This window comes from Nitrospirillum karajorum, from assembly GCF_036348415.1.
GTDB classification, from domain to species: domain Bacteria; phylum Pseudomonadota; class Alphaproteobacteria; order Azospirillales; family Azospirillaceae; genus Nitrospirillum; species Nitrospirillum amazonense_B.
On sequence record NZ_JAZBQB010000003.1, the window covers coordinates 1,373,955 to 1,600,670 of the forward strand.

The window sequence follows — 226,716 nt, forward strand, 5'->3', positions numbered from 1 at the left end:
CCCGCTGCCTGCTGTTCGCCGTGCTGTGGACGGTGGTGGAATATGCGCGCGGCCATGCCTTCACTGGCTTCCCCTGGAACCTGATGGGCTATGTCTGGGTCGGCCTGCCCGGCCCGGCGCAGGTCGGCTCCCTGGTCGGGGTTTACGGCGTGACGCTGCTGACGGTGTTGCCCGCCAGCCTGCCGGCGGTGCTGGCCGATGGCGGGCGCCGGCCCTGGATGGCCCCGGCGGTGGGCCTGGGCCTGGTGGCCCTGATGGCCGCCTACGGCATCGCGCGCGTGCCGGCGGGCGAGGCGCCGCTGGTGCCGGGGGTCATGCTGCGCCTGGTGCAGCCCAACATTCCCCAGACGGACAAGTGGAACGCGCAGCTGGAACTGGATCATGTCCGCCTGCTGCTGGCGCTGTCGCGACAACCACAACCTCCGGGCCAGTCCCCCGTCACTACCCTGGTCTGGCCGGAGACGGCCGTGCCCTACCTGCTGGAGGATGAGCCGGAGCTGCTGAAGGCGGTGGGCCAGGTGACCCCGCCCGGCGGCCTGACCCTCACGGGCACCCTGCGGCTGACGCCCGCGGGTCAGCCAGGCGCGGAGGATGGCACCGACACCTATTGGAACAGTCTGGTGGTGGTGAACGACCAGGGCCAGGTGCTGGACCATTACGACAAGGCCCACCTGGTGCCTTTCGGTGAATACACCCCTCTGCGCCGCTGGCTGCCCCTGCGGGCGGTGGCCCTGGTGTCGCCGGGCAATTCCATCCTGGGATCGGGGCCGGGGCCCCGTACCCTCGATCTTCCCGGCCTGCCGCCGGTCAGCCCGCTGATCTGTTACGAGGTCATCTTCCCCGGTATGGTGACGGCGCAGGAGGCCGGCACCGGGGGCACGCCCAAGGGGGGTGCGACAAAAGACGCCGTCCCCCCGGCGCGGCCCCGCTGGCTGCTGAACGTCACCAACGACGCCTGGTACGGCCTCACCGCCGGGCCGCACCAGCATTTGGCCATCGCCACCATGCGCGCCATCGAGGAAGGGTTGCCCTTGGTGCGCGCCGCCAACACCGGCATTTCGGCGGTGGTCGACCCCTATGGCCGCGAATTGGGCCGCCTGGCGCTGGGGACGCGCGGGGTGCTTGACCTTCCGCTGCCTGAACCGACGATTCAGCCTACGCCTTATGCCCGATGGGGTGATGGCCCCTTGGCCGCTTTACTCTTGGCCGTAATGGGCGTTATCTATTTTTTCACGCTTCGGCTGTATCAGGGTAGGCAGTGCCCTTGATGCCCATGCCGGAAGTCCGTGATTGGCCGCACCAGAACCCGTGGCGCCGCCGTTGGGGTTTTTAACCCCGCGATTGTCACCGGGATCCGGCGCTGGCCTGTGATCGAATGGATCATGCGCCCCTGCGCGAGGCCCGGTTTCCGGGCGACGGACCGAACAAGGGCCAGGGAGTGGGACGGTGGGATGCAGGCGGTGCGCCTTGACCGTCCGGGAACGCTTGGCTTAGGGTCGTAATCGATCCGTAACGTGAGGATTTGGATCATGGAGAGTGCAGTTGTGGCCCGCCGTTCCACCGGTGGGCGGCCTCGGATCGGAAAACCCAACCCGATCGACGTCCATGTCGGCAGCCGCGTGCGCTTGCGCCGCACCCTGCTGGGCATGAGCCAGGAAAAGCTGGGGGAGGCCATCGGCCTGACCTTCCAGCAGGTGCAGAAGTACGAGCGCGGGGCCAACCGCATCGGTGCCTCGCGCCTGTTCGACCTGTCGCGCGTGCTCGACGTGCCGGTGTCCTTCTTCTTCGACGACATGGCCGGCGACACGCCGAACGACGTCGTGGATGAGGCCCTGTCCCCGGACATGGGCTTCGACGCCGACCCGATGGCCAAGCGCGAGACGCTGGAACTGGTCCGCGCCTATTACCGCATTTCCGACCCCGCCGTGCGCAAGCGCCTGTTCGAACTGACCAAGGCCGTCGCCAATTCCGGTGTGGAATCTGTGGCTGACGTTGCGTGATGGGGGCCTGCCCCTTGACCGCGCTGTAGAAGCCTGCGAAAAACGCCGCCTGGCTGCATAAGCCCGCGCGGCGTTTTTTTGTCGATATAACATCGCTCCGCCGTAAATAGCCGTCGTTACATTAGTCGAGGCGTCCCGTGGCCCAATCCAATTACGTCTTCACCAGCGAGTCCGTTTCCGAAGGTCATCCGGACAAGGTCTGCGACCAAATCTCTGACGGTGTGGTCGATCTTTTCCTGGCACAAGATCCGTACGCCCGCGTGGCCTGCGAAACCTTGGCCACGACCAACCGCATCGTCATCGCCGGTGAGGTGCGCGGCCCCGAAGGCCTGCTGAAGGAAATCGAGGGCGTGGCCCGCGAGACGGTGAAGGCCATCGGCTACGAGCAGGAAGGCTTCCACTGGAAGACGGCCGAGGTGCAGTGCTACCTGCATGCCCAGTCCGCGGACATCGCGGTCGGCGTCGACGCCGCCGGCAACAAGGACGAGGGCGCCGGCGACCAGGGCATCATGTTCGGGTACGCCTGCCGCGAAACCGACGACCTGATGCCGGCCCCCATCCACTATTCCCACCGCATCCTGAAGTCGCTGGCCGACGCGCGCCACGGCGGCGTATCGGCGCTGGGCCCCGACGCCAAGAGCCAGGTCAGCCTGCAGTATGTGGACGGCAAGCCGGTGCGCGCCACCTCCGTCGTCGTCTCCACCCAGCATGCCGAGGGCCTGGACCAGGACGCCGTGCGCGAGATCGTGCGCCCGCATGTGCTGAAGGTCCTGCCGGAAGGCTGGATGTGCGATGAGGCCCATTTCTACGTGAACCCCACTGGCCGCTTCGTCATCGGCGGCCCGGACGGTGACGCCGGCCTGACCGGCCGCAAGATCATCGTCGACACCTACGGCGGTGCCGCCCCGCACGGCGGCGGCGCCTTCTCCGGCAAGGACCCGACCAAGGTGGACCGTTCGGCCGCCTATGCCGCGCGCTACCTGGCCAAGAACGTGGTGGGCGCCGGCCTGGCGGACCGCTGCACCATCCAGCTCAGCTACGCCATCGGCGTGTCACACCCGCTGTCGGTCTACATCGACACCGCCGGCACCGGCCGGGTGGATGAGGAAAAGCTGTCCGACGTCCTGCGTCAGCTGATGAACCTCAGCCCCCGCGGCATCCGCGAGCACCTGAAGCTGAACCGCCCCATCTACGCCCGCACGGCGGCCTATGGCCATTTCGGCCGCACGCCGGACGCCGACGGCGGCTTCTCCTGGGAGAAGCTGGACCTGGTGGACGAGCTGAAGCGCGCGTTCTAAGGTTTGCCCTGTCCTGACGCCGGGGGCCTTGGCCGATCGATGGATCGCCAAGGCCCTTGGCTTTTCTGACCCTTGCCCGTCCTGATCGCATCATGACCGACGACACCCACGCCCAGCACCGCCCCCTGCTTTACGGGCGTCGTCGCGGCCGGCCCCTGCGCCAGCATCGCACCAGCCTGATCGAGGAGCTGCTGCCGCGCCTGCAATTGGATCCGCCGGTGGCGGGGGGATCATCGACCCCGCGACCCTGTTCCCCACCCCCAAGCGCGACCTGTGGTTCGAGGTGGGCTTCGGCGGCGGTGAGCATCTGGCCGAACAGGCGGCCGCCAACCCCGACATCGGCTTCATCGGGTGCGAGCCCTTCATCAACGGCGTCGCCAACCTGCTGCAGCATGTCGAGGCCAAGGACCTGTCCGGCAACATCCGCATCTGTCCGGATGACGCCCGCCCCATCCTGGACGCCCTGCCCGAGGCCAGCGTGGGCCGCGTCTTCGTGCTGTTCGCCGACCCTTGGCCCAAGCTGCGCCATGCCGAACGCCGTTTCATCGGTCCCGCCAACCTGCCGCGCCTGGCGCGCGTGCTGAAGGACGGCGCCGAGCTGCGCCTGGCCACCGATGACCAGCAGCTGTGCCGCTGGATGCTGGAACACGCCTGGCGCTACCCTGACTTTGAATGGCTGGCCGACAAGGCGGCCGACTGGCGCGTGCCGCCGGCCGACTGGGTCCAGACCCGCTATGAACAGAAGGCGCTGGAGGCCGGCCGGGTGCCGGTGTACCTGCGCTTCCGTAGGCGGGATCGTTAGTTCCTCAAGCGCCGGCGGCTCTGTTGGGGCCTACGGCATGATGGGATCACGCGCGAGGGGCCGCGCCCAGCAGCGCGTCGGCGAACTGGTCCATGGTCTTCTGGGACAAGGCGGTGTTGTTCATCAGCACCACCGTGCGTCGGCCGTCCAGCCGGTGGCCCAGCACCAGGCGATAGCCTGCCGTGCGTCCCGTTTCCCAGCCCGCCAGAACGGTGCGCCCCTGGATGGTCAGGCGGCGCACCCGTCCGCCCAGGGCGTAGTCCTCGGCGGGCACCTCCACATGGGTCAGTTGGCGGCGGGACTCCGCCATCAGGAAATCCGTGTCGAACACGCCGTGGGCGGCGCGCATCAGGTCGGGGGCCGTGCTGGCATAGCCGCCCGAGGCCGCCAGATAGGGCCGGCGGTCATTGCGCCAGCGGTCAGGCGGATTGACGGTGCGATACGAGGGGGCCGCCGCCGTCAGCATGGCGTCTGTCGCCCCCGTCGCTTTCAGGCCCAGCGGCTCCAGGGTGATGGACCGTACCGCCGCCTGGAAGGGCAGGCCGGTCACCCGTTCCACCGCCGCGATGACCACGATCCAGTTCACCGGGTGATAGTCGAACCGGGCGCCCGGCTCGAACGCCAGGTCGCCTTGGCAGAAGCGGGCAAGGGCCTGGGCCGTGGTCAGGTCGGCTTGCAACAGGGTGGGGTCGGCCTTGGCCTGGGCGATGAACAGGTTGGGCAGGCCGCTGGCATTGCACAGCAGGCGGCGCAGGGTCAGCCTGGCGCCGGTGTCGGCGCGATAGTCGGGCAGGCTGCGGGTCAGGGGCGCATCCAGGTCCAGCAGACCGCGCTCCACCAGCTTCAGCACCGTCACCGTGGTCAGCCATTTGCTGATGGAGGCGATGGCGTAGGGGGTGTCGGCCCTGGCCGGCGCCTTGGCCTCGATATCGGCATAGCCCACGGTGCGGACGTAATCGGGCTTGCCCGCCCGGCCCAGCATGACCACGCCCTGGAATCCGGCATCCCGGACGAAGGCGTCGACCACGCCGTCAGGATGCTCGGCTGAAATGGCCGGAACGGACAGCAGCGGCAGGGTGGCCCCGGCCTGCAACAACGTGCGGCGATTCAGCATGGGTCCCCTCAGTCCAGCAGCTCACCCACCTGGCGGGTGATCAGGTCCAAATCCTGGGGCCGGGACAGGCGGTGGTCGCCATCCTTCACCAGGGTGACGCGCACGTCGTCATGGGTGATGGCGGCGGCCAGGTCCAGGCTGGTTTGCCAGGGCACGTCAGGATCGCGCTGGCCATGGATCAGGCGCACCGGCACCGGTGGCAGGGCCAGGGGCCGGTCCAGCAGCAGGTGGCGCCGGCCATCCTCGATCAGGGCCTTGGTGATGGGATAGCCCGCGTCATCGTAGAGGGAGGGCTGGCGCCATTCCCCGTCACGCATCAACGTGGTGCGGGCCTCACCGTCCATGCGGGCCCACATCAGCCGTTCGGTGAAGTCCGGCGCCGGGGCGATGCCCACCAGGGCGCGCACCCGCTCCGGCCGGGCCAGGGCGGCCAGCAGCATGATCCAGCCGCCCATGCTGGACCCCACCAGGATCTGCGGCCCCTCCGTCACCTGGTCCAGCACCGCGATGGCGTCGTCCGCCCAGGTGCCGATGGTGCCATCACGGAAATCGCCGCTTGAGGCGCCGTGACCCTGGTAGTCGAAACGGACGAAGGCATGGCCACGGTCCCGCGTGTAGCCTTCCAAGGCTGTCGCCTTGCTGCCGGTCATGTCGGACTTCAGGCCACCGAGAAAGACAATTCCGGGGCCGCGTCCGGCGCTACGTCGATAGGCTATGGTGGCGGCCCCCCGCTGTACGCTATGTATCGACGTCCCCGCCATTTTTGCCTTCCCCGAATGACCTTGACCCACGCTCCCGGCACCCTAACGGCCTCGACCGACACCGGCAATCCCGCGCCGGCCCCCCCTGGGGCCAGTTCCGATGGGGCCGCCGATGCCACCGATATCGCCGGTTGGTTCGGCGGTGGCCGGCCCGTGGTGCTGCAGGTCATCCCCAGCCTGGTGACGGGGGGGCGGAGCGCGGGTGCATCGACATGGCCGCCGCCCTCATGCGCGCCGGGGGCACAGCCCTGGTGGCCTCCAGCGGCGGCCCCATGGCGCGTGAGCTGGAACGGTACAAGGCCGAGCACATCACCCTGCCGCTGGCCTCCAAGAACCCCTTCACCATCTGGCGCAACGCCGCCAGGCTGGAATCCCTGATCCGTCAGCGCGGCGTGGACATCATCCACGCGCGGTCGCGCGCGCCGGCGTGGAGCGCCTGGCTGGCGGCGCGGCGCACCGGTATCCCCTTCGTCACCACCTTCCACGCCCCGTACAACTTCAAGGGCGAGATGAAGCGCCGCTATAACGCGGTCATGGGCAAGGGCGACCGCGTCATCGCCGTTTCCCGCTTTGTGGCGGAGCATGTGGCGGACAAGTATGGCGTGGGGCCGGACCGGCTGCGCACCATTCCGCGCGGGGTCGACACCTTTACCCTGGATCCGGAGCGGGTCAGCCAGGAACGGCTGATCAAGCTGGCGCGCGACTGGCGCCTGCCGGAGGACCAGCGCATCATCCTGCTTCCCGGTCGGCTGACCCGCTGGAAGGGGCAACTGGACCTGATCGAGGCCATCGCCCGGCTAGGGCGCGATGACGTGCGCGCCGTGCTGGTGGGCTCCGACCAGGGGCGGACGGAGTATCGGGCGGAACTGGTGGCGCGCATCCGTGAACTGGGCCTGGAAGGCCAGGTCACCATCGCCGACCATTGCAACGACATGGCGGCGGCCTACCTGCTGTCCGACGTGGTGGTCAGCGCCTCGGCCCAGCCCGAGGCGTTCGGCCGCGTGATCGTCGAGGCCCAGGCCATGGGCAAGCCGGTCATCGTCACCAACCACGGCGCCGTGGCGGAAACGGTGATTGATGGCGAGACGGGGCTGGTGGTGCCGCCGGGTGACCCCGCCACCATGGCCGCCGCCATTGGCGAAGCCTTGGCGCTGGACAGCCTGCAACGCCGGGCCCTGGCCGCTGACGCGCGCCGCTTCGTGCTGCGGAACTACACCCGCGAACGCATGTGCGACGCCACGCTGGGTGTGTATGCCGAGCTGCTGCACTTGCGCGCCACCGTCGGCATGGCGGCCTACCGCAAGGCTGGCCCGTGACGGTGCCCACCGGGCCCGCGTCCGGTACGGAACCTGTGTCCAGCGCGGAACGCATCCTGGTCATCCGCCTGGGTGCGCTGGGTGACCTGGTGCAATGCTTCGACGCCTTCCAGGCCATCCGCCGCCGCCATCCATCGGCCCACATCACCCTGCTGACCGGGTCGGCCTTCGTCGGCTTCGGCCGGACCATGCCCTGGTTCGACGCCGTATGGGCCGACCCGCGGGGCCGCAACCCGCTGGCCTACCTGCGCCTGCGCTCCCGCTTGCGCGCCGGCGGCTTCGACACCATCTATGACCTGCAGAACAAGCCGCGCACGGCCCGGTACTTCTGGCTGATGGGCCCCGGGCGCCGGCCGCTGTGGTCCGGTGCCGCCAAGGGGGCTGCCTTTCCGCTGCCCCAGGTGACGGGGCTGCACAATCACGACCGCTACCGCGTACAGCTTGAGGCCGCCGGCGTTCCCGATACCGGCCCCGCCGATCTGGACTGGCTGGCGGGGGAGGTGGGGGAATTGGCGCCGAAGGGGCCCTTCGTCCTGCTGGTGCCGGGCTGTTCCCCCATTTGCCGCACAAGCGCTGGCCGGCGGACCGCTATGCCGCGTTGGGGCGGCGCCTGGCGGATCGGGGCCTGACGCCGGTGGTGGTGGGCACCGAGGCTGACCGCGACGCGGCGCAGGCCATCGTTCGGGACTGTCCCTGGGCGGTGGATCTGGTGGGACGCACCAGCCTGGCCCAGTTGGCCAGCCTGGCGCGCCGGGCCGAGGGGGCGGTGGGCAACGACACCGGCCCCATTTTCCTGACGGCGGCGCTGGGCTGCCCGACGCTGATGATCATGTCGCACCACACTGATCCCGCGCGTTCCGCCCCCTGGGGTCCCGACGCCACCTGGATCAAGGTGCTGGACCTGGCGGATCTGGGCGTGGACGCGGTGGAGACGGCCCTGCGCCTGAGACCCAAGCCGGATATTGGGCCGGATGGGGAACCAGATGGGGGAAACGTCACGGTTTAGGCCGATTTTTCCACTTGTTGCGCGTGTCTGTGCCCCGGGCGACACAGCCATGCGGCGCTTATGACCCGCCAGCCGGCTTACCCCCGGGCCCAACGCTTGACAGTTCCGCCCCCGCTACCCAAAGTCGCCTTTCTTCAATTAGGACAAACCCTGAACGCCATGACGACCGCCGAAAACCTTGACCAGCCCCAGATCGCGATCACGCTGCCCGACGGCAACGTGCGAACTTACGCGGCGGGCGTGACGGGCCTGGAGGTCGCGCAGTCGATCTCCAAGAGCCTGGCCAAGGCCGCGCTGGCCGTCACGGTGGATGGGGAGGAGCGCGACCTGTCGCGCCCCATCGAGCATGACGCCAAGGTCGCCATCCTGACGCGCGACGCGCCCTACGCGCTGGAACTGATCCGCCACGACTGCGCCCACATCCTGGCGGAGGCGGTGCAGCAACTGTACCCCGGCACACAGGTCACCATCGGCCCAGCGATATCCACGGGCTTCTACTATGACTTCGCCCGGGATGAGCCGTTCACGCCCGACGACCTGGTGAAGATCGAGAAGCGCATGCACGAGATCGTGGATGCGGACAGCCCCTTCACGCGCGAAGTCTGGGACCGGGACGAGGCCATCGCCCACTTCAAGTCCATCGGCGAGCATTACAAGGCCGAGATCATCGGCGACATCCCGGCGGGTGAGAAGATCACCATCTACCGCCAGGGCGGCTGGTATGACCTCTGCCGTGGCCCGCACCTGCCGTCCACGTCCAAGATCGGCCACGCCTTCAAGCTGATGAAGGTGGCGGGCGCCTATTGGCGCGGCGACAGCCGCAACCCCATGCTCCAGCGCATCTACGGCACCGCCTGGCGGACGGAGAAGGAGCTGGCGGAGCACCTGCACCAGATCGAGGAAGCGGAGAAGCGCGACCATCGCAAGCTGGGCCGCGAGATGGACCTGTTCCACCTGCAGGAAGAGGCGGCGGGCAGCGTCTTCTGGCACCCCAAGGGCTGGACGCTGTGGCAGGCGCTGGAACGCTACATCCGCGCCAAGCTGAAGGACGCCGGTTACCTGGAGGTGCGCACGCCGCAGCTCTACGACAGCAGCCTGTTCAAGGCGTCGGGCCACTGGGACATGTATGGCGACAACATGTTCAAGATCCGGGAGTCGGTGGACGACCAGGGCCGTGAGAAGTTCCTGGGCGTGAAGCCCATGAACTGCCCGGCCCACGTCCAGATCTTCCGCCAAGGCCTGAAGAGCTACCGCGACCTGCCCATGCGCCTGGCGGAATTCGGCGCCTGCCACCGCAACGAGCCTTCGGGCGCGCTGCACGGCATCCTGCGCGTCCGCGCCTTCACCCAGGACGACGCCCACATCTTCTGCACCGAGGACCAGGTGCCGTCCGAGGCCGCGGATTACTTCAAGCTGCAACTGGGCGTGTACAAGGATCTGGGCTTCGACAAGATCGCCGTGAAGCTGGCGCTGCGCCCCGACGTGCGCGCCGGCAGCGACGAGGTGTGGGACAAGGCGGAGCAGGGCCTGCGCGACGCCCTGACCGCCAACGGCCTGGAGTTCGAGGAGCTGGCCGGCGAGGGCGCCTTCTACGGCCCCAAGGTGGAATTCCACCTGACCGACGCCATCGGCCGCACCTGGCAGTGCGGCACCCTGCAGCTGGACTTCGTGCTGCCGGAACGCCTGGACGCCAGCTATATCGGCGCCGATGGCGCCCGCCACCGGCCGGTGATGCTGCACCGGGCCATCCTGGGCTCGTTCGAGCGCTTCATCGGCATGATGATCGAGCACTACGCCGGCAAGTTCCCGCTGTGGCTGTCGCCCGTGCAGGCCACGGTCTGCACCATCACGTCGGAGGCCGACGCCTACGCCGAGGAGGTGGCCAAGATCATGGCCAAGGCCGGCCTGCGGGTTGAGGTCGACACCCGCAACGAGAAGATCAACCTCAAGGTCCGCGAGCATTCGCTGGCCAAGGTGCCGGTCCTGGTGGTGGTCGGTGGGCGCGAGGCGGAAAACCGCACCGTGGCCCTGCGCCGCCTGGGCGGCAAGGACCAGGAGCTGCTGTCGCTTGACGAAGCGGTGGCGGCGCTTAAGCGTGAGGCGCGGGCGCCTGTCCCTTCGGAGGGAGTGACGGAAGCCGCGTTCTGAGGATAATTATGGTCTGACCAGCGCCCAACGGGGCTGTGGAGAGAAATCCGCAGTTGCGTGGCGCTGGCTTTTCTTACAAGTACACATCATCATTTTTTATCCGGTGATGCCGCCCGCCCCATCCCGGGGCCCCCACCCACCCGGCGGCCACCGTAAACCAGGGAGAAGGTTCCATAGCCAGGCCCAGCCAAGAGTCGGCCCCCACCCGTGAGGGGCCGCGCGTTAACCGGGAGATCAACGCTCGTTCCGTCCGCCTCATCGACGCCGCTGGCGAGATGGTTGGCGTCGTTAGTCTGCGCGATGCACTGATCGCCGCCGAAGAGGCCGGCCTCGACTTGGTCGAGGTCTCGCCCAACGCCGAGCCCCCCGTCTGCAAGATCCTCGACTACGGCAAGTTCAAGTACGAGGCGCAGAAGAAGGCCGCGGAAGCGCGCAAGAAGCAGAAGATCATCGAAGTCAAAGAGATCAAGCTGCGCCCCAACATCGACGACAACGACTACGACGTGAAGATGCGCGCGGCGCGCCGCTTCCTGGAGGAAGGCGACAAGGTGAAGGTCACCATGCGCTTCCGCGGCCGTGAAATGGCCCACCAGGATCTGGGCATGAACGTGCTGGTGCGCGTGAAGGACCTCCTGGAAGACCTGGCCAAGGTCGAACAGATGCCCAAGCTGGAAGGCAAGCAGATGATCATGATCATGGCTCCGAAGTGAGCCCTGGACAAATCCTCCGCCGGCGCTGACCGCACCGGATGCCAAAGGCCCTCGGAACCCCGGTTCCGGGGGCCTTGTGTTTTCGGTTGTTCCCTCAGGCGCCGGGCGCCCGCATCCGCGGGCTTGGCTCGTCCTCGATTTCCAGTCCGCTTCGCTCCTCAGAAATCTCCGGCGCCCGCAGTCGCGGGCTACGGCGGCATGAGTCAGAATCTCATGCCGCTGGTATAAGGGGCGAAACGGGATGAAAGAAGGGGAAGCCTCATGAAGGTGGCGGGCAAGGCGATGCGGACCATCTGGCTGGAAGAGGATGGCCAAGGCGTCGGCATCATCGACCAGACGCGGCTGCCCTTCCGGTTCGAGACGCTGATCCTTTCCGACATGGCGGCCATGGCCACGGCCATCACCACCATGCAGGTGCGGGGCGCCCCCCTGATCGGCGCGGCGGCGGCCTATGGCATGGCGCTGGCCATGGCGGCGGGGGTTGAGGATGGCGATGTGGAGCGGGCGCATGCCCGCCTCATGGCCACGCGGCCCACGGCGGTCAACCTGCGCTGGGCCCTGGACCGCATGCGCGAGGTGCTGCTACTGACCCCGCCGGGGGACAGGCGGGAGCGGGCCTATGCCGAGGCGGCGGCCATCGCGGACGAGGACGTGGACATCTGCCGCGCCATCGGCCGCCACGGCCTGCACCTGATCCGCGCCGCGCACCAGCGCAACCCCGACCGCCCGGTACGCATCCTGACCCACTGCAACGCCGGCTGGCTGGCCACGGTGGACTGGGGTACCGCCACCGCGCCGATCTACCTGGCGCATGAGGCCGGCATCCCCCTGCATGTCTGGGTGGATGAGACGCGGCCGCGCAACCAGGGGGCTTTCCTCACCGCCTGGGAACTGGGCCAGCATGGGGTGCCCCATGCCGTCATCCCCGACAATACCGGCGGCCATCTGATGCAGCATGGCCAGGTGGACCTGGTCATCGTCGGCACCGACCGCACCACCGCCCGGGGCGACGTCGCCAACAAGATCGGCACCTATCTCAAGGCCCTGGCCGCCAAGGACAACGACGTCCCCTTCTATGTCGCGCTCCCCTCCAGCACCATAGACTGGACGCTGGAGGATGGCGTCGCCGGCATTCCCATCGAGGAACGCTCAGGGGACGAGGTGGCGCGCATCATCGGCCTGGCCGACCACGGCGGGCTGGAGACCGTGCGTCTGGTGCCGCAGGACAGCCCGGTGGTGAACTACGCCTTCGACGTCACGCCCGCGCGGCTCATCACCGGGCTCATCACCGAACGCGGCGTGTGCAGCCCGCCGGACCTGGCTCACCTGTTCCCCGACCACCAGCCGCCGGAACGGATGGGCCAAGTGGCGGTGAATGATGAGTAATGAGCGGGAGGTGGAGGAAGCCGCGGCCGATTACGACCACAGCTTCCAGGCGAAGGTGAGCGCGTGGAGGCGCTTCTCAGAGCGATGGAAGATCGTCAGTTTGGGACATCGCGCAGAAACTGAATATGCGCCCTCACAGGGGTTGGGGCGACCGGGGTCAGAACATCGACAATGGTTTCGGCCCGTGCCTTCAGGGAGCAGTTGATGTCGAAAGCGTATTCCATCGGCTGAATTGGCGCGCCCTGAACCAATGAGGTTCCCGGTGGCACCGTCACCCGGAGGCGGAGGTCGAAGTAACCGGGCGACTTCGACGACGTATAGGTGCCGTCGTATTTCCCGCCGCCGACGTCATAGCCGTAGGCAACCCCATTGTTGACGACCAGGACACCTTGGCCTGTTCCGGCAATTCCGGCGAAAGCTACTCCATACATCCCCTCAGGCGCCATTTCATGACCCTCCTTCAAGCGCGACAACTCCAACATCCGCATGTTCTCAGGCAGCGAATTCAGGAGACGCAGGTACGAAGCGGCCGGGCCGGGGATCTCCCTCTGTCCTGTGGCCCAGAGGTTTACGGCCCTGGGCGTCACGTCGATGAGGTGAGCGAAGTCGACCTGGCTCAGGCCGACTTCACCAAGTAGCGATCGAAGGTCATCCGCGTTCATGCGAATGTTATAGAATGCATTGTTCTATCTGTAAAGGAACAAAGTTCTATTTTTTATCCAGTCCCAACCCTCGCTTATCAACCGGCCCCACCGCCGTGACGGTCTGGCGCACGTGGCGGGCGGCATCGGTCACGGACTTGATGGTGGGGTAGCGGCCGGTTTCCACCATCAGCGACCGGGCCAAGGCCAGGCAGCGGGTTTCGCACAGCGCGCGCATGTCGGGGTCGGCGATCTTTTCCAGGTCGATGTTGTGGGCCAGGCCCAGGATGCGGCGGGTGATCTTGGCGCCGGCGAAGCCCAGGGCGTCGGTGAACAGCCGGTCCAGGTAGGTCCGGCGTTCCGTCTCCAGGCAGGCGGTGCCCTCCGGTCCGGCGAACAAGGCGGCGGGATAGGCGTCGCCCTCGCCGCTGGTACGCCACAGGTGCAGGAACTTGGCCCGGAACAGGGTCCACAGCTCCTCCACCGTCTGCAGCACCCAGTCCTGGTAGGCGTCGCGGGGATGCTCCTCCGTGGCGTGCCCATCCTGGGACAGGTAGTTCAGCAGCAGGTTGCCGATGATGGCGCCGACGTCGAAGCCCATGGGGCCGAAGAAGGCGAACTCCGGGTCGATGACCCGCGTGTCCGTCTCCGTCACCATGATGGACCCGGTGTGCAGGTCGCCATGGATCAGCGCCTCGGGGCTGGCCATGAACTTCAGCTTCAGCCGGCTGGCCGCCAGCTTCCACGCCGTGTCCGTCCGCACCGCCTCGGCCGTGGCGTCCAGTTGCGGGCTGGTCCAGCGGTTGTGGGGATGCTTCATGTAGGGCTGGGTGAAGATCACGTCCTCCGTCAGGCGGCAGAGGGCGTCGTTGGCGGTGAAGGCCGCCACCAGGGGCCGCTTCTTGGAGGCGGGTAGGGCCAGGTCGCTGGTGGCGTAGAGGGTGCCGGCCAGATAGTCGCTGACATGCTCCGCCAGCTTGGGATAGCGGATGCCCTGGACCAGGCCCCGGCGCAGGATGACGTGGGGGCTCAGCCGCTCCATCACGATGGCGTACAGCGCCGGATCGTAATGCAGCAGGGCGGGCGCGCGCCCGGCGGCACCGGCGGCGTGCAGGGCCATGGCCCGCTGCTCGAACCAGGCGCGGTTGAGGTCAAGCGGCCAGCCTTCGCCCACCAGGCGCAGATAGGGCAGGGATTGCTTCACGCACAGCCCGGCGGTCCGGCCGTCATGGCCGGGTCCCTCCACCAGGAAGACCAGGTTCAGGTTGCCGTCGCCCACCTCGCTCACCCGCCAGTCGGCGGGGGTGCCGCCCAGGCGGTTGGCCAGGGCCGGCACGGCGGCCAGGAAGTCGGGCAGGGTCGCTTCGCTCAGCGGGGCATAGCCCGGCGGCGTCTCCAGGGTCATCAGGGGCGCACTCCCAATTGTTTCGCCGCCGCCTCGACGGGCGGCGCTGGGAGGCAGTGTGGGCCCGAACGGACGCCTCCGTCCAGGCGCGCATATGGCGAGGCCCTCCAGCGGCGGAAGCGACCCGCCGCTGGTCTCAATCCATGCGGGTGGGAAACTCCAGGGCCTGCGGCGTGCCCGGGGGCAGGTCCTTGGGCTGGCGGCCATAGGTGGCGAAGCGGCGCATCACCTCCGCCATCTCCTCTTCCCCCAGGATGACCGGCGTACCCATCATGCGGGCGTGCCAGTATTGGCGGGCCAGGGTCTCGACCTCCACCGCCAGGTCCAGGGCCCGGCGCAAATCGGCGCCGAAGGCGATCATGCCGTGGTTGGCCAGCAGGCAGGCGCGGCGCGGACCCAGGGCGGCCATCATGGCGTCCGACAGGGCGGCGGTCCCGAAGGTGGCGTAGTCCGCCACCTCGATGCGGGTGCCGCCGGCCACGGCCACCATGTAGTGGAAGGCCGGGATGGGCTCACGCAGGCAGGCCAGGGCGGTGCAGAAGGTGGAATGGGTGTGCACCACGGCGCCCGCCTGGGGGCGCTCCTGGTAGATGGCCAGATGCATGCGCCATTCGCTGGACGGCAGCAGGGCGCCGCGATAGCGCCCCGCCAGGTCCATGAAGACGACGTCGTCGGGGGTCAGATCCTCATAGGGCACGCCGGAGGGGGTGACCAGGAAGCCGCCGTCGCAGCGGGCGCTGACATTGCCGGCCTTGCCCTGGTTGATGCCCAGGCCGTTCATGGCCCGGGCGGTGTCGATCACGGCCTGGCGCAGGCCGTCGTCGTCCGGTGTGGTCAGGGACATCACTCACCCACCTCTTCCTTGGGATAGACGCCCCAGACCTCGTCCCGCTGCAGCCAGCCGCGGAACCCGCCCACGTCCACCTGGCACCAGCCGCCCTTGCACTTACGCAGCTTGGCGATCACGCCGGGGTCCAGCTGGGCCACGGCCTCGGCGGTGGTGGTGGCGTCGCGGCGCAGGGTGCGGAGCTGCTGCCCGGTCACGACGATGCCCCGCCGGCCGGACAGGGTGCTCTGGTGTACCCAGCCCTGCGTGCCCTCCACGTCGCGGATGCGGCGCCAGGTGTCGAATTCCGCCGTGATCTCCACCGGCATGCCGGCCCGCACGAAGACCCATTCCACGGGATAGCGCACGCCGGGGCCGGTGCGGACATTCACCTCGTTGGACTTGAGGGTGGCGAAGCGCGGCACCGGCATGCCGGTGCGGACGATCGCGTCGGGGTGGGCGGCGTCGCCCTGCTGCTCCGTCTCCTGCTGGTCGCTGGCCGCGCCCGTGCCGTCGGTGCCGGCATGGGCGGGTGGGGCGGCCAAGGACGACAGGGTGGCGAAGGCCAGGACCATCACGCCCACGGGCAGCGCGTGCCGAAGGAACCTGACCATAGGCGACCGTTTCAAGGGCTGTCCCCGTTCGTGGGAAAAGAGGGCGTTGGGAAGGACCGCGCGGGGTGCCGCCCGGTGTTTCGGTCCCCAATAGAAATCGGTCCCTCGCCTGGGTCAAGCGCCGCCCCGTCGCGACCCCCGCCCGCGCTGGATACCCCTGCCGGGAGGGGGTGGGACTTGTGGGCCGCTGGACAGGACCCCGTCCCCGCTGCTATGGCAGGGACGCTATCTCGGGAGGAATCATGTCCGAGCGAAAAAAGCCCCTGGTCATCGTGACGCGCAAGCTCCCCGACGTCATTGAGACGCGGATGATGGAGCTGTTCGACACCCGGCTTTCCACTGACGACCATCCCATGAGCCCCGCCGAACTGGCGGAGGCGCTGAAGGTCGCCACCGTTCTCGTCCCCACCGTCACCGACCGCCTGGACGCCACCGTCCTGGCCCATGCCGGGCCTCAGCTGAAGCTGATCGCCAACTTCGGCAACGGCGTCGACCATATCGACCTGAAGGCGGCGCGCGAGCGCGGCATCATGGTCACCAACACGCCGGGCGTCCTGACCGAGGACACCGCCGACATGACCATGGCCCTGATCCTGGCGACCGCGCGGCGCGTGAGCGAGGGCGAGCGCCTGATCCGCACCGGCCAGTGGACGGGCTGGGCGCCGACGCAGATGCTGGGCACCCGCATCTGGGGCAAGCGCCTGGGCATCGTCGGCATGGGCCGCATCGGCCAGGCCCTGGCGCGGCGGGCGCGCGGCTTCGGCCTGTCGGTGCACTACCACAACCGGCACCGCGTCCATCCCGAGATCGAGCAGGAACTGGAGGCCACCTACTGGGAAAGCCTGGACCAGATGCTGGCGCGGATGGACATCATCTCCATCAACTGCCCGCACACCCCGGCGACCTACCACCTGTTGTCCGCCCGCCGTCTGAACCTGCTGCGTCCCAACAGCATCATCGTCAACACCGCCCGCGGCGAGGTGATCGATGAGAACGAGCTGACGCGCAAGCTGGCCAAGGGCGAGATCGGCGCCGCCGGCCTGGACGTGTTCGAACAGGAACCGGCCGTCAACCCCAAGCTGCTGACGCTGTCCAACGTGGTGCTGCTTCCCCATATGGGTTCCGCCACCATCGAGGGGCGCCAGGACATGGGCGAAAAGGTCATCGTCAACATCAAGACCTTCGTCGATGGGCACAAACCGCCCGACCGGGTCATTGAATCCATGTTCTGAGCCGGCGGAAAAAGAGGGCGGGGCGGTTCGACTGGGCCGCCCGCCCCTCTTGATCCGGCTTCGTCTGCACACCATGTTGCGGTTGATGGTGGGTTGATGCCACCATCACTGGTGGGGGTGCCGACAACCAGCGGCGACGCTGGCCTGCGTCCCTTCCGACACATGGCGGATCGCGCATGAAAACCCTTTGCGCGAAACGCCGTGACGACTATGATCCGCCGCAGCAATCCTCATAACGATCCGGCCATCAACAATCGGGTGGCTGGCTGGAACGCTTTGCGGGTGGGCCATTGGCCCACTTTTTTATTATCTGGGGTCGGCGATGTCAGGCGGGCAAGTTTCGCCCCATATCCGTCCCCACAAAGGCGGGGACGGCCCGGTCGGCCGTTCCCTGGAAGAGATCGATGGACGTACAGGAACGCATCGCCGGCATCATCGCCCCCTCGGTTGAGGCCATGGGCTACGACCTGGTGCGCGTGCTGTTGACGGGCAACGCCCGCCCGACGCTGCAGATCATGGCCGAGCGGCTGGACGGCGCCGCCATGACGGTGGACGACTGCGCGGAGATCAGCCGCTCGGTGTCGGCCCTGCTGGACGTGGAAGACCCCATCGAGGTGGCGTACACGCTGGAGGTCAGCAGCCCCGGTATCGACCGGCCGCTGACCCGGCTGAAGGATTTTGAGCGCTTCGCGGGTTTCGAGGTGCGGGTGGAGACGTCGCAGCCGGTGGATGACCGGCGCCGCTTCATCGGCATGCTGAAGGGCGTCGAGGACGGCAAGGTGCTGGTGGAAATGCCCACCGGCCCGGCCGCCGTGCCCTTCGACCTGATCCTGCGGGCCAAGCTGGTGATGAACGACGCGCTGCTGAAGGCGGCCGCCGAGGGCAAGCACCAGCACTGACCCCGTTTTTTCGTGTTTCGGTACCGTTTCAACAGTCGTTCTTACTGACGTAACAGAAGGCAAGGTTCGCTTCGATGGAACTGCTTCAAGTCGCTGACGCCGTCGCCCGCGAGAAGAACATCGACAAAGAGCATGTGCTCGAGGCGATGGAAGAGGCCATTAAGAAGGCGGGCCGTTCCAAGTACGGCCACGAGCACGACATCCGCGCCCGCATCGACCGCAAGACCGGCGACATCCATCTGATGCGCTACCTTGAGGTGGTGGAGACGGTCGAGGATGAGGCGACGCAGGTTTCCGTGGCCCAGGCCAAGCGCAAGCGCCCGGACGCCAAGGTCGGTGACTTCCTGATCGACCCGCTGCCCCCCATCGATTTCGGCCGCATCGCCGCCCAGACGGCCAAGCAGGTCATCGTGCAGAAGGTGCGCGAGGCCGAGCGTGACCGCCAGTACGACGAGTACAAGGACCGCATGGGCGATATCGTCAACGGTCTGGTCAAGCGCGTGGAATACGGCAACGTGACCGTGGACCTGGGCCGCGCCGAAGCCGTGCTGCGCCGTGACGAATGCCTGCCGCGTGAGCATTTCAAGAATGGCGACCGCGTGCGCGCCTACATCTACGACGTGCGGCGTGAGCCGCGCGGCCCCCAAATCTTCCTGTCGCGCACCCATCCCGCCTTCATGGCCGGCCTGTTCAAGCAGGAAGTGCCGGAAATCTATGACGGCATCATCGAGATCAAGGCCGTGGCCCGCGACCCGGGCAGCCGCGCCAAGATCGCCGTCATCAGCAACGACAGCGCCATCGACCCCGTGGGCGCCTGCGTCGGCATGCGCGGCAGCCGCGTCCAGGCCGTGGTGGGCGAGCTTCAGGGCGAGAAGATCGACATCATCCCCTGGAACCGTGACGCCGCCACCTTCGTGGTGAACGCCCTGGCCCCGGCCGAAGTGGCCAAGGTGGTGCTGGACGAGGAAACGAAGCGCATCGAGGTGGTGGTGCCCGACGACCAGCTGTCGCTGGCCATCGGCCGCCGCGGCCAGAACGTGCGCCTGGCGTCCATGCTGACCGGCTGGGACATCGACATCATGACGGAGCAGGAGGAATCCGACCGTCGTACCGAGGAATTCAAGACCCGGTCGCAGATGTTCATCGAGGCCCTGGACGTTGACGACGTCATCGCCCATCTGTTGGTGGCCGAGGGCTTCTCCTCCGTCGAGGAAATCGCCTATGTCGATACCGAGGAGCTGACCTCCATCGACGCTTTCGACGAGGACGTGGCCGAGGAACTGCGGGAACGCGCCCGCAACTTCCTGGAAGAGCAGAACAACCGCCTGGAAAACCGCCGCAAGGAACTGGGTGTCACCGACGAGGTGGCGGCCATCGAGGCGCTGACCGCGCCCATGCTGGTCAAGCTGGGTGAGAAGGGCGTAAAGACACTGGACGATTTCGCCGACCTGGCGGGTGACGAGCTGATCGAAATCCTGGGCAAGGACGCCATGAGCGAGGACGAGGCCAATGAGTTGATCATGGCCGCGCGCGCCCACTGGTTCGCGGACGAAGAGTCCGGCGCCGACGCCTGAGAGACGGGTTAGGATAGGGAAGGGTAGAGTATGGTCGCCCCTCAGCCTTCCGGGCCGGCGGTGACACCGGATCCCGACGCGCCGCTGCTGCCGGAAGGCGAGGCGGAGGCGGTCGGGGGGGCCAAGAGCCCGCTGCGTCGCTGCATCGCCAGCGGCGTGGTGGGGTCGAAGGACGGGATGATCCGTTTTGTCGTCGGACCTGACGGCACGGTCGTCCCCGACGTTGAGGAAACCCTGCCCGGACGCGGGCTGTGGTTGACGGCGGACCCCGCCTTGGTTGAAAAGGCGGTCGCCAAAGGTTTGTTCGCCAAGGCGGCGCGCCGGTCGGTGCGCACCCCGGCGGATTTGAGGGCCCTGGTGACGGGGTTGTTGCGTCGCCGCTGTCTGGACCTGGTCGGGCTTGCCCGGCGGGGCGGCCAGGCGGTGGCGGGATTTGAGAAGGTGGCCGCGGCGCTGCGCGCCAAGGCCATCGGTACGCGGCCGGGCATAGGGCTGAGGCTGGAGGCGTCCGATGGGGCTGCCGACGGCCGGTCCAAGCTGGACGCGCTGTCCCCCGGCATCCCGGTGGTCGATATCTTCGACCGGGGGGAGCTGGGCATGGCGCTGGGCCGCGATGACGCGGTGCATGCCGTGGTGGGCACTGGACCCTTGGTCCAACGCCTGCAGCGGGAGGCGGAAAGGCTGGGTGCCCTGACACGGGGCGCCAGGCCCAGCGCTGGGTAAGGGATGGCCCGGGGGCAAATGCTCCGGGGCGACAACGATGAAACAGTCGGATATCGGATGACTGATACGAGCGACCAGGACCGCAAGAAGTTGAGCCTTACCGGTCGAGGCAAGCTGGAGCTGAAGAAGACGGTGGACGCGGGATCCGTGCGCCAAAGCTTCTCGCACGGCCGAACCAAGACCGTTGCGGTTGAGGTCAAGCGCAAGCGAACCTTCGAACAGGGCGCCCGTCCGGGCGTGGCCGATGGCGGCGCCGCCGCCCGTGCCGCGGCCGAAGGCCGTCCCGCCCAGGGTGGTGGCCGTGGCCAGCCGGCCCGTGGTGGCGCCCCCCGCCAGCTGACGGACAGCGAGCGCGAAGCCCGTCTGCGCGCCCTGCGCGCCATGGGTGAGAACGCCGCCCACGAGGACGTGGTCGACGATCTGCAGGACGAGATCATCGCCGATGATCTGGTCGTGGACGACGCCGGCCCGGTGGAAACGGCGCCCGCGCCCGAGCCCGTGGTCGAGGAGCCGGCCAACGACGGCCCCCTGGACGACGAAACCCTGCGTCGCCGCGAGCTGGAAGAGCTGCGGATGATCCAGGAGGAGGAAAAGCGCGTCGCCGCCGAGGCGGAGAAGCGCCGCCAGGAAGAAGAGAACAAGCGCAAGGAGGCCGAGGCCGCCCGCAAGGCCGAGGAGGCCCCGCGCGCAGCCCGTCCCGCCGCCGGTGGCGCCGCCACGACGACGACGGCGGCCGCCACGGACGCCGCCGCCCCGCGTGGTCCGCTGACCGCACGCGCCGTCGATGACGATGAGGAAGACGGTCGCCGCCGCGCTGGCCCTGGCGGTGCCGCGAAAACCGCCAAGGCTCCGGCACCCGCTCCGGCCAAGGCCGCCAAGGGTGGCGAACGCCGCCGCAACACCGGCAAGCTGACCATCTCCCAGGCGCTGAGCGACGAAGGCGGTGGCCAGCGTGGCCGCAGCATGGCCGCGCTCCGCCGTGCCCGTGAACGCGAGAAGCAGCGCCTGACCGGGCGTCAGGATACGCAAAAAGTGACCCGCGACGTCATCATCCCCGAAGTCATCACCGTGCAGGAACTGGCCAACCGTATGGCCGAACGCGGTGCCGACGTGATCAAGGCGCTGATGCGTATGGGCGTGATGGCCACCATCACCCAGAACATCGACACCGACACGGCCGAGCTGATCGTGACGGAATTCGGCCACCGCGCGCACCGCGTGTCGGAAGCCGACGTCGAGGTGGGCGTGAAGGGTGAGGTCGATCGCGACGAGGATCTGTCGGCGCGTCCGCCGGTCGTCACCGTCATGGGTCACGTCGACCACGGCAAGACCTCGCTGCTGGATGCCCTGCGCCACACCGACGTCGCCAGCCGCGAGGCCGGCGGCATCACCCAGCACATCGGCGCCTATCAGGTGCAGCTGGCTTCCGGTTCGCGCATCACCTTCATCGACACCCCCGGCCACGCCGCCTTCACCGAGATGCGCGCCCGCGGCGCCAACGTCACGGACGTGGTGGTGCTGGTGGTGGCCGCCGACGACGGCGTCATGCCGCAGACGGTCGAAGCCATCCAGCACGCCAAGGCGGCCGAGGTTCCGATCATCATCGCCATCAACAAGTGCGACCTGCCCGGCGCCAAGCCGGACCGGGTGCGGCAGGAACTGCTGCAGCACGGGCTGGTGGTCGAGGCCATGGGCGGTGATGTCCTGGACGTGGAAGTGTCGGCCAAGACGGGCAAGGGCCTGGACAAGCTGGAGGAGAACATCCTCCTGCAGGCCGAAATCCTGGAACTGAAGGCCAACCCCAACCGTACCGCCGAAGGCGTGGTCGTCGAGGCCAAGCTGGAACGCGGCCGTGGTTCCGTCGCCACCATGCTGGTGCAGCGCGGCACGCTGAAGGTGGGCGACATCGTCGTCGCCGGCAGCGAGTGGGGCCGTGTGCGCGCCCTGGTCAACGACCGCGGCCAGAACGTGGACAGCGCCAGCCCCGCCACCCCGGTGGAGGTGCTGGGCCTGAACGCCACGCCGCTGGCCGGTGACGAATTCTCGGTGGTGGAGAGCGAGGCCCGCGCCCGCGAGATCACCGAGTTCCGTCAGCGCAAGAAGCGGGAGGCCCAGGTCGCCCAGTCGGCGCGTGGTTCGCTGGAACAGATGTTCAAGCAGATCCAGGCCGGCGAGGTGAAGGAACTGCCGCTGGTCATCAAGGGCGACGTGCAGGGCTCCATCGAGGCCATTTCCGGCACCCTGGAAAAGCTGGCCGGCGACAATTCCGAGGTCAAGGTGCGCGTCCTGCACTCCGGTGTGGGCGCCATCAACGAGAGCGACGTCACGCTGGCCAACGCCTCGCGCGGCATCATCATCGGCTTCAACGTCCGCGCCAACCCGCAGGCCCGCGAGATGGCCAAGCGGGACAGTGCGGAAATCCGCTACTACTCGGTCATCTACGACATCATCGACGATGTCCGTGCCCTGCTGACGGGCATGCTGAAGCCCACCCTGCGCGAACGCTTCCTGGGCAACGCGCAGATCCTGGAGGTGTTCAACATCACCAAGGTCGGCAAGGTCGGTGGCTGCCGTGTCACGGAAGGCATCGTCAAGCGCGGTGCGGGCGTCCGTCTGCTGCGCGACAACGTCGTCATCCACGAAGGCACGCTCAAGACCCTCAAGCGCTTCAAGGACGAAGTCAAGGAAGTGCGCGAAGGTTACGAATGCGGCATGGCGTTCGAGAACTACGACAACATCCAGCCGGGCGACGTCATCGAAGCCTATGAGATGGAAGAGGTTGCCCGCGCCCTGTAAGGGGCGCCGGCATCCTTATCCAGCTGGATCACAGTATCTGCCTGACACCCCGGCCGTCCGGTCCAACCCCGGACGGCCGTTTTGGCTCCTCACCCGAGCCGTTCGGGCCCGGCGGCGTCCCTCTGGTGGACGGGCGGGCCGGCCCCCCCGTCGAGCGACATCGGGGCGGGGCCCTTTATTAGGATAATGACCCATGAGCCGACATGGTGACGCCGGCCTGCGCGCCGGCAAGGCCCCCTCTCAACGTCAGCTGCGTGTGGGCGAGGAATTGCGCCATGCCCTGGCCGACATCCTGCGGCGGGCCGATTTCCGCGACCCCGACCTGCAGGACCTGAACGTGACGGTCAGCGAGGTGCGCATCAGCCCCGACCTGAAGAACGCCACCGCCTTCATCATGCCGCTGGGCGGCGGCCATCCCGAGCAGGTGAAGGCGCTGAACCGCGTGTCCGCCTATCTGCGCAGCCAGGTGGCCAAGGCCATGCGCCTGCAGCACGTGCCGCGCCTCAGTTTCCAGATCGACGTGTCCTTCGACTACGCCCAGCGCATCGACCAGCTGCTGCACCGCCCCGACGTGCAGCGCGACCTGGATCATGAAGCCGGCGCCGAGGGTGCCGCCGATCACGAAGGTGGCGAAGGCGAGGGCGCGGAGCCTCACGATGGCCCGTAAGCGCAAGGGCCGGCCCTTGCACGGCTGGCTGGTGCTGGACAAGCCGCCGGGCATGACCAGCACCCAGGCCATGGCCAAGGTGCGCTGGCTGATGCAGGCGGAAAAGGCCGGCCATGCCGGCACGCTGGACCCCATCGCCACCGGCATCCTGCCCATCGCCTTCGGCGAGGCCACCAAGACGGTGTCCTACGCCATGGACTGCGGCAAGACCTACCGCTTCACCCTCCGCTTCGGTGAGGCGCGCACCACCGACGACCTGGCGGGGGAGGTGACGGCCACGCATGACCACCGCCCCAGCGACGAGGCCATCGAGGCGGCGCTGGAGAATTTCCAGGGCGAGATCAGCCAAGTGCCGCCCCAGTTCTCCGCCATCAAGGTGGCGGGGGAACGCGCCTATGACCTGGCGCGCGAGGGCGAGCGGGTGGATTTGGCGCCCCGCATCGTGCGGGTGGACAGCTTTCTGCTGACCGGCCGTCCCGATGCCGACCATGCCGAGTTCGAGGTGGAGTGCGGCAAGGGCACCTACATGCGCTCGCTGGCGCGCGATCTTGCCCTGGCACTGGGCACGGTGGGCCATGTGTCCGTCCTGCGCCGTCTGCGGGTCGGGCGTTTCACCATGGATCAGGCGATTTCGCTTGACGAATTGGAACGGGTGGCGCAGACACCCACGGTCGAAGGACTTCTGCAACCGATCGAGACCGCGCTGGACGACATCCCGGCGCTGGCCCTGGCGGAAGCGGAAGCGCACCGACTGAGACACGGACAAACGGTGGCGCTGCTGCGCCGTCATGATCTGGAACGGCTCGACGCCATTCACGATCAGCTGGCGGGCGGGGAGCCCATCGCGCTTGCCATTTGTGGTGGCAAGCCGGTGGCGTTGGTTCATGTGGAGGGGGCGGAGGTCCGTCCGGTGCGCGTTTTGAACCTCTAAGTGACGGAGACGACGATGTCGATCACTGCCGAGCGCAAGCAGGCGCTCATTGCCGAGTACAAGACCGCCGAAGGCGACACCGGTTCGCCCGAGGTGCAGGTGGCGATCCTGACGGAACGCATCACCAACCTGACCGATCACATGAAGTCCCACAACAAGGACTTCCACTCCCGCCGTGGCCTGCTGGTCATGGTCAGCCAGCGCCGCAGCCTGCTGGACTACCTGAAGCGCAAGGACGTCGCCCGTTACACGTCGCTGATTCAGCGCCTGGGCCTGCGTCGCTAAGGGTATGGTCTGGACGGCGCCGCCGGCGCAAGCGACCGCAGTGACCGGTGGTACCGGCCACCCGCCTTCCGGCGGGTCCGGCGCCCCGACGCTGCCGTTCGGCGCACGGATCGCGGTCCAGATGATCCAAAAGCGGATGAGTGCGGTTATTGAGTAGTGCAGATGGCCAGCCGGGGCGGACCCGGCTGGCCATCTGTCATTTAAAGGTTTCTAATGCGGGTGCTGCCGATAGGGCCCCGGCTCGGCCGTCCAATCCGGGACGTGATCCGAGTATCGGATGGAAGGAAGAAAGATATGTTCAAGGTTTTCCGTAAAGAGATGGAATGGGGCGGCCGCAAGCTGGTCCTCGAAACGGGCAAGGTCGCCCGTCAGGCTGATGGCGCTGTCATCGCCACCTACGGCGACACGGTCGTGCTCTGCACCGCCGTCGGCGCCAAGTCGGTCAAGCCCGGCCAGGACTTTTTCCCCTGACCGTCAATTACCAGGAAAAGGCCTTCGCCGCCGGCAAGATCCCCGGCGGCTTTTTCAAGCGTGAGGGTCGCCCGACCGAGAAGGAGGTGCTGACCTCCCGCCTGATCGACCGCCCCATCCGCCCGCTGTTCATCGATGGCTTCCGCAACGAGGTGCAGGTCGTCTGCACCGTGCTCAGCCATGACCTGGAAAACGATCCCGACATCGTCGCCATGATCGGCGCCTCCGCCGCCCTGACGCTGTCCGGCCTGCCCTTCCTGGGCCCGGTCGGCGGCGCCCGCGTCGGCTACAAGGATGGCGAGTTCATCCTGAACCCGACGCTGGAGCAGGTGGAAACCACCGACCTGGACCTGGTGGTCGCCGGTACGCAGGAAGGCGTGCTGATGGTCGAATCGGAAGCCAAGGAGCTGTCCGAGGAGATCATGCTGAAGGCCGTCATGTTCGGCCACACCGCCTTCCAGCCGGTGATCAACATGATCATCGACCTGGCCGAGCAGGCCGCCAAGGACCCGTGGGACCTGCCGGCGCCGGCCTATGACAAGGCCGCGCTGAAGGCCAAGCTGAGCGAGCTGGTGGGCGCCGACATCCGCGCGGCCTACACCCTGACCGTGAAGCAGGAACGCTATGAGGCCGTCAGCACCGCCAAGAAGAAGGCGGTCGAGGCCCTGACCGCCGAGGGCGCCTACACCGCCGAAGCGGTCGGCAGCACCTTCAAGGACCTGGAAGCCGACGTGCTGCGCGGCACGGTCCTGGAGACCGGCAAGCGCATCGACGGCCGCACCACCGTCGACATCCGCCCCATCGTGGCGGAAGTGGGCGTGCTGCCCCGGGCCCACGGCTCGGCGCTGTTCACCCGTGGCGAGACCCAGGCCCTGGTGGTCGCCACCCTGGGCACCGCCCAGGATGAGCAGATCGTGGATGCGCTGGAAGGCGAATACCGCGAAAACTTCATGCTGCACTACAACTTCCCCCCGTACTCCGTGGGTGAAGCCGGCCGCATGGGCAGCCCGGGCCGCCGTGAAATCGGCCATGGCAAGCTGGCGTGGCGCGCCGTGCACCCGCTGCTGCCGGCCAAGGAAGCCTTCCCCTACACCCTGCGTCTGGTTTCCGAGATCACCGAGTCCAACGGCTCGTCCTCCATGGCCACGGTCTGCGGCACCTCGCTGGCGCTGATGGATGCCGGTGTGCCGCTGCCGCGCCCCGTGGCCGGCATCGCCATGGGCCTGATCAAGGAAGACACCGGCGTCGCCGTGCTGTCCGATATCCTGGGTGACGAGGATCACCTGGGCGACATGGACTTCAAGGTGGCCGGCACCGAGGCGGGCGTGACCGCCCTGCAGATGGACATCAAGATCACCTCGATCACCGAGGAGATCATGAAGGTCGCCCTGGCCCAGGCCAAGGACGGTCGCCTGCACATCCTGGGCGAGATGGCCAAGGCCATCGGCGGCGCCCGCGAGGCGGTGAACCAGAACGCCCCGCGCATCACCGTGATCAACATCCCGAAGGAGAAGATCCGCGACGTGATCGGCTCCGGCGGCAAGGTGATCCGCGAGATCGTGGAGCAGACCGGCGCCAAGATCGACATCGAGGACGACGGCACCGTCAAGGTGGCGGCCGTGGACAGCAAGGCGTCCGACGCCGCCATCAAGTGGATCAAGGGCATCGTCGCCGAGCCCGAGCTGGGCGAGATCTACGTCGGCAAGGTCGTGAAGGTCATGGACTTCGGCGCCTTCGTGAACTTCCTGGGCGCCCGTGACGGCTTGGTCCACATCTCCGAACTGGCGCCGCAGCGCGTGGCCAAGGTCACCGATGTGGTCAACCAGGGCGACGAGGTGAAGGTGAAGGTCCTGGGCTTCGACGATCGCGGCAAGGTGAAGCTGTCGATGAAGGTGGTCGACCAGGCCACCGGCGAAGACCTGAGCAAGAAGGACAAGGCCGAGGAGGCCTGATCCACATTAAGGCTTAGGCAGGCGGCTTCGGCCTCTGCCTTTGGTCAAGGAATGAAGCCGCCCGGGGTAGCCTGGGCGGCTTTTTCTATGTCTTCAGCGCGTCGACAACGATTCATTTGTGGCAAAGTCTGGGCGGTAATCCGGTTTGGCCATGAATTAAGGGCCGAGTATTGATTTACAGCCGTGCGCTCAGGGCATGGAAAGTGTGACGCTCCTCACAGGTTAGACCTCTCGCAAGGGCGTAATGAATCGATCACCCATCAGTAGTTACCCGCAGTAGTAACGGGATGGACTGAAGGCAGTGACGAAACATTGCCAGGACACGCCAAGGTTTCATTATTCGCAATGATGAAATTGTGGCGAAATTAGGGACCTTAAAGGAGAGTTACTATGTCGCATTTGCGGACTATTGTTTTCGCCGCGTCGGCTTTGGTCGCGGTCGCCGCGACCCCGGCTCTGGCGCAGAGCACGTTCGACGGCGGCTATGTTGGTGCCAACGCCGGCTATGACTGGTTCAACGCGCGTCAGCGGGCCACCGTCGGCGGCCAGCAGAGCACGCCCGCCCGTGAGACCCAGGGTTTCAACGGCGGCCTCTTCGCCGGCTACGGCCAGACCGTTTACGACAACATCTATGTCGGTGCCGAAGGCGAAGCCAACTTCTACACCGGTGACCGGACCTATGGCGACGCCCTGGGCACCTACCGCGTGCAGCCCAACTACAGCGCCGGCGTCAGCGCCCGCCTGGGTTACGTGGTCCAGCCCGACCTGCTGCTGTTCGGCCGCGTGGGCTATCAGCACACCTCCATCGACACGACCAACGCCCTGACCGGCGGCGCTTCCCGCCAGTACGCCCAGGACTATGACGGCGTGAAGTACGGTGTCGGTGCCGATTACGCCATCGACGAGCACCTGTTCACCCGCATCGAGTACGACTACACCGACTACTCGCACTCCACGCGGGATCTGGCCGGTGGCCAGCTGCGCTCGACCCCGCAAGAAAGCCAGGTCCGCGTCGGCGTCGGCATCCGCTTCTGATAAAAGCGCACCCTCATGAGGGAAAGGCCCGGGTTCACCCCCGGGCCTTTTTCATTTCCGTAGCGGCTGTCTTTCCCAACACGCCATAGGACGCGACCGCGTTCGGCAAACCAGTCACCGCGTGGAATATGTCGCCCAGGTGCGTACGGGGCCGGTGTCCACGTGGGTGTGGCCGCTGCCGTCGTAGAAGGCGGCGCCCCCGCGCTGCATGGTCTTGGCGATCTCGGTGATGGCGTCACCCTTCAGCGCCGGGATGCGGATGTCGGCGGCGCGGCCCTGCATGTGAAAGCTCTCGCGGGCGGCGTTGCGGTTGACCTTGACCAGGGCGGCGTTGGTTTCCGGCGAGCGATAGCCCGACAGGATGTCCACCTGGGTGGTGGGCGGCAGGCTGGCGCGCAGGATGACGCCACTGATGAAATCCATCAGCGCGGGATCGATATCGTGGGTTTCGCCGGTGTGGCGGTCGCGCATGATGTGCGCCACCTCGGCCATGGCGCGGCTGTCATAGGCGCCGTCGTGCCAGTAGATGACGTCGATCTTTTCCTTGCTGGGCGGGTGCACCAGCACGATGCGGCGGATGGCCGCCGTGTTGGCCGGCGGCAGGTCGGCTTCCGCCGGCGGGACGGGAAAGGGTTTGGGCGAGCCGCCGCAGGCCGCGACCGCCAGCATCAGGGAAACGGACGCCGCGCGGGCCAGGCGGAAGGGGAAGTTGATCATGGGGTCAGTCGATATCCGCCGGGTTCCGTCACCAGCAGGACGGCGTTGGCCGGGTCCCGCTCCATCTTCTGCCGCAGGCGGTAGATATGGGTTTCCAGGGTGTGGGTGGTGACGCCTTCGTTGTAGTTCCACACCTGGTCCAACAGCTGTTCACGGCTGACGACACCGCCGCCCGCGCGATGCAGGAAGGCCAGGATCTGCGCCTCCTTGTCGGTCAGGCGGGTCTCGTTGCCCGTGCCGTCCTCGCGCAGGGTGCGGGCCAGGGCGCGGAACTCATAGGGACCAATGCGCAGGGCCGGGTCGTCACCGGTGGGGCGGGCATGCTGGCGCAGCTTGGCCAGCAGCGCGCCGATGCGGAAGGGCTTCACCAGCCGGTCGCTGCATCCCGGCACGTCCGGTTCCCCTTCCATGGCCATCAGCAGGATGGGGCGGTCGATCCCGGCCTGGCGCAGGGCGGCGCAAAGGACGGCGCCCTCCATATCCGGCAGGCGGCTGGCCAACAGGATGGCCTCGAACGTTTCCGCCTGCGCGGCGGCCAGGGCGGTTGCGCCATCGGTCGCCTGGCGCACGTCGAATTCCTCCAGGCTGCTCAACTGCTCCGCCAGCAAATGGCGCAGGGTCTCGTCATCCTCAACCAGCAACAGCTTCTTGGCGCCTGGGGTCGTCATCGGCCTGGACTAGGGGAAGTTGGGTGGCGGTTCCGTCGACTTATTAGCACGGGTGCGGATGGTTCGCACGGGGGGCGTCGCCGGGGGGAAGGGGGCGGAGGGTGTAAACCAAGAGGGCGCGTCCTAACGCCGCGCCAGGATGTCGGCGTGGCCCACGGTCATCTCGGCCCGCAGGACGGCGGCGCGGCGGCGCTCCCCCCACGCCCCGATGCGGTCGGCCGCCGCCGGGTCGCGGGCCGCGGCCTGGGCCGCCAGCATGGATACCAGGTGCAGTTGGGCCTGGCGCCCGCGCAGCCCCGATAGCCGCCAGTCCGACCGGGCCCCGTCCAGGCGATAGCCCGCGGCCTCCAGCTTGGTCACCAGCGCGGATGACGCCTGGTCACCCAGCGGCGGACCGAAGCCATGGTCGCGGTTGGCGCTTTCCTGCGCCAACGCCACCACCATGCCGTCATCTGGATCCTCCGGCGTCCATGTCAGGCGGCCGTCCTGCACCCCGGTGGCCAGTACGGGGGGCAGGCCGCTGGCAATCAGTTCGGTTATGAAATGATCCAGCCATTCCGCCGATACCCGGTCGAAGAAGGCGTTACCGGCAACGCCGTCATGACGTTGAATGCCCAGGTCGTGCAGGTCGGTCGACATGTCTTGGCGGATCAGGGTCAGCCGGCTGCGTAGGTCATCGCCGAACAGGACCAGCTCAGCCACCGCGCCATCGACGGCGTTGCGCGCCATGCGCCAACCTGATTCATGCGCCCAGCGCTGCATGCGGTCCGACACGCCCGCCAGCAGGTCGGCGTCGGTGTCCATCAGGGTCCAATCCTGGATCATGCGGCCCAGGCGGGGCAGCAGATGGCGCACGTTGGCGCCCAGGCCGGCCCCCAGGTCCAGGATATGCGGGCGCGACGGCACCATGCGGGCGAATTCCCAGGCCAACTCGATGGCTCGCGCCTTGTCATCCAGCGGCTCCCGCAGGGCGTGCCAGTCGCTGTCGATGACCTGCGGCTGGATCATGCGGCGCCTCTGCCGCCGGCGCGGGGCGCCGACCGGGGAAGGGGGAAGGCCGGAACGGGGGCACGGAACATCCGTGGGAGTCCTGAAGTAACGGGCGGCGCGCACAGGGCCGGGGCTGAATGGAAAACCGTCGCACCGGGGTGGACGGCGAATAGTAGCCGCCGCGCCTTAACTTGGTCCATCCCGCGAATGCGTTGTTACTTTGGTGTCTCCGCACGGGAAAAGCCATGGCGCGATCGGTCATATCAAGCAGCCATAGGGCAAGGGGCAAGCGTCGGGAGGGGCGAATGGCGGGATTATTCCCGGCATCCCTCTCTGGCGGACCCTCTCCGGCGGGCCCTCCCCGGCGGGCTGGGTACCCATGCAACGCTAGCGCTTCGCGCCCGCGCACGGGGCCGATACCGTGCTGGTCGGTGGAACTTGGTTGTGCCGGGCGGGGCGAATGACCATGTTCTGCCCATCACCTGTCCTGTTGACGCGTCCCGATACGCACCTGTCCCTCCTTCCCGTGTCGCCTGGATCATCCGCATGTCGCTCGCCGCCGAACCGATTTCACCCCTGATGCGGACCGCCAGCCGTTCCGTTCAGCGCGCGGTGTCCGAACTCCGCCGCGGGGATTTGGTGATGCTTCAGGGCGGCGACGGCCGCGCCCTGCTGGTTCGCGCGGCGGAGATGACGGACGCGCCGGCCCTGGCCCTGGTGCGCCAGATCGCGGGGGCCGAGCCCGCCCTGGTCCTGACCGACAAGCGCGCCATCGCCGCCGGCATCCTGGCCCAGGCGGTTGAACCGGCCCATGCCGATCCGATGGGCGCTGGCACCGTGGTGGTCGCCCCGGCGCAGGGGCTGACGCCGGATCTGGTCCGGGTGCTGGCCGATCCCACCCGCCCGGGTTCCGCCCAGGCCGTGCAGCCCGTCGTCCGCTCGTTCCCCTCGGCGGAGGGCGAGGCCCTGCTGCTGGTGAAGCTGGCGCGTCTGCTGCCCGCCGTCATCGTGGCCGAGGTGGCCGCGGACCGCGCCGACGAGGTGACGGGGCGCAACGACCTGCTGACCGTGCGGGGGGCCGATGTCCAGGCCTACCAGGCGACGGAGGAATCCACCCTGCGCCAGGTGGTGGAGGCGTCCGTGCCCCTGGCGGATGCGGAGAACACCCGCCTGATCGCCTTCCGCGCCCCGGATGGCGGGGTGGAGCATCTGGCTATCCTGATCGGCAGCCCCGACCCGGCGCAGCCGGTGCTGGCTCGCCTGCATTCCGAATGCTTCACCGGCGACCTGCTGGGCTCGCTGCGCTGTGATTGCGGCGCCCAGCTGCGCGGTGCCATCCGCGAGATCGCGGCTCAAGGCAGCGGTGTGGTGCTGTACCTGGCGCAAGAGGGCCGCAACATCGGCCTGATGAACAAGCTGCGCGCCTATCGTCTGCAGGATGCCGGCGTCGACACGGTGGACGCCAACCTGATGGTGGGCTTCGAGGCGGACGAGCGCACCTATCTGCCGGCCGCCACCATGCTGAAGGCTTTGGGCTTCAACGCGGTGCGCCTGATGACCAACAACCCGGACAAGCTGGCGCAGCTGGCCCGCTGGGGCGTGCAGGTGGTGGACCGCGTTCCCCATATCTTCCCCGCCAACGGCCACAACATCGCCTATCTGCGGACCAAGGCGGAAAAGGCCGGTCACCTGCTGTGATCCGCCCGCTGGCGGGGCAGCCCGGTAAAACCCGCTGGTCCCGCCCGGTTGAATTTGCCGATGGGCGCTTTAGGTCACGTGGAATTTCCAGCCAGTAGATTGAAAATCCTTATATTTTTGGCTGGCATATCGCTTGCTTAAGGGTGTGGGTGCAGGAGAAAGCCCCATGACCCCCAGCGTCCAGTCCGCCCTGTCGCCGACTTACCCCGATCCCGCCCTGGCGGGTGGTATCGGTACGTCCGCGACCGGGCAAGGCGGCACCGGCCTGGCGGGGGTGCCAGAGGACTTCCAGAATCAGCTGGACCAGCAGGTGGCCCAGGACAGCGCGGTGAAGGCCGGCGGCCTACCCGGCCAAGGGACGGCGGCCGTCCAGGCCCAGGTCGCGGCCGCGCACAAGGACAACCACCTGTCCTTCTGGGACGTCGTGGACGTCATCAACCCCCTGCAGCACATCCCCGTCATCAGCACGATCTACCGTGAGATCACGGGCGACACCATCAAGGCCCCGGCCAAGATCCTGGGCGGCCTGCTGTATGGCGGCCCCATCGGCATGGCGCTGGCCACCGGCGACGCCATCATCGAGGAAGAGACGGGCGAGGACGTGGGCGGCCACGTCATGGACGCCCTGGGCTTGGGCCACCATCACAAGGTCGGCACGGTCACGCTGGACCCGGATGACGAACGGGGCGGCGGCAAGGGGCGCCAGGGGGGACAGGAGCAGCCCGACGAGGCCCCGACCGCCGGCCGCGCGCCCGTGGCCAAGGTCGAGTCCCTGGTGTTGGCGCCCCAGGCGAACGAGACCGCCGCCGCGCCCGCTCCGGGGCAGATGGTCCGCACCAGTTCCATTCCCGCCGATGCTGGCCCCACGGGTGCCGTTCCTACCGGTGCCGTTCCCACTGGTGCCGTGCCGGGCCTGGCCACGCCGGCCTCCACCCTCAAATCGCCGGGCTTGAACGCTGCGGGCAACGCCCAGGGCCAGGCCTTTCCCAACCTGGCGGCGGTGCCCGCCATGGCTGTTGCCGCGCCCGGCGCGAACCCCACCCAGGCCCTGGCGCAGCAGGCGACCCAGGTCACCAACGCCACCCAGGCCTTGGCGCAGTCCGCCAACGCCGCCGCCAACATCGGCGTCGGCACCCAGTCCATGCCCATGGGGGCGGCGCCGCAACTGATGCCGGCCCAGGCCGCCGCCATGGCCAAGCCCGCCGCCGCATCCGACGCCGGGGCCCATCTGGGGCAGAAGCAGGCCCATGGCCTGACCCTGGCCAATTACCGCGCCATGGCGGGCGCCGGCGCCGGCGCCCCCACCGGCCGCACCCTGGTCGCGCCCAGCTATATCCAGAACATCAAGTCGGCCACCGCCGGGCCCACCGTGCTGCAGACCGGCGCCGTCCAGGCCAACGCCGCCCAGTCCCAAGCGGTCCAGTCCCAAGCGGTCCAGGCGGCCCAATCTTCCGCCGCCCTGGCCGCCGCGTCCCATCCCGCCATGATCCAGGTGATGGACGGCGGCGCCGCGCAGCCGGCACCGGCCCAGCGCACCACGCCGGTGCCGCAGGCCATCCAGGCCTACAACAACGCCATGGGCCAGGATACCGCCACCCTGTTGGCCCAGGCGACCGCCGCGTCGGCCAGCGTCAACGGCACCACCCCGCCTACCGGCGCCCAGCCCAGCGGCCCTCAACCCACGGGCACCCAGCCCACCGCCACACAGCCGGCCATATCCCAGCCTGCCCCGTCCGGGGGCACGCTGTCGGCCAGCGCCGCCCCGCCGGCCGGGGTTGCCAGCGGTCAAGCGGCGCCCCAGACCGGCGCCGCGATCATCAGCAGCGCCAGCGGCGGCCCGCCCCCGCTGCCCAAGCAGTTCATCGCCGATATCATGATGGCCAACCTGGCCAAGTACCAGGCGATGAAGGACGCCCAGGGCGCCGCCCACTAACGGGGCCGGTCGGCGCTGCCGAGTGATCGGGGGGTCCCATCGCCCCGGTGTCCGGGCTATAGAAGGGGGATGGACATTCATCTGATCCCCAATTCCCCCCACCCCGCGTCCGCCGGTTCCGGTGGGCGCCATCGCTTGCGCTGGCTCGACCCGCAGGGGCGCATCCAGGAGGCCGCGTGCGTCATCGGCCGGGGTGGGGTCATCGCCGACAAGCGCGAAGGGGACGGGGGCACGCCCGTGGGCTGCTTCCCGCTGCGCCGCGTGCTTTACCGCCCCGACCGTACCCCGGCGCCCGTGACGGCCCTGCCGCTGGCGGCCATCGCGCCAACGGACGGCTGGTGCGACGATCCCGGGCACGCGGCCTACAACCGCCCGGTGACGCTGCCATTCCCCGCCAGCCATGAGGTGATGTGGCGGGACGACCACGTCTACGACATCGTCGTCGTGCTGGGGCATAACGACGACCCGCCCGTGCCCGGCCTGGGCAGCGCCATCTTCATGCACCTGACGCGGCCCGACCGCGCGGCAACCGCCGGCTGTACCGCCCTGGAGGCGGAGGATCTGCGCCGGCTGCTGTCCCACTGCCGGCCCGGCGACCGGCTGTGCGTCCCGTCCCCGGGGACCTTGCCTGCCACCCTCCCACCCCAGGACACACCATGAGCGATATCCTGCCCTTGGGGCCTTTGCCCCGCCTGATCGGCCACCGGGGTGCCGCCCGACACGCGCCGGAGAACACGCTGGCCGGCATCCGCATGGCGGCGGCCCAGGGGGCCAAGTGGGTGGAGGTGGATGTCAAGCTGACGGCCGACTTGGTGCCGGTGCTGATGCATGACGACACGCTGGACCGCACCACGGATGGCACGGGGCCGGCCAAGGACATGACGCTGGACGCCCTGCGCGCCCTCGATGCCGGCTCCTGGTTCTCGCCCGCCTTCCGGGGGAGAAGGTGCCGACGCTGGTGGAGGTCATTCAGCTGGTTCTGGCCCTGAACCTGGGTATCAACCTGGAGATCAAGCCTTGTCCGGGGCGGGAGGAGGAGACGGCCGGCGTCGCCCTGACGCTGGCCTATTCCCTGTGGCCGGACGACAGGCCGCCGCCCCTGGTGTCCTCCTTCGCCGACGCGTCGCTGGACATGGCGCGCCAGGTGGTGCCGCGCTGGCCCCTGGGCTACCTCATCGACCGGCGGCCGCCCAACTGGCGCCAGCGGGTGGAGGCGCTGAACGTCAGTACCATCAATGTGAACGCCCGCAGGGAGGACGCCGCCAGCATTCGGGAGTATAAGTCCACCGGGCGGCCGGTGCTGGCCTACACGGTCAACACGGTGCCCATGGCGCGGGAGGTGCTGGGCTGGGGGGTATCGTCGGTATTCACCGACACGCCCAGCGGCTTGGCCGGCATCGCGGGCTGAACAGGTCAAGGGGATGCGGACGGATGTGGGGCAAAACACCGGTCGCGGTCCGCGTAAACAGGACGAGAGGCCTTTCGTCCGACCCGGTTTTCCTATATCCAGCCTGCGTCATGTTAGCGGCCGCCCGCCGCGACCCTATATGTATTGGGGGCCGAACCGTCGTCCGCGTGCCCGCGGACATGGTTGAACGGCCTGGTTTGCAGGAGACGTGAGTTGAAGGCGCTGCGGCCCTTGGTGATGTCCGGTAAGGAAGTGCTGCCCGTCGTCGAAGGCGGCAAAGGCATTTCCGTGTCCAACGGCGAAAGCTCCGGCGCGTGGGCGTCGGCCGGCGGCGTGGGGACCTTCTCCGGCGTCAACGCTGACGCCTATGACGAGAACGGCGCCCTGATTCCGCAGATCTATCACGGCAAGACCCGCCGGGAACGGCATGAGGAACTGATCCGTCATTCCATCCGCGGCGGCATCTACCAGGCCCGCGTGGCGCATGAGACGGCCGGCGGCGAAGGCCGCGTCCACATGAACGTCCTGTGGGAAATGGCGGCGGCCGAGCAGATCCTGCACGGCGTGCTGGAGGGGGCCCAGGGCCTGATCCACGGCATTACCTGCGGCGCCGGTATGCCCTATCGCGTGGCCGAGATTGCGGTGAAGCACGGCGTCCATTACTACCCCATCGTCTCGTCCGCCCGCGCCTTCCGCGCCCTGTGGCTGCGCGCGTACAACAAGTTCCGCGACTTCCTGGGCGGCGTGGTCTATGAGGACCCGTGGCTGGCCGGCGGCCACAACGGCCTGTCCAACAGCGAAGACCCGCTGAAGCCGGAGGACCCCTATCCGCGCGTGAAGGCCCTGCGCGAGATGATGAACAGCTTCGGCCTGAACGAGACGCCCATCATCATGGCGGGCGGCGTCTGGTGGCTGTCGGAATGGGAAGACTGGCTGGACAATCCCGAGATCGGGCCCATCGCCTTCCAGTTCGGCACCCGGCCGCTGCTGACCCAGGAAAGCCCCATTTCCGACGCGTGGAAGCAGCGTCTGCTGACCCTGAAGAAGGGCGACGTTTACCTGAACCACTTCTCCCCCACGGGCTTCTACTCCTCCGCCGTCAGCAACCCCTTCCTGGAGGAGCTGAAGGGCCGGGCCGAGCGCCAGGTGGCCTATTCGGTGGAGCCAGTGGGCGACCTCACCGCCGAATTCATGGTGGGCCCGCGCGGGCGGCCGGTTTACCTCACGGAGCATGACCGCGAGCGGGCGCAGGGCTGGGTGGCCACTGGCAACAGCGTCGCCCTGAAAACCCCGGACACCACCCTGATCTTTGTCGACCCCGCCCAGGCGGCGGTCATCCGCCAGGACCAGATCGATTGCATGGGCTGCCTGTCGGCCTGCAACTTCTCCAACTGGGCGCAGAACGAGGAAGGCACGACCGGCCGTCGCGCCGACCCCCGGTCCTTCTGCATCCAGAAGACCCTGCAGAACATCAGCCACTCCGAAGATGTGGAGCACCAGCTGATGTTCGCCGGCCACAACGCCTACCGCTTCGCCAGCGACCCCTGGTACCAGAACGGCTTCGTGCCGACGGTGAAGCAGTTGGTGGAGCGGATCGCGACGGGGTACTGAGTTGCGGATCGCGGCTTCGGCGGCACGGGGGATATCTCGTGCCGCCGGCTGAACGGTGGGCACCCGCAACCTTTTCCCCAGGCGCAGTCCAGGTCAGCGCCTTTAAATCTGGATTCATTCCAAATTTCATGGCTGAATAGCGGAAATCCTAGGGGATCGGGGCTTTTCCGGTCCGTACCCTTGCCCATATGCAGACCATGACCGACCTGATCCACGCCCCCACCCCCGCTGAGGACCCCGGCATCCAGGCGACCGACCGTCTGGCGCGCGCTGGTCTGCGACCCACCCGCCAGCGCGTGGCGCTGGCCAAGCTGCTGTTCGACGGCCGGGACCGCCATGTGACGGCGGAACAGCTGCATGGCCAGGCGTCGACCGCCGACATGCGCGTGTCGCTGGCCACGGTCTACAACACCCTGCACCAGTTCACCGAAGCTGGCCTGCTGCGCGAGGTGGTGGTGGAGGCGGGACGGTCCTACTTCGACACCAACGTCTCGGACCATCACCATTTCTTCGTCGAGGGCAGCGGTCATCTGCTGGACATTCCGGGCCATGCCCTGGAGGTCAGCGGCCTGCCGGAGGCGCCGGCCGGCACCCGCGTGGCCCGCGTGGACGTCATCATCCGCCTCAGCGCCGGAGGCTGAGCCGCCAGCCTGTGGCCGGCATCGCTGTCGCTAATATCACCGAATGAAAGAAGGCCGGTCCCCATGGGGCCGGCCTTCTTCTTGTTCAGATCGACGGGCGCCTACCTGATGGTCTCAAGCGGCCTGGCCGCCGGAGTGCCCGTGGGCGCGGTCACGGGGGGATAGGGGCTTTCCGTATCGAACATGCCGATACTGTCGGGGTCGTAGGGGAACCAGTTGGAGGGGAACCAGTTGGGTTTGGTGTCATCCGAACCGGGCTTGCCCGGCGGCACGGGCGCCAGGCTGTGGCCCGATGGTTTGCCCGGCCCGCCCTTGGCGGTCACCTGATGCAGGCCGTAGATGGCCGCCAGGCCCAGGGTGGGCCCCAGTACCATCAGGCTGGCGCCCCAGGCGAGGATGGCGATGTCCATCTTCAGATCGAGGCTGGGCAGCAAGAGCTGGGCGGCGCCATACACGGCCAGTTCGGACATGCCGAAAACCAAGCCAAGGGTGATGGCGTTGAAAGCAGGCACGTCCTGAAGGATCTGAGTGTCCTTTTTCATAACAGCCTCCCTATTTTATTACATGAATGATGCGCCCAGTTTTCGAATTCCGCCACTACCCATTTGGGCATCTCGAACAGACGGCGTGAGGCCTTTCGCAATTGCGAAATAAAACCGATCTCGCGGTGCAATACCCAGGCCGCCGCCTGTTTCCTTAACGCCCGCGTCTCGTGGTAAGGTCCCGCGATTTCGCGTTTTTTGGAGACGTCTGGGTATGGACACGGCGGCGGGTTTGCGGGTTTTGCTGGCGGGGGGCACGGGCTTGGTGGGCGGCCACACCCTGAACCTGCTGTTAAAGGCGCCTAAGGTGGCGCAGGTGGTCAGCCTTGTGCGCAAGCCCACCGGCATGACCCATCCCAAGCTGCGTGAGCTGGTGGTGGACTTCGCCACCCTGGGCGACCTGCCGCCGGAGGTGCGGGTGGACGCCGTGTTGTGCGCCCTGGGCACGACGCGCAAGGAGGCCGGCAGCGACGCCGCCTTCCAGGATGTCGATCTTAAATACGTGGTGGCGGTGGCCAAGGCCGCGCGCCGCACCGGCGCCACCTTCTTCGGCGGAGTCTCCTCCGTCGATGCCGACTCGACCTCCCGCCATCTCTACCTCAAGACCAAGGGCATGATGGAGGATTACGTGGCCACCCTGGGCTTCACCTCCCGCCATTTCCTGCGGCCCTCGCTGCTGCTGGGCAAGCGCCGGCAGGACCGGCCGATGGAGCGCCTGCTCCAGGCGCTGGCGCCCCTGGTCGGCCCCTTCCTGGGGGGCGGCTGGAAAAGTACCGCCCTATCCCCGCCACCGTGGTGGCCGCCGCCCTGGTGACCACCGCCAGCCAGCCCGCCATCGGCGGCGTGCGCACCCATGAGTACAGCGCCATCCGGTCGCTGGCCGGGCTTTAGGGTCACGCCCTGAGATCGGCCGCCGTCAGCCAGTGGATGCGGCCGAAGCCCGCGACCAGGTGGGCCTGGGTGATGTCCATGCGCCAGAAACGGAAATCGGGGAAATCGGCATAGAGGGCGGCCGAGGGGTGACGGTCCAGGTAGGCGGCGCGCGCCGCCTCCGCCTCGGCGCCGGCCAGGGGGGCGATACGCCCCATGACCGACAGGCGCGGACCGGTCAGCGGGTTCTCCAACCCGGATGTGTCCTCGAACAGCAGGGCGGCGCGGCCATCCTGGCGCAGGTTGCGGGTGTGCAGCGCCAGTTCCGACAGCAGCAGCAAGGGCCGGCCGACATCGTCCAGCGCCACCATCACCAGCGAGGGGTAGGGCCAGCCGCCCATCGGCGCCGCGTCGCCACCCCCCGCTTCCTGGCCCGATGGCGCCATCCCCGACGGTGCCACCAGCGTGGCCAGCGTGGCTTGGGGCCGTCTGGCCAGCAGCCTCCGCGCCGTCTCGCGCGCTGCCGCCAGGGCGTCCGGGGGCCGGTCGGCGGACGGCGTGGCCTCCGCCGGGGCATCGCGGCCGGGGGATGTATCGGGGGGCATTGTCACCAGCGTTCCTCCACCCATTTCTTTGGATCAGGGGCCGGTCCCTTGCGGACTATTTCGCAAGTGGCAGGGGCGGCTGCATACTGCGCCGTAATCATGCCATAGTGCGGGCCAATCTGGTGAACTGGGGCTGTCCTCCGGCATGTTGCCGGATGGCGGCCGGGGCAAGTGAGAGAAGAGGGGTAAACTCCGTGGTTCAGACCATCGCGCTGGTTGACGATGACCGCAACATCCTGACTTCCGTCTCCATCGCGCTGGAGGCGGAGGGGTACGAGGTGCGCACCTACACCGACGGGGATGAGGCCCACCGCGCGCTCAGCTCCCGGCCGGTGGACTTGGCCGTCCTGGATATCAAGATGCCGCGCATGGATGGGATGGAGCTGCTGCAGCGCATCCGCCAGAACTCGGCCATGCCCGTCATCTTCCTCACCTCCAAGGATGATGAGATCGATGAGTTGCAGGGCCTGCGCATGGGCGCCGACGACTACATCAAGAAGCCCTTCTCCCAGCGCCTGCTGATCGAACGCATCAAGGCCCTCCTGCGGCGCGAGGTGTTGAACGCCAGCGGCGGCAAGGGGACGGTGGAACCGGGTTCCGTCATGGTGCGGGGCGAGCTGGTGCTGGACAACGCCCGCCACTCCTGCACCTGGAAGGGGCAGGAGATCGACCTGACGGTGACCGAATTCCTGCTGGTCAAGGCGCTGGCGCAGCGCCCCGGCCACGTGAAAAGCCGGGACCAGCTGATGGACGCCGCCTATGGCGAACACATCTATGTCGACGATCGCACCATCGACAGCCACGTGAAGCGCCTGCGCAAGAAGTTCAAGGTGGCCGACCAGGACTTCGCCCAGATCGAAACCCTGTACGGCGTGGGCTACAAGTACCGCGACGCCTGAGGCAAGGTAGATGCTCAAGGACATGCTGGCACGGCGCGCGGTTCCCGCGGGCGGGGCCCCGGCGGCGCAGGACATGGGGAACGCCCCCGTGCGCCGCGGCGCCAAGGCCGAAGGGGAGGGCGAGGGCAAGGCGGTCGTGCGGCCCCGCCGCCGCCGGTCGTACGGCGTCATCTCGCCCCTGACGCGTCACATCCTGACCGTCAACCTGCTGGCCCTGGCCCTGCTGCTGTCGGGCCTGCTGTACCTGGAGCGCTATCAGGACTGGCTGGTGCAGCGCCAGTTGGATGTCCTGACCACCGAAGCCAGCATCTTCGCTGGCGCCCTGGGCGAAAGCGCCATGGAGCCCAGCACCGATGAATTCAACGAACCCTCCGGCACCTTGTCGTGGACCATGGCCAGCCAGGTGGTGCGCCGCCTGGGCGACACCACCGACCGGCGTTTCCGCCTGTACGACACCAAGGGCAAGCTGCAGGCCGACAGCCGCGTGCTGAGCCTGGCCAAGGGCACGCGCGTGCAGATCGAGGAACTGCCGCCGTTGCCGGATGGCAACCAGCTGACGCAGCTGGGCATCGATCTCTACAACGCCATCGTCCGCGCCCTGCCCACCCGCGACCATCTGCCGGTCTATCCCGAGGGGCGGGCCACCGACGGCACGCATTTCCCCGATGTGCAGAAGGCCCTGAACGGCGAGTCCTCCACCCATGTCTGGCGCGTGGCCGGCGACGCCGGCAAGCAGGACATGGTGCTGACCGTGGCCGTGCCCATCCAGCGCTACAAGCAGGTGCTGGGCGCGGTGCTGATCAGCCGTAGCGGGTCGGAGATCGATACCGAGGTGCGCGAGTTCCGGGTGAACATCCTGAAGGTGTTCGGCGGGGTCATCGTGCTGACGGTCCTCATGTCGATCTATCTCGCCAGCACCATCGTGCGTCCCATCCGCCGCCTGGCGGCGGCGGCGGACGACGTGCGCTACGGCCATGGCCGCCAGGCGGTACTGCCCGATTTCTCCGGCCGGCATGACGAGATCGGCGACCTGTCGCAATCGCTGCGCGCCATGACCTCGGCCCTGTGGGACCGCATGGACGCCATCGAGCGCTTCGCCGCCGACGTGGCGCATGAGATCAAGAACCCCCTGACCTCCATGCGCAGTGCTGTGGAGACGGTGCAGCTGGTGAAGGATGAGACGCGGCTGCGCAAGCTGTTGGGCATCATCGCCGACGACGTGGGCCGCCTGGACCGCCTGATCAGCGACATCTCCAACGCCAGCCGCCTGGATGCGGAACTGAGCCGGGCGGAGGCCAACTCCGTCGACCTGCGGCGCATGCTGACCATGTTCAAGGACATCCACGACAACACGTTGGGCGCCCGCGACGAGGATGAGGACGACGACACCCCGCCGCCGCCGACGGTGGCGGTGGACCTGCCGCCGGCCAACCGCAACCTGGTGGTCCCGGGCATCGAGGGACGCCTGACCCAGGTGTTTCAGAACCTGATCTCCAACGCCCTGTCCTTCTCCCCGCCCGGGGGCAAGGTGGTGCTGGCGGCCAAGGTGGTGGGCGACCGGGTGGAGATCACCTGCACCGACGACGGCCCCGGCATCCCCGCCGGCAAGACCGAGGCCATCTTCGACCGCTTTTATACCGAGCGGCCGGCGGGCGAGAAGTTCGGCACCCACTCGGGGCTGGGCCTCTCCATCTCCAAGCAGATCGTGGAGGCGCACAACGGCCGCATCTTCGCCGCCAACCGCACCGACGCTACCGGCAAGGTGCTGGGCGCGGTGTTCACGGTGCAACTGCCGCGGGGCTGAGATAATCCATACGCGTAATTAAGTTGCTGGATCACGGGCCGGCGCGCATGGCCGGCATTTTGGCCCGGCGGCGCCGGCGGTCTTGAAATCGCCGTCAGGGCCGGTATCGTCGGCGGCCTACTTGCCCTTGGGTCCAACCAGGGTGAGCCCAGCTGACATGAGAGCGCCGCCCCATGAGCTTGAACACCTACCGCGCCGGTCCAGACGAGCACGGCCATTTCGGCATCTACGGGGGGCGCTTCGTCGCCGAAACCCTGATGCCCCTGATCCTTGACCTGGAAAAGGCGTACACCGCCGCCAAGGACGACCCGGCCTTCAAGGCCGAAATGGGCTATTACCTGAGCCAGTATGTCGGCCGCCCCAGCAAGCTGTACTTCGCCGAGCGCCTGACCAATGAGTTGGGCGGCGCCAAGATCTACCTGAAGCGCGAAGAGCTGAACCACACCGGTGCGCACAAGATCAACAACTGCATCGGCCAGATCCTGCTGGCCAAGCGCATGGGCAAGACCCGCATCATCGCCGAAACGGGCGCCGGCCAGCACGGTGTGGCCACGGCCACCGTCTGCGCCCTGTTCGGCCTGCCCTGCACCATCTACATGGGCGAGGTCGACATCGCCCGGCAGCAGCCCAACGTCTTCCGTATGAAGCTGCTGGGGGCGGAGGTGAAGCCCGTCGTCTCCGGCTCGCGCACCCTGAAGGACGCGATGAACGAGGCGCTGCGCGACTGGGTCACCAACGTCGGCGACACCTTCTACATCATCGGCACCACCGCCGGCCCGCACCCCTATCCGGCCCTGGTGCGCGACTTCCAGTCCATCATCGGCCATGAGGTGCGCGAGCAGATGGTGGCCATGGAAGGTCGCCTGCCCGACACGCTGGTGGCTTGCATCGGCGGCGGCTCCAACGCCCTGGGCCTGTTCCACCCCTTCCTGGACGACGCCGACGTCGCCATGGTGGCGGTGGAGGCGGCGGGCCACGGCATCGCCACGGGCGCGCATGCCGCCTCGCTGACCGGCGGCCGCCCCGGCGTGCTGCACGGCAACCGCACCTACCTGCTGCAGGATGAGGACGGGCAGATCGTGGAGGGGCACTCCATCTCCGCCGGCCTGGACTATCCCGGCATCGGGCCGGAGCATTCCTGGCTGCATGACGTGGGCCGCGTGACCTATGTCAGCGCCACGGACACGGAGGCGCTGGACGCCTTCCAGCGCCTGTCGAAGGTGGAAGGCATCATCCCGGCCCTGGAATCGGCCCATGCCGTGGCCGAGGTCATCCGCCGCGCCCCCACCCTGCCCAAGGATCACCTGATGGTCGTGAACCTCAGCGGCCGGGGCGACAAGGACATCTTCACCGTCGCCCGCGAACTGGGGGTCAGCCTGTGAGCACCGTATCTTCTCGCATTGATCGCCGCTTCGCCGCGCTGAAGGCGGAGGGCCGCGCCGGCCTGGTCGCCTTCATCACCGCCGGCGATCCGGACCACGACACCTGCCTGGATCTGCTGAAGGGGCTGCCGGGTGCCGGCGCCGACCTGATCGAGCTGGGCATGCCCTTCACCGATCCCATGGCGGACGGCCCGGCCATCCAGGCGTCCACCCTGCGGGCGCTGGCCGCCGGCGCCCGCATGTCGCGCACGCTGGACCTGGTGCGCGCCTTCCGGGCGGGCGACGCGGACACGCCCATCATCCTCATGGGCTATTACAACCCCATCTACGCCTATGGTGTTGAACGCTTCCTGGCGGATGCCAAATCGGCTGGGGTGGATGGCCTGATCGTCGTCGACCTGCCGCCGGAAGAGGATGGGGAGCTGTGCCTGCCCGCCCACGCCGCGGGGGTCAACTTCATCCGCCTGGCCACGCCGACCACGGACAAGGCCCGCCTGCCGGCCGTGTTGGCCAACACCAGCGGCTTCATCTACTACGTTTCCATCGCCGGCATCACCGGGGCGGGCTCCGCCACCAGCGACGCCATCGCCACCGCCGTGGCCCATCTGCGGACGGGCACCGACCTGCCGGTGGCCGTGGGCTTCGGCATCACCACGCCTGAGGGGGCGGCTGACGTGGCCCGGGTGGCGGATGCCGCCGTGGTGGGCAGCGCCATCGTCCGCCGGCTGGAGGCCAACCTGGACGCCGACGCCAAGGCCAAGCCCGGCCTGGTGGCCGATGTGCTGGGTTTCGTGGCTGAGTTGGCGGCCGGGGTGCGCGGCGCGCGGAAATAGGCTACAAGATCGACTTTCGCCTATCGGGGGCGCGCCTTCGGGTGCCGCCCCTTTGGTGTTTGTCAGCGCCGGCCCTGGCACGGCGACTGTCTTTCCAAGGTTATGCACATGAACTGGCTCACGAACTTCGTCCGTCCCAAGATCCGGGCCCTGGTGTCCAAGAAAGAGGTGCCGGACAATCTGTGGCACAAGTGCCCGTCCTGCGGCGCCATGATCTTCCACCGCGATTTGGAAGAGAACCTGCACGTCTGCCAGCACTGTGGCTTCCACATGCGCCTGGATCCGCTGCAGCGCCTGCGCATGACCCTGGACCCCGGCTTCCAGACCATCGAGCTGCCCAAGCCGGTGGTGGACCCGCTGAAGTTCCGTGACCAGAAGCGCTACACCGACCGCCTGAAGGACGCGCAGTCCAAGACGGGCCGCCCCGACGCCATCGTCGTGGCCCATGGCCGCATCGATGGCCACGCGGCCGTGGTCGCCGCCTTCGACTTCACCTTCATGGGCGGTTCCATGGGCATGGCGGTGGGCGAGGGCCTGTTGGCCGCGGCCAAGCTGGCCGTGTTGCAGCAGGCGCCGCTGATCGTCGTCCCGGCCTCGGGTGGCGCCCGCATGCAGGAAGGCATCCTGTCGCTGATGCAGATGCCCCGGACCATCATCGCCGCCGAGATGGTGAAGGAGGCGGGCCTGCCCTTCCTCGTCATCCTGACCGACCCGACAACCGGCGGCGTCACGGCCAGCTTCGCCATGCTGGGCGACATCCACATCGCCGAACCGGGCGCGCAGATCGGCTTCGCCGGCGCCCGCGTCATCGAAAGCACCATCCGCGAAACCCTGCCGGAAGGCTTCCAGCGGTCGGAGTACCTGCTGGAACACGGCATGGTGGACATGGTGGTGCACCGGCGTGAGATGAAGGGCATGCTGGCCCGCGTCATCGACCTGCTGCGCAGCCCCGGCCCCGGCGCCGATGTGGTGCGCATCCCCACCGAACCGTCGCGCCCGCGCCCGGTGCCGGTGAACGGCCGCTAAGACAGGCAACCAGGGACGTTTGAGAGGGGGGACGCGCCCGTGGCGGATCTGGACCAGGTGCTGGCCCGGCTGGGTCAGCTGCATCCCAAGGTCATCGACCTGTCGCTGGACCGGGTGAAGCGGTTGCTGGCCCGGCTGGGCCGGCCCCAGGACCGCCTGCCCCCCGTCGTCCATGTCGCCGGCACCAATGGCAAGGGCAGCACCATCGCCTTCCTGCGCGCCATGCTGGAGGCGGCGGGCCATCGGGTGCACGTCTACACCAGCCCCCATCTGGTCCGCTTCAATGAGCGGGTGCGCCTGGCCGGCGGCCTGGTGGATGACGCCGCCCTGGTGACCCTGCTGGAGCGGTGTGAGGCCGCCAACCAGGGCGACCCCATCACCATCTTCGAAATCATCACCTGCGCCGCCTTCCTGGCCTATTCCGAGGTGCCGGCCGACGTGCTGCTGCTGGAAACCGGCCTGGGCGGGCGGCTGGACGCCACCAACGTGGTGGACCGGCCGGCGGTCGCCGTCGTCACCCGCATCTCCTTCGACCACACACAGTTCCTGGGCGACACGCTGGCGGCCATCGCGGGCGAAAAGGCCGGCATCTTCAAGGCTGGTTGCCCCGCCGTGGTGGGCCCGCAGGCGCCGGACGTGCCCCTGTCCGTCTTCCGTGACCGCGCCGCCGCCCTGGGCGTGCCGCTGTCCGTCGCCGGGGCGGACTGGTCGGCGCTGCCCAGCGATATCGGGTTCCGGTTCGAAGGCTATGGCCGCTCGCTGGACTTGCCCATGCCCGGCCTGCTGGGCGCCCACCAGATCGGCAACGCCGGCACCGCCATCGCCGCCTTGCATCACCTGCCCCTGACGGTGCGGGATTCCGACATCGTCACCGGCCTGGCCACGGTGGAATGGCCCGGCCGCCTGCAGCGCCTGACGCGCGGCCCCCTGGCCGACCTGCTGCCCGGCACGCAGCTCTGGCTGGACGGCGGTCACAACGACTCGGCGGGCGAGGTGTTGGGCGTGCAGGCTGGGCGCTGGACCGGAACTGGCGACGCGTTGGATCTGGTGGTGGGCATGATCACCAGCAAGGTGCCGGCGGACTTCCTGCGGCCCATCACCCCCCATGTCCGCCGCCTGGTGGCGATATCCATCCCGGGCGAGGACGCGACCCGCCCCGCCGCCGACATTGCCGAGGCCGCCCGCGCGGTCGGCATCCCCGAGGTGACCGAGGCCGCCAGCCCGGCGGACGCGATCGCCTGGCTGGCCCGGCAGGGTGCGGCGCCCCGCACCCTGATCTGCGGCTCGCTCTACCTCGCGGGCTGCATCCTGGCCGACAACGGCTGAACAGGTGCCGGCGGACGGGGCTCCGCCCTCACCAGTGAACCTCCACCGAGCCGCCGATGGTGCGCGGGGCGCCGATGATGGCGCGGTTCTGGGAGGTCAACAGGTAATCCGCGTAATGCTCGTCCGTGAGGTTGTTCACGAACAGGTACGCCCCCCACAGCCCAGCATCATAACCCACGCGGGTGTTGACGATGGTGCGGGCGTCCACGCGGGATTGGCTCTGGTTGGTGCCGATCACGGTGAACACGGCGTCGCGCCAGTTGGCATTCAGGTTGGCGACGAAGCCTTCGCCGAAATGCAGGTTCACCCCGCCCGCCACCGTCCAATGCGGGGCGTAGGGGAATTGTGATCCCGTCAGGTCCACGGTGGCGCTGCCCCCGTTGGGAATGTGCAGTTCATCGAACTTGGTGCGCAGATAGCCGAGGGAGGCGTACCAGTCCACCACCGGGCTGATCTTGTGCGTGGTTTCCAGCTCAAAGCCGTAGAGGTGCGACTTGCCGGCGTTGACGGTGTTGTAGTCGTAGACGTTGTCGCTGAAACGGGCGGTGACCTGCTGGTCGCTCCAGTCCGTGTAGAAGGCGTTGGCGTTCACCGCCAGCGACCCGCCCAGCCAGGTGGACCGGACGGAGCCCTCATAGTTCCAGCTGTATTCCGGGTCGTAGGGCACCAGGGTGGCGTGGGCGGCGTTCTGGCTGGACCCGCCGGAACGATAACCGCGCTGCACCGTGAAGGCCGTCACCAGATCGGGCGTCCAGTCCATGGAAACGCCCGCCTTGGGCAGGAAGGCGTCGAAGGTGCGCTGGTTGGACGCGGCGGCTGAGGATGCCTGGCTGACGATGCCGGCAACCCCCCGGTTGATGGCCTGGATGGCCAGGTTCAGCGGCGTGCCGGCGGCGCCGAAGGCGGCGGGGTCGGGATAGGTGCCGGTGAACTGGGTGACGGTGCCGGCGCCATACCGATTCTGTTCATGGTCGTAGCGGAAGCCGGCCAACAGCGACAGCTGGTCGGTCAGGCGATAGCGGCCGTCACCGAATAGGGCCGCCGTTTCCACCTGCTGCGGCTGGTGCGACGTATAGGCCACCGGGATCTCGGGCAGCACCTTGCCGTAGGCGGCGCTGATGGCGCTGGCCGTGGCGGCGGGGAAGCCGCCGCTGCGCAGCAGGTTGGTGATGGTCGTCAGCGGCGTGGTGACGGTGACGTGGCTGTCGGCGTCGACCGTCAGGTCGCGGTTGTAGTACCAGCCCCCCAGCAGGCCGCTGAACCGCTCATCCTGATAGTTCAGGCGCAATTCCTCGGTATAGGTCGTGGCCTTGGTCTTGTTGTCCACCACCTGCAGATCCTGGGGCGTGCCGTCGCTGTCCTGGCTGGCGTCCTGCTTCAGCCGGTTCCAGGAGGCGACGTTGGTCAGGGTCAGCGTGTCGCTCAGGCGGTAGGACAGGTTCAGGGTGGCGATGTCCGTGTCCACCTTGCCGATGTTGGGCCGGTTGGAGAACGAGGTGCGGTGGTCGTAATAGTCGGGCACGTCGGTGCGGACATATTGGTAGAGATAACCGCCGTCGCGCCGCGCCCGGTCATAGCTCAGCACCGCCGTCAGGTCGGGCAGGGCCTTGGGCGTCCATTTCAGCTTGCCGCGCAGGTTCAGGCTGCGCAGCGCGTCCTCATGGTCGTCCAGCACGACGTTCTTGATGATGCCGTCGTTGACGCGCCGCTCCGCCGAAACGCGCAGGCCCAGTTCATCGGTCACCAGCGGGCCGCCGGCGGCGGCGGAAAAGGTGCGCTCCTGCTGGTCCGTCCACTGCACGCGGGCGTCGCCCGTCCAGTGGTCCAGCGACGGGTCGCGGGTGGTGATGACCACGGCGCCCGCCATGGCGTTCAGTCCCTGCAGGGTGGATTGCGGCCCGCGCAGGATCTCCACCTGCGACACGTCCCACATCCCGGTCGGTCCACCGAACAGGGCGGCGCTGGGGATGGGCGCGCCGTCGACATAGACGGTGGCGGCGTCGGCGTTGCCGGCGTTGGACACGCCGGTATTGCCGATACCGCGTATGGTGAAGCCCGAGGCGCCGTAGGTTTGCGAAAGGTTGGCCGTGCGGTCGTAGATGTCCTGGATGGTCTGGATGTTTTCCTGCGCGATGCGCGCCGCCGTGGTGACGGCCACGCTGGCCGTCGTCTCCTTCAGGGTGCGGTTGGTCTTTTCACCCGTGACGATGATGTCGTCCAACCCCTCGCTGCCGGCTTCCACCCCCGACGCTGCCGCCGGAGCCGCCCGGGAGGCGGCGTCGTCGGCCCCCGCGGCCAGGGCAGCGCCCAAGGGTGACCAGGACAGCGCGGTCATGGCCAGAAGAATGTAGGAATAGCTTGTTTTGGCTCGCATTTTTGTCCCCCTCTTTTTGGGGGACCCTAACCGCACTACAATTAAGAATCAATATCATTCGCATGGAGTGCCCGTGATGCATCTCGGGCTTCGTTTGGCCCCCGAGATTTGGGTCACCGAGATCTGGGCCCCCGAGATTGGGGGCAAAGAGAAAGGCGGGCGCCCCGGGGATGCCCGCCTTCTTCTCACACGCGATGCCTTGTGGTCCCTTGGGGCGGACCGGACAGGGTCACAGGTTGGACTTGACCCAGTCGGTCAGGGCCTGCTTCGGCAAGGCACCGACCTTGGTGGCGACCACTTCGCCGTCCTTGAACAGCATCAGGGTCGGCACGCCGCGCACACCGTATTTGCCGGGGGTCAGGGGGTTGTCATCGATGTCCAGCTTGGCCACGGTCAACTGGCCGTTCAGCTCATCGGCGATGGCCTCCAGGGACGGGGCGATCATCTTGCACGGGCCGCACCAGGTTGCCCAGAAATCGACCAGCACGGGGCCCGAGGCCTGCTTCACGTCGGCGTCGAAGCTGCTGTCCGTCACCTTCACCATATTCTCGCTCATAACGCTATCCTTGGCTGCTAGGGCTCCCGTCGCTCGGGGGTACCTAGGGTGGCCCTACCTAGTAAGGGTAGGTGCGCGGGGGTCCGCGCCCTTTTCACCGCTAAATGTAGGGGGCCGGGGCGGGTATGGTCAAGGCGGGGCCAAACGGGGATCAGGGCGGTGGTCAGCGCCCCTTGAAAAGCGGCAAATTCTTCCCCCGCCCGGTGGCCACGGCAGACGAATGTGCCTGCCCGGATTCAGCCGAGCCCAGGGAGATTCCGTGCCGGTCGAAAGCTGATCCGACGGGCAGGGCAAGGCGCGTTGAAATGTTTTGCCGGCCCTGCGGCCTTTTTGAGGTGGCGCTACGTTTGTACGCCGTACAAAAGGAGGTGCCTGGCCGTTCCAGTAAATGGCCCGGTATTTGCTTACAAGTTTGTGCAGGGGTATCGTCGGCGCCCCGGAGCGGCCTGTCACAATTGATCATTTATCTGGAATATTTCCTTTGGATAGGAGAGGCTAAGCCCACTTCCCCCTAATTGGGAAGCGGCGGCCTTAGGGACAGCGGGGGCGGCGGTTTCTGGGATGAGCCAACCGAAAACTTTGGACACATCGCCGGGTACGTTTGGCGAGCGGGGGATATCCGTCCCCTTCACCACGCCTATGCTGAGCCAGGCCCGCATGCGCCCCAACCGCCAGGGTGAGTTGGAGTTCCTGTTGCCCAGCTTCAACGGTGGCAGAGGCATGTACATCATGCCCTGGCGGTCCCTGCCGGCGGTCATGACCGTCACCCTGCACGACCGCCTGCTGCACGACGCCCTGCTGGACCTCCGCCAGTATTCGCCCGAAACGGTACGCCAGGCGGTGCTGGCCGTGCAGGCCACGGGCGTCGCCGGGGGTGACGCCTCGCTGGCGGCGGAAAAGACCCTGGCCCTGGACACCGGCTACCAGGCGCTGACCCAGTTCACCCTGGTCACGGAACTTCTGAAGCTGGCCCGCCTGGACGCGGGCGACCTGCTGGCCACCGGCATGACCGGCACGGAAAGCCGCCGCCTGATGCGCGCCGCCCTGGGACAGTTGGCGCAGCGCGCCACCATGCCGGCGGAGGAGATGGTGCAGCGGGTGGAAACCTTCACCGCCCTGATCGCTCCCGTCGGCCTGCCGCAATGCCAGCAGCTGGGCCGCCTGCGCATGGCGGTGGGGGAGCTGGAGCGCACGCGCGCCAGCCTGCTGCGCTGGTCCACCACCGATTTCTCCGAGGTGTCGCAGCTGGCCGTGTTCGTGGCGGATACGGCCAAGGCGGCGCTGGACATGTCGCGCGACCGGCTGGCGCGGCTGGACGCCCGCTGCCGCGACCTGGGGGCCATCGCCGGCGATTTCCGGGCCCTGCGCGCCACTGTGGCGGAGGAGGTGGCCCGAATCGGCTGGCTCATGGATGGGTGGCCCTTCCTCATCCGCCTGTGGGACAGCGTGTCCGACCGTCCGCTGGAAACGCAGCAGTCGACCATGGGCGAACTGTTCCGCCTGGCCCCCCTGGTGCCCGTGGGTGAGGGCGGCAAGGAGCCGTCGGCCTATGAGCTGGAGGCCTTGAGCAAGATACAGACGCGCTGGCTGCGCATGGGCGAGGACTGGCGCACCGGCGCCTTGGACATGCCCGCGGTGATGCGGATCGAAGCCCTGAAGGCGACGCTGTCATGACCGATGCCGCCATCGCCCAGTGGCAGACCCTGGCGCGCGACGCCACCCGGCTCAGCGACGCGAAGTTCCTGCAAATCTATGCCCTGCTGGAACAGCTGGGGGACAAGCCCGGCATCGCCGGCGCCTTCGACGCCATGCGACCCCGCCTGACGCAACTGCGCCCGCCCCGGCGGCCGACCGTGTCGCGCCTGTTCTTCCGGCCGGCGGAGGATCTGTTCGACGATCCCGCCGTCTACACTCGCCGTCTGCAACGCGTTTCGCGCGGCACCTTGCCCACCTGCTGGAAGCTGGTGCGCGCGCGTCTGGAATCCCGCCTGGTCGATGGCGTGGCCCAGGACATCCTGAAGGCCGATCCCCGCGACCCGCGCGTCATGGCGCGGGTGGGCGCCCCCTTGTGGGAGGCCGGTGCCCAGGCGCTGGCCGCCATCGCCCACGAGGCGGACAGCAACCTGCGCTTCATGGTCGACAATTTCGGCCGTGACGACGACGTCCTGCGCCAAATCCAGACGCTGCGCGACGTGTTGCTGTTGGGCTCCGTCATCGAGGACCTGAAGCAGCGGCTGCCGGAACGCCCCATCGGCGACTTGGCGGAAAGCCATGTCGAGGCCATCAAGACTGTCATGGCCCAGCTGGGCGGGGCGGAAAAGCCGCAGGCCTCGGCGCCGGTGCTGCTGGTGCTGACGGCCCGCATGCTGCGGCCCGGCGTGGTGCTGAAAATGCTGACCGACATGCGGGTCACCGGCAACAGCCAGGTGGAGCGCGACGCCCTGACGCGCGACCTGTCGGGCGTGGTGGTCGGCAACCTGCTGCGCCAGACCGGCAGCATGGCCAAGGCGCACGAAGCGGTGCCGGGTTCGGGTGCCGCCGGTGCCGCGGCGACGGACCCGGCGCACCGGCTGGGGGCGCTGGCCGCCGTGGCGGAACGGCTGACCGATGGCCTCACCTCGGTCAACGACAGCGTCGCCGTCCTGCGCGACAAGAAGACCGCTGACCGCGTGGCCGCCGCCCGCAGCGAGATCGGCGAGTTCGTGCTGAGCACCGTGCTGGGGGATGTGGAAAAGACCCTGGCCGGGTTGATGTACGCCGCCCGCACCGGCATCGCCACCCCGCCGGACGACATGAGGCGGGCCGAGATCGCGGCCCTGGCGCTGAAGCGGTCCGCCAAGCTGGCCGGCCCCTTGGGCATCCAGCGCGAGGTCGCCGCCAAGATCACGGAGATCCGGCGGGAGATCGACCGGCAGACCGACCGCATGATGCCCGCCCCCGGCGCCCGGGGCGATCCCGAGGTGCGCCGCCAGATGTTCAACAACCTGCGCCTGGTGGAAATCCTGTCCGGGTCGGACGAGGCGGAGCGGATGTACCGGGACTGGAGCCGCCGCCTGGGCTGATCGTTTTCCCGTGGGGTCAGGTTAGCGCCACGGCATCCATGCGGCCGGGATCGACCTCGGTGATGAAGGGGCCGTCGGTCCACAGCAGCAGGCAGCGGATGGCCAGGCCGGGGTAGATGCGCCGCAGGGCGTGCCGGTAGGCGGCCATCTGCGAGACGTAGAGGCCGGGTATCTCCTCCGCCGTCCGGGGCGGCGGGCGGTTGGTCTTGAAGTCGACGATCTTGACCTCGGTTTCCGTCACCACCAGCCGGTCGATCTGGGCCGCCAGGGGGCGGGTGCCCACCGTTCCCACCATGGGCACCTCCGCGCGGCTGCCGGGGCCGAACAGGTCGGCGAAGTCCGGATGGTCCAGCACCCGCAGGGTTTCCGCCCGAATCTCCTCCCGCGCCGCCTCATCCAACCCATGGGCCGGCCGGGCCAGCCAGCGGCGGGCGGCGGCGGATCGCTCCGCCACCGGCATCTCGGGCAGCAACTGCAACAGCCTGTGGATCAGGGTGCCACGCTTGAAGCGCCGCGCCTCCCGCGCCTTGCCATCACCCAGGGGGCCATCACCCAGGGGGCCATCACCCAGGGGGCCAGGCTCTCCGGAAAGGGCGGCCAGGGGGAACGCACCGCCGGCTCCTCCCCATCCGGGCGGGACGGCGCCAGGGGGCGGGACGGGGCGGGTTCGGCTGCCGGCGGGGCCAGCACCCAGGCGGGGGCGGGCGGGATGGCTTCCCGATCCTGGCGCGCGGCGCGCTGGGCCGGTGGGGGCCGCGTCTGCGGCTCGGCCAGCACGCGCCCGTCCCCCGTCCATCCCTGGCGCGACACGGCGGTCAGGTCGAAGGGGTGGTGGGTGGCGATGGTGGACAGCGCCCGTTCCGTCAGCCGGAACCAGGTGTCGTCGCTGGTGGCCGTCTTGCCCTCGTAACCGCAGACATGCAGCCGGTCTTCCGCCCGGGTCAGGGCGACATACAGCAGGCGGCGGTATTCCTGGTCGCGGCGACGGTCGGCGGCGGCGCGGGCGGCCCGGGTCTTGGCGTCCTCCTGCTCCCGCCGGGGGGCGTAGAGGGGCACGCCGGGCCCCTGGTCCGCGCTGTCGCCGTCGTCCTCGTCGGTGGCCTGGGGCCACAGGATGCGGGGGCTGGTCACCGGCTTGCGCGTGGTGTCGGGCAGGATGACCACCGGCGCCTGCAAGCCTTTCGAGCCGTGGACGGTCATGATGCGCACCTGGCCACCCTCCGGCCCGCGGTCCTTGGCGCCGGTGTCCAGCTCGCGCTTCACCTCGGTCTGGCCGGCGGCCAGCCAATGCAGGAAACTTTGCAGCGACGGCGGATGCGCGCGGTCGAAGCCCAGGCACAGGGTCAGGAACTCATCCACCGGGTCGATGGCCTCGGCCCCCAGGCGGCCCAGTAGGGCGCGCCGCCCGCTGACGGCGTCGGCCGGGCAGGGGCGGGTCAGCAATCCGGCGAACAGCTCATAGGGCGCGGTGTAGTCCACCTCGCCCAGCAGGCGGCGCAGCCAGCCATAGGCGGGGCGGAAGCGCGCGTCCGTCTCCGCCCGCTTCACCAGGGCCGGCCACAGATGCCCCCCGCGCCCATGCGCCAGGGCGAACAGCGCCTCCTCATCCAGGCCGACGAAGGGGCTTTTCAGCACCGTGGCCAGGGTCAGGTCGTCCTCGGGCATCAGCAGGAACTGGCCCACCGCCATCAAATCCATGACGGCCAGCTGTTCCGTCAGCACCATGCGGTCCACGCCCGCCACCGGCACGCGCCGCTCCTTCAACGCCCGCACCAACTGCTGGACGAAGGCGTTGCGGCGGCGGACCAGCACCAGGATGTCGCCGGCGGTCAGGGGCCGGCCCCGCGCCTCCAGCACCTCCCCCTGGGCGAACCAATGGGCGATCTGGTCGGCGATGACGGTGGCCAGGCGCGCCTGGGGCCTGTCCTCCGGCTCATGGTTCAAGGGGGGGACCAGGCCGGCGTCTCCACCCCGTCGCCCGGCCGCACCAGGGGCCACAGCTCGACCTTGCCCGCCATGCCTTGGCGGAAGGGACGGTGGCGGATGGCCTGGGCCGACACGCCGTCCCGCGCCTCCGGCTGGGCGAACACCGTGTCCACCGCCTGCAGCACCGCGCCGACGGAACGGAAGGACGTTTCCAGATCCACGATGGCCCAGGGCCGCTCCGCCGCCTGCACCCGCGCCTGGAAGGTGCGGCGCATGCGGGCGAACTCCGCCGGGTCGGCGCCCTGGAAGCTGAAGATGGACTGCTTCTCGTCACCCACGACGAACAGGGTGCGGCGCACGTTTGACTGGCCCTCGCCGGCGAAGAACTCCTCCGCAAGGGCGCTCACCACCCGCCATTGCTCCGGGTTGGTGTCCTGCGCCTCGTCGATCAGGATATGGTCCAGGCCGCCGTCCAGCTTGTACAGCACCCAGGCGCAGGCCTGGGCCTCCCCCGTCAGCAGGGCGCTGGCCGCCAGGATCAGATCGTCGAAGTCCAGCTGCGCCCGGCTGTCCTTCCAGCGCTGATAGCCTTCCAGCATGCTGCCGGCCAGGGTCAGCAGGCTGGCGGTGGAATGGGCCACGGTGACGGCGCGCAGGCGCTCCTGCAACGCGACCAGCCGCGCGCCTTCCTGGGCCAGGATGTCGGGCGTGCGGGGGTTGGCGGCGGTGGCGTCCTTGCCCGCCAGCTTGGCGCGCACCGTGCCTTCCGCCGTCAGGAATTGGCGGCGCCAGGTGTCGAAGTCGGCCAGTCGGCGTTCCGGCTGATCCAGCCACAGCTGTATGGCCAGCCCCCGCTCCACATCCGTCTTGGTGCCCACGGCCAGGGCGGCGCAGGCCGCGCGCAGGCCGGTGACGTCCAGGGCCTCGTCCCGGCAACCGGCCGCCAGCACCGCGCCCTCCGTCTCGCCCGGACCGACCTCCAGATGGCGGAACAGGGCGGCCACTGTGCCGTCCAGGCCCGCCTCCGGGCCGCCGCCCGGCTTGGCATGGGCCTCGAGGATGCGGCGGATGCGGCCGCGCTGGGCCACCAGGTCGGCCAGCAGCTCGGCGAAGCTCTCCTCGTTCAGGGCGCCGGCCAGACGCTTCAGGGCGCGGCCCAGGGGGGTGTCGGGCCGGTCCTGGGCCGACGCCAGCATGTGGGCCTGCGACTCGGCCAGGGCCTCCGCCGCCGTGCGGTCGTCCATGACCTGGAAATTGGGCGGCAGCCGCGCTTCCAGCGGGAAGCGGCGCAGCAGCGACTGGCAAAAGGCGTGGATGGTCTGGATCTTCATGCCGCCGGCGGTGTCCAGCACGCGGGCGAACAGGCGGCGGGCGGTCAGCACCTCATCCCGCGTGGGCGGGCGGCCGTTCAGCTCGGCCAGGGCCTGGGTCAGGTCGCCATCCGGCATCACCGCCCATCCCGCGAGGCGTTCCGCGATGCGATTCGCCATTTCGGCGGCCGCCGCCTTGGTGAAGGTCAGGCACAGGATGCGGCCCGGCTCGGTGCCGGCCAGCATCAGCCGCACCACCCGGTCGGTCAGCACCTTGGTCTTGCCCGTGCCGGCCGACGCCCCCACCCAGACGGAGGTTTCGGGGTCCGACGCCTGGCGCTGCTTCACCGTGGGGTCGATGGGCCGGCTCGGGGGCAGGCTCTGGGGCAGGCTCTGGGGCGGGCTGATCTCGCTCATGCCTCACCCCCATCGCCCACGGACCATTCCGCCACGCGCGCCAGGTGCAGGTAATCGGAATAGCGCGGCGCCATGCCCGGCCGGGGCTGCGAGCGATAGGGCGTGCTCTCCTGGTCGAACAGGTCGATCAACTGGCGCAGGCCCCCCACCGCCTCCGCCGCCAGGCGGGCGGGGTCCAGCTTCAGCGCCACCACCTGGCCGGCGGGCTCACCGCCGGTCAGGCGCCAGAAGGACAGCTGCTCCACCACCGGCACGCGCAGGCCGAACCCGCCGGCCAGGGCGATGGCGGCCTCCAGCGGCAATTGCGGGGCGAAGCCCAGCTCCACGTCGCGCGCGCGCGGCGGGGTGCCGGTCTTATAGTCGATGATGGCGACGGACCCGTCCGGGTGGCGGTCGATACGGTCGGCCTTGGCGATGATCTCGAACGGCTTGTACGCCGTCTCCACGGTCAGGATGCCCTTGGCCTCGGTCGCCAGGGGCTGCACCCCGCCCGCCCGGCGGTCGCGCTCCAACGCCAGGAACCAGTCGGCGATGCGCTCGAACCGCGGCCACCAGAAGGTTTCCAGGCTGGGCAGGCCGCTGTAGGGGGCGAAGGCCAGGCGGCCGAAGCGCAGCAGCTGGTCGCGCGCGTCCTCGGGCAGCAGGGTGCCCGGGTTGGCCTTGATGAAATCGTCCAACGCCTTGTGGATCATGGTGCCCCGGTCGGCGGCGCCGGGGTCCGCGTCCAGCGGGTCCAGCGCCTCCAACCGCAGGACGTGGCGGGCGTACAGGGCATAGGGGTCGCGCATCCAGGTTTCCACCTGGGTGACGGACAGGCGGCGGGGCCGGGCGGCCACCGGCGGGCGCGGCTCCGGCGGGGGGCAGGGACGCACGGCGGCGGGCGTGTCCATCGCCTCCGCCCAGGCGGTCCAACGGGCCATGCCGCCGGTCAGGCTGCGGGCGCGGCCCAGGGCCTTCAGCACCGTGTCCAGCCGCAGTAGCCAGCGTGAGGGCACGGTGGGCGTGCCCTCCACCCGTTCCGACCGGGTCAGCACCACCACGGGCGCGCCGCAGGCCTGGGCGAAGTCGTGCGCCGTCTGGCCCAGGTGTTGTTCCGGCGTGGGCAAGCCGAAGCGCTGGCGCATGGGGCGCGACAGCCAGGGGTCGGCCTTGGGCTGCGGCGGCCAGGTGCCCTCGTTCAGGCCGCCCAGGATCATCACGTCGAATTGCTGCAGCCGCGCTTCCAGCAGGCCCAGGATGTACAGGCGCGGATGCAGGCCGTAGCGGGGGCGCACCGCCCGGCCCACCATCAGGGCGCTGACGACGGCGGCGTAGTCCGGCCCGCCCAGTTCGGGGAAGTCGTGGCCGGCGTCCTGCACCTCATCCACGAAGGTCGCCGCCGCCTCGCCATCGTCCAGGCGCCACAGGCGGTCGGCGCCGGATTGCTCGTCACTGGCGGCCAGGGCCTCCGCCGTGCGGGCGTGCAGGTCCAGCCAGTCGGCCAGGGTCCGGCCGGTGCCGTTCATGGCCGCCAACAGCGGCCGCAGGATATTTTCCAGCCCGTCGATGAAGGCGCCCAGGCGAGCGCGGTGGGCGTCCACATCGTCATGGGCGTCGAAGCGGCGGGTATCCGCCTGGGTCAGCGCCAGGCGCAGGCCGTCGAAACCATCGGCCGGCCGGGGGCCGCGCAGCACGGCGCGTTCCAGGTCGCGCACCTGGGCGCGGAAGAAGGATGGGTTGTGCCCGCCCGCCGCCAGCGGATGCTTCAGCAGGGACAGCAGCGCCAGGGGCGACGGCTCGGCCGCCCAGTCGGCCAGCAGGCGCAGATAGCTGCCCACGGCGCTCTGGGTCAGGGGCAGGCCGGCGCTGTCGTTGACGGCGATGTCCCAGCGCTTCAGCGCCAGGGCCACGCGCCGCGCCAGATCGCGGTCGGCGGTCACCAGCGCCGCGGTGCGGCCCGGCGTCTCCAGCACCTCGCGCATCATCAGGGCGATGGCCCCCGCCTCCTCCTGCGGGGTGGCGGCGTCCAGGCGGGACAGGCCGGCCAGGGCCGCGTCCGCTTCCGCCGCCAGGGGGCTGGCCGACAGGTCCTGCCACGCCTCCGTCGTGCCGGCGGGGCGCAGCGCCTCCGCGATCAGGCGGGCGCGGGCGGGATGGCTGCGGCGGCGCGCGGCCAGGGGCTCCGGCAGCGGGTCGGGCAGGGGCCAGGGGCGCACCTCGGCCCGGGGGATGTCCAGGCGATGCAGCAGGCGCTTCAGGCCGTATTGTGGGTGGGCCTCGTCCAGATCCTGCCAGGTGGCCTCGTCACAGCCGAGGTCCAGGCCGGGCAACACGACGGCGCCCTGGGGCAACGCCGCCACCACGGCCAGCAGGTCGGCGGTGGCCGGGATGCTGCCGGTGGAGCCGGCGGCGATGACCGGGCCGGGCGGCGGTTTCGTCCGCCAGGTGTCGGCCAGGGCCTTCAATCGCAGCTCCCGCTCCCGGGCCGGGTCCACGCCGCCTTCATCCGCCAGCAGGGCGGGCCAATGCTGGGTGATGATCTCCAGGAAGCGCAGGGTCACCTGCCAGTGCTGGGCGTAGTCGTCGGGCACCAGGCGGGCCAGGTCCTCGAACCGGCAGCCCTCGGTCTGCACCTCGTCCAGCAGGCGGGCCAATTCGCCGGCCAGGCTCACGGCCTGGGCCGGGGTGGCGGCCAGGTCGGGCGCGCGCATCACCAGGCGGGCCAGCAGCAACTGGCGGCGCAGGGCCGGCACGGCCTGCGGCAGGTCGGTACCGCCCTGGGTGAACACCACCTCGTCCGTGTCCACATCGCCCAGGGGCGACAGGCGGGGCAGCAGGATGGGCGTGCCGTCCGACAGGCGCAGGAACGCCTCGCGCAGGGCGCGGACGGCGCGGACCGTGGGCAGCAGGACCGTCAGGCGCGACAGGGCCAGCGGATCATCGCCCACGCGCGCCAGGATGCCGGCCGCCAGCGCGTCCACGAACGGCAGTCCCGGCGCGATGGTGAACAGGCGCCCCCCCAATCCGCGCCGCTGGCGTCCCCCCAGCTCATGGCGTCAGGGCTCGGCCTTGCGCGGCTGGCTCAGCTTGGCGTCGTGCAGGATGGGGTGGCCCAACAGGGTGTTGACCTCCTCCACCGCCCCGGGCGTGCCGACATGGAACCAGACGCCGTCATGGCGCATGCCGTACAGGCGCCCCGCCGCTTCCGCCTGGTGCCACAGCGTGAGGTTGGAAAAGCGGTCCTCGGTGATGGCCCTGTACAATTCCGGCTTCACGATGTGCACGCCGGCGAAGACGAAGGGCGCCAGCTCGCCCTCGGCGCGGTAGTGCAGGCGGCCGTCCGGTTCCATGTGATAGTCGCCGGGCCCGTCATAGCCCACGGCGGCCACGGTGGGCATCAGCAGCAACAGCACATCCATGACCGCCGGGTCCCAGGTGGCGGCCAGCCGCTTCAGCGCCGGGATGGGCCCGTCCAGCCACAGGATGTCGGCGTTGACGACATAGATCGGATCGGTGCCCAGGTGGGGCAGGGCATGGCGCACGCCGCCGCCGGTCTCCAGCAGATCCGCCTCGGGCGACAGGGTGATGGCGGGGCTGGACCGGCCGGCCAGGTGGCTTTCGATCATGGCGCCCAGATGGTGGGTGTTGACCACCGCGCGCTCCACGCCGCTCTCCGCCAGCCGGTCCAGGGCATGGTCCAGCAGGGTGGCGCCGCCCACCTCCACCAGCGGCTTGGGCCGCGTCAGGGTCAGCGGGCGCATGCGCAGGCCCAGGCCGGCGGCCAGGACCATGGCCGTGTGCGGAACGGGATGAACGGAGGCAACGGTTACGGCGGCAGAGGCGGACATCGCGTCAAAAACTCCGGACGATGGCATCGGCGTCAAGGTTGGCGGGCAGGTGGCGTTCCACCCAGCGGGCGACGGGGGACACGGCCGGGTGCCGGATGGCGCCCGTGAACTGGCCCCAGACCCGGGGCAGGAAGGACAATTGCGGCGCGCCGGTGGTCGCCTGGATCAGCTGCGCCACGCGGCCCAGGATGCGCGCGTGGCGCACGGCGGCCAAGATGGCGCATGAGGCGGCGAAGGCGCCCCGGTCCATGCCGGGAAAGGCCGCCACGTAACGCCGGATCATGGCTTGGCGCAAGTCTTCCGGCACGTCGCGCCGCGCATCCTCCAGCAGCGACACCAGGTCATAGGCGCGCGGCCCGATGCCGCCATCCTGGAAATCCAGCAGGCCGCAGGCCGCCACGCCGGAGCGGCCCGTCAGGCGCATCAGGTTGCCGGGGTGATAGTCGCGCAGCAGCAGGGTGGGGGCCAGGGCCAGGGCGGCGGGCAGCACCGCCTCCCACGCTTGCGCCAGCTCATCCCACGCCCCCGCCGGCAGGGCCTGCCCGCGCACGGCGGGGGCGAAGGCGTCGGCGAACAGCATGACCTGGTCGCGGAACAGGCCCACGTCATAGCGCGACAGATCCGGGGCGGCCGCGGGCACGAAGCGCTGGTGCAGGGCGATCAGCACATCGGTCGCCACCTCGTATAGCGGCTGCCACGGCTCCTCCCCGCCATCCAGCAGGCGGGCGTAGTCATCGCTGCCGAAATCCTCGATCAGCAGCAGGCCCTGCGGCTCGTCCCCCGCCAGGATCAGCGGGGCCGACAGGGCGCAGTCCCGTAGCAGCCCGGCGATCTGGACGAAGGGCGGCACCTGGCTGGCGGCCACCTCGTCGCGGCAGTCCATCAGGATGGCGGTGCCCTGGTTCAGCGTCAGGCGCTCATACCGGCGGGCCGACCAATCGGCGCCCATGGGCTGGCGCCGGGCCGCACCCCAACCGGCCTGCTCCAGGAAGCGGCGGATGACGGTCTCGCGGGGCGGGGTATCGCGTCTCATGGCTCAAAACCTCTCCCAAGTCGGGAAGCCCAGGCGCCATGGCCTGTCAGGGTGGCGCACCGGCTGTCGGGCCCGGTGATGGCCAGGTCCAGCTCCAGCCGGTCGGCGGGCAGCAGCGGGCCCAGCCGCGCGGGCCATTCCACCAGGGCCACCCCGTCATGGATGACCTCCTCCCACCCCAGTTCCAAGACCTCATCCGGTTCCGTCAGGCGGTAGAGGTCGAAATGCCACAGGGTGAAGCCCGGCAGGTCATAGGTCTGCACCAGGGTGAAGGTGGGGCTGGGCACCTCCTCCTCCGCATCACCCAGGCTGCGGATCAGGTGGCGGGCGAAGGCGGACTTGCCCGCCCCCAAATCACCCGACAGGGCCACCACGTCACCGGGGCGCAGCAGGCGGCCCACCCGCGCCGCCAGCTCGGCCGTCGCCGCCTCGTCGGGCAGGTCCAGGGTCAACGCTTGGGGCATGGCTTTCCTAAGTGGTGGCTGGGCGACGGCGATGCGCGAGCGGATTTTGCGGTGCCCCAGGTTACCGAGGCAAGCGCGCGTGGGTGCATCCCGCGAATAAGCCCCGCGAACTGGGCAGTTGATTAGCGCATCAATTCGCGTGATGAAAGCAACCCGAACCGTTGACCGGCCGTGCGGCCCGCCTTTGGGCGCGGCCCCTTCAGGCGCCACCCCATGCGCCGGTCCCCGCGTGCCGTGCCAGGAGTACACCAGACCCATGTCCAGCCAGCTTCCGACCATCGCCCCCGGCGGCGTCCATCGCACCGATGTCTGCATCATCGGCGCGGGCCCCGTCGGCCTGTTCGCCATCTTCGAATGCGGCATGCTGAAGCTGGACTGCCACGTGGTCGATGCCCTGGACATGGTGGGCGGCCAGTGCACCGCGCTGTACCCGGAAAAGCCCATCTACGACATTCCCGGCTATCCGCAGGTGGAAGCCGCGACCCTGATCGACCGGCTGGCCGAACAGGCCGCCCCCTTCAACCCCAACTATCACCTGGGCCAACAGGTCACCACCCTGACCCCCGGCGCGGATGGCCGCTGGCTGGTGGGCACGGACAAGGGCACCACCATCGACTGCCGCGCCGTGCTGGTCGCCGCCGGCTGCGGCGCCTTCGGCCCCAACAAGCCGCCGCTGGACGGCCTGGACGCCTATGAGGGCAAGTCGGTGCACTACCTGGTGCGCCGCCGCCAGGATTTCGCGGGCAAGCGCGTGGTCATCGCCGGCGGTGGCGACAGCGCCGTCGACTGGGCCATTTCCCTGTCCGAGGTGGCGGAGCGGGTGATGGTGGTCCACCGCCGGCCCAAGTTCCGCGCCGCGCCCGAAAGTGCCGCCCGGCTGGACCAGCTGGCCAAGGACGGCGTCATCGACATGGTGGTGCCCTACCAGCTGGCCGGCCTGGAAGGGGCGGACGGCCAGCTCACCGGCGTGACGGTCGCCACGCTGGACGGGCAGGAGAAGACCTTGGCCGCCGACGCCCTGCTGGCCTTCTTCGGCCTGGCCATGGACCTGGGCCCCATCGCCAGCTGGGGCCTGAACGTGGAACACCACCATGTGGCGGTGAACCCGGCCACCATGGCCACCAACGTGCCGGGCGTCTTCGCCATCGGCGACATCGCCACCTACCCCGGCAAGGTGAAGCTGATCCTGTGTGGCTTCGCCGAGGCCGCCATGGCCGTGCACGCCATCCACCCCCTGGTCCACCCGGGCGAGGCGCTGCACTTCGAATACTCCACCAGCCGGGGCGTGCCGGGGGCTTGATACGCGCGGCATTTGATCGTGACCGATCAAATGCCCCCTCAAACGCCGGGCGCCCGCGGTCGCGGGCTACAGCGGCACGAGCCACAATCTCGTGCCGCAAGGCGTCCCAGGGCCCTGGGCGCCTAGGCCTATCGGTTTTCCACCAGGACGATCAGACGGTCGATGGCGTCCGACAGCGGCGGCAGGTGCTCCAGCACGCTGTTCCACAGCACCCGCGTGGCCACGCGGCGGTCGGGCGGTTGCAGCAACTGGCCCATCGCCGCGATCTGGCGCCAGGGGATGCCCGGTTCGGCCGCCGTCAGGTCGGCTGGCAACTGACGGACGGCGGCGGACACCATTTCCAACGACCGCTCCACCGCCCGCTGCAGGCTCCAACTGGCCGCGAACTCCGAATAGGCGACGCCGGCGGTCATGCCGCTGATGCCGTCCAGGGTTTCACGCAGGTCGCCCAGGCGCAGGATGGTGCTGCGGGCCATGGTCAGAACACGCGCACGGCGTCGGCCTCGATCACGGGGCGCAGCCGGGGATGCAGGCCGTCGCGGGTGGTCACCGCCGACGGCCGGCCCAGGATGGCGCGCACCTTGTCCTGGATGTCGGCCAGTTCGATCAGGCTGAAGCGCGGGTCGTGGGTGTCCAGGAACAGGTCGATGCCGCCCTCGCGCTCCCGTGCCGCCGGCCCGCCCACCACGAACAGGTGCGCCACGCCGGCCCGGTGCAATTCGGCCTCATGCGCCCGCAGTTTGCTGACCGCCTGTTCCTGGTTCATGACCGTCCCCTCAGCCGTTCTTGAGCGAGGCTAACATCTCCCGCCGCAGGATGGCATTGATACGGGATTGGTAGCCCTTGCCCTGGGACCGCAGCCAGGCCAGCACGTCGGAATCGATTCGAACCGTGGTGGATGTCTTGGTCGGCTTGTAGAAGCGGCCACGCACGGCGTTCTTCCAGAACTCCTCGGTCAATTCGGGGATGTCGCTGGTGTCGATCTCGCTGTCCGGCCGCTCGGCCAGGGCCTGCAACTCGGCCTTTTGCTCCTCCGTCAACGGGGGAAGATCGGCCAACCGCTTCCTAACGATCTTCGTTCTCATATTGACGTCTTTCCATCCGCGTTGCTGCTTGCGGTAATTGCTTACCGCCTTCATCTCATCCCATTCGAAGAGCCTGTCCATACGAATATGTTACTACAATTCCGTAGGTACGGAAAGGCGCCCTCACTCCTCCCGCAACAACGGCGCCGCCGGCTGGCTCAGTGCCCGCCAGGTGGCGGCCAGGCCCAGGGCCAGGGTGATGGCGGTGCTGATCAGGGCGGTCAGCACCAGGGTCTGGGGCAGGAACACCCATTTCATGTTCATGACCTTGGTCAGCACCGCCCAGGCCGTCAGCGTGCCCAGCGCGCCGGAGATGACGGCGGTGATCAGGCCCAGGGCGCCGTACTCGATAAGGAAGGTGCGCAGGACGGTGGCGCGCACGGCGCCCAGCACCTTCAGCACCACGGCGTCATAGACGCGGCGGCGGTGGCCGGCGGCGATGGCGCCGGCCAGGACCAGGGTGCCGGCCACCAGGGTCACGGCCGCCACCACGCGCACCGCCATGCCGATGTTGACGATGATGGTGGACACGGTGGCCAGCGCCTCCTTCACCCGGATGGCGGTGATGTTGGGGAAGGCCTGGATGACGGCGCGCTGCAGGGCGGCTTCCGCCTCCGCCGGGGCGCGCACGGTGGCCAGATGGGTCTGGGGCGCGTGTTCCAGCACACCGGGGCTCATCACCAGGGTGAAGTTGATGCCCAGGGTGGTGAAGTCCAGGTCGCGCACCACCGCCACCTCCGCCTCGATCTCGCGGCCCAGGACGGACAGGGTCATGTGCGCGCCGGGGCCGATGCCGAAGGCCTGGGCGATGTCCTTGGAGATGGCCAGCTTGGGCGGCCCGCTGTAGTCGGCGGGCCACCAGGCGCCGGCGATGACCTTGTCGCCCGCCGGCGCGCTTGCCTGGTAGGTCACGCCCCGGTCGCCGTTCACCACCCACTTCTTGTCGGGGTCGTGCACCTGCTCCTGCGCCGGCTTGCCCTCCACCCGCACGATGGTGCCGCGCAGGCTGGGCGTCGTTTCCAGGTCATGCGCGCCGGGCACGGCCAGCACCGTCTGGCGGAACTGGTCCAGCTGGTCCGGCTGGATGTCGACGAAGAAGAAGCTGGGGGCGTTGGCCGGCAGGCTCTCCCCCACCTCGCGGCGGAAATTGCCCTCGATCAGGGCCACGGCCACCAGCACGGTCAACCCCAAGCCCAGCGACAGCACCACCATGCCCGACAGGTTGCCGGGGCGATGCAGGTTGCTCAGGGCCAGGCGCAGGGCCGGCTGGCGCGGGCGCGGCAGCAGGCGGGCCAGGCGGGTGATGCCGGTGCCCGCACCCAGGAACAGCAGCAGGGTGGCACCGGCGCCGACGACGAAGAACGCCGCCAGCTTCTGGTCGACGGAGGTCAGCACGGCCAGCGATCCCAAGGACGCCGCCAGCCAGGCCAGGGCCGTCAGCACCAGGGCCGGCGGCCGACCCCGCCGCCCGGCCGAACCCTCCCGGAACAGCCGCGCCGCCGGCACGCCCTGCGCCTGGCCCAAGGGCCAGAGGGAAAAGACCAGCGCCGTGGTCAGGCCGAACAGGGCGGCCAGCGCCAGGCGCCCGGGATAGACGCCGATCTCCGCCGTGATGGGCAGCAGGCCCGCCAGCGCCCGGCCCGCCGCCAGGGGCAGCACGGCGCCCAGCATCAGCCCGCCGGCGATGCCCAGCCCGGCCAACGCCAGGATCTGCATCAGATAGACCTGAAAGATCAGGCGCGCCGGCGCGCCCAGGCATTTCAGCGTGGCGATGGAATGGACGCTGGCGTCCATGTGGCTGCGCACGGCGTTGCCCACGCCCACGCCGCCCACCAGCAGGGCGGTCAGCCCCACCAGGGTCAGGAACTGGGCCAGCCGGTCGATGAACCGGGTCAGCTGCGGGGCGGCGTTCTGGAAGTCGCGCACGCGCCAGCCGGCGTCGGGGAAGGTCTTGTCCACGCCCTTGGCCCAGGCGGCGGCGTCCGTCCCCTCCGGCAGGCGCAACTGATAGGACCAGTTGACCAGGCTGCCCGGCCGCACCAGGCCGGTGGCGGGCAGGGCGTCCGCGGATATCATCAGGCGCGGGCCCAGCGCGATGCTGCCCGACCCGGCCTTGTCCGGCTCATGGTCGATGATGCCGCGCACCTCCAATGTGGTGTCGCCCACCGTCAGCCTATCGCCGGGCTTCAGCGCCAGCCGGGTGGCCAGCGTGTCGTCGATCAGGGCGCCGAACACGCCATCGCGTGCCGCCAGGCGGGCCTGCACGTCGCTGCCGCCATCCGTCAAGGTCAGCCGGCCATACAGGGGATAGCGGCCGTCCACCGCCTTCAGCTCCACCAGGCCGGCGGCGCCCAGGTCGGCTTCGGCGCCCGGCTGGTCGGCGGCCTTGCGCGCCATGGCCCGCATGTCGGCGGTCACCGCCACGGTGCCCTGGCCCTCCAGCCACTGGCGCTGCTCCGCTGTCGCCTCGCGGTAGAGGACGCGGACGGAGGCGTCGCCGCCCAGGATGGCGCGGCCGTCCTGGGTCAGGGACCGCTGGATGCCGCCCGCCACCGACTGCACGGCGGCGATGGCGCCCACGCCCAGGGCCAGGCACAACAGGAAGATGCGGAATCCCCGGATGCCGCCGCGCAGTTCGCGCCGTGCCAGCCGGGCCGCCAGCTTGAGTTCGGTCAGGGTGATCATGGCGGCCTCAGTCCGCGACAGCGGCGCGCGCCACGGCGGTATCCTCCACCACCCGGCCGTCGGCCAGGCGGATGGTGCGGTCACAGCGGGCGGCCAGGCCGGGATCGTGGGTCACCAGGATCAGGGTGGTGCCATGGCGGCGCGCCTGCTCGAACATCAGGCGGATGATCTGCTCCCCCGTTTCCTGGTCCAGGTTGCCGGTGGGCTCATCCGCCAGGATCAGGCGGGGCCGGGGGGCGAAGGCGCGGGCCAGTGCCACGCGCTGCTGCTCCCCGCCCGACAGCTGGCCGGGATAATGGTCCAGCCGGTGGGACAGGCCCACGGCGGCCAGGCCGTCGCGGGCGCGGTCGAAGGCGTCGGCCTCGCCCGCCAGCTCCAGCGGCAGGGCGACGTTTTCCAGCGCCGTCATCGCCGCCATGAGGTGGAAGGATTGGAAGACGATCCCCACATGATCCCGGCGGAACCGGGCAAGGTCATCCTCCGACAGGGTGTTCAGCGTCCGGCCCGCCACCGTGACCGTGCCGCCGGTGGGCCGTTCCAGCCCGCCGATGACCATCATCAGCGAGGATTTGCCCGACCCGCTGGGTCCAACGATGCTGATCCGTTCCCCCGCCCGGATGGCAAGGTCGATGCCCTTCAGGATGTTGACGCGCCCGGCGGCGCTTTCCAATGTCAGGGTCAGGCCGGTCAATTCCAGGGCGGACTGCACAGGGGACATGGGGCGCGTCACTTTCGGGGCTTAAGGTCTTCAGCCGATATGGCCCGAAGCCGTTTTATTTCAACAGGGATATCCTCGCATGCGATTCTCCCGCCTCATCGTTTCGTTAGTGTCCCTGGGCGTTGCCTTGGCCAGCGGTGCCGCCCAGGCGCGCGCCCTGAAGGTGGCGGTGTTGGGCGACAGCCTGTCCGCCGGGTACAACCTGCCGCCGGGCCAGGGATTGACCCGGCAACTGGAGGCGGCGTTGCGCCGGGACGGCTTCGACGTCACCGTGGGCGACACCGCCGTCTCGGGCCAGACCTCGGCCGGCGGCCTGGCGGGGCTGGACTGGATGCTGGGCGACAAGCCGGATCTGGTGATCGTGGAACTGGGCGCCAACGACATGCTGCGCGGCATCGACCCCAAATCCACCCGCGCCAACCTGGATAAGATCCTGTCGACGCTGAAGGACCGGCACATCCCCGCGATCCTGGCCGGCATGAAGGCCCAACCCAACCTGGGCGCCGACTACGTGGCGGCCTTCGATGGCCTGTACCCCGACCTCGCCCAGCGCTACGCCGTGCCCCTCTACCCCTTCATCCTGCAAGGCGTGGCGCTGGACCCGAAGCTGACCATCGCTGACCGCATGCACCCCAACGGCGACGGCGTGGCCATCATGGTCCGGGGGCTAAAGCCGCTGGTGGCCAAGGCGCTGACGGCGCTGAACGCCGGCGGGCCTGGAACCGGGGCGGCGGCGGCGGGCAAATAGGGGTTTCACAGCGCCGCCAGGGCTATTCCTCGCAGCCGACCTCGCGTAGACAGGCGTTAACCTTTTTCCCGCCTTTCAAGGAACTCCCCATGGAACACCGCCGTCTCGGCCGCACCGACGTCACCGTCAGCGCCCTCTGCCTGGGCACCATGACCTGGGGCCGCCAGAACACCGAGGCCGAAGGCCACGCGCAGATGGACTACGCCTTCGACCGGGGCATCACCTTCTTCGACACGGCGGAGATGTATGCCGTGCCGCCCACCGCCGACACCTATGGCAAGACCGAAGAGATCATCGGCACCTGGTTCCAGGCCACCGGCCGCCGCGCCCAGGTGTTCCTGGCCAGCAAGGTCAGCGGCCCGGGCCCGGCGCCCTGGCTGCGCGGCGGGCAGAACCGGCTGGACCGCGCCAACATCCACGCCGCGGTGGATGCCAGCCTGCGCCGCCTGCGCACGGACTACATCGACCTGTACCAGGTGCATTGGCCGCAGCGGCCCCTGGCCCTGTTCGGCCGCCCCGCGCCGGAAGGGTTATACAGCGACGGTGGCGTGCCGATCGAGGAAACGCTGGCGGCCCTGGGTGAGCTGGTGACGGCCGGCAAGGTCCGGCACGTCGGCGTGTCGAATGAGACCGCCTGGGGCGTCATGGCCTATCTGCGGGCGGCGGAGCGGCAGGGTCTGCCGCGCATCGCCAGCATCCAGAACGTCTACAACCTGCTGTCCCGCCGGTTCGAGGACGACCTGGCCGAGGTGGCGCAGCGGGAACAGGTCGGGCTGCTGGGCTACTCCCCCCTGGCCGGTGGCACGCTCAGCGGCAAATACCTGAACGGCGCCATGCCCGCCGGCAGCCGCCGTTCCATCGACAGCCGGGGCTCCCGTTATGGCGCCGCCGGGGTGGACCCCATCGTCCAGCGCTATCTCGACATCGCCCGGCGCCATGGGCTAGAGCCGACGCAGATGGCCATCGCCTTCGCCCTGCGCCAGCCGTTCATGACCTCCGTCATCATCGGCGCCACCAGCATGGCCACCCTTGAAAGCAACATCGCCGCCGCCGACCTTCACCTCAGCGACGCGGTGATCGCGGAGATCGAGGCCGTGCACAAGTCCAACCCCTCCCCCTGTCCCTGACCGGGGGCGGAAGCTGCGGGAAGCGTCATGATCCGCCTGTTCGTGGGCCTGGAAATGCCGGAGACGGTGCGCGACGCCCTGTCCCGGCTGTCGGGCGGCCTGCCAGGGGCCCGCTGGGCGCCGCCGGAGAATTATCACCTGACCCTGCGCTTCATCGGTGAGGTGGACGAAGGCGTGGCCCAGGACATCGACCAGGCGCTGGACCTGGTGGCGGCGCCCGCCTTCACCCTGACGCTGAACGGGCTGGGCCAGTTCGGCAAAGGGGAGAAATCCCGCGTGCTGTGGGCCGGGGTGCGCCCGGAACCGGCGCTGGACCACCTTCAGGCCAAGGTGGAGAGCGCCGTGGTCCGCGCCGGCCTGCCGGCGGAAACCCGTAAGTTCAGCCCCCATGTGACCTTGGCGACACTGGGCCGGGAAACCTCGGCCGCCCGCGTCGGCCGGCTGATGGAGGAGCATGGCCTGTTCCAGGCGGGGCCGTTCGCCGTCGACCGCTTCGTCCTCTATGAAAGCGTGCTGGGCCGGCAGGGCAGCACCTATCATGTCGTGCGCGACTATCCGCTGGGCGGCTGGCGGGCGGAGGACGCGGCGCCGTGACGCGCAGGCCCCCCGGCGCATAATTGCGCATGCGCGGCGGGGACGGATCCCGTATCTGGTGAAAGTCCACCCGTTCGCCCATTTGCCGGAGTCTCGTCCCGCCATGATCCCGCCCGCCCGCCGCACCTTCGTCGCCCTGGATACGCCCGAGCCGCAGGCGGCCCGTTCCCTGGCCCAGCGGCTGGCCGGCCATGTCGGTGGCATCAAGCTGGGGCTGGAATTCTTCTGCGCCGCCGGGCCGGCGGGCATCCGCGCGGTGACGGAGGGGCTGGACATGCCCCTGTTCCTGGACCTGAAGCTGCACGACATCCCCAACACGGTGGCGGGCGCCATCCGGTCGGTCATGCCCCTGGCCCCGGCCTTCATCACCCTGCACACTCTGGGCGGGGCGGCCATGATGCGGGCGGCGGCGGACGCGGCGGCGGAGGCGGCGGCCCAGATGGGCGTGCCCCGGCCCAAGCTGCTGGGCGTCACCGTGCTGACCAGCATGAGCCTGCTGGACCTGGCCTCGGTCGGTGTGGACCGGCCGGTGGCCGACCAGGTGGCCCTGCTGGCCGACCTCGCCCATGTCGCCGGCATGGACGGCGTCGTCTGCTCCCCCAACGAATGCGCCGTGCTGCGCCGCCGCCTGGGGCCGGATTTCACCTTGATGGTGCCGGGTATCCGGCCCGTCTGGGCCTCGGCCAACGACCAGAAGCGCATCATGACCCCGGCCGCCGCCGTGACGGCGGGCGCCACCTACCTGGTCATCGGCCGCCCTATCACCGATGCCGTGGACCCCGTCGAGGCCGCGCAGCGCATCGTCACCGAGTTGGCCGCGTAATTTTCAGCGCAGCGGACTGGAAATCGAGCCAAGCGGCGGATGGCCGCGCCGGCGCTTGAGGAGCAGGCAAATGCCCATCAAAGCCAAGATCTGCGGCATCAATCATCCCGAGGCCCTGACGGCGGCGGCGGATGGCGGGGCCCGCTATATCGGGTTGGTGTTCTTCGCCAAGTCGCCGCGCAACGTCTCGCTGCCCCTGGCGGCGGAGCTGGCGCGCATGGTGCCCACGGGGGTGCGCACGGTGGGCCTGTTCGTCGACCCCACCGACGACTTCCTGGACCAGGCCCTGGCGCAGGTGCCGCTGGACCTGATCCAGTTGCACGGGGGGAGACGCCGGAGCGGGTGGCCGCCATCCGCGCCGCCCATCGCCTGCCCGTCATGAAGGCGCTGAAGGTGGAAACGGCCGCCGACCTGGACGCGGCCTCGGCCTATCAGGCGGTCGCCGACATCCTGCTGTTCGACGCCAAGCCGCCGAAGGACTCCATCCTGCCGGGCGGCAACGGCGTCGCCTTCGACTGGACCCTGCTGACCGGCCGGCGCTGGTCCAAGCCCTGGATGCTGTCAGGCGGCCTGACGCCCGACACGGTGGCCGAGGCCATCCGCATCAGCGGGGCCGACGCGGTGGACGTGTCGTCCGGCGTCGAGGACAGGCCGGGCCACAAGGACCCGGCCCTGGTCCGCGCCTTCCTGGAGGCGATACGCGCAGTGGCCTGAGGCAAAGCCTCAGGCCACTGTAGGCCCCGACCGGGGCCGCCGGAGCTTTCCGGGGAGCGACGCGGACCGGAAAGCGAGGACAGCCAAGCCCGCGGACGCGGGCGCCCGGCGACTGAGGGAACCTAAAAAGACTCAGAACCGGTCCAGTTCCATGGTCTTGCTCCAGGCCGCCACGAAGTCCTTCACGAACTTCTCCTTGGCGTCGTCGCTGGCGTAGACCTCCGCCACCGCCCGCAGCTCGGAGTTGGAGCCGAAGATCAGGTCGACGGGGCTGGCGGTCCACTTCAGGGCGCCGCTGGCCCGGTCATGGCCCTCATACAGTCCCTGGGTCTTGGGCGACGGCGTCCACTTGGTGCCCATGTCCAGCAGGTTCACGAAGAACTCGTTGTTCAGCGTGCCTGGATGGCTGGTCAGCACACCGGTGGCCGACTGCCCCTCATTGGCGTTCAGCGCCCGCAGGCCGCCCACCAGCACGGTCATCTCCGGCACCGTCAGGGTCAGGGTGTTGGCCTTGTCGACCAGCGCCTCGGCCGGGGACAGGCGGCTGTGGGGGCCGTAGTAGTTGCGGAAGCCGTCGGCCGCCGGTTCCAGGTAGGCGAAGGAGGCGACGTCGGTCTGCGTCTGGGTGGCGTCGGTGCGGCCGGGCTTGAACGGCACCTCGACGGTGTAGCCCGCTCGGCTGGCCGCTTGCTCGATGCCCACGCCGCCGCCCAGCACGATCAGGTCGGCCAGCGACACCTTCTTGCCGCCCTTCGCCGCGCGGTTGAAGTCGGCCTGGATGCCTTCCAGCTTGGCCAGTACCCTCTTCAGCTCCGCCGGGTCGTTGACGGCCCAGTCCTTTTCCGGGGCCAGGCGGATGCGGGCGCCGTTGGCGCCGCCGCGCATGTCGGTGCCGCGGAAGCTGGAGGCCGAGGCCCAGGCGGTGCGCACCAGTTCCGGCACCGTCAGGCCCGACGCCTGGATCTTGCCCTTCAGCTGCGCCACGTCCTGGTTGTCGATCATGGCGTAATCGGCGGCCGGGATGGGGTCCTGCCAGCTGAACACTTCCTTCGGCACCTCATTGCCCAGGTAGCGGGCGCGCGGACCCATGTCGCGGTGGGTCAGCTTGAACCAGGCGCGGGCGAAGGCGGCGGCGAACTCGTCCGGGTTCTTCTGGAAGCGCAGGGCGATGGCGCGGAAGCCCGGGTCCATCTTCAGCGACAGGTCGGTCGTGAACATCATGGGCGGGTGGCGCTTATTCGGGTCGTGCGCGTCCGGCACCAGTTCGCTGGCGCTCTTGTCCTTGGGCGTCCACTGGATGGCGCCCGCCGGGCTCTTGGTCTGCACCCAGTCGAAGCCGAACAGGTTGTCCAGGTACTGGGTGGTGAAGGCGATGGGGTTGGCGGACCAGGCGCCTTCCAAGCCGCTGCTGACGGTGTCGGCGCCGTTGCCGGTGCCGCACTTGTTCTCCCAGCCCAGGCCCTGCTTCTCCACGCCGGAACTGGCGGGGTCGCCGCCCAGGCACTTGGCGTCATGCGCGCCGTGGGCCTTGCCGAAGGTGTGGCCGCCGGCGATCAGGGCCACCGTCTCCTCGTCATCCATGGCCATGCGGCCAAAGGCTTGGCGGATGTCCTTGGCGGCGGCGATGGGGTCGGGGTTGCCGTTGGGCCCCTCCGGGTTCACGTAGATCAGGCCCATCTGGGTGGCGGCCAGGGGGCCCTTCAGCTGGTGCTGGCCGTCGAAGCGCTGGTCGTCCAGCCACTTTTTCTCCGGTCCCCAGAACACCAGGTCGGGTTCCCATTCATCGACGCGGCCGCCGGCGAAGCCCAGGGTCTTGAAGCCCATGTTCTCCAGCGCGACGTTGCCGGCCAGCACCATCAGGTCGCCCCAGGACAGCTTGCGGCCATACTTCTGCTTGATGGGCCACAGCAGGCGCCGGGCCTTGTCCAGGTTCACGTTGTCCGGCCAGCTGTTCAGCGGCTCGAACCGCTGCTCCCCGCCGCCGGAGCCGCCGCGCCCGTCGCCCACGCGATAGGTGCCGGCGCTGTGCCAGGCCATGCGGATGAAGAAGGGGCCGTAGTTGCCATAGTCCGCCGGCCACCAAGCCTGGGGCGTGGTCAGGACCTTGTCGATGTCCTTCTTCACCGCCTGCAGGTCCAGGGTCTTGAATTCGGCGGCGTAGTCGAACTTCTCGCCATAGGGGTTGGACGCCGCCTCATTCTGGCGCAGCGGGCTGAGGTCCAGGCGGTTGGGCCACCAATCCTGGTTGGACATGGGCTTTTCCGCTTGCGTCTTGTCCTCGGCGCGGGCGGCGCTGGCCACGGCCAGGGGCGAAATCGTCGCTGAGAGCAGCATGATGAAAGATAGGGCGCGCTTGTGCATCGAAGTCTCCCTCCCAGGGAAATTCACAACTTGGATGCGTCAGCAGCTATCATGCTGAAAAACACGAAACAAACTAATTAAAACTATAAGCATCATAGGAAAAATCTATAACAATAATAATTGTTCATGTTTTCCCCGAATTTAAGACAGGGAAAGCCGACTATCAACATTATATGTGTTGGCTGATCAGTTTGTCTGCGGCACTTTTATGGCGGCATTTGGCGGATTTATTGCTGCATCAGTTCCTGGATGACTTGGCCCAGACGCTGGTAGGTGGTGGCCATGGCGGCGCCGCCGCGCCAGGCCAGAACGATGTGGCGCTTGGCTTCCGGGTCGGGCAGCGGCCGGGTGGCGACATGCAATCCGTTCAGGATGCCGGCCCGCACCGCCATCTCCGGCAGCAGGGTGACGCCCCGGCGGTTGTCCACCAGATGCACCAGGGTCTGCAGCGTCGACGCGGACATGGCCTGGCGGTTCAGGTCCGCCCGGCCGCACAGCGACAGGGTGTGGTCGCGCAGGCAATGCCCGTCCGGCAGCAGCAGCAGCCGCTCCACCCAATCCTCCTCCGCCAGGGCCGTTTGGGCGCCGACCGGGTCCTCCCGGTGGAAGGCCAGCACCAGCGGGTCGTCGAACAGCGCCGCGTAGTCCAGGGTCGCGCAGGGATAGGGCAGGGCCAGGATGGCGCAGTCCAGGTCGCCCCGCCCCAGCGCGGTGCACAGGCTGGCGCTGAATTCCTCCCGCACATGCAGGTCCAGCAGGGGACAGCGGTCCGCCACCCCGGGCAGCAGGCGGGGCAGAAGATAGGGGCCGATGGTGGGGATGATGCCCAGCCGCAGCACCCCCGTCAGCGGTCCCGCGGCCTGGCCGATATTGCCCAGGTCCTGCGCCGCGCGCAGCAGCTCCCGCGCCTTCTCCACCACCTGCTCGCCAATGGCGGTGAAGGCCACCATGCGCCGTGTCCGCTCCACCAGGTGCAGGCGCAACAGGGACTCCAGTTCCTGGATGCTGGAGGACAGCGCGGCCTGGGTGACGTTGCACGCCTCGGCCGCCCGGCTGAAGTTCCGGTGCTCATAGAGATGCACCAGATAGCGGAGTTGCTTGAGGCTGGGCAGGGTCATTGGGGGCAGTTCAGTCGGATGGCGATGCCGCATCCTAGCCCTAAACGCCGTCGATTGGAATTATTCTAATTATAGATTAGAGCAGCACGTCCAGAAACATGCCCCGGCGATAGCGCGCGGGCAGGGTCAGAATGCCGTTGACCATCAGGCTGGCCAATTCCCGCGCGGAAGGCCAGCGGTTGCCGGGCTTGGCCTTCTGCACGGCGCGCGTGGGCGCTGGCGGCGGCACCAGGATGGAATGCCGGTCCGAACCGTCGGGGATCATCCCGCCAAGGCGGGAGGTGGTGGGGCGGGTCTCTACCATGGGCCGATCATATAGCCGCGCGGGTGCCGCGGCCAAGGGCCCTCGGCGTCAGCTGGCCTAAAGATAGTCATGCACGATGTCGATGGAGGTCTCGACACCCACCTTGTCAAAATTCGCCGCCAGCCAGCAATCGGCCGTCTCGCGCCCCTTGGTGAACAGGTATTGCAGGAACTCCGGCTCGGCGTTCAGCTTGCTGGACGCGTGCATGTCGGCCAGGGCCTCGTCATTCTCGATGACGTGCATGCGCAGGGCCTTGTACTGGTCGGAGGTCAGCTCGCCGGATTCGATCATGCGCGCGACGAAGCGGATGGACCGCATCTCGCGCATCAGCGAGGCGTTGAAGGTGATCTCGTTCACCCGGTCGGCGATCTCGAACGGGGTCTTGGGCACGCCCTTGCGCACCAGCGGGTTGATCTGCACGACGATGATGTCGTGGCTTTCGTTCTCATAGGCGATGGGCCACAGCGACGGATTGCCCATGAAGCCGCCGTCCCAGTAAAACTCCCCCTCGATTTCCACCGCCTGGAACATTTGCGGCAGGCAGGCGGAGGCCAGGACGGCATCGATGGTGATGTCGCGGTTACGGAAGATCTTCACCTTGCCCGTCTCCACGTTCGTGGCGGACAGGTACAGGTCGATGCCGCAGCCGGTGCGCACCCGGTCGAAATCCACCAGGTCCTTCAGGATGCCGCGCAAGGGGTTGATGCCCAGCGGGTTGCTCTGATAGGGCGACACCAGCATGTTCATGATGTTGATCCAGGCATAGCCCGGGCTGTCATCCACCCGCCAGCTGCCGCGCAGGCGGGACAACCAACTGCGCTTGATGGGGGATGTCCGTCCCGCCTCGCCCACCTTGGTCCAGAAGGTCCGCAGGGCCTGGCGGGCGCCGTCGCGCCCATCCTTGCCGTAGCCGTCGGCCATGACCACCGCGTTCATGGCGCCGGCGCTGGTGCCGGAAATGGCCTCCACCTCCAGCCGGCCATCCTCCAGCAGGCGGTCCAGCACGCCCCAGGTGAAGGCGCCGTGCGATCCGCCGCCCTGCAGGCCCAGGTTCACCCGCTTGCGTGGCTGGCTGGTCTTTTTCTTGGCACGACCGGCGGCAGGGGCGGGCGCTGAGACCGGGCTTTGGGACGCCTGGCTTTGGGGGGACGTGCTGTCGGGCATCGGGAAACCTGTCGTCTGTTGACCCATGACGCGGCGCAACCGAATGGCGGCCGTGAAGGCACGATGGTCCATCCAGGACGGGCCGCTTCTACCCGGTCCGTCCCTGGAGCGTACAACGATATGGGGCCCGCCGGCACCCGGCCAAGGGCGGCTTTTCGATCCGTGCTGGACGCGGACCCGTATGGGCGCCCCGATCCCGGCCACTCTATCGCGGTGACCCGTGCGCGTCGTTGTAAAATGTCCCAAGGGCAAAATGCCTACAGCGAATGATGCGCCGCCAAATGCAGGGGCGCCCCGGCTTTGCGCCCCGGCGGGGCATCTGCTAAAACCGGCTTCTCTGGCATCGGGGGATGCCGAACGGGGCTTTGGCGGGGCCTGGGAACGGAAAGCGGGGGATGATGATCAGGGAAGGCGGGTCCGGGGAGACCGCGCATAGGCGTCATGCCCTTGACAGGGGCCCCATTGACAGGGGGGGCCATCGGTCGCACCTTCCCTCGACCATGATCCGCGTCCATGCCACTTGCGTTAGTGTTGGCGGTGCCGGCGTCCTCTTGCGGGGACCGTCGGGGTCGGGCAAGTCCGATTTGGCCCTGCGCCTGGTGGATGCGGGCGCCTTGCTGGTGGCCGACGACCAGGTGGTCCTGACCGCCGACCCCACGCAGACCCTGGTGACCGCCATCGCGCCCGCGCGCCTGGCCGGGCTGATCGAGGTGCGCGGCGTGGGCATCCTGCCCGCCCCCACCGCCCCGTCGGCCGTCATCCGCCTGGTGGTCGACCTGGTGGAGCGCGACGCCGTTCCGCGCCTGCCCACCGCCGATGCTAACCGGCTTGCCGGTGTGATGGTGCCGCACGTGGCGCTGTGGCCCTTCGCCGCCTCCGCCCCGGCCGCCCTGCGCCTGGCGCTGGGGGCGCTGACATCGGGCGCCCCCCGGTACCCGCCGCGTTCGATGAGGTGGCGGCATGACCGGGCCCGCTGATAGCCCCCAATCTCAGCCTCTGGCCCCGCCCCCGGCCGCGCCGCCGGTGGTCGTCATCACCGGCCAGTCGGGCGCCGGCCTGTCCACGGCGCTGAAGGCGCTGGAGGATCTGGGGTATGAGGCGGTGGACAATTTGCGCCTGTCGCTGCTGACCCATCTGGTGGAACAGGCCAGCGACCGGCCGCTGGCCATCGGCATCGACAGCCGCACCCGCGATTTTTCCGCCGACGCGGTGCTGGGGGAACTGGATCGGCTGCGCCGCGCCACCGGGCGGGCCGTCAGCCTGTTGTTCATGGAGGCGTCGGACGAGGCGCTGCAACGGCGCTACACCGAAACCCGCCGCCCCCATCCGCTGGCCACCGACCGGCCCGTGCCCGACGGCATCGCGCGGGAACGCACCCTGCTGTGGCCCTTGCGTGACAATGCCGACGTGGTCGTCGACACGACCCAGCTTTCCATCCACGATGTCCGCCGTTTGCTGGGCGGACATTTCCGGTTGGACACGGCGCCGTCGCTGCATGTCTTCGTGACCAGCTTCTCGTTCCGCCACGGCGTCCCGCGTGAGGCCGATCTGGTGTTCGACGTCCGTTTCCTCGACAACCCCCATTGGGTTCCCGATTTGCGGCCCTTGACGGGCAACGACGCGCCCGTGGGCGCCTTCATCGAAAAGGATGGGGATTTCCCCGCCTTCTTCGATAATCTCACGCGTTTGCTGGCCCCCCTGCTGCCGCGCTACATGAGCGAGGGCAAGCGCTACCTCACCATCGCGGTGGGGTGCACCGGGGGCCGCCACCGCTCCGTCTTTGTCGCCAACCGGCTGGCGGCATGGTTGCAAACCCAGGGCTCCCGGGTGGGCGTCGCCCACCGGGAATTGGACCGGTCCGGCGTGTCCCCGGAGCCCGCGCATGTCGTCAATAGGGAGACCCGATGATCGGTATGGTCCTCGTGACCCACGGCCGCCTGGCCGAGGAGTTCATACTGGCCCTCCAGCACGTGGTGGGGGAACAGGCACAAGTGCGCGCGGTCTGCATCGGGCCGGAAGATGACATGGAACAGCGGCGGGAAGACATCCTGGCCAAGGTCGCGGAATGCGACACCGGCGACGGGGTGGTGGTCCTGACCGACATGTTCGGTGGCACGCCGTCCAACCTGGCCATCAGCACCATGGACCGCGCCAAGGTCGAGGTCATCGCCGGCGTCAACCTGCCGCTGCTGATCAAGCTGGCCTCGGTGCGCAAGACCGAGTCGCTGGAAAGCGCGGTCCAGGCCGCGCGCGAGGCGGGGCGCAAGTACATCAATGTCGCCTCCTCCCTGCTGGCGGACAACTGAGCCATGACCGGGGGGGGGATGGGAACGCGGGCGACTTCGGCCCGGCGCGCACGGCGCTGATCCAGAACCGGCGCGGCCTGCACGCGCGCGCGGCGGCCAAGTTCGTGAAACTGGCGGCGGAATTCGACGCCGAGGTGGAGGTGGAGCGGGGCGACACCCAGGTGAACGGCCAGTCCATCATGGGCCTGATGATGCTGGCGGCCGCCATCGGCACCTCCATCACCTTGCGGGCCCGCGGGCCGCAGGGGGAGCAGGCGCTGGACGCCCTGGTCGCCCTGGTGGACCGCAAGTTCGATGAGGACTGACCGGCAAATGGCCGACCGCGCATCCGGCCGGGGCCGCGCGACCAAGGCGGGCGTCGACCGCCTGCTGCGCGGCGTGGGCGTCTCCTCCGGCATCGCCATCGGGCCGGCGCACGTCGTCGACGCCGGCGCCCTGCTGGCGCCCGAATACGCCATCCCCGAGGATGGGCTGGAGGCGGAGGTTCAGCGTTTCGCCGCCGCCGCCGACAAGGCGCGGCGCCAGGTGCGCAAGCTGAAGACCAAGTCGTCCGCTCTGCCGGACAGCGCCGCGGAGGAAATCGGCATCCTGCTGGACGCCCATTTCGCCATGTTGTCGGGGTCCCGCCTCATGCGCGGGGTGGAAAAGCGCATCCGCCAGGACAAGCTGAACGCCGAGGCGGCGGTGCAGGCGGAGATCACCAGCATCGCGCAGAGCTTCGCCGACATGGAGGACGCCTACCTGGCGGCCCGCGTCGCCGACGTGCGCGAGGTGGGGCAGCGCCTGCTGCGCAACCTGATGCAGCACAAGTATCAGGCTTTTTCCTTCCTGCCCGAGGGCTGCATCGTCCTGGCGGAGGATTTGAGCCCCGCCGACACGGCCCTGATGGACCCGCGCCGCATCGGCGGCTTCGCCACCATGCTGGGCGGGCCGGAAGGGCACACCGCCATCATGGCGCGGTCCTTGGGCCTGCCGGCGGTGCTGGGCACGCTGGGCCTGCTGCAGGGGGTGCAGAACGGCGACACGGTGGTGGTGGACGGCATCGCCGGCCAGGTCTGCGTCAACCCCAGCCCGGACGTGCTGGACGGTTATCGCCGCCGCCGGGCGGAGTTGCTGGCGGAACGGGCGCAGCTGAAAACCCTGCGCAAGTTGCCGGCCATCACCCGCGACGGCACCGCCGTCACCCTGAACGCCAACCTGGAACTGCCACGGGAACTGGACGGCGCGCTTGATGTCGGCGCCTCGGGCGTGGGCCTGCTGCGCACCGAATTCCTGTTCATGAACCGCGAGGATCTGCCGGATGAGGATGAACAGACGGAGATCCTGACCCGCATCGTCGCCAGCATGGACGGCAAGCCGGTGACGGCCCGCACCCTGGACATCGGCGGGGAGAAGATCGCCACGGCGCTGCGCGGGTATTTCAGCGAGCCCACCAACCCCGCCCTGGGCCTGCGCGCCATCCGCCTGTCCTTGAAGGAGCCCAAGCTGCTGGAAACCCAGCTGGCCGCCATGCTGCGCGCCGGGGCCCACGGCAATTTGCGCATCCTGCTGCCCATGATCAGCTCGGTGGCCGAGGTGCGGCGCGTGCGCGAGATCATGGCCACGGTGGTGCGCCGCCTGCGCCGCCGGGGGGTGAAGATCGCCCACCCCCTGCCCAAGCTGGGCATCATGATCGAAATCCCGGGCGCTGCCCTGTCGGCTGACGGCCTGGCGCCGTTCTGCGACTTCTTCGCCATCGGCACCAACGACCTGATCCAATACACGCTGGCCATCGACCGGGGCGACGAACAGGTGGCTGACCTTTACGATCCGCTGCACCCCGCCGTGCTGCGCCTGGTGCAGTTCACCACCGAGGCGGCGCTGCGCGCCCGCATCCCCGTGTCCATCTGCGGCGAGATGGCGGGCGATCCGCGCTACACCGCCCTGCTGCTGGGCCTGGGCATCCGGGAGCTATCGATGGCACCCAACAACCTGCCCGTGGTGAAGCGCCGCCTGCGCGGCCTGGACCTGGTCGAGGCCACGCGCCGCGCCCGCACCATCATGGACCAGACCGACCAGGGCCGCATCGCGGCGCTGCTGGACGATTTCAACGACGCGGCTGTTTAAAGGTCCCTTCAGTCGCCGGGCGGCGGCATCCGCCGCCTTGGCTTCTTCGCTTTTCAGCCCGTTGACGCTCCCCGAAAAGTTCCGGCGGACCCGGTCGGGTCCTATAGCCGCATGTGCAACCGCTCAATTCCTTGGGATAGGCGGAAACCAGCCGCTTGACGGGATTCCGGTGTTTCAGCACCCTCAGGCGCGCCAGCACTGCTGGCATTGACTGGGAGGACCCCGATGCCCACCGCCCTGACCGTCCGTGGCCTGGATGAAGATTTGGTGCGCCGCCTGAAGCTGCGCGCCGCCCGCCATGGCCGCTCCATGGAGGCCGAGTGCCGCGACATCCTGCGCCAGGCCCTGGCCAATGAGCCGCAGGACTTCCGCGCCCTGGCGTCCTCGCTGCGTCAGTCCGTGGCCGACCGTGCCCACCGCCCCGCCGGCGAGGTCATGGCCGGCGTTCGGGCGGAAACCTGGGCAGCCCTGCCTGGAACCGCGCCCGAGGGTGAGGGCGCATGAGCCTGCAATTCGTCATTGATGCCTCCGTCGCCCTGCAATGGGTCGTGCCGGAGGCGACCAGCCCGGTGGCTGACCGCTTGCTGGGCCATCGCCTGCTGGCGCCCGACGTGCTGATGGGCGACCTGGCCCAGGTGCTGGGCGCCAAGGTGGCCCTGGGCGACCTGACGGCGGTGGAGGCCGCGACCGCCGCCATGGCGCTGCAGGGTGCGGAGGTGGAGCTGATGCCCTCCCGCCCTTTGCTGGCCGACGCCGTGCGCTTGGCGGCGCAGCTGTCCTACCCGGCGCAGGATTGCCTGTACCTGGCGCTGGCCCAGGGGATGCAGCTGGTCTACGTCACCGCCAACCCGGCCCTGGTGCGCGCGGTGCGCGGCCCCCATGGCGGGCGCCTGGCGGGACGCGTCGTGCTGGTGCACGAGGTGGAGCGATTTTTGAGGTAGTTCCCTCAGGCGGCGGGCGCGGGCATCCGCCCGCTTGCCTTCCTCGTTTTCCAGTCCGCTACGCTCCCCGGGAAACTCCGGCGGCCGCGGTCGCGGCCTACCGCCTCACCAACAAATGCACACATAAAGATGTCTTTATGCTTGCTGGCCGGCGACCTCGCTGGTACACCCAGGCCATCATCCAGCCTGGGAAGGCTGGGGCGCCGGCGCGTCTTGCCGCCCCCGTTGCCCCCTAGGCGCCAAAGGAGCATCGCCCCATGACCGCCTTCACCGACTACAAAGTCCAGGACATCGGCCTCGCCGGCTGGGGTCGCAAGGAAATCACCATCGCCGAGACCGAGATGCCGGGCCTGATGGCTCTGCGCACGGAATATGCCGGCAAGAAGCCGCTGGACGGCGCCCGCATCGTCGGCTGCCTGCACATGACCATCCAGACCGCTGTTCTGATCGAGACGCTGGTGGATCTGGGCGCCACGGTGCGTTGGTCCTCGTGCAACATCTTCTCCACCCAGGATCACGCCGCCGCCGCCATCGCCGCCGCCAACATCCCGGTCTTCGCCTGGAAGGGCGAGACGGAGGAGGAGTTCTGGTGGTGCATCGAGCAGACGCTGCGCGGGCCCGATGGCTGGACCCCGAACATGATCCTGGACGATGGCGGCGACGTCACCCAGATCCTGCACGACAAGTATCCTGAGATGCTGGCCGACATCCGTGGCCTGTCGGAAGAGACCACCACGGGCGTGCATCGCCTGTATGAGATGATGAAGAAGGGTACGCTGAAGGTTCCGGCCATCAACGTGAACGACAGCGTCACCAAGTCCAAGTTCGACAACCTGTACGGCTGCCGCGAGAGCCTGGTGGACGGCATCAAGCGCGCCACCGACGTCATGGTGGCGGGCAAGGTCGCCGTGGTGTGCGGCTATGGCGACGTGGGCAAGGGCTCCGCCGCCTCGCTGCGCAGCCAGGGCGCCCGCGTCATGGTGACGGAGATCGACCCCATCAACGCCCTGCAGGCCGCGATGGAAGGCTATCAGGTCGTGACGATGGAACAGGCCGCCCCCCAGGGCGACATCTTCGTCACCGCCACCGGCAACGTCGACGTCATCACGCTGGACCACATGCGTGAGATGAAGGACCGCGCCATCGTCTGCAACATCGGCCACTTCGACAGCGAAATCCAGATCGACAGCCTGCGCAACTACGTGTGGGAAGAGGTGAAGCCGCAGGTGGACGAGGTGGTGTTCCCCGACGGCAAGCGCCTGATCGTCCTGGCCAAGGGTCGCCTGGTGAATCTGGGCTGCGCCACCGGCCACCCCAGCTTCGTCATGTCCGCCAGCTTCACCAACCAGGTGCTGGCCCAGATTGAGCTGTGGAACAACGCCGACAAGTACGAGAACAAGGTCTACGTTCTGCCCAAGCACCTGGATGAGAAGGTGGCCCGCCTGCACCTGGCCAAGATCGGCGCCAACCTCACCACCCTGACCGACAAGCAGGCGGAATACATCGCCGTCAGCCCGCAGGGCCCGTTCAAGCCCGACCACTACCGTTACTGATCGACCGCTCGCCCCCCTGGCGGCTCAGGCCGCCGGGGACCGGAGGCGGCATCGCGAAGGCCGGGCCCTGTGCCCGGCCTTTCCTTTGCCGGACACCCGAACCGGGGCCAAGCTTAAAGTAGCCTTCCGTTCGCTTGGCACCCACACCGTCATTAACTAAGATCCGGGCGTCATGCCGAGAAACGCCACCGCCCTGCCTCTAGCGCTGACCGCCGCCGCCTTGGCCGCGCCCGGTTTTCCCTGCCTGCGCCTGGTGTTTCCCGACGCACCCCTGCCCCTGGTGGTGGCGGGATCGGTGGCCAGCCTGGTGGCGGCGGGGGCCTGCCTGGCACGGCTGATCGGCCAGCGCCGGGCCGCCGCCGCGCAGGCGGCGCAGGCGGAGGCGTTGCTGTCCGCTTGCCCCGATGAATGGGTGGCCTGGCGGCACGGCCGGATCATTGGCGCCAGTGCCAGCGCCGGCGCTTGGCTGGGCATTCCCGACCCCCGGCCCGGTGGCCGCGTGGATGAGATCGCCCAGGCCTTCGACGCGCCCGAGGACGCGGCCCTGCGCCGGGCTCTGCGCGACCTGGATGACGAGGGCGTGCCGTTTTCCCGGCAGATGTCCTGTCATCAGGGGCGGCGTACCCTGGTGCTGACCGGCCGCCCGGGGACTTCCTCGGTGCCGCTGGGGGACGATGGCGACCCATCCGGCCGAATCAGCGTGCTGTGGCTGCGCGACGTGACGGCCACCGTCGCCGACGCCGCGCAGGCGGATCGGCGCCGCCAGGTGGCGGAGGATGCGGTGGCGCGCCTGCACGCCGCGCTGGACCTGATGCCCTTTCCCCTGTGGATGCGCCGGGCCGACGGGGCCCTGTGCTGGTGCAACCAGGCCTATGGCACGGCGGTCGGCCTCTCCCCCGCCGCGGTGGTGGAGCAGGGGATCGAGCTGGTTACCGACCCCGGCGCCGGCCGGGCGCTTGCCGCCCGCGCGCTGGCGAGGGGGGAGGGGGCGAAGGGCGAGAGGGCGGAGGGCCAGGGCGCGTCCGAAACCCGTCATGTCGTCGTCGCCGGCCAGCGCCAACTGCTGCGCCTGGTGGAGACGCCTTTGGCCACCCCACTGGCCACCCCACTGGCCACCCCACTGGAGGACGGCGCCGCCCTCATGGGCCACGCCCTGGACATCACCCGCGAGCAGGAGCTGTCGTCGGAGCTGGAACGCCACATCGCCGCCCATGGCGATGTGCTGGAACATCTGGGCTCCGCCATCGCCATCTATGGCGCCGACACCAAGCTGAAGTTCCACAACCGCTCCTACGCGCGGTTGTGGGGCCTGGACGAGACCTGGCTGGCCACCGAACCCACCTACGGCGAGGTGCTGGAGGATCTGCGCAGCCGGCGGCGCCTGCAGGAAGAGGTGGACTTCCCCCGGTGGAAGCGGGCCCAGGTGGCCCTGTTCACCAACCTGACGGAACCGCGCGAGGATCTGACCCACCTTCCCGACGGCACCACCTTGCGCAACATCACCGTGCCCCATCCCTTTGGCGGCCTGATGTTCGTGCTTGAGGACGTGACCAACGCCTTGGCGCTGGAATCGTCCTACAACACGCTGATGGCGGTGCAGCAGGAAACGCTGGATAACCTGGCGGAAGGTGTCGCCGTGTTCGGCGGCGACGGCCGGCTGAAGCTGTGGAACCCATCCTTCGCCCGCATCTGGCGGCTGAAGGGGTCGGACCTGAACGGCGAGCCGCACATCACCCAGGTGATCGACAAGCTGCAGCCGCTGCTGGACCACGACGGCGACTGGCCGGCGCGCCGCCGCGCCATGATCGCGGACCTGTTGGAACGGTCCAGCTATGCCGGCCGGCTGGAGCGCACGGACCGGTCCATCGTCGACGTGTCCAACGTGCCGCTGCCTGACGGCGCCGTGCTGATCAGCGTGCTGGACATCACCGACAGCGTGCGGGTGGAAGAAGCCCTGCGCGCCAGCAACGAGGCGCTGGCGACTGCCGATCGGCTGAAGTCGGAATTCATCGCCAACGTCTCTTACCAGCTGCGCACGCCCCTGAACGCCATCATGGGCTTCGCCGAGATCCTGAATAACCAGTATTTCGGCGCGCTCAATGAACGCCAGGCGGACTACACCAAGGGCGTGCTGGAAGCCAGCCGCCGCCTGCTGGCGCTGATCAACGACATCCTGGATCTCGCCACCATCGAGGCCGGCTTCATGACCCTGGACCGCTCGCCGGTCGATGTCGGGCAGTTGCTGGAGGCGGTGTCGGGCCTGACGCTGGACTGGGCGCGCAAGCAGGACGTGACCCTGCTGGTGCAGGTGCCGTACGACATCGGCACCCTCGACGCTGACGAGCGCCGCCTGAAGCAGGCCCTGTACAACCTGGTCAGCAACGCTGTGAAGTTCACGCCGCCGGGCGGCCAGGTCACCCTGTCCGCCAAGCGCCAGATGGGGGAAGCGGGGCCGGAGATGGTGCTGTCGGTCAGCGACACCGGCATCGGCATTCCCGCCGCCGACCGCCAGCGCGTGTTCAACAAGTTCGAGCGCGGCGACGTGCAGAACCATCCCGCCGGCGCGGGCCTGGGCCTGTCATTGGTGAAAAGCTTCGTCGAGCTGCACGGTGGCCATGTGGAGATCAGCGACAGCGACCAGGGCACGCTGATCCAGTGCCACCTGCCATTACGGCAGCCTGTACTGGTTTAGTGTTCCTCAGGCGCCGGCAGGCCCGTCCGGGCCTTTGGCTATCCTCGGTTTTCAGTCCGCTGCCGCTCCCCGAAAACCTGCGGCGGACGCGGTCGCGTCCTAAAGCCTGGCCCAGAAGGGCCAGGCTTGTGGTGCTTCAAGACGTGATTTCCGGAATTACGCGCTGGTGTCCACCTTGCCGGGGTTGGCGCCGGCCTTGGCGACGCAGACCATGGCTTCGCGCAGCAGGCGGCCGTGGATGGTGTAGCCGGGCTGCAGGATGGTGACCACGGTGCCGGCGGGCTTGTCCGTGCCGTCGACCTCGGCCACCACCTGGTGGAAATTGGGGTCGAAGGGCTGGCCCATGGGCTCCAGCTTCACGATGCCGGCGCGGTCGAAGGCGGTGATCAACTGGCGCTCGGTCGCCTCCACGCCGGTCAGCAGGGTGTTGACCTGCTCGTTGCCGGCGCGGGTTTCCGCCGGGACGGCGTCGATGGCGCGGCGCAGGTTGTCGGCCACGGCCAGCAGTTCCTTGGCGAAGCCGGACACGGCGTACTTGGCGGTGTCTTCACGCTCCTTCTGGGCGCGGCGGCGGGTGTTCTCCGCCTCGGCCATGCTGCGCAGCAGCTGGTCCTTCAGGGACGCGACTTCGGCTTCCAGCGCGGCGACGGCGTCCGAGGAGGCCGGCGCTTGCTGCTTCGGGGCGGCGTCGGTTTCGGGGGCGGTGGTCGTCTCGTTGCTATCGGTCATCTTCGCGGGCTGTCTCTACAAGGGTGCGGAACAATGGCGGCTCACCACCGCCAGGACGGGCAGAAGATAGGCATCCCGCGCGCGTCGCGCCAGAGGCGATGCGCGGGCGGAGGCAGGAATAAAGCGGGGGTGGGCGGAATTGTTCGGCCGGTGGCCGGACCCTTCACCCGATCATCCGGTCACCCGATCATGCGGCTGATGACCTTGGCGGTGTAGTCCACCATGGGGATGATGCGGGCGTAGTTGATGCGGGTGGGCCCGATGACGCCGATGGCGCCCACGATCTGGTCCTTGCCGTTGGTGTAGGGCGAGACGATCAGGGAACAGCCGGCATGGCTGAACAGGTTGTTCTCCGCCCCGATGAAGATCTGCACCCCTTCCGCCTGGCCGGTCGCTTCCAGCAGCCGCATCATGGCGTCGCGGGTTTCCAGCGCCTCGAACAGGCTGCGGATGCGTTCCAGGTCCGACAGGGCGCTGACATCGTCCAGCAGCTTGGCCTGGCCGCGCACGATCAGCACGCCGCTGCTGCGGCTGCCGGCCCAGGTGGCCATGCCCGTGTCCACCACGCGGCGGGTCAGCTCGTCCAACTGGGTGCGCTGCTCCTCCGCCTCGGCCTGCAACCGGGTGCGCGCCTCCGCCAGGGTGCGGCCCACCACCCGGGCGTTCAGATAGTTGCTGGCCATCTGCAGGACGGAGGAGGGGATGCCCATGGGCACCTCCACCACCCGGTTCTCCACCAGGCCGTCCTCCGTCACCAGCACCACTAGGGCGCGGCCGGGCTGCAGGTTCACGAACTCGATATGTTTCAGCGGCCGGTCGGTCTTGGGCGCCATGACCAGCCCGGCGCAGGACGACAGCCCCGACAGCATGGTCGTCGCCTCCTCCAGCGCTTCGGGCAGGGACCGGCCGGAGGCGGCGCACTGGGCGTCGATGCTCTCCCGCTCGTCATCCGACAGGTCGCCCACCTCCAGCAGGCCGTTGACGAACAGGCGCAGGCCCACGTCGGTCGGCACGCGCCCGGCGGAGGTGTGCGGCGCCTTCAGCAGGCCCAGTTCCTCCAGGTCCGCCATGACGTTGCGGATGGTGGCCGGCGACAGCGCGATGCCCAGGCGGCGCGACAGCGTGCGGCTGCCCACGGGTTCCCCGGTTTCGACATAGGCTTCCACGATCTGGCGGAAGATGTCGCGGGAACGCTGGTTCAGCTCGGTGATCATGCCTGGGGGCGGGGCCGGATGAAGGGGGAGGATGCCCTTAAATCTAATGAGGGACGGCGGTGTTATCAATCGTCGCCGGGCCACCGCCAGGGGAATCGCCGGGCCGCCCCGCCACATCCGGGGTGGACAGGGCGATGGTTCCGTCGCTAGGTAGGGCCTCGCAAACACCCCATGACAGCTACGGGACCGCCCCGCCATGACCCGCCCCTCCGGCCGCGCCGCCGACCAGCTCCGCGCCGTCTCGCTTGAGACCGGCTTCGCCAAGTACGCCGAAGGCTCCTGCCTGGTGCGCTTCGGCGACACCCACGTGCTGTGCACGGCCAGTGTCGAGGAAAAGGTGCCGCCCTTCCTGCGCGGCCAGGGCCTGGGCTGGGTGACGGCGGAATACGGCATGCTGCCCCGCGCCACCCACAGCCGCACCGACCGTGAGGCCGCCAAGGGCAAGCAGTCCGGCCGCACCCAGGAAATCCAGCGCCTGATCGGCCGCGCGCTGCGCGCCATCACCGACCGCAAGGCCATGGGCGAAATCCAGGTGAAGATCGACTGCGACGTGCTGCAGGCCGATGGCGGCACCCGCACCGCCGCCATCACCGGCAGCTACGTCGCCCTGCACCAGGCCTTCACCCACCTGATGCGCATCGGTGTGCTGAAGCAGATCCCGCTGATCGACAGCGTGGCCGCCATCTCCTGCGGCATCTACAACGGCCAGCCCGTGCTGGACCTGGATTATGCCGAGGACAGCAACGCCCAGGCTGACGCCAACTTCGTCCTGACGGGCGCCGGCGGCATCGTGGAAATCCAGGGCACGGCCGAGGAACGCCCCTTCGACGAGGCGCAGTTCAACGAGCTGCTGCGCCTGGCCCGCCACGGCATCGGCCAACTGACCGCCCTGCAGAAAACGGCCCTGGGCCTCTGACCGCAGCAAACCCACATGAGTTCCCTAGGGGCTTGACGTCACAGCCGAGCCCCTAGGCCCCGACCGGGGCCGCCGGAGTTTTCCGGGGAGCGCAGCGGACTGGAAAACGAGGATAAGCCAAGGGGCGAATGCCCCGCCGGCGCCTGAGGGGCCTAACCATAGGGGCTTGGCTTCATAGCCGAGCCCTAGGCCCCGACCGGGGCCGCCGGAAGTTTCCGGGGAACGCAGTGGACTGGAAACTGAGGATAAGCCAAGCGGCCGGATGGCCGCGCCCGGCGCCTGAGGGAACAACAATGACAAGACAATTCACTGGCGACACCCTGATCATCGCCACCCACAACAAGGGCAAGGTGAAGGAAATCGCGGCCCTGCTGGGCGACCATGTCGCCCACTTCCCCACGGCGGGGGAGCTGGGATTGCCGGAGCCGGAGGAGACCGGCCTGACCTTCCGCGAGAACGCGGAGCTGAAGGCCCTGGCGGCGGCCAAGGCGGCGGGCAGGCCGGCGCTGGCGGACGACAGCGGCATGGCGGTGGCGGCCCTGGACGGCGCTCCCGGCATCTACTCCGCCCGCTGGGCCGGGCCGGAGAAGGATTTCGCCGCCGCCATGGCCCGGGTGGAGCGGGAGCTGCCGCCTGGCGCCCCGCGCGACGCCAGCTTCATCTGCGCCCTCACCATCGCCTGGCCGGACGGCCATGTGGAGACGGTGCAGGGCGAGGTGCACGGCCAGCTGGTCAACCCGCCGCGCGGCGACCGGGGCTTCGGCTATGACCCCATCTTCGTCCAGGACGGCTACACCGTGACCTATGGCGAGATGGAACCGCACGAGAAACACGCCATCAGCCACCGGGCCCAGGCCTTCCGCCAGTTGGTGGAGCGATGCTTCCGCTGACGCCCCCTGACGCCGACGCCACACCGGGTGGCTTCGGCCTCTACGTGCACTGGCCGTTCTGCGCCAGTAAATGCCCCTATTGCGACTTCAACAGCCATGTCCGCGAGGGCGTGGACCAGGCCCGCTGGCGCGCCGCGCTGGTGCGGGAGATGGACCACGCCGCCGACCGCATCGCGCGGACGCATCCGGGCCGGCGGCTGACCAGCGTGTTCTTCGGCGGCGGCACTCCCTCGCTCATGCCGCCGGAAACGGTGGCCGTCCTCCTGGAACGGGCCGACCACCATTGGGGCATCGTTCCGGATGTGGAAGTAACGCTGGAGGCCAACCCGACCTCGTCGGAGGCGGCGCGCTTCGCCGGCTTCCGCGCCGCTGGTGTCAACCGCCTGTCCATGGGCATCCAGGCCCTGAACGACGCGGATCTCAAGGCGCTGGGCCGCAAGCACTCAGCGGCGGAGGCGCAAGAGGCCATCGCCATGGCCAAGGGCATCTTCGATCGTTTCAGTTTCGATCTGATCTACGCCCGCCCCGGCCAGACGGTGGCGGCCTGGCAGGATGAGCTGTCGCGGGCGCTGGACATGGCGGTGGGCCACCTGTCGCTCTATCAACTGACCATCGAGGAAGGCACCCAGTTCCACACCCTGCACCAGCGCGGCGACCTGGTGGTGCCGGATGAGGATCTGGCGGGGGATCTCTATGAGGCGACGCAAGTCCTGCTGAACCAGGCCGGCATGCCGGCCTATGAGGTGTCCAACCACGCCCGTCCCGGCCAGGAAAGCCGGCACAACCTGGTCTACTGGCGCTATGGCGACTATGTCGGCATCGGCCCCGGCGCCCACGGCCGCCTGACGCTGAAGGGTGAGAAGATCGCCACCCGCACCCATCGCGCCCCGGAAATCTGGCTGCAGCGGGTGGAGCAGGGCGGCACCGGCGCTCACGCGGACGAGGTTGTGACACCCGACCAGCGCGGCCGCGAGGCCCTGATGATGGGCCTGCGCCTGGCCGAGGGCGTCAGCCTGGCCCGCCTCACGGCCGAGGCGGGCGGTGTGAACCCCGTGGACATGGACGCGGTGGACCGCCTGTCCCGCCACGGCCTGCTGACCCTGGACGGCGACCGCCTGACCGCCACGGCGGACGGTCGCCAGCGGCTGAACGGCGTGCTGGCGGCGCTGCTGGGGTAGGGGTGCGGCCGCCCCGATTTTACCGTTTTCCTAGGCCACGCTCCTCCGAGCACGAGCGGGGAGAATGGAAATTACGAAGCGGGTCGCATTCGCCCTTCTGGTAGGTGTACTTTTTGCCGGCGGCTGTGCTCACCGGGACGAATTCCCCCTCCGCAACCCGCAGACAGGCCAGGCTGTCACATGCCGCAGCGGTCCCTATTGGTTTGAGGAGGGAGCGCCCCAGCTACGCATCGCCGACCAATGCCTGCGGGCGTGCGCTCGCTACGGTTACCGGCAGCACACGGGTAATCCCTATGCTGCCGCCATCGCGCCCGCGACACCGGACGACGATGTCCGGCCTTTTATTCCGAAGGAATGTCTGCCTTAAGTCCCGCCCGCACCGCCCCCGTTGTCACCACGGTGGCGTACTCACCTCCATGCTGGCCGACGACAGGGCATGCACCTCTTCCGCACGTCCCTGCGTCATTCCGCGCAATCCGCCGCGCTTGAGGGAGTGGTTGGCTGGTGCCATGTTTGGCTGTGCCGGACCCTTTGAAATCAGGCCATCCCCCCAATGCCCGCGCCGTTCCGCCTGCCTGCCGTCCCCCTGCGTCGGATCCTTTGCTGCGCCCTGGTCATAGGGGCGGCATTCACCCTGAAACCCGCCGCGGCCGCCGGTATCCCCTTTGTCGGTTGCCCCGCCGATGGCCAGATGGGGCCGCAGGCCGCGCCACGGAAAGGGACTGTTCCGTCCTTGCCCCCCGCGCTGGCCGCCAAGGCGGCGGGGCGTTTGGCCTATTATGCGGGACCGGATGACGCCGGTGGCATTGGCAGCTTCGCCCCCAAGGGTTGGCACTGCTTGGCCCTCTACGGCTCCAACGGCTCCCAACTGCTGGTGACGGCCAACCCCTTCACCAGCCGCGACCTGATCAAGGCGGCTGAGCATATCCAGGGCCCGGCCCTGCAACTGGTCTGGCTGGACGGTGACACGTCCGGCCGGTTCGAGGTGGCGCAGGTCGCCGCCCGCGTGTTCCCCGTCGCCAAGGATTACGTCCAGGGCGTGATCGACGAAGGGTTGGCGGACAAGTCGGAATACACCTGGGGGCCCTATCCGACGGACACCGTTGTGCGCCACAGCCCCACCTCGGTGGATTTCGTGACGCCGGCCGGACAAAAGGGCATGGGCACGGACAGCCATCTTATCCCAGGGCCCCTGCCCATCATTGGCAGCGCCTTGCTGTTTCCGGACCAAGACATGGCCTTGCGCGAGCTGGTCGTGCGTCTGCCGCCGGAGATGGCGGACCTGGGGCCTGTCATCCAGGCGGCGTTCCGGCCGGAGTAGCGAAGCGCCTTCTGGAATTATGACCATCATGGTCATTGTCCTTAAGGCGTCCTGCCCTCGGCGTCATTGCTGACGATCCTCAGCGATGGCCTGGCTTGGCCAGGAAGGAGAGCAGCCAGCACCGCCTCCGTCGTCGCCACGGTGGCGTACTCGCCCGCCATGTTGGCCAGCGACAGGGCGTGCACGTCTTCGGCGCTCCACACCCGGCCCCGGCCGTCGCGCTTGGCAAAGGTAAAGGTCGCGTCGCTGACGACCGTGGTGGCGTAACCCAGGTTGCCCGCCATGCGCACCGTGGCCTCCACCGAATTGTTAGTGATGACGCCGACCACCACCAGGGCGGTGATGCCCCGGCCGCGCAGCAGATCGTCCAATCCGGTGCCGATGAAGGCGCTGTTGGTGCGCTTGGCCACCACGATCTCGCCCGCCGCTGGCATCGCCTCTTCCTTGAAGGCGTGGCCCGGCGTGCCGGGACGGTAGGTGGAATGGGGCTCCACCGAATCATGACGCACATGGATGAGGGGAAGGCCGGCCGCGCGCCAGGCCGCCAGCAGCCGGGCCACGTTGGCCTCGGCCTCCGGGTTGTTGCGCGGCCCCTCCACCGCCCAGCGCGGATCGTCGATGGCGCGCTGCAGGTCGATGAGGAGCAGGGCGGGCCGGCTCACCGCACCACCACCCGGCGGTAGCTCAGCGCCTCGGCGATGTGGACGCGGCGCACGGTGTCGCTGCCCTCCATGTCGGCCAGGGTGCGGGCGACGCGCAGGACGCGGTGATAGCCGCGGGCGGACAGGCGCAGGCGGTCGGCGGCCTCGGTCAGCAGGGCGCGGCCGGGGGCCTCGGGGGCGGCCACCTTTTCCAGCAGCTCGCCATCCGCCTCGGCGTTGGTGCGGATGGTGGGGTGGCCGGGCTTCACCAGGGCGGCGTAGCGCGCCGCCTGGATGCCGCGGGCGCGGGCCACGCGGGCGGCGACGATGGCGCTGGTCTCGCGCGGCGGGGGCAGCGACAGGTCCGACGCCTTCACCGCCGGCACGTCGACATGCAGGTCGATGCGGTCGAACAGCGGGCCGGAAATCTTGGACTGGTAATCGGCGGCGCATTTGGGCGCGCGGCCGCAGGCCTGGGCGGGGTCGTCCAAATGGCCGCAGCGGCAGGGGTTCATGGCGGCCACCAACTGCACCCGCGCCGGGTAGGTGACATGGCCATTGGCCCGCGCCACCGTGGCCCGGCCCGTCTCCAGCGGCTGGCGCAGGGCCTCCAGCGTCGGCCGGGCGAACTCCGGCAACTCATCCAGGAACAAGACACCCTGGTGCGCCAGGCTGATCTCCCCCGGCTTGGCCCGGACACCACCCCCGACCAGGGCCGGCAGGCTGGCGCTGTGGTGCGGGTCGCGGAAGGGACGGCGCCGCATCAGCCGCCCGCCCTCCAGCTTGCCGGCCACGGAATGGATCATGGACAGGTCCAGCGCCTCCGCCGGTTCCAGGGGCGGCAGCAATCCTGGCAGGCGGGCGGCCAGCATGGACTTGCCCGACCCCGGCGGCCCCACCATCAGCAGGTTGTGCGCGCCGCTGGCCGCGACCTCCAGCGCGCGCTTCGCCGTCTCCTGCCCCTTGATGTCGGCCAGGTCCGGCAGGGCGCCGGGCTCATCCTCCTCCATCTTGGGCTGGGGTCGCGACAGCACTTGGGTGCCCTTGAAGTGGTTGATCAGCTCCAGCAGGGTGCGGGGGGCCAGCACCTCCAGCTCCCCGGCCCAGGCCGCCTCACCCCCGCAGGCCGCCGGGCAGATCAGGCCCCGGTCGGTGGCGACCGCGTGGATGGCGGCGGGCAGGGTGCCGGCCACGGCGGTCAGCGCGCCGTCCAGCGCCAGTTCGCCCAGGGCGCAGAAACCCTTGATGTCCTCATCCGGCAGGATGCCCATGACGGTCAGCAGGGCGATGGCGATGGGCAGGTCATAATGGCTGCCCTCCTTCTGCACGTCGGCCGGCGCCAGGTTCACGGTGATGCGCTTGGGCGGCAGCGCCAGGCCCAGGGCGTGCAGGGCGGCCCGCACCCGCTCCCGGCTTTCGGCCACCGCCTTGTCCGGCAGGCCCACCACGGTGAAGGCCACCTGCCCGCCCGACATCTGCACCTGGACGTCGATATCCAGGACATCCACCCCCTGGAAGGCCACCGTCGAAACCCGCGCTACCACCGGCCCTACCCCATCCCGCTTCTGCACGCCCGGGTAGTGTAGGCGGACGCGGGCCCCGGCGCCAGCGATGGCGGGAAGGGGGGTGCGACATTCGGGCGCCTGGGGTGCGACAACGGGATATCTGCAACCTTGCGACGGAAAACCATAACGCTTGGCGTCTCTGCTGGTTAAGCAGGGCCGGCTTATGTTCAGCCAAGACGTGGCGGGCCTGTAGGGGCGATCACAGGTGTTGGCCGGCTGTCGCCGCTATTCTAGGAGGCCTCACAGGTGATGAGCACAATTCCTGACGAATACCGATGAGGAGAGGGGACGGGATGGGAAAGAGGGGGACGCCACGAAAGGGGCGCATCGCCGGCGGCGCCGCCGCCGTTTGGGCCATACTGGCGTGTGCCGCCGCGCAGGCGCAGGATTTCATGCCGCCCCAGTTCGCGCCGCGGTCCACGGGGGATGTTTATCTCCAGGGCTTCATCGGCGGCGCGTTGGTCCAGCAGCGCCAGGGGTATTATCGGCGTTCGGACGGGAACGACGACGTGGGCCGCTCGGTCTATGGCGGCGGCGGGCTGGGATACGCCCAGCGCTTTGACAATTGGCTGGTGGGGGGCGAGGCCGAAATCGGCAACGGCACCGGCGATGTCACCACCCATGGCGGCGCGTTCGACTATGTGACCCATATGGATTGGCTGGCCACGGCCACCGGGCGCCTGGGCTATGACTTGGGCGCCAACGTGGTGCCCTACATCACCGCCGGCCTGGCGGTGGGCGATGTCGGTGCCAGCACGCGCGGCGGTGCCAGCGCCCAGAATACCAGCGATACCAAGGCCGGCTGGACGGCCGGCGCCGGGATGGAGGCGCCGCTTCCCCTCTCCCTGTTGAAAATGCGGTTGGAGTACCGCTACGTGGACTTTGGCCAGGTCAATGGGCCCGATGGCCAGGGCGGCACTATCCCCCTGTCCATCCACCAACACCTGCTGCGCCTGGGCCTGTCGCTGCGGCTCTGATCCCAGGGGGGGCGGGCGGGCGCTGCGTCACGCGATCAGCGCCGCTTCCCTCCGCGCGATGGGCGGCCGCGACGGATGCAGCACGATGCCGTCGTCGGCGATCTCGACCTTGGCCTCGGGATAGACGGCGGTGGCCAGGGCCAGGGCGTCCAGGAATACCGGCTTGAAGTGGCTGAGCTTGGCGTAGTGCTCGCCGAACTGGCGGCGCAGGGCGGCCCAGCGCACCGGCGTCGCCTGGTTCAGCACATGCAGGCGATAGGCCAGCCAGATGTAGACGTCGATGGCGGTGCTGCTGGCGCTGATGTGGCGCAATGCCGCCTCGGAAACCGGCACGGCGTGCTGCTTCAGGCTGTCGTAGAAGCTTTCGTTCAGCTCGATCACGTCCTGGAACAGGGCCACCTGGCGTTGGTCGGGGCTGGCCTTGAACAGGATGGAATTGTTGACGAAGCCGGCGTTCTGCCGCGTCACCGCCGCGTCCGTCTCCCACAGGAATTGCAGGCTGCAGGCGGTGATGCGCTGCGCCTGCTCCATGACCAGGCGATAGGTCTTGCCGCCGGGGCTCTCGCCCATGGCTTTCAGCCAGGAATGCCAGCTCTTGCCCAGTTCCACCTGGCGGGAATTGGTCTTCAGCGCCTCCGTCTGCAGGTACAGCAGGATCATGCGGGCCTTGGCGCCATAGGGCACGCCCACCAGGCTGCCGTCGGCATGCCGGCCGCTCTGCACGATCAGGGTGCAGCGGCCCGTTTCCTTGCGGTGGTATTCCGGCTCCGCCGCCTTGTCGATGGACCGGTGGGGCAGGCTGGTCAGGGCGAAGCCGGCATGGGTGATGCCCATGCTGTCCTCTTCCTGGGCCAGCATGGCGGCGGCCACGTCCACCAGGTTGCGCCCGCTCTTGCTGGTCGCCATCTCGCGGGCCCGGTCGATGCCATGTTCCAGGATGAGACGGTGAATGTCGGCCATGGCGCCCTTCGCTCCCTGCCAGTCGGTTCGGTCGATGTGAGGTGATGGGCTGAAGTGTTCCAAAGCCAAATCACTAAATCTAGGTCGGACTTTACCGGCCCCCGCTATTTGTGGGGTATTTGGAGTCTGTTATTTGAGGTGCCGGTTAAGTCCGGGAAATAATCCCGAGTCGGGCCGGTAGAGTCCGGCACTGGGCCGGCAAGGTCCTGTGGAAAACTCTTCTTCGCATGTGGCTGGTGTGGGCCAGCGCATCTTATGGCCGGTAGAGTCCGGGGGATCGGCCGCCGAGTCTGTGGATAACTCCCGCCGGGCCGGTAAAGTCCGAGCCGAATCGTGACGAATCAGCGTGCGCGGGATCCTTGAATCGACTCCGGCGGACTCGAACGGGCGGCCGACTCGCCCCCGGACACGGACTTTACCGGCCTTGCCGATGGAAGTCCGGGCCTTTCCGGCGGCGGTGGCCGTGGCGCCAGACCGCGATGCCGCCCGCGCAGGACGCTCAAATCCGGGGGCGCCGGATCCACTCGGACTTTACCGGCCCCGCTGCCCGCGAAGGGCTGCCCCGCCCCACCCTTTTCCTTGGACTCGGACTTTACCGGCCTCTGCCGGTGCGTCCCTTCTGCTCGGTGCGTCCCTGTCGATGCCCTCCCGGGGGACTCGGACTTTACCGGCCGTCGCGCCGTAGGCGGGGCGGGCACCAATACTGTCCCGTTTGCCGGATGAGGGCAGGCCCCTCCCCAATTGGAAGGCCCTACCGGTGTCAGACCCCTCAGTCCGGTTGAAGGACCAGGCGTCGGCGCCGCTGACGCCCGCCCCTGTCGCGGCTCCGTGAGAGCCGTTGATAACCATGGAAAACGGGAGAAAACGACATGAGCACCTCAGGCAGCCTTGTCATCCAGTCCGGCATGTTGGCCGATTTGGTCGTCTCCAATGATCCCAATCAGCCGGGCCAGGTGATCTTGCGATGGCTCGACGGCACCGACACCAACCAGCAATGGCTGGAGGAGCCGGCGACGAACGGCTTTTATTTGAGGAACGTCGCAACCGGCACGTACCTGGCCTATAGCGGCGACAATGCCCGCGTAACCCTGGACAGCCATGGGTCCATTTGGCAGAAGACCGGCGCCGACGACCGGTTGAGCGCCATTCGGCTGACCCTTCGGCCGGACCAGAATCTGAATGCTTTGGGCGCCCACGCTCGCGTGGGGACGGCCGTCGGCACCTGGGGTTGGAGTGGCGGTGATGGCAATGAAACATGGCTTGTCAGCCCGGTAAGCAGCGTTTGGCCGCGCCCCACCAAGCTGGTTTCCTTCGTTTCCGGCATGGCCGCCTATCTGCAACTGGCCGTCGACCCATCAAATCCCGCGGGCGCCTTGGTGGTGAACGACAATTTCGCGTCCCAGGCGGCCAGCAGCTTCGCCTTCATCGCCACGCAGTGGTTCGGCGGCTTCAGTATCGTGAACAAAGCCAGCAACCTACTGGCCTATGTCAGTGGCAACGGCAACGGCTCCAAGTTGTTGCAACGCCAGCCCAGCCAGCTGGATTCAGACGCGATCTGGACCTATGGCCGCAGCAGCACCTTCCAGGCCATTCGCCCCTGGATCAACTCGGACCAGAACTGGAATGTCTTCGGCAACCCGCATCCCATTCCGAAGGGGGCGTTGCCCATGGGCACCTGGAACTGGGGCGGTGGTCAGGAAAACGAACTGTGGCAGACAACCGCGGCTGTGCTCCAGCCCGCGGCGACAGGGGATCTCCGGGCCGAGACGGCTGCGGCGCTGGTGACCCCCCAGCCAGCCCCCGTGGCCGAGGTCTGGGCCCGGATCGTCGATGCGTCGCCCAACGCGAACGGGGCGTTGGCGCACGGTCCGCATTAAGCTCGGCCATCCCACTTCTGAAAGGCTGGCGGCGGGGTGGTCGGAAACGGCCGCCCCGCTTATTTCGCGCCACGTGCGCGTGGGTCGGATCGCCAAAAGAAACGGGCGCCCTCACGCTCCAGAAAGGGCGCCCGTCTGTGGGCGGTACGACGGTGGATGATGGGAAACCGGCATCCCGCCCGAACCCAGACCCTCAGCGCCAGCAGCTTGCGGGCACCGCCTTGCGCACCAGGGCGACAAAGTCTTCCACCGTGCAGCGATCACCGCCACAGGCAGGCAAAGGCAAATCAACCTTACCCGCCGGATGGGCCGCCGTCAGGGCGGCGGCTTGCCGCAGGTCGTCCAGGGTCTGGTAGTACAGGACGACATGCACGTACCGCTGGCCCGTGACGGTGTCGCGGCTGACCTCGAACGCCAGCGTGGTGTCGGGGGCGGTCTTGTCCGGCTGGCCGGGCAGGGTCCAGTCCAGGCCCAGCAGGCCCGCCACGTTGGACAGGTTGGTGTCATGCCCCAGGATGGAGATCAGCTTGGCCCCGGCCGGCACCGGCGCCAGGGGGGCGGTCGCCGTTCCGCCCGTCACCCCGACCACGATCTGGCGGGCCAGCAGCGCGCCGTTGTGGCTGGCGATGTAGGGGGTGCGGCGGGTCAGGTCGGCCTGATAGTCATGCACCGGCAGGATGGCGGCCAGGGCCTGGGGCGTGCCGGCGCGGCCCCAGCCCACCTGGTCGGCGGGCATGCCCTGCACATATTCCAGGAAGATGCTTTCGGCCAGCATGGCGCCCCGCGCCAGGGGGCCGTCCACCTTCACCTCCCCGCCCTTGTCCACCACCTTGGCGGGGCCGGTGGCGAAGCAGGCCTGGCCGGAGGGGGAACCTGAGGTGGCGCCGGACGCGCAGGCCTTGGGCGCCACCACCTGCACCAGGGCGGCCAGGGCCGGGGCGATGCTGGCCGGCACGGCGTTGATGTCGCCGCCGTTGGCCGCGACCACCGCCTTGGTGGCCTCGGCCGCGTCCATGGGGCAGACGCCACCGGACGCGGCATCAAACAGCACATCGGGGCTGTCGGGCGCCAGGCCGTGGGCCTTCAGCCCGCAGCCGGGGGCCAGCCCCTCGGCCAGGGCCTGGGCGCTGGCGCGGGTGCGCTGGTCGCCGCTGTCGCCCCAGACGAAGACCTGGTCGCCGGCCGAATCGCCCCCTGGGCCGCCCGCTGGGCAGCGGTCGGGTCCCAGTAGGCCGCGCTCCCGGTACTGGGCGCCCAGGTACAGGCCCAGCTGGCGGATGGCGTCGGCGCCGTGGGGGGTCAGGATGCCCCGGTCCACGGGCCAGGCCGGCCAGTCCTGGTCCGACAGGCGCCGCAGCTCGGCCAAGCCCTTGGTGGGGCTGCGCACGCCGTGGCGGGACAGCAGGACCACCCGTTCCAGGACTTCATGCGAGGCAGGAGTGGCGGAGTTGGCGGTGGGGGCGGCCCAGGCGGAGCCGGCCACCAGGCCGACCGCCAGGCCAAGAATCAGGCCTTTTCTCATCACCACCCCGTGACCGACAGGTTGAAGAACACGCTGCGGCCCGGCGTGGTCCAATACAGCGCCTGGCCGGTGGCGGACTGCGTGCCGGCGAAGCCGTTGATGCGGTGGGTGTCGAACAGGTTGCCGATCTTCAGGCTGGGGGTGACGTCCACCAGGTGATAGCCGAGGTCCTTCAGGCGCCAGCCCACGGACACGTCAGCGGTGAACACCGGGTGGATGCGGTAGGCGTTGGCGAAGTCCGGCTGGCCGGTCGTGGCGTCGGTGGTGTTGTCCTGGCCGTAGAACGGGCCCACCACCTTGCCGATGGCGGAGAAGTAGAGGCCGTCGGGGCTGTCGTACATGACGCCGGTGGTGGCCATCCATTGCGGCGTATCCGCCACCCAGACGTAATTGTCCTTGTACTGGGCGTGGTTCAGGCTGGCGTTGGCATACAGCGACAGGGCGTCGGTCAGGGCGTACTGCGCTTCCAGTTCCAGGCCCTTGTAGATGGCGCCGGCGCCGTTGACGAAGGTCTTGTCGGTCGTGCCGGGTACCTGGGCGGTGGAGATGTAGTTGCTGAAGTCGATGTAATAGGCGTCGGCGCCCACCATCCACCGGCCACGCTGCACGGCGGTGCCGACCTGGTAGTTCATGGTCTCTTCCGGCTTGATCGAGGCGATCTTGGCCACCTGGAAGACATCGATGGGCGGCGCCAGGAAGCCCTTGGCCACCTGGGCGTAGGCGGTCCAGCCCTCCTCGATGGTGTAGTGGGCGGCGATGGACGGCTGGGCCTCGGTATAGGTCTCGCTGTAGTTCAGCGGCGCCGGCGGCTTGGTCTTGTTGTACAGCGCGTCGACATCGCGGGTGAAGCTGGTGACCTTCACGCCCGGGATCAGGGTCAGGTCCGGCGTGACCTTCCAGTCGAACTCGACATAGGGCTGCCAGGTGGTGTTCAGGTCGCGGTACTTGTAGGTGTAGGGCGTGCCGTACTTGCCCGTGACCAGGACGCCCTGGGTCCAGTCATAGGATTCGGAATGGCGGTGGTCCAGCTGGCGGTCGTACCAGACGCCGGCCTTGATGTCGCCGAAGGACAGGCTGTCGGTCAGGCGCAGGGTGTCGCCGAAGGTGCGGTAGTTGGCGTTGGCCTCCTTGCCCGGGATGTCGCTGGCATATGTCGCCACCTTCTTGCCGGCGGCGTTGTAGAAGGTGACGCCCACATCCTTGGGGTTGCTGTCGCTGGCGTCCGACAATTCCTTGTAATGGTGGCCGAAGCCGTTGGTGTAGGCGGTGTTGTCCAGCTTGACGCTGTCCGTCAGTTCCGACTGCACCCGGATATAGTCGAAGTCCGAGCTGTAGCGGCTGGGCTGGTACTTGTAATAGGACTGGGCGGCGGGATTGTTGCCCAGGCCCCAGTTGTCGCCGTACTTGGCCAGGTCGGCCAGGGTGACGCCCTGGGTTGTGTACTCGAACGAATGGTTCTTGCTGGCGACCAGCGTCACCGTCGTGCGCTCCCCGATGTCCAGCACATCCTTGAAGAAATAGTTGGTGCGCTGTTCCTCCGCCCCGGTCAGGTACCCGTCGGACGTGGTGCGCTGCACGTCGAAGAACATGCGGCCCAGCACGGTGCGGCCGGTATCGACCTCGCCACCGATGCCCTTGGTGTTCCAGCTGCCATAGGTGCCATAGGCGGTGACGCCCGGGTCTTCCGACGGGGTTTTGGACAGGAAGCCCAGGGTGCCGCCGAAGGTGGCCTTGCCGATGGTGGAGGCCGTGCCGGGGCCCCGATCCACCTCCGCCTGGCCCATGTCATGGGCCACGAACAGGGCGGAGCTGGTGTGGTGCAGGTCGGTGGCGTCGCCGAAGGGGATGCCGTCGAAGGTGATGTTGAACTGGCTGTCCTGGAAGCCCCGCAGGCTCAGCGTTTCCGCCTTGCCCAGGCCGGGGCCGTTGGGGCTTTGGGCATAGACGCTGGGCTGGAACTTCACCATGTCGTCGAAGCTGGACAGCGGGACGATGTTGTCGCGCAGGAAGCCTTCCGGAACGATGGAGGTGGGCTCCGTCGCCTCCAGCGGCACGTTGGAGGGCGAGACGCGCATGACCTTGGCCACCACGGCGATCTCGGCGATTTCCGCGTCCGCCGCCGGGGCGTCCGCCGCGCCGGCGGGCGGGGTGAGGGCGGCCAGCGCCAGGGCCACGGCGGCGGCGCCCATCATCAGTCTGGCCCGGTTTGGGCGGGTCTCCGGCTTCGTCGTCATCATCGTCCCCCTTCGTTGATCGCGGCACCTTGGACGGCGCTTTGCAAAATCGCGTGCCGCGCTGGTACAGTCGGGACCGGATGCGAATCTTGACGGCAGCCTGACGGAAAGTTCAGGTATCGCCGATTTGGCTGTAGTTATAAGGCCTTAGGGCGTACCCGGTTTCTTGTGAATTTCATTTGACCATTACATGACGGGATGATGACGGGACGTCTTGCCTTCACGGCGCTGGACTGGAATGCCGAGGCGCTGCGGGCGGACCTGGCGGCGCTGGGGTGGGAGGCCGTTGCCGATGCCTCCCCTGACGTACGCCTGCTGGCGGCCGCCCGCGCCGACGCCCTTCTGGCCCATCTTCCCGATCCATCGGGGCCGGTGGAGGCACCCGTCCTGTGCCTGGCGGACGCGGATGCGGCGGTCGAGTCGGCCCTGCTGCGGGCCGGGGCGCACATGGTGCTGCCGCTGTCCTCGGGCACCGCGGCGGTGGCGGCGGCCTTGTCCCTGCTGGCGCGGTTGGCGGCGCCGGCGGACCGGGCGCTGCGTGTGGGCGACCTCGCGCTGCATGTCGACCGGCGGGTGGCGCTGTGGCGGGGTCGGCCCCTGGCCTTGGCGCCGTTGGATTTCGACCTGCTGCTGCTGTTGGCGGAGCGCGGGGGCCAGGTGGTGCCAGCGGCCGACCTGCGGGTCCGGTTGTGGCCCACCCTCGCGCCGGACGCGCCCGGCGTCGCCGACCGGCTGGCCGCCCACATCCGCAGCCTGCGCCGGGCGCTGGGCACGGCCGTGCCCCTGCACACGCGCGGGCACCGGGGCTATCAGCTGGGCGTTAGGTAATATACCGGATATCTCCGCTGGTGGGCCCCGCCTAGGGTGGCGACCATGGTTTCCACCAGCGGGTGATTCCCATGCGCGCCCTTCTCATCGGCAAGGCCATGCCCAGCGCTGCCCGGCTATCGCGGGTGCTGCGGGAACGGGGATGGCAGGTTGAGACCCTGGCCGCCCTGCCGCCGACGCCGCGTCCCGCCGACGTGGTGGTGGTGGGTGAGGAGGGGCGTACCCTGCGCGATCGCTTGGCTCGCGCCCGGCGGACCTTTCCCGGCGCCCTGGTGGTGACGTTGCTGGCCAACCCCGATGGGGCCGCACAGGCGGGCCGGGCCGGCGCGCTGGCGATGGGGGCGGACGACCAGGTGGACGCCGGCCTGCCCGGCGATCTGGTGGTGGACCGGTTGCTGGCGCTGTTGCGCTTGAAGCGCCATGGGCCGCGCCTGGCCTACGCCCTGGACGACCTGACGGTGGACGTGCGCCAGCGCCGGGTGCGCCGCGCCGGCCGTGACATCCTGCTGTCGTCGCGTGAGTTCCAGCTGCTGGTCCTGCTGCTACAGGCGGACGGCGCCGTGGTGCCGCGCACCGCCATCCTGGACCGGCTCTGGGCCGGCGACATGGATGTGGCCGACAACGCCGTGGATGCCCTGGCCTCCCGCCTGCGCCGCCGGCTGGACGGCCCCGGCCAGTCCCGCCTGCTGCACACCCTGCGGGGGGTGGGGTACTGCCTGGCCTCCGGCGCCGGCACGGACCAGGCGCTGGCCGCGTAAGCCCTTTACCTAACCCGCCGCCTCCAGGCTCAGGTGGATCAGCGCCGGGACGTTGTCGCAGCCCGTCTTTTCCATGACCTTGGCGCGGTGGTTCTCCACCGTGCGGGCGCTTATGCCCAGCTTCCAGGCGATGACCTTGTTGGGATGGCCGGCCACCAGCAGGTCCATGACCTCCCGTTCCCGGACGCTCAGGGAGTCCAGCCGGCCGCGCGCCGCCTCCGCCCGCGCCTGGTGGCGCAGGGTATGGCCGCTGCGGTCCATGGCCGTTTCCACCGCCCGCACCAGGGCGTCGACGGTGAAGGGCTTTTCGATGAAATCCACCGCCCCCGCCTTCAGCGCCGTCACCGCCTTGGGCACGTCGCCCTGGCCGGTCAGGATGATCATGGGCAAGGGACAGCCGCGCCGCGCCAGATCGGCCTGAAGTTCCAGGCCGGTCATGCCCGGCATGTTGATGTCGGCGATGACGCAGCCGGGAATGGCGTCGGCGCCGGCCGCCAGGAAGGCGCCGGCCGACGGGTATGTCGCCACCGGATAGCCCTCCGCCTCGAACAGGGCGCTCAGCGCGTCGCGCACCGCCTCGTCGTCATCGACGATGGCCAGCGTCAGGTCAGGCCGCGGCATGGGGCGCCTCCCCGGCTGGGGGTGGGGGAACCAGCTCGCGTTTAGCCAGGGTGGCCAGGGGCAGGGTGGCCAGGGGCAGGGAGAAGGAAAAAGCCGCCCCGCCCAGCGCGTCGCCGCCGGCCTGCAACCGGCCGCCATGGGCCTCGACGATGCCGCGGCTGATGCTGAGCCCCAGCCCCATGCCGGTGCGCCGGGTGGTGGTGAAGGGGGCGAACAGCCGGCCGGCGACCTCGGCGGCGATGCCGGGGCCGGTGTCGGCCACCCGCACCTCCGCGCGGGCGCCGGCCCCCGTCCCGTCTGGCGCCGCCAGTGCCGGCCGCACCTCGATCAGGATGCGGCGGTCGGTGGCGCCCCCCTCGGCCAGCGCATCCAGGGCGTTGCGCACCAGGTTGATCAGCACCTGTTCCACCTGCACCCGGTCGATGGCCAGGGTCAGGGTGGCGTCCACTGCCAAGTCCAGCCGGGCGCTGGCATTGGCCACCTCATCCGCCAGCAGGCGGGCCACGCCGGCCACCAGGTCGGTGGCGGGCACCGGGGCGTTGGCCACCTGGCCGGTGCGATAGAACTCGCGCAGATGGCGGATGATGGCGCCGGCCCGCTCCGCCTGGGCGGCGGCCTTGCCCATCAGCTCCAGGGCCTTGGCGCCGTGCTCGGCCCCCTCCCTCGCCGCCTCCAGGATGCGGCGACAGGCGCCGGTGTAGCTGACGATGGCCGACAGCGGCTGGTTCAGCTCATGCGCCAGGGCCGCCGCCAGCTCCTCCGTCAGGTGGCTGCGGCTGGCCTGCTCGGCCGCGGCGCGGTGCTGCCCCAGCGCGGCGGCGGCGCGCTTGCGGGCGGAGATGTCGCGGATGGTCAGTACGCCCATGCGTGCGCCGGCCTCATCCGTCACCGACACCGGCACCATGGCCAGGGACGACTCCACCGGCAGGGGCCGGCCATCGGCCGCCACCAGCCATTCCTCGCCGCCCTCGCGGCGCAACAGGTCGGCCAGGGGCCGGCCGCGCAGGCTGTCCGCCGCCCGTCCGGTCAGGTCGGCGACCACGCGGTTGACCTCCTCCACCCGGCCGTCGGTGTCCAGGATGACGATGCCGTCCGGCGCCAGCTCGATCAGGGTTTTCAGCCGCGCCTCGCCCTTGGCCGCGGCCGCCCGCACCCGCTCGCGTTCCGAGATCACCGCCCCCAGCAGCAGGCCGGTCATGGCCAGTGACAGCATCAGGATTTGCAGCTTCAGCGCCTGATAAGGCTGGATGTCGCAGATGGCGATGCCCAGGCTCAGGCCGGTTTCCAGGGCGGCCAGGGCCAGCACCGCGCCGGGCAGGCCGCTCCCCGCCGCCACCCAGACCAGGGGGATGAACACCGGATAGAAGCGTGACCCCACCACGCGGGGGAAGATCACCGCCACCGACAGGCAGATGCCGGCGATCTGGCCCAGGGTTTGCGCCCGCCACAGATGGGCCGGCCGCAGCCGCCGGGCCAGGCGTGGCGCCATCAGGGCCAGGGTGGCGGCCACCGTCACCCCGGCCATGTCGCCCACCCAATGCTGCAGGGCGGCGGTCAGCGGGGCGGCCGCCATCGCCCTGCCGTCCCAACCGGTCATGGTGCCCCCGGCCAGGGGCCAGCCCGGCAGGAACCGGGCCAGGGCCAGCAGCAACAGGCTCTGCCCCAGCGCCCCGGCCATGGCCAGGACCAGAAGGCGCATGACGCCGTCCGCATCCTCCAGCACATAGCCGTCGCCATCGCGGCGCAGGCGCCGGGCCAGCAGCAGGCCGGGGACGGCGAAGACCAGCGGTTCCGCCAGGGTCGGGATGGCCAAGGCGGGCGTGAGGGGCATGCTGGCCGGAAGCACCATGGCGCGCAGCGCCAGGCCGGCCACGGCCGCCGCCATCACCAGGGGCATGGCCAGGGGCAGGCGCCCAGGTCCCCACAGCATCACCAGCGCCAGGCCGATGCCGGCGCGCACGTTCCAGGGCGACCAGCCGGGCACAGCCGACACCAGCAACGTGTCCAGCAGGCCGGCCAGCGGGTACAGCGCCAACAAGACCCAGGGCCAGCGACCGGGCGGGAAAGGGCCGGGCGGGGAAAGGGGGGCGGTGGACAGCAAAAGACCCCATCACAGGTGGGACGAAGACACATTCTTCGTCCGTCTGTGATAGGGCCCTTGCGTTACGGTCTTGTGACGGCACCCCCGTGCAGCACGCGGGGCCGCCTTCGACAATGTCTTCGCCGGACGCTTTACTTGGACGCCGTCTTCGCCGGCTTGGCCCACTTGGCCAGCCAGTCGACCACGGCCTGCGGTTCCATGTGGCGGGCGTCGGTCAGGTCAAAGGACGCGTCGCCGTTCACCAGGGTGCCATCGGCCTCCACCACCAGCACGGTGGGCACGCCCTTGAACTTCGGCACGCCAAAGCGGGCGGGCACGTCCATGTTCTTGGTGTAACGGCCCACATCCACCGTCACCATGACGAAGTTCTTGTCCAGGAAGCTGTGCACCTCTGGCAGTTCCACCAGGCCTGCCAACACGCGGCAGTCACCGCACCAGTTGCCGCCGAAGTCCAGCAGCACGCGCTTGTGCTCCTTCTTCGCCTTGACCAGGGCGGCGTCCACCTGGGCGTTCACGGCGGCGTTGTCGATGGTTTCGTCATAGGGGTAGGGCAGCGGCTGTTTCAGTTCCACATTGCCCACCTGCGGGGCGGCGACCTGGGCGGAGGCGCCAATGGGGAACAGCACGGGAAGGGTCAGCAGGGCGGCGACGCCCAGGGCGGAGAAGGTGGCGCGGACGGTCATCGCAGGCTCCTGGATCGTGGGCGGGGTCGCGCCATTCCCAGCGCGAATTCAGATCATTATGCCTGATATGGGTTTAAGGGAAAGCCCCGCCAGGGTCATATCCCCACCCTTCGTCGCATGACCGTCCAGCATTTGACGAATAATATGACGCAATGATGAATAATTAAACACTAATAATTTGTTATTAATGGCGCTGAATTGGCTCTTGGTGCCAGGAGGCCTGGCGACCGACTGAATCAAAGAATGGTGATGGGAGGTGGCGCTAGATGCGCGCCTAAAAGCGTCAACGAAGATGAAGGTAAGAGCTGTCTGGGATGAAGCGACCGGATTTACTCAACGGTCTGATATCATTATTCGCTGGCTATTGAAGCGAATGGCGCGCCCGGAAGGACTCGAACCTCCAACCCCCAGATTCGTAGTCTGGTGCTCTATCCAATTGAGCTACGGGCGCTTTTTCGTCTCACCGGTGTCGGCCGGTGAGGTGGGTGCTTGTAGAGGATGATCGGGGGGCGCGCAACAGCTTTTTTGCCCTTGATGCATTTTTTTTACGAGGCCCGGTGGAGCGCCCCGGGGGCGCCCCCCGCGACGCGCATGGGGAGCGGGACGCCGGTGCGTCGCCGTGCATTGTCGAGGCGATGGGGATGGGCTATCTACCCGACCTTGCACTTACGTTAAATTTTTGACCGTCTCGCGGAGCGCCGCCCCCATGTCGTCCCATCACGCCGATACCGCCAAGAACTTCCCCGTCACCTGGGAAGAACTGCACCGTCATGCCAAGGCGCTGGCCTGGCGCATCAGCGACAAGGGGCCGTGGAAGGGCATCGTCGCCATCACCCGCGGCGGCCTGGTGCCGGCGGCCATCCTGGCGCGCGAACTGAACATCCGCCTGATCGATACCATCTGCATCAGCAGCTACGACCACCAGAACCAGCGCACCGCCCAGAACCTGAAGGCGCCGGTGGCGGTCGAGGGCGAAGGTGAAGGCTGGCTGATCGTCGACGACTTGGTCGACACCGGCAAGACCGCCGCCATCGTGCGCAACATGATGCCCAAGGCGCATTTCGCCACCATCTATGCCAAGCCGGCCGGCCGCCCGCTGGTGGACACCTTCATCACCGAGGTGTCGCAGGACACCTGGATTCACTTCCCCTGGGATCTGAACCCCATCGCCTACATGCAGATCCGCAACGACTGACCCGTCGGCGTTCTGCACTGCGCTTCAGCGGCCCGCCCGGTGTTCCGGCGGGCCGTTCGCGTTTCAGGGGGAAGGCAATATGTGCGGCACTTGATCATGGCTGCTCAAATGCCCCCTCAAGCGCCGGGCGTCAGCATCCGCTGGCTTGGCTCTCCCCGATTTCCAGTTCGCCTTCGGCACCTCAGAAATCTCCGACGCCCGCAGTCGCGGGCTACAGCGGCACGAGTCATCATCTCGTGCCGCTGTGTAAGACCTTATTTCGACTCGGGCGACAGCACCTGGATCAGGTGCGGGGTGTCCGGATCGGCGATGATGGCGCGCAGGGCGGACCGGTCCTGCGGCAACTTGCCCTGGGGCACGTCCATCAGGGTGCCCACCCGGGTGTTCAGCGGCACCGGCTTGCCATAGATGGCGTTCAGCCGCTCATACTCCGCCTGGTGAAAGGCGTCGTTCTCGTCGGGGTTGGGGAAGTCGCGCGGGGTGATGATGATGTCGGCCGGCGGGGTGGTCGACTGTGTCACCGGTTCGGCCACGCGGGGGCCCGGCGCCACCTGCGACGCCGCGGCGGGTTGGGCGGCCTGCTGCGCCCTGGCGGGAGCCGCCAGCAACATGCCGGCCATCAGGGCGCCGGCCGTGACGGCCATGGTCATAAAGGGTGTCGGGTGATGATTCCGGCGGAACGGCATGGCGTCGGTCTCCTCTGATGCCGGCCGCGCGCGGGCCGGGCGGTGAAGGACTCCGCGGCCGCGAAAGGGCGCGCCCCTGGGACAGGGCAGGCGGCGGCGGGCAAGCCACTCAGGACACACCATGGATATGGGAACGACGGACGCGGTTTCCCAGGCGTCCGTCGTTGATACAAAGGGCTTATTCCCAGCCGCCCAGCAGGGGGCGCATGCGCTTGCTGTCCACGTTGCGGATCTTCTGCCGGCCGTGGACATGGGTGGGGGCGGGCGCCACCGGGCCGCCAGCGCGCACGGGCCGCTCGGCGAAACGGCCCAGGGAGATCATGCGGTCATACATGACGATGGCGGCGGCCACGGCCACGTTGACGCAGAACTTGATGGGGATCTTGATGACGTGGTCGCAGCGCGCCTGCATGGCCGGCGACAAACTGCCACGCTCCGGCCCCAGGACATAGGCGGCCCGCAGGGGGTGGCGGAAGCTGGGCAGGTCCACCGCATCATCCGTCAGTTCCACACCCACCAGGGTGCAGCCCTCGGGCAGGGTCATGGCCGAGACGCTGGGATAGGTGTAGAGCGGGACATGGTCCTGACCGCCGGACGTGTCGACCCGGTTCACCTCGTCCAGGTCCAGGGCGGCGTTCACGGTGAACACAAAGCTCGCCCCGAACGCGTGGCCGGAGCGCATGATGGTCCCGATGTTGCCCGACTTGCTGATCCCCTCGGCGCCCAGGGCGAAATATCCGCGCATGTCGCGCACCTTGCACAAGGCAAGCCGCTTGGGCAAGGTTCCAGCCCCCCGGGAAACAGGATTGCAGTCATGCCCCGGCCGGGGGAGAACGCGGGCGTACAGATCTCAAGCCAGGGCGGCCGGCCACATGCACGACGACCACGATCATTCCCACGGCGACGGCTGCTGCGGCGGCCATGACCATCAACCCGCCGCCAATGACACGGCGACGGTGCGCCAGGTGGACATCCCCGACCGCTCCGACGCGCCCATCCTGGTGGAGGTGACGCGCGGCTCCATGGTGGAATCCCGCCATCGCGGCCGCGTGGTCGTGGTCGATGCCGGCGCCCGCGTGGTGGCCCATTGGGGCGATGTCGACGGCCTGGTCTATCCCCGCTCCTCCAACAAGGCCTTGCAGGCCATCCCCCTGATCGAAAGCGGGGCGGCCGACGCCTACGCCGTGACGGATGAGGAATTGGCGCTGGCCTGCGCCTCCCACCAGGGGGAGGCCATGCACACCGAACGCGTGGCCGCCTGGCTGGATCGGCTGGGCCTGTCGGTGGACGACCTGGAGTGCGGCGCCCACCTGCCGACGCATGAGCCCACGGCCGCCGCCCTGCTGGCGGCGGGGCAAAAACCGACCGCCCTGCACAACAACTGCTCCGGCAAGCACACCGGCTTCCTGGCCGTGGCCAAGCACAAGGGGGAGAAGCTGGCGGGCTATGTCCGGTATCAGCACCCGGTGCAGCAGCGCATCCTGGGCGTCATCGAGCAGGTGACGGGCCATGACCTCAGCCGCGCCCCCTGGGGTGTCGACGGCTGCTCCATCCCCACCATCGGTTTGCCCCTGGGCGCTCTGGCCCTGGGCATGGCCCGCCTGGCCGATCCCGACAGCCTGCCCGACCGCCGGGCGGAGGCGGTGCTGCGCCTGCGCCGGGCCTGGGGCAAGCATCCCGAGCTGGTGGGCGGCACCGGCAACTTCGATACCGAGGTCATGCGCGCCGCCAATTCCGCCGTGCTGCTGAAGTCGGGGGCGGAGGGCGTGTGCTGCGCGGTGCTGCCGGAACACGGGCTGGGTATCGCCCTGAAGATCGAGGACGGGGCGCCCCGCGCCGCCGGCCCGGCCATGGCGGCGGTGTTGAAGCGCCTGGGCGTGCTGTCCGACACGGTGTGGGACAGCGTCGCCCACTTGGCCGTCGCCCCGGTCACCAGCCGCCGGGGCGATACCGTCGGCGAAATCCGTCCCACCGCGGCGGCGGCGGGGTGACCGCCGCTTGCCACGGGCCCAAATGAAAACCGCCGCCGAGGTCGTCCCCGGCGGCGGTTTCGTTTGGGCTTTCCCGCCCTTTTTAGTGGATGGACTCGCCGTGCAGGGCGATGTCCAGGCCGTCGCGCTCGATGTCCTCATCGACGCGCAGGCCGATCACCAGGTCGATGATCTTCAGCAGGATGAAGGTGATGACGCCGCACCACACGACGGTGAAGGCGACCCCCTCCAGCTGGGTCAGCACCTGGCCGACATTGCCCTCGATCAGGCCCAGCTTGGCGGCGGGGTCGTCCTTCAGGGCGGCGGCGAAGGCGCCCTCGCTGTTGCCGATGGACATCTTGGCGAACACACCCGTCAGGATGGCGCCGACGATGCCGCCGATGCCGTGCACGCCGAAGGCGTCCAGGCTGTCGTCATAACCCAGCGCGCGCTTCATGGACGTGGCGGTGAAGAAGCAGATGACGCCGGCGGCGATGCCGATGGCGAAGGCGCCAACGGTGTCGACGAAACCGGCGGCCGGGGTGATGGCCACCAGGCCGGCCACGGCGCCCGAGATGATGCCCAGGACCGAGGGCTTGCCCTTCAGGGCCCATTCCACGAACACCCAGGCCAGGGCCGCGGCGCCCGTGGCCACTTGGGTCACGGTCATGGCCATGCCGGCGCGGGGACCGGCCGTCAGGGCGGAGCCGGCGTTGAAGCCGAACCAGCCCACCCAAAGCAGGGAGGCGCCAATGAGGCTCAGCACCAGGTTATGCGGGCTGAAGTCGGCGTTGGGGTAGCCTTTGCGCTTGCCGATGACCAGGCAGGCCACCAGGCCGGCGATGCCGGCGTTGATGTGCACCACCGTGCCGCCGGCGAAGTCCAGCACGCCCAGCTTGGCCATGAAGCCGTTGGGGTGCCAGACGGTGTGGGCCACGGGGGCGTAGACCAGCAGCGACCACAGGGTGATGAACACCAGCATGGAGGAGAACTTCATGCGGTCGGCGAAGGCGCCGGTGATCAGGGCCGGCGTGATGATCGCGAAGGTCATCTGGTACATCATGAACACCGGCTCCGGGATCGTCGGGGCCAGGGCGTGGGTGCCGGTCGGGTCCATGCCCGCCAGCAGCACGCGACTGAAGCCGCCGATGAATTCCTTGGCGTCGGTGGCATCGCTGGCGGCGGTGAAGGACAGGCTGTAGCCCACCACCGCCCAGATGACCGTGACCAGGCAGGTGATGGTGAAGCTCTGCATCACCATGGCCAGCACGTTGAACTTGCGCACCATGCCGCCGTAGAACAGCGCCAGGCCGGGGATGGTCATCATCAGCACCAGGGCCGTGGACATCAGCATCCACGCCGTGTCGCCGCCGCTGATCGTGGGGGCCGCCGGGGCCGCCGCATCTTGCGCCGCCGCCAGGGCGGGCAGGCCCGCCGCCAGCGCCATGGCGCCCAATCCCAGGAAACGCTTACCCAAACCGCTCATCCCACACCCCATTCCCAGTCACCGCGTAGTCCGTCACCGGCCCGGTCCGCCAGCCATCCGCGAACCCGCGCATCAAAAAGCGCGTCGCCTCTTCTTTCAAACTTCGTGCCGCGATACATCCGGGCGCTGTGCCGGGCCTTGGGCGCGCACCGGTGTGCTGCCGGGTGATTAAATTGTAGGCTGTATTGGTGCGGCAGGGGCGGTGTGGTGGGCTTCATGCCCAAAGGGTGGGCGAAATTATCTCAAAATCCTCGCCCGCGTGTCAGGTAAATCAACGTATTAGCATCGCAGCTTATCAAATATCAGCACCTATGACGGCAAACTGTGCGTGAATCGCCTAAAATTTATGCATAATAAGGCCCCATCCGGACGGGGTGCCTCAAAAGCAGCAACGCCGGCGCCACCCGATGCCGTCCTGGGACCAGGACGGGAAGGGGCGGGCGCCGGCGCCGCCGGAAAACGTTCAATCGGCCGTGAGGAGGCGACGATTATTCCTCTTCCTCGTCGGCGTCCTGCTCGATCTGGTTGGCCAGGTCGTGCAGCATGTCGACCACGTCCTGGTGGGTGGTTTCCTCCACCGCCTGGTTGACGGCCACTTCGATCATGGCGACCGCGACATAGGCGGCCAGGGGGCCCGCCTCCTTGAGCGCCGCCTCAAGATGCTTTTCCGCGACGCTCAGCGCCTTCTCGAACAGGGCTTCCGCGGTGGAGTTGTTGGTGTCGCTCATGGCAGACCTTCACTGTGATAATAGGGTGTATGGATCAGCTCGTGGGCCAGCTATAGCATCCTTGCCCGGTGCCGTCACGCCGCCCGGCTGGCCAAAAGTCACCCCGCACCCCTAATCCCCGGGGCAAATCATGCCCCGTCACAGGAACTTAACGCCCGTGTCCGTCCCGCCGTCATTTTCGCAGGCCCCGCTTCCTCCCGGACCCGGCGCCGCCGATCCGCCGTTCGACCTGGCCGAGGCCGCCAGCTACCGCTTCTGGACGGACGAGCATGTGCGTTTCAACGACCTGGACCCGGTGGGCCATGTCAATAACAACGCCTTCGGCGTCTATTTCGAATCAGGCCGGGTGGCCCTGCACCACGCGCTGCGGGCGCGGGTGGCCCTGCGCGGCCACGCCATCGTGATGCGCAAGATCACCATCGACTACCTGGCGGAGATCACCTACCCCAACGCCGTGCGGGTCGGCACGCGGGTGGTGCGTTTGGGCCGCACGTCCTGGACCACCGGCAGCGGCCTGTTCGTGGGCGATCGCTGCCATGCCACCGCCCTGTCCGTCTCGGTCCTGGTGGATGCCGCCAGCCACCGGCCCACGCCCATTCCCGATGACCTGCGTTCCGCCATGGAGGGTTTCCTGTGAGCCGCCGTCCCGCCCCCAGCCGTGGCAAGACCCCCGGTAGCAAGTCCTTTGGCGGCAAGGCCTCCGGCGGCCGTCCCCAGCCCCGCCGTCCCGCCGCCCGCCCGCCCGTGGAACCGCCCACCACGGGCCCGGTCGAGATCACCGTGGAAACCGTGGGCGCCCTGGGTGACGGCGTCGCCCACTGGCAGGAACCGTACGGGCCGAACCACCGCCTGTTCGTGCCCCAGACCCTGGTGGGCGACCGGCTGATGGTGCGCTTCGCGCAGGAGCGGGGCGAGGGCTGGCTGGTGGAACCGGTGTCGCTGTTGGCCGAGGGACCGGGCCGGGCCGAACCCGCCTGCCGGCATTTCGGCACCTGCGGCGGCTGCACCCTGCAGCATATGGACGCCGATACCTACGGCGCCTGGAAGGTGGAGCAGCTGCGCCACGCGCTGAGCCGGGCCGGCATCACCGACCTTCCCATGGCCCCGCTGGTGCGGACGCCGCCCCATGCGCGGCGGCGGGCCGTGCTGGCCGCCGCGCGCCGGGGGCGCCGCCTGTGGCTGGGCTTCAATGAGCGTGCCAGCCACCGTCTGGTGGATATCGAGGATTGCACGGTGCTGGTGCCGCGCCTCATGGCGCTGATCGCCCCCTTGCGCGCCCTGCTGCTGGACCTGCTGCCGGATGAGCACACGCTGGATGTTGCCCTGACCCTGCTGGATGACGGACCGGACGTGGTGCTGGTGGGCCTGCCGCAGCCGGACCTGACCGCGCTGGAGAAGCTGGGGGCCTTCGCCGAGGCGCATGACCTGGCCCGCCTCACCTGGTCCAAACGGCCGGGCGCGCCCGTCGAACCCATCGCGCTGCGCCGCACGGGCTTGGTGCGCTTCGGTCCGGTGACGGTGTCGCCGCCAGCCGGTTCTTTCCTGCAGGCCAGCGCCGAAGGGGAGGCCGCCCTGGTGGCCGAGGCCCTGGCCGGCGCCAGCGCGGGCCTTGCATATGAAAAAGGGGCACAGGGAAAAGGGGCACAAGGGGCCCGCGTGGCCGACCTGTTCGCCGGCAGCGGCACCCTGACCTTCCCCCTTGCCACGCTGGCGCCCGTCCACGCGGTGGAGGGGGATGGGCCGGCCCTGACGGCGTTGGAGGCCGCGGCCCGCCAGGCCGCCGGCACCCATCCCGTGACGGTCGAACGGCGCGACCTGTTCAAGGAGCCGCTGTCGCCCTCGGAACTGTCGGCCTACCAGGCGGTGGTGTTCGATCCGCCGCGCGCGGGCGCCGCGTCCCAGGCGGCGGCGCTGGCGGCATCCAATGTGCCGGTGGTGGTCGCCATTTCCTGCAATCCGGTCAGTTTCGCCCGCGACGCCGCCCTGCTGCTGGGCGGCGGTTATGTCCTGGAACGCCTGGTGCCGGTGGACCAGTTCCTATGGTCCCCCCACCTGGAGGTCGCGGCCCGCTTCCGCCGGGGGTGATGTGCCCATGCCACGCCCGCACCAAACGTTTGGTGCCGGCGTGGCTGCGGCGATGCGGGGGCGGGCGGGGCGTGTTATAAACCCTGCCCCCATAGTCGCAATGTAGAAGCGAGTCCGGCAGTCCCATGAGCAAGGCGCTTGAGATCCTGAAGTCCTACGCCCCGGCCACGGTGGCGGAGGAGAACGTTCTGAACGACATCCTGGACCGGCTGGGCCGTCGGGCGCTGGACGCCGACGCCGCCGTCGAGCAGATCATCGACCGGCTGGACTGGCCGCTGGACCGCGCCGCCGCCGAGGTGGACGCGTATTTGGAGTAAACCCATCACTCCGTAATGCGGATGGTCGGCAGACCCACGCCCGCGGCGGCGCGTTCGCGCAGGATTTCGCGGCGGAAGCGGTAGAGTTCCGCCGGCCGGCCGCCCGTGCGCACTTCCAAGGCGCCCGTGGGCTCCACCAGGCCGCCGGCGATCAGCAGGCGGCGGAAATTCTGCTTGTGCAGGCGCACGCCCGACAGCGCCTCGACCAGGCGCTGCAACTGGAACAGCGTGAACTGGGGCGGCAGCAGGTCAAACACCACCGGGCGGTATTTCAGCTTTCCCCGCACCCGGCCCAAGGCCGCCGCCAGGATGCGGCGGTTGTCCTGCGCCATGGGGATGCCGGTGGCGGCCAGGGCGTCGGGCTGCGCCGGGCCCGACCACAGGCCGGCCACGTCGGCCGGCAGCGTGCCGTTCTGTGCCAGCTTGGCCAGCACGGCGCGGTCGCGCGGCGCCTCCGCCACCAACCCGGCCTCGTACAGCAGCTCATACCGCTCCAGCACCCGTTCATAATCCCAGGTGTCGTCGTCGGGACTGAAGGTGGTGTGCACCCGGTCGTGGCGCTGCGCCGCCAAATCGGGGTCGCGGTCCGCATCGTGGGCCGCCCAGCGTTCCAGCGCCGGCAACAGGATGCGGCCGATCATGGACGGGCGACCGTCGCGCCAGTCCTCCCACGGGAAATAGCTGTACCAGTCATGCCATTCGGCGGCGCCGGAGCCCGACAGCGGCGCCTCGCGCGTCAGGGCGATGTAGCCGACGGAGACGACGCGCGGCTCCCCGTCCACCTCGCGCAGGTCGCGGTAGCGGTCGCCGAAGGTGTAGAGTTGCTCGACATAGCCCAGGGGCAGGCCCGTCAGTTCGGTCACCCAGCGGCGCAATCCCTGCTCCAGGGTGCGGTGGCGCTCGGGCGCGAAGGGGCCGAAGGGCAGCGCGTCCCAATCGCCGCTGGCCTGCTGCTGCGGCGTGGCCAGGTCATGCGTCAGCCGGCGCACCACCAGCACGCGCGGCACCTCGCGCGTCACCGCCACGATGACGGCGGTGAGGCCGATGGAGGCGCGTTCGGCCGCCGGCTGGCTATTCGGTTGTGCGGTTTGGGGCTGCCGGTCGCTGGTCACGAGTCTCCCGCCAAATCTGTTGCGTGGGCGAATTTACCTGCCCGGGGGCGGTGGGCCGTCCCGGCGCGCGACAGAATGTGTTGTCCGAGACGCTTTTGACAGCAAGAGAAAGTTCACCGGCCCCTGTTAAAAGACGACAATCTGCTTATTGTCCTGTGGGGCAGGATGCCGCTTCGTTTCGATGCCGTGATTTGCCTATGGTAGGCCCCGCGAATTAACGGGCCGCCCGCATGAGAGACGGCCCGACTTCGGGAGAGAAGACCCATGGCGCTCAAAGCAGAACAGCGCAAATCCGAACTGACAGAACAGATCGCCGCCAAGGTGCGGGACCGCCTGGCCCGGGAAAAGGCCGGCCCGGCGGAACGCTTCGTCCGGCAGTTCTACGCCAACGTGCCCCCGGACGATATCCTGCGCAGCAGCAGCGACGAGCTGTATGGCGCCGCCATCGCCATGTGGCAGTTCGGCGCGGTGCGCAAGCCCGAGACCGCCCAGGTGCGCGTCTGCAATCCCAAGGTGGAGCAGGACGGCTGGCACGCCCCCCACACGGTGGTGGAGATCGTCAATGACGACATGCCCTTCCTGGTGGACAGCGTCTCGGCGGAGCTGAACCGTCATGGCCTGACGGTGCACCTGGTGATCCACCCGGTGGTCAAGGTGAAGCGCGACGCGGACGGCCGCCTGGTCGAGCTGTATGAGCCGCACGCCGCCCCCGCCGACGCCAAGGCCGAAAGCTTCATGCATGTGGAGGTGGACCAGCAGACCTCCCCCGAGCTGCTGGAAAAGGTCCGCGCCGGCCTGGTGCGCGTCCTGGCCGACGTGCGCGCCGCCGTGGAGGATTTCGAGGCCATGCGCAGCCGCGTGGCCGAAACCATCGCCAATTCGCAGAAGGCCAACCAACCCCTGGACGCCGCCGAGGTGGCGGAGGGCCTGGACTTCCTGCGCTGGGTCGACGACGACCATTTCATCTTTTTAGGAGTCCGCGAGTACCGCTTCGGCAAGGAGGATGGCCAGGACACGCTGGACATCCTCAGCGGCGCCGGCCTGGGCATCCTGCGCGATGACGAGGTCTCGGTCTTCGACGGCCTGCGCTATTTCTCCCAGCTGCCGCCGGACGTGCGCGCCTTCGTGCGCCAGCCGCGCGCCATCATGGTGACCAAGGCCAACAAGGATTCCACCGTCCACCGCCCGGCGCCGCTGGACGCCGTGATGGTGAAGCTGTTCGACGACAATGGCGTGGAGATCGGCGAGCGGCTGTTCGTCGGCCTGTTCACCTCCGTCGCCTACAACCGCGCGGCCCGCGAGATCCCCTACCTGCGCCAGAAGGTCAACCGGGCGCTGGAACGGGCGGGCTTCGACAAGTCCAGCCATGACGGCAAGGCGCTGCTGCACATCCTGGAGACCTATCCCCGGGATGAGCTGTTCCAGATCGGCGACGACGAACTGTTCGACATCGCCATGGGCGTGCTGCACCTGCAGGACCGCCAGCGCGTGGCCCTGTTCGTGCGCAAGGACCCGTTCGAACGCTTCATTAGCGCGCTGATCTACGTCCCCCGCGACCGCTACGACACCGACCTGCGCCTGAAGCTGCAGGGCATCCTGGAAACGGCGTTCGAGGGCAAGACCACGCAGTATCATGTGATGCTGTCGGAAAGCGTGCTGGCCCGCGCCCACATCATCATCCAGACCACCCCCGGCAAGGTGCCCGACTACGACGTCCGCGATGTCGAGGAGACGCTGATCGAGGCGGCGCGCGGCTGGGGTGAACGGCTGCAGCAGGCCCTGGTGGACGCCAAGGGCGAGGAGGTCGGCCTGCGCCTGGCCCGCCGCTATCGTCGCGGCACCCTGGCCGAGGGTTACCGCGAAATCTACAGCCCCGAAGCCGCCGTGATGGATATCGAGCGGCTGGAGGCGGTGGCGGCCACGGGCCGGATCGCGCTGAACCTGCACCGCCCGGTGGAGGCGGAGCCGCACGAGCTGTTCTTCAAGGTCTACCACGACGACACGCCGGTGCAGCTGTCCCAGGCCCTGCCCATGCTGGAGGATCTGGGCCTGAAGATCCTGGCGGAAGGGGGCCCGCACGAGGTGCGCATCCCCGGCCGCGAGAAGTCCATCTGGATTCAGGACTTCGAGATGAAGATGGCCAACGGCCAGGCCGTCGAGCTGGACGCGGTGAAGGAGGCGTTCGAGGACGCCTTCATGCGCGTCTGGACCGGCGAGGCCCAGACCGACGGCTTCAACAAGCTGGTGCTGGGGGCCGGTTTGGCCTGGCGCGACGTCACCATGGTGCGCGCCTACGCCAAATATCTGCGCCAGGCCCGCTTCGACTTCTCCCAGTCCTATATCGAAGACACGCTGGCGGCCCATGTGGGCATCACCAAGCTGCTGGTGCGCCTGTTCCATCTGGCCCATGACCCGGCCATCCTGGCCAAGCTGGGCCGGGAAGAGGTGGACAGCCAGCGCATGGGTCTGGTGGTGGAGATCGACCACGCACTGGACCAGGTCACCAACCTGGATGAGGACCGCATCCTGCGCCGGATGTTGAACCTCATCCGGTCCACCCTGCGCACCAACTTCTTCCAGAAGGGCGCCGACGGGCAGCCCAAGAGCTATCTGTCGTTCAAGCTGGACAGCCGCTCCATCGACGACCTGCCGCTGCCCCGGCCCATGGTGGAAATCTGGGTTTACAGCCCCCGGGTCGAGGCCGTGCACCTGCGCGGCGGCAAGGTGGCCCGCGGCGGTATCCGCTGGTCCGACCGTAAGGAGGATTTCCGCACCGAGATCCTGGGCCTGATCAAGGCGCAGATGGTGAAGAACGCCGTCATCGTGCCCATGGGCTCCAAGGGCGGTTTCGTGGTGAAGAACCCGCCGCCGGCCTCCGCCGGCCGCGAGGCGGCGCTGGCCGAAGGCATCGAGTGCTACAAGACCATGATGCGCGGCCTGCTGGACGTCACCGACAATTTGGTGAAGGGCCAGGTGGTGCCGCCCACGGATGTCGTGCGCCTGGACGGCGACGACCCCTATCTGGTGGTGGCGGCCGACAAGGGCACGGCCACCTTCTCCGATATCGCCAACGGCGTCAGCCGCGACTATGGCTTCTGGCTGGACGACGCCTTCGCCTCCGGCGGGTCGGCCGGGTACGATCACAAGAAGATGGGCATCACCGCCCGCGGCGCGTGGGAAGCGGTGAAACGCCACTTCCGTGAGCTGGGCCGCGACTGCCAGACCCAGGATTTCACCGTCGTGGGCGTGGGCGACATGTCGGGCGACGTGTTCGGCAACGGCATGCTGCTGTCCCGGCACATCCGCCTGGTGGCGGCCTTCGACCACCGCCACATCTTCCTGGACCCCAACCCGGACGCGGCCAGCAGTTGGGAAGAGCGCAAGCGCATGTTCGACCTGCCGCGCTCGTCCTGGGCGGACTATGACAAGTCCAAGCTGTCCCCGGGCGGCGGCATCTTCGAGCGTGGCGCCAAGTCCATCCCGCTGTCGCCCGAGATCCGGGCGGTTCTGGGCATCACGGCCGAACGCCTGACCCCGGCCGAGCTGATGCAGGCCATCCTGAAGGCGGAGGTCGACCTGCTGTGGCTGGGCGGCATCGGCACCTATGTCAAGGCCGGGGGCGAGAGCAACGCCGAGGTGGGTGACAAGGCCAACGACGCCCTGCGCATCGATGGCCGCCAGGTCCGCGCCAAGGTGGTGGGCGAGGGCGCCAACCTGGGCTTCACCCAGCGCGGCCGCATCGAGGCGGCGCAGGCGGGCGTGCGGCTCAACACCGACGCCATCGACAACTCCGCCGGCGTTGACACCTCAGACCATGAGGTCAACATCAAGATCCTGCTGCGCGACGTGATGGACAGGGGCAGCATGACCCTGCCCCAGCGCGACGCCCTGCTGGCCACCATGACCGACGACGTGGCGGAGCTGGTGCTGGCCGACAACTACCAGCAGACCCAGGCCCTTTCCATTGATGAGGCGGTGGCGCCGGACACGCTGGACGACCTGGCCCGCTTCATCCGCCTCATGGAAAAGGCGGGCAAGCTGAACCGCGCCATCGAGTTCCTGCCGACGGATGAGGAGGTGGCGCTGCGCGCCCAGGCCCGCCGGGGCCTGACGCGGCCGGAAACGGCGGTGCTGCTGGCCTATGCCAAGATCGACCTGTACGACAAGCTGCTGAACTCCGACCTGCCGGACGATGCCAAGATGGCGGCCGATCTGGTGGAGTATTTCCCGGAGAGCCTGCAGCGGCAGTACCCGCAGGCGGTGGCCGGCCATCAGCTGCGGCGGGAGATCATCGCCACCGTGGCCACCAACAGCATGGTGAACCGCGTCGGTCCCAGCTTCGTGGCCGAGATGGTGGAACAGACCGGCATGGGTGAGGCCGACGTGGCCCGCGCCTATCACATCGTCCGCGACGCCTATGGCCTGCCGGCGGTGTGGAAGGCCATCGACGCCCTGGACAACCAGGTGCCGGCGGCGGTCCAGACCGACATGGGCCTGGCCACCCGCCGCCTGCTGCGCCGCGCGGTGCCCTGGACGCTGCTGAACAACAGCCATCCGCTGGACATGGCGGCGGGCATCGCCCGCCTGGCGCCGGCGGTGAAGGTGCTGTCCAAGGCGCTGGCCGACATCCTGTCGCCCGACGCCGCCGCCGACTTGGGGGCCAAGAAGGACGCGCTGGAACAGGCGGGCGTGCCGGCGGAGCTGGCCCACCATGTCGCGGCGCTCTCCGCCCTGGGGGCCGCCACCGACATCAGCCAGATCGCGGTGGAAACCAACCGCGGGGTGGACAAGGTCGCGGCCGTCCACTTCGCGTTGGGCGAGCGGCTGGGCTTCGACTGGCTGCGCGGCCGGGCGGAGGCGGTGAAGACCACCACGCACTGGCAGCGCCAGGCGCTGGGCGCCATCATCGACGACCTCTACAGCCTGCAGGGCCGCCTGGCGGCCCGGGTGTTGGCGGGCGAGGGCGACGATGCGACCGCCCTGATCGATGGCTGGCTGGCCGCCAAGGCCGGCCCGCTGGACCGCATCCAGTCCCTGCTGGCGGAACTGCGCGGCGTGGCGCACCTGGACGTGGCCATGCTGGCCGTGGCCACCCGCCAGCTGCGGGGTCTCACGGCGGGTTGATTTAACTTCCAGGCGTGACCGGCGGCATGAGGCTTTTCCTCATGCCGCCGTGGCCCCATGCCCGTAACGGGCCTCCGTTAATCAGGGTTGGTGCCACGCGATTATTCACGTGAATTTCAACCCTGATTCTCCGGCCTCTGCGCTGTGGGCGCAGTGGCGAACTGTCGCTTGCGCAAAGGCCGACGACTCCATATTTATTGATTTCACAACACCTCCCCGTGCATTGCCGAGATTGTCCGGTGGAGGATGTCGTTTCCCCGATATCCCTTGGGGGAACCGGTTCCGAAGGTGCCCCTTGTCCGCGACCCCGGATTACAGCGTTCTGGATGGCAAGCGTCTGCTGCTGATCATTTCCGGCGGCATTGCGGCCTATAAATGCCTGGAGCTGATCCGCCGGTTGAAGGAGCGGGGCGTGCGCGTGCGCGCCGTCCTGACGCAGGCGGCGCAGCAGTTCGTCACCCCCCTGTCCGTCGCCGCCCTGTCGGAGGAAAAGGTCTATACCGACCTCTTCTCCCTGACCGACGAATCGGAAATGGGCCACATCCGCCTGTCGCGCGAGGCCGACCTGGTGGTGGTGGCGCCGGCCAGTGCCGACATCCTGGCGCGCATGGCCGCCGGCATGGCCAACGACTTGGCGACCACGGCGCTGCTGGCGACCGACAAGCCGGTCCTGGTGGTGCCGGCCATGAATGTCATGATGTGGACCAATCCGGCCACCCAGGCCAATGTCCGCATCCTGGAACAGCGCGGCGTCCGCCGCCTGGGTCCCGCAGCCGGCGACATGGCCTGCGGCGAGGTCGGCTCCGGCCGCATGGTGGAGCCGATGGAGATTGTGGCCGGAGTCGCGGCCTTTTTCGCGGAACAGTCGGCGCCGAAACCGCTGGCCGGCCGCCGCGCCGTGGTGACCAGCGGCCCCACCCATGAACCCATAGACCCCGTGCGCTACATCGCCAACCGGTCCTCGGGCAAGCAGGGGCACGCCGTGGCGGCAGCCCTGGCGGCCTTGGGCGCCGACGTGACCCTGGTCAGCGGCCCCGTCACCCTGGCCGACCCGCCGGGCGTGCGCGTGGTGCGGGTGGAGACGGCGGCCGAGATGCTGGCCGCCAGTCAATCCGTACTCCCCGCCGACATCGCCGTCTGCGCCGCCGCCGTGGCCGATTGGCGCGTGGCGGCCGCCGCGGGCGACAAGGTGAAGAAGGGCCCGGACGGCCCGCCCACCCTGACCCTGGCGGAAAACCCGGACATCCTGGCCACCCTGTCCCAGGCCGGCCCGGCGCGGCCCCGCCTGGTGGTGGGCTTCGCCGCCGAGACGCGCGACGTGCTGGCCTACGCCGCCGCCAAGCTGGCCAAGAAGGGCTGCGACTGGATCGTCGCCAACGACGTGGCGACCGGCACCGGCACCTTCGGCGGCGACGACAACCAGGTGCATCTGCTGCGCCGGGTGGCCGCGCCTGAGGCGCCTCTGATCGAAACCTGGCCGCGCCTGAGCAAGACCGAGGTGGCGGCGCGCCTGGCCCAGGCCATCGCTGACGCCCTGTTGACCCACGTCGCCTCTTCAACAAGCAACAATAGTCTGGAACCCGTTTGATGACCGAAGCCGTTACCGTCGCCGTCACCCGCCTGCCCCATGGCCGGGATTTGGATCTGCCCGCCTATGCCACCGCCCAGGCCGCCGGCCTGGACCTGATGGCGGCTGTGTCGGCCCCGGTGGTCATCCCGCCGCTGGGCCGCGCGCTGGTGCCCACGGGCCTGGCTATTTCCCTGCCGGTGGGCTTCGAGGCGCAGGTGCGTCCGCGCTCCGGCCTCGCCCTGAAGAACGGTGTCACGGTGCTGAACGCTCCCGGCACGGTGGACGCCGATTATCGGGGCGAGGTGGGCGTGATTCTGGTGAATCTGGGCGACCAGCCCTTCACCGTCGAGCGCGGCATGCGCATCGCCCAGATGGTGATCGCCCGCCACGAACGCATCCAATGGAATGAGGTGGAAAGCCTGGATGAGACCGCCCGCGGCGCCGGCGGCTTCGGGTCCACCGGTACCGCCGCCACCGGTCGCGCGGGCTGACAAGAAATGGGGGAAGGGATGCTGCGGATTTCCAAGAAGCTGATGTTCGCCATCGAGGTGGTGCTGGACATCGCCTACAACGCCGGTTCCGAACCCGTACAGTCGGGGGAGATCACGGCGCGGCAGGGCATCCCCAAGCGCTACCTGGAACAGGTGCTGCAGGCCCTGGTGCGGGCGGGTATCCTGGCGGGGGTGCGCGGGCCCCGGGGCGGCTATCGCCTGGCGCGGGAACGCCGCCGCATCACGGTGGGCGAGATCGTGCGCATCGTCCGCGCCCTGGAACAAGCCACCGATCCCATGGAGGAGCCGGTGGGGGCCGAACTGGGCCGCCAGGTGGTGCGCCCGCTGTGGGCCGAACTGCAGGATGACTGCATGCGCCGCCTGGACCAGACCACCATCGAGGATCTGTGCCTGCGCGCCCATCGCGCCGGCATCGAGAGCGAAGCGACCCACAAGCTGGACTTCAGCATCTAAGGAAACGGAGCACCATCATGGCTGACACTCCCAAACCGTCGACGGGCGCCGCCTTCCGCGGCCGCGTTTACGACAGCATCCTGGACACCGTGGGCGCCACCCCGCTGGTGCGCCTGCGGCGTCTGGCCGCCGCCCATGGCGTCAAGGCCGACATCATCGGCAAGTGCGAGTTCTTCAATCCGCTGTCCAGCGTGAAGGACCGCATCGGCATGGCCATGATCGAGGCGGCGGAGGCCGATGGCCGCATCTCCCCCGACCGCACCCTGCTGATCGAGCCGACCTCGGGCAACACCGGCATCGCGCTCGCCTTCGTCGCCGCGGCCAAGGGCTACCGCCTGATCCTGACCATGCCGGAAAGCATGTCGGTGGAACGCCGCCGCATGCTGAAGCTGCTGGGGGCCGAGATCGTGCTGACCCCGCCGGCCCAGGGCATGAAGGGCGCCATCGCCAAGGCCGAAGAACTGGCGGCCGAGGCGGGCGACGCCTACATCCTGCAGCAGTTCAAGAACCCGGCGAACCCGGAGATCCACCGCCGCACCACGGCCGAGGAAATCTGGACCGACACCGCCGGCGGCGTGGACTTCCTGATTTCCGGCGTGGGCACCGGCGGCACGCTGACCGGCGTGGCCAGCGTGATCAAGGAGCGCAAGCCCACCTTTAAGGCGGTGGCGGTGGAGCCGGAGGACAGCCCCGTCCTGTCCGGCGGCCTGCCCGGCCCGCACAAGATCCAGGGCATCGGCGCCGGCTTCGTGCCGGACATCCTGGACACCCACCTGATCGACGAGGTGCTGCGCATCTCCAACCAGCGGGCGTTCGAGACGGCGCGCCAGGTGGCCCGGCTGGAGGGCGTCGCCGTCGGCATCAGCTCTGGCGCCGCCTTGGCCGCGGCATTGGAACTGGGCGCCCGGCCGGAGAACGAGGGCAAGCAGATCGTCGTGATCCTGCCCAGCTTCGCCGAACGCTACCTGTCCACCGGCCTGTTCGACGGCCTGGATTAACAAGCAAGGGGGCCGGTCACTGCGCCGGCCCCTTTTTCCCGCACATCCTGTCCCACGGTTTTAGTTTTACCTAGGCCGCGACTGCGGCCGCCGGAGATTTTCGGGGAGCCGAAGGCGGACTGAAAATCGAGGACAAGCCAAGGGGCGGATGCCCCGCCGGCGCCTGAGGCAACCGTACATGGACTTCACAGACTCTCAAATCGAGCGCTACTCCCGCCACATCATCCTGAAGGAGGTGGGCGGGGAGGGGCAGGCCAGGCTGCTGACCAGTTCCGTCCTGGTGGTGGGCGCCGGCGGGCTGGGCGCGCCGCTGCTGCTCTACCTGGCCGCCGCCGGGGTGGGGCGCATCGGCATCGTCGACGACGATACCGTCGACCTGTCCAACCTGCAGCGGCAGGTGGTGCATGACATGGACGCGCTGGGCCAGGCCAAGGTCGACAGCGCCGCCGCCCGCCTCCGCGCCATCAACCCCGACGTGGTGGTGGAGACGCACCGGGTGCGCCTGGTGCCCGGCAACGTCCGCGATCTGGTGCGGGCCTATGACATCGTGGCCGACGGGTCGGACAATTTCGCCACCCGCTTCCTGCTGAACGACGCCTGCTATTTCGAGCGCCGTCCGCTGGTGTCGGCCGCCATGCTGCGCTTCGATGGGCAGATTTCGACCTTTAAGGCCCACGAGGGCGCGCCCCATCCCTGCTACCGCTGCGTCTTCCCCGAACCGCCGCCGCCCGGCCTGGTGCCGTCCTGTTCCGAGGCGGGGGTGCTGGGGGCGCTGGCCGGCACGGTGGGGTCCTTGCAGGCGCTGGAGGTGCTGAAGGAACTGCTGGGCATCGGCGACAGCCTGTCCGGCCGCCTGATGCTCTATGACAGCTTGGGCGCCAGCTTCCGCACCGTGCGGGTGAAGCCCGACCCCGACTGCCCCCTGTGCGGCAGCCATCCGACCATCACCGCCCTGCCCGGTGAAAAGGGATCGGGGGAAGAGACGGCATGACGACCGCTCAACCAAGGCTTCCCCCCCGGCCTGTCCCCCCCTGGCCTGTCCATCGTCCTGCAATCCGGCGGTTTCGACCGGGTGCATTACGCCCTGGTCATGGCCACGGCGGCGGCGGCCATCGGCCGGCCCACCCTGCTGTTCGTCACCGGCCGGGCGCTGCGTTTCCTGCTGGCCGACGATGGCTGGGCCTATCTGGACCCCGCCGACGATGGGTCCACGGCCGTTGAGCGGGAACAACGCTTCGCGGAAACCAACGTCGCCACCCTGGGGGAATTGGCCGAGTCGCTCACCCCCCTGGGCGTGCGCGTCATCGCGTGCGAGATGGGGTGGCGGGTGCTGGGGCTGGATCGGCCGGCCCTGCGCCCCGACGTGACGGTGGAAACGGCGGGCGTGGTCACCCTGTTGCAGGCGACCCCGCCGGGCGCCCATCTTATCCACCTGTGACCCCCTTCCCGAAAGCGTGCCGCCATGCCTGAATTGCCCGAGGTCGAGACCGTGGCCCGGGGCCTGGCCCTGAAGATGCTGGGGCGGACCCTGGTGCGGGTGGCCCAGCACCGCCCCAACCTGCGCACGCCCTTCCCTCCCGGCTTCGTCCAGCGCCTGACCGGCCGCCGCGTGGCCAGCATCGGCCGCCGGGCCAAGTACGTGCTGATGCGCCTCGACCCGGGGGCGGACGGGGGCGAGGACATCTTGCTCATCCATCTCGGCATGTCGGGCAGCATGGTGGTCAGCCGGGGGCCGGCCGGCGTGCCGGGCGCCCATGACCACGTCGTCATGGAAACGGACGACGGCGCCGTCGTCACCTTCAACGATCCCCGGCGCTTCGGCCTCATGGATCTGATCGCGGAGGGGCAGGTGGACAGCCACCCCCTGCTGGCCAAGCTGGGACCGGAACCGTTGGGCAACGAGTTCGACGCGGACACCCTGTCGGCCCGGTTGGCGGGCAAGATGACGCCCATCAAGGCGGCGCTGCTGGACCAGCGGGTGGTGGCCGGCCTCGGCAACATCTACGTCTGTGAGGCGCTGTTCCGCTCAGGCATCAGCCCCGAGCGCTCCGCCGCCAGCGTGGCGGGCAAGGACGCCCAGCGCCTGGTGCCCGCCATCCGCGACGTGCTGACCGAGGCCATCGCCGCCGGCGGCTCCTCCCTGCGTGACTACGTCCAGTCCGACGGCGAACTGGGCTACTTCCAGCACTCCTTCGCCGTCTATGGGCGCGCGGGGCAGGCCTGCCCCGGTTGCGACTGCGACGTGGCCCGCACGGGCGGCGTGCGACGGGTGGTCCAGGCCGGGCGGTCCAGCTTCTTCTGCGCACGGCGGCAGCGCTGATCCATGCGGCCTTGCCCGTTGCCGGGCGGGCCATCCTGCGTCACCATCGTGCGCGGGGCGGGCAATTTCCGTTATGCCCCGCCCCTGGAGATCTTGGCCCTCGTGAGCCCCCGAATGCGCCTAGCCCTTGCCGTTGCCCTGTCCCTTCCCCTGCTGCTGGCCGGGGGCCTGAGCCAGGCGCGGCCGGTGGAACCGGGATACGTGCCGGGGGTGGAGGATTTGCCCCTGATGCCCGGCTTGACCGCGCCGACCAACGGCGCCGTGGTTTTCGACCAGCCGGAGGGGCGTATCGTCGAGTCGGCTGCCCAGGGCGACGTCAGCGCCGACGCCATAAACGCCTTCTATTCCCAGACCCTGCCGCAGCTGGGATGGCGTGCCGCCGGTGCCGGCCGCTGGGCGCGCGATGGCGAGCGGCTGGAGATCACCGCCACCCGGGATGGCACCGGCAGCCGGGCGGAAACGATGGTGCGCTTCGTCCTGCGGCCACAGTAGGGGCACCGCAGCGCGCTCGCGAGCACGGCATCAAGAAGCGGTAGGTTTTTAAAGTAAAAGACCCACGATATTGGGGCTCGATGACAGAATCGCCCATATCTGGTTTTAGACTCGTTGAATCCGGGGGGCGGGAATGCCCAAAGCAGGGACGTGCGTCCCGCGTTTTGGTCTAGTCTGGCGCGGTTTTTAGGGCCGTGCCGCTTGACGGTTTCGTGGGGAGGGGGTATAAGCCCGGCCTTCCACGGCAAGGGTCGTGTTCGAAAAGGGTTTGTCATGGCTAATCATAAGTCCGCTGAAAAGCGTATCCGTCAGACGGAAGTCCGTACCGAAGTCAACCGGGCCCGCGTGTCCCGTATCCGCACCTTCGTGAAGAAGGTTGAGCTGGCTCTGGAAGCCGGCGACAAGACCGCCGCCGCCGAGGCCTTCAAGCTGGCCCAGCCGGAAATGATGCGCGGCGTGTCCAAGGGCGTGCTGCACCGGAACACCGTGTCGCGCAAGCTCTCCCGTCTGTCTCTCCGCATCAACGCTCTGGGCTGATAGCCGGCCCCGGCCAATGCGCGCGGGTGGCTAGCCCGCGCCGTCGAAGTCGGGGTCCCAGCTCTTGACCGTGGAAGCAAGGAGGCCGCGTCCTGCCGGACAACGGCGGGGGCGCGGCCTTTTCCTTGTTGGCCTCTCGTTACTGCGTTTACCTAACCCTATTCTTCCAGAATAGTCCGAAGGGCCGGTATCGACCGGCGCGCACGAGCATCATTCGGTCTTTTTTGCTTGTTCCCTTTTCGAGCCTATTGCGACTCCCGAACGGCCCGACTAGCATCTTCCGATGTGCGGGATCGTTCTCCACGATGAAGTAATCAAGCGGCGGGAACGCCTGCGCAAACCGATGACAGATGCATCTTGATGATGGCGCGTGTCGTTCTACATCATTCTGGCATTGGTGGATTTCTGAATCTTTGAAGAAGATCATGCGTCTGCGGCAGATTCTTTAAAATGAATCCCGCAAGGTGCGCGGTTTTGTTTGCGTGTTTAGGTTTTAGTCTGCCTGGTGTTTGCACCGGAATGGCGCCGGATGGGGCAGGGGGCATGCCCCTGGTCCTGGTGCCGGTAAAGTCCGGTGTGGGAAAGGGTGGTCACGGAACCAGCCGGGACAGGGCCGACAACAGGGGCTGACGAAGCGGGGTTGGGACGATGTTGGAAGGGTGGGAATCCCCCGGGATCGCGCGCCCTTGCGCCAGCGTCGTCTGTTATGCCGGCCTGTCCGGCCCCCGATATCTTCGATCCGCCCCTGACGTCGATCCCAGACCTCCACAGTCTCGGGCGGGGCGTCCAGCCCCACATGGGACCAAAGGGGGCGACCCGGCGCATGGTTCCGGTCCGAATTGATCCGGTTTGGGATGGCCGATCGTCGGCCGTCCGTCGTTGGCCCCGGTCCACATGGCCGGTGCCGTCCAGTGTGGTTGTCCGGGTCCGGAAGGCGTTGGGGCAGGAGCGAAGCGGGAATGTCGGTTCAGGCATCTCTGGATCAGCAATGGGCGCGCATCAGCGGGCGGCTCAAGGACGAGGTGGGTGAAACCGCGTATCGCAGCTGGCTGAAGCCGCTGACCGTGGAGGATTTCATCGGCGGCCAGGTGCGCATCGTCGTGCCCACGCGCTTCATGCGCGACTGGATCCGCACCCATTACGCTGACCGCATCCGTGCCCTATGGACGGGTGAGAATCCCGGCGTCCAGTCCGTGGAGATCGTTGTGGCGCCGCCGCGGGGCGACGCGTCCTTGGGCGGTGCCCTCAGCACCCTGCCGCGCGGGGCCGCCAATGGCGCCGACGCGGGGCCGCTGGCCGATGGCGCGGCCGCCCCTCTGCCGGCCTATGATGGCGGTGAGGCCGTCGCGTCCCTGAACGGGACGGCCGAGGCGCCAGCCCTGCCCGCCTTCATCGCCGGCAACGGCCTGGGGGAGGAGCGCGACGACGTGTCGGCGCTGCTGGACCCCCGCTTCACCTTCGAGAATTTCGTGGTGGGCAAGCCCAACGAACTGGCCTTCGCCGCCGCCCGCCGCGTGGCCGACGCCAGCGCCGTGACCTTCAACCCGCTGTTCCTGTACGGCGGCGTGGGCCTGGGCAAGACCCACCTGATGCACGCCATCGCCTGGCACATCCGCAAGAAGGACCCCGCCCGCCGGGTGATCTACCTGTCGGCGGAAAAGTTCATGTACCAGTTCATCCGGGCCCTTCGGTACAAGGACACCATGGCGTTCAAGGAGCAGTTCCGCTCCGTCGACGTGCTGATGATCGACGATGTGCAGTTCATCAGCGGCAAGGACAGCACCCAGGAAGAGTTCTTCCACACCTTCAACGCCCTGGTGGACCAGAACCGCCAGGTCATCATTTCCGCCGACAAGAGCCCGTCCGACCTGGAAGGCATGGAGGAGCGCCTGCGCTCCCGCCTCGGCTGGGGGCTGGTGGCCGACATCCACCCGACCACGTATGAGCTGCGCCTGGGCATCCTGCAGTCCAAGGCGGAGCAGATGCGGGTGCAGATCCCCCAGAAGGTGCTGGAGTTCCTGGCCCACAAGATCACGTCCAACGTGCGTGAGCTGGAGGGGGCCCTGAACCGCATCGTGGCGCATGCCGAACTGGTGGGTCGCGCCATCACCCTGGAAAGCAGCCAGGAAGTGCTGCACGACCTGCTGCGCGCCAGCAACCGCCGGGTGACCATCGAGGAAATCCAGAAGAAGGTGGCGGAGCACTACAACATCCGCCTGGCGGATATGAGTTCCGCCCGCCGCGCCCGCGCCGTGGCCCGCCCCCGCCAGGTGGCGATGTACCTGTCCAAGCAACTGACCGCCCGGTCCCTGCCTGAGATCGGCCGCAAGTTCGGCGACCGCGACCACACCACCGTGATGCACGCCGTGCGCAAGGTGGAGGAGCTGTGCGCCACCGATCCGACCTTCTTCGAGGACGTGGAGCTGCTGCGTCGCATGCTGGAAGGCTGACGCCGTTCCGTAGTCCCCCCGAGCCCCCTTTCGGACAGGGGGCGACTCGGCCATCCGACAGCCCCTGGAGCCGGTCGAAAACGCTGTCGCCCGGCGGGGCTTGTGCTATGGTGTGCACCCCTTTTTCCGGGCCCTGTGGGGGGGCTTTGGGGAATTCAAGGCAAACACTCAGCCGCGCCCCAGGGGGCGACGGGTCAGCACAAGCGGAACGGCATGAAGATCACCATCGAACGCGCGGCTTTGCTCCGGTCTCTCGGTCATGTTCAGAGCGTGGTGGAGCGTCGGAACACCATTCCGATCCTGTCCAACGTGCTGCTGAAGGCGGAAAACGGCGAACTGGCGCTGACCGCCACCGACATGGATCTGGAGATCGTGGAATCCGTGCCGGCCGACATCGCGCGCCCCGGTTCCGCCACCGCCCCCGCCCACACCCTGTATGACATCGCCCGCAAGCTGCCGGACGGCAGCCAGGTGGAACTGGACTTCACCGCCGACACGTTGACCCTGCGGTCCGGCCGGTCGCAGTTCCGCCTGGGCGCCCTGCCGGTGGAGGATTTCCCCGTCATGGCCGGCGGCGACACCGGTCACCGCTTCACCCTGTCGGCCAACGACCTGAAGATGCTGGTGGACCGCACCAAGTTCGCCATCTCCACGGAGGAGACGCGCTACTACCTGAACGGCATCTACCTGCATGCCTCCAAGGCCAAGACCGGCGCCGCCGAAATCCCGGTGCTGCGCGCCGTGGCCACCGACGGCCACCGCCTGGCCCGGGTGGAGATGGCCCTTCCGGACGGCGCCAGCGGTATCCCCGGCGTTATCATCCCGCGCAAGACCGTGATCGAGGTGCGCAAGCTGCTGGACGAGGCGGCGGACCGCATCGAGGTCCAGCTGTCCGACACCAAGGTGCGCTTCGCCTTCGACAGCATCGTGCTGACCAGCAAGCTGATCGACGGCACCTTCCCGGACTATGAGCGCGTCATCCCCACGGGCAACGACAAGGTGATGGAGGTCAACGCCGGCCAGTTCGCCGCCGCCGTCGACCGCGTCGCCACCATCTCCACGGAAAAGAGCCGGGCGGTGAAGCTCAGCCTGGACCGCGGCATCCTGACCCTCTCGGCCTCCAGCCCCGAGGCCGGGTCGGCCACGGAAGAGATCGAGGTCAGCTACGACAACACGGCGCTCGAGATCGGCTTCAACAGCCGCTACCTGCTGGACATCACCCAGCAGATCGAGGGCGAGGGCGTGCGCTTCACCCTGGCCGACGCCGGCTCGCCCACCGTGGTGCGCGACGTGGCCGACGGCTCGGCCTTGTACGTCCTCATGCCGATGCGCGTTTGAGGCCGGGCGCACGTGATTGCGGGGCGGCGGTAGCGGTTGCTGGCCAAGATGGGCGCCATGTCCACAGACGAGCCGCCCCTGACGGGGACGCCGGCGGGCCCCCTTGAGGGGGCCGCGCCGTCGGTCCTTTCCGGGGGCGTTTCCGGGTCCGCCCCCCTTGCGGCCCTGGCCGTCACGCGCCTGACCGTCACCCGCTTCCGCTCCTACGCCCATGCCCGCCTGCTGCTGGACCGCCGCCCCGTGGCGCTGACGGGCCCCAACGGCGCCGGCAAGACCAATTTGCTGGAAGCGGTCAGCTTCCTCGCCCCCGGTCGCGGCCTGCGCCGGGCCAAGCTGGGCGATGTGGAGCGGATGCAGGCCCCGGACGAGTCCTGGGAGACGCGGGGCTGGGCCGTGGCGGCGGAGGTGGCGACGCCCTTGGGCATGGTGGAGATCGGCACCGGCCGCGACCCCGCCGGCGCGCCGGGTAGCGAACGTCGTGTGGTGCATATCGATGGCCGCCCGGCCAAAAGCCAGATGGCCCTGGCGCAATACGTTTCCTGCGTCTGGCTGACGCCGCAGATGGACCGCCTGTTCGTGGAGGGGGCCGCCGGCCGCCGCCGCTTCCTGGACCGGCTGGTGTTCGGCTTCGATCCCGAACATGCCGGCCGGCTCAGCCGCTTCGAACAGGCCATGCGCGACCGCATCCGCCTGCTGCGCGAGGGGGGCGATCCCGCTTGGCTGACGGTGCTGGAGGACCAGATGGCCACCAGCGGCGTCGCGGTGGCCGCCGCCCGCCGCGATGTCACCGCCCGTCTGGCCGCCGCCTGCCGGCGCGGCGTGGGCCCTTTTCCCGCACCCGGCCTGGCGCTCACTGGCACGGTGGATTCCTGGCTGGCCGACCGGCCGGCGCTGGAGGCGGAGGACACGCTGCGCCGGACCCTGGCGGAGTCACGGCGCCTCGACGCGCACGCCGGCACCACCACCGTGGGCCCGCACCGCAGCGACCTGGCCGTGACCTACCTGGCCAAGGGCATCCCGGCGGACCTGGGCTCCACAGGGGAGCAGAAGGCCCTGCTGATCGCCATCGTCCTGGCCAACGCCCGGCTGATGGCGGCGGAGGGGGCGGCACCGCCCCTGCTGCTGCTGGACGAGGTGGCGGCCCACCTGGATGCGGAGCGGCGCACCGCCCTGTTCCAGGAGGTGCTGGCCACCGGGTCCCAGGCCTGGATGACCGGCACCGACGCCGCCACCTTCGCCGAGCTGGGCACGGCGGCGACCCATGTGCGGGTCGCGGACGGCGGTGCCGTGGCGGGGGCGGGATAGCCCGCCCGGTCCCTCTGCCACCCGGCGAGGGATTCGGCGGAGTGGGGGCAGTGTTCCCCCTTGGTAATGACGGTTTTGCCCCAGGGCGACGCGATATCTGGTAGAGTGTATCCATGGCACAAGAAGCTCTGACGACCCCCGACACCGCCGCCGAGGATTATGGCGCCAGCTCCATCAAAGTGCTGAAAGGCCTTGATGCGGTGCGCAAGCGTCCCGGCATGTACATTGGCGACACGGACGATGGTTCCGGCCTGCACCACATGGTGTACGAGGTCGTGGACAACGCCATCGACGAGGCGCTGGCCGGCTATTGCACGCGGGTGGACGTCATCCTGAACCCCGACGGTTCGTGCACCGTGCGCGACGACGGCCGCGGCATCCCGGTGGACATCCACGCGGAAGAGGGCGTGTCGGCGGCGGAGGTCATCATGACCCAGCTGCACGCCGGCGGTAAGTTCGACCAGAACAGCTACAAGGTCTCCGGCGGCCTGCACGGCGTGGGCGTCTCCGTCGTGAACGCCCTGTCGGAAATCCTGGACCTGCGCATCTGGCGCCAGGGCCGGGTGTGGGAGATGCGCTTCGCCCATGGCGAGGCCCAGGCGCCGCTGGCCAACACCGGCGCCGCGCCGCTGAAGGCCGACGGCCGCCCCCTGTCGGGGACGGAGGTGACCTTCCTGCCGTCCAAGGCCACCTTCACCAAGACCGAATTCGATTACCAGACCCTGGAACATCGCCTGCGCGAGCTGGCCTTCCTGAACTCCGGCGTCACCCTGTACCTGACCGACGCGCGGGGCGTGGAGCCCAAGTCGTGCGAACTGCATTACGAGGGCGGGCTGGAGGCTTTCGTGCAGTGGCTGGACCGATCCAAGACGCCGCTGCACAAGCCGGGCATCGCGCTGCGCGCCGAGCGGCAGAGCGACCTGGGCGGCACCATCGGCGTGGAAGTGGCGCTGCAGTGGAACGACAGCTATCACGAGAGCACGCTGTGCTTCACCAACAACATCCCGCAGCGTGACGGCGGCACCCACCTGGCCGGCTTCCGCGCCGCGCTGACCCGCACGCTGAACAACTACGCCAACGAATCCGGCATCGCGAAGAAGGAGAAGGTGAACCTCTCCGGCGACGACATGCGCGAGGGCTTGACCTGCGTGCTGTCGGTGAAGGTGCCCGACCCCAAGTTCTCCAGCCAGACCAAGGACAAGCTGGTCTCCTCCGAGGTCCGCCCCGTGGTCGAGGCGGTGGTGGCGGAGGCGCTGGCGACGTGGCTGGAGGAGCATCCGGCCGACGCCAAGCGCATCATCGGCAAGGTGGTCGAGGCCGCCGCCGCCCGCGAGGCGGCGCGAAAGGCGCGCGAGCTGACGCGGCGCAAGGGCGCCCTGGACATGGCCTCGCTGCCCGGCAAGCTGGCGGACTGCCAGGAACGGGACCCGGCCTTGAGCGAACTGTTCCTGGTGGAGGGTGACTCGGCCGGCGGTTCCGCCAAGCAGGGTCGCTCGCGCCAGTTCCAGGCCATCCTGCCCCTGCGCGGCAAGATCCTGAACGTGGAGCGCGCGCGCTTCGACAAGATGCTGTCCTCGGCCGAGATCGGCACCCTGATCGCGGCGCTGGGCACCGGCATCGGGCGGGAGGAGTTCAACGCGGAAAAGGCGCGCTATCACAAGGTCATCATCATGACCGACGCCGACGTGGACGGCGCGCACATCCGCACCCTGCTGCTGACCTTCTTCTACCGCCAGATGCCCGAGCTGATCGAGCGCGGCTACCTCTACATCGCCCAGCCGCCGCTGTACCGCGTGAAGCGCGGCACGGCCAAGGAACGCTATCTGAAGGACGACCGGGCGCTGGACGATTACCTGATCGGCCAGGGGTTGGAGGACGTGACCCTCAAGGCGCGGGACGGCACCGAGCGCCAGGGCGGTGAGTTGCGCGACGTGGTGGAGCAGGCCCGCGCCGCCCGCCACCAGCTGCAGGCCCTGGCCCGCAAGGTGGGCAACCCGGCCGTGGTGGAACAGGCCGCCGTGGCCGGCGCCCTGTCCATGGCGCTGCTGACCGACGACGCCCGCGCCGATGAACTGGCCCGCGTGGTCGCCGCCCGCCTGAACCGCATCGAGGCTGAAGCCGCCCAGGCGGCCGGCAATGCCGGCGAGGGCGCCACCGTGGGCGTGGGCGCCTGGCAGGGTGAACGGGCGCGTGAGGGCGGGCTGATGCTGTTCCGCACCAGCCGCGGCGTCACCCACCGCCACATCCTGGACGCCGACGTGCTGAAGAGTGTGGAGGCCCGCCGCCTGGACGCCATGGCCGACTTCCTGAAGACGGTCTTCACCGACGCCGCCACCCTGACCTACCGCGGCCGCACCACCCGCGCCATCGTCGGCCCCGTCGGCCTGATGGACGCGGTGCTGGAACAGGGCCGCCAGGGCCTGTCCATCCAGCGCTACAAGGGCCTGGGCGAGATGAACCCGGACCAGCTGTGGGAAACCACCCTGGACCCCAAGATCCGCTCGCTGCTGCAGGTCAAGGTCAGCCACGTCGACGAGGCGGAAGAGGTGTTCTCCACCCTTATGGGCGACATCGTGGAACCTCGCCGCGACTTCATCCAGGCCAACGCGCTGAAGGTGGCGAACCTGGACGTGTGATCGGGCTTAGAATGAGATGCGATCATGACTGATCGCATCTCGCTCCGAGGGGGTATCGAGGAGACGACTTCACCGGAAAGGCTCCAGGTCCCAGCTCGCGCGCATTTTTATCGGGCCGTCTGCATCCGCCCGGCCTGTCCAGACGTAAGGCGTAAGACGCCAATCCGTAGTGGGCAGCCTTCGGGAGACATGCCATGCGCCACCTTGCCGCTGTTGTTGTGACGTTGACCCTGGGCTTGGGGACGGCCCAGGCGGCCACCGTCGTCGTCACACAGAAAAATCACGCCTTCGTGCCGAGCAAGATTGAGATCGCCACGGGCGACACCATCCTTTTCCGTAACGAGGATACGGTGCCGCACCAGGTCGTTTCCCACACGCCGATATTTCAATTTGACCTTGATCTTGAGCGCCCCGGCGAGGAGCGGTCCCAGGTTTTCACTCAGCCGGGGATGATCGTCGTCGGCTGCGACCTCCACAGCAATATGGAAGTGATCGTGACCGTCACGCCGGGCCCCGCAGGAAAGTAGGCGAGCCGCCGCCCCCTCAGGGGAGGCGGCGCATGGCGCCGGAATATAGGACGGGCCCGGTTGGGGCCCCGGTCGGCGAGCCGCCCTTGGGCTCCAGGCTGATGGCCAGCACCAGCTTGCCGCCGCCAGCCAGGGCCTTGTCGGCGACCGGAAGCACCCGCCCTGGTGCGATCACCCCCACCGCCCGCGGCGGGGCGCCATCGGCGATCAGCCACAATTCCAGATCCCGGTCGGCTGGTGTGGTCATACCCGCCAAGGCGACGGGCTCCAGCCACCGTCCCCTGCCTTCAACCAACCAGCCGACGCGGCCATCGCTGGCGGCGGTCAAGAGCGCCATGTAGCGGGGCCCATCCCCGCGTAGGGCGGCGGGCACGAGCAGCGTGACGGTGAGAAGTGCGGCGGCGGCACCCGCCGTCATCCACCGCCAGACGGGTGGGGCATTCCATTGCCGCCGCAGCCACGCCCGCCAGCCCGGTACAGCCGCCGGTGGAAGCTGCGCCTCAATCCTTCGCCACAGCGTCGCGGGCGGCGCCACCGCCGGCACCGCCGCCAGAAGGGGGGCCAGCCGTCTTTCCCAATCGGCCACCGCGTGTCGCAAGGCGCCATGGCCGGGCAGGGCGTCCGCCACCGCCTTGGCCTGCTGGGCGTTCAAGGTGCCCAGCACGTATTCGCCAGCCAGGAGATCCAGTTCCGCGAAATCGTCCGGAATCATGGCGCTAAACACTCCTTCAAGGAAGCGAGCCCGCGTCTTATCCATGACTTGACCGTGCCCAGGGGCGTGGCCAGGTGCTCGGCCACTTGCGCATGGGATAGGCCGTTGACGAAAGCCAGGGTGATGGCGCTGCGGCCCTTGTCATCCAATCGTTCCAGGCAGCGGCGCAGCCGGACGGCGTCGCGGGCGGTTTCCAGAATCTCCAAGGGGCCGGGGCCGTCGTCGACGCCGTCGGGTATGGTATCAATCAGCGTTTCGCGCCCCAGACGCCGGGCCATGTCGAGTGCGCGGTAGCGCACGATGGATGCCATCCAGCCACCGCCTGAACCCATGGTCGGGCTGAAGCTGGCGGCGTTCCGCCAGATCTGCACAAAGGCGTCCTGAACGGCATCGGCCGCCGCATCCGGGCGGCGCACGATGCGGAGGGCCAGGCCGTACAGGCGCGGCGATTCCCGTTCATACAGGTGCCGTAGGGCGACGCGGTCGCCACCGGCGACCTGCCTGATCAGCGCGTCCAGCGTCCCCCCGGCCGCCAGGTCCTTCGGTGTCATGCCGCCCCCGTCACCGGGATTGGGGTGGCGGGATGCCGCCACCGCGTCGTTCCCCATCAGTCGGCCCCTTTTGCGATCCGTTACGTCCCCGCCCGCCCTTCGGGGTGCCTGCGGCGCCGGAAGGGCTCGTTCCATCCTCCTTACGGCGCACGGAGACTTTCGGATGCACACGCCCTGCATCCAATCAACCGGCGCAGGCGTATGGGCAGGAAACCAACGCAACACCAGGGAGCCTGCTCCAATGAAGTCTCAATTATTAATCGCCTTGTTGGGGGGGCTGATGGCATGCAGCCTGCCGGCGATGGCCGCGTCCGACATCGGTGCCGGCGGCAAGCTGACGGCGACGGGCGGCGTGACCCAGCTTGAGGGAGCGGCCGGCGGCGGCCTGACGCCATGGGCCCTCATCGGTGGCTACGACACGGGCGATCAGATCCGGCCCAACGCCTTCTACACGCGGGTGCAATCGGGCAGCTACCACCTCAACGCCTATGGGGCCATGGTCGGGTTGTATGACCGTGTGGAGTTATCCTTCGCCCGCCAGTCCTTCGATACCGAGGACGTCGGCGGCCTGTTGGGTCTGGGCAAGGGGTACACCTTCAACCAGAACATTGTCGGCGCCAAGGTCCGCGTGGCTGGCGATGCCATTCTGGATCAGGACAGCTGGCTGCCGCAGATCGCGGTGGGCCTGCAGTACAAACATAATGACCGGGGCGCCGTCCTGCGGGCGATCGGCGCCCGCCACGACAGTGGTACGGACTTCTATATCTCCGCCACCAAACTTTTCCTGGCTCAAAGCCTGTTGGTGGACGGCACGGTGCGGTTCACCAAGGCCAACCAGATCGGCATTCTCGGCTTCGGCGGCAAGGACGACGACTACCACGTCGAACCCGAAGGCAGCGTCGCCTACCTTCTGTCCCGCAACTTCCTGGTGGGCGCCGAGTATCGCAAGAAGCCCGATAACCTGGCCATTGCTCATGAGGACGATTGGTACGACCTGTTCGTCGCCTGGGTTCCCACCAAGAACGTCTCGCTGACCCTGGCCTTCGCGCCATTGGGCAACATCGTCATCCGTGACCATCAGAACGCGGCCTACCTGTCCCTTCAGGTGGGATTCTGAGCGCCATCACCCAAAAGGAAATGTTCCGATGAGCCATCTCTCGCGCCTGGCCAAGCCTATGGCCACCGTTTGTCTTGCCCTGTCCCTTGCCACATTCCTCACGCGGCCTGCGGCCAAGGCCGATGAGGCCACCTTCCAGGCGTTCGGCGGCAAGGCCGGCCTGCAAAGCCTCATGGAGGACTTCATGACCAACCTGCTGGCGGATCCCCGGACGCGGCCTTTCTTTGAGAAGGCCAATCAAACCCGCGTCAAGGCGCAATTGGTCGACCAATTTTGCCAGGCTCTCGGCGGGCCGTGCCAATACAAGGGCTTGGACATGAAGTCCGCCCACCAGGGCTTACCGCCCATCACGCGGGAGCATTTCAACGCCTTGGTGGAAGACCTACAGGACGCCATGGACAAGCATAAGGTCCCGTTCAGCGCCCAGAACAAGCTGTTGGCGGAGCTGGCCCCCCTGCACCGGGATATCGAGCACTAAGTCTGCCCTGCGCGGTCGAGACGCTGGCCACCCCGTCCGCTTGGCGTGGTTCCCGGCAGACTTTCTCAGCAATCCCGGTTTTCTCAAGATTAGAATCAAGGAAAAATGAAGATGAATAGATCCATGATCGCGGTGATGGCGATATCTTTACTTGCCACCATACCAACCGTTGCCGCTCCCGCCTTCGCCCTGGAAAAAGCGGTCGAGGTTGGCGGGGCCCCGATGTACCCGTCCAAGACCATCATCCAGAACGCGGTCAATTCCAAGGACCACACCACCTTGGTGACGGCGGTCAAGGCCGCCGGCCTCGTTGAAACCCTGGAAGGGGCTGGCCCATTCACCGTCTTTGCCCCAACCAACACGGCGTTCGAAAAGTTGCCGCGGGCGACAGTCGATGGCTTGTTGCAACCGGAAGCCAAGTCCACCTTGACCGGGCTGCTGACCTATCACGTGGTGTCCGGCAAGCTTTCCGCCGCGGACCTTATGGCCAAGGTGGCCGCCGGGCATGGCAAAGGGGTGTTGACCACCGTGCAGGGCGGTCAGCTGGTGGTCACCCAGAAGGGTAAGATGTTGATGTTGACCGATCAGCGGGGCGGCATGGCCACCATTTCTATCGCCGACGTGAACCAGTCCAACGGCGTCATCCACGTCATTGATGGCGTGCTGATGCCCGGCTGATCACGCGGCGCCCGCCGGCCCGGCCGGCCTCTCCTCCTCCGGCCGCGGGACGGCTTCCTTGCTGGGCGGCCTTGGCTGCCCAGCCTTTATGCCAGACCAGCCTTTATACCGGTGTGGGAAACGGATCAGCCGACGGACACCAGCAGCAGGCAGCCTTGCTGGCTGACGGCGGTGGCATGCCAGGTGGTGTGCCGGGCGACGTGGAAATCACCCGCCTGCAGAAGCAGGTCGCCGAAACGCAAGTCACCTTCGATGACCAGGCATTCCTCATCGCCACCGGCATGGGCATGGGACTGATAGGGCGCGCCCGGTTCCATGCGGATAAGCATGGTGCGGCGTCCGGTGCGGCCGTCCACGCGCAGCAGCTTGGATCGCACCCCCGGGGATAGAGGCAGCCAGACGCCATCTTGGTGGCGCACGGTGTCGGTTCCCGGCGCGGCCGCCTGGTCCGCCGCTTCACGGTCGATGCGGGCGAGAATGGGGCCCAGCAAACCGGCGGGCGGCGGCTCCGCCAAGGCCAAATCCAGCGCGCCCAGCCGCGCCTCGATCCGCGCCAGCTCCTGGTCCGTGTAGGGGGCCGCATCCGGGGCAGCGACCCGGTATTGGCGCGACCGGCGGTCACCCCGCATCACGCCCAACAGATAGTCGGCGATGTCGGCATCCGCGCTCTTCACGCCAAGCACTCCTTCAGCTTCAGCACGGCGCGGCGGACCCAGCTTTTGACCGATCCCAAGGGCGCGCCGACGCGCTCCGCCAATTCTTCAAAGGTCAAGCCCTGAAGATACGTCAAAAGCACCAGCCGCCGCGACCGTTCCGTCAGCAACCCCAGGCAACGCCGCAGATCCAAGGCCAGTCCGGGATCCGGCTGATGGGCCAGCCTGACGTCAACCGCCGCCAGGACGGCATCGTCGTCCAGGGACATGGTGGCGCCGACGGGTTTATCCAAGAGCGACAGGACATGGTTTCGGGTAAGCACCACCATCCAAGCGAAAGCGCTGCCCCGCGTGGGATCGAACAGCGGCGCCTTTTGCCAGATGCGGACGAACACGTCCTGAAGCAAGTCCGCAGCCCGGTCGCGGTCCCGCGCCAGACGCAGGCAAACGCTGTAGAGGGTCGGTGCCGCCGCCCGGTAAAGCGCCTCGAATGCGCTACGGTCGCCCTTGGCCGTCGCCAAAAGAAGGGCCGTCACGGCGGAGGTCTCGTCGATCGCTTGGGCGTCGGAGGGCAGGGGCATGAGAGGGGGGTCCAGCGAAGCAGCGGATCGCCGATGATAATATATCTTTCCGGTTAGGCAATGGCGTGCCGGGGCCGGCCGATGGATATCATTGTTCTGGTGCTCATTTCGTGACGCGATCGTGCATCCAAATCTTTCCGTCATCAGTAATGCGTCCATACGACCCAATCACGGGTCGCGCATTTTGAACCAGGATGCATTATGCAAAGTCACAAAGTCTTATTAACGGCTATGGCCGCTGGCGTGGCTGCCGTGTTTGTCGTGGACTTCGCCCAGGCCGCCACCGTCGTGGTGATCGAGAAGGACCGCACCTTGGCTCCCGCCCGTGTGCAAATCGCTCAAGGCGATACCGTCGTATTTCGTAACGAGGATGGCATGCCGCACCGGTTGACCTTGCACGCGGCTGGCCGGACCTGGAGCCTGGATACCCAGCGCCAGGGGCAGGAAAGGACGCAGGACTTCACCGAGACCGGCCATATCGACTTGACATGCGATTTCCATCCGCAAATGACCATGAGCATCGATGTCGCCAAAGACCTCCCCTAAAGCACGCCGAGGGCATGGGCTCCACGCCACGCGCTCCGGGTCAGCTGGGCAATAAGCGGGGCCATTGCCATCCTATCGCGACGGTACAATGGGCCGGGGCGGCGGCGGCATGCTATTGATGCGCCGTCCACTTTCATCCCTTGAGGGGCCCCTGCCGCCATGACCGCGCTGATCCTGTTCGTCGTCCTTGCCCTCGCCTACCGCTTCGCCCTGCTGGCGGTGTCCATCCGGCATGAGAAGGCGCTGCGGGCCGATGGCGCGGTGGAGCATGGGGCGCGCAACACCCTGGCGCTGACCATCGCCCATATCGCCTTCTACCTGTCGGCGACGGTGGAGGGATTGGTGCGGGCCGAGCCCATCGACGCGGTCAGCGGCTTCGGCTTCGCCATCTATTTGTTCGGCGCCGTCATGCTGCTGGTGGTGGTGCGGCTGCTGGGGCGGCTGTGGACGGTGAAGCTGCTGATCGCCCGCGACCACCAGTTGGTGACCCACCCGCTGTTCCGTCTGGTGCGACACCCCAATTACTTCCTGAACATCCTGCCGGAACTGGTGGGCTTCGCCCTGACGCTGCACGCCTACTACACCCTGGTCATCGGCCTGGCCGTCTACCTCGTCCCCCTGACCCTCCGCATCCGGCAGGAGGAGCGGGCCATGCGCGAGACCTTCGCCGCCTACTGATCCGGAAAAGTTGGCTGGGAAAAATCGCTGGACCGGAGGGCGGGGCGCCCCCACTTGAATGGGCGGTCCCCTGTGGGGGCGATTCCCCTGTGGATGGGGGCATTAGGGACGGACGCAGAGGGACAGCATGACCGCGGGTGAGGCCACTGACAGTCACGCTGCCGCCACCGACACCCGGTCCGCCAAGGTGTCCGACATCCTGCAGGCCCTGGCGGCGGATGAGGGGCGGGAGCGCGTGGCCATCGGCGACCTGCTGACGGCGCTCAGCGACCGGGCGGTGGGTGCCCTCATCTTCGTCTTCGCCCTGCCCAACGCCCTACCCATGCCGCCCGGCACCTCCTCCGTCCTGGGCCTGCCGCTGCTGTTCCTGACGGCGCAGCTGGCGCTGGGGCGGCGCCCTTGGCTGCCGCGCTTCATCGCCGACCGGTCGCTGGCGCGCAAGGACTTCGCCGCCATGATGGCCAAGGTGGCCCCCTGGCTGGCCAAGGCCGAGCGCATGTTGCGGCCGCGCCTGGGCGTGCTGGCGCGGCCTCCGGCGGAAAACGCCGTGGGCGCCCTGTGCTTCCTGCTGGCCCTGATCCTGTTCCTGCCCATCCCCCTGGGCAACATGCTGCCCGCCGTGGCCATCAGCGTCGTGGCCCTGGGCGTGCTGGAGCGCGATGGGGTGTGGGTGCTGCTGGGCCTGGCTACCGGCATCGCCGCCGTGGCCGTGGTCTGGGGCGTGCTGCTTGCCCTGCTGAAAAGCGGGTTGTTCGTGCTGGAGCACGCGCTGGGGATGTGAGGCGGCGCCTCACTCAAGGTTCGCGGTAGCCCGCGACCGCGGGCGCCGGAGATTTCCGGGGAGCCAAAGGCGGACTGGAGATCGAGGACAAGGACGCGGGATGCGTCCGCCCGCCTTACGAGGTGCCGGCGGCAGACTTCTCGATGCGGTTGATGTGGTCCAGGCCGGGCAGGATTTCGGAGCGCACGAACTCCACCCGCTTCATGGGGCCGCCGCCGCCATGGGGGAAGCGCGCCTTCCACAGGGCCATCTTCACCGCCAGCCCGCACAGCACGCCGCCGATGGTGACATGGTGGGCCGAGATCTGTGCGCGGACGGAGCGGAAGCTGTCCGCGTTGATGTCGTGCCAGAAATCCTTGCTGCGCCGGTCGAACGCCTCGAACCGCCCGGTGATGGAGGTGGTGATGCCCGTCAGCATGCGCATGACGTCGCCGATCATCTTCATCATCAGGCGGTCGCGGGTGACCATCTCGCTCTTGGTCGCCTCGTTCACCCAGCCCATGAAGCGCTGCACCTCCGGCACCAGGCCGTCCAGGCAGCTGCGGAAATAGGCCAGCGACAGGAAGACGTCGCCGTATTCCTCCAGGAAGCTGGGAATGTCCTGAAGCTGCACGTTCAGTTTCTGCGACAGCAGGGTCAGGTTGCGCAGCGCCTCTTCCCGGTCGGGGTTGGCCAGCAGCTCGAACAGGTCGGCGATGTCGTTGATGGGCCGCTGCTCCGACCCATAGACCTGCTGGATCAAAGGCAGGGTGAAGTCGCGCATGTAGGTGGTCAGTTCTAGCCGCTTGCCCGCCGACAGGCGCAGGTAGGTCACATCCTCCACCGGGATGCCCAGGCGGCGCAGCTCGATGCGCAGGCTGTAGACATCGTAGCTGTTCAGCTGCGTCAGCCGGTGGATCTGCGCCATGTCCACGCGCATTTCCTTGGGATGCGACGGGTACATCGTCGCCAAATGTTCCGGGTTGATCTGGCCGCTGCCGGCCGACCGGTCCTGGAACACCTCCACCACCGTCTCCAGCCGCGCGTTCTTGATCAGGCGCGCCCGCTTCAGGCCGGGCGTCTGCACCGGGATCATGCCCAGCGGCAGGATGTGCAGGGCGTCGCGATCGTCATCCGCGAACAGCACCTCGGCCTCGGCGGCCGCCGGCACATCACCGGGGGCGACCTCATCATCGGAAGGGGCGGGCGAGGAGGTCAACGGCGGCGGGATCCGGGGGCATAGGGCAGGGCGTCGGGGCCACACGGCGGCCCCGACCCTGCGTCAGGTATAGACGATGGAGGGTGTGGTCAAGGGCGGTATTCGACGGGAGGGGTGGGGCCTATGCGACGCCCTGGCCATGTCCTGGGCGCGGTGCCGGGGCCGCCACCCCACCCCCTTGCACATTTGCGCCCTCTCGGCACGGCGCATACAGTTACGCACAGGCAGAGGGTGCGCGCCTTGGAATCACTTCGCCAATGAGATGCTTCGTGGGGAAAAGGGCCGGGTCGGGATCATGCGCCGGTCGATGATGGCTGCCCTCGCGGGCTTGGCGGTCCTGCAACTGGGGTTGGCCGCCGCCGACATGCGCGCGGCCTGGGGGACGGCCCGTGACGCCCAATCGGCGCACCTGCTGGTGGTGGCCGCGCGGGACATGGCGGGGGCTATGGATGCCCAGTCGTCACAGTGGACCGCGGCCGCCCTGGCCCTGCGCGCGCCGGGTGCCGCCCTGGTGGAGGAGTTGGCGCAACGTCGGCGACAGGCGGACCGGGCGCTGGACGCGGCCTTGGATGCCCTGCCGCCCCTTCCTCCGTTGGAGGGCGCGCGCCAGCGGCTGGCTGGCGTGCGCCAGGAACTGGCGGGCCTGCGCCGGGCGGCGGACCAGTCCTTGAACCAGTCCTTCCCAGCTCCTGCAATTTCCAGAGCCCCCGATTCACCGCTGCTGCGCGACTGGCTGGCCGGGGAACGGGCCCTGGCCACGGCGGAAAGCCGCCTGGTGCGCGAGCTGGTCGCCCTGGCTGCTCAGGATTTGCCCAATCCGGATGCGGATGTCGCGGCGGACGCGCTGGCGGCCCGCCGTGACGCCGACCTCGCCTGGGCGGATGCGGTGACCGGCGCGTCCGCCGCCGCGTCCACCGCCCTGCTGCTGGATTGGCGCGGCGCCACCATGCCGGCGTCCGACGCCGGCGTGGCGGCCGCCATGGCGCGCTTCGCCACCGCGCTTGCCGGGCAAGGGCCCAGCGGCTCAGAGCTGGAGCACCAGCCGGATCCGGTGGCGGCTCAGGCGGCCCTGGCCGAAGTGGGGGCCGTGGCCACACGGGCGCTGGACCGCTGGGCGGCCGTGCCCGTGCCCGCACCCGCCTGGGCGGCGGTGGCGGCCGGCGCCCCGCTGGCCGGCGCCGCCCTGCTGACGCTGGTGATCCTGGTGGCCCTGCGGCAGGGCGTGTTCGGCGCCGTCTCGCGCACCGCGCGGCTGATGCGCGACCTGGCGGAGGGGCGGGTGGCCCCGTCGCCGGCCCCCGTGCCGGGCACGGGGCGGGACGAGACGGTGGCGGAACTGCACAGCGCCCTGGCCCTCTATTGGTCCCACGCCCGCCGCATCGAGCGCGAGACCCAGCGGCGGGAGCGGGCGGAGCGCCTGCTGACGGTGGAACGCAAGGTGTTGGGCATGACCGCCGGCCGCGCGCCCCTGTCGACGGTGCTGTCGGCCTTGTGTTCCGGCATGGAAGCGGATTTGGAGGGGGGGCTCTGCTCCATCGTGCTGGCCGACGCGGACGGGCGGCACATCCGCACCGGGGCGGCCCCCAGCCTGCCCGCGTCCTTCGCCCGCGCTGTCGATGGCGCGCCGGTGGGGCCGACGGCCGGGTCCTGCGGCACGGCCATCCACCGGGGCGAACCCGTCATCGTCACCGACATCGCCAACGATCCCCTATGGCTGGATTACCGCGCCGCCGCGGCGGAGGCCGACCTGGCCGCCTGCTGGTCCATCCCCATTCTGGCGGGCGACGGCCACGCGCTGGGCGCCTTCGCCATCTATTTCCGATCGCCCCGCTCACCGGAAGGCTGGATGCTGGACCTGGCGCGCCGCGCCAGCCGCCTGGCCACCGTGGCCATTTCGGCCGAACGCGGGGCGGAGGAGTTGGAGCGCGCCAAGGCCGCGGCCGAGCTGGGCAACCGCACCAAGACCGAGTTCCTGGCCAACATGAGCCACGAGCTGCGCACGCCCTTGAACGCCATCATCGGTTTCGCCGAGGTGCTGGAGGGGGATTTGCGCCGGGCCCCCGACCAGGTGACCAACGCCGGCTATGCCGGCGACATCGTGGCCAGCGGGCGCCACTTGCTCGCCATCATCAATGACATCCTGGACGTCTCGAAGATCGAGGCGGGCAAGGTCGAGTTGCGGGAACGGGTCTGCGACGTGGCCGCCCTGGTGGCCGGGTGCGAGCGGATCGCCCGGGGCCGCGCCCTGGAAAAGCGCATCGATCTGGTCACCACCATGGCCCCGGACCTGCCGCCGCTGCTGGCGGACGATGTGAAGATCAAGCAGATCCTGCTGAACCTGCTGTCCAACGCCGTGAAGTTCACCGAAGCCGGCGGCACGGTGTCGCTGACCGCCACCATCAACGCCGAGGCGCAGATGGTCATCGCCGTCAGCGACACGGGCATCGGCATCGCGGATGCGGACCTGTCCAAGGTCTTCGTGCCGTTCCAGCAGATCGACAACGTCTACGCCCGCACCACACAGGGCACCGGCCTGGGCCTGTCGCTGTCCAAGGGGCTGGCCGAGCTGCATGGCGGCCGTCTGGACATCGTCTCGCGGCTAGGACAGGGTACCACCGTGTCCCTGGTCCTGCCCAGCCAGCGCCTGTTGACCGGCGGTATCGGCGACGCCGGCCGGATCAGCCCGGTTCCCGGTGCCGTGCCTTCCGTCGCTCTGGCGCCCGCTGTTTTGGCGGCCGCCTTGGGCGACAAGGGCGCCTGAGGCAAACGAAACCCCCGGAAGCGGGGCTTCCGGGGGCTCGAAACCAAACGCCTTATGGCCCAGCCAAAGGCCAGGGTCACCGCATCTAGGGATCAGATGTAGTAGGAGGCCAGCGGCGAGAAACCGTTGAAGTTCACGGCGGAGTAGGTGGTGGTGTAGGCGCCGGTCGCCAGGATGTCGACCTTGTCGCCGATGCGCAGGTCCACCGGCAGCCGGTATTCGGCCTTCTCATACAGCACATCGGCGCTGTCGCAGGTCGGGCCGGCCAGGATGACCGGCTCCGCGTCGCCGCCATCGTGGGGCGTCTGGATGGGATACTTGATGGCTTCGTCCATGGTCTCGGCCAAGCCGCCGAACTTGCCGATGTCCAGATAGACCCAGCGGCGGTCGTCGCGGTGCGACTTGCGCGAAATCAGCACCACTTCCGAGCGGATGACCCCGGCGTTGCCCACCATGCTGCGGCCCGGCTCGATGATGGTTTCGGGCAGGCGGTTGCCGAAATGCTTGCGCAGCGAGGCCTCGATGGCGTTGCCGTACTCACCCTCGCTGGGGATGTCCTTCAGGTAGCGGGTGGCGAAGCCGCCGCCCAGGTTCACCATGCGCAGCATCACGCCCTGCTCTTCCAGGGTGCGGAAGATCTCGGCGGTCTGGGCCAGGGCCTTGTCCCACTGGGTCAGGTCGCGCTGCTGCGAGCCGACATGGAAGGACACGCCATAGGGCACGACGTTCAGGGTGGAGGCGGCCAGCAGCAGCTCCGCCGCCATGTCAGGCTCGCAGCCGAACTTGCGCGACAGCGGCCAGTCGGCACCTTCGCCCGAGGTCAGGATGCGGCAGAACACGCGGGCGCCGGGGGCGTGCTCGGCGATCTTCTCCAGCTCTTCCCGGCTGTCGAAGGCGAACAGGCTGATGCCCAGGGCGTGGGCGCGGGCGATATCCGACGCCTTCTTGATGGTGTTGCCGAAGCTGATGCGGTCGGCGGTGGCGCCGGCGTCCAGGCAATACTGGATTTCCGGCAGGCTGGCGGTGTCGAAGCAGGACCCCTGCTCGACCAGCAGCTTCAGGATCTCCGGCGCCGGGTTGGCCTTCACGGCATAGAAGATGCGGGCCTCGGGCAGGGCGTCGCGCAGGTTGCCGTAGTTACCGGCGACGACGTCCAGGTCAACCACCAGGCAGGGGGTGGCGGGCGTGTTCTCAGCGAAAAAACGAGCGATCTTCTCGGTCATCGATGACTCCGAGGCCAAAAGGCATATCAGGGGATGGATCGGGAATGGGGGCTTGGCCGGGCAATGGCCCGGGTCCGTTCACTTAACCGGGCGACGGCCCGGGTCCGTTCAAGCGTGCCGATGAAACGGCCGGCCCGAACGGGTCAGATACTGGAGATATGCCCAGGCGGCGCGAGGAAAACGCAAAGCACCGGCCCGGTCTGACTGACGACCGCCTGATCATGGCCCACCCGACTCTGCATCAGAGCGGGGGCGAGGGATCGAGGAAAGGCGGGCGCGTGCCCACCGACAACAACATCAACCATCGTAGCCTCCAATTCGCCGCCTTGCTTAAGGGACGGACGAGGATACGCGTTACGTCGTTGCATAACCGACGGGGGAACCATTCCGCCCGCGGCCATAGGCACGTGCGCTGCGACTACGCGCTATATAAGATGGAAAGCCGGGGATGCACAGCGATTTTTTTCGGGTCACGGCGGGCCTGCGACGACATGGCCAAGCCGGCGTTTCGGTGGTGCGGCTGCCCCACCACAAATCTCAATTTCGCCACTTTTGCGGCCCAAATTGGCCATGTCGCGGTGGCCTTATGCGCATAGAGGACGACGCGACATTGACCCCCTGCCGGGGTCGGAAGCCCCTCCCGCCCGGTCTCCCCCGACCGGCCTACCGGAGGTGTCCTCTCCAGCCTGCCCCGGCTGGTGTATCAAACGGCCACCGCACCTGCCCCCCGCGGTGGCCGTTTTTCTTTTTATCGGTTCCCTCAGGCGCCGGGCGCGGGCATCCACCCGCTGGGCTTATCCTCCCTTTCCAGTTCACTGCGTTCCCTGGAAAGGTCCGGTGGCCACGGTCGTGGCCTTATTGCTGCGCTTCGTTTTGCGCCCACAAATGTTGGGCGCCTCATGGGCCTCATCACCGGCAGCTATTGATCCAGCGCTTTGAGGTGCCGGGGCGTGCGGCCTATAGTCGGGGCCCTTCCGACTCCGGCGCCCAAGGCCCATGACCTCAACCGCTCTCTTCACCGGCCATGATCTGCTGTGCCTGCGCGGCGGGCGCCTGGTGTTCCAGGATCTGGACTTCCAACTGGCCGCGGGGAGCTGCCTGACCCTGGTGGGGCCCAATGGCAGCGGCAAGTCCACGCTGCTGCGCCTGATGGCCGGTTTGCTGAAGCCCCTGCGCGGCATCATCGCCTGGGATGGCGTGTCCTTGGACCAGGACCCGGAGGCCCACCGCGCCCGCCTGCATTATGTCGGCCACCTCGACGCGGTGAAGGCCAGCTTCACCTGCCGGGAGATGGTGGCTTTCTGGGCGGGCTTGCGCGGCGGGGGCGGCATGGGTGGGGCCAGGGTGGACGCGGCCCTGGCCGCCTTCGCCATCGATGCCATCGCCGACGTGCCGGGCCGTTTCCTGTCCGCCGGGCAGCGCCGCCGCCTGTCCCTGGCGCGCCTGGTGGCGGCGCCGGCGCCCCTGTGGCTGCTGGATGAACCCACCGTGGGCCTGGACCGTGCTTCCGTCGCGCTGCTGGAGGACGCCATCGCCCGCCACCGCGCCCAGGGCGGGCGGGTCGTGCTGTCCACCCATATCGACCTGGCGACTCCGGGCGGAGATGTTCTCGACCTGGCCGCGTTCACGCCGGTCGAGGAGGATGAAGGCCAGGACGGGGATGACGGGGCGGAGGACGCCGCCTGATGCTCCGTCTCATCCTGCGCGACCTGCGCCTGGTGTTGCGCCAGGGCAGCGACGCCACCGCCGCCCTGATGTTCTTCGTGCTGTGCGTGGTGCTGTTCCCCTTCGGCGTCGGGCCGGAACCCAACGTGCTGACCCGCATCGCCCCCGGCGTGCTGCTGATCGCGGCCCTGCTGGCGGCGCTGTTGTCCATGGAGCGGCTGTTCCAGGGCGACTACGAGGACGGCAGCCTGGAACTGCTGCTGCTGTCGCCGCTGCCGGCGGAGGGGGTGGCCGTCGCCAAGGTGGCGGCCCACTGGCTGGTGACGGGCGTGCCCCTGATGCTGGTGGCGCCCCTGCTGGCCCTGCTGCTGCGCATGCCGGTGGACCAATTGGGCCTGCTGGTCGGCACCCTCGCCCTGGTCACGCCGCTGCTCAGCGTCATCGGCGCCGTCGGGGCCGCCCTGACCCTCGGCGCCCGGCGCAGCGGCGTGCTGCTGCCCCTGCTGGTGCTGCCGCTGTACATCCCCGTGCTGATCTTCGCCGCCGCCGGCCTGGACGCCGGCCTGTCCGGCCTTTCCCCCCGGCCGCACCTGCTGCTGCTGGGCGGCATGCTGTGCGGCGCGCTGGTCCTGGCCCCGCTGGCCATCGCCGCCGCGCTGCGGGCGGCGCATGAGTGAGGCGATGGCGAAAGCATGATCCCGAATTTTCGTGCGCTCATCAGTGTGTTGGCGCTGCTGGCCCCGATGATGGCGGCTGCCGGTGATGGACTCTCCACCACCGGCTGGAAGGTGTTTCGCCAAGGGGGGATGGAGGCACGCTACCCGTCACAATGGGTGCGGTGGGATGAGGCGGGCAACGAGCTGTTCCTGACCAGCACCCATGAACGGGAGGAAGGGGTCGTCATCGTCCATGGCGAAGCGATGATCAGCTTGGGCGAATTGACACCGCCGGTTCCCGGCAAGCCCAGCACCACCTACCGCGAGGGGGAGAATGTCGATCAAGTTTTGAGCGACACGGTCATTCCGCGCCAGACCGAAGACCCCGATGCCTGCGGCGACATCGAACGGCTGGCCATTGCCGACGAGGTCGGCCCGAATACCTTTGAAGTCAGCATCATCTATCTATGCACCATCAAGGGCCGGTCATTCCAAACGGTGCTGTCTTATTGGCGAGAGCCGGGCCTCCGCCCCGGATGGGAAGAGACGGCCCTGGAAATCATGCGGTCCCTGCGTCTGCCGTAAAGCCAACGTCACGATCATTCGCCCCCTACATCATTGGGCGTGATCCATATCAATTTACGGCGTATCCCGATGGCAAAGGCCGGCGGGCGTGGTACATAACGGGGCCATGCATCGTTTCGCCAACCCCGCCCGCTTTCTGAAGATCGCCAACGCCGTGCTGCCATGGGTGGCCGGCCTGTCGGTGGTCTGTTTCGCGGCCGGGCTGTATCTGGGCCTGATCGCCTCGCCGCCGGACTACCAGCAGGGCGACACCGTGCGCATCATGTACATCCATGTGCCCGCCGCGTGGATGAGCATGTTCACCTACAGCACCATGGCCGTGGCCGCCGCCGCCGCCCTGGTGTGGAAGCATCCCCTGGCCGAGGTCTACGCCAAGGCGGCCGCCCCCCTGGGCGCTGGTTTCACCGCCCTGTGCCTGCTGACCGGGTCGCTGTGGGGCGCCCCCATGTGGGGCACTTGGTGGGTATGGGACGCGCGGCTGACCAGCGTGCTGGTGCTGTTCTTCCTCTACCTCGGCTACATGGCCCTGGTGGACGCCTTCGATGATCCGGCGCGGGGGAACAAGGCCGGCAACATCCTGTTGCTGGTAGGGGCCGTGAACGTGCCCATCATCAAGTTTTCGGTGGAGTGGTGGAACACCCTGCACCAGCCGGCCAGCGTGTTCCGCCTGGGCGGCCCCACCATCGCCGCCAGCATGCTGTGGCCCCTGCTGCTGCTGGCCGTGGCCTTCCAGAGCTATTTCTTCGCCGTCGTCATCCTGCGCATCCGGGCCGGGCTGGCGGCGCGCCGGGTGCAGACCCTGCGTCTGGGCCAGGCGGGCTGAGCCTCGGAATGGCGGGCCCGGGAGAGTGGGACAACCGGACCGGCGGCGCTCGTTTCGCCAGCGTGATAGTTTGATGCCTGTTCCGGCTTCGCGGTCCCTCAAGGGGGCCTCCGGGTGGCGGGCCTTTGGGTGAGAGTGTGATGGACGGGTTCCTGTCGATGGGCGGATATGCCGCCTATGTGTGGTCATCTTACGGGGCGGCCACTGTGATCCTGGTGGGGCTGCTGGTGCTCAGCCTGTCCGGCTTGCGCCGGGTGGAGCGCACCCTGGCCACGCTGGAAGCGGCCAAGCCGCGCCGCCGGCGTGAAGCCAAGGCGTCCCCGGCCCCCACATCGGCTACCCCTGCCGCCGAGACCACACCATGACACGCAAACGCCGCCGCCTGATGATCCTGGTGCTGGCCCTGCTGGGCCTGGGCACCGCCACGGCGCTGACCCTGTCGGCCTTCCGTGACAACATCGTCTTCTTCTACAGCCCGTCCGACCTGGCGGCCAAGCCGCCGGGCGGGCGCACGGTACGCATCGGCGGGCTGGTCGAGGCCGGCAGCCTGAAGCGCGAGGGCGGGATGACCGTCACCTTCCAGGTGACCGACACCGCCAAGTCGCTGCCCGTCACCTACACCGGCATCCTGCCCGACCTGTTCCGCGAGGGGCAGGGCGTGGTGGCGGAGGGCAAGCTGGGCCCCGACGGCGTGTTCACCGCGACCGAGCTGCTGGCCAAGCATGATGAGAAATACATGCCGCCCGACGTGGCCGACGCCCTGAAACGCGCCGGCCATCCCGGCAAGCCCGGTGACGCCCCCCCTGGTGGCGCCCCCGTTGCAGCGGGGGAGGAGCATCAGACCTCCACCCTGCGCACCCATCCCTGAACGACCATTCCGGACGACGCCCCATGATCCCCGAGCTTGGACACTACGCGCTGATTCTGGCGCTGGTCGTGGCCTTGGTGCAGTCCGTCATCCCGTTGTGGGGCGCGGCCCGCGGCGACCGGGGGATGATGGAGGTGGGGCGCACCGCCGCCTACTGCCAGTTCGCCGCCCTGGCGCTGGCCTTCGGCGCCCTGACCTACGCCCATGTCGTGTCGGACTTCAGCGTCCTGAACGTGGTGGAGAACAGCCACACCGACAAGCCCATGCTCTACAAGGTCGCCGGCGTCTGGGGCAACCATGAGGGCTCGCTGGTCCTGTGGGTGTTCATCCTGGCCCTGTTCGGCGCGATGGTGGCCGCCTTCGGCCGCAACCTGCCGGCATCGCTGAGGGCTCGCGTCCTGGCGGTCCAGGGCATGATCGGCGTCGGCTTCCTGTGGTTCATGGTCGCCACCAGCAACCCCTTCACCCGGGTGGATCCGGCGCCGCTGAATGGCCACGACCTGAACCCCCTGCTGCAGGACCCGGGCTTGGCCTTCCACCCGCCCTTCCTCTACCTGGGCTATGTTGGATTCAGCCTCTGCTTCTCCTTCGCCGCCGGCGCGCTGATCGAGGGACGGGTGGACGCCGCTTGGGCCCGCTGGGTGCGCCCGTGGACGCTGATCGCCTGGTCATCGCTGACGCTGGGCATCGCCATGGGGTCGTGGTGGTCCTACTACACCCTGGGCTGGGGGGGCTGGTGGTTCTGGGACCCGGTGGAAAACGCCAGCCTCATGCCCTGGCTGGCCGGCACGGCGCTGCTGCATTCCGCCATCGTGGTGGAGAAGCGCGACACGCTGAAAAGCTGGACCATCCTGCTGGCCATCGTCACCTTCACCCTGTCGCTCATGGGCACCTTCCTGGTGCGCTCCGGCGTGCTGACCTCCGTCCACGCCTTCGCCTCCGACCCGGCGCGCGGCGTCTTCATCCTGGCGCTGCTGGTGGTGGCGACTGGCGGCGGCCTGCTGCTTTACGCGTTGCGCGCGCCTATCCTGAAGGCTGGCGGCCTGTTCGCGCCCATCAGCCGCGAGGGCGGACTGGTGCTCAACAACCTGCTGCTGTCCACCGCCTGCGCCACCGTCTTCCTGGGCACCCTCTATCCCCTGTTCATGGACGCGGTCGGCGGGGGCAAGATTTCCATCGGCCCGCCCTTCTTCAACGCCACCTTCGTGCCCCTGATGGTGCCGGTGGTGGCGGTCATGGCGATGGGCCCCCTGCTGTCGTGGAAGCGGGCGGACCTGGCCGGCGTGCTGGGCCGGCTGAAGATCGCGGCGCTGGTGGGCGTGGTGGCCGCCCTGGCCGGGCTCTGGCTGGCGGGTACCAAGCCGGTGCTGGCCCTTCTGGCCTTGGGCCTGGCCGGCTGGGCCGTCATGGGCGCCGTGGTGGACGTGACCGACCGCATCCGCCTGTTCCGCATCCCCCTGGCCGACAGTCTCAGCCGTGCCCGCCACCTGCCGCGGGGCGCCTGGGGCACCGCCCTGGCGCATGCCGGGCTGGGCGTGGCGGTGGCCGGCATGGTCGGCACCTCCGCCTGGACGTCCGAGGCCATCCAGGTGCTGCACATCGGCCAGTCGGTGGACGTGGCCGGCTACAGTTTCCGCCTGGACAGCGTGGCGGAGGCGCCGGGCCCCAACTACACCGCCCGCCGCGCCGTGCTGACCGTCACCCGCCACGGCGACTTCGTGGCCACCCTGGCGCCGGAGCAGCGCTTCTACCCCGTCACGCGCATGACGACGACGGGCGCGGCCATCCACACCAATTTCTTCAGTGACCTCTATGCCGTGGTGGGCGAGCCGGCGCCGGATGGCACCGGCTACAACACCCGCTTCTATCGCCACCCCCTGGTGCCGTGGATCTGGGTGGGCTCCATCCTCATGATGGCCGGCGGGCTGGTCAGCCTGTCCGACCGCCGCCTGCGCGTGGGCGTACCGCTGAAGCGCATTCTGCCCCGCACCGCCGCCCTGCCGCCGGCCCCCGCCGAATAAGGTCCCCCGCATGCGCCGCCTGATGTTCCTGATCCCCCTGGTGCTGTTCCTGGGCCTGGCCGGCTGGTTCGGCGTGCGCCTGAAGCAGATCGACCAGGGCGATACCCCCGACCGCCTGCCCTCCGTCATGATCGACAAGCCGGTGCCGGACTTCGACCTGCCGCCCCTGGTGGAGGGACAGCCGGGCGTGGCATCCAAGGAATTGGCGGATGGCAAGGTCCGCCTGGTGAACTTCTGGGCCAGTTGGTGCGCGCCCTGCCGTGCTGAACATCCCATCCTGATGCGCCTGGCGGGGCAGGGGGTGGACATCCGCGGCATCGACTACAAGGACAAGGCGGCCGACGGCCAGGCCATCCTGGCCCGCGACGGCAACCCCTACGCCGCGGTGGCCCGGGACGAGAGTGGCCGCACCGCCATTGATTTTGGCGTCTATGGCGTGCCGGAAACCTATGTCATCGACCGCCAGGGCCGCATCCGCTATCGCCAGGTGGGTCCCATCACCCCCCAGGATTTGCAGAACCGCATCCTGCCCCTGATCAATGAGCTGTCGAAATGAGGCGGGCGCAAATGATACGCGCGGTGTTTGATCGTAACCGCTCAAACACCGTCCCTCATGCGCCGGGCGCCCGCATCCGCGGGCTTGGCTTGTCCTCAGTTTCCAGCCCACTGCGTTCCCCGGAGGCTTCCGGCGGCCCCCCTGTTTACACGTCTAAGGGTCGGGGCCTACAGTGGCCCAAGTTGAAACTTCGGGCCGCTGATGCCCGGCGGGCATTGGCCGCGTTGGTCCTGGCGGCCACGCTGCTGTCGGGCCCCTTGGCCCGCGCCGTGCAACCGGATGAGATGCTGTCCGACCCGGCGCTGGAGGCGCGGGCGCGCGCCATTTCCAAGGATTTGCGCTGCCTGGTCTGCCAGAACCAGTCCATCGACGACAGCGACGCCCCCCTGGCGCGCGACCTGCGCTTGCTGTTGCGCGAACGGCTGGTGAAGGGGGACAGCGACGCCCAGGCCGTGGCCTTCCTGACCGACCGCTACGGCGATTATGTCCTGCTGCGTCCGCCGGTGCGGCCGTCCACATATCTGCTGTGGTTCGGGCCCTTTGCCCTGCTGGTCGTGGGCGGTGGCATCCTGCTGTGGCGCGGCCGGCGCGGCACGGTGGGGGCCGAGGCGGTGGCGCCGCCCCTGTCGGCGGAGGAAAAGGCCCATCTGGCCCTGCTGATGGATGACAAGGACGAAGGGAAGGGGCGGCCATGATGGTGTTCTGGATCGCCGCCGCCCTGCTGACGGCGGGTGTGCTGCTGGCGCTGCTGCGTCCGCTGATGAGACGTTCCGTGGGGGCGGAGGCGCCGGGTGCCGAGGGCACGCCGGAAGTCGCCATCTACAAGGACCAGTTGGCTGAGATCGAGCGCGACGTGGCGCGCGGCCTGCTGACCGATGACCAGGCCGCCGCCGCCCGGACGGAGGTCAGCCGCCGCCTGCTGGCCGCCGATGCCCGGGTCCAGGCCGCGCGCGCGGCCGGGGCGGCGACGCCCACTCCGCCGGCCAAGCCGTCGCGCCTGCTGGCCACGGGCCTGATGGCGGCGGTGCCGCTGCTGGCCATGGGCATCTACCTGCGCCTGGGCAGTCCGGACCTGCCGGGCCAGCCTGCGGCCAGCCGCACGGACCAGGGCGCGAATGCCCAGGCCCAGGCCGTGCTGCGCACCCTGCAGGCCCGGGTCGCGGACCATCCCAAAGATCTGGAGGCGTGGAAGGCCTTGGCCACCACCCAGGGCATGCTGGGCCAGAACGACAAGGCCGCCGCCTCCTGGGCCAAGGCCGTCGACCTGGCGCCGGATGACGCCAACCTGCAGGCATCGCGCGCCGAGGCGCTGGTGCTGTCAGCCGACGGCGTAGTGGGGCCGGAGGCCAAGCAGGCGCTGGCCAAGGCCCTGGCGCTGAATCCCAAGGAGCCCCGCGCGCGCTACTACGACGGCTTGGCCGTGCGCCAGGCCGGCGACCTCAAGGGCGCCATCACCCGCTGGTCCGCCCTGCTGGCGGAAAGCCCGGCGGACGCGCCTTGGGTGCCCTTCCTTCGGGGCCAATTGGGGGAGACGGCGACCGAGGCCGGCATGGACCCGGCGGCGGTGACGCCGCAGCCGCTACCGCCCACTGGGCAGCCCGCCGGGCCGCCCGCCGCCGCCACGCCGGCCCCCGGCACCACAGCTCCAGGCCCCACGGCTGACGACGTGGCCGCCGCCTCCACCATGTCCAGCGACGACCGCAACGCCATGATCCGGGGCATGGTGCAGCGCCTAGCCGACCGGCTGAAGGCTCAGCCCAATGACGGTGAGGGCTGGTCCCGCCTGGCCCGCGCCTATCGCGTGCTGGGGGAGAACGACGAGGCGGCGGAGGCCGAGGCCAACGCCAAGCGCTATGGCGCCGACACCGCCGCCGCGCCGGGTGCGGCCGCCGGCACCGTTCCGCCCGGCATGCCGGACCCGGCCACCATGACGCCGGAACAGCGCTCGGCCACGGTGAAGTCGCTGCTGGCCCAGTTCCAGGCGGCGGCGGAGAAGGAACCGGACAAGCCCGAGGGCTGGGCGCGGCTGGCCCAGGCCTATGAGGCGACGGGTGACGTGGCCAAGACGCGGGAGGCGTGGGCCAAGGCCGTGGCCGCCGCCCCCGACGACGCCCAGATCAACCTGGCCTATGCCCGCGTGCTGCTGCCGTCCGATGGCGGCCATCCGCCGCCCGCCTTCTTCACCGCCCTCCGGGTGGTGCTGAAGTCCTCTCCCAACAACCCCCAGGCCCTGTGGTACCTGGGGTTGGACGCGGCGGAGAAGGGCCGCAAGGCGGAGGCGAAGGACCTGTGGGGGCGCCTGTTGCCTCTCCTGCCCGAGGGGTCCGACGACCGCAAGGAGCTGGAGGGCCGGCTCAAGGCCCTGGGGAGCTGACCTTAACAACCGGGGTAAGCGACAAGGGGGCGGACGGTAGGTGTTGCGCCGCCGCCACCCTATCCCTTGGTGTGGGGTCGTGCCCGATGCAAACCATAGGTGAATGACCTAAAGTGCGGGTATTGTCCGCGCATGCCGCTGGTGCGCCTATCCTTGCGGCATATGCCCCCGTCACCCAGGATCGTTTTTCCGCGATGAATGAGTCCCCCTGCCTTCCGCCGCCGGCTTGGCCGGTGTGGTGGATGAGCATCTCCGGTGGATAGGCCAGTGGCACCGCGCGGCGTTCTTCAACCAGGGCGACGGCGTCGTCCTGCCCGTGCCGACGGCCTTTCCCGCCTGGGTGCGCGGCGCCTCGGGCAGCGAGCTGGCGGACCAGCCCGCCATCGACCGCCTGATCTCCCTGCATGACCAGATGCACCGCATGGCCCGCCTGGTGCACATGCGGGCCTGCGAGGGGCAGCCGCCGTCGCTGGCCGCCTATGAGGCGGTGATCGAGAAATTTGACGAGTTCATGGGCCTGCTGCGCCGGGTGGAGCGGGCGTTCAGCGTGGCCGGCAGCGGCATCGACCCCCTGACCGGCCTGCGCAACCGCACCGGCCTGCGCGAGGAGATGGAGCGGGAGGCCAACCGATTCCGCCGCACCGGTCGCCCCTTCTGCGTGGCGCTGTGCGACCTCGATAAGTTCAAGTCGGTCAATGACACCTATGGGCACGAGGCGGGCGACCGCGTGCTGATGGCTGCGGCCGGCGCCATCAACCGCGGCATCCGCAGCTTTGACGAGGCCTTCCGCCTGGGCGGCGAGGAAATCCTGATCCTGCTGAAGGACGCCACCGTCATGGACGGCTATGCCGTGGTGGAGCGGCTGCGCCAGGATATGGAGGCGCTGCCGGTCGCCATCGGCGGCGGGCGCACCATCCACTTCACCGCCAGCTTTGGCTTGGCCGAGGCGCAGCCCGATGGCGATCCGGAGGATCTGGTGGCGGAGGCCGACGCCGCCCTGTACACGGCCAAGCACCAGGGCCGGAACCGGGTGGTCCGGGCGGGCGCGCCGGCCCAGGCTGCGAGGCAGCCATAGAGCACACGCTGCGGGGCAGCCATGAGGCTTGACCAACTGGTCAGGATCATCCGGCCGGGGTAACCGGTCACCCTTCCTGCCGGTGTTTTTGTCGCCTGTGCCGCCACCCCCCGTCGGGATGGTGGCGCCCGGGCGCGCCGTCCGCTAGCTTGGAACCAATTCCACCTTTGCCGATCCGTGGTTTAGCCGCCCATGCGCACCGTCCCCGAATTCCCCAACCTGTTCGTCGCCGACCATCCGCTGATCCAGCACAAGCTGTCGCACATGCGGGACAAGCGGCGCTCGACCATGGGCTTCCGCCAACTGCTGCGGGAGATCGCGCTGCTGATGGGGTATGAGCTGACGCGCGACCTGCCGTTGACCACGGAACGGATCGAGACGCCGCTGGTGGAGATGGACGCCCCGGTGATCGAGGGCAAGAAGGTCGCCGTCGTTCCCATCCTGCGGGCCGGCCTGGTGATGGCCGAGGGCCTGCTGGAACTGATGCCCGGCGCGCGTGAGGGCCATATCGGCCTCTACCGCGACCATGACACCAAGCAGCCGGTGGAATACCTGGTGAAACTGCCGGCCGCGCAGGGCCGCACCTTCATCCTGGTCGATCCCATGCTGGCCACCGGCAATTCCGCCGTGCACGCGGTGGACGTGCTGAACCGCCACGGCGTGGCCGATGACCAGGTTCGCTTCATGGCCCTGGTGTCGGCGCCGGAGGGCGTGCGCGTCTTCCACGACGCCCACCCGGACGTGAAGGTGTACACCGCCGCCCTGGACAGTCACCTGACCGACGACGCCTACATCGTCCCCGGCCTGGGCGATGCCGGGGATCGCTTGTTCGGCACCAAGTAGCGTCGAAACCGGGCCTGGGGAACCGGGGCCTGAGAAACCGGGGCTGAGCCCCGGTTCCCGTCTTGAGGGGCCAGGCGTCAGGCCTCGCGGATCATCACCATGCCCAGGGCGGTGGGAATGTAGACCGTGCCGTCGGGCCCGATGGACAGCGCGGAGTAGTGATTGTCGAACAGGATGCCGCTGCCCACCTTGGCGCTCCAGACGGTGGCCCCGGTTTCCGCGTAAACCGCCGTCAGGAACCAGTCGTGGCGGCCGTCCTCGATCTTGAGGCTGTAGGTGTAGAGCAGGCCGGTGACCAGCGACAGCTTGGACACCACGGAGGGCACCGTGACATGCCCGTTCTCCCAGGCCACCGTGCCGGGACAGGGCAGGTTGTCGTACCGCACGCGGCCCATTCCGGGCACCACGGGCCGGGTCGACACGCCGTTGCTGTATCCGTAGTTGTTTTCCACGAAGAAGCTGCCCGTGCAGCCGATCAGGGAATTCTCCGTGTCGCTGTGCCCTTTGGGGAAGACAGGGACCTGGGCCACGATGCGGTTGCCCGGCACCTCCTTCTCCCGCCGATAGACGACGACATGCATTTGGGGATAGGCGTTATCGGCGATGCCGCAATAGCTTTCGCCGGGGGCGGTTCCCACCAGGGTCGGCGTCGTGCCCGTGCCCCAGCTTTGCTGGCCGGGCTTCTGCGCCAGCCCGCGGTCGTAGCTATAGCACCATGTCACTTGCGGGCGGCTGCCGGTGGCCGGCACGTCGAAGCGGTAGAGCGCGTAGTCGCTGGCGATGAACACGCCGCCCGTCTCGTCGACGGCGAAGGAATTGCCGATGGTCTGCGGCGCGTCCAGCGTCAGGGTCCAGCAGGCGCCGGAGTCGGGGTCGATATAGCCGACGATGCCGCTGTCGGTGATCCACCACAGCCGGCCGCTCCAGTCCGGCAGGGTGGATAGGATGCTGGCGGCGGAGTCGCCGATGCTGCTGGCCAGGTCATAGATGCGAACCACGCGGAAGCCTTCGTCCCCCTCCGGCACGGCGACCACCCAGATTTGCTGGTTGGCGGTGGGCAGGACGGCCTGGTTGCGCTCGTTCAGATAGATATAGCCCCCGCCGCCGAAGCCGGTGCTGCCGCCCTTGCCCGACGGCAGGTCCATGGCGGCCAGAACTTCCAGCGTGCCGGGGTCCAACTGCAGCAGGCGCCGGCTGTCCGGCCCGATGCAGACGGTGACCAGGCGGCCCTGCGGGTCATAGGTGATGGAAGCACCTTCACCGCCTAAAGACTTGTAGGTCACCACCAGCTTGCCGCCCAGGGGCCCGGCCCAGCCGTAGGTGTCCGACATGAAGGCGTCGTTGTGCATGTTGTTGCGGCCGTTGGGCGCCATATAGGGGTTTTGCGGCGGTGGTTCCGCCGCGATGGGCAGGGGTTCCACACGCGGGACGACGACGGTGCTGACCTCGATGGACATGGGGCTGCTCCTGGCGGCTGGCGGGCGCATACCTCCCGCTGGTAATCGAAATTAATGACCAGTTTACGTCATTAAGTTGCATCCTGTGACGGGACGCTATTTTTAATTGGGCCTATTGTCCAGTGGCATGGGCGCATATACAACCTTAAGGATACTGTCGCGCCTGAATCACCACGCGCGCCTTAAGGGAGACTGTTCCATGTCAGACCCTTGTCCCGAGTCAGCCGCCTTCGTTCCTGGGCCAAGCGATGGCCCCTGGTATCGGACCATGATGCCGTTCGAGCATTTCGACTCGATCCGCAGCCAGCAATTCCCCCACAGTTGCGATGTGGCCCAGTTGACGGGCACGGCCCGCGCCAAGGTGGCGGTCCGCCTTGCCCCCGGCACCTACCCCAACCCCTACAACATCGTCACCCGGGAGCGGGGGAGCTGTTCATCTACGGGGGCTATGTCGGCGATAAACCAGAGTCCGACGACGACAAAGAGGAGGCCGGGTCCTATGTGGCGCGGCTGGATGCGGACACGCTGGAGGAGCGCTGGCGCATTCACTTCAAGGTGCCCTTTGATCATTATTTCGACTGGCCCGGGGTGTTGGGCGTCCACGGCAACGGCTTCCTGTACGTCGTCACGGGCGCCAAGCTGGCCAAGATCGACCCCGCGACGGGGGACCACCGCACCATAGACCTGCCCCAGCACGCGAACGGCTTCGGGGCCGCCTATAACGGCTTCGTCATTTCCCGCAGCGGCGACATCATCGCCAAGTCCTTGGAACGGGGCCGCCCGCTGGCGAATTCCTTGCCGGGGCTCTATGCCGTGAAGGATAGCGGCATCCCCGCCTTCCTGGTCTCGGTGGATGCCGACACCCTGGAGATCAAGGCTGTCGTCGAAACGCCCGAGCCCGTCCTGGGCCGGGTCATGGTGGATGGGCAGGCCCCCGACGAATTCGTCTACCTGCCGGGACTGACGCACGTGTGGCGCTATCGGCTGGGACCGGACAGCCTGACCCTCGATCCCAGCTGGAACCCGCAATATGTTTTCCCGGGTGAACAGCCCGGCCCGGCCTGCGGCATGCTGAACGGCTGGGTGGTGGTACAGACGAATTTCCTGGAGGCGAAGAAACCCCTGCGCATTTCCGCCTTTCACAGCGGGGACGCCGCCGTCGCCCACCATCACGTGCCGTTTCCCCATGGCGTGCCCAGTGAGGAATACTCCAAGCCCGCCCTGGATGCGGCCCATAACCGCGTCTACACCAGCGATGAGAAGGTCGGGCTGGTGACAGCGCTGGATTTCAAGGCGGATGTGGGCTTCGTCCCGGTCTGGCAGCAGCCGCAAACCATGGACTCGTTTTGGGCGGTGGTGGGACCGCGACAGCGCCGCAACATCATCGGCACCGACTATCTGGACTGCCAGGACTATGTGGTGTGGCGCGATGCGGATACGGGCGTTGAACTGGCCCGCTCCGGTCCGCTGGATGGCCGCCTCAACGGCAATATCGTGGCCACCGGCTTCGATGGCCGCTTCTATTACCTGGGCGTCAATGATGGCACGGTGAACGAGCTGACCCTGAAGCCGGCCTGAGGCCGGCATTCGGTCAGAAGTAGGCTGGTGTGAGTGGCCCCGCCGGGTCACTCCGCCGGCGGGATCACCAGGATCTTGTCGATGCGGCGGCCGTCCATGTCCACCACCTCGAAGCGATAGCCCGCGTGGGCGACGCCCTCGCCCACACGGGGCAGGTGGCCGAGCTTGAACAGCAGGAAGCCGGCCAGGGTCAGGTAGTCGCCCCCGTCGCGCAGGCCCGGCAGGTCCAGGACGTGCGCCGCCTCCTCGATGTCCATGCGACCGTCGATCAGCATGGAGCCATCCTCGCGCCGCACGAACTCGTCCTCGTCCGCGTCGTGGGCCTCGGGCAGGTCGCCGGCGATGGATTCCAGGATGTCGGTCAGGGTGACGATGCCCTCGGCGCTGCCATACTCGTCCACCACCAGGGCCATCTGCTGGCCGGAGGAGCGGAACAGTTCCAGCAGGCGCATGACCTGGGTGCCGTCATGGACGATCAGCGCGGGGTTGGCCAGCTTGGCCAAGTCCGGCGTCTCGCCCGCCAGCACGGCGTCCAGCACCGCCTTGGCGTGCAGCACGCCCACCACCTCATCCAGGCTGCCGCGGCAGATGGGGAAGCGGCTGTGATGGCTTTCCTGGATTTCCTTGGTCAACTGCGCCACGTCATCGTCCAGGTCCAGCCACATGACGTCCAGGCGCGGGGTCATGATGGCGCGCGCCGGCCGGTCGGACAGGCCCAGCACGCTTTCGATCATGCGCCGTTCCTCCGGCTCGAACACGCCGGCGGCCGTGCCCTCGGCGATCAGGCTCTTGACCTCTTCCTCGGTGACGGCGTTCTCCGGCTTGCCGGCGGCGCCCAGCAACTTCAGCACCAGTTCGGTGGTGGCCCCAAGGAACCAGGCCACGGGGGAGGCGATGCGCGACAGTCCCTGCAGGAAGGGCGCGGTCAGCACGGCGATGCGTTCCGTGGCGAACAGGGCCAGGCGCTTGGGCACCAGTTCGCCCACGATCAGCGACAGCAGGGTGATGCACACCACCACCAGGGCCACGGCGATGCTGTCGGCGTGGGGGGCCAGCGCCGGCACCGCCGCCAGGCTTTCCGCCAAGGGGCCGGACAGCGTGGCGCTGCCGAACGCGCCCTCCACGATGGCGATCATGGTGATGCCGATCTGCACCGTGGACAGGAAGTGCGAGGGGCTCTCCTGCAGGGCCAGCGCCGTGCGGGCGCCGCGCTGGCCTTTCTCCGCCATGGCCGTCAGCCGGCTGCGCCGGGCGGACAGGACGGCCAGTTCGGACATGGCGAAAAAGCCGTTCAACAGAATCAGCAGAACCAGGATGGCGATTTGCAGGTAAAGCATCAGGGCGGCGTCGGGGCCTGTCGGGAAGGGGATACACGCGGCACGATAGCATGGACGGACAGTCTGTCGCGTCCCCGCCATCACAGGGCAGCCAAGTTTTACGGCTTATGCCTTCAAAGCGGATGCGCGGCCACACCCGGGTCATGACGTTTTGGAGACCGGCGGCCCCGTCCTGCGCAGCGCTCTTGATTCCCATCCGGACTCGTATTATCTCCGCTAGCACTCACCGGGGTTGAGTGCTAACAGCAGGCTCGACCCCACAGCTTTTGCCTTTTAAGGGAGAGATCCTATGAAGTTCCGTCCGCTGCACGACCGCGTGGTGGTGCGCCGCGTCGAAAGTGAGCAGAAGACCGCCGGCGGCATCATCATCCCCGACACCGTAAAGGAAAAGCCCCAGGAGGGCGAGGTCGTCGCCGTGGGCCCCGGCGCCCGTGACGAGCAGGGCAAGCTGATCGCCCTGGACGTGAAGGCTGGTGATCGCGTGCTGTTCGGCAAGTGGTCCGGCACCGAGGTCAAGATCGATGGGGCCGAATACCTCATCATGAAGGAATCCGACATCCTGGGCATCGTCGCCTGATTGGATGACCGGGCTGGCCGACCCTGACGGGTCGCCGCCCTGTCGTGTTCCCCTCAAAGCCATCGCGGGCCTGATGAGGCCCCGGAAATTCAAGGAAGAGAGATTATGGCTGCCAAGGAAGTGAAGTTTGGCGTCGATGCGCGCAACCGCATGCTGCGCGGCGTGGACATCCTGGCCGACGCCGTGAAGGTGACCCTGGGCCCCAAGGGCCGCAACGTCGTCATCGAGAAGAGCTTCGGCGCTCCGCGCATCACCAAGGACGGCGTCAGCGTCGCCAAGGAGATCGAGCTGTCGGACAAGTTCGAGAACATGGGCGCCCAGATGGTGCGCGAAGTGGCCTCGAAGACCAACGACATCGCCGGTGACGGCACCACCACCGCCACCGTGCTGGCCCAGGCCATCGTCCGCGAAGGCGCCAAGGCCGTTGCCGCCGGCCTGAACCCGATGGACGTGAAGCGCGGCATCGACTTGGCCGTCGCCGCGGTCATCAATGACATCAAGGGCCGTTCCAAGAAGATCTCGACCAACGCCGAGATCGCCCAGGTCGGCACCATTTCCGCCAACGGCGAGGCCGAGATCGGCGAGATGATCGCCCGCGCCATGGAAAAGGTCGGCAACGAGGGCGTCATCACGGTGGAAGAGGCCAAGAGCTTCGACACCGAGCTGGAGGTCGTCGAGGGCATGCAGTTCGACCGCGGCTACCTGTCGCCGTACTTCGTGACCAACGCCGACAAGATGACGGCTGAGCTGGAAAGCCCGTACATCCTGCTGCACGAGAAGAAGCTGGGCAGCCTGCAGCCCCTGCTGCCGGTCCTGGAAGCCGTCGTGCAGTCCGGCCGTCCGCTGCTGATCGTGTCGGAAGACGTGGAAGGCGAGGCGCTGGCCACCCTGGTGGTGAACAAGCTGCGCGGCGGCCTGAAGATCGCCGCGGTGAAGGCCCCGGGCTTCGGCGACCGCCGCAAGGCGATGCTGGAGGACATGGCCATCCTGACCGGCGGCCAGGTCATCTCCGAAGATCTGGGCATCAAGCTCGAGAACGTGTCGCTGGACATGCTGGGCACCGCCAAGAAGGTGGTGATCACGAAGGACGCGACCACGATCGTGGACGGCGTCGGCGCCAAGGCCGACATCGAGGCCCGCATCGGCCAGATCAAGGCGCAGATCGAGGAGACCACCTCGGACTACGACCGTGAGAAGCTGCAGGAGCGTCTGGCGAAGCTGGCGGGCGGCGTTGCCGTCATCCGCGTCGGCGGCGCCACCGAGGTCGAGGTGAAGGAGCGCAAGGACCGCGTTGACGACGCCATGCACGCCACCCGCGCCGCGGTGGAAGAAGGCGTGGTGGCCGGCGGCGGCACCGCCCTGCTGTACGCGACCAAGGCCCTGGACGGCCTGAAGCCGGCCAACGACGACCAGCGCGTGGGCGTGGACATCATCCGCAAGGCCCTGCAGGCCCCGGTCCGTCAGATCGCCTTCAACGCCGGCACCGACGGTTCCATCGTCGTCGGCAAGCTGCTGGACCAGTCCAGCGCCGACTTCGGCTACAACGCCCAGACCGGTGAGTTCGGTGACATGTTCGCCTTCGGCGTCATCGACCCGACGAAGGTGGTCCGCACCGCCCTGCAGGACGCGGCCTCCGTGTCCGGCCTGCTGATCACCACCGAGGCGATGGTCGCCGAGAAGCCCGAGAAGAAGGCCGCTCCGGCCGGCGCCCCGGGCATGGGTGACATGGATTTCTAATTCGTCCCCAAGACGAATTGGAAGAGGGGGCCGGCTTCCGCAAGGGGCCGGCCCTTTTCATATGCGCACGGCATGGACGCACGGCACGGCGCATATGAAACACGGGCGCATATGAAAAGAGCGCGTGCGGGGCGTCCCACACGCGCTCTGGCCCTTAAAGGATGTCCAACTGGACTAACCCCGCATGGGGGGCCGCGCTCAATGCACGCGCTGGGGCTCCATGTCGTGCTGGCGGACGGAGGCCAGCGCCACGTCGGAGGACGCGGCCATGGCCAGCGGCGTGCCATCGGCGGCGTGGATGGCATAGCCCAGGATGCCCTGGGTCACCACCGGCTTCACATAGGCCAGGACATTGACGCCGAAGGCGGCGAAATCCTGGGCGGACAGGTGGCGCAGGGCGTCGGCGCTCAGCGCCTGGAATTCGGTATCGAAGCTGTCGGTCATGATGATCACTCGCTTTTCGCAACGTGAAGAAAGACAGGCTCTTTCAAGCCCTGTCAGGATAAGGGCGGAAAATGGCCCAATGACGGATCAAGCGGGGCTTTTATCGGGCGAAACGTCGATGGTCTGCGGCTGGGCCGCGCCGTCGGCGGCGCCGCTGATCTTGATGGTGCGCACCTTGGGTTCCGGAATGGGCCGGCGCAGGTCGATGTGCAGCAGGCCATTGTCCAGGCTGGCGCCCAGGACCTCGATGCCGTCGGCCAGGACGAAGCTGCGCTGGAACTGCCGGGCGGCGATGCCGCGGTGCAGGTAGATGCGCGATTTGTCGTCCTGCTGGCGGCCGCGAATGATCAGCTGGTTATCTTCCGTCTGCACCTGCAGGTCGTCGAAGGTGAACCCGGCCACGGCCAGCGAGATGCGCAGGCCGTCCTCGCCAATCTGTTCGATGTTGTAGGGCGGGTATCCCTCCGCGGCGGATTTGGAAATCCGGTCCAGCGTGCGCTCGAACTGGTCGAAGCCCAACAGGAAGGGGCTGTTCAGGAATGACACACGGGTATTCATGGTGGCGGCAACCTCCTCCAACGAGCGAGTATGCGGGGGCGGCCTCAGCGGGGCCCACCAGAGCCCGGCGCCTTCGGCCCGCTGCTCGGCGGCCCGGAACGGCACCGCCTGAGTGATACATGGGTACCGCCTCCCACGGTTCAAGACAAGCGTCCACGCGCGCTCCACCGGTGAGCGGGCGGTGGCGCGGCCGGGTGGCGGCAGGGCGCGTCCCGAGGGGGGCGACGTCGTTCCCCCTCCTTGTGAGGGCCCCCTGCTTGTGATGGTTGTCATCGCGACCGGCGCATGCCTTTCGGTCAGGGCCGGGGCTGGGAGTCAGATACCCCCAGAAACTGTGGATAAGTCTGTGAGCGGGTGGTGCCGGGGCCAGGAGTCCTGGGCCTCCGCACCCTTTGCCTGGAAAATAGGCAATAAAATCAACTCATTGAAAATAAACGACTTTCGTGAAATTGAGGGTGCTCCTCCCGAGCTATTTCCTTCTAGTCGGTGGGTTCTGAGGATGCCGATTCGGCCTTGACAGGGGTGTGGACCATCCGCGCCCCCGGCAGGGCTGGGGCGGGCGGGAAGATCCTTGGGATTAGGTCCCCCGTCAGGGCCCCGAGTCGCGTCGCCATCGCCCCTACCCTGACCTTGGTCGGGGGATATTCCGGGTGTGGCGCTTGATCGGCCGGCGGGCTCATGACACAAGCATTGCCATCTACAATTTCGGCTTACTGCCTTTTTCGAGGTGACCCATGCGTCGTCTGTTCGTGGCCCTTGTCCTCGGTCTGCTGGTGATGGCGCCCTCCGGCGTGGGGGTCCGGTCCGCTTGGGCCCAGTCCGGCGGCTTCGGCTTTGCCGATGAGACGCCCATCACCCTGAACGTCGCCGAGATCGAGGTGGTGAACGACTATGTGTCGCCCATGAAGCCACCCAACATCGAATACCAGCTGCAACTGACGCCGGCCGAGGTGGTGCGCCTGTGGGTGCAAGACCGGCTGAAGGCCGCCGGCTCCAGCGGCAAGGCCCGTGTCATCATCAAGAACGCCAGCATCGTCGAGGTGAACCTGCCCCGCACCACCGGCATCAAGGGCTGGTTCACCACCGACCAGTCGCAACGCTATGACGGCCGGCTCGACGTGGAAGTCCAGGTGGACATGCCCGCCAAGGGCTATGCCGGCAGCACGTCGGTGGTGGTCAGCGCCAGCCAGTCGGTGTCCGAGGATGTGACCCTGAACCAGCGGGAAAAGACCTGGTCGCAACTGGTGCGTGACATGGCGCACGACATGGACGCCCAGCTGGCCAAGGGCATCCGCGACAACCTGTTCTCGGCGATGATTCTTTAAGCCTTGTCCCGAACGCCGGGCGCCGGCTTTTACGGCCGTGCCCCGTGTCCGGGCGCGTGAACGAAAAAGGCCGGGGGCAGTGATGCCCTCGGCCTTTTTCATGAACGCCCGTTGGGGCGCCTTTGGGGGAGCGCCCTTGGGCGGCTGCCTCAGAACATGCTCCCGGCCTGGCCCGGGGTGCCGATCATGGCCAGGAATTCGCGGCGGGTGCTGGGGTCGTTGCGGAAGGCGCCCAGCATGCGGCTGGTGACCATGGAAACGCCGGGCTTGTGGACGCCGCGTGTGGTCATGCACTGGTGCGACGCCTCGATCACCACGGCCACGCCCAGGGGCTGCAGCACCTCATCGATGGTGTTGGCGATCTGGGAGGTCATCTTCTCCTGGATCTGCAGGCGCTTGGCATAGACCTCGACCACCCGCGCCAGCTTCGAGATGCCGACAACGCGCGAGCGGGGCAGGTAGGCCACATGGGCCACGCCGATGATCGGCACCATGTGGTGCTCGCAATAGCTTTCGAAACGGATGTCGCGCAGCACGACCATCTCGTCGTAGCCGTCCGTCTCCTCGAAGGTGCGGGCCAGCAGCTCCATGGGATCGGAGGCATAGCCGGCGAAGAACTCCTCATAGCTGCGCACCACGCGGTCTGGCGTGCCCAGCAGACCCTCGCGGGTGGGGTCGTCCCCCGCCCAGCGCAGCAGGGTGCGCACCGCCTCTTCCGCTTCCTCGCGGCTGGGGCGGCCTTGAGTGGTGGGGACGGAGCGGCGCCCGTGGACCGGCCCGGACACGACGGTGTCGGCGAGGGTTTTCTTGGCGTGGGACACGGTGTTTCTCCCTTGGGCGGGCTGGCGTGGAGGGCGAGGGGGCCCGGACGATAAGGGCCGGTCCCCCGATGCAGGCATTCATGAAGGGTACCGGCCGTGCCGTCTGTGACGGTTCTCGGACCCGGTATCCGTTCTTATCTACGGGCGAGGGGGCGTGTCAGTTCAGCGCCCCGCGCTCATGTATCAGTTCAGCGCCCCGCGCTCATGGGGGCTATCCAATGAAAAGGCGGGGATGCGCACGTCGAAGCGCGTCCCGTCCGTGCGCTCCATCTGATAGCTGCCGACCATGATGCCTGAGGGCGTGCCCAGGGGGGTGCCGCTGGTGTACTCGAAGGACTGGCCGGGGCTCAGCACCGGCTGTTCCCCCACAACGCCGGCGCCCCGCACCTCCTGCACCCGGCCGCGGGCGTCGGTGATGTGCCAGTAGCGGGTGCGCAGGCGCACCGTTTCGGCCCCGGTGTTCTCGATTCGCACGGTGTAGGCCCAGACATAATGACCCTCGCGGGGCGATGACTGGTCCTCCAGGAATTCGGGGCGCACGCTGACCCGGATGGCGTGGGTGGTTTCACTGTACATCGGACATGTCTTTCAGGGCGTTCCCAGGGCCTTTCCCGTGTCGCCGGCCCGCGCCTGGTGACGCCGGCGCCGGCCTGATCCGCGACAAATCTCCTGTTCCATCCTTCTTAGGCCTGTTCGCGGCCAATCTCCAGACCCTTGGGGCACCGATGCCGCCGCGCTCGCCCCAGGTGGCGACTGGTGTCCCCCGCCATGTGCGTGAGCCAAGGGGCCGGCCAGCATTGCGGGGCGCGGGATGCCGATCCCAGCGCAGCGATGGCCTGGGTGCAAAAACACGCTTGCGCCCAGGGGGGCTTGGCCTCATATAGGCCCTCAGGTGCAACTACCGACGGCGCGTTATATGTACGCCAGCCTCCTCCTTCGACGACGACCCTGCGGTCGCCTGCTGTGCGGGCGACAGGGTCGTATCACGGCCGGACGCTGACGCGTCGCCTCATCCTGGCGACGCCCCTCGGTTCCGGTCTCTAGGCGCCCATCGCGCCATCGTTTTAGAGAACCGGGACACCCCAATCGTATGATCCTGACGACTGAGCTGCCGGCGCACGCCGGCGCCATCGAACGCCTGCTCGACACCGCCTTCGGACCGAAGCGCAAAGCCAAAACCGTTTACCGCCTGCGCCGGGGTGTGGCCCCCGTGGCCGACCTGTGCATGGTCGCCCTGGATGAGACCGCGCCCGGCTATTCCGCCGCCCAGCCGCGCCTGGTGGCCTCCATCCGCTACTGGCCGGTGATGGCCGCCGACGGCACGATGACCCTGATGCTGGGCCCCATCGCCGTGGCCGAGGATTACCGGTCCGCCGGCCTCGGTGGCCAGCTCATCCGCGCCAGCCTGGCCCGGGCCCAGGCCCTGGGATATCCCAGCGTGCTGCTGGTGGGCGACGCCCCCTATTACAACCGCTTCGGCTTCACCCGCCAGCCGGTGCTGGGCCTGAAGCTGCCGGGCCCGGTGGAACTGGAACGTTTCCTCGGCCTGGAATTCGTCCCCGGCGCGCTCAGCAACGCCCACGGCATGCTGGGCCGCGTCCCGACCCGCACGGCCGCCGCCGCCGAAGCTGCAGCCGGTGAAACCGGCGTCGCCAAGTTGGCCCGCCCGCGCCGGAGGGCGGTTCGCTGACCCATCCGGCCCCCCGGCCAATTGCAACGGCCGGGACCCGTGAGGGCCGTATGAGAGTTTTATTGCGTGTGCCAAGCGGCGTTTGAGTCTCTCTAGGCTTACTGCCGCTTGAACGCCGCGCCGGAAAGCCCTATAAGCTCCTTCCCGGCGCGGGTGTAGCTCAATGGTAGAGCAGAAGCTTCCCAAGCTTACGACGAGGGTTCGATTCCCTTCACCCGCTCCAACGCCTTCCCTATAAAATCAGTCCCTTAGCGATCCGACAATGTGCCGGATGGGGCCGCGTTGTGCCTGATTCTGCCCCATGCTAGCTTACACCAGTGCTTACACGGCGGCGGTGTAAGCAGGTCGGAAGCCAGCTCCGCGAATCGCCCTGGTGGCCGATCGACCTCTTGGACCGCCCCTGTAAGCGCCTTTGTGTAAGCAGGGGTGCCCAGCCATGGCCCGTGTCCGCCTTACCAAGACCCTCGTGGATGAGCTGCGGTCGCATCTGGGATAGTCGCCCCTTTGGCTCAGCGCCATATCCATAGGCGTTGATCCGCCTAATTTGACTTTAGGCGCTTTTTCGCCTATCACCTCCTTAGGCGCAATTCTGCCTGGGGGAGGGCTATGGGCATCCGCAGCAACATCGATCTTGGCCATACCCTGCGCCAGATGCGCCAGGCCGCCGGCCTGACCCAGGCGCAGTTGGGCGACAAGGCCAGCCTGCGTCAGCGGACCATTTCGGATGTGGAGCAAGGGCGGGGCTGCACCACGGAGACGCTGTTCGCCCTGCTGACGGCCCTGGGCGCCGAAATCACGGTGGACGCCCGCCGCGTTACCGACTTCATACCGGGCAACTACTGATGCCCAGCACTTCTCGCAGCCTTAAAGACCGGCTGGACGTCTATCTGGGGCGCAGTCTGGTGGGTGTCCTGGTGCGCGGCGGTAGCGGTGATGTCTCCTTCACCTATGACCGCGACTGGCAGGCCCGTGCCGATGCCCTGCCGGTATCGCTCAGCCTGCCCCTGCAGGCCAAGGCCCATACCGGCCTGGCCGTGGCCGCCTATTTCGACAACCTCTTGCCCGACAGCGACGCCATCCGCGCCCGCATCGCCATGCGCGAGGGGGCGGCATCCGACCGGCCGTTCGACCTGCTGGCCGCCATCGGCCGGGACTGCATCGGTGCCCTGCGCTTCCTGCCCCCTGGCGCCGATCCGGGGGACCCGACCCGCATGGAGGCTGACGAGGTGTCGGTGGCGGAGATCGCCCGCCGCCTGCGCCACCTGAAATCCGCCCCCTTGGGCCGCGAGCAGGGGGACGATGATTTCCGCATCTCCATCGCCGGCGCCCAGGATAAGACGGCCTTCCTGCGCCTGCCCTCGGGGGCTTGGGCCATTCCCCGGGGGGCCACGCCCACCTCGCACATCTTCAAGCCCCCCATCGGCCTGACGGAGGGGCGGGTGGACCTGTCGGACAGCGTGGAAAACGAATGGCTGTGCCTGGCCCTATGCCGCGCCCTGGGCCTACCCGTCGCCAACGCCACCGTCGAGCGGTTTGAGGATGTCACGGTGCTGGTGGTGGAACGGTTCGACCGCCGGCCGGTGGAGGGCGTCCTCTATCGTCTGCCACAGGAAGACCTCTGCCAAGCCCTGGGCGTGCCCAGCAGCCGGAAGTATGAGGATAGGGGCGGCCCCGGCATCGCCCAGATCCTGATGCTGCTGGCCCGCAGCGACACCCCCGACCAGGACCGGCGGAATTTCCTAAAGGCCCAAATGGTGTTCTGGCTGCTGTCCGCCCCCGACGGCCACGCCAAGAACTTTTCCATCTTCCTGACCCCCGGCGGCTTCCGCCTGACGCCGCTCTACGATGTGATGTCGGCCATCCCTTATGGCGCCACCTCCCGCGCGTTTGACCCCGCCCGGGTCAAGCTGGCCATGGCGGTGGGGCGCAACCGCCATTACCGGGTACGGGACATCGCCTTGCGGCACTGGCGCCAGACGGCCGAGGCGGCCGGGCTGGCGGAGCGCGTTGTTGAGGAGATCATCGCCGAGTTGCGTGCCGACTTGGGCGCCGCGCTTCAGAGCCTTCGGCCAGGTTTGGGTCACTACGTGCCGCTAGACCGGGTGGATCGGTTTTTCGACCACCTCGCCCACAACGTTAAGAGCCTGGCGGTTGCCTAATTGGCGAGAGGGATGGAGTCGCTGGTCCCGGACACGCCTGGGGCCCAATTCAGCCGCTCATCGCGAATCACCAATTCCCGCGCAACGACGAGCACGGAATTGCCAACAGCATCTTGTCGGCGTTCATACGGGATGATGTTGTGGAGAGATGTGGCGTGAACTCCGTCCCCTTGGCATGGCCATCCGCTCGTCCTCCTGGCCGTTACCCCGAAATTCCCCCTGGTCTTTTCCCCAATTGTTCCTTATTTGTTCCGAGTGGGCGATTTTTGTCGCCACCTCGATTGACAAGCCCGGACACCTAAAGCAATTTCAAAGCGTCCGCGGATAGCCGCGGGTAGCCGCGGAGTTAAAAATGGGCAAGGACGGCCGCAACGCCAAGCGTATAACCACCACCTTCACCAAGGCCCAGCACGAATCCTTGCTGCGGATCGCGGAGAAGAACGGTGTGGATGTCGCGTGGCTGATTCGTCGCGCGGTCGATCGTCTGATCGAGGACGCGGACGGCGGCCCGCTGCTGCCGTTGGATCAGTGACCGGGGCGGGGGAGATGGGCATGCGTAGCTTGGAACTGTTCAGCGGCTGCGGTGGATTGGCCTTGGGCACGGCCCGCGCCGGGTTCGAGCACGTCCGCATGGTGGAATGGAACGCCGACGCCTGCGCCACCCTGGCGCTGAACAAGCGGAACCAGGTTGAGCACGCCCGCGATTGGCCCTTCATCCAGGGCGACGTCCGCGCGATGTCCTGGGGCGATATCGACGGGGCGCTGGACCTGGTCGCCGGCGGGCCTCCCTGCCAGCCATTTTCAATCGGCGGAAAGCACGCCGGGAATGAGGACGCCCGCGACATGTGGCCCGAGGCCATCCGCGCCGTCCGTGAGGTGCGCCCCCGCGCCTTCCTGTTCGAGAACGTCAAGGGCCTGCTGCGGCCGGCTTTCGCCGAATACCTGGAATGGATCACCACCTATCTGGCGGTGCCCGCCTTGGGGAAGTGGGCGGATGAGACGCACGCGGAGCATCTGGCCCGCCTGCGCGATTACAAGACGCGCGCCGACTATGACGTCCGGGTGCTGAAGGTCAACGCGGCCGACTATGGCGCGCCGCAGAAGCGCCACCGCGTGGTCGTCGCCGGCGTGCGGCGGGATTTGGGGGTGACGCTGCCCGCGTTCGCGCCCACGCATTCCCGCGAGGCGCTGTTGTGGGATCAATGGGTCACCGGGGAATATTGGAAGCGCCACCGCATGGCGCCCCCGGCCGGTGGCCCCGCCACCGATGCCGACTTGCGCTTGATCGCCCGCATGCGGGCCGTTGGTCACCGGCCGGCCGAAAAGGCCTGGGTGACGGTGCGTGACGCCATCCGTGGGCTGGGCGCCCCCAATGGCAAGAATGGCCACGTCTTCCAGGATGGCGCCCGGGTCTATGTGGGCCATACGGGCAGCCCTTTGGACGAACCCGCCAAGGCGCTGAAGGCGGGTGATCACGGCGTCCCCGGGGGCGAGAACATGATGGTGAGGGACGACGGCTCCGTCCGCTACTTCACCATCCGTGAGGCCGCCCGCCTGCAGGGCCTGCCCGACGACTGGTCGTTCGCCACGTCCTGGACCGAAAGCATGCGCCAGCTCGGCAACGCCGTGCCCACGCAGTTGGCGGAGGCCCTGGGGCGGTGGATGGCGGGCGCGCTGTCGTCGCCCACCGGCGCGGCGAAGCGGGCCGCCTGAAACTCCCGGCGGTCAGGCGGAGGGAAGCGTCGCCATGAAGGCGTCGATCTCGACCAGCAGTTCCGGAATCTGTTTCGGGTTGTCCGCGCATTTGAACGCCCACGGGCGCCCGGGATGCAGGGTGTCCCAGGGGGAGCGCTTCTGGTTATAGCGCCCGGCCCCCGGATCGTGGTTGCCGAACCCATCCAGATACTGGTTCCACAACGGCACGTAATGGCGCAGCAGCAGCCCCTCGCCATGGCCGATCCAGGTGTCATCGACCACCAGGTGCCGGACCTGGAAGTCGCGGACATCGAGGTTGCTGGCCAGTTGGATCGACTCGGCATGCTCGGCCAGGCGCTTCCACAGCGAGTTGCCGGCCATGCCGTCCACGTCCACGGTGCCGCGGCGCCCACCCGCCGGCACGGCCTTGCCAGCGTAGATCGGCCGCTCGAACCTCCCCAGGCGACCCAGCCGGGCCAGAGGCTCGTAGGCCGGGAACGGGGCGTTCTCGCCGGTGTAGTAGATCAGGTAGAGGCCGGCCCCGTTGAATCGGGGAATCGCCGCCAGCGGCACGACGGGCCGGTCAAGCAAGGCTTTCACCACGCTCGCCGACAGGTTCGCCTTGCTCAGGGGATTGTATGGTTCGTCCTGGGGGGCCATGTCCCGCGTCTACCTCCTTGATGGAGGGGATGTGGTAGCCTGATCCAAGGTTGGGAGTCGATAGGCGATGTCATACCGGGTGGTTCTTCCCGTTCACCGGGTGTCAGCCTGGGGCGCCTGGTGACAGGAGGCGGAGGCGGATGCCCACCAAGAGGAAATCGAAGGCCAAGCGCCCGCCACTGACGCGGTCACAGGTCATGTCCCGTGTTCGGGGCAAGGACACCAAGCCCGAGATGGCGGTGCGTCGGGCGCTATGGGCCGCCGGCTACCGCTACCGCCTTCATGCGAAGGATCTGCCAGGCCGGCCGGATATCGTGTTCCGGTCCCGCAAGATCGCCATCTTTGTCCATGGTTGCTTTTGGCATGGGCACGAGGGCTGTCCAGGGCATCGGATACCGAAAAGCCGGAGCGAGTGGTGGGCGGCGAAGATCGCCCGTAACAAGGCCCGGGACGCCGAAGTGCGGGGGGAGTTGGAGGGAATGGGGTGGACGGTGATGGTTGTTTGGGAGTGCGAGGCAACCAAATCATTCCGATGTGAAGCCATTCTTCTTCGTGTGCCTCTGACCGAATTACACCACAAGGTGGCATTTCCCAATATGCCACTGCTTCAGAGCTAGGCTATGCTGATCGCTATCCAAGGCCGTTGCCTGCTGATCATGGGTGGCTGAAATGGGTTTTTATTCGCGTCTTCGTGACGGACGTAACGATGACGAGGCGCTCCAGCGTTGCATTGAAAACGTTGTCCGGAAGCTAGATGAGGCCAATGATCCTCGGCGACCAGGCATGCTTCTTGGAAAAATTCAATCAGGTAAAACCAGGGCGTTCTTGGGGGTGATGGCGAGAGCCTTTGACACAGGGTTCGATGTGGCAATCGTCCTCACAAAGGGGACAAAGACCCTGGCGAATCAGACGGTCAAGAGAATAGGGCGGGACTTTAAGGAATTTATCGAAGGGGATGAGATCGTCCTTTTTGATATAATGTCGGCCCCTAATGATTTAACTAGATCTGAATTAAATAGAAAAATAATCATAGTAGCAAAAAAGCAAAAGAATAACTTGGATAGAATATTTGAGTTTTTTAATAAATATGGAAATTTAGCTGGCCGGAGGGTTCTTCTTGTTGACGACGAAGCGGACATGGCCAGTGTCCGTTTCACTAAGAAAAAAGACGATAATGATATAGAACAAGGAACTATCGCCAGTCAAATGGACCAGCTTCGCGGTGTTCTGCCTGGAATCGCGTTCCTACAGGTGACGGCCACTCCTTACGCGCTTTATTTACAACCTGAGAATTATGGGGAAGATGAGCAAACCCAGACGGTGTTCTATCCCAAGCGACCGGCATTCACTGAATTGCTCCCCATCCATGACGCATATGTGGGGGGCGACTCCTATTTTGGCGGGCATGGGGCTGATGATCCCCGTTATTACCTCCACGTGGAGGTGGACGACCATGAACATGATGCCTTGCGCTCGGCGGACGGCCGTTCGATTAGGGGAGATCGTATATGGACCAGTGGAAACATCAAGGTTCTCCGCCGCGCTTTAATGACTTTCCTTCTCGCGGTGGCGATCCGTCGGCGGCAGCAGACTGCATTGGAACAGCCCCCACAAAAATATTCGATGATCATCCACAATGATACCCAGCGCGCGGCGCATGATTGGCAATGGGAGACGGTTGGTCGAGTGGTGCAGGCGTTCGAGGAGGCGGCCAAATCGGGTGATGATCGGCTGCGTATATTATTCGAAGAGGCCTATGCCGATCTCCAGAGCTCAGTCGAAGCAGAGGGAGGATACCTACCTCCAGACGCCGAAGCACTCGAAGATGTACGGCGACTTATTGACGACGGAGAGCTAAACGTTCAAAGAGTTAACTCGGATCAGCAGCTTGAGCCCTTGTTAAATCAAGAATCCGGCGAGCTCAAACTCCGAACAAAGGCCAATATATTCATTGGTGGAAGTATACTTGATCGCGGGATAACAGTTCTCAATCTCGTTTCGTTTTATTATGGACGAAACCCAAAAAGAATGCAGGCAGACACCGTCTTACAGCATTCGCGTATGTATGGGGCCCGCCCCAAAGCTGATTTGGCCGTGACGCGCTTTTACACTTCCAGAGGGGTATATGATCGTTTGGCCCAAATCCACTCTCTCGAAACCGCACTTCGCGACGCGTTTGAAAGTGGGGCGCATGATCAGGGTGTTGTTTTCATTCAGAGTGATGATAGGCGTGGGATCATTCCCTGCGCACCGAACAAGATTTTATTGAGTGATGTGGTGGCGGTACGACCGAACGACGTGTTGCTGCCCACGGGCTTTGACACGGTTTCCGCCACCAAACTCATTAAAGCCACACGGCAGGTTGACGCGCTCATCCCGCCGAACTGTGTGGGAGGCAAGGTGTTCGTCGAAATTGATGTGGAAACAGCCATTGCGATCATCAATGCGATTGAGCCGACCCTCGACTGGAGCGCCGAAGGTGGGTTTGAATGGGAGGCGATGCGAGCTCTGGTTCGTTATTTCGGCGCCAAGGCCGACGGTAAGGTTTTGCTCCTCGCAGAGGAGGGGCGGCGCCTGGATCGTCGTCACTCCGGCGACCGATCTGGACTATCGATCCTTGGCACGGCTGAGTTGCGCGACCTGGTGCGGGACTCGGCTCGTCAGGCTCCAGCGCTGGTACTGTTGAAGCAGGATGGAGGGGCGGATCTTGGTTGGAAAGCAGGTCCGTTCTGGTGGCCCATGCTCGCGAGTTCCGCCAACGCGACATCGTGTGTCTTCGCGACAAAACTGTCGACTTGACCGATGTTGGATGCGGTGGCGACTGGGGCCTGGGACCAAAGCCAGCAGCCCTGGAGTTATCCGGGTGTCTTACTGGCTGAGGGGCTGTCGGAATGGATGACACCAGGATGACCCCAGAGTTTGTTCAAGATCGATCGAGTTGAGGTCGCCTAGTGCTTAATTGGCGGGCTTAATGTGGAAATGCTCCACGTATTCGAGGGCATCTGTCCTGTGTGCGGGAGGAGGGAGGCATATCATCAGACCGCGCCACCACTGGCGAGCTGGCGGCTTGATCATAAGCTGGGTAATAGTTTAGCTCAGTTGCCATACCGTCCAAACAGACGAGACAATTCCTGCGCAGTTTGCGAAAAAATATGATTTGAGGGAGGGAAAATTGGAATACTGGAATACGAAGAGAAATACCCCCCATCCAGCCGATACTTACGCGGATAGGCTTCTTGAGAGCACTCGCGCGTTTTGGGCGGATGGATTCGGCATAGCTGCCATAGATGACTCAGCCGGAGATTTTACGTTTCGGCACATTTCTAAATTATGGGAGGCGCAATTTGGTCTATTCGACAAGGACGGAAGCAATCGGGTAGCGGGAGCGGGAGCAAATCTTCAAAGGGAGTTGAACCAACCAACCATATTTCCGACTGTCGCGCTAGCCGCTGCGGCGTATCCTTGGCTATCAACCCAGCCTGGAAAAGCTGTTTTATTTTCTGCATCTTTTGCGGGTGCCCATGAGTTCTGTCGTGTATCAATTAAACGCCTAGAAGAAGAGCTGAATCCGGTTTTTCCCAATATGCTGGCATGGCAAATTCGGGAGAAGATCACGCATTTTTCAGCAAATGCACCCCTTCCAAGGGGGAATGGATGTCATCTATATTACGCTCCAACGGGATCCATCGAAAAATATAATGGCGCTGATCTGGGGATCGTCGCACACGTCAACGTTGACGGTGCTGATCGCTTTAGAACTATGCTCTTCCAAGCGAAAAATTCTGGAACCCAGACCCGTTGGAGAACCAGCGTCGGGCATTTTAGTGGAAATGAGCGTCAACTGCACAAGTTGGTTGAGACAGGTATGGGGTATTATGTGTTCTGGCATCAAGACCAGTGCCGTCCTATTTGTACTCCCACAGTTCGCTCTGCAGATGACATTAAGAAAGAGGTTGATGAAACGGGCATCTGGACAGTCGATACCGTGCTCGGTTCGTGGGATTTCGCTACGTTCCTGATAAGTCATGCACTGACTTCCGCGCAGACGGGATTGCTGTTTGATACGGCCCCTCAAGCGGTGGAGGCCCTGGTCGGTTGTGGCTATGACGTCGCGAATGTCTTAGCCGTCAGTGCTGACGGGAATATGGTGGCATTCCAGGAGTTAAGGCGAGCAGTCGAAGCCATTCCGTGGCTAGACCATAAGCATTCGATTGCGGCCACTACTGCGAATGCCTCGTACACTCCCGCCCCCCCCGTCGGGGGCCCCAAGGCCGAGGAGGACGATCCAGAGATGCTGGCATGGGAATGTAATCGTACGGGAACACCATTACATTTCCGGCGTGAGGGCGTCGCAACACCCTAAGTCTGACTCTTTCGCAGATATAAGGTAATCTTGAGGACTTACATAGGCGCTTACACATAGATGATGGATGATAATATATCATTTATTATCAACATGATGAATCTACTCGTCGCAAGCTTCCCAAGCTTACGACGAGGGTTCGCTTCCCTTCACCCGCTTCTGTTCCGGCCAGCCGGAACCCGCCGCCTTCTGGCGGTGCCATCCCTCCCCGACAGAACCATTCCGCGGCCATCCGACGCCTGGGCCTTAACGCCCACCGCCTCACTGTCGCCACGGTTCCTCCCCACATTACAAGTGTGTAACCCGTCCGGGGCTTGGTCGCTTTCCCGTTGAATTGCCGGGCCAGTGGGACAATATGGAAATCGCGGCCCAGGGGGGTCGCCTGGGTTTAACCTGGGATCATTCGAGGAACGTCATGGCTATTGGACCCTACAATCGTTTTGCGTCGAGCACCGGCGCTTACGACCGGGCCCTGTTCGATGAGGGCCTGCGTCAGCACATGCTGCGCGTTTTCAACTATATGACCGTCGGCCTGATCGTCACCGGCCTTGTCGCCTACTTCGGTGCCCAGTCCGACGCCCTGGTGACGGCCATCTTCGGCACCCCGCTGAAGTGGGTGGTCATGCTGGCCCCCATCGGCTTCGTGTTGGTGCTGTCGGCCGGTTTTAACCGCATGTCCTCGGGGGCGCTGCGCACGCTGTTCTTCGTCTTCAGCGGTGTCATGGGCCTGTCGCTCATGAGCCTGTTCCGGGTGTTCACCGACGCCAGCATCGCCCGCGTGTTCTTCATCTCCGCCGCCACCTTCGCCGGCGCCGCGCTGTACGGCTACACCGCCAAGCGCGACCTGACGCAGTTCGGCTCCTTCCTGATCATGGGCGTGATCGGCCTGGTCATCGCCAGCCTGGTCAACATCTTCCTGGCCTCCAGCGCGCTGCTGTTCGCGGTGTCGGTGCTGGGTGTGCTGATCTTCACGGGCCTGACCGCCTATGACAGCCAGCGCATCAAGGAGATGTACGCCGAGTCCTGGGGCGTCGAGGCCAACACCAAGCTGGCCGTCATGGGCGCGCTCAGCCTGTACATGGACTTCATCAACATCTTCATCTCCCTGATGCAGCTGATGGGCGACCGCCGCAACTAAGCGGAACCCGCCAGCGACCAAAGGGTTGAGGGGCCGTCCGGGCAACCGGGCGGCCCTTTCCTTTGAGGGCCGCCGCCGGCCATGATGGGGCGCGTTCCGTCCGCCGCCGCCAAGAGGTCCGCCGCCATGATCTTCCTCTACACCGACTTCGGCTGGTCCGGCCCCTATGTCGGCCAGATGCGGGCGGCGCTGGCGGCGCGCGCGCCGGGCACCCCCATCATCGACCTGATGCACGACGCCCCGGCCTTCGATCCCCCGGCCGCCGGTCGTCTGCTGGCCGCCATCCTGCCCGCCACCCTGGCGGCGTTGCCGCTCATCACCATTCCCGCCGTCTTCCTGGCCGTGGTCGACCCCGGCGTGGGCACGGACCGCCGGCCTCTGGCCGTAAGCCTCTCGGGCAAGCTGGGGCGCCCCGTCTGGCTGGTGGGGCCGGACAACGGCCTGTTCCGGCCCCTGATCCATGACACCATCGCCACCGGCGGGTTGGCCGAGGCGTGGGAGATCACCTGGCGGCCCCCGGCCCTGTCCGTGTCCTTCCATGGCCGCGACCTGTTCGCGCCCGTGGCGGCCCGGGTGGCCGAGGGGCGGGAGCTGGGCGATTGGGCCCGTCCCCTGGCCGTGGACGATCTGACGGGCGCGGCGCCCTCGAGGGAAAGAGGGGAGGGCGACACGGCCGGGAACAGCCGAATCCTCTATATCGACAGCTATGGCAACGGCTGGACCGGGCTGCGGCCCACCGGGAGTTTGGATGGCACCGTGGCGCCCGATGCCCGGCTGTGGGTGGGCGGTCCCGAGGGGGGCCGGGCGGTGGAGGCCGCCCGCACCTTCGGCGCCGTGCCCCGGGGGGCCGCCTTCTGGTACGTCAATTCCAGCGGGTTGGTGGAGATCGCCGTGAATCAGGGCCGCGCCGACCAGGTGCTGGGCTTCACCCTGGGCTCCCCCGTCGGTGTGCGGGCGCCTTACATCAGGCTCTGAGGCGAGCATTACGAAGTCGCTGGCGTCCCTCCAATTAGGACGCGACCCGCGTCCGCCGGAGCTTTGTGGGGAGCCGAAGGCGGACTGGAAAGCGAGGAAGCCAAGCTGCCGGACGGCGGCGCCCGGCGCTTGAGGGCAAAAAACTAATGCGCCGTCGGCACCACCGTCGCCTCGTCCATCAGCGCCAGGAAGGGCAGGTCGCTGGGCTGGTTGCCATAGCCCCAGCGGCGGCCATAGGGGCCGGTCTCCTGCATCCACAGCGCCAGGCGGCGCGCCTTCTCCGCCCGCACGCAGTTGCCGGCCACCATTTCCCCCGTCAGCAGGCCGTCGTCGCCCACCGCCATTTCCGTGCCCAGCAGGTCATGCACCGGCAGGTCGGCCAGCAGGGTGGGCATGTACAGGGTCAGGGCCCCGGTCGCCACCAGCACGCGATGCCCCTGGTCGGCGTGCCGCAGCAGGGTGTCGCGCAACGGGGTGTTCCAACGCACCCAGGCCGCCATGTCCGCCGCCGCCGCCTGAGCCCGCGCCAGGGGCACCCCCGCCAGGCAGCGGCGCAGCAGCCGGCGCTTGAACGCCGTCTTGAAATCATCGTCAGCGTCGGCGGGGTGCCCCCCCTTCACCAGGGTGGCGCGGCCGGGCAGCCGGCGGGAGGCGGCACCCGCGGCGCTGCGGGCGAGGTGGCGGCGCAGCGTCTCGCCCCCCGCCACCCGCGCCAGGAAGGGCAGCAGGCTGTCGCCCCGCACCAGCGTGCCGTCGAAGTCGAACACCGCCAGGCCGGGCAGGCCCTCCGCCGGCGGGACGGCGCCCGCTGGGGCCTCAACGGTCGGACGGGCGATGGGGTGGGACATGGGGCGGCTCAAGGGACAGGCGGGCACGAGGGGGGCTGGCGGGGAGGGACGGTCTGTCGCACCCCCTGGGCACTCCGCGCCATAAAACGGGGTGGGCCGCTTCCTCTCAAGGGTTTTTCGCGCTAAGTGTCGGCCTTTCCGCCCAAGACCGACGGCAGTGCCATGATCACCACACCCACGGCCCCCACGACCCCTACCACGACCCTTACCGCCGCCGAGGCGGCCAAGCCCTACAAGATCATCATCGACACGGACCCCGGCCAGGATGACGCCGTCGCCATCCTGCTGGCGCTGGCCAGCCCGGAGGATGTGGAGGTGCTGGGCATCACCGCCGTGGCCGGCAACGCGCCCCTGCCCTGGACGGAGAAGAACGCCCGCCGGGTGTGCGAACTGGCGGGCCGGGCCGATGTGAAGGTGTTCGCCGGGTGCGACCGGCCCCTGGTGCGCCTGCTGCATACAGCACCGGAGGTGCATGGCGACACCGGCCTGGACGGCCCGGTGCTGCCCGAACCCACCATGCCCCTGCAGGCGCAGCACGCCGTCGACTTCATCATCGAGACGGTGATGCGGGAGGAGCCCGGCAGCGTCACCCTGTGCCCCCTGGGGCCGCTGACCAACGTCGCCCGCGCCCTGGTGAAGGAGCCGGCGATCGCCCCCCGCCTGCGCCAGATCGTGCTGATGGGCGGCGCGCAGATGGAGGGCGGCAATTCCACCCCCTGCGCCGAGTTCAACATCTATGTCGACCCGCACGCCGCCGACATCGTCTTCAAGTCGGGTGTGCCCATCGTCATGTTCCCGCTGGATGTCACCCACCAGGTGCTGACGGCCCGTCGCCACATGGACCGCATCCAGGCCGTGGGCAACCGCGTGTCCCAGGCGACCTATGAGATGCTGGACTTCTATCAGCGTTATGATGAGCACAAGTACGGCACCGATGGCGGCCCGCTGCACGATCCCTGCGTCATCGCCTGGCTGATCCGGCCGGAGATTTTCCAGGGCAAGACGGTGAATGTGGAAATCGAGACGGCCAGTCCGCTGACCACCGGCCAGACGGTCATCGACCGCTGGAACACCACGGGCCGCCCGCGTAACGCCACCGTCATGCTGAAGGCCGACAGCGACGCCTTCTTCGACCTGCTGGTGGAGCGCTTGACGCGCTTCGGCTGATACCGCGCCTCCGGCTTCGGGTGCGATCAGCAGCTGCACGATATTTGCAAGGTTGTCGTCCTGGGTGGGGGCGCCCCACCTCCTTTTGGTGAACAGGGGGACGATGATGGCTGCAATGATCGTCGCGGAGGGGGGCTCAGCCGCCGCGGGCGGGACGGGGGTCGCCGCTGACAAGAAAACCCAGGACAAGAAGACCGAAGACCAGAAGACGGACAGCGAGTTCGCCGCGTTGCTGAAGGGGGGAAAGATGACCCGAAGGCGACGCTGGCGGAAATCACCACTGGGGGTGTGCCGGGCTATTGGGCTTGGCGGCTCAAGGAATTGAAGGCTGAGATCGCCAGCCGCGTCATGGGCCAGATGGGGGTCACCCGCCAAGGTCTGGCCGCCATGTCCGAGGATGACAGGGCCGAGGTCGAGCGCCTCATCATGCGCGAAGTGGCGCGCGTCGTCAGGGAAATGACCACCGGGCAGACGCGCAAGGGACCAGGGCTGGAGGACGCCGCACCCGACGCCGGCACCCTGTCGGAGGATACCGGCGGCCAGGCCAGTGGGGACGCGGGGGCTGCGGCCCAGCCCCGGGCAGCCAGCCGTGGCCTGGACGAATCCACGCTGTCGGGGATGCTGGCGCAACAGGAAGTGGCCGGCTGAGCAGGGCCGACAGATCGGCAATAGTTGCCGATCTGTCGGAATCCTTTGCCGGGACGGACAGCGCTGCCTGCCCGGCTATTTGGGAGAAGGCGGCGGTTCTCCTGATTTTTCGGCTGGCCCGTCGCGGCCCGCGACTTGCTTGAAATCGTGGGCGGGCCGCAGGTTGCCGCCTGCCCCGTCGCGGAGGGGCAGGCACCCGGCCGAGGTCCATCCGCATCGTCATTTCATGGGACAGGAGGCTGAAGGCCATGTCGTTCCTGAACACCGGAAACCATACACAGGCCAACGCCTATGGCGGATTCGGCGCCATGGGTGCCGGTGCCGCCGGTTCGACCGGGGCGCAGGGCGCTGGCCTGTCCGTCAGCCAGACCGATGGCGCCTTCGCCAACATGCTGAAGGGCGAAGACGATCCCCAGACCCTGCTGAAGGACATGACCAGCGGTGGTGTCCAAGGGTACTGGTCCTATCAGATCAAGCAGATGAAGCAGAAGATCGCCGAGGAGACGGTGCAGTCCAAGGGGCTGACCGCCCAGGGCATTGCCGCCATGCCGGCCGATCAGCGCGCCGACCTGGAACGCCAGATCATGCGCGAGGTGGAGCAGAAGGTCCGCCAGATGACCGCCGGCGGCAAGGACGGCCTGGACGAAGCATCCAAGGCGGGGGGCGGGCAGATGAATGGCGGCGGGGCGCAGATGGCCGCCAACGGCAACCAGACCGGCGCCCGCAGCGGCGTGCCCATCGCCGGGGGCGACACCCTGCAGGGCATCCTGGCCGCCCAGGAGGCTGTGGGTTAGGACGGGGGGACTGGCACGGCCGGCCCAAAAGCGAAGGGGCGACCCGAAGGCCGCCCCTGAAACCCGCGCGCCGACCACGCCGGCGCGTCACCGGACCATGGAACCGTTCAGTGCGACTTGCCGCTCTGGATGGTGCCGGAGATCGAGCCGCCGTCGGCGATGCTGATACGGCCATAGCGGATGGTGCCGTCGACCTGGCCGGTCTCACCGATGGACAGGGTGCCGGTCACCTCGATGGTGCCAGTGGCGTGGCCGGAAACCTTCATGCTTTCCACCACCGCGGTCCCCTCGAAATGGCCGCCCTCGGCCACTTCCAGGACCTTCACCTCATTCAGTGTCACATCGACCAGGCGACCGGCGACATGCAGGGTGTGGCAATGGGAAATCTTGGCGCCCTCGATCCGCGCCTCGGGCGAGATGGTGGTGACGCCGCCGCCCAGGTCGGGCGCGCCTTCCGCCTGCGGTGCGCCGTTCAGGCCCGGCCGCAGAAAGCTGCGCGGATCGAGGATGTCACTGGCCATCGGTCCCCCTCATAGTCCGGCGCAGGCCGGCATCATATGAACCCAGCCGGCGCGGGCCGGCATCGTATCAAAACAGCCGGCGCAGGCCGGCATCGTATCAACGTTCCCGGCGCAGGCCGGCATCCCAACAACAACTCCGGCGCGGGGCGGCGCCTGTTCCCCACACGGCACCGTCCCACCCGCCAAAACGGGCCGGACACCCGGAAACTCTTAAGCGTTTCTGAGGCTTTTCGCAACATCTCCCGGGCCCATGGGCGGGCGGTGGGCGGCGCATGCATGGGCGCGCCCTCTCCGGGCGTTGCCGCCGCCTCCGGGCATCCGTATTCCGGGCGCATGGCAGGGCCGTCCAGGATAGGGCCGGTTGCGATTGACGAAGGGCTTGCGGCACACAATAGTCGGCGGTTCAAATCCCCGGTCGGCGCGCCGGGTGAGTCCCACGCTTTGTTATAATTCCGTGTAACGCGCCTCAGAAAATAAAGGAGTGTCAGGCCGTGATTCCTGTCGTGATGCCGACCTATTCCCGGATCGACGTTGTGTTCGAGCGGGGTGAGGGCTGCTTCCTCTACGACACGACCGGCCGACAATTCCTGGATTTCACCAGCGGCATCGCGGTGAACGCCCTTGGCCATGCCCACCCCTACCTGGTGGAAAAGCTGACCGAGCAGGCGCACAAGCTGTGGCACACCTCCAACCTGTTCCGCGTGGCGGGGCAGGAGAAGCTGGCCGGCCGCCTCAAGGAACTGACCTTCGCCGACACCATGTTCTTCACCAATTCCGGTGTCGAGGCATGGGAATGCGGCGTGAAGCTGGTCCGCAAGTACCACTATGAGACCGGCCATCCGGAGAAGACCCGCTTCATCGTCGCTGGCGGCAACTTCCATGGCCGCACGATGACGGCCATCGCCGCCAGCGGTCAGGACAAGATGGTGAAGGGCTTCGGCCCCCTGCTCGACAGCTTCGACCGTGTCGCTTACGACGACGTCGCGGCGGTAAAGGCCGCCGTGACGCCGCAGACCGCCGCCATCCTGGTGGAGCCCATCCTGGGCGAGGGCGGCATCCGCCCCGCCAGCTTGGGTTATCTGAAGGCCTTGCGCGCCATCGCCGATGAACATGGCCTGCTGTTGTTCTTCGATGAGATCCAGTGCGGCGTGGGCCGTACCGGCAAGCTGTTCGCCTATGAATGGGCGGGGGTGACCCCCGATGTCATGTGCATCGCCAAGGGCATCGGCGGCGGCTTCCCGCTGGGCGCCTGCCTCGCCACCGAAAAGGCGGCCCAGGGCATGGTGGCCGGCACCCATGGCAGCACCTTCGGCGGCAACCCGCTGGCCATGGCTGTGGGCAACGCGGTGCTGGACGTGGTGCTGCAGCCGGGCTTCCTGGACAACGTCATCGCCAAGGGCGCCCTGCTGGAGGGCAAGCTGGACGATCTCGTGAAGCGCCATCCCTCCGTGCTGGACAGCGTGCGCGGCAAGGGCCTGATCCTGGGCCTGAAGTGCGTCGTCCCCGCGGGCGACCTGGTCACCGCCCTGCGCGATAACGGCATGCTGGTGGTGTCCGCCGCCGACAACGTCATCCGCATCCTGCCGCCGCTGATCGTGGGCGAGGCCGAGATCAACGAGGCCGTGGCCATCCTGGACCGCACCTGTGCGGCCCTGGCGGCCTGAGGAGAGCCCAATCATGACCGCGACGACCAAGAAGGTCCGGCATTTCCTGGATATCAGTGATTTCGACACGGCCACGCTGCGGGAGATCCTGAACCGGGGCCGGGACCTGAAGAAGACCAACGGCACCGCCCAGCATCCCCAGCCCTTCCGGGGCCTGACGCTGGCGACCATTTTCGAGAAGCCGTCCACCCGCACCCGCGTCTCGTTCGAGGTGGGGATGCGCCAGTTGGGCGGCGATGTCATCACCCTGACGGGCCGCGAGATCCAGCTGGGCCATGGCGAGACCATCGCCGACACCGCCCGGGTGCTGTCGCGCTTCGTCAGCGTTATCATGATCCGCACGGATCATGAGACCAAGGTGCACGAGATGGCGGGGGCGGCCAGCATCCCCGTCATCAACGGCCTGACCGACACCTCCCACCCCTGCCAGATCATGGCGGACATCATGACGTTCGAGGAGAAGCGCGGACCCATCGAGGGCCGCGTCGTCTGCTGGAGCGGCGATGCCAACAACGTCTGCCAAAGCTGGATCCACGCGGCGGCCCGTTTCGGCTTCGAAATGAGGGTGGCGGCGCCGAAGAGCCTGCAGCCCACGGCCGACACCATCGCTTGGGCGGCGCGCGAAGGTGCCCGCCTGGTGGTGACGGACGATCCCAAGGCGGCGGCCGAGGGGGCGGACATCGTGGTGACCGACACCTGGGTGTCCATGCATCACAAGGATGCGCCTGCGCGCACGGCAATGCTGGCCCCCTTCCAGGTCAATGACGGGCTGATGAAACTGGCGTCCCCCGACGCCATATTCATGCATTGCCTGCCGGCCCATCGGGAGGAGGAGGTAACCACCTCCGTCATCGACGGGCCGCAGTCCGTCGTCTGGGACGAGGCGGAGAACCGCCTGCACGCCCAGAAGGGCATCCTGGCCTGGTGCTTGAACGCCTGATCGTTCCGGTATCGAAGCAAGGTTGCCCGGCTTTGAGGTTCCATAAGGCCCCGATCGGTTGACCCCGGTCGGGCGCCTTTATTTTTGGGGTAAGCGACCATGACCACCGCCGCCGTTTCCACCCTTGAGTCCTCCCCCGTTGCGCGGGACATCGACGTGGTGCAGCCCTTCCAGCTGGACCGGTCCAACCTGCGCGGCCGCATGGTGCGCCTAGGCCCGGTGCTGGATGAGATTCTGAGCCGCCACGCCTATCCGGGGCCCGTCGCGCAGATGCTGGCGGAAACGATCACGCTGGCGACCACGCTGGCGGCGGCGCTGAAGTATGAGGGCGTGTTCACCCTGCAGACCAAGGGCGACGGCCCCATCAAGCTGATGGTGGCCGACGTCACCAGCGCCGGCGCCGTGCGCGGCTACGCCCAGTTCGACGAGGACGCGCTGAAGGCCGCCCTGACGGCGGATGTCGAGGCGGCGCCCGTGCCCGCCCTGCTGGGCAAAGGCTATCTGGCCTTCACCGTGGACCAGGGGGAGCACACCCAGCGCTACCAGGGCATCGTTGGCCTGGATGGCGCCCGCATGGATGATTGCGTGCGCCACTACTTCACCCAGTCGGAACAGCTGGCGACGGGCATCGTCGTCCATGCCGGCCTATCTGATGGGGGCGCTTGGGGTGGCGGCGCCATCATGCTGCAGGCCCTGCCCGATGAGGATGCCGGCAGCGTGGCGTCGGACGCCAAGCCCAGCGATTTGGAGGACGATTGGCGGCGGGCCATGGCCCTGCTGTCCACCGTCACCCCGGATGAGGTGCTGGACCCGGCCCTGCCGGTGAACGACGTGCTGTACCGCCTCTTCCATGAGGAGGAGGTGCGCGCCTACGACCCCCACGGCCTGAACGCCCAGTGCCGCTGCTCGCGGGAGCGGGTGGTGACGGTGCTGCGGTCCCTGCCGCGCGAGGAAGTGGCGGAGTTGAAGGTCGATGGCGCGGTGGATGTGGCGTGCGAGTTCTGCAGCACCCACTACCGCTTCGACGATGCGGAGATCGAGGCCATTTACGGCCCGGCCTCCTGAGTTGGGCGCCCGTGGTTGGGGTCCGCTGCGGCATCGCCGTTGAAGCGGACCCCGCCAGCGCTTACCTGCAGTGCCTGATTGTTTGCCGATCCCAAGGATGAAGATGATGACGACCGAAACCGCGACGCTGGCTGGTGGCTGCTTCTGGGGTATGGAGGATCTGATCCGCAAGGTGCCGGGCGTGGTCGACACCCGCGTCGGCTATATCGGCGGAGCGCTGAGCAACCCGACCTATAAGGAAGTGAAGACCGGCACCACCGGCCATGCCGAGGCCATCGAGATCACCTTCGATCCGGCCAAGCTGACCTATCGCCGGCTGATCGAGTTCTTCTTCCAGATCCACGACCCGACGACCGCCAACCGCCAGGGCAATGACATCGGCAGCCAGTACCGCAGCGCCATTTTCTATGCCTCGCCTGAACAGAAGGCGGCGGCGGAGGAAGTGACGGCCGAGGTCGACGCCTCCGGCCGCTGGCCGGGCAAGGTCGTCACCGAGATCGTGCCGGCCGGCACCTTCTGGGAGGCCGAGGACTACCACCAGGACTATCTGGAAAAGAACATCGGCGGCTACACCTGCCACTGGGTGCGGCCCGACTGGGTGCTGACTGGCAAGTGATACGCGCGGCATTTGAACATGACCGTTCAAATGCTCCCTCATGCGCCGGGCGCCAGCATCCGCTGGCTTGGCTTCTCCTCGATTTCCAGTCCGCCTTCGTCTCCCCGGAGATCTCCAGCGCCCGCAGTCGCGGGCTACAGCGGCGCGAGTTCAAGTCTCGCGCCGCTGGCATAGACCGTTCCCACATCCTGGAATGAAAGGCCGCCTTCGCCATCGGGGGCGGCCTTTTCGCATTCAGCGCCCCATCTCTCGGCCCACGGGATAGCGCAGGTAGGCGGCGTCGCTGTAGGGGGTGCGCTCGTAGAACCAGGCCAGGCGCTGGTCGGGGCTGGCGGCGAAGGCGGGATCGGCCTTCAGCTTGGCCTCGAACCCCGCTTTCAGGGCGGGGCTGGCCGCCAGCATGCGCTCCGCCAGCGGGGCGATGGCATAGGGCTCGATATATTCGGTGCGTTGCAGGATTTCGGGGAAGAAGCCCCAGGCCAGGAACGACTCGCTGCTTTCGGCCTCCAGCAGCGCCGCCGCCAAATCGCCCAGCGGTTGGTCCGTGGGCACGCGCACACTGCCCTTGGGATAGCGCACCGTGCGCGTCTCATGCGCGTAGCCGGCCTTCACCAGCATGACATGGCCCTCGTTGGCCTCGGTGGCCAGCGCGGGCTCCACCAGCCGCACGCTGTCGACGGTGACGTCGCGCGGCCGGTCAAGCGTTTCCAGGACCAGGCCGTGCAGGCGCAGCCGCTCGATGATCTCGGGCTTGGTGGCCGGCACCCAATAGGCCTGCGGCCGGGTGACACTGACGCTGACGTGGTCGCCGTAGACAGGCATGCGCACGGTGGGGCCGGGCCGGCCCAGCCAGCGCACCTCCGTCCCACCCGAGGCGGGGGACAAATAATCCTCGTGCCGCATGGTCTTGAAATCGATGCTGCCGCTGGGCGTCTTCTCCGCCTCGAACGCCACGGGGATGGGGTCGGGGCGCCGGGCCCGGTCGGATGCCATGGCCTGGCGCAGGGCGGCACCCTGGTTCGCCAGCAGGGTCAACGCCCGCTCGACGAGGATATAGGTGCCCAGCACGCGCTGGCGGTAGGGCTTCAGGGCGTGGTTCTCCACCAGCACGGTGGGGATATGGGCCAGATTGCCGTAACCGACGGAGAAGCGTAGGGGCGTGGTGCCGCCGGTGATGCCGCCTTCCGGCTTGCGGCCATCGGCTTCCATCACCAGCGGGCCGGGGATGTGCCCGGCCTTGCTCAGGGCCTCGGTTTCCGCCGCCTTGAACGGGCCGGCCAGCCAGCGGTCGATGGCCGGGGAAAACGGGGCCCCGGCGCCCATATCGTCACCAGGGGCCTCGTCATTGCCGAAGGTGATGTCATAGGCATAGTCCATGCCGTCGGTGACATGGATATCCAGGTACAGGTCGGGCTGGTACCTGGTGATCAGGCCGATCATGGCCCGCATCTCCGGCGCGTCCAGCTTGCCGTAGTCGCGGTTCAGGTTCAGGTTCTGCGCCGTGGTGCGCCAGCCCTGGTTCATGGGGCCGCGCTGGTTGGGCCGGTTATAGGCGCCCGCGCGCTCATGCCCATCGACGTTGAAGATGGGCACGAACAGCAGGTTCACGCCATCCAGCAGGCCGTCCTTGCCGCGCTGGGTGATGTCGCGCAGCAGCATCAGGCCCGCGTCCTTGCCGTCGATCTCACCGGCGTGGATGCCGGCCTGCACCAGCAGCAGGGGCTTGGCCGGGTCCGGCTTGCCGTCCACCAGGCCCTTGGCGGCCAGCACCGCCACCATCTCCCGCCCCTCGGGCGAGACGCCGAACACCTCCTGCCGCAACAGGGGGGACGCCGCGACCAGCCGGTCGATGAAGGCGCGGGTCTCGTCATAGCTGGGCGTGGCCGTCAGGCCGGTCAGCTCCGCCGGCGTGGCCCAGGGATCGCCCGCCTTCACCACCAGCTTTTCCGAGGCGCCGCGCCAGGAGGGCACGGGCGGCAGGAAGTCGGTGTCCCAGGGCTCAGTTGCGAAAGCCGGGGATACGGTCGACAGCCAAGCCGCCGCGCATAGCGCCAGGAATGGGGATTTTAAGATGGACACGATCTCTCAGAAGTTAGGGTCGGGCAGGAAGAAGCGCTATCCTGGGTGACCCGGATGGCGCCGCCATCCCGCTCAGCGCCAGCGGCGGCCCTCCCGTTGGCCATGATTAAGGTAATGTTCGGCCGGTTCCACATTGGCCGCCTTCACGTCGGGGTTCAGGGCGAGATACGCTTCGGGATCGAAATCAGCGGGTAGCTTGGTGCTCCTGGCCGTTTTGCCGGGGACCGTGACTTTAATGAAAGCCTCGGGCACCTCATGGCCGCAAATCTTGTTGGCGACCTGCCCACCCTGCGAGATGTCCATCAGGTTACGGAAATAAATGTTGCCGTAAAAGGGATCTGACGCCAAAGGCGTATAATAACTACAATCATCAAAATAGTAGTGCGTAACTTGGCTGTAGCGTGTGCGGTTTAGGTCATTTTGCTTACCGCCCGCGTGCAACAGATTGGCAGACCAAATTAGGGCCTGCCCCTTTTTTGCTAGAAATATCTCTGGCTTGACATCATGTACTGAGATCAGTTCCCGCCAAAGATATTCATAATCGCCATATTGGGCGAATTGTCGGTTCAGATGTTGAGAATTAACACCAATATGTTCATTCAGATAAAGCGGCCATTTATGGCTTCCGGGATAGTACATCAGGGGGCCGTTATCCATATCGATGTCTTCCAGCGCCACCCAAACCCCACACATAAAGCGTTCGGGAATGGAACTGAAATGGACACTGTCACTATGAACATGCTGCTGCGTACCCACCGCGAAGTTCAGCGTCTGAAAGGGAAAGGCGCGGCGACCGTAGAGGCGTTCCAGTAACTTCAATACGTGCTGATTGGCGGCAATGCGGCGGACGTTGGCGTTGGTCTCCCAGGCGTCTTGAATCCGGAGTGACGGTATTTGCCCCGCTCGCCAAGCTTGCCAATCGTACTGGCCACTCAGTTCCTCGCGGATTTCGGTCGCCAGCCGATCGAATTCCGGTTCGGGAAAGTCGACGACGGCATAGCCCTTTTCCCTTAAATCCTGTGCGATTCGCACTTCTTCAGGAGTCGGATCCTGCGCCATGAACAGGCGCTCGAAGAAGGGAGACTCCACCACTGGCACGCCGGGCAGCGGGTTGCGGTACTCGTTCCTCAAGCTCATGTCTCATTCCACTGAAAGGGTATTAAATTAATGATTGCCCTCAGGATAGACGAGATTCAAGAGGAGTATTTCTTGCTATCGGAGCAAAAGGTGCGCGCAGAATGGGAAGGATAAACGAAAAAGCCCGGCTGGGCGATGCCAACCGGGCTCTCGGATTTGGTGGAGCTAAGCGGGATCGAACCGCTGACCTCTACAATGCCATTGCATGCAACTTCCAACGAAATCAAAGGCTTGATCCGGCCGGCAAGAGCAAACGCACGCAACGCCATCAAAGGCTTAGCAGGCTATGCGTGTCACTTGCGTTCGAGACCAAAGCGCTTCGACCCCGCTTTCCTGGGCCGGCCCCAACCCTAGCGCCGGCCTCTCCCCTGTCAATAGGCTACGCTGGCTGGAACAGGTCCAGGACGCCGACCTGGGCGGAATCGTCGTCGCCGTGGCGGCGGCCCTGATTCGCTTCCACAACTCCCAAACCGGCCTGACCTGCCCCAGCCTGGAAAGCATTGTCCGCGTCGCCGGCTTCTGCGAGCGGTCGGTGCGCAAGGCCATCACCGCGCTGGTTGAGGGCGGGTTCCTGAGAGTGACGCGGCGCCAGGCGCGGTCCTCGCACTACGGCCTGGCGCTCAAACCGGCACCTGGTGCCGGTCAGGAGCCGGCGGAGGTGGCAGGTGATGACCTGGCCTGGTATGCCGAGCGGCAGGAGGTGCCGGCCTTACCGGCACCAGGTGCCGCCAAACAGGGGAAAGAAACCTCCTGTACCGGCCGGGGGATTACGCCAGGAGCAACGGACCTGGAGGTGGAGCGCTTGGCCCGTCGCATCCAGCAGGCGAGCGCCACACCCTGGCGCCTGGAGAACGCCCGGCGCGACGTGCTGGACGCCGTGGGCCGTGTGGGCGCCGACCTGGTGCGGGGGCTGGCGGAGCGCCTCGTGGGGTGTGGGCTTCAGGCTTGGGAGGTGAGGCGGGAACTTGAGGGGCTGGTGGCCGCGTCGGGGGCCTCGGCGGCACGGGAGCGTGTCCCGGGGGCCCGGCCCCCCTTGGCACTGGCTGCGGCCTTCGCCGTCCAGGTTATGGGGGCTGTCGATACCTCCCGCCGTCTACGATGGCATGCCCGCGCCCGGCAATCGGGTACACCGGCGCCGATGTACGATCTGGAGGCATGGGTTCCGGTGATCGCCGATGAGTTCCTGGCGGCGGAACGGCCCAGGACCTGGGCCCGGTTCCAGTCCGCGCCCGATCAGCGCCGGGTCGCCGGAACCGTGTAGGCGTCATTTCGGCGGCGCTGGCATTCGGGAAGGAGGGTAGGCCGCGCGCATCGCCGGCCAGCCGCGATTCGGCCCCTTGCGGTAAGGGGTTGGAGGTGAAATTTAGCGGCTCACGGGAATCTGGAAATGCTGATTCAATGTCCGCATGTTAGGACGCTTTCGCGGTGCCCGCCCGTGCCGCTTTGCGCCCTGCCTGGATCATTTGCCGAGATCGACGCCCATGAGCCCGTTGAAGAACATCCTGGACCAGTTCCGTCACGCCGCCATGACCGAGCGCGAGAAGGGCACGTATTTCGAGGAACTGATCCGGGCGTATCTGACCAACGAGGCCAGCTACCGCGACCTGTATGACCAGGTCTGGACCTACGCCGACTGGGCCAGGGAACAGGGGCTGGATAAGCGGGACACCGGCATCGACCTGGTGGCGCGCACGCAGGGCACGGGCGAGCTTCATGCCATCCAGTGCAAGTTCTACGCGGATGACTACCGGGTCACGAAGGCCGACATCGACAGCTTTTTCACAGCGTCGGGAAAGCGCCCCTTCACCCACCGCGTGATCGTCACCACCACCACAAACTGGAGCGAGCACGCCAACGACGCCCTTCAGGACCAGCGGCCCCCGGTCACCAAGATCGACCTGCACGACCTGGAAAACAGCCAGATCGACTGGTCACGGTATGAGCCGCACAAGGCGCCCGTTCTCCGGGAAAAGAAGCGGCTGCGGGAGCATCAGGAACGTGCCCTGGCGGCGGTGCAACGGGGCCTGGCGGTCGCGGATCGCGGCAAGCTGATCATGGCCTGCGGCACCGGCAAGACCTTCACCAGCCTGAAAATCGCCGAACGTCTGGCTGGACGCGGCAAGCGGGTTCTGTTCCTGGTGCCTAGCCTGTCGCTGCTGTCTCAGACGCTGACGGAATGGACCCAGGAAAGTGAGACCCCGCTGCACAGCTTCGCCGTCTGTTCCGACAGCGACGTGGGGAATAAGCGCCACAAGAACGACGACGTGGTGCAGACCTTCACCCATGAACTGCGGTACCCGGCCACCACGCAGGCCGACCGCCTGGCGCTGGAGATGGGCAAGCGCCACGACGCCCACCACATGAGCGTCGTCTTTTCCACCTACCATTCGCTGGAGGTGATCGGCAAAGCGCAGCACGCCTACGGCCTGGCGGACTTCGACCTGGTGATCTGCGACGAGGCGCACCGGACCACCGGGGCGACCTTTGGCGATGACGACGAAAGCGCGTTCGTCAAAATCCACGACGCCGCCTTTATCCGCGCGACCAAGCGCCTGTACATGACCGCCACCCCCCGCATCTATGGCGACAACGCCAAGGCGCGGGCGGAAGTCGAGAACGTCGCCCTCTGTTCCATGGATGACGAGGCGCTGTACGGCCGGGAACTGTTCGTCATCACTTTTTCCGAGGCGGTGAAGCGGGAACTGCTGGTGGACTACAAGGTGATCGTGCTGGCGGTGGAGGAAGCCCACGTCAGCCGGCGCCTGCAAGCCCTGCTGAGTGATGGCAACAACCAGCTCAAGGTGGACGACGCCGCCAAGATCGTCGGCTGTTGGAAGGCGTTGTCCAAGCAAGGCTTGACCGATGGCCTGGTGGGCGACAGCGACGCCATGCGCCGCGCCGTGGCCTTTTGCCAGGTGATCGAGGTTCAAAAGAACGCCAAGACGCACAAGGTCAGTTCCAAGAACATCGCCCGCATGTTCCAGAGCGTGGTGGAAGCCTACCAGGCGGAGGAACAGATCGACGCCGCGTCCCGCCTGGCCTGTGAGGCGGCGCATGTGGACGGCGGCATGAGCGCCAGCGAGAAGGAGGAAAAGCTCGACTGGCTGAAGGCCGAGCCCCCGCCCGCCACCTGCCGTATCCTGAGCAATGTGCGCTGCCTATCCGAAGGGGTGGACGTGCCGGCCTTGGACGCCGTGCTGTTCCTGACTCCGCGCAATTCCCAGGTGGACGTGGTGCAGTCCGTGGGCCGGGTGATGCGCAAGGCCCCCGGCAAGAAGCGCGGCTATGTCATCCTGCCGGTGGTGATCCCCGCCGGGGTCGAGCCGCATGAGGCCCTGAACGACAACAAGACGTACGCGGTGGTGTGGCAGGTGCTGCAGGCCCTGCGGTCGCATGACGACCGATTCGACGCCATGGTCAACAAGCTGGATTTGATTGGCCAGGACCCCAGCAAGATGGAAGTCATCGCCATAACCGATAAGGTCCAGAAGCGGCAGGCCGGGGCCAAATCCACGGGGCCGAGGAACAAGGACACCGGCAAGGGCGACTTCACCATCGGTGAGGCGGCGCGCGTGCCCGATGGCCCGGACCAGGGTGAATTGCAGTTCGAGATCGGGGAGATTGAGAAGGCCATCTATGCCAAGCTGGTGCAGAAGGTTGGCAACCGCCACCACTGGGAAGACTGGGCAGGCGATATCGCCAAGATCGCCCGCACCCATATCGACCGCATCAAGGCCATCCTGGAAAACCCCGACAACACCCGTGAGCGCGCGGCCTTTGCCACCTTCGCCGAGGAATTGCGGGACGACCTGAACGATAGCATCAAGGACGGCGAAATCGTCGAGATGCTGGCCCAGCACCTGATCACCAAGCCGGTGTTCGACGCCCTGTTCGAGGGCTACAGCTTCACCCAGCATAACCCCATGTCGCTGGCCATGCAGGGCGTCCTGGACGTGCTTCAGGAACACCACCTGGCCAAGGAAGCCGACACGCTACAACGCTTCTATGACAGCGTGAAACTGCGGGCCGAGGGCATAGACAACGCCGCCGGCAAGCAAAAGATCGTCGTCGAGCTATACGACAAGTTTTTCCGCAACGCCTTCCCTGACATGACGGAGCGTCTGGGCATCGTTTACACCCCGGTGGAGGTGGTGGACTTCATCCTGCACAGCGTGGATCACATCCTGCGGCAGGAGTTCGGCCAGACGCTGGGCAGTCCGGGCGTGCATATCCTGGACCCCTTCACCGGCACCGGCACCTTCATCACCCGGTTGATGCAAAGCGGCCTGATCACGCCGGAACAACTGCCCCACAAGTACCGCCACGAGATCCACGCCAATGAATTGGTTTTGCTAGCCTACTACATCGCCGCCATCAATATCGAGGCCGTCTATCACGGCATCGTTGGCGGGGACTATCAGCCGTTCGAGGGCATTTGCCTGACGGACACCTTCCAGCTTTACGAAAAGGACGATCTGGTCAGCGCCCTGCTGGTGGACAACAGCGCCCGCCGCACCCGGCAAAAGAACCTGGACATCCGCGTCATCATCGGCAACCCGCCTTATTCGGTGGGACAGAAGAGCGAGAACGACAACAACGACAATGTCAGTTACCCCGGCTTGGACGAGCGGATCCGCACCACTTATGCCAGGCGCTCTACCGCCACCAATAAGAATGCCCTTTACGACAGCTATATCCGGGCCATCCGTTGGGCGTCCGACCGGGTGGGCGACTGTGGGGTGATTGGCTTCGTCACCAATGCCGGCTTTCTGGAATCAAACACCGCCGATGGTTTGCGCCGATGTTTGGCGGATGAGTTTTCCAGTCTCTACATCTTTCATCTAAGGGGCAATCAGCGCACGTCTGGTGAATTGTCACGCAAGGAGGGCGGAAAGATTTTTGGTAGTGGTAGCCGTGCGCCCATCGCCATTTCCTTGCTGGTGAAAAACCCTCATGCAACGCAGCGGGGCAATATCTATTTTCATGATATCGGCGACTATCTCAGCCGGGAACAGAAACTAGAGAAGATCACAACATTCCGCGACATTGCTGGCCTTTTGGCTCAAAATGCATGGCGTACTATAACGCCTGATTTGCACGGCGATTGGTTGAGTCAGCGGGATAATACCTTTGAGAGTTTTATTGCTATTGGAAGCAAAGATAAGGAAATAGATTCAAAAATATTCGAAAATTACTCAAGAGGTCTTGCCACAGGAAGAGATGCTTGGTGTTACAATTCCTCTAAGGGGAAGCTTTCAAATAATATAAATAGTATGATTAAACATTATGTTGATGACGTTGTTAGATTCAACAATGAAAATCCTGATCTTGATAAGAGTGGCCGTGATTTGATTGTGGACTCTTTTATAAACACAAACTCAAAGGAAATTAGCTGGACTAAATCTCTGAAGCAGGCTTTGGTGGCAAATAGGCAATTCGCCTACGATCAGAATTGTCTGACGCTCAGCTTGTATAGACCATTCTATAAGCAATGGGTTTATTTTAGCCGCCAATTTAATGATATGATATATCAAATGCCGCGAATTTTCCCCAAATCCACTGCAATTAATCGAACCATCTGCGTTCCAGGATTGGGCGGGGATAAGGGGTTTTCGGCCCTTATGGTTGATGCCATTTCAGATCTGAATCTGGCCCCTGGTATGGGAGGATACCAATGCTTTCCACGCTATCTTTATGATAACGAATTGGAAGAAGTAAAAGAAAACACTCAAGGTGATATGCTGGCCAACCTTGGTCACTCTGGCAGCAAAAATCGCCGGGATGCGATCACCGACCAAGGTCTAGCCCATTTCAAAGTTGCGTATCCTGATGAAGCCATCACCAAAGAAGACATTTTTTATTACGTCTATGGCCTGCTGCACGCGCGGGACTACCGGGCGCGCTACGCCGACAATCTAACCAAGGAATTGCCGCGCATCCCCTGCGTGAAGACTGCCGCCGATTTCTGGACGTTCTCGCGGGCCGGCCGGGCTTTGGGCGACCTGCACGTGAACTACGAAACGGTACCGCCCTATCCAGCCACCATCACCGGGGCGACTGAGGGCGTGAGCTATCGCGTCGAGAAGATGCGCTATGGCGGCAAGGGCGGGAAGGACAAGACCGTCCTGCATTACAACGACCACATCACTGTCACGGGCATTCCGTTGGCGGCCTATGAGTACGTGGTGAACGGCAAGCCCGCGCTGGATTGGGTGGTGGAGCGCCAGTGCGTGAAGGTCGACAAGGACAGCGGCATCGTCAACGACGCCAACGATTGGGCCACGGAAACCGTGGGCGATCCCCGCTACCCCTTGGATCTGTTCCTGCGGGTGATCACCGTCAGCCTAGAAACGATGAAGATCGTCAACAGCCTGCCGCCGGTATTCGACACGGGCGCGGAGGCTTAAGCGGGCGCGCGGTGCCGGCTGGTGGATGGACCTTGTTTCAGGCGCGGCAAACACTAAATGCATATAATTCACTTATTGCATTTAGTGGCGTTGTGATATCGAACCAACGAGAAGAAGGGGATGATCATGACCGCGCTTGCCCACCGCCAACCACCGCCGACCGAACAAGAGGCGGTGCTTGCCCGCCGCTCGGGCCAGAGCCTGTCGCGCTTCGTTGCCAAGGGCCGGCCCCTGACGCTGCGGGTGAAGGATGCTGAGCAGGAACAGCCGATCGAATTGCCCGCCGGCGCCGTGCGGATGCTGATGGACATCCTGGAGGCGATGGCGGCCGGGCGCGGCGTGACCATCATCCCGGAGAATGCCGAACTGACCACGGTGCAGGCAGCCGACATCCTCAACGTCTCCCGCCCCTTCCTCATCGGCTTGCTGGAGGGCAAGGCCATCCCCTATCGCATGGTGGGGAAGCATCGCCGCATCCGCATGGAAGACGTCATGGCCTATAAGGCCCGCATTGATGCGGAGCGGGAGCGGGTGCTGGATCAGTTGGTCGCGGACGCCCAAGAGAACGACATGGGCTATGGTGCGCCGTGACGGTGTACACGGCGCTTCTTGACGCCAATGTCCTGTATCCCGCGCCCATGCGGGACCTGTTGATGCAGCTCGCGGTCATGGACGTCTTCCATGCCAAATGGAGCGCCGATATCCACCGCGAATGGATCGAGGCGCTGATGCGCACCCAACCCCACCGCGACCGCGCCAAGCTGGAGCACACGCGCGACCAGATGGACCGGCATACGCGGGATGGCCTGGTGACCGACTATCAGGGCCTGATCGCGTCGCTGACCCTTCCCGACCCCGATGACCGGCATGTGCTGGCCGCTGCCATCAAGGGGCGCTGTGACGCCATCGTGACGCAGAACCTGGCGGACTTCCCCGAGCCGGCCCTGGCCCCCTACGGCATAGAGGCCCTGCACCCCGATGACTTCCTTCTCAACCAGATGAGCTTGGACCCCGCCGCCTTCTGCACAGCCGTCGCCAAGGTCCGCGCCCGCCTCAAGAACCCGCCCTACAGCGTTGAGGACTATCTGGCCACCTTGACCCGCCAAGGGCTGGTGGCCACCGCAGGTGAGCTACGGCAGTACGCCGCCTTGCTGTAGGCGCGTGCCCTACAGGTCGTTGGGTAACAGCACCAGGTCAAGTAGACCGGCGATTTCCCGCTGCATCATCACCAGTCGCTGACGCTCCATGATGAAAAACTCGGGGCTGGGGACCGCCTCGGTGAAGGTCATCCCTTCTTTCAGCATGTCCTGAAGGGCGCGGCCGAACATGGTGTTGTGTCGGGCGCGGAGGGTGACGAGCCCGAACAGGCGGTGATGGTGTTCCGCGTAAACCCGCATCTTGTCGAAGGGCTGCCCGGTAGGGCTGACGATCTCGCCGAAATAGTCGTTCAGCCACACGATAAGGCGAATCGAGGGCGGAAGGGTGCGAATCGAATCCAGCAGGTTCGCCAGGCTGTCGTCTTGCGCACCCCCACCCACCACCACGCAATGGACCGTCAGCGCGTGGCCGGCTTGGGCCAAGCGGGGCAGGGTTTGATCATCGCGCAGATGATCCATGATCGCCGCATGGGCCTCCGGGCCACCGTCAATCACCGCGTCGCCACGGTGGGGCACCAGCACGTCCGTCAGCTCCGCCGGGGCAACCAGTCTGGCCTGCAGGCCGGGGAACCTGGACAGCGAAGCGTGGGCCGTGTCGGTGTCCAGAACCAGCAGGCTTCCACCGGGCCGTTGGCGCTGTATCAAGTAGTCGGCAAGAAAGGTGGCGATGGTCGTCTTTCCCGTGCCGGCTTTCCGTTGAACGATCAGATGCACGTCGCCCATGGCGGCCGCCCCCTCAGTACAGATCACGGCGGTTGAGGCCCATGCCTGGGCGCGCAACGGCGGCAGGCGGTGATGCCTCGGCTAGGGCTGGTGCCGCCGTGGCGGTGGCGTTGTGGGGCGCTTTGGGCGTGGCCGGTGGCGCGGCCGACGCGGGCGCGACCAGGCGTGGCAACGCCTGATCGACCAGGTAGCGCTTCACATAGATCTGGAACTGGCGCAGCCCAATCGGCAAATGCGGCGACAGTTGCCGGTACACCTCCGACATCGACCACCCTTTCGCCAACTCCGCGAGGATGGCGTCGCGTTGGGCAAGGAACGCGACCCGTCCCGCCGTCTTCGTCTGTCGAACCGTTAAAAAATCCTGATTCACGCCGGAAAACTCCTTAGCCAAGGCGCTGTACGTTGAATATATAGACCAGTATTTGGAATAAAAATGAGCGAATTTGAGCAAATAAGAGCATTCGATGACCGTGCCAGAATGATTGTGATCTTGCGAAATAAAGCGAAGATTTTGGATCTTTGAGGCGTGATTGCTTGCAGGGCAGGATGGGGGATGTGCCGGCACGGCCCATCCCACCCGTATTCACCTTCGGTTCAATGGGTCCTGCTCTGCGAGGCATGCCGGCTCCGCCGGTGGACAGGGGGAGATAGGACATGGGGAACATGGAAGGAACGCAGAAGCTGGCCCGCCGGCGGCAGCCACAGATAACCGTGCGCCCCCTACCCGATGAACGGCGGCAGCTTCAGGAGTGTGCGGCGGTCACTGGACTGCCCATCGCCGAGTTCATGTTGCGGGCCGCCCTCGGGGCACAGATCCGCAGCGTGGTCGATCTTGATCAGGTCCTGATCCTGTCGAAGCACGCGGCGGACAATGGCCGGCTGGGCGGGCTGCTGAAGCAGCTCATGGCGAGGGGCGAGGGCGTGGATTTCCACCAGAGGCGGGAATTGCGGGCGTTGCTTATGGAGATCCTGAAAGTCCAAAAGTTGATGGAGCAAGCCGCGCGCGCCATCCTCAGCCGCGTGTGAGTTTAGATCTTTAGCGGCTAAAATTGAATTCGGCTTAGATGAAAGCGGATGGGGGTTTAGCTAAACAAGGTCACGATAGTTTAGCTAAACCATGAAATCCTATTTCTGTAATATGTGATTAAGATTCGCATTGATATTTTGTGAATATATGTGCAGCTTGGTGCGTAGGTCAGCGGAATGGTGCGTCATGTTTCTTTACATTTCGTAAGGAGGCAGGCTCATCACCCGATGAGAAGACGAAAATTATTTAATATCGTGGGTGGAGCTATGGACGATGCGCTTCCTAAACTGCTGACTGAAAAGCAAGCAGCCGATGCTCTTAGGGTTTCGGTGTGGACGCTGCGCCGACGGAGGAAGGCCAAGCAGATCGGCTATATCGAGATCGGTGGGCGGTTCCGGTACACGCATCAGCATTTGGTGGACTACATTTCTCGCAGGAGCTTTACCCCATGCCCCGAAAGCGTGCCGGTCACCTCGGGCAGATCGGCGACTACTGGCTCTCCCAACGCCCCAACAGCGACGCCTGGTGCCGCACCTGGTACGATTCCGGCACCCACCAGACGCGCCGCGCATCGCTCGGCACAGATGATCTTCAGCAAGCCCAGCTCGCCCTCGCGCAATGGGTGACGGTCAACCGCGTCATGCGGCAGGAGCCGGCGGCGGAGGTCCTGCTGGAGGATTGCCTGGTCCGGTATTGGGAGCAGGAGGGGCGGGACCTGCGCAGCGCCGACCAGACGCGAATCGCCCTTAAGAAATGGTCGGACTTCTTTCCTGGCGCCACGATCTCCGAGATCACCCACCAGCGGGTCCGGGCCTTCGTCCAGGCGCTCCGGGAAAAGGGGCTGAGCAGCGGCTACATACGCCGCGTGCTGGCCAATGGCGCGCGCGCCCTTAACCGGGCGGCACAGCATGGGGAAATCGCCTGGGCGCCGCGAATCGACCTGTCGTTGGCGCCGGAAGGGGCGCCGCGTGAGCGGGTGCTGGCGGTGGACGAGATGGCCGCGTTGTTCGCCCAGGTGGAGCATGACCACCTGGGCATGTTCCTGATGCTGGCCGTGGGCACCGCGGCGCGTCCCAACGCCCTGCTGCGCCTCACGGGCGACCAGGTGGACCTTCACCGCCGCTTGGTCCGGCTGCACCCGCCAGGGGCGCGGCAGACGAAGAAGCGCAATCCCACCCTGCCGCTGTGCGACACCCTGGCCGCGCGGCTGCTGGGCCTGCCGGCGGGGCCGGTGATCAGCTATGGCGGACGACACGTCCGGGACATCGGGCGGGCTTTTAACCGCGCGCGTGATCGGGCGGGGCTGGGGGCGGAGGTGTCGCCCTACACCCTGCGGCACACCATGGCCACGGAACTGCGCATCCGGGGCGTTCCCGTTTGGGAGGTTGCCGGTTGGCTCGGGCATAGCAGCGGGTATAGAACGACGGAGCGTTACGCAAAAGGAAACCCGGAGGCGCTGGCGGGCGCACTCCGGGCTACCGAGGCGTACTTCGTGGACCTGGCGATGCGAGTGGAACTTCCTTCGCCTGGTCCTGTCATCAACCACGGTGCGTGCGACTAGCGTGCTACCGGGTCAGCCAAAAGGGGCTGCGTTTGCGCGCAACCCCTTGAGGAAGTTGGTGGAGCTAAGCGGGATCGAACCGCTGACCTCTACAATGCCATTGTAGCGCTCTCCCAGCTGAGCTATAGCCCCGAACTTTTAAGTCGGTCCCGCCATCTGGGCTCCCCGAGGGGGAGGGCGGCGGTGAGGCCGGGAATATGCGCAGATGCGGGGCGGAGATCAAGCGTTCAATTTCGCCCGCGACCCTGGCATGTCTTTCAATCATGTGACAGCGGCTTCCGCACCCAGGCCGCCCGCAAAAGCCATGACATCCAAGAAAAACGCCGACGGTCCCCAGTCGATGACCCAGGAAAAACAAAAGGCCGGCTGAGTTGTCAGCCGGCCTTTTGAATTTTGGTGGAGCTAAGCGGGATCGAACCGCTGACCTCTACAATGCCATTGTAGCGCTCTCCCAGCTGAGCTATAGCCCCAAACCATTTTTAACTCGTACCGCGCCGCCTGGGGTCTGGCGTGGTGTGGGCGGGAATATGCTCAGATGCGTCGGCCGGATCAAGGGAAAAATTCGGGAATTCGAACTTTTTTTGCTGCGCGGCCAATACCCTGATTTTCCTCACACTTTAGCGGTCCTCGTCGCCACCTTCGACGTCGACCACCTCACCCACGTCATCCTCGTCGCCCAGTTCCTCGGCGTCCTCCAGCAGGACGTCCTCGTCATCGTCGCCGGGGACATCGTCGGCGACCTCGGCCTCTTCCAGGTCATCGACCTCCAGATCGACCTCGGCCTCCTCCAGGACTTCTTCCTTCTCCTCGTCCTCGACCTCGACACCGGTGTCCTCGTCATCCAGGACGGGCTTCTTGGTGTCGTCGGCCAGGATCGGGCGCGCCCGGCGGGACTTCAGCAGCGCCTCCGGATCGAACACGGTCGAGCACGAGGGGCAGGTCGGCGGGTTCTTCCGCATGTCGTAATAGCGGGTGCCGCAGTTCGGGCAGATCCGCTTCGTGCCCCATTCCGGTTTCGCCACGGCAATCCTCCATGAAAACACGCGTGGCGACGGCCCGGGCCGGCCATATCCACGCCTCATATAAAAAGGTACAGGAGCGGGCGTTTGCCATGAAGCCCGGCCCCTGTCAAACGTGAATCCGCGAACACACCCCCAAGGGTGCGCTTTCGCCCCGTGCGATGGCGCGCGCGGCCCCCGCCGGCGGTCGCTGGCGCCTTGCGCCGCCGCTGGGGCGGGGCCATCCTTCAATGTGTGCCGTCCTTCCAGCCCAGGGACTCCATCCCCTCAATGTTTGCCCCTATGTCCGCCCCGCTATCCGCCCCCACCTTCACCTGGATATCCGCCCCGGCCGCCTCGCTGAACGGGGTTGCGGCGGTACCGGGCGATCCGGCCGTGGCCGTCCGCGCCCTGGTCCTGGCGGCCCTCACCGTGGGGGAAAGCCGGGTGGCTGGCGCGCCCCTGGCCGGGCTGGGGCCGCTGGTCCAGGCGTTGCGCACCCTGGGCGCGCGGGTCGAGGAAGGCGGGGAGGGCGCCTGGCATGTGCGCGGCGTGGGCGTGGGGGGGCTGCGCCAGGCGGCAGGCCTGCTGGATCTGGAAGGTGACGGGCTGGCCTTCGCCCTGTTGTCCGGGGCGCTGGCGACGCAAGCCGGGGAGACCTTCCTCACCACCCGCCATCCCGGCGCGGCGGCCTTCCTGAAGGCGACCCTGCCGCCGCTGGCCCGCATGGGGGCGGCTTTCACCCCCGCCGGCGACGGCCTGGGCGGCGTCCGCCCGCCGCTGCTGCTGCGGGGCACGGCCCGTGCGGTGCCGGTGGACCACAGGCCGCTGGCGCCGGTGGCCTGCGATGCCAAGTCCGCCCTGCTGCTGGCGGCCCTCAACATCGCCGGCCGCACCACGGTGGTGGAGGAGACGCCCACCGCCGATCATACCGAACGCCTGCTGCGCCAGTTTGGCGCCGCCCTCGTGACCCGGCGCCAGCCGGATGGCGCCTGGGCCGTCAGCGTGGATGGCCAGCGGGAGCTGCGGCCCGCCGTGGTGGCCGTGCCGGGGGACGCCGCCTTGGCCGGTGCGGCGTTGGCGGCGGCGATGCTGCGGCCGGGCTCGGATATCACCCTGACGGGCGTTGGCGTCGGGGAGCACCGCGGCGCCTTGTTCCCGGTGCTGCGCGCCATGGGCGCCGACCTGACGATGCGCCCCGCCACCACCGGCGAGGGGGAGCCCATGGCCGACCTGCGGCTGGCCCCATCCGGGCGGGCGATGCCCGGCGGTGAGGTTGAGGCCGGGGCCCTCACCCAGGGGGAGCTGGCGTTGGCGGCGGTGGCGGCCGCGCGCACCCCGGGAACCACCACGCTAAGCGGCTTGGCACCTGGCATGGCCCGGGCGGCGACGGCGCTGGTCCCGGTTCTGGCCACCTGCGGCGTCTCCGCGACGGCGGGCGCCGACGTCCTGGCCATCACCGGCGACGGCCAGCCGCCCGCCGGCGGGACCACGGTGACCGTGGGCGCCGATCTGGCGCCCGCCTTCCTGGCTCTAGGCGCCGCCGCGGCCCGCCCCATCGCCGTGCGCGCGGACATCGGCCCGGATGCCGCGCGCCTGCTGAACACGTTGGGCGCCGCCGTCACGCACGGATGAAGGCGCCGGCTGGATGTGGCGACTTGCCAGGGTGGGCGGGCGGTGTTAGCCACGCGCCATGCCCCGGTGCCCATGCCGACCAGCAGGCCCCGCCCCCCCTCACCACGCTGATGACCCCGCTGATGACTCCGTCCCCCTCCTTCATCGTCGCCATCGACGGCCCGGCCGCCAGCGGCAAGGGCACCCTGGCCCGCCGCCTGGCCGCCACCCTCGGCTTCGCCCACCTGGATACGGGCGCGCTCTATCGCGCGGTGGGGTTGTCGCTGCTGCGGGCCGGCCATGCGCCGGATGACGGGGCGGCCGCCATCGCCGCCGCCCGCGGCCTGGACGCCGCCACCGTTCTGCCGCTCATGAACGATCCGGCGCTGCGCCAGGACACGGTGGCGGTCGCCGCCTCCAAGGTCTCGGTGGTGCCCGAGGTGCGGGCCGCCCTGTTGGATTTCCAGCGGGATTTCGCCAACCACCCGCCCGGCGGCGCGCCCGGAACAGTGTCCCGGGGGGCGGTGCTGGACGGCCGCGACGTGGGCACGGTGGTTTGTCCCCAGGCGCCGGCCAAGCTGTTCGTGACCGCCGACGTTGAGGTGCGCGCCCGTCGCCGTTTGTCGGAGTTGCGCAATACTGGCGCGGAGGCTATATACGATGCCGTCCTGGAGGACATGAAAGTCCGTGATGCGCGTGACAGTCAACGGGCGGTGGCACCGCTGAAGCCCGCTGTCGACGCGTTTTTGCTTGATACGTCCATGATGGATGCCGACCAGGCGTTCATCGCCGCCATGGACTTCATCCGCTCCAGACCCGCGTTTCCCGACTTCCTTTAAAACGGACGGTTAGGCCGCGCGGCCCCCAACTCAACCCAAGTCGCCGGGCATGGTGTCCGACGCCATGGGCCAAGTTAACCTCCTGTCGGCCGGGCGTCTGCCGGGGGGTTGGAACGGGCCTGTGCTGGATCCACTCAAGGAGTTTAAATGGCCCAGGTTTCCGCCGCCAAGTCCCAAGACCGTGGGATGAAGGAAAGTTTCGCCGCCCTTCTGGAAGAGTCGCTCGGCACGAGCGAGAGCCTCGAAGGCACGGTGGTTAAGGGCACCGTTCTCAGCATCGAGAACGACATGGTGCTCATCGACGTTGGCCTGAAGTCCGAAGGCCGGGTCGCGCTGAAGGAATTCGCCGTCCCCGGTCAGCCGGTTGAGCTGAAGGTTGGCGACACGGTCGAGGTTTACCTCGAGCGCATGGAAGACAAGCACGGCGAAGCCATGCTGTCGCGCGAGAAGGCCAAGCGCGAAGAGGCCTGGACCCAGCTGGAGCGCGCGTTCACCGAACAGCAGCGCGTCACCGGCATCATCTTCGGCCGCGTCAAGGGCGGTTTCACGGTCGACCTGTCGGGCGCCGTGGCCTTCCTGCCGGGCAGCCAGGTGGACATCCGCCCGGTGCGCGACATCTCCCCGCTGATGGGCACCCCGCAGCCCTTCCAGATCCTGAAGATGGACCGCTCGCGCGGCAACATCGTCGTGTCGCGTCGCGCCGTTCTGGAAGAGAGCCGCGCCGAGGCCCGTTCGGAGCTGGTGGCCAACCTGAAGGAAGGCCAGGTTCTGCAGGGCGTGGTCAAGAACATCACCGACTACGGCGCGTTCGTGGATCTGGGTGGCGTCGACGGCCTGCTGCACGTCACCGACATCGCCTGGCGCCGCATCAACCACCCGTCGGAAGCCCTGCAGATCGGCCAGACCGTCACGGTCCAGGTCGTCCGCTTCAACTCCGAAACCCAGCGCATCAGCCTGGGCATGAAGCAGCTTGAGGCTGATCCGTGGGAAGGCGTGGAAGCCAAGTACCCGGTCGGCGCCAAGTTCAAGGGCCGCGTCACCAACATCACCGACTACGGCGCCTTCGTGGAGCTGGAGCCCGGCATCGAGGGTCTGGTGCACGTCTCCGAGATGTCCTGGACCAAGAAGAACGTCCACCCCGGCAAGATCGTCTCCACCTCTCAGGAGGTCGAGGTCATGGTGCTGGACGTGGATCCGCAGAAGCGCCGCATCTCCCTGGGCCTCAAGCAGTGCCTGGACAACCCGTGGGAGACGTTCGTCGACAAGTTCCCGGCCGGCACCGAGCTGGAAGGCGAGGTCAAGAACATCACCGAGTTCGGTCTGTTCGTTGGTCTGCCGGGCGACATCGACGGCATGGTCCACATGTCCGACCTCGACTGGAACAAGTCGGGTGAAGAGGCCATCCAGGACTACAAGAAGGGCGATCACGTCCGCGTGAAGGTCCTGGACGTCGACGTGGAAAAGGAACGCATCAGCCTGGGCATCAAGCAGCTGGCCAGCGATCCGTTCGAAGCCACCGTCGCCGGCGTGAAGAAGAACGACGTCGTCACCTGCACCGTCACCGCCATCACCGAGGGCGGCATCGAGGTGTCGGTCGTCGACGGCTTCACCGGCTTCATCCGCAAGTCCGACCTGTCGCGTGAGCGTTCCGAGCAGCGCCCGGACCGTTTCGCCGTCGGCGAGAAGGTCGACGCCAAGGTCACGCAGATCGATCGCGCCAGCCGCAAGATCGGCCTGTCGATCAAGGCGAAGGAAGTCGAGGAAGAGAAGCAGGCGATGGCCGAGTTCGGTTCGTCCGACTCGGGCGCCTCGCTGGGCGACATCCTGGGCGCCGCGCTGAAGCGCGCCCAGAAGGACAAGGACGAGGCCTGAGAGTCGGTCCGTCAGGACTGAGTTTCGGGACCCAACCGGGTCTTGAGTAAGAAAGGGCCGTCCCTGGGCAACCGGGGGCGGCCTTTTTCTTGGCCTGGATGCCGCATCCCCCTCCCACCATTCCAAATGGCCGACGCCACCTACGCCGGGCGCCAGAGGCGATCGAGCAGCGATAATGCAAGAGTATGAAGACCTTACCCTTGCCAGGACCGATACGCTCCGGCACAGTTGGGGCAGGATGGGCGGTGATGGAAAACCGTGACCGCCAGGCCAGGGTGGATGTACATCCCGGCCGTCATCCTGCCGGGAGGCATCAACGACACGATAAAGATAGCGGCCCCAAGGATCGGGACCGATTGCCCAAGGGGGAATTGCCGATGACCAAGTCGGAACTCATCATGCGGCTGGCGGAACTCAATCCGCACCTCTACCAGCGCGATGTGGAAAAGATCGTCACCACCATTTTCGACGAGATCACCGAGGCCCTGGCCCGGGGCGACCGGGTGGAACTGCGCGGTTTCGGCGCCTTTTCCGTGAAGCGGCGCGACGCCCGCACGGGCCGTAACCCGCGCACCGGCCAGGCGGTGGACGTGGAGGAGAAGTTCATTCCCTTCTTCAAGACGGGCAAGCAACTGCGGGAGCAGTTGAACACGGATTGATCGGTCCCATTTGTGGTGCCCGGCCCCGGCGATCGCCGGGGCCCTCGTACGCCGCCATCGGGCGGCCGTCTTGATTCCGGGACGGCCCCAGGGCGGCCTTAAGTCAGTGGAGCGGCAGGTGTTGCGCTACCTTTCCTGGATCGTGTCCATCCCCCTGGCCCTGGTCGCCATCGATTTCGCCATCATGAATGAAGAGGTGGTGAGGCTGGCGCTGTGGCCGCTGGACGGGGCCGTCGTGGCGCCCTCTTTCGCTGTGGTGTTCGTGTCCCTGCTGGTGGGTTTCCTGGCTGGTGGCCTGGTGTCCTGGCTGTCGGCGGGCAAGCATCGCCGTGCCCTGCGCAAGGAACGGGCGCGGGGCGACCAGCTGCAGCGCGACCTGGACGCCGCCCGCCTGCATGCCGCCGACCTGGAAAAGCGCATCGCGGCCGCCGACCGCGCCGCGGGGGTGGCGGCGGCCCCGCCGTCCGATGTGCGGGTGATGTCGCTGCGTTAAGTTTGCCCTCAAATGCCGGGCGGCCACATCCGTGGCCTTGGCTTTCTCGATTTCCAATCCGCCTTCGGCTCCCCGGAAATCTCCGGCGGATGCGGTCGCATCCTACGGCGGCACGTCATGCCGCCGGTGCCAGGTACGGCGGTCTCAGCGGGCCGCCTTTTCCTTTTCCGGCATGGCTTTCTCATCCGCCAGCCGCTTGTCCAGGCGGGCCGTCACCGCCTCGCCGTAGCGATGGCAGGCGGCCTCATCCACCAGGGGCAGGGTGGCGTTGGGACCCAGGCGCTTCCACATCTGCGAGGCGTCGGGGTGGGGCGTCAGCAGGATGTCGCAGGGCAGGGCGGCCAGGGTGGCGATGGCCTGGCGGAAGCGGGCCAGCACGCCGGGATGCGCCGCGTCGTCGGAATAGCGGTAGACGTCGTCGGTGTAGGCGCTGAGGCTGTCGGCGTAGACCATATGATGGCACTGTCCACCCTGGGGGCCGTCCTGGCAGCTGTCCCAGGTCCAGGTGGTGGCGCCCGGGGTGTGGCCCGGCGTGGCGTGGGCGGTCAGGCGGAGGGGCCCCAGGCTCACCACTTCCCCATCCGCCAGCCGCTTCACCTGCGGGATGGCGGGGAAGCCGCCGATGCTCAGATATTGCGGATCGCCCCGGTCGCCCTTGCCATGCTCCAGCGCGTCGGCCGCCGGCGATAGCGCCATGACCGTGGCGCCCGAGTCGCGCCGCAGCTGCTCGATACCGCCGGCATGGTCCAGATGCTCATGGCTGTTCAGGATGATGCGCACATCCTCCATGCGGAAGCCCAGGGCGCGGATGTTGGCCTCGATCAGCGGGGCCGCCTTCTCCGTGGCGCCGTCGATCAGCACATGGCCCTGGGGTGAGGTGATGAGGATGGAGGACAGGCCGCAAGTGCCGACGTACCAGGTGTCGGCATAGATGCGCAGCGGCGCCGCCGGCATGTTCCAATCCGCCCCCTCCGGGCAGGCCGCCGCCGGGTGCGGGGGCGTCGTTCGGGCCGGCTCGGCCGCGAACGCGGGGGCGGCGGCACCGCACAACAGAAGGGCGGCGACGGCGAGGCGCGGGGTCATTGGGGCGATCCAGAGGCTCGGGAGGGAAACTTTCGCGTGTGTGATCGCCAATTCTGGCTAAAAAAGGGCGGCCGGCCCCTCGGGCCTGGCCCCGGCCGCCCGTATCGCCCGCTACCGGGGCCGGCGCTTGCGGCCGCGCCAGTCGGGCTTGCGCGCGCCATCGGTCGAGGGTCGGTTGGCGGCGGCCTTGGGCGGGCGGTTGCCGCGCACGGCGCGATATCGGTCCACCAGGGCGATGAAGGGGGCCCGGAGCCGTTCCACCAGGGTGTCGTCGCCCTCCAGCTTGGCCAGGGCGAAAGCCCCGGCCTCCAGCGTCGACACGCTTTCCCGCCGGGGTTCGCGCCGCAGGTTGCCATAGGCGGAGACGAAATCGGGATGGACGATCAGGCGGCGCAGCTTCAGCAGCCAGGCGTTACGCCACCACAGGGCCTTGGCCTGCGACCATGACCCGTCCAGCAGGATGAGGCCTTCCAGATCGGCCAGCGCGGTCGGATCCTCCACCGTCTGGCCCTTCTTGTCCACCAGCCGCACGGTTCCGGGCGGCGTGGCGGTGGCATCATCGCCGGAGCCCATGTAGAGCACGGCCCAGCGGCGCGGGTCAGCCTCCTGTCCCGTCTTGTCCCGGCCCAGCGCCTTGGCCAGGTTGGGCCAGGACAGGCCCACCTTCAGCCGGCCGCGCGCCAGCCCCAGGGTCAGCAGGCGGGCGCTGCCCAGTTCCACGTCCTGCTCCTGGGGATGCTGCAGCACCAGCACCTCCAGCCGGGTCTGGATGGGCTCGATGCCCTGGCAGACGCACAGGTCCAGCGGTTTGGCGCAGCGCGGGCAGAGGGCGTCCTTTTCGGCCGGGGCGGCCTCTTGCGCCAGGGGAATGGGCTGTTCCGCCGGCGGCGGGGTGTCTTCAGTCATATCAACCAGCGATCTCTTTCACGAATCGGACCCGCTCCTGCGCCATTTCCAACACGCCACCCCGATGAAGGCATGATGGAACCACCGCCTGCGACGACGGGGCCTGTACGCGGGGCTTGACGGCGGGCCCGGCAGGCGTTGACCTGGACCGGACGGGCATCGCCCGTCAAGATGCCAGCACAGCCCCCTCCGGTATACAGCCATGGCCACCGTCACCGTCCTGCCCCGCCGCTTCACCTCCCCGCCCACGCTGGAGGAGATCGAACGCCTGGCGACCGACGCCATCACGTCCATCCCGCCTGAACTGCGGGTTCATATGGGCAATATGATCGTGCGGGTCGAGGAATTCCCCGATGAGGAGACGGAGCGGGAGATGGCGCTGGAAACGCCGTTCGACATCCTGGGCCTCTATCGCGGCGTGTCCTTGCCCCAGCGGGGCGCCAACGACGCCAGCCACGGGCCGGACATGATCTTCCTCTACCGCCGGCCGCTGCTGGACTATTGGTGCGAGACGGGGGAGGACCTGGCGGACCTGGTGCTGAACGTCATGGTGCATGAGATCGGCCACCATTTCGGCTTCTCCGACGAGGATATGTACGGCATCGAGGCCAACGATCCCTGAGGCGAGGGCCGGCCGCTTATAAAAAACCGGGGGGCTGGCGGTACCTTGCCGCCGGCCGGAACATGGGGGTGGGGTGATGGCATTCGTGTGGACCGGTCTGGTCACACTGTTCGCGCTGTCCGTTTACTTCTGGACCATCGGCCAGGTCAGCCGGGCGCGGGGCAAGCATGGGATCGCGCCGCCCTCGGTGGATGGACCGCCGGACTTCCAGCGGGTCCTGCGCGTGCAGACCAATACGACGGAACAGCTGGTGCTCTTCCTGCCGGCCCTGTGGTTGGCCGCCAATATCTGGGGCGATCACACGGCCGCCTTGATCGGCGTGGTGTGGCCCATCGGCCGGGTGCTGTACGCCGTGGGCTATTATGCCGAGGCCAAGAAGCGCACCACCGGCTTCAGCCTGTCCATCTTCGCCACGCTGGTCCTGCTGGTCGGCAGCCTCATCGGCCTGGTGCGCTCCCTGTTGGGCATCTAGCTCAGCTTCCGGGCTGCAGCGTGGCGTCCGCCAGGCGGTAGTAGAGACCGTTGTCGTCATCGCCCACCATGTGCAGCGTGCCCGTCAGGGTGATGGGCTCGCTGGTCATGGCGATGGGGGCGCTGGTCCTCACCTCCATCAGGTCGGCGGGGCCGGGCGGCGGGCAGAAGGGGCAACTGGGCGCCATGGCGCTCAGCAGGAAGTGGCCCGACTTCTCCTTCTGCTCCAACGGGATGATGAAGCCGGCGATGGTCAGGGGCTTGCCCTCCAACGCCTGCACCTCCGGGCCGAAGGCGGCGCGCACGCGCAGCAGGCCGTTGTCCATGCTGTGCACCTCCTTGACGTCGGCCAGCTTGTCCCAGCCCAGGGTCGCCTTGGGGATGTTGGCCTGCACGGATGCTGCCGTGCCCGGGGCCGGGGCTGCGGCGGGGGCCGCCGCCTTCTTGTCGGCCGCCAGGGCGGGCGTCCCGGCGTGGGTGATCCCGGCGGTGACAACAGCCGCCATCATCAGGACGGTGGCGATCCTGCGCTTGGCCTGAAGCGTCATGACGAAATCCTTTCCTTGCGACAACTGCCTTGTCTTCCTGGGCCCCAATCATGGCTGATCGAAGGCCGGTCTTCGCTGTTGGCGGCGGCATCCCGGGTCGCCGCGCCCTGCGGTGTTCGCCGGCTTCACGGAATCACCCCCGCGACAGCACCGCCGACACGTCCGTGCGGTAGGCCTGGATGGCCGGCACCAGGGCGGCCACTACCGACAGCCCGGCCGCCAGGATCAGAAGATAGGGTTCCGTCGCCGGAAACTGGAGTCCCGTGATGCCCATGTCGCGGGCCTGGGGCACCAGGCGGCCCGCCAGTTCCACCGCGCCATGGCCCAAGACCAAGCCCAGGGCCGTGCCGGCGCCGCCCATGGCCAGGGCCTCCGCCAGCAGCAGGCCCGAGATGCGCGCCCGGGTGGCGCCCAGCGCCCGCATGACCGCCAGGTCATAGCGCCGCGCCTGGGTGGCGTTGTAGAGCGCCACGAAGATGCTGAGCGCGGAGGACGCGACCAGCAGCAACCCGAAGCCCCGCACCGTGTCGGTGCCGATGCCCACCAGCGACAGCAGGCGCGTCATCTCCGCCGCCGGCGAGGCCGCCTGCATGGTGCTGCCGGTGTTGATGCGCCGGGGCAGCAGGGCGGCGGCGATGGGGGAACGGTAGCGCAGCAGGACGGAGGTCACCTCACGCTCGGGCGGTTGCTGGGCCTGCTGGGCACCCTCCGCCTGGTGTTCGTGGTCGTCATGGTCATCGCCGTCATGGTGGTGATGGTGCGCGTCATGCACCGCCCAGACGCTGTCGATGGGGGTCAGCACGAGGCGGTCGACCACACCACCGGTGGGGGCCAGGATGCCCACCACGGTGTAGGGCATACCCTCGTGCACGGCGCCCCCGGCCGACAGGCCATGGTTGCCGTTGAACTGGTCGCCCACCTTCAGGCCGGCGGCACGGGCCACCTGCGCGCCCACCGTCGCCTCCATGGGCGCCTGCCACAACCGGCCCTCCGCCACCTGGGCGTGGCGCAGCGCCACGAAGGCCGGGTCGGTGCCGACGATGCGGTATCCCCGGAAGCTGTCGCCCAGGGCCAGCGGCACCGCCTGCGCCACCAGCGGGTCGGCCGCCAGCGCCTGCGCCTGGGACAGCGGGATGTTCCCGGTGGGGATGTCGATCTGGTACAGCGCGGACAGGATCAGTTGCAGCGGGCTGCCCTTGGCGCCCACCACCAGATCCACCCCGGCCGCGTCTTTGGCCAGACGGTCCTGCAGCTGCGTGCCCACCAGGATCAGCACGACGATGGTGCCCACCCCCAGGGCCAGCAGCGCCACGTTCAGGCAGGTGGTGAGGGCGGAGCGCTTCAGATAGGCCCAGGCCAAGCCAAGGGTGTTCATGCGGCGTGACCTTCCTTGGGTACTCGCCCGCCCGGGACGCTCAGTTTCGGCAGTTCCAGCCGGTCGGGGATGCGGGCGCGGGTGCGTTCGTCATGGGTGGCGACCAGCAGGGTGGCGCCGCACACCGTTGCCTGTTCCAGCAGCAGGTCCAGCACCAGGCCGCAATTCTCGTCATCCAGGGCGGAGGTCGGCTCGTCCGCCAGGATCAGCTTCGGTGCCGTGACCACGGCGCGGGCGATGGCCACGCGCTGCTTTTCCCCCTGGCTCAGATGCTCCGGCTTGGCTGACAGGCGGGCGCCCAGGCCCACCCGGTCCAGCGCCTGCGCCACGGCGCGGACATCGCGCGGCAACCCGGCCAGCCAGCGCGCCAGGTGCAGGTTCTGCCCCACGTCCAGGGCGGGCACCAGGTGCAGGGTCTGGAAGACGATGCCGATCAGCCGGCCGCGCAGGCGGTCTCGCCCGGCGGCGTTCAGGTCCCACATGGCCTGGCCGTCCAGCAGGATGCGGCCCTGGTCCGGCCGCTTCAACCCCGCCAGCGCGTGGATCAGGGTGGTCTTGCCGCTGCCGCTGGGGCCCAGCAGCAGGCAATGCCGGCCGGCCTCGACCGACCACAGGGGAATGTCCAACACCGGCCGGCCCGCGATGGCGTGGCGCAGGCCGTCAACCTCGATAAGGGGCATGGGGAACCTGTCCTGCCGCGTTGCCGACGCCCCAGGACTGCCGTTCCCTGGGGTTGCCGCATCTTGGGCGGCGGCGGGGTGCCCCGCAAGCGGGAAGGGATGGGCGCGACGTCGCGGCCACACCCCCTTCCGATACGCCGGCCGGTCTGCATTTGATTCCCAAGCCCGACATTGCTACAGTCCGAGAGGATGTCTTTGCACTCCCGAAATAAGGGTAAGGCATTGGAAAACAATCCGAAAATATCGATCCTGTTCGTCTGCACGGGCAATATCTGCCGCTCTCCCACCGCGGAGGGGGTTGTGCGTCGCCGTCTGGCGATGGATGGCCTGGGTGACCAGGTGGCGGTGGCCAGCGCCGGCACCCACGGCTATCACGTGGGGGAGGCGCCCGACATCCGGGCGGTGGAGGCGGCGCGCCATCGCGGCGTGGACCTGTCCGCCCTGCGCGCCCGCCGGGTGGATGCCGATGATTTCCAGCGCTACGACATGGTGCTGGCCATGGACCGCGAGCATCTGGACTTCCTGCGCCGACTGGCGCCACCCCAGCATCGGGACCGGGTGCAGCTGTTCCTGGACTACGCCCCCGACCATAAGGGCCATGACGTGCCCGACCCCTATTACGGGTCGGAGGACCAGTTCGACACGGTGCTGGACCTGATCGAGGCGGCGGCCGACGGCCTGCTGGATGAGGTTCACCGCCGGCTGGGGGGCAAGGCGGGCTAGGTAAACGGACTCGGCTTGGCGGGCCGGGGGCGCTATACCTAAGGGCCCTATCGTTCCCGCCCTACCGGATTTAGTGCCGTGCCCGACACCAACGATACCGCATCCCCGGCGTTCCCCGCCCAGGGCGTCACGCCCATGATGGCGCAGTACCTGGAGATCAAGGCCCAGCATCCGGGCGCCCTGCTGTTCTATCGCATGGGCGATTTCTACGAGATGTTCTTCGACGACGCGGTGGCCGCCGCCCGCGCGCTGGACATCACGCTGACCAAGCGTGGCCTGCATCTGGGGGAGGAGATCCCCATGTGCGGCGTGCCGGTGCACTCGCACGAGAATTATCTCTCCCGCCTCATCCGCCTGGGCTTCCGCGTCGCCATCTGCGAGCAGACCGAGGACCCGGCGGAGGCGCGCAAGCGCGGCGGCAAGGCCGTGGTGCGGCGCGAGGTGGTGCGCGTCGTCACCCCCGGCACCATCACCGAGGATGGCCTGCTGGACGCCCGGTCCAACAACTACCTGGCCGCCTTGGCCGATGTGGGAGGCGCCCTGGGCCTGGCCTGGCTGGACCTGTCCACCGGGGAGCTGACCCTGCAGCCGGTGGAGCGCGCGGCCCTGCCGGCGGCGCTGGCCCGGCTGGCCCCCGGTGAACTGCTGGTGTCCGAACGCCTGACCCAGCAGCCGGAGCTGTTCGAGCTGTGGGCCGAATGGCGCGATCAGCTGACGGTGCAGCCCAACGCCCGATTCGACAGCGAGAACGGCCGCCAGCGCCTGCTGGACCTCTACGGCGTGGGCACGCTGGACGCCTTCGGCAGCTTCAGCCGGGCGGAGGTGGCGGCCGCCGGCTCCCTGGTCGATTATGTGGAACTGACGCAGAAGGGCCGGGTGCCCCGCCTGGACCGGCCGCGCCGCCTGGCGCTGGGCGCGGTCATGGAAATCGACCCGGCGTCGCGGCGTAACCTGGAACTCAGCCGCACGCTGACGGGTGAGAAGCGCGGCAGCCTGTTGGGGGCCATCGACCGCACCGTCACCGGCGCCGGCGCCCGCCTGCTGGCGGCCCACCTGGCCTCCCCCCTCACCGATCCGGCCGCCATTGGCCGCCGTTTGGACACGGTGGCCTATTTCGTGGAGCAGGGCGGCTTGCGGGCCGACATCCGCGCCCACCTGGGCCGGGCGCCGGACATCGAGCGCGCGCTGTCCCGCCTCAGCCTGGGCCGGGGCAGCCCGCGCGACCTGGCGGGCGTGCGTGACGGCCTGGGCCGCGCCCGTGACATCTGCGACACCTTCCCGGCCGAGGCGCTGCGCGGCGCCTTGGAACCGCCGCTGCCCCCGGGCCTTCTCGACGCCCTGCACGGCGTGAAGGTGCCGGCCGACCTTGTGTCCATGCTGGCGGCGGCCCTGGGCCCGGACCTGCCGCTGAACGCCCGCGACGGCGGCTTCATCGCCCAGGGCTATTCGGCCCCCCTGGACGAGCTGAAGGAGTTGCGCGACGACTCGCGTCGGCTGATCGCCAACCTCCAGGCCCGCTACGCCGGGGATACGGGCATCAACACCCTGAAGATTCGGCACAACAACGTGCTGGGCTATTACATCGAGGTCACCGCCCAGCACGGCGACAAGCTGATGGCGGCGGAACAGCGCGGCACCTACATCCACCGCCAGACCCTGGCCAACGCCATGCGCTTCACCACGGTGGAGCTGTCGGACCTGGAACGCCGCGTGGCGGAGGCGGGCGACAAGGCGCTGGCCCTGGAACTGGCCCTGTTCGAGGAACTGACCCAGGCGGTGCTGGCCAAGGCGGATGACATCGCCTCCACCGCCCAGGCGCTGGCGTCGCTGGATGTGGCGACCTCGCTGGCCGACATCGCGGTGGAATGCCGCTGGTCCCGCCCGGTGGTGGACGACAGCCGGGAGTTCCGCATCGTGCGCGGCCGGCATCCGGTGGTGGAGGCGGCGCTGGTGGCCGCCGCCAGCGGGCCCTTCGTGGCCAACGACTGCGACCTGTCGGACGCCAACCGCCTGTGGCTGCTGACCGGCCCCAACATGGCCGGTAAGTCGACCTTCCTGCGCCAGAACGCCCTGGTGGCGGTGCTGGCGCAGATGGGCAGCTTCGTGCCCGCCGACGCCGCCCACATCGGCGCCGTCGACCGGCTGTTCAGCCGCGTCGGCGCCGCCGACGACCTGGCGCGTGGCCGCTCCACCTTCATGGTGGAAATGGTGGAGACGGCGGCCATCCTAAACCAGGCCACGGGCCGCAGCCTAGTCATCCTGGATGAGATCGGACGCGGCACCGCCACCTTCGACGGCCTATCCATCGCCTGGGCGGCGGTGGAGCACCTGCATGAGGTCACGCGCTGTCGCGCCCTGTTCGCCACGCATTACCATGAGCTGACGACCCTGTCGTCCAAGCTGCCGTCGCTGGCCTGCCACACCATGCGCATCAAGGAATGGCAGGGCGACGTGGTGTTCCTGCACGAGGTGGCCGCCGGCGCCGCCGACCGCAGCTACGGCATTCACGTCGCCCGTCTGGCCGGGCTGCCGGCCACGGTCATCAACCGGGCGGAGGAAGTGCTGGCCATCCTGGAGGCCGGCGACCAGGGCAGCGCCGTGACGCGGCTGGCCGACGACCTGCCCCTGTTCAGCGCGCCCGTGCGCCGGGCGCCCGAGCCCGCCGCCGCCGCCGCGCCGGAGTCGCCGGCGCTGGCGGCGCTCAAGGTCCTCAGCCCGGACGAGCTGACGCCGCGCCAGGCGCTGGAGGAACTGTATCGGCTAAAGGGATTGCTGTAGTCCGCGCTTCCGGGCGCCAGGGGCCGTCACTCTTTGGGCAGATGGGTGTTCGGCAGGTTGGGCGCATCTTCCGGCTTGGTGACGTCCACGAAGTCGCCGTCGATGACGGTGGTGGCGCGCGCGGGGGCGCCATGTCCCCCGCCCGTCGTGCGTACGGTGAAGGTGGCGCCCGACAGGCGCTGGGCCTGGCCCAGCAGGGCGCGGCGCACCGGGGGGATCAGCAGGGCGGCGCCCGCGAGGTCGCTGATGAAGCCCGGGACGGCGAACAGTACGCCGGCGGTGGCCAGGCACAGGCCATCCCACGCCTCCACCACCGGGGCTTGGCCCGGTCCCAGGCCGGCGGCCTTGCGCAGGGCGTCCAGCCCCTGGCGCTGCACCAGCCACAACCCGACGATGGTGGACAGCACCACCAGGGCCACGGTGCCCAGCACGCCCACCTTCTCCCCCACCCAGGCGAAGGCGGCGATTTCCGCCAGCAGATAAGCGATGAGCAGGAGGGGAAGGCGCATAAGCTTGCTCTTTCTCCAAGCGCCCCCTATCTACAGCAAGAGGGCCGGCGGTGATGACTGTTCGGTCTTAACATGGTGGGGCGAGGGCCCGCTATCCAGTCTCCGCCTTGAGGCTGATACGCGGGTTTATTCAAGCGCCGGAGGTTCGAAGTCTACGATGGGCGACAACTCCTACTTCTTCGAAATCATCATCTTCGCGATGATCGCCGTGTTCCTGGCCTATCAGCTGCATAAGGCGCTGGGCCGCAAGACCGGTGAGGAGCGTGAGCGCCCCAACCCGTTCACCGTGGTGCCGCCGCCCTCTGGGCCGACCACGCAAGGGCCCGCCCACGGCGCCCGCCCGCCGGTCTTCCAGGTGGGGCCGGCCCCGGTGATCGAGGGCACGGCCCGCGACGTCATCCCGCCCGACTATGACGGCCCCCTGTCGCTAGAGGCTGGCCTTGCCCGCATCCACCAGGCCGATCCCAGCTTCGACGAACGCCATTTCCTGAAGGGCGCGGAAAGCGCCTTCGCCATCATCGTCGATGCCTTCGCCCGGGGCGACACGAATGCCTTGCGGCCCTTGCTGGCCGATGCCGTCTACAACGACTTCGCCAAGGCCATCCAGGCGCGCGCCCAGGCGGGCGAAACGCTGGAGGCGCACATCCAGGCCTTCGACGCCGTGGACATGGTGCAGGCCCGGCTGCTGCAGGGCCAGGCCCTCTGCACGGTCAAGTTCATCACGCACCAGACCAACGTCACCCGCGATGCCCAGGGCCGCGTGGTGGACGGCGACGCCACCACCCCGGCGGAGGTGGTGGACATCTGGACCTTCGCCCGCGACACCAAGTCGTCCGACCCGAACTGGCGCCTGGTCGAAACCCGGGTCCCCTAATAAGCGGCGTGCATCGAGCGGCGCTAGTCGCGGGGCAAATAGCGATGCGGTTCGCGCATCCGGTGTTTCCTTCGGGCGGCGATCCGTTTTAAGGTCCGGCTCGACCTGATCCAGCCGTCTCGCGAGGAACCTTTGCCCATGCCGTGCCGGCCTGTTCTCGCCCGCGTGGCGCGCGGGGTGATGGGCGCCCTGCTGTCGCTGACCGCCGCCTGTTCGCTGTTCACCACGGAAGAGCCGGCCCCGCCCGCGCCGGCCCCGGGCGCCAAGCTGGTGCTGCAGCCCGCGACATACGCGGACCTGCCCGGTTGGCAGGCGGACCGGGTGTCCGAGGCGCTGCCCGCCCTGCTGCGTTCCTGCGAGAAAATGCTGCGCCAGACCACGGGCGTGGCCGGCAAGCCGCAGGACTGGAACGCCCCCTGTTCCGCCCTGAAAAACCTGCCGCCGGGAAACGAGGCCATGGCCCGCGCCGCGCTGGAGCGCTGGTTCCAACCCTGGCGCGCCACCGACAACGGCAATCCGGACGGTCTGTTCACCGGCTATTACGAGGCGGAACTGCGTGGCAGCCGCACGCGCCACGGCCGCTACACCGTTCCCCTGTACCGTCGCCCGCCCGACCTTGTGATGGTCGACCTGGGCGAGTTCCGGGACAGCCTGAAGGGCCAGCGCATCGCCGGCCGGGTCGCGGACGGCAAGCTGAAGCCCTATGAGGACCGCCGTCGCATCGACGCCGGCGCCCTGACCGGCAAGGGGCTGGAACTGGTGTGGCTGGACGACGCCGTCGACGCCTTCTTCCTGCACATCCAGGGCTCCGGCCGGGTGGTGCTGGAGGGGGGCGGCGAGATGCGCGTGGCGTATGACGGCCAGAACGGCTGGCCCTATGTCGCCATCGGCCGCCAGATGGTGGCGGACGGCAAGCTGGACCGTGATGGGGTGACCATGCAATCCATACGCGCCTGGCTGGCCGCCAATCCGGGCCAGGCCCAGGCCACCATGGAAGGCAACCCGTCCTACGTGTTCTTCAAGGCGCTGGAGGGTGACGGCCCCCTGGGCGCCGAGGGTGTGGCGCTGACGCCCGGCCGCTCGCTGGCGGTGGATCACACCCATGTCCCCTATGGCCTGCCCGTCTGGCTGGACGTCACTGACCCGGAGGACAGCGACAAGCGCCTGTCCCGCCTGATGGTGGCGCAGGACACGGGCGGCGCCATCCAGGGCCCCGTGCGCGGTGACGTCTTCTGGGGCCACGGTCCCCAGGCGGAGCAGCGCGCCGGCCTGATGAAAAGCCGGGGCGGCTATTGGCTGCTGCTGCCGCGCACGGTGACGCCGCCGGCGGTTACGGTGCCGGCTGGGCCGGCGTCATGACCCGGCAGCGCCGGGCGCCGACGTCGGATGAAATCCGCCTGTGGCGTGAGGTGATGCGCGACGCCGCCCCCCTGCGCCGGTCGGGCGCCCTACCGCCGCCGCCGCCAGCGCCGCCCGTGGCCGAACCGCCCCCGGCCCCGCCGTCCACCCCGGCAGCCGTCAAACCGCCGGTGAATCCGGCCCCGGCGCCCCTGGCCCACCCGCCCCTGGTCTTCGGGGCCCGGGCCGGCCTGGACCGTCGTACCGACGACCGCCTGCGCCGTGGCCAACTGGTCATCGATGGCCGCCTGGACCTGCACGGCATGACCCAGGCTGAAGCGCACGGCGCCCTGAACGCCTTCGTCGTCCGCGCCCACCGCGAGGGCCGCCGCACCCTGTTGATCATCACCGGCAAGGGCTCCGGCGGCACGCACCTGGGGACGGACCGGGAAAAGGGCATCCTGCGGGTGGCCGTGCCCCGCTGGCTGGCGGAGGCGCCATTGCGCCCCCTGGTGCTGGCCATCCGCCACGCCCAGCCCCAGCATGGCGGTGGCGGCGCGCTCTATGTCCTGTTGAAGCGCCAGCGCCCATGACCCCGTTCGGTCAGCGGATGCGCGACCTGCGCGAGCGGCACGGCCTGTCGCTCAAGGACATGGCCGCCGCCCTGCACATTTCCTCCGCCTACCTGTCGGCCTTGGAGCATGGCCGCAAGGGCACCCCGTCGCCCATGCTGGTGCGCCAGATCTGCGGCTATTTCGGCATCATCTGGGATGAGGCGGAGGAGATGGAGCGCCTGGCCCAGCTGTCCGACCCGCGCGTGGTGGTGGACACCAGCGGCCTGCACCCCAAGGCCACGCTGGCCGCCAACCGCCTGGCCGAACGCATCGGCCGGATGGATGAGGCGACGCTGGACCGGCTGCTGGCGCTGATCGGGCCCCCCTGACCCGATACCCCCTTTGCCGCCGCGCGGTTTCATGCGACGAAACAGACCCGGTGGTGAAACGGGGCAGCCCTGCGGTCGATTCCACTCGAACGCCGGCGGTCGCTCGGTTTAGAATGTTTATAGTTTCCCGCCCTCACCGGGGCCGGCCCACCATTCCGTTTTTCCACCATTCCGATTTCTGGGAGCGTCCCCATGCCATCGCGTCTTGAACAGCTTTGCATCCAGAAGGGCCTCAAGATGACCGAGCAGCGGCGGGTGATCAGCCGCGTGCTGTCCGAAGCCATGGACCACCCGGATGTGGAGCAGGTGTATCGCCGTGCCGTGGAGATCGACCCCAACATCTCCATCGCCACGGTCTACCGCACCATGCGGCTGTTCGAGGAAGCCAACGTCATCGAGCGGCTGGACTTCGGCGACGGCCGCGCCCGGTACGAGGAAATCCGGGATGAGCATCACCACCACCTGATCGACCTGCAGTCGGGTGAGGTGATCGAGTTCCGCAGCGAGGAGCTGGAGCGCCTGAAGGAAAAGGTGGCGGCCGAGCTGGGGTATGAGTTGATCGGCCACCGGCTGGAACTGTACGGCGTGCCCTTGAACCGCGCCAAGCGGTCCTGACGCGCGTCCGAAAGGTCCGGCCCCATGGTCTGCCGCGACAATTCCCCTGCCGACTGCTGCCGTCCCGCCGTGGTGCGGGCCTACCAGGAGATGCGTGGCCGGGGGCAGCCGGAAAAGTTCTGCCTTGAGGCGGCGATCACCGTCTATCGCTATCACCACCCCAGCCCGGACAACCTTCCGCCAGAGGTGATGGCCATGGTGACGGGCTGGGTGCACGACGGCCCCCGGCACTGACGGCGCCCGCCGCCGCCTCCCTTGTCGACGTTTGACAGCACCCTGCCCCTGCGCCCCTTGCACTGGTCAAGGCGTCCGCCCGCCCGTATGGTCCGGCGCCATCAGCAGCCCCCCAGCAGAGGCGACGCCCCATGATTCCGCGTTACAGCCGCCCCCAGATGGTCAAGATTTGGGAACCCGAGAACCGGTTCCGGATCTGGTTCGAGATCGAGGCCCATGCCTGCGACGCGCAGGCCGAGCTGGGCGTCATCCCCAAGGAGGCGGCCGCCGCGGTGTGGGAGCGCGCGAAGTGGGACGTGGCCCGCATCGATGAGATCGAGCGCGAGACCAAGCACGACGTCATCGCCTTCCTCACCAACCTGGCGGAGCATGTCGGCCCCGAGGCCCGCTTCGTCCACCAGGGCATGACCTCCAGCGACGTGCTGGACACCTGCCTGGCGGTGCAGCTGAAAGAGGCCACCGACCTGTTGCTGGCGGACATGGACGCCCTGCTGGCCGCCCTGGCGCGCCGGGCGCAGGAGCACAAGTACACCCCCAGCATC

At 67.8% G+C, this 226,716-nt stretch carries 208 protein-coding genes, 4 tRNA genes and 4 pseudogenes (2 of these 216 running past the window's edge); 143 read left to right on the forward strand and 73 right to left on the reverse strand.

The genetic code is table 11. The features are described from left to right. The 4 genes from lnt to trmB all read left to right on the forward strand — a co-directional run. A protein-coding gene (gene lnt, locus UCD39_RS20070; protein ID WP_330497577.1) for an apolipoprotein N-acyltransferase crosses the window boundary here: on the forward strand, window positions 1–1,268 show its 3' portion. The gene continues 400 nt to the left of window position 1, outside the view; 1,268 of the gene's 1,668 nt are visible here — the last part of the coding sequence; its start codon lies beyond the left edge, outside the window; it ends in the stop codon at window positions 1,266–1,268. A gap of 261 nt (window positions 1,269–1,529) precedes the next feature. Next, window positions 1,530–2,000, forward strand: coding sequence for a helix-turn-helix domain-containing protein (locus tag UCD39_RS20075; protein ID WP_145735276.1), 471 nt, complete (start codon window positions 1,530–1,532; stop codon window positions 1,998–2,000). 137 nt (window positions 2,001–2,137) lie between these two features. Continuing rightward, entirely contained in the window at window positions 2,138–3,298 is a 1,161-nt protein-coding gene (metK, locus tag UCD39_RS20080; RefSeq protein ID WP_330497578.1) for a methionine adenosyltransferase, read from the forward strand. Between the two features lie 283 nt (window positions 3,299–3,581). Beyond that, the gene (gene trmB, locus UCD39_RS20085; protein ID WP_330497579.1) at window positions 3,582–4,100 is read left to right on the forward strand and encodes a tRNA (guanine(46)-N(7))-methyltransferase TrmB; all 519 of its coding nucleotides are present in this window, start codon (window positions 3,582–3,584) and stop codon (window positions 4,098–4,100) included. Between the two features lie 46 nt (window positions 4,101–4,146). Here trmB and UCD39_RS20090 read toward each other — a convergent pair whose 3' ends face one another. After that, a complete protein-coding gene (locus UCD39_RS20090; protein WP_330497580.1) occupies window positions 4,147–5,214 on the reverse strand; it encodes a serine hydrolase domain-containing protein in 1,068 nt (355 codons plus the stop codon). Between the two features lie 8 nt (window positions 5,215–5,222). After that, window positions 5,223–5,864 carry an alpha/beta hydrolase gene (locus UCD39_RS20095; protein WP_330497581.1) on the reverse strand — a complete coding sequence of 214 codons (642 nt, stop codon included), beginning with the start codon at window positions 5,862–5,864 and terminating at the stop codon, window positions 5,223–5,225. A 323-nt stretch (window positions 5,865–6,187) separates the two neighbouring features. Here UCD39_RS20095 and UCD39_RS20100 point away from each other — a divergent pair, with 323 nt between their 5' ends. From UCD39_RS20100 to mtnA, 6 genes are all read left to right on the forward strand, one after another. Beyond that, entirely contained in the window at window positions 6,188–7,291 is a 1,104-nt protein-coding gene (locus UCD39_RS20100) for a glycosyltransferase family 4 protein (RefSeq protein ID WP_330497582.1), read from the forward strand. Beyond that, complete coding sequence (locus UCD39_RS20105) at window positions 7,288–7,920, forward strand: glycosyltransferase family 9 protein (protein ID WP_330497583.1); 633 nt, start codon at window positions 7,288–7,290, stop codon at window positions 7,918–7,920. Before UCD39_RS20100 ends, UCD39_RS20105 begins: the two co-directional genes overlap by 4 nt. Further along, window positions 7,890–8,297 carry a glycosyltransferase family 9 protein gene (locus UCD39_RS20110; RefSeq protein WP_330497584.1) on the forward strand — a complete coding sequence of 136 codons (408 nt, stop codon included), beginning with the start codon at window positions 7,890–7,892 and terminating at the stop codon, window positions 8,295–8,297. Before UCD39_RS20105 ends, UCD39_RS20110 begins: the two co-directional genes overlap by 31 nt. Window positions 8,298–8,456: 159 nt before the next feature. Continuing rightward, window positions 8,457–10,445, forward strand: a complete 1,989-nt coding sequence (gene thrS / locus UCD39_RS20115) for a threonine--tRNA ligase (protein WP_330497585.1) — start codon at window positions 8,457–8,459, stop codon at window positions 10,443–10,445. Between the two features lie 173 nt (window positions 10,446–10,618). Next, complete coding sequence (gene infC, locus UCD39_RS20120; RefSeq protein WP_330498494.1) at window positions 10,619–11,155, forward strand: translation initiation factor IF-3; 537 nt, start codon at window positions 10,619–10,621, stop codon at window positions 11,153–11,155. A gap of 261 nt (window positions 11,156–11,416) precedes the next feature. Beyond that, a complete protein-coding gene (mtnA, locus tag UCD39_RS20125; protein WP_330497586.1) occupies window positions 11,417–12,541 on the forward strand; it encodes an S-methyl-5-thioribose-1-phosphate isomerase in 1,125 nt (374 codons plus the stop codon). A 95-nt stretch (window positions 12,542–12,636) separates the two neighbouring features. Here mtnA and UCD39_RS20130 read toward each other — a convergent pair whose 3' ends face one another. The 4 genes from UCD39_RS20130 to UCD39_RS20145 all read right to left on the reverse strand — a co-directional run bounded on the left by UCD39_RS20130 (window position 12,637) and on the right by UCD39_RS20145 (window position 16,027). Beyond that, a complete protein-coding gene (locus UCD39_RS20130; protein ID WP_330497587.1) occupies window positions 12,637–13,203 on the reverse strand; it encodes a helix-turn-helix domain-containing protein in 567 nt (188 codons plus the stop codon). A gap of 46 nt (window positions 13,204–13,249) precedes the next feature. After that, entirely contained in the window at window positions 13,250–14,587 is a 1,338-nt protein-coding gene (gene mtnK / locus UCD39_RS20135; protein WP_330497588.1) for an S-methyl-5-thioribose kinase, read from the reverse strand. A gap of 136 nt (window positions 14,588–14,723) precedes the next feature. Further along, window positions 14,724–15,431 (reverse strand): class II aldolase/adducin family protein, encoded by a 708-nt coding sequence (locus UCD39_RS20140; protein ID WP_330497589.1) that lies wholly within the window; start codon window positions 15,429–15,431, stop codon window positions 14,724–14,726. Beyond that, window positions 15,431–16,027, reverse strand: a complete 597-nt coding sequence (locus UCD39_RS20145; protein WP_330497590.1) for an SH3 domain-containing protein — start codon at window positions 16,025–16,027, stop codon at window positions 15,431–15,433. The genes UCD39_RS20140 and UCD39_RS20145 overlap by 1 nt, the downstream gene beginning before the upstream one ends. Window positions 16,028–16,269: 242 nt before the next feature. Between UCD39_RS20145 and UCD39_RS20150 the strand changes: the two genes are divergently transcribed. From UCD39_RS20150 to UCD39_RS20195, 10 genes and pseudogenes are all read left to right on the forward strand, one after another. Further along, window positions 16,270–17,259: a 2-hydroxyacid dehydrogenase gene (locus tag UCD39_RS20150; RefSeq protein ID WP_330497591.1), complete on the forward strand. Its 990-nt coding sequence runs from the start codon at window positions 16,270–16,272 to the stop codon at window positions 17,257–17,259. A gap of 404 nt (window positions 17,260–17,663) precedes the next feature. After that, on the forward strand, window positions 17,664–18,158 hold the full coding sequence (gene rimP / locus UCD39_RS20155; protein ID WP_330497592.1) for a ribosome maturation factor RimP: 495 nt from the start codon (window positions 17,664–17,666) through the stop codon (window positions 18,156–18,158). 74 nt (window positions 18,159–18,232) lie between these two features. Further along, window positions 18,233–19,732 carry a transcription termination factor NusA gene (gene nusA / locus UCD39_RS20160; RefSeq protein ID WP_322482463.1) on the forward strand — a complete coding sequence of 500 codons (1,500 nt, stop codon included), beginning with the start codon at window positions 18,233–18,235 and terminating at the stop codon, window positions 19,730–19,732. Window positions 19,733–19,762: 30 nt separating this feature from the next. Further along, entirely contained in the window at window positions 19,763–20,455 is a 693-nt protein-coding gene (locus tag UCD39_RS20165) for an RNA-binding protein (protein ID WP_330497593.1), read from the forward strand. 57 nt (window positions 20,456–20,512) lie between these two features. Continuing rightward, window positions 20,513–23,251, forward strand: a complete 2,739-nt coding sequence (infB, locus tag UCD39_RS20170) for a translation initiation factor IF-2 (protein ID WP_330497594.1) — start codon at window positions 20,513–20,515, stop codon at window positions 23,249–23,251. A 193-nt stretch (window positions 23,252–23,444) separates the two neighbouring features. Continuing rightward, window positions 23,445–23,918 carry a 30S ribosome-binding factor RbfA gene (gene rbfA, locus UCD39_RS20175; protein WP_330497595.1) on the forward strand — a complete coding sequence of 158 codons (474 nt, stop codon included), beginning with the start codon at window positions 23,445–23,447 and terminating at the stop codon, window positions 23,916–23,918. Further along, window positions 23,908–24,849 (forward strand): tRNA pseudouridine(55) synthase TruB, encoded by a 942-nt coding sequence (gene truB, locus UCD39_RS20180; protein WP_330497596.1) that lies wholly within the window; start codon window positions 23,908–23,910, stop codon window positions 24,847–24,849. The genes rbfA and truB overlap by 11 nt, the downstream gene beginning before the upstream one ends. Window positions 24,850–24,864: 15 nt before the next feature. Beyond that, entirely contained in the window at window positions 24,865–25,134 is a 270-nt protein-coding gene (gene rpsO, locus UCD39_RS20185) for a 30S ribosomal protein S15 (RefSeq protein ID WP_004271802.1), read from the forward strand. Between the two features lie 294 nt (window positions 25,135–25,428). After that, window positions 25,429–27,557: pseudogene (pnp, locus tag UCD39_RS20190) on the forward strand (polyribonucleotide nucleotidyltransferase). Between the two features lie 390 nt (window positions 27,558–27,947). After that, window positions 27,948–28,592 carry an outer membrane protein gene (locus tag UCD39_RS20195; RefSeq protein WP_330497597.1) on the forward strand — a complete coding sequence of 215 codons (645 nt, stop codon included), beginning with the start codon at window positions 27,948–27,950 and terminating at the stop codon, window positions 28,590–28,592. A gap of 114 nt (window positions 28,593–28,706) precedes the next feature. Here the strand turns inward: UCD39_RS20195 and UCD39_RS20200 are convergent, their stop codons facing one another. The 3 genes from UCD39_RS20200 to UCD39_RS20210 form a co-directional block, all read right to left on the reverse strand. Continuing rightward, window positions 28,707–29,309, reverse strand: coding sequence for a YcbK family protein (locus UCD39_RS20200; RefSeq protein ID WP_145735295.1), 603 nt, complete (start codon window positions 29,307–29,309; stop codon window positions 28,707–28,709). Further along, entirely contained in the window at window positions 29,306–29,977 is a 672-nt protein-coding gene (locus UCD39_RS20205) for a response regulator transcription factor (protein WP_330497598.1), read from the reverse strand. Before UCD39_RS20205 ends, UCD39_RS20200 begins: the two co-directional genes overlap by 4 nt. A 123-nt stretch (window positions 29,978–30,100) precedes the next feature. Beyond that, the gene (locus UCD39_RS20210; RefSeq protein WP_330497599.1) at window positions 30,101–30,985 is read right to left on the reverse strand and encodes a hypothetical protein; all 885 of its coding nucleotides are present in this window, start codon (window positions 30,983–30,985) and stop codon (window positions 30,101–30,103) included. A 528-nt stretch (window positions 30,986–31,513) separates the two neighbouring features. Here UCD39_RS20210 and ribA point away from each other — a divergent pair. From ribA to irrA, 6 genes and pseudogenes are all read left to right on the forward strand, one after another. Next, window positions 31,514–32,665, forward strand: a complete 1,152-nt coding sequence (gene ribA, locus UCD39_RS20215; RefSeq protein ID WP_330497600.1) for a GTP cyclohydrolase II — start codon at window positions 31,514–31,516, stop codon at window positions 32,663–32,665. Window positions 32,666–32,831: 166 nt separating this feature from the next. Continuing rightward, window positions 32,832–34,598 (forward strand): hypothetical protein, encoded by a 1,767-nt coding sequence (locus UCD39_RS20220; protein WP_330497601.1) that lies wholly within the window; start codon window positions 32,832–32,834, stop codon window positions 34,596–34,598. Window positions 34,599–34,667: 69 nt separating this feature from the next. Beyond that, on the forward strand, window positions 34,668–35,258 hold the full coding sequence (locus UCD39_RS20225; RefSeq protein WP_330497602.1) for a L,D-transpeptidase family protein: 591 nt from the start codon (window positions 34,668–34,670) through the stop codon (window positions 35,256–35,258). A 92-nt stretch (window positions 35,259–35,350) separates the two neighbouring features. Continuing rightward, window positions 35,351–36,006, forward strand: a pseudogene (locus UCD39_RS20230) (glycerophosphodiester phosphodiesterase family protein). Window positions 36,007–36,219: 213 nt separating this feature from the next. After that, entirely contained in the window at window positions 36,220–37,617 is a 1,398-nt protein-coding gene (locus UCD39_RS20235) for an NAD(P)H-dependent flavin oxidoreductase (RefSeq protein ID WP_330497603.1), read from the forward strand. Between the two features lie 197 nt (window positions 37,618–37,814). Further along, complete coding sequence (gene irrA / locus UCD39_RS20240; protein ID WP_145735301.1) at window positions 37,815–38,258, forward strand: iron response transcriptional regulator IrrA; 444 nt, start codon at window positions 37,815–37,817, stop codon at window positions 38,256–38,258. Between the two features lie 101 nt (window positions 38,259–38,359). On the opposite strand, the gene UCD39_RS20245 is transcribed toward irrA, so the two are convergent. Further along, entirely contained in the window at window positions 38,360–38,800 is a 441-nt protein-coding gene (locus UCD39_RS20245; protein ID WP_330497604.1) for a hypothetical protein, read from the reverse strand. 214 nt (window positions 38,801–39,014) lie between these two features. Here UCD39_RS20245 and UCD39_RS20250 point away from each other — a divergent pair, with 214 nt between their 5' ends. Next, window positions 39,015–39,614 carry an NAD(P)H-binding protein gene (locus tag UCD39_RS20250; RefSeq protein WP_330497605.1) on the forward strand — a complete coding sequence of 200 codons (600 nt, stop codon included), beginning with the start codon at window positions 39,015–39,017 and terminating at the stop codon, window positions 39,612–39,614. Window positions 39,615–39,693: 79 nt separating this feature from the next. Here the strand turns inward: UCD39_RS20250 and UCD39_RS20255 are convergent, their stop codons facing one another. Further along, window positions 39,694–40,275 carry a pyridoxamine 5'-phosphate oxidase family protein gene (locus UCD39_RS20255; RefSeq protein WP_330498495.1) on the reverse strand — a complete coding sequence of 194 codons (582 nt, stop codon included), beginning with the start codon at window positions 40,273–40,275 and terminating at the stop codon, window positions 39,694–39,696. A 194-nt stretch (window positions 40,276–40,469) separates the two neighbouring features. On the opposite strand from UCD39_RS20255, the gene UCD39_RS20260 reads away from it, so the two are divergent. The 6 genes from UCD39_RS20260 to UCD39_RS20285 all read left to right on the forward strand — a co-directional run bounded on the left by UCD39_RS20260 (window position 40,470) and on the right by UCD39_RS20285 (window position 47,545). Next, a complete protein-coding gene (locus UCD39_RS20260) occupies window positions 40,470–41,174 on the forward strand; it encodes a response regulator transcription factor (RefSeq protein ID WP_330497606.1) in 705 nt (234 codons plus the stop codon). Window positions 41,175–41,184: 10 nt separating this feature from the next. Beyond that, the gene (locus UCD39_RS20265; RefSeq protein WP_330497607.1) at window positions 41,185–42,978 is read left to right on the forward strand and encodes a stimulus-sensing domain-containing protein; all 1,794 of its coding nucleotides are present in this window, start codon (window positions 41,185–41,187) and stop codon (window positions 42,976–42,978) included. Between the two features lie 173 nt (window positions 42,979–43,151). Further along, the gene (gene trpB / locus UCD39_RS20270) at window positions 43,152–44,360 is read left to right on the forward strand and encodes a tryptophan synthase subunit beta (RefSeq protein WP_330497608.1); all 1,209 of its coding nucleotides are present in this window, start codon (window positions 43,152–43,154) and stop codon (window positions 44,358–44,360) included. Next, a complete protein-coding gene (gene trpA, locus UCD39_RS20275; RefSeq protein WP_330497609.1) occupies window positions 44,357–45,193 on the forward strand; it encodes a tryptophan synthase subunit alpha in 837 nt (278 codons plus the stop codon). The genes trpB and trpA overlap by 4 nt, the downstream gene beginning before the upstream one ends. Before the next feature lie 108 nt (window positions 45,194–45,301). Continuing rightward, window positions 45,302–46,219 (forward strand): acetyl-CoA carboxylase, carboxyltransferase subunit beta, encoded by a 918-nt coding sequence (gene accD, locus UCD39_RS20280; protein ID WP_330497610.1) that lies wholly within the window; start codon window positions 45,302–45,304, stop codon window positions 46,217–46,219. Between the two features lie 39 nt (window positions 46,220–46,258). After that, a complete protein-coding gene (locus UCD39_RS20285) occupies window positions 46,259–47,545 on the forward strand; it encodes a bifunctional folylpolyglutamate synthase/dihydrofolate synthase (protein WP_330497611.1) in 1,287 nt (428 codons plus the stop codon). A gap of 28 nt (window positions 47,546–47,573) precedes the next feature. On the opposite strand, the gene UCD39_RS20290 is transcribed toward UCD39_RS20285, so the two are convergent. Continuing rightward, window positions 47,574–49,919: a TonB-dependent receptor gene (locus UCD39_RS20290; protein ID WP_330497612.1), complete on the reverse strand. Its 2,346-nt coding sequence runs from the start codon at window positions 49,917–49,919 to the stop codon at window positions 47,574–47,576. Between the two features lie 229 nt (window positions 49,920–50,148). Continuing rightward, window positions 50,149–50,463 carry a thioredoxin TrxA gene (trxA, locus tag UCD39_RS20295; RefSeq protein WP_420872617.1) on the reverse strand — a complete coding sequence of 105 codons (315 nt, stop codon included), beginning with the start codon at window positions 50,461–50,463 and terminating at the stop codon, window positions 50,149–50,151. Between the two features lie 573 nt (window positions 50,464–51,036). Here trxA and UCD39_RS20300 point away from each other — a divergent pair. After that, window positions 51,037–52,149 carry a hypothetical protein gene (locus UCD39_RS20300; protein ID WP_145735310.1) on the forward strand — a complete coding sequence of 371 codons (1,113 nt, stop codon included), beginning with the start codon at window positions 51,037–51,039 and terminating at the stop codon, window positions 52,147–52,149. Beyond that, a complete protein-coding gene (locus tag UCD39_RS20305) occupies window positions 52,146–53,537 on the forward strand; it encodes a hypothetical protein (RefSeq protein WP_330497613.1) in 1,392 nt (463 codons plus the stop codon). The genes UCD39_RS20300 and UCD39_RS20305 overlap by 4 nt, the downstream gene beginning before the upstream one ends. A gap of 16 nt (window positions 53,538–53,553) precedes the next feature. On the opposite strand, the gene UCD39_RS20310 is transcribed toward UCD39_RS20305, so the two are convergent. From UCD39_RS20310 to tsaE, 7 genes are read right to left on the reverse strand one after another with little or no spacing between them, the layout of a single operon-like run. Continuing rightward, complete coding sequence (locus UCD39_RS20310) at window positions 53,554–54,015, reverse strand: PD-(D/E)XK nuclease family protein (protein WP_330497614.1); 462 nt, start codon at window positions 54,013–54,015, stop codon at window positions 53,554–53,556. An 11-nt stretch (window positions 54,016–54,026) separates the two neighbouring features. Beyond that, window positions 54,027–55,481: a 3'-5' exonuclease gene (locus tag UCD39_RS20315; RefSeq protein ID WP_330497615.1), complete on the reverse strand. Its 1,455-nt coding sequence runs from the start codon at window positions 55,479–55,481 to the stop codon at window positions 54,027–54,029. Continuing rightward, a complete protein-coding gene (locus UCD39_RS20320) occupies window positions 55,478–57,190 on the reverse strand; it encodes a UvrD-helicase domain-containing protein (RefSeq protein ID WP_330497616.1) in 1,713 nt (570 codons plus the stop codon). The genes UCD39_RS20315 and UCD39_RS20320 overlap by 4 nt, the downstream gene beginning before the upstream one ends. Next, a complete protein-coding gene (gene addB, locus UCD39_RS20325) occupies window positions 57,187–60,192 on the reverse strand; it encodes a double-strand break repair protein AddB (protein ID WP_330497617.1) in 3,006 nt (1,001 codons plus the stop codon). Before addB ends, UCD39_RS20320 begins: the two co-directional genes overlap by 4 nt. A gap of 33 nt (window positions 60,193–60,225) precedes the next feature. Then, entirely contained in the window at window positions 60,226–61,017 is a 792-nt protein-coding gene (locus UCD39_RS20330; protein ID WP_330497618.1) for a nucleotidyltransferase family protein, read from the reverse strand. Window positions 61,018–61,021: 4 nt separating this feature from the next. After that, window positions 61,022–62,050: an aminoglycoside phosphotransferase family protein gene (locus tag UCD39_RS20335; RefSeq protein ID WP_330497619.1), complete on the reverse strand. Its 1,029-nt coding sequence runs from the start codon at window positions 62,048–62,050 to the stop codon at window positions 61,022–61,024. Then, window positions 62,047–62,514, reverse strand: a complete 468-nt coding sequence (gene tsaE / locus UCD39_RS20340) for a tRNA (adenosine(37)-N6)-threonylcarbamoyltransferase complex ATPase subunit type 1 TsaE (RefSeq protein ID WP_330497620.1) — start codon at window positions 62,512–62,514, stop codon at window positions 62,047–62,049. The genes UCD39_RS20335 and tsaE overlap by 4 nt, the downstream gene beginning before the upstream one ends. Window positions 62,515–62,770: 256 nt before the next feature. Between tsaE and UCD39_RS20345 the strand changes: the two genes are divergently transcribed. Further along, complete coding sequence (locus tag UCD39_RS20345) at window positions 62,771–63,814, forward strand: NAD(P)/FAD-dependent oxidoreductase (RefSeq protein ID WP_330497621.1); 1,044 nt, start codon at window positions 62,771–62,773, stop codon at window positions 63,812–63,814. Window positions 63,815–63,942: 128 nt separating this feature from the next. On the opposite strand, the gene UCD39_RS20350 is transcribed toward UCD39_RS20345, so the two are convergent. The 5 genes from UCD39_RS20350 to UCD39_RS20370 all read right to left on the reverse strand — a co-directional run bounded on the left by UCD39_RS20350 (window position 63,943) and on the right by UCD39_RS20370 (window position 68,302). Further along, a complete protein-coding gene (locus UCD39_RS20350) occupies window positions 63,943–64,290 on the reverse strand; it encodes a HepT-like ribonuclease domain-containing protein (protein WP_145735317.1) in 348 nt (115 codons plus the stop codon). Window positions 64,291–64,292: 2 nt separating this feature from the next. Continuing rightward, window positions 64,293–64,580 carry a nucleotidyltransferase family protein gene (locus tag UCD39_RS20355; RefSeq protein ID WP_330497622.1) on the reverse strand — a complete coding sequence of 96 codons (288 nt, stop codon included), beginning with the start codon at window positions 64,578–64,580 and terminating at the stop codon, window positions 64,293–64,295. 10 nt (window positions 64,581–64,590) lie between these two features. Further along, window positions 64,591–64,872 carry a BrnA antitoxin family protein gene (locus tag UCD39_RS20360; protein WP_246130751.1) on the reverse strand — a complete coding sequence of 94 codons (282 nt, stop codon included), beginning with the start codon at window positions 64,870–64,872 and terminating at the stop codon, window positions 64,591–64,593. 150 nt (window positions 64,873–65,022) lie between these two features. After that, window positions 65,023–67,584, reverse strand: a complete 2,562-nt coding sequence (locus UCD39_RS20365; protein WP_330497623.1) for an ABC transporter permease — start codon at window positions 67,582–67,584, stop codon at window positions 65,023–65,025. A 7-nt stretch (window positions 67,585–67,591) separates the two neighbouring features. Then, window positions 67,592–68,302 carry an ABC transporter ATP-binding protein gene (locus UCD39_RS20370; protein ID WP_330497624.1) on the reverse strand — a complete coding sequence of 237 codons (711 nt, stop codon included), beginning with the start codon at window positions 68,300–68,302 and terminating at the stop codon, window positions 67,592–67,594. A 79-nt stretch (window positions 68,303–68,381) separates the two neighbouring features. On the opposite strand from UCD39_RS20370, the gene UCD39_RS20375 reads away from it, so the two are divergent. From UCD39_RS20375 to UCD39_RS20395, 5 genes and pseudogenes are all read left to right on the forward strand, one after another. Beyond that, a complete protein-coding gene (locus UCD39_RS20375; protein WP_330497625.1) occupies window positions 68,382–69,050 on the forward strand; it encodes an arylesterase in 669 nt (222 codons plus the stop codon). A gap of 89 nt (window positions 69,051–69,139) precedes the next feature. Beyond that, window positions 69,140–70,177, forward strand: coding sequence for an aldo/keto reductase (locus UCD39_RS20380; protein ID WP_330497626.1), 1,038 nt, complete (start codon window positions 69,140–69,142; stop codon window positions 70,175–70,177). A gap of 27 nt (window positions 70,178–70,204) precedes the next feature. After that, window positions 70,205–70,771, forward strand: a complete 567-nt coding sequence (gene thpR, locus UCD39_RS20385) for an RNA 2',3'-cyclic phosphodiesterase (protein WP_330497627.1) — start codon at window positions 70,205–70,207, stop codon at window positions 70,769–70,771. A 103-nt stretch (window positions 70,772–70,874) separates the two neighbouring features. Then, entirely contained in the window at window positions 70,875–71,594 is a 720-nt protein-coding gene (pyrF, locus tag UCD39_RS20390; RefSeq protein ID WP_330497628.1) for an orotidine-5'-phosphate decarboxylase, read from the forward strand. Window positions 71,595–71,664: 70 nt separating this feature from the next. Then, window positions 71,665–72,308 (forward strand): annotated as a pseudogene (locus tag UCD39_RS20395) (phosphoribosylanthranilate isomerase). A 132-nt stretch (window positions 72,309–72,440) separates the two neighbouring features. On the opposite strand, the gene katG reads toward UCD39_RS20395, so the two are convergent. The 4 genes from katG to UCD39_RS20415 form a co-directional block, all read right to left on the reverse strand. Next, on the reverse strand, window positions 72,441–74,669 hold the full coding sequence (katG, locus tag UCD39_RS20400; protein ID WP_330497629.1) for a catalase/peroxidase HPI: 2,229 nt from the start codon (window positions 74,667–74,669) through the stop codon (window positions 72,441–72,443). A gap of 227 nt (window positions 74,670–74,896) precedes the next feature. Continuing rightward, on the reverse strand, window positions 74,897–75,787 hold the full coding sequence (locus UCD39_RS20405) for a hydrogen peroxide-inducible genes activator (RefSeq protein WP_330497630.1): 891 nt from the start codon (window positions 75,785–75,787) through the stop codon (window positions 74,897–74,899). A 76-nt stretch (window positions 75,788–75,863) separates the two neighbouring features. Then, complete coding sequence (locus UCD39_RS20410) at window positions 75,864–76,091, reverse strand: hypothetical protein (protein ID WP_330497631.1); 228 nt, start codon at window positions 76,089–76,091, stop codon at window positions 75,864–75,866. A 57-nt stretch (window positions 76,092–76,148) separates the two neighbouring features. Beyond that, window positions 76,149–77,255, reverse strand: coding sequence for a patatin-like phospholipase family protein (locus UCD39_RS20415; RefSeq protein ID WP_330497632.1), 1,107 nt, complete (start codon window positions 77,253–77,255; stop codon window positions 76,149–76,151). Between the two features lie 551 nt (window positions 77,256–77,806). Between UCD39_RS20415 and UCD39_RS20420 the strand changes: the two genes are divergently transcribed. The 9 genes from UCD39_RS20420 (at window position 77,807) to UCD39_RS20460 (ending at window position 86,853) form a co-directional block, all read left to right on the forward strand. Next, window positions 77,807–78,232, forward strand: a complete 426-nt coding sequence (locus tag UCD39_RS20420) for an HPr kinase/phosphorylase (RefSeq protein WP_442943684.1) — start codon at window positions 77,807–77,809, stop codon at window positions 78,230–78,232. After that, window positions 78,216–79,163, forward strand: a complete 948-nt coding sequence (gene rapZ / locus UCD39_RS20425) for an RNase adapter RapZ (protein WP_330497634.1) — start codon at window positions 78,216–78,218, stop codon at window positions 79,161–79,163. The genes UCD39_RS20420 and rapZ overlap by 17 nt, the downstream gene beginning before the upstream one ends. After that, complete coding sequence (locus UCD39_RS20430) at window positions 79,160–79,561, forward strand: PTS sugar transporter subunit IIA (protein ID WP_088872337.1); 402 nt, start codon at window positions 79,160–79,162, stop codon at window positions 79,559–79,561. The genes rapZ and UCD39_RS20430 overlap by 4 nt, the downstream gene beginning before the upstream one ends. Continuing rightward, complete coding sequence (locus UCD39_RS20435; RefSeq protein ID WP_442943706.1) at window positions 79,558–79,866, forward strand: HPr family phosphocarrier protein; 309 nt, start codon at window positions 79,558–79,560, stop codon at window positions 79,864–79,866. Before UCD39_RS20430 ends, UCD39_RS20435 begins: the two co-directional genes overlap by 4 nt. A 7-nt stretch (window positions 79,867–79,873) precedes the next feature. Continuing rightward, window positions 79,874–81,667 carry a phosphoenolpyruvate--protein phosphotransferase gene (gene ptsP, locus UCD39_RS20440; RefSeq protein WP_330497635.1) on the forward strand — a complete coding sequence of 598 codons (1,794 nt, stop codon included), beginning with the start codon at window positions 79,874–79,876 and terminating at the stop codon, window positions 81,665–81,667. Between the two features lie 225 nt (window positions 81,668–81,892). After that, the gene (locus UCD39_RS20445) at window positions 81,893–82,171 is read left to right on the forward strand and encodes a FitA-like ribbon-helix-helix domain-containing protein (protein ID WP_330497636.1); all 279 of its coding nucleotides are present in this window, start codon (window positions 81,893–81,895) and stop codon (window positions 82,169–82,171) included. Then, a complete protein-coding gene (locus tag UCD39_RS20450; protein ID WP_330497637.1) occupies window positions 82,168–82,608 on the forward strand; it encodes a type II toxin-antitoxin system VapC family toxin in 441 nt (146 codons plus the stop codon). Before UCD39_RS20445 ends, UCD39_RS20450 begins: the two co-directional genes overlap by 4 nt. 257 nt (window positions 82,609–82,865) lie before the next feature. Next, window positions 82,866–84,161, forward strand: coding sequence for an adenosylhomocysteinase (gene ahcY, locus UCD39_RS20455; protein WP_330497638.1), 1,296 nt, complete (start codon window positions 82,866–82,868; stop codon window positions 84,159–84,161). A 172-nt stretch (window positions 84,162–84,333) separates the two neighbouring features. After that, window positions 84,334–86,853, forward strand: a complete 2,520-nt coding sequence (locus UCD39_RS20460) for a sensor histidine kinase (protein WP_330497639.1) — start codon at window positions 84,334–84,336, stop codon at window positions 86,851–86,853. Window positions 86,854–87,009: 156 nt separating this feature from the next. Here the strand turns inward: UCD39_RS20460 and grpE are convergent, their stop codons facing one another. Then, window positions 87,010–87,582 (reverse strand): nucleotide exchange factor GrpE, encoded by a 573-nt coding sequence (gene grpE, locus UCD39_RS20465; protein ID WP_330497640.1) that lies wholly within the window; start codon window positions 87,580–87,582, stop codon window positions 87,010–87,012. A 179-nt stretch (window positions 87,583–87,761) separates the two neighbouring features. Further along, window positions 87,762–88,796: a heat-inducible transcriptional repressor HrcA gene (gene hrcA / locus UCD39_RS20470; protein WP_004272342.1), complete on the reverse strand. Its 1,035-nt coding sequence runs from the start codon at window positions 88,794–88,796 to the stop codon at window positions 87,762–87,764. A 196-nt stretch (window positions 88,797–88,992) separates the two neighbouring features. Between hrcA and rph the strand changes: the two genes are divergently transcribed. The 4 genes from rph (at window position 88,993) to UCD39_RS20490 (ending at window position 93,101) form a co-directional block, all read left to right on the forward strand. Next, window positions 88,993–89,712 carry a ribonuclease PH gene (rph, locus tag UCD39_RS20475; protein WP_145735341.1) on the forward strand — a complete coding sequence of 240 codons (720 nt, stop codon included), beginning with the start codon at window positions 88,993–88,995 and terminating at the stop codon, window positions 89,710–89,712. Window positions 89,713–90,005: 293 nt separating this feature from the next. Next, on the forward strand, window positions 90,006–90,602 hold the full coding sequence (rdgB, locus tag UCD39_RS20480; protein WP_330497641.1) for an RdgB/HAM1 family non-canonical purine NTP pyrophosphatase: 597 nt from the start codon (window positions 90,006–90,008) through the stop codon (window positions 90,600–90,602). Next, window positions 90,590–91,780: a radical SAM family heme chaperone HemW gene (gene hemW, locus UCD39_RS20485; RefSeq protein WP_330497642.1), complete on the forward strand. Its 1,191-nt coding sequence runs from the start codon at window positions 90,590–90,592 to the stop codon at window positions 91,778–91,780. The genes rdgB and hemW overlap by 13 nt, the downstream gene beginning before the upstream one ends. A 733-nt stretch (window positions 91,781–92,513) precedes the next feature. Further along, the gene (locus tag UCD39_RS20490) at window positions 92,514–93,101 is read left to right on the forward strand and encodes a hypothetical protein (RefSeq protein WP_330497643.1); all 588 of its coding nucleotides are present in this window, start codon (window positions 92,514–92,516) and stop codon (window positions 93,099–93,101) included. Window positions 93,102–93,142: 41 nt separating this feature from the next. Here the strand turns inward: UCD39_RS20490 and UCD39_RS20495 are convergent, their stop codons facing one another. Beyond that, on the reverse strand, window positions 93,143–93,763 hold the full coding sequence (locus UCD39_RS20495) for a cysteine hydrolase family protein (protein WP_330497644.1): 621 nt from the start codon (window positions 93,761–93,763) through the stop codon (window positions 93,143–93,145). Continuing rightward, entirely contained in the window at window positions 93,760–95,286 is a 1,527-nt protein-coding gene (locus tag UCD39_RS20500) for a YifB family Mg chelatase-like AAA ATPase (protein WP_330497645.1), read from the reverse strand. Before UCD39_RS20500 ends, UCD39_RS20495 begins: the two co-directional genes overlap by 4 nt. Before the next feature lie 314 nt (window positions 95,287–95,600). Between UCD39_RS20500 and UCD39_RS20505 the strand changes: the two genes are divergently transcribed. Then, window positions 95,601–96,284 (forward strand): outer membrane protein, encoded by a 684-nt coding sequence (locus UCD39_RS20505; RefSeq protein WP_330497646.1) that lies wholly within the window; start codon window positions 95,601–95,603, stop codon window positions 96,282–96,284. Window positions 96,285–96,311: 27 nt separating this feature from the next. Here UCD39_RS20505 and UCD39_RS20510 read toward each other — a convergent pair whose 3' ends face one another. Continuing rightward, window positions 96,312–97,244: a replication protein RepA gene (locus UCD39_RS20510; RefSeq protein WP_145734791.1), complete on the reverse strand. Its 933-nt coding sequence runs from the start codon at window positions 97,242–97,244 to the stop codon at window positions 96,312–96,314. Window positions 97,245–98,113: 869 nt separating this feature from the next. On the opposite strand from UCD39_RS20510, the gene UCD39_RS20515 reads away from it, so the two are divergent. Continuing rightward, a complete protein-coding gene (locus tag UCD39_RS20515; RefSeq protein ID WP_330497647.1) occupies window positions 98,114–99,121 on the forward strand; it encodes a ricin-type beta-trefoil lectin domain protein in 1,008 nt (335 codons plus the stop codon). Window positions 99,122–99,314: 193 nt separating this feature from the next. On the opposite strand, the gene UCD39_RS20520 is transcribed toward UCD39_RS20515, so the two are convergent. Both UCD39_RS20520 and UCD39_RS20525 read right to left on the reverse strand, forming a co-directional pair. Beyond that, a complete protein-coding gene (locus UCD39_RS20520; protein WP_330497648.1) occupies window positions 99,315–100,643 on the reverse strand; it encodes a histidine-type phosphatase in 1,329 nt (442 codons plus the stop codon). Next, window positions 100,643–102,880, reverse strand: coding sequence for a TonB-dependent receptor (locus UCD39_RS20525; RefSeq protein WP_330497649.1), 2,238 nt, complete (start codon window positions 102,878–102,880; stop codon window positions 100,643–100,645). The genes UCD39_RS20520 and UCD39_RS20525 overlap by 1 nt, the downstream gene beginning before the upstream one ends. 198 nt (window positions 102,881–103,078) lie before the next feature. Here UCD39_RS20525 and UCD39_RS20530 point away from each other — a divergent pair, with 198 nt between their 5' ends. Both UCD39_RS20530 and UCD39_RS20535 read left to right on the forward strand, forming a co-directional pair. Beyond that, window positions 103,079–103,705, forward strand: coding sequence for a winged helix-turn-helix domain-containing protein (locus UCD39_RS20530; RefSeq protein ID WP_330497650.1), 627 nt, complete (start codon window positions 103,079–103,081; stop codon window positions 103,703–103,705). Window positions 103,706–103,776: 71 nt separating this feature from the next. Next, window positions 103,777–104,463: a winged helix-turn-helix domain-containing protein gene (locus tag UCD39_RS20535; RefSeq protein WP_330497651.1), complete on the forward strand. Its 687-nt coding sequence runs from the start codon at window positions 103,777–103,779 to the stop codon at window positions 104,461–104,463. Window positions 104,464–104,472: 9 nt separating this feature from the next. Here UCD39_RS20535 and UCD39_RS20540 read toward each other — a convergent pair whose 3' ends face one another. From UCD39_RS20540 to UCD39_RS20555, 4 genes are all read right to left on the reverse strand, one after another. Continuing rightward, entirely contained in the window at window positions 104,473–105,084 is a 612-nt protein-coding gene (locus UCD39_RS20540) for a response regulator transcription factor (protein WP_330497652.1), read from the reverse strand. Then, entirely contained in the window at window positions 105,071–107,122 is a 2,052-nt protein-coding gene (locus tag UCD39_RS20545) for a two-component system sensor histidine kinase NtrB (RefSeq protein ID WP_330497653.1), read from the reverse strand. The genes UCD39_RS20540 and UCD39_RS20545 overlap by 14 nt, the downstream gene beginning before the upstream one ends. Before the next feature lie 194 nt (window positions 107,123–107,316). Beyond that, the gene (locus UCD39_RS20550) at window positions 107,317–107,868 is read right to left on the reverse strand and encodes a thioredoxin family protein (protein WP_330497654.1); all 552 of its coding nucleotides are present in this window, start codon (window positions 107,866–107,868) and stop codon (window positions 107,317–107,319) included. A 374-nt stretch (window positions 107,869–108,242) separates the two neighbouring features. Then, window positions 108,243–108,319, reverse strand: a tRNA-Arg gene (locus tag UCD39_RS20555). A 255-nt stretch (window positions 108,320–108,574) separates the two neighbouring features. Here UCD39_RS20555 and gpt point away from each other — a divergent pair. Next, window positions 108,575–109,063 carry a xanthine phosphoribosyltransferase gene (gpt, locus tag UCD39_RS20560; RefSeq protein WP_040845989.1) on the forward strand — a complete coding sequence of 163 codons (489 nt, stop codon included), beginning with the start codon at window positions 108,575–108,577 and terminating at the stop codon, window positions 109,061–109,063. 254 nt (window positions 109,064–109,317) lie between these two features. On the opposite strand, the gene UCD39_RS20565 is transcribed toward gpt, so the two are convergent. Further along, a complete protein-coding gene (locus tag UCD39_RS20565) occupies window positions 109,318–109,713 on the reverse strand; it encodes a hypothetical protein (protein ID WP_330497655.1) in 396 nt (131 codons plus the stop codon). A gap of 214 nt (window positions 109,714–109,927) precedes the next feature. Next, window positions 109,928–110,530, reverse strand: coding sequence for a TrmH family RNA methyltransferase (locus UCD39_RS20570; RefSeq protein WP_416211059.1), 603 nt, complete (start codon window positions 110,528–110,530; stop codon window positions 109,928–109,930). A 91-nt stretch (window positions 110,531–110,621) separates the two neighbouring features. Between UCD39_RS20570 and UCD39_RS20575 the strand changes: the two genes are divergently transcribed. Next, window positions 110,622–111,740, forward strand: a complete 1,119-nt coding sequence (locus UCD39_RS20575; protein ID WP_330497656.1) for an asparaginase — start codon at window positions 110,622–110,624, stop codon at window positions 111,738–111,740. Window positions 111,741–111,822: 82 nt separating this feature from the next. Here UCD39_RS20575 and UCD39_RS20580 read toward each other — a convergent pair whose 3' ends face one another. Together UCD39_RS20580 and UCD39_RS20585 are read right to left on the reverse strand one after the other, a co-directional pair. Beyond that, on the reverse strand, window positions 111,823–113,205 hold the full coding sequence (locus UCD39_RS20580; RefSeq protein ID WP_330497657.1) for an ammonium transporter: 1,383 nt from the start codon (window positions 113,203–113,205) through the stop codon (window positions 111,823–111,825). Between the two features lie 488 nt (window positions 113,206–113,693). Continuing rightward, the gene (locus UCD39_RS20585) at window positions 113,694–113,933 is read right to left on the reverse strand and encodes a hypothetical protein (protein WP_040843696.1); all 240 of its coding nucleotides are present in this window, start codon (window positions 113,931–113,933) and stop codon (window positions 113,694–113,696) included. Between the two features lie 157 nt (window positions 113,934–114,090). Here UCD39_RS20585 and UCD39_RS20590 point away from each other — a divergent pair, with 157 nt between their 5' ends. The 3 genes from UCD39_RS20590 to UCD39_RS20600 all read left to right on the forward strand — a co-directional run bounded on the left by UCD39_RS20590 (window position 114,091) and on the right by UCD39_RS20600 (window position 116,335). Further along, window positions 114,091–114,570 (forward strand): acyl-CoA thioesterase, encoded by a 480-nt coding sequence (locus tag UCD39_RS20590; RefSeq protein ID WP_330497658.1) that lies wholly within the window; start codon window positions 114,091–114,093, stop codon window positions 114,568–114,570. Further along, window positions 114,567–116,018 carry a class I SAM-dependent RNA methyltransferase gene (locus UCD39_RS20595; protein ID WP_330497659.1) on the forward strand — a complete coding sequence of 484 codons (1,452 nt, stop codon included), beginning with the start codon at window positions 114,567–114,569 and terminating at the stop codon, window positions 116,016–116,018. Before UCD39_RS20590 ends, UCD39_RS20595 begins: the two co-directional genes overlap by 4 nt. Window positions 116,019–116,143: 125 nt before the next feature. Beyond that, window positions 116,144–116,335: a hypothetical protein gene (locus UCD39_RS20600; protein ID WP_145734804.1), complete on the forward strand. Its 192-nt coding sequence runs from the start codon at window positions 116,144–116,146 to the stop codon at window positions 116,333–116,335. A gap of 5 nt (window positions 116,336–116,340) precedes the next feature. On the opposite strand, the gene UCD39_RS20605 is transcribed toward UCD39_RS20600, so the two are convergent. Next, window positions 116,341–117,447 carry an NUDIX hydrolase gene (locus tag UCD39_RS20605; protein ID WP_330497660.1) on the reverse strand — a complete coding sequence of 369 codons (1,107 nt, stop codon included), beginning with the start codon at window positions 117,445–117,447 and terminating at the stop codon, window positions 116,341–116,343. Between the two features lie 264 nt (window positions 117,448–117,711). Between UCD39_RS20605 and UCD39_RS20610 the strand changes: the two genes are divergently transcribed. From UCD39_RS20610 to UCD39_RS20680, 15 genes are all read left to right on the forward strand, one after another. Beyond that, the gene (locus tag UCD39_RS20610; protein ID WP_330497661.1) at window positions 117,712–122,571 is read left to right on the forward strand and encodes an NAD-glutamate dehydrogenase; all 4,860 of its coding nucleotides are present in this window, start codon (window positions 117,712–117,714) and stop codon (window positions 122,569–122,571) included. A 295-nt stretch (window positions 122,572–122,866) separates the two neighbouring features. After that, window positions 122,867–124,159 carry a bifunctional phosphopantothenoylcysteine decarboxylase/phosphopantothenate--cysteine ligase CoaBC gene (gene coaBC, locus UCD39_RS20615; RefSeq protein ID WP_330497662.1) on the forward strand — a complete coding sequence of 431 codons (1,293 nt, stop codon included), beginning with the start codon at window positions 122,867–122,869 and terminating at the stop codon, window positions 124,157–124,159. After that, the gene (dut, locus tag UCD39_RS20620) at window positions 124,159–124,632 is read left to right on the forward strand and encodes a dUTP diphosphatase (RefSeq protein WP_330497663.1); all 474 of its coding nucleotides are present in this window, start codon (window positions 124,159–124,161) and stop codon (window positions 124,630–124,632) included. Before coaBC ends, dut begins: the two co-directional genes overlap by 1 nt. Window positions 124,633–124,650: 18 nt before the next feature. After that, entirely contained in the window at window positions 124,651–125,106 is a 456-nt protein-coding gene (locus UCD39_RS20625) for an RrF2 family transcriptional regulator (protein WP_145734808.1), read from the forward strand. Between the two features lie 17 nt (window positions 125,107–125,123). Next, entirely contained in the window at window positions 125,124–126,104 is a 981-nt protein-coding gene (cysK, locus tag UCD39_RS20630) for a cysteine synthase A (protein WP_330497664.1), read from the forward strand. Between the two features lie 178 nt (window positions 126,105–126,282). Next, the gene (locus UCD39_RS20635; RefSeq protein WP_330497665.1) at window positions 126,283–127,095 is read left to right on the forward strand and encodes a HesA/MoeB/ThiF family protein; all 813 of its coding nucleotides are present in this window, start codon (window positions 126,283–126,285) and stop codon (window positions 127,093–127,095) included. An 81-nt stretch (window positions 127,096–127,176) separates the two neighbouring features. Continuing rightward, window positions 127,177–127,542, forward strand: a complete 366-nt coding sequence (locus tag UCD39_RS20640) for a hypothetical protein (RefSeq protein ID WP_330497666.1) — start codon at window positions 127,177–127,179, stop codon at window positions 127,540–127,542. A 24-nt stretch (window positions 127,543–127,566) separates the two neighbouring features. Beyond that, a complete protein-coding gene (gene mutM, locus UCD39_RS20645) occupies window positions 127,567–128,424 on the forward strand; it encodes a bifunctional DNA-formamidopyrimidine glycosylase/DNA-(apurinic or apyrimidinic site) lyase (RefSeq protein ID WP_330497667.1) in 858 nt (285 codons plus the stop codon). A gap of 114 nt (window positions 128,425–128,538) precedes the next feature. Beyond that, the gene (locus tag UCD39_RS20650) at window positions 128,539–128,916 is read left to right on the forward strand and encodes a hypothetical protein (RefSeq protein ID WP_330497668.1); all 378 of its coding nucleotides are present in this window, start codon (window positions 128,539–128,541) and stop codon (window positions 128,914–128,916) included. A gap of 273 nt (window positions 128,917–129,189) precedes the next feature. Continuing rightward, complete coding sequence (rpsT, locus tag UCD39_RS20655; RefSeq protein ID WP_330497669.1) at window positions 129,190–129,453, forward strand: 30S ribosomal protein S20; 264 nt, start codon at window positions 129,190–129,192, stop codon at window positions 129,451–129,453. A 959-nt stretch (window positions 129,454–130,412) separates the two neighbouring features. Beyond that, complete coding sequence (dnaA, locus tag UCD39_RS20660) at window positions 130,413–131,903, forward strand: chromosomal replication initiator protein DnaA (protein WP_330497670.1); 1,491 nt, start codon at window positions 130,413–130,415, stop codon at window positions 131,901–131,903. 213 nt (window positions 131,904–132,116) lie between these two features. Beyond that, on the forward strand, window positions 132,117–133,241 hold the full coding sequence (dnaN, locus tag UCD39_RS20665) for a DNA polymerase III subunit beta (protein WP_145734815.1): 1,125 nt from the start codon (window positions 132,117–132,119) through the stop codon (window positions 133,239–133,241). A 57-nt stretch (window positions 133,242–133,298) separates the two neighbouring features. Beyond that, complete coding sequence (gene recF / locus UCD39_RS20670) at window positions 133,299–134,546, forward strand: DNA replication/repair protein RecF (protein WP_330497671.1); 1,248 nt, start codon at window positions 133,299–133,301, stop codon at window positions 134,544–134,546. A 113-nt stretch (window positions 134,547–134,659) separates the two neighbouring features. After that, a complete protein-coding gene (gene gyrB, locus UCD39_RS20675; RefSeq protein WP_330497672.1) occupies window positions 134,660–137,182 on the forward strand; it encodes a DNA topoisomerase (ATP-hydrolyzing) subunit B in 2,523 nt (840 codons plus the stop codon). A gap of 194 nt (window positions 137,183–137,376) precedes the next feature. Continuing rightward, window positions 137,377–137,709, forward strand: coding sequence for a cupredoxin domain-containing protein (locus tag UCD39_RS20680; RefSeq protein ID WP_330497673.1), 333 nt, complete (start codon window positions 137,377–137,379; stop codon window positions 137,707–137,709). A gap of 16 nt (window positions 137,710–137,725) precedes the next feature. Here the strand turns inward: UCD39_RS20680 and UCD39_RS20685 are convergent, their stop codons facing one another. Beyond that, on the reverse strand, window positions 137,726–138,421 hold the full coding sequence (locus UCD39_RS20685) for an anti-sigma factor (protein ID WP_330497674.1): 696 nt from the start codon (window positions 138,419–138,421) through the stop codon (window positions 137,726–137,728). Beyond that, a complete protein-coding gene (locus UCD39_RS20690) occupies window positions 138,418–139,029 on the reverse strand; it encodes a sigma-70 family RNA polymerase sigma factor (RefSeq protein ID WP_330497675.1) in 612 nt (203 codons plus the stop codon). The genes UCD39_RS20685 and UCD39_RS20690 overlap by 4 nt, the downstream gene beginning before the upstream one ends. Before the next feature lie 223 nt (window positions 139,030–139,252). Between UCD39_RS20690 and UCD39_RS20695 the strand changes: the two genes are divergently transcribed. From UCD39_RS20695 to UCD39_RS20705, 3 genes are all read left to right on the forward strand, one after another. Further along, entirely contained in the window at window positions 139,253–140,089 is an 837-nt protein-coding gene (locus UCD39_RS20695) for a DUF3034 family protein (RefSeq protein WP_330497676.1), read from the forward strand. Between the two features lie 28 nt (window positions 140,090–140,117). Further along, window positions 140,118–140,567: a group I truncated hemoglobin gene (locus tag UCD39_RS20700; RefSeq protein ID WP_330497677.1), complete on the forward strand. Its 450-nt coding sequence runs from the start codon at window positions 140,118–140,120 to the stop codon at window positions 140,565–140,567. A gap of 111 nt (window positions 140,568–140,678) precedes the next feature. Then, window positions 140,679–141,245: a fasciclin domain-containing protein gene (locus UCD39_RS20705; protein WP_330497678.1), complete on the forward strand. Its 567-nt coding sequence runs from the start codon at window positions 140,679–140,681 to the stop codon at window positions 141,243–141,245. 125 nt (window positions 141,246–141,370) lie between these two features. Here UCD39_RS20705 and UCD39_RS20710 read toward each other — a convergent pair whose 3' ends face one another. Together UCD39_RS20710 and UCD39_RS20715 are read right to left on the reverse strand one after the other, a co-directional pair. Further along, window positions 141,371–141,919 (reverse strand): cupin domain-containing protein, encoded by a 549-nt coding sequence (locus UCD39_RS20710; RefSeq protein ID WP_330497679.1) that lies wholly within the window; start codon window positions 141,917–141,919, stop codon window positions 141,371–141,373. Further along, a complete protein-coding gene (locus UCD39_RS20715) occupies window positions 141,916–142,479 on the reverse strand; it encodes a sigma-70 family RNA polymerase sigma factor (protein ID WP_330497680.1) in 564 nt (187 codons plus the stop codon). The genes UCD39_RS20710 and UCD39_RS20715 overlap by 4 nt, the downstream gene beginning before the upstream one ends. 201 nt (window positions 142,480–142,680) lie before the next feature. On the opposite strand from UCD39_RS20715, the gene UCD39_RS20720 reads away from it, so the two are divergent. The 3 genes from UCD39_RS20720 to UCD39_RS20730 all read left to right on the forward strand — a co-directional run bounded on the left by UCD39_RS20720 (window position 142,681) and on the right by UCD39_RS20730 (window position 144,484). Continuing rightward, window positions 142,681–143,025 carry a cupredoxin domain-containing protein gene (locus UCD39_RS20720; protein WP_330497681.1) on the forward strand — a complete coding sequence of 115 codons (345 nt, stop codon included), beginning with the start codon at window positions 142,681–142,683 and terminating at the stop codon, window positions 143,023–143,025. A gap of 159 nt (window positions 143,026–143,184) precedes the next feature. Continuing rightward, window positions 143,185–143,703: an isoprenylcysteine carboxylmethyltransferase family protein gene (locus UCD39_RS20725; RefSeq protein ID WP_330497682.1), complete on the forward strand. Its 519-nt coding sequence runs from the start codon at window positions 143,185–143,187 to the stop codon at window positions 143,701–143,703. Between the two features lie 127 nt (window positions 143,704–143,830). Beyond that, entirely contained in the window at window positions 143,831–144,484 is a 654-nt protein-coding gene (locus UCD39_RS20730) for an exopolysaccharide biosynthesis protein (protein WP_330497683.1), read from the forward strand. A 115-nt stretch (window positions 144,485–144,599) separates the two neighbouring features. On the opposite strand, the gene UCD39_RS20735 is transcribed toward UCD39_RS20730, so the two are convergent. Further along, on the reverse strand, window positions 144,600–145,682 hold the full coding sequence (locus UCD39_RS20735; RefSeq protein WP_330497684.1) for a hypothetical protein: 1,083 nt from the start codon (window positions 145,680–145,682) through the stop codon (window positions 144,600–144,602). 307 nt (window positions 145,683–145,989) lie between these two features. Here UCD39_RS20735 and UCD39_RS20740 point away from each other — a divergent pair, with 307 nt between their 5' ends. Beyond that, window positions 145,990–148,443 carry a GAF domain-containing sensor histidine kinase gene (locus tag UCD39_RS20740; RefSeq protein WP_330497685.1) on the forward strand — a complete coding sequence of 818 codons (2,454 nt, stop codon included), beginning with the start codon at window positions 145,990–145,992 and terminating at the stop codon, window positions 148,441–148,443. 92 nt (window positions 148,444–148,535) lie between these two features. Here UCD39_RS20740 and UCD39_RS20745 read toward each other — a convergent pair whose 3' ends face one another. Next, a complete protein-coding gene (locus tag UCD39_RS20745; RefSeq protein WP_330497686.1) occupies window positions 148,536–149,666 on the reverse strand; it encodes a type III PLP-dependent enzyme in 1,131 nt (376 codons plus the stop codon). A 996-nt stretch (window positions 149,667–150,662) separates the two neighbouring features. Between UCD39_RS20745 and ccmA the strand changes: the two genes are divergently transcribed. From ccmA to upp, 12 genes are all read left to right on the forward strand, one after another. Then, window positions 150,663–151,352, forward strand: a complete 690-nt coding sequence (gene ccmA / locus UCD39_RS20750) for a heme ABC exporter ATP-binding protein CcmA (RefSeq protein ID WP_330497687.1) — start codon at window positions 150,663–150,665, stop codon at window positions 151,350–151,352. Then, window positions 151,352–152,008, forward strand: a complete 657-nt coding sequence (ccmB, locus tag UCD39_RS20755) for a heme exporter protein CcmB (RefSeq protein ID WP_330497688.1) — start codon at window positions 151,352–151,354, stop codon at window positions 152,006–152,008. The genes ccmA and ccmB overlap by 1 nt, the downstream gene beginning before the upstream one ends. A gap of 15 nt (window positions 152,009–152,023) precedes the next feature. After that, complete coding sequence (locus UCD39_RS20760; protein WP_330497689.1) at window positions 152,024–152,572, forward strand: hypothetical protein; 549 nt, start codon at window positions 152,024–152,026, stop codon at window positions 152,570–152,572. Window positions 152,573–152,678: 106 nt separating this feature from the next. Further along, window positions 152,679–153,395: a heme ABC transporter permease gene (locus tag UCD39_RS20765; protein ID WP_145734832.1), complete on the forward strand. Its 717-nt coding sequence runs from the start codon at window positions 152,679–152,681 to the stop codon at window positions 153,393–153,395. Window positions 153,396–153,535: 140 nt separating this feature from the next. Beyond that, window positions 153,536–153,760, forward strand: a complete 225-nt coding sequence (gene ccmD / locus UCD39_RS20770) for a heme exporter protein CcmD (RefSeq protein WP_330497690.1) — start codon at window positions 153,536–153,538, stop codon at window positions 153,758–153,760. Next, on the forward strand, window positions 153,757–154,263 hold the full coding sequence (ccmE, locus tag UCD39_RS20775; RefSeq protein WP_322482567.1) for a cytochrome c maturation protein CcmE: 507 nt from the start codon (window positions 153,757–153,759) through the stop codon (window positions 154,261–154,263). The genes ccmD and ccmE overlap by 4 nt, the downstream gene beginning before the upstream one ends. A 23-nt stretch (window positions 154,264–154,286) precedes the next feature. Continuing rightward, complete coding sequence (locus UCD39_RS20780; protein WP_330497691.1) at window positions 154,287–156,284, forward strand: heme lyase CcmF/NrfE family subunit; 1,998 nt, start codon at window positions 154,287–154,289, stop codon at window positions 156,282–156,284. 10 nt (window positions 156,285–156,294) lie between these two features. Beyond that, window positions 156,295–156,840 (forward strand): DsbE family thiol:disulfide interchange protein, encoded by a 546-nt coding sequence (locus tag UCD39_RS20785; RefSeq protein WP_330497692.1) that lies wholly within the window; start codon window positions 156,295–156,297, stop codon window positions 156,838–156,840. A 215-nt stretch (window positions 156,841–157,055) separates the two neighbouring features. After that, on the forward strand, window positions 157,056–157,535 hold the full coding sequence (locus tag UCD39_RS20790) for a cytochrome c-type biogenesis protein (protein WP_330497693.1): 480 nt from the start codon (window positions 157,056–157,058) through the stop codon (window positions 157,533–157,535). Then, window positions 157,532–159,214: a c-type cytochrome biogenesis protein CcmI gene (ccmI, locus tag UCD39_RS20795; RefSeq protein ID WP_330497694.1), complete on the forward strand. Its 1,683-nt coding sequence runs from the start codon at window positions 157,532–157,534 to the stop codon at window positions 159,212–159,214. The genes UCD39_RS20790 and ccmI overlap by 4 nt, the downstream gene beginning before the upstream one ends. A 235-nt stretch (window positions 159,215–159,449) precedes the next feature. Further along, entirely contained in the window at window positions 159,450–160,289 is an 840-nt protein-coding gene (locus UCD39_RS20800; protein WP_330497695.1) for a diguanylate cyclase, read from the forward strand. 192 nt (window positions 160,290–160,481) lie between these two features. Further along, window positions 160,482–161,132 (forward strand): uracil phosphoribosyltransferase, encoded by a 651-nt coding sequence (gene upp / locus UCD39_RS20805; protein WP_145734840.1) that lies wholly within the window; start codon window positions 160,482–160,484, stop codon window positions 161,130–161,132. Between the two features lie 77 nt (window positions 161,133–161,209). On the opposite strand, the gene UCD39_RS20810 is transcribed toward upp, so the two are convergent. Next, the gene (locus tag UCD39_RS20810) at window positions 161,210–162,589 is read right to left on the reverse strand and encodes a hypothetical protein (protein ID WP_330497696.1); all 1,380 of its coding nucleotides are present in this window, start codon (window positions 162,587–162,589) and stop codon (window positions 161,210–161,212) included. Between the two features lie 501 nt (window positions 162,590–163,090). Between UCD39_RS20810 and UCD39_RS20815 the strand changes: the two genes are divergently transcribed. Then, a complete protein-coding gene (locus UCD39_RS20815; RefSeq protein ID WP_330497697.1) occupies window positions 163,091–164,167 on the forward strand; it encodes a hypothetical protein in 1,077 nt (358 codons plus the stop codon). A 47-nt stretch (window positions 164,168–164,214) separates the two neighbouring features. Here UCD39_RS20815 and UCD39_RS20820 read toward each other — a convergent pair whose 3' ends face one another. After that, on the reverse strand, window positions 164,215–165,504 hold the full coding sequence (locus tag UCD39_RS20820; RefSeq protein ID WP_330497698.1) for a hemolysin family protein: 1,290 nt from the start codon (window positions 165,502–165,504) through the stop codon (window positions 164,215–164,217). Between the two features lie 289 nt (window positions 165,505–165,793). On the opposite strand from UCD39_RS20820, the gene groES reads away from it, so the two are divergent. Continuing rightward, on the forward strand, window positions 165,794–166,081 hold the full coding sequence (gene groES / locus UCD39_RS20825) for a co-chaperone GroES (RefSeq protein WP_040848135.1): 288 nt from the start codon (window positions 165,794–165,796) through the stop codon (window positions 166,079–166,081). 105 nt (window positions 166,082–166,186) lie between these two features. Then, entirely contained in the window at window positions 166,187–167,818 is a 1,632-nt protein-coding gene (groL, locus tag UCD39_RS20830) for a chaperonin GroEL (RefSeq protein WP_330497699.1), read from the forward strand. A 198-nt stretch (window positions 167,819–168,016) separates the two neighbouring features. Here the strand turns inward: groL and UCD39_RS20835 are convergent, their stop codons facing one another. Together UCD39_RS20835 and UCD39_RS20840 are read right to left on the reverse strand one after the other, a co-directional pair. Continuing rightward, a complete protein-coding gene (locus UCD39_RS20835) occupies window positions 168,017–168,262 on the reverse strand; it encodes a DUF1150 family protein (protein ID WP_330497700.1) in 246 nt (81 codons plus the stop codon). An 87-nt stretch (window positions 168,263–168,349) separates the two neighbouring features. Further along, window positions 168,350–168,820, reverse strand: a complete 471-nt coding sequence (locus tag UCD39_RS20840) for an Hsp20 family protein (RefSeq protein WP_145734846.1) — start codon at window positions 168,818–168,820, stop codon at window positions 168,350–168,352. A gap of 734 nt (window positions 168,821–169,554) precedes the next feature. On the opposite strand from UCD39_RS20840, the gene UCD39_RS20845 reads away from it, so the two are divergent. Next, window positions 169,555–170,145: a hypothetical protein gene (locus tag UCD39_RS20845; protein WP_330497701.1), complete on the forward strand. Its 591-nt coding sequence runs from the start codon at window positions 169,555–169,557 to the stop codon at window positions 170,143–170,145. 149 nt (window positions 170,146–170,294) lie between these two features. Here the strand turns inward: UCD39_RS20845 and folE are convergent, their stop codons facing one another. Together folE and apaG are read right to left on the reverse strand one after the other, a co-directional pair. Next, entirely contained in the window at window positions 170,295–170,930 is a 636-nt protein-coding gene (gene folE / locus UCD39_RS20850; RefSeq protein ID WP_246130621.1) for a GTP cyclohydrolase I FolE, read from the reverse strand. Window positions 170,931–171,149: 219 nt separating this feature from the next. Beyond that, window positions 171,150–171,542: a Co2+/Mg2+ efflux facilitator ApaG/CorD gene (gene apaG / locus UCD39_RS20855; protein ID WP_145734849.1), complete on the reverse strand. Its 393-nt coding sequence runs from the start codon at window positions 171,540–171,542 to the stop codon at window positions 171,150–171,152. A 514-nt stretch (window positions 171,543–172,056) separates the two neighbouring features. Here apaG and UCD39_RS20860 point away from each other — a divergent pair. The 6 genes from UCD39_RS20860 to UCD39_RS20885 all read left to right on the forward strand — a co-directional run bounded on the left by UCD39_RS20860 (window position 172,057) and on the right by UCD39_RS20885 (window position 176,528). Next, window positions 172,057–172,656: a GNAT family N-acetyltransferase gene (locus UCD39_RS20860; protein WP_330497702.1), complete on the forward strand. Its 600-nt coding sequence runs from the start codon at window positions 172,057–172,059 to the stop codon at window positions 172,654–172,656. 149 nt (window positions 172,657–172,805) lie between these two features. Beyond that, window positions 172,806–172,879: transfer RNA gene (locus UCD39_RS20865), tRNA-Gly, on the forward strand. Between the two features lie 383 nt (window positions 172,880–173,262). Then, on the forward strand, window positions 173,263–173,499 hold the full coding sequence (locus UCD39_RS20870) for a helix-turn-helix transcriptional regulator (RefSeq protein ID WP_330497703.1): 237 nt from the start codon (window positions 173,263–173,265) through the stop codon (window positions 173,497–173,499). Next, on the forward strand, window positions 173,499–174,815 hold the full coding sequence (locus UCD39_RS20875; protein ID WP_330497704.1) for a type II toxin-antitoxin system HipA family toxin: 1,317 nt from the start codon (window positions 173,499–173,501) through the stop codon (window positions 174,813–174,815). Before UCD39_RS20870 ends, UCD39_RS20875 begins: the two co-directional genes overlap by 1 nt. 352 nt (window positions 174,816–175,167) lie before the next feature. Continuing rightward, on the forward strand, window positions 175,168–175,347 hold the full coding sequence (locus UCD39_RS20880) for a CopG family transcriptional regulator (RefSeq protein WP_330497705.1): 180 nt from the start codon (window positions 175,168–175,170) through the stop codon (window positions 175,345–175,347). A gap of 20 nt (window positions 175,348–175,367) precedes the next feature. Continuing rightward, on the forward strand, window positions 175,368–176,528 hold the full coding sequence (locus UCD39_RS20885) for a DNA cytosine methyltransferase (RefSeq protein WP_330497706.1): 1,161 nt from the start codon (window positions 175,368–175,370) through the stop codon (window positions 176,526–176,528). A 12-nt stretch (window positions 176,529–176,540) separates the two neighbouring features. Here UCD39_RS20885 and UCD39_RS20890 read toward each other — a convergent pair whose 3' ends face one another. Continuing rightward, window positions 176,541–177,110, reverse strand: a complete 570-nt coding sequence (locus UCD39_RS20890; RefSeq protein ID WP_330497707.1) for an Eco29kI family restriction endonuclease — start codon at window positions 177,108–177,110, stop codon at window positions 176,541–176,543. Between the two features lie 200 nt (window positions 177,111–177,310). On the opposite strand from UCD39_RS20890, the gene UCD39_RS20895 reads away from it, so the two are divergent. From UCD39_RS20895 to UCD39_RS20915, 5 genes are all read left to right on the forward strand, one after another. Next, window positions 177,311–177,787: a very short patch repair endonuclease gene (locus tag UCD39_RS20895; RefSeq protein WP_330497708.1), complete on the forward strand. Its 477-nt coding sequence runs from the start codon at window positions 177,311–177,313 to the stop codon at window positions 177,785–177,787. A gap of 52 nt (window positions 177,788–177,839) precedes the next feature. Continuing rightward, complete coding sequence (locus UCD39_RS20900) at window positions 177,840–179,969, forward strand: Z1 domain-containing protein (RefSeq protein ID WP_330497709.1); 2,130 nt, start codon at window positions 177,840–177,842, stop codon at window positions 179,967–179,969. Between the two features lie 373 nt (window positions 179,970–180,342). Beyond that, on the forward strand, window positions 180,343–181,533 hold the full coding sequence (locus UCD39_RS20905; RefSeq protein ID WP_330497710.1) for a hypothetical protein: 1,191 nt from the start codon (window positions 180,343–180,345) through the stop codon (window positions 181,531–181,533). Between the two features lie 415 nt (window positions 181,534–181,948). Next, window positions 181,949–182,671, forward strand: coding sequence for a Bax inhibitor-1/YccA family protein (locus tag UCD39_RS20910; RefSeq protein WP_330497711.1), 723 nt, complete (start codon window positions 181,949–181,951; stop codon window positions 182,669–182,671). A gap of 81 nt (window positions 182,672–182,752) precedes the next feature. Next, window positions 182,753–183,646: an SAM hydrolase/SAM-dependent halogenase family protein gene (locus UCD39_RS20915; RefSeq protein ID WP_330497712.1), complete on the forward strand. Its 894-nt coding sequence runs from the start codon at window positions 182,753–182,755 to the stop codon at window positions 183,644–183,646. 143 nt (window positions 183,647–183,789) lie between these two features. On the opposite strand, the gene UCD39_RS20920 is transcribed toward UCD39_RS20915, so the two are convergent. Then, complete coding sequence (locus UCD39_RS20920) at window positions 183,790–184,494, reverse strand: HAD-IB family phosphatase (RefSeq protein ID WP_330497713.1); 705 nt, start codon at window positions 184,492–184,494, stop codon at window positions 183,790–183,792. 126 nt (window positions 184,495–184,620) lie between these two features. Here UCD39_RS20920 and UCD39_RS20925 point away from each other — a divergent pair, with 126 nt between their 5' ends. The 4 genes from UCD39_RS20925 (at window position 184,621) to UCD39_RS20940 (ending at window position 187,103) form a co-directional block, all read left to right on the forward strand. Continuing rightward, window positions 184,621–185,661 carry a nucleoside hydrolase gene (locus UCD39_RS20925; protein WP_330497714.1) on the forward strand — a complete coding sequence of 347 codons (1,041 nt, stop codon included), beginning with the start codon at window positions 184,621–184,623 and terminating at the stop codon, window positions 185,659–185,661. A 115-nt stretch (window positions 185,662–185,776) separates the two neighbouring features. After that, window positions 185,777–185,986 carry a hypothetical protein gene (locus UCD39_RS20930; protein WP_330497715.1) on the forward strand — a complete coding sequence of 70 codons (210 nt, stop codon included), beginning with the start codon at window positions 185,777–185,779 and terminating at the stop codon, window positions 185,984–185,986. After that, window positions 185,983–186,309, forward strand: coding sequence for a hypothetical protein (locus UCD39_RS20935; RefSeq protein WP_330497716.1), 327 nt, complete (start codon window positions 185,983–185,985; stop codon window positions 186,307–186,309). Before UCD39_RS20930 ends, UCD39_RS20935 begins: the two co-directional genes overlap by 4 nt. Window positions 186,310–186,557: 248 nt before the next feature. Continuing rightward, on the forward strand, window positions 186,558–187,103 hold the full coding sequence (locus UCD39_RS20940; RefSeq protein WP_330497717.1) for a hypothetical protein: 546 nt from the start codon (window positions 186,558–186,560) through the stop codon (window positions 187,101–187,103). A gap of 107 nt (window positions 187,104–187,210) precedes the next feature. Here the strand turns inward: UCD39_RS20940 and UCD39_RS20945 are convergent, their stop codons facing one another. Beyond that, window positions 187,211–187,624, reverse strand: coding sequence for a bactofilin family protein (locus UCD39_RS20945; protein WP_330497718.1), 414 nt, complete (start codon window positions 187,622–187,624; stop codon window positions 187,211–187,213). A gap of 491 nt (window positions 187,625–188,115) precedes the next feature. Between UCD39_RS20945 and UCD39_RS20950 the strand changes: the two genes are divergently transcribed. The 4 genes from UCD39_RS20950 to msrA all read left to right on the forward strand — a co-directional run bounded on the left by UCD39_RS20950 (window position 188,116) and on the right by msrA (window position 191,909). Next, complete coding sequence (locus tag UCD39_RS20950) at window positions 188,116–189,288, forward strand: aspartate aminotransferase family protein (protein ID WP_330497719.1); 1,173 nt, start codon at window positions 188,116–188,118, stop codon at window positions 189,286–189,288. A 13-nt stretch (window positions 189,289–189,301) separates the two neighbouring features. Beyond that, window positions 189,302–190,228 carry an ornithine carbamoyltransferase gene (gene argF, locus UCD39_RS20955; protein WP_330497720.1) on the forward strand — a complete coding sequence of 309 codons (927 nt, stop codon included), beginning with the start codon at window positions 189,302–189,304 and terminating at the stop codon, window positions 190,226–190,228. 99 nt (window positions 190,229–190,327) lie between these two features. Then, entirely contained in the window at window positions 190,328–191,293 is a 966-nt protein-coding gene (gene hslO, locus UCD39_RS20960) for an Hsp33 family molecular chaperone HslO (RefSeq protein ID WP_330497721.1), read from the forward strand. Between the two features lie 103 nt (window positions 191,294–191,396). Next, a complete protein-coding gene (gene msrA / locus UCD39_RS20965) occupies window positions 191,397–191,909 on the forward strand; it encodes a peptide-methionine (S)-S-oxide reductase MsrA (RefSeq protein ID WP_442943685.1) in 513 nt (170 codons plus the stop codon). Between the two features lie 234 nt (window positions 191,910–192,143). Here msrA and UCD39_RS20970 read toward each other — a convergent pair whose 3' ends face one another. Continuing rightward, a complete protein-coding gene (locus UCD39_RS20970) occupies window positions 192,144–193,988 on the reverse strand; it encodes a M14 family metallopeptidase (protein ID WP_330497722.1) in 1,845 nt (614 codons plus the stop codon). Between the two features lie 72 nt (window positions 193,989–194,060). After that, window positions 194,061–195,125 carry a phytanoyl-CoA dioxygenase family protein gene (locus tag UCD39_RS20975; protein ID WP_330497723.1) on the reverse strand — a complete coding sequence of 355 codons (1,065 nt, stop codon included), beginning with the start codon at window positions 195,123–195,125 and terminating at the stop codon, window positions 194,061–194,063. Window positions 195,126–195,411: 286 nt separating this feature from the next. Between UCD39_RS20975 and UCD39_RS20980 the strand changes: the two genes are divergently transcribed. From UCD39_RS20980 to UCD39_RS20995, 4 genes are all read left to right on the forward strand, one after another. Next, on the forward strand, window positions 195,412–196,386 hold the full coding sequence (locus tag UCD39_RS20980) for a hypothetical protein (protein WP_330497724.1): 975 nt from the start codon (window positions 195,412–195,414) through the stop codon (window positions 196,384–196,386). Between the two features lie 220 nt (window positions 196,387–196,606). Next, a complete protein-coding gene (locus tag UCD39_RS20985; protein WP_330497725.1) occupies window positions 196,607–201,532 on the forward strand; it encodes a DEAD/DEAH box helicase in 4,926 nt (1,641 codons plus the stop codon). 126 nt (window positions 201,533–201,658) lie between these two features. Further along, window positions 201,659–202,123: a helix-turn-helix domain-containing protein gene (locus UCD39_RS20990; RefSeq protein ID WP_330497726.1), complete on the forward strand. Its 465-nt coding sequence runs from the start codon at window positions 201,659–201,661 to the stop codon at window positions 202,121–202,123. Further along, entirely contained in the window at window positions 202,120–202,689 is a 570-nt protein-coding gene (locus tag UCD39_RS20995) for a PIN domain-containing protein (RefSeq protein WP_330497727.1), read from the forward strand. The genes UCD39_RS20990 and UCD39_RS20995 overlap by 4 nt, the downstream gene beginning before the upstream one ends. A 9-nt stretch (window positions 202,690–202,698) precedes the next feature. On the opposite strand, the gene UCD39_RS21000 is transcribed toward UCD39_RS20995, so the two are convergent. Both UCD39_RS21000 and UCD39_RS21005 read right to left on the reverse strand, forming a co-directional pair. Further along, window positions 202,699–203,412, reverse strand: coding sequence for a P-loop NTPase family protein (locus UCD39_RS21000; protein ID WP_330497728.1), 714 nt, complete (start codon window positions 203,410–203,412; stop codon window positions 202,699–202,701). Window positions 203,413–203,425: 13 nt separating this feature from the next. After that, window positions 203,426–203,977 (reverse strand): TraK family protein, encoded by a 552-nt coding sequence (locus UCD39_RS21005; RefSeq protein WP_330497729.1) that lies wholly within the window; start codon window positions 203,975–203,977, stop codon window positions 203,426–203,428. Window positions 203,978–204,066: 89 nt separating this feature from the next. On the opposite strand from UCD39_RS21005, the gene UCD39_RS21010 reads away from it, so the two are divergent. The 3 genes and pseudogenes from UCD39_RS21010 to UCD39_RS21015 all read left to right on the forward strand — a co-directional run bounded on the left by UCD39_RS21010 (window position 204,067) and on the right by UCD39_RS21015 (window position 206,000). Continuing rightward, window positions 204,067–204,438 carry a plasmid mobilization protein gene (locus UCD39_RS21010; RefSeq protein WP_330497730.1) on the forward strand — a complete coding sequence of 124 codons (372 nt, stop codon included), beginning with the start codon at window positions 204,067–204,069 and terminating at the stop codon, window positions 204,436–204,438. A gap of 267 nt (window positions 204,439–204,705) precedes the next feature. Beyond that, a pseudogene (locus tag UCD39_RS28585) lies at window positions 204,706–204,867 on the forward strand (helix-turn-helix domain-containing protein); the annotation flags it as partial. Between the two features lie 20 nt (window positions 204,868–204,887). Then, window positions 204,888–206,000, forward strand: a complete 1,113-nt coding sequence (locus tag UCD39_RS21015) for a tyrosine-type recombinase/integrase (RefSeq protein WP_330497731.1) — start codon at window positions 204,888–204,890, stop codon at window positions 205,998–206,000. 56 nt (window positions 206,001–206,056) lie between these two features. Here UCD39_RS21015 and UCD39_RS21020 read toward each other — a convergent pair. The 3 genes from UCD39_RS21020 to UCD39_RS21030 all read right to left on the reverse strand — a co-directional run bounded on the left by UCD39_RS21020 (window position 206,057) and on the right by UCD39_RS21030 (window position 207,082). Then, a tRNA-Ala gene (locus UCD39_RS21020) sits at window positions 206,057–206,132 on the reverse strand. A 262-nt stretch (window positions 206,133–206,394) separates the two neighbouring features. Beyond that, window positions 206,395–206,470 (reverse strand) — tRNA-Ala (locus tag UCD39_RS21025). Window positions 206,471–206,617: 147 nt separating this feature from the next. Then, the gene (locus tag UCD39_RS21030; protein WP_330497732.1) at window positions 206,618–207,082 is read right to left on the reverse strand and encodes a TIGR02300 family protein; all 465 of its coding nucleotides are present in this window, start codon (window positions 207,080–207,082) and stop codon (window positions 206,618–206,620) included. 219 nt (window positions 207,083–207,301) lie between these two features. Between UCD39_RS21030 and UCD39_RS21035 the strand changes: the two genes are divergently transcribed. The 5 genes from UCD39_RS21035 (at window position 207,302) to UCD39_RS21055 (ending at window position 212,475) form a co-directional block, all read left to right on the forward strand. Continuing rightward, window positions 207,302–208,633, forward strand: a complete 1,332-nt coding sequence (locus tag UCD39_RS21035) for a carboxyvinyltransferase (RefSeq protein WP_330497733.1) — start codon at window positions 207,302–207,304, stop codon at window positions 208,631–208,633. A 122-nt stretch (window positions 208,634–208,755) separates the two neighbouring features. Beyond that, window positions 208,756–209,451, forward strand: coding sequence for a (d)CMP kinase (cmk, locus tag UCD39_RS21040; RefSeq protein ID WP_330497734.1), 696 nt, complete (start codon window positions 208,756–208,758; stop codon window positions 209,449–209,451). A 147-nt stretch (window positions 209,452–209,598) separates the two neighbouring features. Further along, window positions 209,599–211,323, forward strand: a complete 1,725-nt coding sequence (rpsA, locus tag UCD39_RS21045) for a 30S ribosomal protein S1 (RefSeq protein WP_145734868.1) — start codon at window positions 209,599–209,601, stop codon at window positions 211,321–211,323. A 377-nt stretch (window positions 211,324–211,700) separates the two neighbouring features. Further along, on the forward strand, window positions 211,701–211,982 hold the full coding sequence (gene ihfB / locus UCD39_RS21050) for an integration host factor subunit beta (protein WP_044564159.1): 282 nt from the start codon (window positions 211,701–211,703) through the stop codon (window positions 211,980–211,982). 118 nt (window positions 211,983–212,100) lie between these two features. After that, complete coding sequence (locus UCD39_RS21055; RefSeq protein ID WP_330497735.1) at window positions 212,101–212,475, forward strand: lipopolysaccharide assembly protein LapA domain-containing protein; 375 nt, start codon at window positions 212,101–212,103, stop codon at window positions 212,473–212,475. Window positions 212,476–212,619: 144 nt separating this feature from the next. Here UCD39_RS21055 and bla read toward each other — a convergent pair whose 3' ends face one another. Then, window positions 212,620–213,558, reverse strand: a complete 939-nt coding sequence (gene bla / locus UCD39_RS21060; protein WP_330497736.1) for a subclass B3 metallo-beta-lactamase — start codon at window positions 213,556–213,558, stop codon at window positions 212,620–212,622. A 111-nt stretch (window positions 213,559–213,669) separates the two neighbouring features. Further along, entirely contained in the window at window positions 213,670–214,464 is a 795-nt protein-coding gene (locus tag UCD39_RS21065; protein ID WP_330497737.1) for a tRNA-uridine aminocarboxypropyltransferase, read from the reverse strand. 202 nt (window positions 214,465–214,666) lie between these two features. Between UCD39_RS21065 and UCD39_RS21070 the strand changes: the two genes are divergently transcribed. Together UCD39_RS21070 and UCD39_RS21075 are read left to right on the forward strand one after the other, a co-directional pair. After that, a complete protein-coding gene (locus UCD39_RS21070) occupies window positions 214,667–215,086 on the forward strand; it encodes a metallopeptidase family protein (RefSeq protein ID WP_330497738.1) in 420 nt (139 codons plus the stop codon). Window positions 215,087–215,162: 76 nt separating this feature from the next. Continuing rightward, complete coding sequence (locus UCD39_RS21075) at window positions 215,163–215,558, forward strand: MAPEG family protein (protein WP_330497739.1); 396 nt, start codon at window positions 215,163–215,165, stop codon at window positions 215,556–215,558. 1 nt (window position 215,559) lies between these two features. Here UCD39_RS21075 and UCD39_RS21080 read toward each other — a convergent pair whose 3' ends face one another. The 3 genes from UCD39_RS21080 to UCD39_RS21090 all read right to left on the reverse strand — a co-directional run bounded on the left by UCD39_RS21080 (window position 215,560) and on the right by UCD39_RS21090 (window position 218,160). After that, a complete protein-coding gene (locus UCD39_RS21080; protein ID WP_330497740.1) occupies window positions 215,560–216,105 on the reverse strand; it encodes a DUF3299 domain-containing protein in 546 nt (181 codons plus the stop codon). Window positions 216,106–216,238: 133 nt separating this feature from the next. Beyond that, entirely contained in the window at window positions 216,239–217,480 is a 1,242-nt protein-coding gene (locus UCD39_RS21085) for an ABC transporter permease (RefSeq protein ID WP_330497741.1), read from the reverse strand. After that, window positions 217,477–218,160 carry an ABC transporter ATP-binding protein gene (locus tag UCD39_RS21090; RefSeq protein ID WP_330497742.1) on the reverse strand — a complete coding sequence of 228 codons (684 nt, stop codon included), beginning with the start codon at window positions 218,158–218,160 and terminating at the stop codon, window positions 217,477–217,479. Before UCD39_RS21090 ends, UCD39_RS21085 begins: the two co-directional genes overlap by 4 nt. Window positions 218,161–218,349: 189 nt before the next feature. On the opposite strand from UCD39_RS21090, the gene UCD39_RS21095 reads away from it, so the two are divergent. Together UCD39_RS21095 and mutS are read left to right on the forward strand one after the other, a co-directional pair. Continuing rightward, on the forward strand, window positions 218,350–218,883 hold the full coding sequence (locus UCD39_RS21095) for a low molecular weight protein-tyrosine-phosphatase (RefSeq protein WP_330497743.1): 534 nt from the start codon (window positions 218,350–218,352) through the stop codon (window positions 218,881–218,883). Window positions 218,884–219,018: 135 nt separating this feature from the next. After that, entirely contained in the window at window positions 219,019–221,661 is a 2,643-nt protein-coding gene (mutS, locus tag UCD39_RS21100) for a DNA mismatch repair protein MutS (protein ID WP_330498497.1), read from the forward strand. Window positions 221,662–221,687: 26 nt separating this feature from the next. Here mutS and UCD39_RS21105 read toward each other — a convergent pair whose 3' ends face one another. Further along, window positions 221,688–222,170 (reverse strand): FxsA family protein, encoded by a 483-nt coding sequence (locus tag UCD39_RS21105; RefSeq protein WP_330497744.1) that lies wholly within the window; start codon window positions 222,168–222,170, stop codon window positions 221,688–221,690. 157 nt (window positions 222,171–222,327) lie between these two features. Here UCD39_RS21105 and UCD39_RS21110 point away from each other — a divergent pair, with 157 nt between their 5' ends. From UCD39_RS21110 to purB, 7 genes are all read left to right on the forward strand, one after another. Further along, the gene (locus UCD39_RS21110; RefSeq protein WP_330497745.1) at window positions 222,328–223,044 is read left to right on the forward strand and encodes a Tim44/TimA family putative adaptor protein; all 717 of its coding nucleotides are present in this window, start codon (window positions 222,328–222,330) and stop codon (window positions 223,042–223,044) included. Window positions 223,045–223,182: 138 nt separating this feature from the next. Then, window positions 223,183–224,403: a murein transglycosylase A gene (mltA, locus tag UCD39_RS21115; RefSeq protein ID WP_330497746.1), complete on the forward strand. Its 1,221-nt coding sequence runs from the start codon at window positions 223,183–223,185 to the stop codon at window positions 224,401–224,403. Beyond that, window positions 224,400–224,975: a Smr/MutS family protein gene (locus tag UCD39_RS21120; protein WP_330497747.1), complete on the forward strand. Its 576-nt coding sequence runs from the start codon at window positions 224,400–224,402 to the stop codon at window positions 224,973–224,975. The genes mltA and UCD39_RS21120 overlap by 4 nt, the downstream gene beginning before the upstream one ends. After that, a complete protein-coding gene (locus UCD39_RS21125; protein WP_330497748.1) occupies window positions 224,972–225,325 on the forward strand; it encodes a helix-turn-helix domain-containing protein in 354 nt (117 codons plus the stop codon). Before UCD39_RS21120 ends, UCD39_RS21125 begins: the two co-directional genes overlap by 4 nt. Window positions 225,326–225,517: 192 nt before the next feature. Then, the gene (locus UCD39_RS21130; protein ID WP_044564144.1) at window positions 225,518–225,940 is read left to right on the forward strand and encodes a Fur family transcriptional regulator; all 423 of its coding nucleotides are present in this window, start codon (window positions 225,518–225,520) and stop codon (window positions 225,938–225,940) included. Window positions 225,941–225,964: 24 nt separating this feature from the next. After that, window positions 225,965–226,174 (forward strand): hypothetical protein, encoded by a 210-nt coding sequence (locus UCD39_RS21135; RefSeq protein ID WP_330497749.1) that lies wholly within the window; start codon window positions 225,965–225,967, stop codon window positions 226,172–226,174. Window positions 226,175–226,305: 131 nt separating this feature from the next. Continuing rightward, on the forward strand, window positions 226,306–226,716 hold the start of the coding sequence (gene purB, locus UCD39_RS21140) for an adenylosuccinate lyase (RefSeq protein WP_145734884.1). It continues 885 nt past the right edge of the window; 411 of the gene's 1,296 nt are visible here — the first part of the coding sequence; the start codon lies at window positions 226,306–226,308; its stop codon lies beyond the right edge, outside the window.

Coding starts and splice junctions, on each gene's coding strand:
- UCD39_RS20075 (WP_145735276.1), top strand. CDS start 1,530: ATGGAGAGTGCAGTTGTGGCCCGCCGTTCCACCGGTGGGCGGCCTCGG.
- UCD39_RS20090 (WP_330497580.1), bottom strand. CDS start 5,214: ATGCTGAATCGCCGCACGTTGTTGCAGGCCGGGGCCACCCTGCCGCTG.
- UCD39_RS20095 (WP_330497581.1), bottom strand. CDS start 5,864: ATGACCGGCAGCAAGGCGACAGCCTTGGAAGGCTACACGCGGGACCGT.
- UCD39_RS20100 (WP_330497582.1), top strand. CDS start 6,188: ATGGCCGCCGCCCTCATGCGCGCCGGGGGCACAGCCCTGGTGGCCTCC.
- thrS (WP_330497585.1), top strand. CDS start 8,457: ATGACGACCGCCGAAAACCTTGACCAGCCCCAGATCGCGATCACGCTG.
- mtnA (WP_330497586.1), top strand. CDS start 11,417: ATGAAGGTGGCGGGCAAGGCGATGCGGACCATCTGGCTGGAAGAGGAT.
- UCD39_RS20130 (WP_330497587.1), bottom strand. CDS start 13,203: ATGAACGCGGATGACCTTCGATCGCTACTTGGTGAAGTCGGCCTGAGC.
- mtnK (WP_330497588.1), bottom strand. CDS start 14,587: ATGACCCTGGAGACGCCGCCGGGCTATGCCCCGCTGAGCGAAGCGACC.
- UCD39_RS20140 (WP_330497589.1), bottom strand. CDS start 15,431: ATGTCCCTGACCACACCGGACGACGACGGCCTGCGCCAGGCCGTGATC.
- UCD39_RS20145 (WP_330497590.1), bottom strand. CDS start 16,027: ATGGTCAGGTTCCTTCGGCACGCGCTGCCCGTGGGCGTGATGGTCCTG.
- UCD39_RS20150 (WP_330497591.1), top strand. CDS start 16,270: ATGTCCGAGCGAAAAAAGCCCCTGGTCATCGTGACGCGCAAGCTCCCC.
- rimP (WP_330497592.1), top strand. CDS start 17,664: ATGGACGTACAGGAACGCATCGCCGGCATCATCGCCCCCTCGGTTGAG.
- nusA (WP_322482463.1), top strand. CDS start 18,233: ATGGAACTGCTTCAAGTCGCTGACGCCGTCGCCCGCGAGAAGAACATC.
- UCD39_RS20165 (WP_330497593.1), top strand. CDS start 19,763: ATGGTCGCCCCTCAGCCTTCCGGGCCGGCGGTGACACCGGATCCCGAC.
- infB (WP_330497594.1), top strand. CDS start 20,513: ATGACTGATACGAGCGACCAGGACCGCAAGAAGTTGAGCCTTACCGGT.
- rbfA (WP_330497595.1), top strand. CDS start 23,445: ATGAGCCGACATGGTGACGCCGGCCTGCGCGCCGGCAAGGCCCCCTCT.
- truB (WP_330497596.1), top strand. CDS start 23,908: ATGGCCCGTAAGCGCAAGGGCCGGCCCTTGCACGGCTGGCTGGTGCTG.
- rpsO (WP_004271802.1), top strand. CDS start 24,865: ATGTCGATCACTGCCGAGCGCAAGCAGGCGCTCATTGCCGAGTACAAG.
- UCD39_RS20195 (WP_330497597.1), top strand. CDS start 27,948: ATGTCGCATTTGCGGACTATTGTTTTCGCCGCGTCGGCTTTGGTCGCG.
- UCD39_RS20200 (WP_145735295.1), bottom strand. CDS start 29,309: ATGATCAACTTCCCCTTCCGCCTGGCCCGCGCGGCGTCCGTTTCCCTG.
- UCD39_RS20205 (WP_330497598.1), bottom strand. CDS start 29,977: ATGACGACCCCAGGCGCCAAGAAGCTGTTGCTGGTTGAGGATGACGAG.
- UCD39_RS20210 (WP_330497599.1), bottom strand. CDS start 30,985: ATGATCCAGCCGCAGGTCATCGACAGCGACTGGCACGCCCTGCGGGAG.
- ribA (WP_330497600.1), top strand. CDS start 31,514: ATGTCGCTCGCCGCCGAACCGATTTCACCCCTGATGCGGACCGCCAGC.
- UCD39_RS20220 (WP_330497601.1), top strand. CDS start 32,832: ATGACCCCCAGCGTCCAGTCCGCCCTGTCGCCGACTTACCCCGATCCC.
- UCD39_RS20225 (WP_330497602.1), top strand. CDS start 34,668: ATGGACATTCATCTGATCCCCAATTCCCCCCACCCCGCGTCCGCCGGT.
- irrA (WP_145735301.1), top strand. CDS start 37,815: ATGACCGACCTGATCCACGCCCCCACCCCCGCTGAGGACCCCGGCATC.
- UCD39_RS20245 (WP_330497604.1), bottom strand. CDS start 38,800: ATGAAAAAGGACACTCAGATCCTTCAGGACGTGCCTGCTTTCAACGCC.
- UCD39_RS20250 (WP_330497605.1), top strand. CDS start 39,015: ATGGACACGGCGGCGGGTTTGCGGGTTTTGCTGGCGGGGGGCACGGGC.
- UCD39_RS20255 (WP_330498495.1), bottom strand. CDS start 40,275: ATGCCCCCCGATACATCCCCCGGCCGCGATGCCCCGGCGGAGGCCACG.
- UCD39_RS20265 (WP_330497607.1), top strand. CDS start 41,185: ATGCTCAAGGACATGCTGGCACGGCGCGCGGTTCCCGCGGGCGGGGCC.
- trpB (WP_330497608.1), top strand. CDS start 43,152: ATGAGCTTGAACACCTACCGCGCCGGTCCAGACGAGCACGGCCATTTC.
- accD (WP_330497610.1), top strand. CDS start 45,302: ATGAACTGGCTCACGAACTTCGTCCGTCCCAAGATCCGGGCCCTGGTG.
- UCD39_RS20290 (WP_330497612.1), bottom strand. CDS start 49,919: ATGCGAGCCAAAACAAGCTATTCCTACATTCTTCTGGCCATGACCGCG.
- trxA (WP_420872617.1), bottom strand. CDS start 50,463: ATGGTGAAGGTGACGGACAGCAGCTTCGACGCCGACGTGAAGCAGGCC.
- UCD39_RS20300 (WP_145735310.1), top strand. CDS start 51,037: ATGAGCCAACCGAAAACTTTGGACACATCGCCGGGTACGTTTGGCGAG.
- UCD39_RS20305 (WP_330497613.1), top strand. CDS start 52,146: ATGACCGATGCCGCCATCGCCCAGTGGCAGACCCTGGCGCGCGACGCC.
- UCD39_RS20320 (WP_330497616.1), bottom strand. CDS start 57,190: ATGAGCGAGATCAGCCCGCCCCAGAGCCTGCCCCAGAGCCTGCCCCCG.
- UCD39_RS20330 (WP_330497618.1), bottom strand. CDS start 61,017: ATGTCCGCCTCTGCCGCCGTAACCGTTGCCTCCGTTCATCCCGTTCCG.
- UCD39_RS20335 (WP_330497619.1), bottom strand. CDS start 62,050: ATGAGACGCGATACCCCGCCCCGCGAGACCGTCATCCGCCGCTTCCTG.
- tsaE (WP_330497620.1), bottom strand. CDS start 62,514: ATGCCCCAAGCGTTGACCCTGGACCTGCCCGACGAGGCGGCGACGGCC.
- UCD39_RS20345 (WP_330497621.1), top strand. CDS start 62,771: ATGTCCAGCCAGCTTCCGACCATCGCCCCCGGCGGCGTCCATCGCACC.
- UCD39_RS20350 (WP_145735317.1), bottom strand. CDS start 64,290: ATGGCCCGCAGCACCATCCTGCGCCTGGGCGACCTGCGTGAAACCCTG.
- UCD39_RS20355 (WP_330497622.1), bottom strand. CDS start 64,580: ATGAACCAGGAACAGGCGGTCAGCAAACTGCGGGCGCATGAGGCCGAA.
- UCD39_RS20365 (WP_330497623.1), bottom strand. CDS start 67,584: ATGATCACCCTGACCGAACTCAAGCTGGCGGCCCGGCTGGCACGGCGC.
- UCD39_RS20370 (WP_330497624.1), bottom strand. CDS start 68,302: ATGTCCCCTGTGCAGTCCGCCCTGGAATTGACCGGCCTGACCCTGACA.
- UCD39_RS20375 (WP_330497625.1), top strand. CDS start 68,382: ATGCGATTCTCCCGCCTCATCGTTTCGTTAGTGTCCCTGGGCGTTGCC.
- UCD39_RS20380 (WP_330497626.1), top strand. CDS start 69,140: ATGGAACACCGCCGTCTCGGCCGCACCGACGTCACCGTCAGCGCCCTC.
- thpR (WP_330497627.1), top strand. CDS start 70,205: ATGATCCGCCTGTTCGTGGGCCTGGAAATGCCGGAGACGGTGCGCGAC.
- pyrF (WP_330497628.1), top strand. CDS start 70,875: ATGATCCCGCCCGCCCGCCGCACCTTCGTCGCCCTGGATACGCCCGAG.
- katG (WP_330497629.1), bottom strand. CDS start 74,669: ATGCACAAGCGCGCCCTATCTTTCATCATGCTGCTCTCAGCGACGATT.
- UCD39_RS20405 (WP_330497630.1), bottom strand. CDS start 75,787: ATGACCCTGCCCAGCCTCAAGCAACTCCGCTATCTGGTGCATCTCTAT.
- UCD39_RS20410 (WP_330497631.1), bottom strand. CDS start 76,091: ATGGTAGAGACCCGCCCCACCACCTCCCGCCTTGGCGGGATGATCCCC.
- UCD39_RS20415 (WP_330497632.1), bottom strand. CDS start 77,255: ATGCCCGACAGCACGTCCCCCCAAAGCCAGGCGTCCCAAAGCCCGGTC.
- rapZ (WP_330497634.1), top strand. CDS start 78,216: ATGACCGGGCCCGCTGATAGCCCCCAATCTCAGCCTCTGGCCCCGCCC.
- UCD39_RS20430 (WP_088872337.1), top strand. CDS start 79,160: ATGATCGGTATGGTCCTCGTGACCCACGGCCGCCTGGCCGAGGAGTTC.
- ptsP (WP_330497635.1), top strand. CDS start 79,874: ATGGCCGACCGCGCATCCGGCCGGGGCCGCGCGACCAAGGCGGGCGTC.
- UCD39_RS20445 (WP_330497636.1), top strand. CDS start 81,893: ATGCCCACCGCCCTGACCGTCCGTGGCCTGGATGAAGATTTGGTGCGC.
- UCD39_RS20450 (WP_330497637.1), top strand. CDS start 82,168: ATGAGCCTGCAATTCGTCATTGATGCCTCCGTCGCCCTGCAATGGGTC.
- ahcY (WP_330497638.1), top strand. CDS start 82,866: ATGACCGCCTTCACCGACTACAAAGTCCAGGACATCGGCCTCGCCGGC.
- UCD39_RS20460 (WP_330497639.1), top strand. CDS start 84,334: ATGCCGAGAAACGCCACCGCCCTGCCTCTAGCGCTGACCGCCGCCGCC.
- grpE (WP_330497640.1), bottom strand. CDS start 87,582: ATGACCGATAGCAACGAGACGACCACCGCCCCCGAAACCGACGCCGCC.
- hrcA (WP_004272342.1), bottom strand. CDS start 88,796: ATGATCACCGAGCTGAACCAGCGTTCCCGCGACATCTTCCGCCAGATC.
- rph (WP_145735341.1), top strand. CDS start 88,993: ATGACCCGCCCCTCCGGCCGCGCCGCCGACCAGCTCCGCGCCGTCTCG.
- rdgB (WP_330497641.1), top strand. CDS start 90,006: ATGACAAGACAATTCACTGGCGACACCCTGATCATCGCCACCCACAAC.
- hemW (WP_330497642.1), top strand. CDS start 90,590: ATGCTTCCGCTGACGCCCCCTGACGCCGACGCCACACCGGGTGGCTTC.
- UCD39_RS20505 (WP_330497646.1), top strand. CDS start 95,601: ATGGGAAAGAGGGGGACGCCACGAAAGGGGCGCATCGCCGGCGGCGCC.
- UCD39_RS20510 (WP_145734791.1), bottom strand. CDS start 97,244: ATGGCCGACATTCACCGTCTCATCCTGGAACATGGCATCGACCGGGCC.
- UCD39_RS20515 (WP_330497647.1), top strand. CDS start 98,114: ATGAGCACCTCAGGCAGCCTTGTCATCCAGTCCGGCATGTTGGCCGAT.
- UCD39_RS20520 (WP_330497648.1), bottom strand. CDS start 100,643: ATGAGAAAAGGCCTGATTCTTGGCCTGGCGGTCGGCCTGGTGGCCGGC.
- UCD39_RS20525 (WP_330497649.1), bottom strand. CDS start 102,880: ATGATGACGACGAAGCCGGAGACCCGCCCAAACCGGGCCAGACTGATG.
- UCD39_RS20530 (WP_330497650.1), top strand. CDS start 103,079: ATGACGGGACGTCTTGCCTTCACGGCGCTGGACTGGAATGCCGAGGCG.
- UCD39_RS20535 (WP_330497651.1), top strand. CDS start 103,777: ATGCGCGCCCTTCTCATCGGCAAGGCCATGCCCAGCGCTGCCCGGCTA.
- UCD39_RS20540 (WP_330497652.1), bottom strand. CDS start 105,084: ATGCCGCGGCCTGACCTGACGCTGGCCATCGTCGATGACGACGAGGCG.
- UCD39_RS20550 (WP_330497654.1), bottom strand. CDS start 107,868: ATGACCGTCCGCGCCACCTTCTCCGCCCTGGGCGTCGCCGCCCTGCTG.
- gpt (WP_040845989.1), top strand. CDS start 108,575: ATGTCGTCCCATCACGCCGATACCGCCAAGAACTTCCCCGTCACCTGG.
- UCD39_RS20565 (WP_330497655.1), bottom strand. CDS start 109,713: ATGACCATGGCCGTCACGGCCGGCGCCCTGATGGCCGGCATGTTGCTG.
- UCD39_RS20575 (WP_330497656.1), top strand. CDS start 110,622: ATGCACGACGACCACGATCATTCCCACGGCGACGGCTGCTGCGGCGGC.
- UCD39_RS20580 (WP_330497657.1), bottom strand. CDS start 113,205: ATGAGCGGTTTGGGTAAGCGTTTCCTGGGATTGGGCGCCATGGCGCTG.
- UCD39_RS20585 (WP_040843696.1), bottom strand. CDS start 113,933: ATGAGCGACACCAACAACTCCACCGCGGAAGCCCTGTTCGAGAAGGCG.
- UCD39_RS20600 (WP_145734804.1), top strand. CDS start 116,144: ATGAGCAAGGCGCTTGAGATCCTGAAGTCCTACGCCCCGGCCACGGTG.
- UCD39_RS20610 (WP_330497661.1), top strand. CDS start 117,712: ATGGCGCTCAAAGCAGAACAGCGCAAATCCGAACTGACAGAACAGATC.
- dut (WP_330497663.1), top strand. CDS start 124,159: ATGACCGAAGCCGTTACCGTCGCCGTCACCCGCCTGCCCCATGGCCGG.
- UCD39_RS20625 (WP_145734808.1), top strand. CDS start 124,651: ATGCTGCGGATTTCCAAGAAGCTGATGTTCGCCATCGAGGTGGTGCTG.
- cysK (WP_330497664.1), top strand. CDS start 125,124: ATGGCTGACACTCCCAAACCGTCGACGGGCGCCGCCTTCCGCGGCCGC.
- UCD39_RS20635 (WP_330497665.1), top strand. CDS start 126,283: ATGGACTTCACAGACTCTCAAATCGAGCGCTACTCCCGCCACATCATC.
- mutM (WP_330497667.1), top strand. CDS start 127,567: ATGCCTGAATTGCCCGAGGTCGAGACCGTGGCCCGGGGCCTGGCCCTG.
- UCD39_RS20650 (WP_330497668.1), top strand. CDS start 128,539: ATGCGCCTAGCCCTTGCCGTTGCCCTGTCCCTTCCCCTGCTGCTGGCC.
- rpsT (WP_330497669.1), top strand. CDS start 129,190: ATGGCTAATCATAAGTCCGCTGAAAAGCGTATCCGTCAGACGGAAGTC.
- dnaA (WP_330497670.1), top strand. CDS start 130,413: ATGTCGGTTCAGGCATCTCTGGATCAGCAATGGGCGCGCATCAGCGGG.
- dnaN (WP_145734815.1), top strand. CDS start 132,117: ATGAAGATCACCATCGAACGCGCGGCTTTGCTCCGGTCTCTCGGTCAT.
- recF (WP_330497671.1), top strand. CDS start 133,299: ATGTCCACAGACGAGCCGCCCCTGACGGGGACGCCGGCGGGCCCCCTT.
- gyrB (WP_330497672.1), top strand. CDS start 134,660: ATGGCACAAGAAGCTCTGACGACCCCCGACACCGCCGCCGAGGATTAT.
- UCD39_RS20680 (WP_330497673.1), top strand. CDS start 137,377: ATGCGCCACCTTGCCGCTGTTGTTGTGACGTTGACCCTGGGCTTGGGG.
- UCD39_RS20685 (WP_330497674.1), bottom strand. CDS start 138,421: ATGATTCCGGACGATTTCGCGGAACTGGATCTCCTGGCTGGCGAATAC.
- UCD39_RS20690 (WP_330497675.1), bottom strand. CDS start 139,029: ATGGGGAACGACGCGGTGGCGGCATCCCGCCACCCCAATCCCGGTGAC.
- UCD39_RS20695 (WP_330497676.1), top strand. CDS start 139,253: ATGGCATGCAGCCTGCCGGCGATGGCCGCGTCCGACATCGGTGCCGGC.
- UCD39_RS20700 (WP_330497677.1), top strand. CDS start 140,118: ATGAGCCATCTCTCGCGCCTGGCCAAGCCTATGGCCACCGTTTGTCTT.
- UCD39_RS20705 (WP_330497678.1), top strand. CDS start 140,679: ATGAATAGATCCATGATCGCGGTGATGGCGATATCTTTACTTGCCACC.
- UCD39_RS20715 (WP_330497680.1), bottom strand. CDS start 142,479: ATGCCCCTGCCCTCCGACGCCCAAGCGATCGACGAGACCTCCGCCGTG.
- UCD39_RS20720 (WP_330497681.1), top strand. CDS start 142,681: ATGCAAAGTCACAAAGTCTTATTAACGGCTATGGCCGCTGGCGTGGCT.
- UCD39_RS20725 (WP_330497682.1), top strand. CDS start 143,185: ATGACCGCGCTGATCCTGTTCGTCGTCCTTGCCCTCGCCTACCGCTTC.
- UCD39_RS20730 (WP_330497683.1), top strand. CDS start 143,831: ATGACCGCGGGTGAGGCCACTGACAGTCACGCTGCCGCCACCGACACC.
- UCD39_RS20740 (WP_330497685.1), top strand. CDS start 145,990: ATGATGGCTGCCCTCGCGGGCTTGGCGGTCCTGCAACTGGGGTTGGCC.
- UCD39_RS20745 (WP_330497686.1), bottom strand. CDS start 149,666: ATGACCGAGAAGATCGCTCGTTTTTTCGCTGAGAACACGCCCGCCACC.
- ccmA (WP_330497687.1), top strand. CDS start 150,663: ATGACCTCAACCGCTCTCTTCACCGGCCATGATCTGCTGTGCCTGCGC.
- ccmB (WP_330497688.1), top strand. CDS start 151,352: ATGCTCCGTCTCATCCTGCGCGACCTGCGCCTGGTGTTGCGCCAGGGC.
- UCD39_RS20760 (WP_330497689.1), top strand. CDS start 152,024: ATGATCCCGAATTTTCGTGCGCTCATCAGTGTGTTGGCGCTGCTGGCC.
- UCD39_RS20765 (WP_145734832.1), top strand. CDS start 152,679: ATGCATCGTTTCGCCAACCCCGCCCGCTTTCTGAAGATCGCCAACGCC.
- ccmD (WP_330497690.1), top strand. CDS start 153,536: ATGGACGGGTTCCTGTCGATGGGCGGATATGCCGCCTATGTGTGGTCA.
- ccmE (WP_322482567.1), top strand. CDS start 153,757: ATGACACGCAAACGCCGCCGCCTGATGATCCTGGTGCTGGCCCTGCTG.
- UCD39_RS20780 (WP_330497691.1), top strand. CDS start 154,287: ATGATCCCCGAGCTTGGACACTACGCGCTGATTCTGGCGCTGGTCGTG.
- UCD39_RS20785 (WP_330497692.1), top strand. CDS start 156,295: ATGCGCCGCCTGATGTTCCTGATCCCCCTGGTGCTGTTCCTGGGCCTG.
- ccmI (WP_330497694.1), top strand. CDS start 157,532: ATGATGGTGTTCTGGATCGCCGCCGCCCTGCTGACGGCGGGTGTGCTG.
- upp (WP_145734840.1), top strand. CDS start 160,482: ATGCGCACCGTCCCCGAATTCCCCAACCTGTTCGTCGCCGACCATCCG.
- UCD39_RS20810 (WP_330497696.1), bottom strand. CDS start 162,589: ATGTCCATCGAGGTCAGCACCGTCGTCGTCCCGCGTGTGGAACCCCTG.
- UCD39_RS20820 (WP_330497698.1), bottom strand. CDS start 165,504: ATGCTTTACCTGCAAATCGCCATCCTGGTTCTGCTGATTCTGTTGAAC.
- groES (WP_040848135.1), top strand. CDS start 165,794: ATGAAGTTCCGTCCGCTGCACGACCGCGTGGTGGTGCGCCGCGTCGAA.
- groL (WP_330497699.1), top strand. CDS start 166,187: ATGGCTGCCAAGGAAGTGAAGTTTGGCGTCGATGCGCGCAACCGCATG.
- UCD39_RS20835 (WP_330497700.1), bottom strand. CDS start 168,262: ATGACCGACAGCTTCGATACCGAATTCCAGGCGCTGAGCGCCGACGCC.
- UCD39_RS20840 (WP_145734846.1), bottom strand. CDS start 168,820: ATGAATACCCGTGTGTCATTCCTGAACAGCCCCTTCCTGTTGGGCTTC.
- UCD39_RS20845 (WP_330497701.1), top strand. CDS start 169,555: ATGCGTCGTCTGTTCGTGGCCCTTGTCCTCGGTCTGCTGGTGATGGCG.
- apaG (WP_145734849.1), bottom strand. CDS start 171,542: ATGTACAGTGAAACCACCCACGCCATCCGGGTCAGCGTGCGCCCCGAA.
- UCD39_RS20860 (WP_330497702.1), top strand. CDS start 172,057: ATGATCCTGACGACTGAGCTGCCGGCGCACGCCGGCGCCATCGAACGC.
- UCD39_RS20870 (WP_330497703.1), top strand. CDS start 173,263: ATGGGCATCCGCAGCAACATCGATCTTGGCCATACCCTGCGCCAGATG.
- UCD39_RS20875 (WP_330497704.1), top strand. CDS start 173,499: ATGCCCAGCACTTCTCGCAGCCTTAAAGACCGGCTGGACGTCTATCTG.
- UCD39_RS20880 (WP_330497705.1), top strand. CDS start 175,168: ATGGGCAAGGACGGCCGCAACGCCAAGCGTATAACCACCACCTTCACC.
- UCD39_RS20885 (WP_330497706.1), top strand. CDS start 175,368: ATGCGTAGCTTGGAACTGTTCAGCGGCTGCGGTGGATTGGCCTTGGGC.
- UCD39_RS20895 (WP_330497708.1), top strand. CDS start 177,311: ATGCCCACCAAGAGGAAATCGAAGGCCAAGCGCCCGCCACTGACGCGG.
- UCD39_RS20900 (WP_330497709.1), top strand. CDS start 177,840: ATGGGTTTTTATTCGCGTCTTCGTGACGGACGTAACGATGACGAGGCG.
- UCD39_RS20910 (WP_330497711.1), top strand. CDS start 181,949: ATGGCTATTGGACCCTACAATCGTTTTGCGTCGAGCACCGGCGCTTAC.
- UCD39_RS20915 (WP_330497712.1), top strand. CDS start 182,753: ATGATGGGGCGCGTTCCGTCCGCCGCCGCCAAGAGGTCCGCCGCCATG.
- UCD39_RS20920 (WP_330497713.1), bottom strand. CDS start 184,494: ATGTCCCACCCCATCGCCCGTCCGACCGTTGAGGCCCCAGCGGGCGCC.
- UCD39_RS20930 (WP_330497715.1), top strand. CDS start 185,777: ATGATCGTCGCGGAGGGGGGCTCAGCCGCCGCGGGCGGGACGGGGGTC.
- UCD39_RS20940 (WP_330497717.1), top strand. CDS start 186,558: ATGTCGTTCCTGAACACCGGAAACCATACACAGGCCAACGCCTATGGC.
- UCD39_RS20945 (WP_330497718.1), bottom strand. CDS start 187,624: ATGGCCAGTGACATCCTCGATCCGCGCAGCTTTCTGCGGCCGGGCCTG.
- argF (WP_330497720.1), top strand. CDS start 189,302: ATGACCGCGACGACCAAGAAGGTCCGGCATTTCCTGGATATCAGTGAT.
- hslO (WP_330497721.1), top strand. CDS start 190,328: ATGACCACCGCCGCCGTTTCCACCCTTGAGTCCTCCCCCGTTGCGCGG.
- msrA (WP_442943685.1), top strand. CDS start 191,397: ATGATGACGACCGAAACCGCGACGCTGGCTGGTGGCTGCTTCTGGGGT.
- UCD39_RS20975 (WP_330497723.1), bottom strand. CDS start 195,125: ATGAGCTTGAGGAACGAGTACCGCAACCCGCTGCCCGGCGTGCCAGTG.
- UCD39_RS20980 (WP_330497724.1), top strand. CDS start 195,412: ATGCGTGTCACTTGCGTTCGAGACCAAAGCGCTTCGACCCCGCTTTCC.
- UCD39_RS20985 (WP_330497725.1), top strand. CDS start 196,607: ATGAGCCCGTTGAAGAACATCCTGGACCAGTTCCGTCACGCCGCCATG.
- UCD39_RS20990 (WP_330497726.1), top strand. CDS start 201,659: ATGACCGCGCTTGCCCACCGCCAACCACCGCCGACCGAACAAGAGGCG.
- UCD39_RS21000 (WP_330497728.1), bottom strand. CDS start 203,412: ATGGGCGACGTGCATCTGATCGTTCAACGGAAAGCCGGCACGGGAAAG.
- UCD39_RS21010 (WP_330497730.1), top strand. CDS start 204,067: ATGGGGAACATGGAAGGAACGCAGAAGCTGGCCCGCCGGCGGCAGCCA.
- UCD39_RS21015 (WP_330497731.1), top strand. CDS start 204,888: ATGCCCCGAAAGCGTGCCGGTCACCTCGGGCAGATCGGCGACTACTGG.
- UCD39_RS21030 (WP_330497732.1), bottom strand. CDS start 207,082: ATGAGGCGTGGATATGGCCGGCCCGGGCCGTCGCCACGCGTGTTTTCA.
- UCD39_RS21035 (WP_330497733.1), top strand. CDS start 207,302: ATGTCCGCCCCGCTATCCGCCCCCACCTTCACCTGGATATCCGCCCCG.
- cmk (WP_330497734.1), top strand. CDS start 208,756: ATGACTCCGTCCCCCTCCTTCATCGTCGCCATCGACGGCCCGGCCGCC.
- rpsA (WP_145734868.1), top strand. CDS start 209,599: ATGGCCCAGGTTTCCGCCGCCAAGTCCCAAGACCGTGGGATGAAGGAA.
- ihfB (WP_044564159.1), top strand. CDS start 211,701: ATGACCAAGTCGGAACTCATCATGCGGCTGGCGGAACTCAATCCGCAC.
- bla (WP_330497736.1), bottom strand. CDS start 213,558: ATGACCCCGCGCCTCGCCGTCGCCGCCCTTCTGTTGTGCGGTGCCGCC.
- UCD39_RS21065 (WP_330497737.1), bottom strand. CDS start 214,464: ATGACTGAAGACACCCCGCCGCCGGCGGAACAGCCCATTCCCCTGGCG.
- UCD39_RS21070 (WP_330497738.1), top strand. CDS start 214,667: ATGGCCACCGTCACCGTCCTGCCCCGCCGCTTCACCTCCCCGCCCACG.
- UCD39_RS21075 (WP_330497739.1), top strand. CDS start 215,163: ATGGCATTCGTGTGGACCGGTCTGGTCACACTGTTCGCGCTGTCCGTT.
- UCD39_RS21080 (WP_330497740.1), bottom strand. CDS start 216,105: ATGACGCTTCAGGCCAAGCGCAGGATCGCCACCGTCCTGATGATGGCG.
- UCD39_RS21085 (WP_330497741.1), bottom strand. CDS start 217,480: ATGAACACCCTTGGCTTGGCCTGGGCCTATCTGAAGCGCTCCGCCCTC.
- UCD39_RS21090 (WP_330497742.1), bottom strand. CDS start 218,160: ATGCCCCTTATCGAGGTTGACGGCCTGCGCCACGCCATCGCGGGCCGG.
- UCD39_RS21095 (WP_330497743.1), top strand. CDS start 218,350: ATGTCTTTGCACTCCCGAAATAAGGGTAAGGCATTGGAAAACAATCCG.
- mutS (WP_330498497.1), top strand. CDS start 219,019: ATGATGGCGCAGTACCTGGAGATCAAGGCCCAGCATCCGGGCGCCCTG.
- UCD39_RS21105 (WP_330497744.1), bottom strand. CDS start 222,170: ATGCGCCTTCCCCTCCTGCTCATCGCTTATCTGCTGGCGGAAATCGCC.
- UCD39_RS21110 (WP_330497745.1), top strand. CDS start 222,328: ATGGGCGACAACTCCTACTTCTTCGAAATCATCATCTTCGCGATGATC.
- mltA (WP_330497746.1), top strand. CDS start 223,183: ATGCCGTGCCGGCCTGTTCTCGCCCGCGTGGCGCGCGGGGTGATGGGC.
- UCD39_RS21120 (WP_330497747.1), top strand. CDS start 224,400: ATGACCCGGCAGCGCCGGGCGCCGACGTCGGATGAAATCCGCCTGTGG.
- UCD39_RS21125 (WP_330497748.1), top strand. CDS start 224,972: ATGACCCCGTTCGGTCAGCGGATGCGCGACCTGCGCGAGCGGCACGGC.
- UCD39_RS21130 (WP_044564144.1), top strand. CDS start 225,518: ATGCCATCGCGTCTTGAACAGCTTTGCATCCAGAAGGGCCTCAAGATG.
- UCD39_RS21135 (WP_330497749.1), top strand. CDS start 225,965: ATGGTCTGCCGCGACAATTCCCCTGCCGACTGCTGCCGTCCCGCCGTG.